Raw genomic sequence first — 222,994 nt, forward strand, 5'->3', positions numbered from 1 at the left:
TCGGCGCGGAGCACGCGGATGTTCTTCTTCTTGGCCAGGACCTCGACGGCGCCGTCCTCGTAGCCGGGGGCCACGATGACCTCGGTGAAGATCTCGGCGACCTGCTCGGCCATCTCGACCGACACCGGGCGGTTGACGGCGATGACGCCGCCGAACGCGGACAGCGGGTCGCAGGCGTGCGCCTTGCGGTGGGCCTCGGCGACGTCGGCGCCGATCGCGATGCCGCACGGGTTGGCGTGCTTGATGATCGCGACGCAGGGCTCGGAGTGGTCGTACGCGGCCCGGCGCGCGGCGTCGGTGTCCGTGAAGTTGTTGTAGGACATCTCCTTGCCGTGCAGCTGCTCGGCCTTGGCGAGGCCGCCCGTGCCGTCGACGTAGAGCGCGGCGCCCTGGTGCGGGTTCTCGCCGTAGCGCAGGACGTTGGAGCGCTCGTACGTGTGGCCGAGGAAGTCGGGGAAGCCCGAGTCGTCGGCGGCGGCGTAGTCCGCGGCGAACCAGGAGGCGACGGCCACGTCGTACGCGGCGGTGTGCTGGAAGGCCTGAGCGGCGAACCGCTTGCGCAGGCCCAGATTGGACCCGCCCTCCTTGACCGCCAGGAGGACCGCGTCGTACGCGCCCGGGTCGGTGACGACCAGGACCGACGGGTGGTTCTTGGCGGCGGCGCGGACCATCGACGGGCCGCCGATGTCGATCTGCTCGACGCACTCGTCCGGGGTGGCGCCGGAGGCGACGGTCTCCTTGAACGGGTACAGGTTCACGACGACCAGGTCGAAGGGCTCGACGCCCAGCTCGGCGAGCTGGTTGCGGTGGTCCTCCAGGCGCAGGTCGGCGAGGATGCCGGCGTGCACGCGCGGGTGCAGCGTCTTGACGCGGCCGTCCAGGCACTCGGGGAAGCCGGTCAGCTCCTCGACCTTGGTGACCGGGATGCCGGCGGCGGCGATCTTCGCGGCGGTGGAGCCGGTGGAGACGAGGGCGACACCCGCCTCGTGCAGGCCGCGGGCCAGCTTCTCCAGGCCGGTCTTGTCGTAGACGCTGACGAGTGCGCGGCGGATGGGGCGCGTCGTACCTTCGGCGGTCACGGGATTGTTACCTTTCGTCCCTCAATGCGGTAGCCGTGCCGGGCCAGACGCCCCACGACCTCGACGAGCAGCGAGCGCTCGACTTCCTTGATGCGCTCATGGAGCGCGCTTTCATCGTCCTCGTCCCGGACCTCGACCACGCCCTGGGCGATGATCGGGCCGGTGTCGACACCGTCGTCGACGAAGTGGACGGTGCACCCGGTGACCTTCGCGCCGTACGCGAGGGCGTCACGCACCCCGTGGGCACCGGGAAAACTGGGCAGCAGCGCCGGGTGGGTGTTGACGACCCGGCCGCCGAAGCGGGCGAGGAACTCCTTGCCGACGATCTTCATGAACCCGGCCGAGACCACGAGGTCCGGCTCGTGGGCGGCGGTCGCCTCGGTCAGGGCGCGGTCCCACTCCTCGCGGGTCGCGTGGTCCTTGACGCGGCAGACGTAGGTGGGCAGCCCGGCGCGCTCGGCGCGCTCCAGACCGACGATCCCGTCACGGTCCGCACCGACGGCGACGACCTCGGCCCCGTACCCCTCGGGGTCGGCGGCGATGGCGTCGAGGAGGGCCTGGAGGTTGGTACCGGAACCGGAGACCAGGACGACGAGGCGGGCGGCAGCCACTGGGTCACTCTTTCCGTGGTGTTTGTGCGGTCGTACGAACGAATCGTGTCGCTCGATACGGGGAACCCTACGAATGGCTCGACCGTCAGCAACGATACCGGCACACCGGACGGCCCCCACGGGACGGGGGCGGAGCAGGGCGGTAGCGTCAGGGTCCGACGCCGGACAGACAACGGACGAGACACCGGACGAGACACCGGACAAGACGCCGGACGCCGGAACGAGATGCCGAGCACGGCACGCAGCAAGGCACGACGAAGAGACAGCAGCGAGACCGCGGGTGCGGCCGCGGTCGCGACGACAGAGGGAAGACGTCCAGCACATGCCGGAGCGCCAGTCCACGAACGACAACAACCCGTTCGCGCCGCCGCCCGAGGGCCGGCCGGATCAGCCGTGGCAGCCGCGGCGACCGGAGGGTTCGGGCGACGACGCGTCCGGTTCCTCGGGGTCGCCGGACGCTTCGGGATCGGAGCCGGGCGAGCCTTCCGGCTCGTCCGGTGCGTCCGACGGCCGCTGGAGCCCGCGCCAGCCGGGCCGTTCGACGGACGGCTTCGGCCGGGATCCCGATCGCCGCGGAGGCCCGGAGGGCGGGCCGGGCCAGGGCGGGCCCGGGCGCGAGAAGGGGATGCGGTGGGATCCGACGGACCCCGCGCAGCGGCGGGCTCGCTACGCGATCCTCTCGGGCATGTGGGCGTTCTTCTTCGCCATCTTCGAGATCCCGGAGCTGGCGCTGCTGCTCGGCGCCCTCGGGCTCTACTGGGCCATCAGCTCGCTGCGGATGAAGCCGAAGGAGCCGGCGCCGGCCGCCGAAGGCGCGCTGTCGGCGACGTCGCCGGACGCGCCCACCGCCCCGCCCGTCACACCCGGCTCCGCGCCGGTGCCCGCCACGGCGCCCGTCCGCTCGATGCGGACGGCCGCGATCAGCGGTCTGGTGGCGGCGAGCGTGGCCCTGATGATCGTCGCGGTCGGCTTCACCATGCAGCTCGTCTACGCGGACTTCTACGAGTGCCGTGACGACGCCCTGACCCACGCGGGCCAGCTGGCCTGCAACGACCTCCTGCCGAAGCCGCTGCGCGCGGGCTTCGGCGTGCGGGAGTAGCGCGGGAGCCGGTCTTTCAGGCCTTGGGGTCCGGCGGCGGCGGGGAGGGCTCCCACGCCGCCGGGAGGTAGTCGTACGGCTCGTAGCCCGGATCGTCGTCCAGGTCGAGGTCCAGGGCCGGAGCGGAGGCGGGGGCAGGAACCGGCGTCGAGGCAGGGGGCGTCGGGGCTGCGGCGGCCCGGGGGCCGGGATCGGTCCCCGTGGCCTGCGGCGCCGGGCCGCCCGGAGCGGCGTCCGGTGCCGCGTCCGGCTGCGCCTCCAGGTCGAAGGGCTCCCCGATTCCCGTCCCCGAGGGCGCGCTCGCCGATACGGATGCCGGTACGGGTACGGAGGCGGGTGCCGGCACGGACAGCGGCAGCGGCAGGGGCTTCGGGCGCAGCGCCCGGCGGCCCCAGGCTCGTACCGTCAAGGCCACCGGTACCCCGAGACAGGCACCCCACAGCACCGTCGCCGCGCCCGCCTGCCACCACACCGGGCCGAAGGCGGACAGCCGACCGGAGCCGAGCGGGCCGCCCGCGGCGGCCGCGAGGACGGCCACGGCCGCACCGCACCCCCAGGCGCTCGCCAGCGCCGTCAGGGCCGCGTCCCGGGCCTGCCAGCCCTTGGCCGTGCGGCCCACGCGCCAGCCCTGCACCAGGGTCGCGGCCAGCGGGACCGCGGCGGCCGCCCAGTGGACCCACGTACCGCGCCCCTCGGCGGGCAGCGCCGCCAGGAGCGGGAACGACGGCACGGCCGGGTCGCCGGCGAGACCGAGCGGGGTCGCGAGCACGCCCGTACCGAGGGTGAAGCCGGGACCGAGACCGTACGCCGCTCCCCACACGGCCGCGTTCGGCAGGAGCGCCAGGACGAGGAGCAGGACCGCCGCCCGCCCCGACCACTCCCCCGCGAGGCCCGTGAAGGCGGCCTGCGCCTCACCCGCGTGCCAGGCCAGCGAGACGGCGGCGAGCACCGCGCCGCCGCCGCACAGCGTCACGAGCCCGAGCCCCGTCGCGCGCAGGGCGGCCGCCGCCTGCCGCTGTCCGGGCAGCGGGCGGCCGAGCGCCGTCCAGACGCCCGCTCCCGCCGCACCGAGGACGACGGCGGGCAGCCACAGGCCTGCGGTGATCAGGTCGGCGGGCAGCGGGCCGCTCTCGCTGTAGACCACCACGACCGCCGCGACCAGGAGGTATCCCCCGGCCACCGCGGCCACCGTGCCGCTCGGGGAAGGGCGCGGCCGGTCGCCGTCGTCCCCCGGGTCGAGGGTGTCGCGGGCGGCCCGGTGGACGAGCCAGACGGGCAGGGCGGCGAGGAGCATCGGCGCGATGCCGAGGGGCGCGGGCAGGCCGGACAGCGTGTCCGTACGGACCACGTCCACGCCGTGGGCGAGGAGCCAGAGCCCGGAGGCGACGTGCAGGGCGCCGCCGGGGCCGCCGTCGGGGTACGGGGAGCTGATCCAGGCCGCGGTCACCAGGACGGCGAGGGCGCCGAGACCGAGCCCGGCGGCGACTCCGCCGCGGACGCAGGCGGTGGCCAGGGCGGCGGAACGGCCGCCTTGGACCAGGGAGTGCTCGGTCGGATGGGTCACGGGGCCATGCTGCCAACGACACGCGCTTAAGCCGCGTAACAGGCAAACCTCCGCTGTGTCGCTCAAGATACGTTTATGTACTTTTCCGCCCATAGCAGCTCTGCGGGAGGTCGACGCCGATGAGCCGGAGCACCACGGATTCCGCATCCTCCGTCACCCTGCCGACACCGAAGGAGCGGCGCAGGTTGCGTGAGGCCCTCGCCCTGAGCGAGGAGCAGGTCGCCGAGGCCATGGGCGTCACGAAGGCCACCGTCAAGGCCTGGGAGACCGGGCGCTCGTCCCCACGGGGGCGCAAGCGCGAGGCGTACGCGAAGCTGCTCGGCGCGAGCGAGGCGGCGGAGGCCATCCGCGCGTCCTCGGGTACTCCCACTGGCGTATCCGATGCATCCAGTGCACCCGGTGCATCAGCGTCTGCGAAGCCCGACCCCGAGCCCCAGCCCGCACCGGCGCCCGTCAAGCCCGTCCCCCGCGAGCCCGTGTTCCCCTCCGTCAACGTCCGGCCCAAGGCCGCCGTCAAGCGGGCGGCCAAGCCGCCGGGGCCGCCCTCCGCCGTACGGGCCGTCGCCCCCGGCCCGGCCCGCAAAGGCGCCCCGAAGCCGCAGGAACGCCTGAAACCGGCCGCTGCGGAGCCCGCCCCGGCCCCGGAGCCGGCCGGGCCGCCCGCCGCGCCGGGCCTCACCCCCGAGGAGGCCTTCGACGCTCTGTACGCGCACGCCGCGCCCGGCCTCGTCCACCAGACCTACCTGCTCACGGGGCGCCGCCGGCTCTCCCGCGAGTCCGTCGAGTACGCGTTCCACCACGCCTGGGAGCACTGGCCCGAGGTCGCCGTCGACGCGGACCCGGTGGGCTGGGTGCGGGCGACGGCGTACGAGTACGCCCTCTCCCCCTGGCACCGGCTGCGGCGCGCCCACAAGCACCCCGACTCCCCGCCGACCGAGGCGAACCGGCGGGCGCTGCTCGCCGCGCTGCTCGAACTGCCGCCGCCGTACCGCCGTACCGTCCTCCTCTACGACGGGCTCGGCCTCGACCTGCCGGACACGGCCGCCGAGACGGAGGCGAGCACCCCCGCCGCCGCCAACCGGCTGCTGCACGCCCGTACGGTCCTCGGGCAGCGGATCCCCGAGCTCGCCGAACCGGAGGCCCTGCACCGGCGGCTGCGCGAGCTGGTCTCCGAGGCTCCGACGGCGACCCTCCCGGCGGCGCGCGTGGTCCGGACGGGCAGCGAGCGGCGAACCCGCAGGTGGACGCGGACGGCGCTCGGGGTGACGGCGGTCCTCATCTGCGCGACGGCCTTCACGGCGGCGACCGCGCCGACGCGCTACCTGCCCGTGGAGGTCCCCGGCGAGACCGTCAACGGGGTGCCGGTGCGCGGCGGCCCGCAGAAGCTCGGCCCGGAGGACGTCGAGCTCCGCGACCGGCTCCGGTCCCAGCCGAACCCGGGTCCGGAGCGGCTGATCCCGTCGGCCGAGTAAGCCGGTGACCCACGTACGCGAGTGGGCCCCGCCCCCGCCCGGTTTCCCGGGAGGGGCGGGGCCCACTCGCGTATGACTGCTGGTGTCGCTGTCCTACGGCTGGTGTCAGCCCGCGAGGATGGCGCGCGCCAGCTTGGCCGTCTCGGTCGGCGTCTTGCCGACCTTGACGCCCGCGGCCTCAAGGGCCTCCTTCTTCGCCTGGGCGGTGCCGGAGGAGCCGGAGACGATGGCGCCGGCGTGGCCCATGGTCTTGCCCTCGGGCGCGGTGAAGCCCGCGACGTAGCCGACGACCGGCTTGGTGACGTTGGCCTTGATGAAGTCGGCCGCACGCTCCTCGGCGTCGCCGCCGATCTCGCCGATCATGACGATCAGGTCGGTCTCGGGGTCCGCCTCGAACGCCGCGAGGGCGTCGATGTGCGTGGTGCCGATGACCGGGTCGCCACCGATGCCGACGGCGGACGAGAAGCCGATGTCACGGAGCTCGTACATCATCTGGTACGTCAGCGTGCCGGACTTCGAGACCAGGCCGATGCGGCCCGGCTTCGTGATGTCGCCCGGGATGATGCCGGCGTTGGACTGGCCCGGGGTGATGAGACCGGGGCAGTTCGGGCCGATGATCCGGGTCTTGTTGCCCTTCGACTGCGCGTACGCCCAGAAGGCGGCGGAGTCGTGGACGGCGATGCCCTCGGTGATCACGACGGCCAGCGGGATCTCGGCGTCGATCGCCTCGACCACGGCGGCCTTCGCGAAGGCCGGCGGGACGAAGAGGACGGACACGTCGGCGCCCGTCTCCTTCATCGCCTCGGCGACGGAGCCGAAGACCGGGACCTCGGTGCCGTCGAAGTCGACGGTCGTGCCGGCCTTGCGCGGGTTCACGCCGCCGACGATGTTGGTGCCGTCACCCAGCATGAGCTTGGTGTGCTTCATGCCCGTGGCACCGGTCATGCCCTGGACGATGACCTTGCTGTCCTTGGTCAGGAAGATAGCCATGGTGTTCTGACCTCGTCCCTTACTTCGCAGCCGCGAGCTCGGCGGCCTTGTCGGCCGCGCCGTCCATGGTGTCCACGCGCTGCACGAGCGGGTGGTTCGCGTCCGACAGGATCTTGCGACCCAGCTCCGCGTTGTTGCCGTCGAGACGCACGACCAGCGGCTTGGTGACCTCTTCGCCCTTCGAGGCGAGGAGCTCCAGCGCCTGGACGATGCCGTTGGCGACCTCGTCACAGGCGGTGATGCCACCGAAGACGTTGACGAACACGGACTTGACGTCCGGGTCGCCCAGGATGATCTCCAGGCCGTTCGCCATGACCTCGGCGGAGGCGCCGCCACCGATGTCGAGGAAGTTGGCCGGCTTCACGCCGCCGTGGTTCTCACCGGCGTACGCGACGACGTCCAGGGTCGACATGACCAGGCCGGCGCCGTTGCCGATGATGCCGACCTCGCCGTCGAGCTTGACGTAGTTGAGGTTCTTGGCCTTGGCGGCAGCCTCGAGCGGGTTGGCTGCGGCCTTGTCCTCGAGGGCCTCGTGGTCGGGCTGGCGGAACTCGGCGTTCTCGTCGAGAGACACCTTGCCGTCCAGGGCCAGGATGCGGCCGTCCTTGGTCTTCACCAGCGGGTTGACCTCGACGAGGAGCGCGTCCTCGGCGACGAAGGTGTCCCACAGGGTGACCATGGCCTCGGCGACGCCCTCGGCCACCTCGGCCGGGAACTTCGCCAGGGCGACGATCTCGCGCGCCTTGTCGATGTTCACGCCCTCGACGGCGTTGACCGGGACCTTCGCGAGGGCCTCGGGGGTCTTCTCCGCGACCTCCTCGATGTCCATGCCGCCCTGCACCGACGCCATCGCGAGGAAGGTGCGGTTGGTGCGGTCGAGGAGGTACGAGACGTAGTACTCCGCCTCGATCTCCGGGGACAGCTCGGCGATCATCACCTTGTGGACCGTGTGGCCCTTGATGTCCATCCCGAGGATGTCCGTCGCACGGGCGACGGCCTCGTCCGGGGTGGCGGCCAGCTTGACGCCGCCGGCCTTGCCACGGCCACCGACCTTTACCTGCGCCTTGACGACCGACTTGCCGCCAAGACGCTCGGTGGCCTCGCGCGCCGCCTCAGGCGTGTCGATGACTTCACCGGCCAGCACCGGTACACCGTGCTTGGCGAAGAGGTCCCTCGCCTGGTACTCGAACAGGTCCACGCGCGTCCGTCCCTTTTCTGATGATCGCGGTTCGTTGTCTGCGTGGGCGTGCCGCGAAGGGCAACGTGACTGCGCTGTCACAAGGGAGGCGTACACGGTGACCGTGGACGCGGCATGTCCGTCTCGCAGGTTATCCCCGAGGGACGTAGGTCCCTAAATCGCAGGTCACAACGGAGCGGTGATACGGGTCACAGAATGTAGGGGGCACGGGGCGGTCCGTAGGGGTTGCGGAGTAAGGGCATCCGCCCTTCGCAGCAGGCGGGGACTGGGCTCCCGGCCCCTCACGACGCGCCGGACGGCGAAGTGAGGGCCTCTCGGAGGGCTGTGTGATATGGGCCTCAGTCACCCCCGGAGCACCCGTGCGAGTGGTCCTGAGGCTGCGGATTCCGCACCCGCCGGACGGGCGACGCCACCCGCCGCGGGCAGGCCTGCGCCGCCGCGGTCAGGCGGTCGGTATCGGCAGCGGGCGCTTCTCCAGGGCGGCGGCCATGATCTCGGGGAAGAGATCGGGAGTGCAGGCGAAGGCGGGGACGCCGAGCGCGGCGAGCGCCGCGGCGTGGTCGCGGTCGTAGGCGGGGGCGCCCTCGTCGGAGAGGGCGAGCAGCGCGACGAACTGGACGCCGGAGGCCTTCATCGCCGCGACCCGCTTCAGCATCTCGTCGCGGATGCCCCCCTCGTACAGGTCGCTGATGAGGACGACCACGGTGTCGGCGGGGCGGCCGATCTTCGCCTGGCAGTGGGCGAGGGCGCGGTTGATGTCGGTGCCGCCCCCGAGCTGGGTGCCGAAGAGGACGTCGACCGGGTCGTCGAGCCGGTCGGTCAGGTCGACGACGGCCGTGTCGAAGACGACGAGCCGGGTGGCGATCGACCGCATGGAGGCGAGCACCGCGCCGAAGACCGAGGCGTAGACGACGGAGGCCGCCATGGAGCCGGACTGGTCGATGCAGAGCACGACCTCCTTCCGCACGGCGCGGGAGGAGCGGCCGTGGCCGACGAGCCGCTCGGGGACGACAGTGCGGTGCTCGGGCAGGTAGTTCTTGAGGTTGGCGCGGATGGTGCGGTCCCAGTCGATGTCCCGGTGCCGGGGGCGGCTGATCCGGGCCGAGCGGTCGAGGGCGCCGGTGAGGGTGGCGCGGGTGCGGGTCGCGAGGCGCTTCTCCAGGTCGTCGACGACCTTCCGCACGACGGCCCGCGCGGTCTCCCTGGTGGTCTCCGGCATGGCCTTGTTGAGGGAGAGGAGGGTGCCGACGAGGTGGACGTCGGCCTCGACGGCGTCGAGCATCTCCGGCTCCAGGAGGAGCGTGGCGAGGCCGAGCCGGTCGATGGCGTCGCGCTGCATGACCTGGACGACGGAGCTGGGGAAGTACGTCCGGATGTCGCCGAGCCAGCGGGCGACGGAGGGCGCGGAGCCGCCGAGCCCGCCCGAGCGGTCCCTTCCCTTGGCGTCGGGCCTGCTCTCGCGGCCGTAGAGCGCGGTGAGGGCGCCGTCCATGGCGGCATCGGTGCCGGTGAGCGCGCGGCCGGTGCCGTCGGCTTCCCCGCCGCCCAGGACCAGCCGCCAGCGGCGCAGCCGCTCGTCGTCGGTCGTCGTGCCGCCGTTCATGCCGGCGTTCGTGCCACCGTTCGTGCCTCCGTTCGTGCCTCCGTTCATGCCGTGACCTCCGTGCCGAGGATGAGGTGAAGGAGCGGGAGGACGGCGTCCGCCCGCTCCCGGTCGAGTGCGGCGGCGAAGCCCGGGACGCCACCGGGCGTCGCGCGGCCGGGCCCGTCGGGCTGCGGGCCGCGCGCGACGAGCTCGCCGAGGGTGCGGCGGACACCGGGCTCGTACGCGGAGAAGGTGCGGCGCAGCAGCGGCAGGACGTCGGTGAAGGCCGCGGGCGGTACGGAGGTGAGCCAGGTGTCGATCAGGCCGAGGAGCCGCTCGTCGTGGACGAGGAGCAGTCCGCCACCGGAGGCTCCGCCGGCGAAGCCCTCGATCCAGGCGGCGGCGTCCTGGGGCGGGGCGCCGGGCGAGAGGGCGCGGCTCATGAGCGGCGCGGCCTCGTCCTCGGTGATCCGTCCGTCGTCGAGGAGCAGGCGGGCGGCCCGGCCGCGCAGGACGCCGGGGACGCGGTCGCGCCGGGCGAGCCGGTGCAGGACGCCCGCCCAGCGGTCGGCGGGCCGTGCGGTGTCCGGCAGCAGGACGAGCGCCTGGTGGACCTCGTCGATCCGGTCGCGCATGGCGGTGGCGGCGTCGGCGTCGAGCCCCGCGCAGGCGGGTGGCAGGCCGACGCAGATCCGCTCGGCGAGCCCGGCGGCGACCTCGGCGAGGGCGGCGGTGTCGGTGCCGCGGACGTCGCCGTAGCGCAGGGAGCGGGCCAGGGCCGGGAGGGCCTGGGCGAGGTGGGTGACGTCGGTGTCGAGGGCGGCGCGGTCGGCGAGGGCCCGCATCACGACGGGCAGGGCGTCGGCGAGTCCGGCGAGGAGGCACTGCTCGGCGAGGGCGGTGATGTCGGCGAGGGCGGTCGCGGCGAGGGCGCGGGACTCGGCCTTGGCGGTGGCGGCGGCCTCGACGGTGGTGCCCCAGACTCCGGCCTCGGCGACCTGGACGTGCAGCTCGGGCTCCCAGCGCAGCCGCCAGGTCTCCCGGAAGGTGCCGGTGCCGGCCCGGCCGGCGGCCGGGACGCCCCAGTCGACGCCGAGGAGTCGCAGCCGGTGCAGCAGTCGGCTGCGGGCGCCGTCGGTCTCCTTGCGGAGGTCGAGGTCGAGCTCGCGCTCCTGCGCCTCGGGCTTGAGGCGCAGGGAGCGCTGGAGGCGGCTCAGGTCGCGCTGGAGGGGTACGGCGGGGGCGCCGGCCGGGACCTCGCCGAGGACGTCGCCGACGACGAGGCGGTCGCGGACGAGGTCGAGCGGCACGTCGGAGCCCTCGCAGAGGACGGCGCGGACGGCGTCCGTGGTCTCGTCGAGTCCGGGGTGCGGGCGGCCGCGCAGGGCGGCGAGGGTCTCGGCGAGCCGGACGGCCTCGATGACGTGGGCGGTGGAGACGAGGTGGTCCTCCGCCCTGAGGAGTCCGGCGACCTTGGTCATCCAGCGCTCGACGGGCCGGTCGGGGGCGGTGAAGAGGTGGCCGTACCAGCCGGGTGCCTGGATGCCCGCGCCGTAGCCGGAGCGCCGGGCGAGCCTGCGGTGGGTCCAGGGGACCCAGGTGAGCTCGGTCTTCACCTTGGGCAGGCCCTTGAGGAGGGCGCGGTCGGCGGCGACGGTGGTCTTCCGGGTGAGGGCGGGGACGTGCCAGGCGCCGCAGACGACGGCGACCTCGTCGCCGAACTCCTTGTGGGCGGCGCGCAGCTGGAGCCGCATGTACGCCTCGCGGACGAGGTCGCGGGGGTGGCCGCCGTGTCCGTACGCCTCGCGCAGGGCGCCCATGGCCTCGGCGAGGGCCTCGAACGGCGCGGTGGGGTCGCCGTCGCGCAGTTCGACGACGTCCTCCCACCACTGCTCGGCGTCCTGGTGCCCGGCGGTCCTGGCGAGTTCGGCGAGGGGGTCGATCCGGAGCCCGGCGGCTTCGGCCCCGCCGCCGTCGGCGCCCTCGCCGTCGGACCAGGTGGGGTCGGCGGCGGCGAGGGTGTGGGTGGCGGGCAGGTCGACGAACCGGACGGCGGCGCCCCGGTCGAGGGCCCAGCGGATCGCGACCCACTCGGGCGAGAACTCGGCCATGGGCCAGAAGGCGGCCCGCCCGGGGTCGTCCACGGCGTGGGCGAGCAGGGCGACGGGCGGCCGCATGGACGGGTCCCCTGCGAGGGCGACGAGGGCGTCGGCCTCGGCGGGTCCTTCGACGAGCACGACGGCCGGCTTCTCCGCCTCCAGGGCGGCCCGCACGGCGCGGGCCGAGCCGGGCCCGTGGTGCCGCACCCCGAGCAGCAGGGGCCGCCCGCGCCGCCCGCCGTCCCCGGCCCTGATCGCGCCCCGGCCGGGGGCGGGACCCGGGGCCGTGGTGGTGGGTGTCATGCGCTCACCTCGCGGCAGGCGCGGTAGAAGTCCTTCCAGCCGTCTCTCTCCCTGACCACGGTCTCCAGGTACTCCTGCCAGACGACCCGGTCGGCCGCCGGGTCGCGGACGACGGCGCCGAGGATGCCGGCGGCGATGTCCCCGGGGCGCAGGACGCCGTCGCCGAAGTGGGCGGCGAGCGCGAGGCCGCCCGTGACGACGGAGATGGCCTCGGCCGTGGAGAGCGTCCCCGAGGGGGACTTGACCTTGGTCCGCCCGTCGGCGGTGACGCCGTCCCGCAGCTCGCGGAAGACGGTGACGACGCGGCGGATCTCGTCCGCTCCGGCCGGCACGGCCGGCAGGTCGAGGGAGCGCCCGATCTGCTCGACGCGCCGGGAGACGATGTCGACCTCGGCCTCGGGGGTCGCGGGCAACGGCAGCACGACGGTGTTGAAGCGGCGGCGCAGCGCGCTGGAGAGTTCGTTGACGCCCCGGTCGCGGTCGTTGGCCGTGGCGATGAGGTTGAAGCCGGGGACGGCCTGCACCTCCTGGCCCAGTTCCGGGATCGGCAGGGTCTTCTCGGACAGGATCGTGATGAGCGTGTCCTGCACGTCGGCGGGGATGCGGGTGAGCTCCTCGACGCGGGCGGTCATGCCCCGCGCCATCGCCCGCATCACGGGGCTCGGCACGAGGGCGTCGCGGCTGGGGCCGTGGGCGAGGAGCCGCGCGTAGTTCCAGCCGTACCGGACGGCTTCCTCGGGCGTGCCCGCGGTGCCCTGGACGAGGAGGGTGGAGTCACCGCTGACGGCGGCGGCGAGGTGCTCGGAGACCCAGGTCTTCGCGGTGCCGGGGACGCCGAGCAGGAGGAGCGCCCGGTCGGTGGCGAGTGTGGTGACGGCGACTTCGACGATGCGGCGCGGTCCCACGTACTTGGGCGTGATCACCGTCCCGTCGGGGAGCGTGCCGCCGAGGAGATAGGTGGCGACGGCCCAGGGCGAGAGGTGCCAGCGGGCGGGCCGCGGGCGGTCGTCGGCGGCGGCGAGTGCGGTGAGTTCGTCGGCGAAGGCGTGCTCGGCGTGCGGCCTCAGGGCCTCGGCGGCGGCCTCGGGCAGGCCCGGTCCGGTGTCCGTCTCGACACCGGAACCGGGCTGCGCGACAGTTTCGGGCACGGTCATGGATCCCCCTCAGATCGTTCGACCTGTTGTGCGATCCACGGTGCACCATCCCACTGACAATCGGCCTTCACCGCTGGTCAGGGGCCTTGCGGGGCAGGCGGGGTGAGGGTGCGTCAGCCGACGACCGGGGAGACGGCCACGCAGCCGCCCGCCATCGCCTGCTCGCCCTTCGACTCCTTGATGACCTTGCCCTGGTAGACGATCTTGCAGGTGAGGCTCGCAGGGTCGAGCGAGATGGGCATGACGGCCGGCGGCATGATGCCGTGCAGCTTCACCGTCTTCTTCCACGGCACGGCCGGCTTCTTCTCCGACTCGACCTGCGGCGCCACGGCGGTGCCGTCGCCGGCGTGGAAGTCGATGGACTCGACGCTCTTGCCGCTGACCTCGTACGTGACCTCATAGGCCTCGGTGACGGACTTGTCGACCTGGTCGACGGCCTTCTCCGCGGCCTCCGAACAGGCCCCGAGGCCGAGGGCGAGCCCGGCGACGGCGAGGGCCGCGACGGCGGTACGGGTGGTGCGCTTCATGAGGTGGATCCCCCTGGTGGTGCTGATCTTGGGTCACGCGCAGAAAATCTTAAAGAAAGGGTAAAGTCAAATCCCTTTCCTCAGGCCAGGGGCGTTGTCAGTGGCGGCGTCTACGGTCGGTGACATGAATGCCATGGGGGTGCGCTGGACGGCTGATCAGGTGCTGGCACTGGCTCCTGACGAGGCCTCACGCAGAGCGGGGAGCAGGCTCGGCACGGCCGGGGTGTGGTCGGGCACGGGGTGCGGCGACGGGGCCGTCTGGGGCGTCTGTGCGGGCAGTGGCGGCCGGTCGTACGAGACGGTCGTCGACCTCACAGGACCCGCGTACACCTGCGCGTGCCCCAGCCGGAAGTTCCCCTGCAAGCACGCGCTGGGACTGCTGCTGCTCCACGCCTCCGACGGGACGGCGGTCGCGGAGGGCACCCCGCCGGAGTGGGCGGGACCGTGGCTCGCGAAGCGCCGGGAGCGCGCGGAAGCCCCTTCTCGGCCGGCCGGGACGGGCGCCTCCGGGGCCACCGCGGATCCCGAGGCCGCGCGCCGCAGGGCCGAGCGCAGGGCCGCCCGGATCACCGCGGGCGCGCAGGAGCTGGAGCAGCGGCTCGCCGACCTGATGCGCGGCGGCCTCGCCACGGCCGAGCAGGCCGGGTACGGCCTGTGGGAGGAGACCGCGGCCCGCATGGTCGACGCCCAGGCGCCGGGACTCGCGGGCCGGGTCAGGGAGCTCGGCGCGATACCGGGCTCGGGCCCCGGCTGGCCCGTGCGGCTCCTGGAGGAGTGCGCCCTGACGCACCTCCTCGACCGGGCCTGGCTCGCCGCCGACCGGCTGCCCGCCGACTTCGCCGCGACCGTACGGACCCGGGTCGGCCTCACCGCCCCGGCCGACGGCGCCCCGGTGCGCGACCACTGGCTCGTCCTCGCGCAGTACGACACGGCCGACGCCCGGCTGACCACCCGGCGGGTCTGGATGTACGGCACCTCGACCGGACGGACGGCGCTCCTCCTCTCCTTCGGCGCGGCCGGCCGGGCCCCCGGTCTGGCGCTTCCCGTGGGCGCGCTCCTCGACGGCGAGCTGACCCCGCACTCCGGCGCGGGGCGGCTGCGCGCGGAGCCGGGCGAGCACTTCGTCCCGGTCGACGCCCCCGTCTCCCCGCCGCCGGGCGGACCGGTGGGCGAGGCCCTCGGCGCGTACGGGCGCGCGCTGAGCGACGACCCGTGGCTGGACTCCTGGCCCGTGACGCTCCGCCAGGTCGTCCCCACGCGGGCGGAGTACGGCTGGCAGCTCGCCGACGCGGACGGCCGCGAGGCCCTGCCGCTGACGCCCGCCGCGCAGAACCGGCCCGGACTCTGGCGCCTCGTCGCCCTCTCCGGCGGCGCCCCCCTGACCGTCTTCGGCGAGTGCGGCCACCGGGGGTTCACCCCACTCGCCGCCTGGTCGCCGGAGGCCCCGGCCGAGACGGTCCCCCTCATATGACGGCCCGCCGCCTCCCCCGACCGCACGGAGGACCCCGATGAACACGCGCGCGACCACGCCCGCCCCGTCCGCCACGGGCTCCGAAGGCGACCGCGACGACAGCGCCCGCGTCTGGGAGGAGCTCGTCACCTCCGCCCTGCTCGGCACGGACCGCCGCCCGCCCTCGGTCCTCGCGGCGGCGACGGTCACGGGTGTGACGGGTAAGGGCATGACGGGCCCGGGCGTGACCGACCCGAACGTGACGGGCCCGGGTGTCACGGGCCCGAGCGGGACCGGCGCGGGTGTCACGGGGCGGGGCATGACCGGCCCGAGCACGACCGGCCCAAGCCTCACCAGCCCGAGCGTGACCGGCCCGGGCGTCACGGGCCCGAGCGTGACCGGCCCGGGCGTCACGGGCCCGAGCGTGACCGGCCCGGGCGTCACGGGCCCCGGCGTCACGGGCCCCGGCGTCACCGGCTTGGGCGGGACCGGCGCAGGCGTGACCGGCACTGGTCTGACCGGCGTGGACCTGCCGGGGGTGCTGCTCGACGCCGCCGCGGTGCACACCGTACGGCGCAGGGCGGGGCTTCGCCCCGGGCCCGCCGCGCCACCGCTCGACCTCGCACCGGACGATCCGCGCCGGCCGCTGCCCGCGGGGGCGCGGAGGCGGCTCGACCAGCTCCTCGCCGGGCGGGCCGCGCCGTCGCCCGCCGCCGGGAGGCGCGGGGCCGCGCCCGACCTCGCCGAACTGCTGCCCCAGTGGCTGACCCTCGCCAACGAGCGCGGGTACAAGGCGCCGCCCGCCGCCCTGCCCGCCCTCCTCGACGCGGCCAGGGCCCGCACCGACCTGCGGCCCCAGGCCCTCCGGCTCGCCGGGCCGCGCGGCCTGTGGCTGGCCGGTCTCAACCCCGAGTGGCGGTTCGCGCTGCGGGGCACGGGCGCGGCCGGCCGGCTCCCGTCCCCCGGGGACGCCGAGGGCGTCAGGCTGCTGTGGGACGAGGGCCTGTTCGCGGAGCGGGTCGCGCTGCTCGCCGCCGTACGGACCGAAGACGCGGGGGCCGGTCTCGCGCTGCTCGCTTCCACCTGGCCCGCCGAGCGCGCTGAGGACCGGCTGATGTTCCTGGACTCGCTGCGGGCCGGACTCTCCGACGCGGACGAGGAGTTCCTGGAGGCGGCCCTCGCCGACCGCAGCCGCAACGTCCGCGCCACCGCGGCCGAGCTGCTCTCCGCCCTGCCCGCCTCGGCGTTCGCGGGCCGGATGGCCGGCCGGGCCGCCACCTGCGTCGGCCTGGACCGCACGGCGGAGACGCCCACGATCTCCGTCGAGGCCCCGCACGAGTGCGACGCGGCGATGCAGGGCGACGGTCTCGTGCCGACGCCGCCGGCCGGGCGGGGCGAGCGTTCCTGGTGGCTGGGCCAGCTCGTCGAGGCCGCGCCCCTCTCCTGCTGGCCCGCCCGGTTCGGCGGCCGGACCCCGGAGGAGATCGTGGCGCTGCCCGTCGCCGACGACTGGCAGGGCGAACTGCACGCCGCCTGGTGCCGGGCGGCCGTACGGCAGCGGGACGCGTCCTGGTCCCGCGCACTGCTCGGCGCCCCCGCGATCCCGCCCGCGACGGGCCCCGGGACCTCGTCCCTGGCCGAGCGGGCGCAGCTCCTGGCGACGCTCCCCGCGGACGAACGGGCGCGCTGGGTCGCCGCCTTCGTCGCCGCCCACGGCCTGTCGGAGGCGTTCCAGCTGCTCGGCGTCTGCGCCGTGCCGTGGGCCGAGCCGCTGGGCGCCGCGGTGATCGACGCCCTCGACATCGCGCGGGACGCGGGCAGTTACCCGTGGAGCTTCAGCGGGGTGATGGGCCTCGCGGAGCGCTGTCTCGCCCCGGAGGCGGCGCGGCAGCTGGAGTCCCTGACGGCCCTGCCCGACGAGGAGGAGGACACCGCCCCCGGCGCGGGCGGCTACTGGTCCGAGGCCTTCCAGCGCCTGGTCTCCACGCTCCGGCTGCGCGCGGCGATGCACGCCGAGCTCACCGAAACCGGAACCGGCACCGGCACCGGCACCGGCAGCTGACGGGCCGACGCGGCGGCATACGGCGAAGGGCCCTCCCCGAAGGGAGGGCCCTGGCAAACGCGGTCGCGGGAGGCGGTCAGGCCGCCACGCGGACGTTCGCGTTCACCCAGTCGACGATGGACGCGGTCGTCGCGCCCGGCGTGAAGATCTCCGCCACGCCCTTCTCCTTCAGCGGCGCGATGTCCGCGTCCGGGATGATGCCGCCGCCGAAGACCTTGATGTCCTCCGCGTCACGGTCCTTCAGGAGCTCCAGGACCTTCACGAAGAGCGTGTTGTGCGCGCCCGAGAGGATGGAGAGACCGATCGCGTCGGCGTCCTCCTGGATCGCGGTGTCGACGATCTGCTCGGGCGTCTGGTGGAGACCGGTGTAGATGACCTCCATACCGGCGTCGCGCAGTGCCCTCGCGATCACCTTGGCCCCGCGATCGTGGCCGTCGAGACCCGGCTTGGCGACCACCACGCGGATCGGACCGGTCACACCCATCACTGCCTCCACATGCGACCCCCGCGCTTGATTGCCGGGGAGGTGAACGAACGTTATCGCCAGCATCCCGCAACCGGCCGTTTCACGGTGGCGAGCGAGGGGGAAATCACACGTGGGACATGTTCGCCATGCGCCGTTCCCCGCTTCGGGCCCTCCTCCTGGGCCCACCAGCCGCAAGCGGGGCCCGGTCGCAAGGGAGCCGCGACGAGGTCGCCGTGCCTCCGCGCCGCCGTCCGTGCGGCGCGGGTGTGCGGCGCACCTCCGTATCGTCCGGCCCCCGCGTGCCGCTCGGGAGGTCGGCGATGGAGCTCTCCAAGGTCACCGCCCTGATGAAGGCCACCGCCTTGGAGTTCGCGATCCTCACCGGGCATCTCGTCCTCTATCCCTCCGGGATCGTGGCCGAGCGCCTCTCCCCCAAGGCGCCCGCCGCCGACCCGTCCACCGGCCCCGACGCGACGATCGCCCCCGGCGGCCTGCGCCCGGTCGTCCTCCTGCACGGCTTCGTCGACAACCGCTCCGTCTTCGTCCTGCTGCGCCGCGTCCTCACCCGGCACGGCCGTGACTGCGTCGAGTCGCTGAACTACTCACCGCTCACGTGCGACCTGCGGAGCGCCGCCGAGCTGCTCGGGCGGCGGGTGGAGGAGATCCGCGCCCGCACGGGACACGCCGAGGTCGACATCGTCGGGCACAGCCTGGGCGGGCTGATCGCCCGTTATTACGTACAGCGCCTGGGCGGTGACACACGGGTGCGCACCCTGGTCATGCTCGGCACCCCGCACTCCGGCACGACCGTCGCCCCGCTCGCCGACGCGCACCCGCTGGTGCGGCAGATGCGGCCCGGTTCGGCGGTGCTGCGGGAGCTGGCGGGCCCGGCGCCCGGCTGCCGTACCCGGTTCGTCAGCTTCTGGAGCGATCTGGACCAGGTGATGGTGCCGGTCGAGACCGCGCGCCTCGACCATCCCGATCTCCACGTGCACAACATCCGCGTCAGCGGCATCGGCCATCTCGCGCTGCCCGTCCACCCGACGGTGGCCGCCGGGGTCCTCGGCGCGCTGGACGCCGCTGGACCCGTGGCGCCGGGCGCTCACGAAGGGGAGCCGGGCGCCGCCTCCGTCGCCTGACGTCTTCTCGCCACGCCGCGTTCTTCGAACGTTCCTCGAACACAAGGCCAAAGCTCTCTCCCCGAGCTGGCGAAACACGGCCGATTGCCCGTTTCCTGTGGGCCCAAACCCCTTCGAAGATTGTCGGTTGCGCATACCGCCGGGTACAGTCGCGCCACTGCTTCCCCCGGGACACCCCTCATGGGGCCCGCCCCGGAATGGTCCTGCTGCCGAGGCGAGAGAGACGTTGGTGAACGACCAGCAACCCCACGCCGGGTACGTCGGAGACGACGCCCACCTCACAGGCAGCTTCGCCGTCGACCCACTGTTCGGCGCCTACCCCACGGGTCAGGCCGACCACAGTGGTCAGTGGGACTTCGGCCAGTACGGGATGACCGGTCAGTACGACACCGCAGGTCAGCAGCAGTACGACACGACGGGCCAGTGGGACACCACGGGCCAGTGGCAGGCCACCGACCCCTACGGCAGCGCCGCCCCGCACGCGCAGTACGACACCGGCGCGCAGCAGTACGACACCACCGGCCAGTGGGATGCGTCCGCCTGGACCGACGCCCAGCAGACCGGCCAGTACGAGACCGTCCACGCCGGCGCGTACGCGGCCCAGGGCGCGTACGGGTACGAGGCCTACGACGCCACCGGCCAGTGGGCGGCCCCCGCCTTCGCGACCGAGACCGGCGCGTACGACGCGACCGCCTGGAACCAGGTGGTGGCCCCCGAGGCCGAGCCGCACGTACCGCAGCAGTACACCCCGCAGCCGGACCACACCGCCGAGTTCGTCTACGCCGACGAGCTCGTGGACGTCGTCGACAACAACACCGTCGTCGACGACGGCTTCCACGGCGACACCGTCCACGACGACGTCGCCCACGCCGAGTACACCGACGAGCCCGTCGCGTACGCCGACGAGCCCGTCGCCTACACCGACGAGTCCGTCGCGTACACCGACGAGCCGGCCGAGTACACCGACGAGTACGCCGTCGACCACACCGACGAGCCCGCCCCGTACACCGACGAGCTCCGCACGGAGCCCCCGCTCGCGGGCCGCCCCGTGCGCCGCGGCTCCGGCAGCAGCCGCGGTCGCCGCCGTACGCCCGCGAAACGGTCCGCCCTGCTGACCGTCGCCGTCCCCTCCGCCTGCGTCATGGGCGTCGCCGGCATCGCCGCCGCCTCCGTCGGCGGGCTCACCAACCCCACCACCGACGGCGGCAAGAAGGACACCACCGCGCTCGCCGCGGCCGACCCCGGCTCCGTCAAGCAGGTCGCCGCCAACAGCGCGCTGGACACCCAGCTCGCCGCGCTCAGCGAGGACGCCCGCGACTTCGGCGACCGCGCGAGCCGCACCCAGGAGCGCATCGATCTGAAGGCCCGCCAGGCGGCCGACAAGAAGAAGCGCGAGGAGGAAGCGGCCCGCAAGGAGGCGCTCCGCCCCAAGTACATGCTGCCGGTGGAGCTCCACCGGCTCAGCGCGCGCTTCGGCCAGTCCGGCGTCAACTGGATGTCCGTGCACACCGGCATCGACTTCCCCGTGCAGACCGGCACGCCCGTCATGGCCGCGACGGACGGCACCGTCCGCACCCAGATCAACAGCGCCTACGGCAACATGGTGATCGTGACCGCCCCCGACGGCACCGAGACCTGGTACTGCCACCTCAGCAGCGCCAAGATCCGGTACGGCCAGGTCAAGGCCGGCGACGTCATCGCGTACTCCGGCGACACCGGCAACTCCACCGGCCCGCACCTCCACTTCGAGGTCCGGCCGGGCGGCGGCTACGCCATCGACCCGCTGGCCTGGCTGCGCAGCCACGGGCTCGACCCGACGAGCTGACCTTCATCCGCGTACGAAGAAGGGCCCCGGCGGAAGCCGGGGCCCTTCTCGTGCGACGTACGAGTCCGCGCTACAGCTTCTCGACCGGCGCGTACCGCAGGAGCAGCCGCTTCGGCTTCTCGTCGCCGAAGTCGATCGTCGCCTGGGCGTCCGCGCCGACTCCCGTCACCGCCGTCACCGTGCCCAGACCGAACTGGTCGTGCGTGACGCGGTCGCCGATCTGGAGCGAGATCACCGGCTTCTCGCCGGCGCGCCGGGTCGCGAAGCCCGAGGGGCCGGAGCGCGCGCGGGACGAGGAGAGCGAGGAGGTGATGCCCGAGGTCGGCCCGGCGGGCTTCGCCATCGGACCGGTCCGCTTCCACTCCAGGTACGCGGGCGGGATCTCCTCCAGGAAGCGCGAGGCCGGGTTGTACGAGGGCTGGCCCCAGGCGCTGCGCATCGACGAGCGCGTGAGGTAGAGCCGCTCGCGGGCGCGCGTGATGCCGACGTACGCGAGGCGCCGCTCCTCCTCCAGCTCCTTCGCCTGGCCGAGGGCGCGCATGTGCGGGAAGACGCCGTCCTCCATGCCGGTGAGGAACACGACCGGGAATTCGAGGCCCTTGGCGGTGTGCAGCGTCATGAGGGTGATGACGCCCCGGCCCTCCTCGTCCTCGTCCGGGATCTGGTCGGAGTCGGCGACGAGCGCGACCTTCTCCAGGAACTCGGCGAGGGTCGCGGGCTCCTCGCCGCGCTCCTGCTCGAATTCGAGGGCGACGGCGGCGAGTTCCTGGAGGTTCTCGATGCGGGTCTCGTCCTGCGGGTCGGTCGAGGCCTGGAGTTCGGCCAGGTAGCCCGTGCGCTCCAGGACGGCCTCCAGGACGACGGCGGGGCCCGCGCCGGACTCGACGACGGTGCGCAGCTCGTCCATGAGGGCGTTGAAGCGCTTCACGGCGTTCGCGGAGCGCGCGGCCATGCCGTACGCCTCGTCGACCCGCTTGAGGGCCTGCGGGAAGGTGATCTTCTCGCGCAGGGAGAGGGCGTCGATCATCGCCTCGGCGCGCTCGCCGATCCCCCGCTTGGGGACGTTGAGGATGCGGCGCATCGGGACGTTGTCCTCGGGGTTGGCGAGGACGCGGAGGTACGCGAGGACGTCCCGGACCTCCTTGCGCTCGTAGAAGCGCACGCCGCCGACGACCTTGTAGGGCAGTCCGACGCGGATGAAGATCTCTTCGAAGACGCGGGACTGGGCGTTGGTCCGGTAGAAGACGGCGACGTCGCCGGCCTTGGCCTCGCCGGTGTCCGTGAGCCGGTCGATCTCGTCGGCGACGAACTGCGCCTCGTCGTGCTCGGTGTCGGCGACGTAGCCGGTGATCTGCGCGCCCGCGCCCGCGTTCGTCCAGAGGTTCTTGGGGCGGCGGGACTCGTTGCGCTCGATGACCGCGTTGGCCGCGGAGAGGATCGTCTGCGTGGAGCGGTAGTTCTGCTCCAGGAGGATCGTCGTCGCGTCCGGGTAGTCCTCCTCGAACTGGAGGATGTTGCGGATGGTCGCGCCGCGGAAGGCGTAGATCGACTGGTCGGCGTCGCCCACGACGCACAGCTCGGCCGGGCCGAGGTCCTCGTAGCCGGTGCCGACGAGCTCCCGTACGAGCGTGTACTGGGCGTGGTTGGTGTCCTGGTACTCGTCGACGAGGACGTGGCGGAAGCGGCGGCGGTAGTGCTCGGCGACGTCGGGGAACGCCTGGAGCAGGTGGACCGTCGTCATGATGATGTCGTCGAAGTCCAGGGCGTTGGCCTCGCGCAGCCGCGCCTGGTACATCCGGTACGCCTCGGCGAGCGTCTTCTCGAAGCCGTCGGCGGCCTGGTCGGCGAAGGTCTCCTCGTCGATCAGCTCGTTCTTCAGGTTCGAGATCTTGGCGCTGAAGGACTTCGGCGGGAACTTCTTCGGGTCGAGGTCCAGGTCGCGGCAGACCAGGGACATCAGGCGCTTGGAGTCGGCGGCGTCGTAGATCGAGAAGGACGAGGTGAAGCCGAGGCGCTTCGACTCTCGGCGCAGGATGCGGACGCACGCGCTGTGGAAGGTCATGACCCACATGGCGTTGGCGCGCGGGCCGACGAGCTGCTCGACGCGCTCCTTCATCTCGCCGGCGGCCTTGTTGGTGAAGGTGATCGCCAGTATCTGGCCGGGGTGGACGTGCCGCGTGCCCAGGAGGTGGGCGATGCGGTGGGTGAGCACCCGGGTCTTGCCGGAGCCGGCTCCGGCGACGATGAGCAGCGGGGTGTCCGTGTGGACGACGGCGGCGCGCTGCTGTTCGTTCAGCCCGTCCAGGAGCGCGGCGGGGTCGACGACAGGACGCGCCGCGCCGTCGCGGTAATACGCGTCCCGGGGCGGGGGCGCGTCGAAGTGCTCCCCGAAGAGGTCGTGCGGGACCTCGTCCGGGGTGTGGGCGCCGTGCTCGTCGTCCTCGGGCGGGGGCGGGGCCTCCCCCGAGGAGTGGTTCTGGAGGCCGGCCAGGAAGCTGTCGTCAAAGAGGCTGCTCATCGCCTCACGAGTCTAGGACGCCCCACCGACATCCGGGTCCGCCTTGGGGACGGCCTTCGTCACGCTCCCCCGGGAACGCGTCCGGGAAGGCGTCCGGGAAGGCGTCACGCTCCCCCGGAGCGGGTCACGTCCAGAGGGTCGCGATGAAGATGTTCGCCGTGGTCAGGGCGCCGACCGCGGCGAAGACGCCCTTGTCGACCTTCTCCTCGTCCCGCTTGACGTAGACCAGGCCGAGGACGACGACGAGCACGGCCAGCTTGATGCCGATCTTGAGGTTGTTCACGGTCTGGTCGTCGGCCTGGTTGAGGCCGACGAGCGCGACGCCCGTGATCAGCATGACCAGCGCACCGTGCAGCATCGCCGGGGTGAAGCGGGCCGTACCGGCGCCCATCGCCTTCATCTGGGTCAGGAATCCGCCCAGGAGGGAGGCGATACCGATGATGTGCAGGGCGACGAAGACATTGATGAGTACGTCCATGGGGCGGAGCCTAACCGGGGCCTTAGCACCGCTCTCCGGCCGGGTCCACTCCCTCCGCCGCTTCGGTCGGTCGTCTGCCGCAATGTCCCCCGGCCCGTCATCCCGGACGGAAAAGATCGGTCCATGTCCGTCACCTGACGCCAATAGCGGTCAAGTCGCTGCCCGGGCGTGACCCCCCGGTTTAGCGTCCTCCAGCAGGTGGCCGGCTCCCACCACCGCCGGTCACCCGGCGGCTGCCGGCCATCCCCGCCAGGAAAACCCGGCGGCGGTCCGTCTCCCCTGTGCGGCCCGCCGTCGGCCCGGCGGGCACCGTTCCCCCGCAGGGAAGAGGATGTGACCCGCCCTCGTGGCAGCGCACCGAAAACCCAGGCAGTCCCCGCTCGGCGGCCCGGCGGTCCGCACCGCCGCCACCCTCGCCCTCGCCTCCGCGGCGACCGCGACGCTCTTCGAGGGGTCCGGGCACGCGGACCCCCGCCTCACGACCGCCCAGGTCAAGGCGAAGGTCGACCGGCTGTACCAGGAGGCCGAGGTCGCGACGGAGAAGTACAACGGGGCGAAGGAGCAGGCCGACGCGTCCCGCGCGGCGTTCGACCGGCTGCGCGACGAGGCCGCCCGCAGGACCGAGCGGCTCAACACCGCGCGGGACGGGCTCGGGGCCATGGCCACCGCGCAGTACCGCTCCGGCGGCCTCGACCCCGCCGTACAGCTCGCCCTGACCTCCGACCCCGACGAGTACCTGGAGCGGGCGGCCCTCGCGGAGAAGGCCGGGGACCGGCAGGCGGCGGCCGTCACCGCCGTACGGCGCGAGCTCGGCGCGCTCCGGCAGCTGCGCGGCGAGGCCGCGGGCAAGCTGACCACGCTGCGCGGGCACGAGGAGGAACTGCGGCGGCAGAAGGCGGCCGTCCTCGGCAAGCTGGAGGCGGCCAGGACCCTGCTCGCCCGGCTGACCGCGGAGGAGCGCGCCCGGTACGACGCCGCCGTCGCGGCCCGGGACAGCGGCCGCGCCCCGGACGGCACGCGCGCGACCGGTGGGACGAGCGGCGGTACGGGCACGGCGGCCGCGACCTTCGCGACCGGCGGCTCGGCCGCGGCCCGCGCCGACCGCTCATCGGGCGGCGAGCGCGGCCCCGTGACCGCCCCGAACACCCGGGCCGCCGAGGCCATCTCCTTCGCCCGCGCCCAGCTCGGCAAGCCGTACGTGTGGGGAGCGACGGGTCCGTCCGCGTACGACTGCTCCGGCCTCACCCAGGCGGCCTGGCGCGCGGCCGGCGTCTCCCTGCCGCGCACCACGTACACCCAGATCAACGCCGGGCAGCGCGTCTCCCGCTCCCAGCTCGCCCCCGGTGACCTGATCTTCTTCTACTCGGGGATCAGCCACGTCGGGCTCTACATCGGCGGCGGCCAGATGATCCACGCCCCCCGCCCGGGCGCCCCGGTGCGGATCGCCCCGATCGACGAGATGCCCTTCGCCGGAGCGACCCGGGTGGGGTGAGCCCGGTGGGAAGCCGCCGGCGGGCTTCGGCTCAGACCAGGCGGCGGGCGGTGGCCCAGCGGGTCAGCTCGTGGCGGTTGGAGAGCTGGAGCTTCCGCAGCACCGCCGAGACGTGCGACTCGACCGTCTTCACCGAGATGTAGAGCTGCTTGGCGATCTCCTTGTACGCGTAGCCGCGGGCGATCAGCCGCAGCACCTCGCGCTCCCGCTGCGTGAGCCGGTCCATGTCCTCGTCCACCGGCGGCGCGTCCGTCGAGGCGAAGGCGTCGAGGACGAAGCCGGCCAGGCGGGGGGAGAAGACGGCGTCGCCCTCCTGGACACGGAAGATCGAGGCCACCAGGTCGGTGCCGGTGATCGTCTTCGTGACGTAGCCGCGGGCGCCGCCCCGGATCACCCCGATCACGTCCTCCGCCGCGTCCGAGACGGACAGCGCCAGGAAGCGGACCGGGTCCTCGGCGGCCCCCATCAGGTTCGCGCAGCGGCGCAGCACCTCGACGCCGCCGCCACCCGGAAGGTGGACGTCGAGGAGGACGACCTCGGGCCGGGTCGCGGTGATGACCGTGACCGCCTGGTCGACGTCGGCGGCCTCGCCGACCACCTCGACCCCGGTGACCTCGGTCCTGCCGATCTCCGCCTGCACTCCCGTACGGAACATCCGGTGGTCGTCGACGAGCACGACCCGCACCCGGCGCTCCGTCCCCGGCGTCTCCGCCCCCGCCTCGGTCCCGGTCGTCGCCCCGGTCTCGTCGCTCATCCGTCCGCCCTCTCCATCTCAAGCTCCACTTCGGTTCCCCCGTCCGGCACGGACCGCAGCCTGGCCGAACCGCCGTTGCGCTGCATACGGCCGATGATCGATTCCCGTACGCCCATCCGGTCCTCGGGCACCGCGTCCAGGTCGAAACCCGGACCCCGGTCCCGCACCGAGACGAAGACCGTGCGGCCCTCGACCTCGGCGAACACCTGCACCGCCCCGCCCTCGCCACCGTACTTGGCGGCGTTCACCATCGCCTCGCGCGCGGCCTGCATCTGTGCCGTCAGTTTCTCGTCCAGCGGGCAGTCGCCGACGACGACCACCTCCAGCGGGACCCCGTGCTTGTCCTCGACCTCGGCCGCGGCCTTCTTGACCGCCTCCGCGAGCGTCGAGGGCTCCTCCTCGTCCCTGCCGGTGCCCTCGGGCTTGTACAGCCAGTTCCGCAGCTCCCGCTCCTGCGCGCGGGCGAGCCTGCGCACCTCCCCCGCGTCGTCGGCGTTGCGCTGGATCAGCGTGAGGGTGTGGAGCACCGAGTCGTGGACGTGGGCCGCGACCTCGGCGCGCTCCTGCGCGCGGATGCGCATGGTCCGCTCCTCCGTGAGGTCCTGCGACATCCGGACCAGCCAGGGTCCGGCGAGCAGGGCTATCCCGGTGAGGACCGCGACGGAGGCGGTGAGGGCCGTCCCGAGCTGGGCGACGGAGCCGCGGACCACCAGGAAGACCGCGAGGCCCGTGCCGACGAGCGCGACACCGACGAGTCCGCGGACCAGTTGGAGAGTGCGTCTGCGCCGTCCGACATCGGTCCAGCTGGCCCGGCGGGCGTTGTCCGCCTGGCGCCAGACGAGGATGACGCCGCCGCAGATGAGGAGGACGGGCCAGACGTACCGTCCGAACTCGTTGTCGACGTTGATGTTCCCGACGAGGATCGCGCCGCCGACCGTCAGCGCGATCAGCGCGAAGACCTGTCCGCGGTCGGGCTTGCGCAGCCGGCGGCGGCCGTCCGGCGTGGTCTCGAAGACGGGGCGGGGAGCGGCCCGGCCGCCCACGCCGAGCGGGACGACGATCCAGAAGACCGCGTAGAGCAGGGCGCCGAGCCCGTCCGTGAGGACGAGCACCGCGAACAGCGCGCGCACCCAGACGACCGGAAGCCCGAGGTGGCCCGCGAGGCCGCGTGCGACACCGCCGAGCCACCGCCCGTCGGCGCTCCGGTAGAGCCTGCGCACGGGTGGTTCGTCGGTCTCGGTGACACGAGCGGCTGCGGACATGCACCGATCGTCACACGTTCGGCCCGCCCCGGACATCAGGGTCCGCCCTGAGATCGTCCCTGGTAACGCCTCGGGGGCGAGACCCCTTCGAATATCAGGGTCGGGCCAGGGTCGATCCCGGTGCCGCGGCGGGTCACGGGCCGTCACCATGGACGCATGACGAGTTCGAAGCCTTCGACCCACGAGGCCCCGCCGCCGGCGGAGGCCGATGCCTCGCTGCCTCTGCAGCGCTCGCGGAGCGGCAAGGTCGTGGGCGGGGTCTGCGCCGGTCTCGGCCGGCACTTCGACCTGGACCCGGTGATCTTCCGGATCACGGTCGGCGTGCTGTCCGTGACGGGCGGCGTCGGCCTGATCTTCTACGGCTTCGCGTGGCTGCTCCTCCCGCTCGCGGGCGAGGACGAGAACGAGGGCCGCAGACTGCTGACCGGCCGGGTCTCCGGAGCCTCGCTCACGGCCGTGTTGATGGCGCTGATCGGCTGCGGGATCCTCCTGTCGATGCTGCGCAGCGGGTCGATGCTGGGCTTCACGATGCTGCTGTCGCTCGCGGTGTGCGGTGCGGCGGTCTGGTCGCGGCGCCGGGCGGCCGTCGGGGAGGCGGAGAGCCGGATCGAGGCGGCGGCCTCCCACATGGTCGCCGAGGCTCCTCCCGAGACCAAGGCCCCGCCGCGCTTCGCGCACCAGTCCTGGTGGAAGGACCCGATCGTCAAGGACGGGTCGACGGGCCCGGTGGCCCTCGGCTACCTCTGGGGGCCGCACGGCCTCATCGACGAGGACGGCAAGGTCGACGGCAAGGTGCCGAAGCCGGGAAGCCAGTGGTCGCCGGGTCCCTCCCGCACCGACCGGCCGAAGCCGTCCGTCCGCCGGAGTCCGCTCTCCATCGCGGGGATCGTCCATCTGCTCGCGCTGCTCGCGGCCGTCGCCGGCACGGCGCTCACCTGGGAGTCCGAGCCGCTGGGCCGGAGTCTGCAGACGGGTCTGGTGGCCGCCCTCGCGGTCTTCGGCCTGGGCCTGGTCGTCAGCAGCTTCCTCGGCCGCACCGGCTTCGGGACGGTCGTCCACACCGTGATCACGGCCTGCCTGCTCGCCGGGGCGGTCGCCCTGCCCGACCGGATCACCACGGACTGGGTCCGCGAGACGTGGAAGCCGGCCACGGTCGCCGCGGTGCAGCCCCGCTACGAGCTGGGCACCGGCGCCGGTCTGCTCGACCTGTCGGCGCTCCCGGTCCCCGCGGGCACGACCGTCACCACCCAGGCCGAGGTGGGCGCCGGGCAGCTCAAGGTGATCGTCCCGAAGGACGTGGTCGTGAAGCTCCACGCCGAGGTGGGCCTCGGCGACGTGCAGCTTCCCGGACAGCCCGCGGACGACATCGACATCGCCCCGGACCGCGTCGAGACCCGCACGATCGCCCCGCCGGCCGGGACCGTCCCGGCAGGCACGCTGGACCTCTCGCTCGAGGTCGGAATCGGACAGGTGGAGGTCACCCGTGCTGCTTCATGAGTTCCGCCCCGGCCGGCTGCTCGTCGGCCTCACCGCCCTCGCCCTCGCCGCCCTCTACGCGGGCGACGCCGCCGGGGCCTGGACGACCCCCTGGTACACGGTGATCCCGGTGCTCTGCGGCGGCCTGGGCGCGGCCGCCCTCACGACCTGGGTCGCCTATCGCGTGCGGCGCCGTCGATCGGCGAGGAGCCTGTCCACCGACAGCACGGACGCCCCGGCCAGCAGCAGCGGGAGCCAGGCCATCAGATAGGCGAGGTCGTTGCCCAGGTAGTACGGGTTCACCTGCCAGCTCACGGTCAGCCACAGGCTCAGGGAGATCAGCGCGCCGCCGAGCGCCGCCACGCGGGCGTAGAGGCCGAGCAGGGTCCCGATCCCGACGGCGAGCTCTCCGAAGGCGATGGCGTACCCGAAGCCGCTGGGGTTCTTGAGGGCGAGGTCGACGAGGCCGGGGATCGCCGAGCTGTCCCGCACGGCGCGCATCGTCTCGCCGATGGAGCCGCTGCCGTCGGCGGCGAAGAAGGCGGAGTCGGTGAGCTTGTCGAACGCGGCGTAGACGAACGTGACGCCGAGGAAGAGCCGCAGCGGAACGAGGGCGTAGCGGGAGGCGACGGCCTTCCACTGGGCGAAGGTGGCCTCCCACCGGGCGAGGCGAGCCTTCCGCTCCGCACGGCGGTCGGGTCCGTCGGACCCGCCGGCGCCGCCGGAGGCGCCCGGGTCGCCGCTCGTGCCGTTCGTCCGGTCCGCTTGTCCCGCCATCGTCGGTCACCTCTCCATGCCCCGTACGACTGTTCGCGGAACGATTCTCCTCGGACCTCGGCCCCAGGGACACGTGGAGGGGGCCGGACGCTCAGTCGACGACGTCGATCGTGACCCGATTGGTCTCGACGCCCGCCGCCGTCACGACCGAGACCTCCACCCGGCCCGGCTCCACGTCCGCCGGGAGGGGGACGGTGAGGGCCGCGTCCGTCGGGTTCGCGAAGCCGCCGGGGACCGGGACCAGGGGGACGTGGGCGTGGACGGTGCCGATCCGCACGACCAGCCGGGTCAGCGGATCGGGGGCGGCGGCGCCCGGCGGGACGAACCCGCAGCCGCGGATCTCGATGTCGTCGCCGGTACGGATCGGGGCGTCGAGGTCGCCCGCCTCCCGGGAGCGGACCACGGAGTGGATCGTGGGACGGACGCCCTCGGTGCACTTCGCGGCGAGGTGCCAGGCCGCCGAGACGGCGAGGAGCAGGACGAGCGACCACGGCACCTCGGGGAGCCGGCCGGGGTCGCCGGCGAGGCCGACGGCCGTCAGGGCCAGGACGGCGCAGGAGACGAGGACGTACTGGACGTCGGCGAGGCTGGCCCGGCCGCCGTCGTCGCAGAGCAGGTCGGCGGCGCGCGGGCGGTCGGCGCGGACCTTCTGGAGGCGGCAGGCCGCGATCCGGACGGAGACGACGAGGCGGGCGGCGACGGTGACCGCCGAGACGAGGGCGAAGACGGTGAGCAGGCCGGCGCCCCGGGAGAGCCCGAAGGCCGCCGGGCCGGGCGACCGGAAGGCCAGGAAGAGGAGGGTGAAGCCGAGGAGGAGGAGCCAGGCGCCGGCGACGGCCCGGGTGGTGGAGAGCCGGTTGTCCTCGCCGATCAGCGGGGCGAGGAGACCGCCGCGCGCCCGGTGCGCGTGCGCGGCGGCGCTGAGCAGGACGGCGAGGACGAGGGCGGTGCACAGCCCGGCCGTGCGGGCACCGGTCCAGCCGGTGCCGATCGCGGTGAGGGCCTGGCCGAGCAGGAGGGCGAGGACGGCGCCCCAGACGGCGCCGATGCCCCCGCTGCGTACCCGGTCGAGCCAGGCCACGCCGGCCTCACGGCCCCGCATGGCCACGGCGCGGGCGGACTGCGCCAGTTCGTCGGAGACCCACTGGCGGGCGGCGACGGGCGAGTGGGCGACGGCCGCGGGGACGCCGTGCCCGGCGGCCAGCTCGTCCCGCCGGGCGAGGAAGGCGGCGACCGCGCGCCGGTGGCCGGCCTTCCCGCAGTGGGCGCAGCCGGCGCAGGCCGTCGCGTGTTCGCCGTACTGTCTCGCCTCTTGAACCGCCACGGTGCTCACTTCCCGAGCTCACTTCACGACCCGTTCCGATGCTTTCCGGTGCGCTCCGATGCGTGCCGAACGGTCAACCAGCCGTTGATTCACCGGAATTGTGTCGCACCGGCGGCTCCCGGAGCTGCCGTGTGCGCCCCGCCGGAGAGTGATTGCCGCGCCATCGCATTGACGTACAGAAGGGTGAAGCGATGGTGTTACGACAGGAGTTCGGGCTCCGCTCGGCTGATCCTGCGCCACAGCGGCTGGTAGTTGATCCAGCCGACGAGGTCGCTGCCCAGTTGCTCGCGGGTGGTGACCGCGTCCCGGTGGTCGATCGGCACCGGCTTCCCGGCTGCCCGCGCGGCCAGTTGGACCTGGGCGCAGCGTTCCATGGCGATGAACCACCAGGCCGCCGCGTCGACGGAGGTGCCGACGGTGAGCAGCCCGTGGTTGCGCAGCACGATCGCCTTGAACGTGCCGAGGGCGAGGGCGATCCGGCGGCCCTCCTCGGCGTCGACGGTGACGCCGGTGTACGCGTCGTAGAGGGCGTGGTCCTGGTAGAAGGCGCACGCCTCCTGGGTGAGCGGGTCGAGGAGTTCGCCGAGGGCGGCGAGCGCCCGCCCGTGGAGGGAGTGGGTGTGGGCGACGGCGACGACGTCGGGCCGGGCCCGGTGGACCTGGGCGTGGACGGTGAAGGCCGCCTGGTTCACGTGCTGGCCGCCCCGGACGACCTGCCCGTCGCCGTTGACGAGGACGAGGTCGCTCGCGGTGAGGTCCTCGAAGGGCGCCCCGAAGGGGTTCACCCAGTAGCAGTCGGGGAACTCCGGGTCGCGGGCGCTGATGTGGCCCGAGACGCCCTCTTCGTATCCGAGCCGTCCGAAGAGCCGGAGCGCGCCCGCGAGCCGCTGTCTGCGGTGGGTGCGTTCCTCTTCGGCCGTCGCGTGGACGGGCGGCATGGCAAAGTGGAGCCGGTCGACGGGGACGGGCACGGGTATCACGCTCATGCGCCGGAAGGTAACGCCCGGCCGGGCAAGTCACCAGAGTCCGGACGTGAACACGCCGAAGCCGCCGCCCCGGAGCACCGGGACGACGGCTTCAGGCACCTGCGGGAGCGACTACTCCCACTCGATGGTGCCCGGGGGCTTGCTCGTGATGTCGAGGACGACGCGGTTCACGTCGGCGACCTCGTTGGTGATGCGGGTCGAGATCTTCGCCAGCACGTCGTACGGCAGGCGCGACCAGTCGGCCGTCATCGCGTCCTCGGAGGAGACGGGGCGCAGCACGATCGGGTGACCGTAGGTGCGGCCGTCGCCCTGGACGCCCACCGAGCGGACGTCGGCGAGCAGGACGACCGGGCACTGCCAGATCTCGCGGTCGAGACCGGCCGCGGTGAGCTCCTCGCGGGCGATGGCGTCGGCCTCGCGCAGCAGGTCCAGGCGCTCCTTGGTGACCTCGCCGACGATGCGGATGCCGAGGCCGGGGCCGGGGAAGGGCTGGCGCTGGACGATCTCGTCGGGCAGGCCGAGCTCCTGGCCGACCATCCGGACCTCGTCCTTGAAGAGCTGGCGCAGCGGCTCGACGAGCTGGAACTCGATGTCGTCGGGGAGTCCGCCGACGTTGTGGTGGGACTTGATGTTGGCGGTGCCGGTGCCGCCGCCGGACTCGACGATGTCCGGGTAGAGCGTGCCCTGGACGAGGAACGCGACCTCGGGGCCCTCCTCCTGGAGGATCTCCAGCTGCGCCTGCTCGAAGACCCGGATGAACTCGCGGCCGATGATCTTCCGCTTGGTCTCCGGGTCGGAGACGCCGGCGAGCGCGTCGAGGAAGCGCTCCTGCGCGTCGACGACCTTCAGGTTGGCGCCGGTGGCGGCGACGAAGTCCTTCTCGACCTGCTCGGTCTCGCCCTTGCGCATCAGACCGTGGTCGACGTAGACGCAGGTGAGCTGCGAGCCGATGGCCTTCTGCACGAGCGCGGCGGCCACGGCGGAGTCGACGCCGCCGGAGAGACCGCAGATGGCGCGCTTGTCGCCGACCTGGGCGCGGATGGCCGCGACCTGCTCCTCGATCACGTTGCCCGTGGTCCAGCTGGGCTCGATGCCGGCGCCGCGGTAGAGGAAGTGCTCCAGGATCTGCTGGCCGTGCGTGGAGTGCAGCACCTCGGGGTGGTACTGGACGCCGTAGAGCTTCTTCTCGTCGTTCTCGAAGGCGGCGACCGGCACGACGTCGGTGGACGCGGTGACGGAGAAGCCCTCGGGGGCGGCGGAGCAGGCGTCGCCGTGCGACATCCACACGGACTGCTCGACCGGGGTGCCCTCGAAGAGGGTCGAACCGGCCTTGGAGACGTGCAGCTCCGTACGGCCGTACTCACGGGCTCCGGTGTTGTCGACGGTGCCACCGAGGGTCGTCGCCATCAGCTGGAAGCCGTAGCACATGCCGAAGACGGGGACGCCCGCCTCGAAGATCGCACGGTCGAGGCGGGGGGCGCCTTCCGCGTACACGGAGGACGGGCCGCCGGAGAGGATGATCGCCTTCGGGTTCTTGGCCAGCATCTCGGCCACCGGCATGGTGGACGGGACGATCTCGCTGTAGACCCGGGCCTCACGGACGCGGCGGGCGATGAGCTGGGCGTACTGGGCGCCGAAGTCGACAACGAGGACTACGTCCGGGTTGGAGACGTCGGGCGCGGCAGCGGGGGTCGCTGATGACACTACGGCGGCCTTCCGGCGGTAGGAGGGGGTCCCCCGAAGGGGGGTGCTATTTGTCGATTCTACCGGCGCGCCGGTAGCACTTTTCGTCTCACCATCCGAACCCGGGTTGGCCCGGGGTCCGCGGCGGGGTCCATACTGTCGCCATGCGCAAGCTCTCGACCTTCGTCTTTACCTATGGCACCGGCCCGTCCGGCTGCCATGGTCGTGCTGCTTGAGCAACTGACAAGCGACTTCCCAGGCGCCCCGGGCCGACAAGGCCCGGGGCGTTCTGTCGTTTCCGGGCCGTGTCGCCCCGGGGCTCCGCACCCGACACCCCATGGAGCCCCGCATGACCGCCCTGACCCAGACCGAGAAGACCGGCGCCCGTACCGACGAGGCGGCGACGCTGATCGGGGACGCCCGTGAGCGCATCGACTCCCTCGACGACCGGATCATCGGTCTCATCCAGGAACGGATGGCCGTCTCGGCCGTCATCCAGGAGGCCCGGATCTCCTCCGGCGGCCGCCGGGTGAACCTGGCGCGCGAGATGGAGGTCCTCGGCCACTTCCGTGACGCGCTGGGCAAGCCCGGCACGGCCCTCGCGATGACCATGCTGGAGCTGTGCCGGGGTCGCATCTGAACGACGGCGTCCGGGTAGGGCCCGCATCTGAGTTCGGTACCGCTCTCACCCGTACGGCGCGTGACCGCCCCGGACCCGGCTTCGTTGGTCCGGTTGTCCGTGCCAGCCAGGGGCGGGCCCGTAGAAACCACGCGTGGCTTCGCTGGGGCGTGTGGCGTACCTCCGGTGCGCCGTGGGACCTCGCACCAGCGCGTGTGGCCGGGCAGCAGGGGACAGCAGCCCGGTCACCCAGAAAGGGCGGTCGGCCCCGGGGACGCCCGGGGCCGGCCGCAACCGGCTCAGAACGAAACCCCGAACCCCGTCCCCCTCTCCTCCCGCTCCCCCTCCTCCTTCGTTTCTCTCCGCTCGGCGCAACCCCCCGGCGCCGACGCCAAAGGGCCCCGTACCGCGACCGGAATCGCGGCACGGGGCCCTTTCCCGTGCGCCCGCACCTCCCGAAGCTCCAGCGTGACGCGCGTCACACGAAGATCCTGTGCAACCGCTACAACCAATCCCGTCGGTCGCGGGTCATCTATGCAGCATCACCAAAAGCAGGAAAGGCGCTGCACTCGGAGGGGGGTGCAGCGCCTTTTCTCATGCCTGGCTCACGCTTGGCTCATGCCCGGCTCACGCCCGGCTCTCCGGGTCCTTCTTCGGCGGGACCGCCGGGATCCCCAGGAACGGCAGCCGCAGGGCGCCGAAGGCCCCGGCCGGGACCGCCGGCGACTTCGGCTCGACCGCCGCGAGCCGTACGTACGCCTCTCCCTGCCGCGGCCGCGGGTCCTCCTCGCCCTTGTTCGGCCAGAAGGACATCGCCCGCTCCGCCTGCGCCGTGATCGTCAGGGACGGGTTCACGCCGAGGTTGGCGGAGACGGCCGCCCCGTCGACGACAGAGATCCCCGGGTGGCCGAAGAGCCGGTGGTACGGGTCGATGACGCCGGACGCGGCATCGGCGCCGATCGGGCAGCCGCCCAGGAAGTGGGCGGTGAGCGGGGTGCCCATCAGCTCGCCGACGTTGGAGCCGGCGAAGCCGTTGATCTCCTCGGCGAGGAGGGTCGCGGCCCGGGTGGCCTCCGGGATCTGGACCGGGTTCGGCGCGCCGTGCCCCTGGCGGGCCGTGAGCAGGCCCTTTCCGAGTCCGCCGGGCTTGCGGTAGGTCGTCAGGGAGTTGTCCAGGGACTGCATGACCAGCCCGATGATGGTCCGCTCCGACCAGTGCCAGTTGGAGAGCGAGCGGGCGGCGAGCGTCGGGTGCCGGAGCAGGTTGAGGAACCAGTTGCGCACCCGGTGGGCCCCGTAGGGCACCTGGAGGACGGTCAGTCCGCCCATGGAGTTGGAGCCCTTGCCGTACCGCACCGGCTCGATGTGGGTGTTCGCGTCGGGGTGGATCGAGGAGGTGATGGCGACGCCCTTGGTGAAGTCGGCCTTCGCCTTGCCGTGCCGCTTGCGGTAGCGCCGGTCGGTGGTCTGCGCGCCGACCAGGCCCTCGGAGTTGGTACGGGTGAGCTCGCCGAGCCGCTGCGAGATCCGGGGCAGCAGCCCGCCGTCCTTCATCCGGTGCAGCAGGGTCTGCGTGCCGTACGTACCGGCCGCGATCACCACGCGGCGGGCGCGGAAGGTCCGGCCCTTCCCCTTCTTCCGGTTGTCGGTGGGGAGGGTCTGCACCGCGTAGCCGCCCCGCGAGTCCTCGGTGACGGTGACGACCGTGGTCATGGGGTGGACGGTGGCCCCCGCCTTCTCGGCGAGGTGCAGGTAGTTCTCGTTCAGGGTGTTCTTGGCGCCGTGGCGGCAGCCCGTCATGCACTCGCCGCACTCGGTGCAGGCGCGCCGGGCCGGGCCGGCGCCGCCGAAGTACGGGTCGGCGACCTCCCCGCCCGGCTTCGCCTTCGCCGTGCCGCCCCCCTCCCCGCCGACGGCGTCCTTGCCGTCACCGAAGAAGACCCCGACCGGCGCCATGTGGAAGGTGTCGCCGATGCCCATGGCCTGCGCGGCCGCCTTGAGGTGCACGTCCGAGGGGGTCGTCGTCGGGTTGAGCCGCACGCCGAGCATCCGCTGCGCCTGGTCGTAGTACGGCCGCAGCTCGTCCTGCCAGTCGGTGATGCCCTTCCACTGCGGGTCGTCGAAGAACGGCTTGGGCGGTACGTAGAGGGTGTTGGCGTAGTTGAGGGAGCCGCCGCCGACGCCCGCGCCCGCGAGCACCATCACGTTGCCCAGCAGGTGGATGCGCTGGATGCCGTAGAGACCGAGGGCCGGGGCCCACAGGAAGTTCTTCACGTCCCAGGAGTTCTTCGGCAGGGTCGCGCGGGTGAAGCGGCGCCCGGCCTCCAGGACGCCGACCCGGTAGCCCTTCTCGGTGAGCCGGAGGGCGGTGACCGAACCGCCGAAGCCGGAGCCGACCACGAGGACGTCGTAGTCGTACGCGTCGTCCTCCGCCTGCTCCTGATTTTGGGTAGGGGGTACCGCGGTCATGGCTCTCCTCGTACGGAAAGGGCGGAAAGGGGCGGTAGCGGTCGGGAGCCCGGCCCGGGGTCCGGCCCGGGGCGGCGTCCGGGCGTCAGCGCAGGCGCAGGGCCTTCATCGCCTTCAGGGACAGGCTCATCACGGCGGCGTACTTCTCGTCGTCCATGCCGAAGGACGGCGCGAGCGGCATCAGCCGCTGCTGGGCGACGGTCTGGGCCTCGGTGTACTTGAGGATGCCCTCCGATCCGTGGCGGCGGCCGAGCCCGGAGTCCTTCATGCCGCCCATCGGGGACTGCACGCTGCCGTAGGCCGGCGCGTACCCCTCGTTGATGTTGACGGTGCCGGTGCGCAGCCGGGCCGCGACGGCGTGGCCGCGGCGCGAGTCCTTCGTCCAGACGGAGGAGTTCAGGCCGTACGGGGTGGCGTTGGCGAGGTCGACGACCTCGTCCTCGTCCGTGAAGCGGTAGATCGAGACGACCGGGCCGAAGGTCTCCTCGGAGCAGACGGCCATCGGGGCCTCGACGCCGTCGAGGATGGTCGGCTCGTAGAAGAGGGGGCCGATGTCGGGGCGGGCGACGCCGCCGGCGACGAGCCTGGCGCCCTTGGCGACGGCCTCCTCGACGTGCTTCGTGACCGTCTCCAGCTGCCGGTCGCCGACGAGGGAGCCCATGTCCGCCCCGTACGCGAGGGAGCTGCCGAGCCGCATGGCCTTGGTGCGGGCGGCGAAGCGGTCGAGGAAGGCGTCGGCGATCGACTCGTGGACGTACAGCCGCTCGATGGAGATGCAGAGCTGTCCCGCGGAGGAGAAGCAGGCGCGGACGGCTCCGGCGGCGGCCTTCTCGATGTCGGCGTCCTTCAGGACGAGCATCGCGTTCTTGCCGCCGAGTTCGAGGGAGACACCGACGAGCCGGGCCGCCGCGCCCTGGGCGACCTCGCGGCCGGTGCGGGTGGAGCCGGTGAAGGAGACGTAGTCGGCGTGCTTGACGACCTCGGGGCCGACGACCGGGCCCTCGCCCAGGACGACCTGGAAGACCTCGGCGGGCAGCCCGGCCTCGACGAGCAGGTCACGGGCCCACAGTGCGGTGAGCGCGGTCTCGGTGTCGGGCTTCATGACGACCGCGTTGCCCGAGACGAAGGCGGGGAGCGCGTCGCCGACGGAGAGCTCCAGCGGGTAGTTCCAGGGCGCGATCTGGCCGACGACCCCGCGCGGCTGGCGCAGCTCGGTGACCTTGGTGAGGGTCGGTACGACTCCCGTGTGGCGCTTGGCGCGCAGGTAAGAGGCGGCCTTGCGGCCGTAGTGGCGGGCCGCGACGGAGACCGCCTGGACCTCCTCGTGGGCGTGGAGGCGCGCCTTGCCCGTCTCCAGCTGGATGAGGTCGAGGACCTCGGACTGTCGCTGGAGGACGAGGTCGTGGAAGCGGAGGAGGACGGCGGCGCGGGCCTTGACCGGGGTGGCGGCCCAGGCCGGCTGGGCGGCGCGGGCGCGCGCGAAGGCCTCGGCGACGTCCTCGGGGGTGGACTCGGGCAGCTCCGCCAGCTTCTCCCCGGTGAAGGGGGTGTGGTTGGCGGTACGGCCGGAGCCGACGACCCCGCGGACGAGCCGGGCGGCCACCTCGGGCGTCACGACGTCGGCGGCGGTCCGCACGCCGGCGGGCGCGGGCGCGACCGGGTTGGTCGCGCCGGCGGGCGCGGCCGCTCCGTCCTGCGCGGCGGGGGCGTCGGGAACCGAGGGGGCGGCGGGGGCCTGCGAGTCCGTCATGAGGGCGAGCGTAGGCGGCGTTCCGCCCTTTGGGTACCCGTCGGTAACGCGTTTTCACCGGCTGCACACATCGCGCCAGCGATCACTGGCACATAAGCCCTGATCAGCGGCTTATGGCTGCGGGCAGGCCCCGCAGACCCCCTCAGGAGATTTTTCCGGAGGATTCAGTCGCCCGGCGCCCGCCAGTGCTGGACGACGATGTCGAACTGCTCGCGGGTGGTCTCCCAGCTCGACTCCGGCGAGGACATGTACAGGGCGTACTCCGTGCCGTCGTCCTCGTAGTACATGAGGTCGATCGCGTGCCGCGGCCCGGGGAACTCCTTCTTCTCCGTCCAGCTGAACTCCCACTGGACGGACCGGACCTGGTCGCGGTAGGTGACCTGGCCGAGCTTGTGCCGGGTGTAGTCCATCCGCTTCTGCAGGACGCGCTCCAGGTCGAGGGCGTGCATGTACGGGTTCTCGAAGTCGGGGCTCTTGTCGACGCTGATCCGGATGCGGTGGTTGCCGTTGTCCGGGGTGTAGTCGACCTGGTCGCCCGCCGTCTGCCGCTTCCAGCCCTTCGGTACGAGGAGGCTGAAGCCCTTCGGGTCGACGACGCGGTGCCAGCCGTCCGGGATGCCGGTCCCGGTGCCCTTGGTGGAGGGGGCCGGGCCGGTGGCCGTGGTCCGTCCGCCGCCGCCGCCGTCACGGTCGCCGCCCGCGTACTGCATGGCCGCGAAGACGGCGCCGCCCGCGACGGCACCGGCGAGCAGGGCCGCGAGGACGACGGTGCGCCAGCGGCCCCGGCCGCCCGAAGACGCGGGGGTGGAGGGGAGCAGGGTGGGAGGTGACTGCGCCGGCTGGTGGCCGTGGGCCGACCGGGGCTCGTTGGCCGGGTGCGGCCACGGTGCCGTGGACGTCCGGGGCCGGCCGGGCTTCCCGCCCGTGCTCCCCGTGTCCGCCGAGTCCGCGGACGCGCCGGACGAGCCCGCCGAGCCCGCGGACGAGCCCGTGGAGTCCGCCGTACCCGCCTCGTCGCCCGCGGTCGTCCGGTCTCCCCCGACCGGGCCCGTCGTCAGGCCCTCCCTCGCCACGCGCTGCGTCGGCACGTACGCCTGCGCCGCCTGCGGCGTCCGTCCCTCCATCGCGTCGAGCAGCATCCGCTCGGCCTCGTCCGCGCGCGGACGGTGGCCCGGATCCTTGCGCAGCAGCGCCACGATGACGGGCGCGAGCGGCCCCGCCTGCTCCGGGTACGGCGGCTCCTCCGTCACCACGGCCTGCATCGTGCTGATCGGAGAGGTCCGGCGGAACGGCGAGGTCCCCTCCACCGCCGTGTACAACGTGGCCCCGAGGGACCAGAGGTCGGAGGCGGGACCGGGATCGCCGCCCCGTACCCGCTCGGGCGCCAGATAGTCGATGGAACCGACGATCTCCCCCGTACGCGTGATCGTCGAGTCCCCCTCGATCGCCGCGATCCCGAAGTCGGTGATCAGTACGCGCCCGTCCCGCGCCAGCAGGACGTTGCCCGGCTTGACGTCGCGGTGCAGCACCCCGGCCGCGTGCGCGGCGCGCAGCGCGCCGAGGACGTGCAGCCCGACCCTGGCCGCCTCACGGGGTTCGAGCGCGCCCGTCTCCTTGGCGGCGTCGGCGAGCGAGGGCCCGTCGACGTACTGCATGACGATCCACGGACGGCTGTCGTGCTCCAGGACGTCGTGGACGGTGACCACGCCCGGGTGGGTGATCCGCGCGGCGGCCCTGGCTTCCTTCTGCGTCCGCGCGTGCAGCACGAGCCGGTCGGCCTCCGCCACGAACCGACCCGCCGTCAGCTCCTTCACCGCGACCACGCGGTGCAGCACCTCGTCGTGCGCGCGCCAGACCTTGCCCATACCGCCGCGTCCGATGCACTCGCCGAGCCGGTAACGACCCGCGAGCAACAACCCCGCTCCTGTGCTCTGAGAATGTTCCACTTGCCCCCGCCCGTTCCTTCGGGTGACAGGTTACGGAGGGGGGCGGGCGGTGCGGAACCTCGGGGCTGCCATAGGAACAGCACTGTGACCAGGGGCCGGTGACGGCCCGGTATCGCGGCCGGTCCGCGCACCGCCCCGGACGGGTCAGCGCCCCGGACGGGTCAGCGTCCCGGGCGGAAGCCCTTCGTGGCCTCGTCGTAGATCTCGGAGACCTTGTCCCGCTCGCTGTTCGGGCCGATGACCACCACGACGTGGTAGCGGCCGCCGGAGATGACGGCGAGGTTCCTGACGGAGACCTGACGCCCGGTGCTGTCCAGCCACCAGTAACTGCCCGTGGCCGTCGCCGTCGTGCCGATGTCGACCCGGCGGGACGACTCCGTACCGGACCAACTGGACGCGCGCAACGGCTCCAGCTCGCGCTCCCTGGTGTTCTGGTACTCCAGCGGGTCGGATCCGTGGTCGGCGACCGAGTCCCTGCCCGGGACCACGATCATCGTGAAATCGCCGCCCGTGTAGCGCACTTGCCCGGCGTCGTTGACCGGGCTGCGCCGCCAGCCGTTCGGGACCCCGATCCGGAAGCCCTCCGGGTCCTGGCGCAGGGTGTACCCGGCGGCCAGGGCGGGGCCCGACGGATCCGCCGGGGGTGGGGTGGTGTAGGGCTTGGTGGGCTTGGAGGACGGCTCGGTCGACGGCTCGGTCGACGGTTCGGCGGGCGCGTCCGTGGTCGCGGACGGGGCGCCCGTGGGCGCGTTGGTACGCGGGGACTGACCGGCCGTCGGAGTGCCCGCGCCCGGCTCCCCCTCGCCCGGCAGGAAGAAGACCGCGTACGCCACGGCCCCGCCGAGCAGGAGCAGGACGAGGAGCAGCAGCGTACGGCCGAGGGCGCGCGGCGAGCCGTCGCCCCGGGCGGGGTTGCGGGGCGCGCGCGGGGTCCTGGGAGCGCGGGGCGCGCGCTGGGGGATCTCCTCCTGGTACTCCGCCCGCGTGTCGGCGTACCCGCTGTCGTACCCGCTGTCGTACCCGCTGTCGTGCGCGACCTCGGGACCGGCCTCGTGCAAGGCCGCCGCGGGCGGCGCGGGGCGGGGGTCCTTGCCCCGCTTGTGCCGGTGCCGACCGGCTGCGGTGCCCGCTCCCTTGCGGCGCCGGCGCACCAACTCGCCGCGGCGGCGCACGATCGGCAGCCGCGTCTCGTCGAAGGACGGCAGCGGTACGACTCCGAGGCCCGCCTCGGGCTCCGGGGCCGAGCGCACGAGGGAGCGCAGCCAGCCGCGCAGCTCCTCGAAGTCGGGGCGCTCGGTGGGGTCCTGGCGCAGCAGGGACTCCACGATCGGGCGCAGCGGCCCGCACTCCTCGGCGAAGGCGGGCGGCTCGGCGCAGACCAGCTGGACGAGCTCGGCTGCGCTGTCCTCCGGGTAGGGGGCGTGGCCCTGGACGGCCCGGTAGAGGAGCGCGCCCAGCGCCCACAGGTCGGTGGCGGGGCCGATCGGCGGGGCGAGCCGCCAGTTCTCGTGCACGGGACCGGCCTGCTCGGGCGCCCAGCGCTCGGTGACCGCACCGACGACGGCGATCCGGGTCTGGCGCGCCCTCTCGGCGTCGAGGCGCGTGGTGGGGCCGCGGTGGGCTTGGGCCGGTACGGCGACGCGCTCGGGCGGCCCGGGGGCGCCGGCGGGCACCGGGAGGCTCGCGGGGTCCGGGGTCGCGGCCGTGTAGCCGGCGGGCAGCGCCGGGCGGCCCGAGCCGGGCAGCACGGGGCCGGAGCCGCCCGCGGGGATCGGTCCGGAGCCGTCGCGCGCGGCGTGCGGCCCGTCGCTCCAGTTCCCGGCCAGGTGGACGCGCGGCGGAGGACCGGCCTGCGGGCCGCGGTACGCCGTACCGCCGCCCTCGTCGTCCTCGTCGTCGTCCTCGTCGTCGTCCGCCGTCTGCGACCACCACTGCGGCTCGGGCGCGCCGGACGCGGGCACCGGGGCGGGCGGCGGGGGTGTGGGTGCGGCGGGGGGATCCGTCGGCGCGGAGCGCTGGACGGGGAGCGCCCCCGATTCGCCGAGCCGCGCCGCGGCACGGGCCCCCGCGCGGTACGCGGCGATGGCCCCGGCCCGCGCGGCCCGCACGTCGGCGGTGGGCGGCGTGGCGGCGGCCGGGGGCTCCGCCCCGGCCCGGGGCTCGGCCGAGGCCCTCGCCCCCGCACCGTACGGGTCGACGCCGTAGGGCTCACGCCCGTACGCGCCGGATCCGGAAGCGTCGTCTCCGGACACGTCGGATCCGGGCGCGTCGGAACCGTCCGGGTCGGAACCGGCGGGGTCGAACTCGCCGCCGTAGCTCCCGCCGCCATACACGTCAGTCCCGTACGAATCGGACCCGTACGCGTCAGTCCCGTACGAGTCGGACCCGTACGGCTCGGGCCCGAAGTCGTCGCCCGTCTCGCCGAGAAGCTCCTCGTCCGAGTCCGCCCCGTACAGGGCCTCCTCGTAGACCTCGGCTTCCTCGGCTTCCTCGGCCTCCTCCGCGTCCTCCTCCTCGGTCTCCTCGTAGACCTCGGCCTCGTACAGGTCGGAGCTGTACACCTCGGCGAACTCGGGCTCGGGCGCGAGCGGGAAGTCGGGCTCGAACTCGCGGGACGCGAAACCGGAGCCCGTCCCGGGCGCCGCCCCGGCGCCGTACCTCGCCCCGAACTCCCGCCCCTCGTCCCCCGGCTCCGGCACGGGCGCGTAGCCGCACAGGGCCTCCTCCGCGGCGCCCACGGCGAGGCCCGTGAGGACCACCCGGCCGTCGTCGCAGACGAGCACGGTCCGGGAGGTGATATTCCGGTGGACCCAGCCGTGGGCGTGGAGCGCGCGCAGGGCGGTGAGGACGTCAGCGCCGATCTCGGCCGCGCGGTACGGGCTCAGGGGCTGCTCGGCGAGGAGCGCGGCGAGCGGCCTGGCGGCCACGACCTCGCTCACTATCCACAGCGACCCGGCTTCCGCGAAGACGTCGAAGACCTGGTCGAGGAGCGGATGGTCGGGGATCTGCGCGGCGGCCTGGGCGGCCTCGATGGCCCGGCGCACGACGGGCTCGGCCGGTCGGCGGGTCGCCCGCCCCGCGCTCCCGTAGGCCTGGGCGGGACCGTCCGCGCCGTCGAGCACCTCGGCGTCGACGAACTCCGGCAGCGGCACCTGGCGGACCAGGACCTCCTGCCCGCTGTACGTGTCGAAGGCACGCGTCTCGGCGAAGTCGTACGCGTCCGGGCCCGCGCCCGCCTCCGCGCCGGTCGGCGGCAGCGGCAGGCGGTAGCGGTCCGCCAGCACCCTTCCCGCGTAGTCGTCCACGACGCCTCCCCACGCGCGCACGCTGTCCCCCGTGGACCCGCGGATCCGTCGGATCACACGAGTCCGTCAATTCCGGTCCGGCACCGTGCAGTTAGCGGCAATTGTCGACTGCGTACGGTCCACGAGCTCTCACGATACGTGGCGCCGGTCAGTCCTTGGGGCTGAACGTCGCGAACGCCGTCTCCCGCAGCGTCCGGCACTCCGCGCCGTCCCACTCGTCGGCCTTGCAGGTGATCATGATGGAGTAGCCGTGCGTGTCGTCCACCTTGAAGCCGCGGTTGAGCACGCGGACGGTCATGCCCTTCTGCGTCCGCTTGAACTCCCAGTCCGCGACCGTCGGGTAGCCCTTGTACGAGACGGGCTTGATGCCGATGTGCTCGTAGTCCTGGCTGGTGACGGCCACGCCCGCCTTGGCCAGCGCCCAGGCGCTCTCCGCGTTGTCCTTCGGGCTGTCGTTGAAGTCGACCTGGACGCGCGGGAAGCCGCCGCTCTCGCTGAAGATGACCCCGAGGTCGTATCCCGGTATCGGGCGGGGCTTGAAGCCGGCGGGCATCGCCATCGAGAAGTGCAGCTTGGAGTTGGTGACGAGGGCGTAGCCGGCGGGCAGCTGCGCGCCGGTGCCGCCGCTGGGCTTGCCGGACGGCGTGGTGCCGCCCTGCCCGGTGGTCGTCCCGACCGTCGTGCCCGTCGTCGTTCCGGTGGTCGTCCCCGTCGTGCCCGTGTCGCCCGTCGAGCCGTTGGAGCCGGTGCCGCCGGGCTGTGCGCCGCCCTGCTGGCCGGGGCCGCCCGGCGTCTGGCCCTTGCCGCCGGAGCCCTCGGATCCACCGGACCCGTCGGCGCCGCCGCCGGACGCGCCGGCCGAGGCCGTCGTGCCGCCGGTGCCCTTGCCCTCGTTGCCCTCGTCGCCGCCGCCGTTGAGGGAGACCGCCAGGATCGTCCCGAGCAGGGCGAGGACGGCGACCGCGGCGATGATGATCAGCGTGCGGCGCGGCACCACGTCGGTCAGCGACGCACGGGCCGGGGCCTGCCGGCCGCCGCCCTGCACCGGCACGGCGGGCTTCGGCTTCGGCTCGGCCTTCGCGGAGGCCGCCGCGTTGCGCACGGACTTCAGCGCGCCTCGTACGCGGTCGACACCGGCGGTCGCCTCGGGCGTCGCGTCCCGGTCGGCGGCCGGGGCCACCGGGGTCCGCTCGGGTCGCGGCGGGAACGGAATGGCCATGGTGGCCTCGGGAGAGACCTTCGGCGCGGCGGCGGGGGCGTCGAGCACGGCCCGCAGCAGGACCCGCGCGCGGGCGTCGTCGAGGCGCTGGGCCGGGTCCTTGGCGAGCAGGCCGTAGATGACCTGCTCCAGCTCGGGTCCCGCGTTCTTCGGCGGGTCGACCGGCTCGGTCATGACCGCCGTGAGGGTGGCGATGGCGGAGCCCTTGTCGTACGGCGGGCTGCCCTCGACCGCCGCGTACAGGAGGCCGCCGAGCGACCACAGGTCGGCGGCCGGTCCGGGCTTGTGGCCGCGGGCGCGCTCCGGCGAGATGTAGGAGGGCGCGCCGACGAGCATGCCGGTGGAGGTGATCGAGGGGTCGCCCTCGACCTGGGCGATGCCGAAGTCCGTCAGGACGACGCGGCCGTCCTCGGCGATCAGCACGTTCGACGGCTTCACGTCGCGGTGGAGGATGCCCTCGCGGTGCGCGGAGCGCAGGACGTCGAGGATGGCGAGGCCGACCTCGGCCGCGCGGTGGGGCGTGAGCGTGCCGTCCTCACGGACGGCGTCGGCGAGGGACTTGCCCTCGATGAGCTCCATGACGATCCAGGGACGGTCGTCCTCGTCGACGACGTCGTACACGGTCACGGCGCCGTTGTTGCGGATCCGGGCGATGGCCTTGGCCTCGCGCAGGGTCCGGGTGATGAGGCGTCGCTTCTCGTCGTCGTCGATGCTGGTGGGGAAGCGGAGCTCCTTGACGGCGACGGTGCGGCCCAGGGTCTCGTCGACCGCGCGCCACACGGTGCCCATGCCGCCGCGCCCGAGGACCACGCCCAGCCGGTAGCGGCCGGCGAGCAGCCTGCCCTCGGTCACCGGGTCCTTGCGCATCCGGTCGCCGCCGAAGGCACTGCCGCGCTCGGCGCGTCCGGTGCCGCCGTCGCCGTCCCCGGCGCCGAAGCCGGCCCTGCCGGTCGACGGCTCGGTGCCCCGCAGCCGGCCCGGCGCGCCGGCCGGTTCGCCGGACACCCCGCCCGGGACGGCGTCCCGGGGCTCGTCGGGGACGGCGTCGCGAGGCTCGCCCGCCGCGTCACCCTTCGAGCCGCCCGTGCTCCCGGCGCCGCCGTCTCCGGCACCGCCCGAGCCCTCGACTGCCTTGGCTCCCGCGTCATCCACGGCGTCCTCCGCGTCCGTCACCACGTCCGTGACCTGCGCGTCCTTCGCGTCCCGCGGGTCCCGCTCCGCCTCGCGCGCGGCCGGGACCGCCCCTCGGTCGCCGTCGGTCGCGGCCCCCGCGGCGGCGTCCCGCCGAGGGTCCTTCGCCGTGTCCCGCGACTGCTCCGCCTCCGACATGCGTCCCCTCTGCGATCCCTGTTCTCCGCCGCGTCTGCCGCTTCCCGCGCGATGCGGTAACCCGCCCTGGAAGAGAGGCCATTGTCCCTCACCTCGGGACCGGTGCCGCCCCCGGGTCCGTACTCCGGGATGACGACGCCCCCGGACACCCCTCAGGTTCCCGCAGGATTCCGGACGACACGGACCTCCCGCCGGAAACGGGCCGTCAGATCGGCACGATGTCCGGCGCTCCGAGCCGTGCGGCGTCCGCCGTCAGGTCGTCGGGCTGCCGCTGCGACTCGCGTTCGGCCTGCACTCTCTTCTCGTAGTGCTCGACCTCCTTGTCGATCTGGTGGGCGTCCCAGCCCAGGACGGGTGCCATCAGCTCCGCGCACTCGCGCGCGCTGCGCGTGCCGCGGTCGAAGGTCTCGATGGAGATCCTGGTCCGCCGGGTGAGGACGTCGTCGAGGTGGCGCGCGCCCTCGTGCGAGGCGGCGTAGACGATTTCGGCGCGCAGGTAGTCGTCGGCCGCCGCGAGCGGTTGCCCGAGGCCGGGGTCCCGGGCGATCAGGTCGAGGATCTGCTCCGTCAGCGACCCGTACCGGTTGAGGAGATGCTCGACCCGGACGACGTGCAGCCCGGTCCTGGCGGCCGTTCTCGCCCGGGCGTTCCACAGGGCCCGGTAGCCCTCGGCGCCGAGGAGCGGGATGTCCTCGGTGACACAGGCGGCCACGCGCTGGTCGAGGCCGTGGACCGCCTCGTCGACCGCGTCCTTGGCCATGACGCGGTACGTCGTGTACTTGCCGCCGGCCACCACGACGAGGCCGGGGACCGGGTGGGCGACGGTGTGCTCGCGCGAGAGCTTGCTCGTGGCGTCCGACTCGCCCGCGAGCAGGGGCCGCAGGCCCGCGTAGACGCCCTGGACGTCGTCCCGGGTGAGCGGGGTCTGGAGCACGGTGTTCACATGCTCCAGGAGGTAGTCGATGTCGGCGCTGGACGCGGCCGGGTGGGCCTTGTCGAGGTCCCAGTCGGTGTCGGTGGTGCCGACGATCCAGTGCCGCCCCCAGGGGATGACGAACAGCACGGACTTCTCGGTGCGCAGGATGAGTCCGGTGGTCGAGTGGATGCGGTCCTTGGGCACGACCAGATGGATGCCCTTCGAGGCACGGACGTGGAACTGGCCGCGCTCGCCGATCAGGGCCTGGGTGTCGTCCGTCCACACCCCGGTGGCGTTGACGATCTGCTTGGCCCGGATCTCGTACGCGCCGCCGGACTCGACGTCCTGGACGCGCGCGCCGACGACCCGCTCGCCCTCGCGGAGGAAGCCGACGACCCGGGCCCGGCTGGCGGCCTTCGCGCCGTAGGCGGCGGCCGTGCGGACGAGCGTCGTGACGAAGCGGGCGTCGTCCATCTGGGCGTCGTAGTACTGGAGGGCGCCGACCAGGGCGTCCTTCTTGAGGCAGGGCGCGACCCGCAGGGCGTTCCGCCGGGAGAGGTGGCGGTGGACGGGCAGGCCGCGGCCGTGTCCGGAGGAGAGGGACATCGCGTCGTACAGCGCGACGCCCGAGCCCGCGTAGAACCGCTCCCAGCCCTTGTGCTGGAGCGGGTAGAGGAAGGGGACGGGCTTCACCAGGTGGGGTGCGAGCCGCTCCAGGAGCAGTCCGCGCTCCTTGAGAGCCTCCCGCACCAGCGCGAAGTCCAGCATCTCCAGGTACCGCAGGCCGCCGTGGATGAGCTTGCTGGACCTGCTCGACGTGCCGGAGGCCCAGTCGCGGGCCTCGACGATGCCGGTGGAGAGGCCTCTCGTGACGGCGTCGAGGGCGATCCCCGCGCCGACCACACCCGCGCCGACGACCAGCACGTCCAACTCGCGCTCCGCCATGGCCGTGAGCGCCTCGGCGCGCTCGGCCGGTCCCAGTGTCGCTGTCCTCACGGTTGCCGCCTCCCGTCGTCCCCCGTGCCGTTCCCGGTTTCGATTCTGGCCCGCATCGGTGACTTCAGCCACCGCCTCGCCGTCACCCTGTGGATAACACTCGGCGACCTTCACGGATAACACTCGGCGACCTTCGGCCGCACAATGCCGCATATCGGTCATATTTACGCCTAGTCTGACATTGCGTTCACCCCGTTCTGTCCACCGGGGTTGCGCCTCGCGTCCCCTCCGGCTACTGGGAAGGACGGCCCACCCCCCATGCCCGCTGATCTCGCCGTCATCGGCCTCGGCCACCACGGACTCCCCCTCGCCCAGGCCGCCACCGCCGCAGGCATCGACACCATCGGCTACGACACCGACCCCCGCCCCGTCGCCGAACTCGCCGCCGGCCGGTCCCCGGTCGACGGCTCGCTCACCGCCCCGGAGATCCGCCGGATGCTCGCGGGAGGCTTCCGGCCCACCACGAACACCGCCGAACTCGGCCGCGTCCGCACCGCCGTCCTCTGCGCGCCGACCCCCCTAGGCCCCGACCGCACCCTCGACCTCACCGCCGTCACCGACGCGGCCCGCGCCCTCGCCGCCCGACTGCGCCCCCACACCACCGTCCTCCTCGAATCCCCCGTCCCGCCGGGCACCACCGAGGGCCCCCTCCGCGAGGTCCTCGAAGCGGGCTCGGGACTCCGCGCCGGCCGCGACTTCCACCTCGCGTACTCCCCCGGCCGCCTCGACCCCGGCAGCCGCACCCACGGCTACGCCGGCACCCCCAAGGTCATCGGCGGCCTCACCCCGGCGTGCACGGAGTCCGCCGCGGCCTTCTACGGGCGTCTCACCGACAAGGTGGTCCGCGCGCGCGGGCCGCGCGAGGCCGAGACGGTCAAGCTCCTGGAGACCAACTTCCGGCACGTCAACATCGCCCTCGTCAACGAGATGGCGGTCCTCTGCCACGAACTCGGCGTCGACCTCTGGGACGTCATCCGCTGCGCCGAGACCAAGCCCTTCGGCTTCCAGGCCTTCCGCCCGGGCCCCGGCGTCGGCGGCCACGGCGTCTCCGTCGACACCATCGGCGCCCACCGCCCGCTCCGTCTCGTCGAACTCGCCGGCCAGGTCAACGAACGCATGCCGCAGTACGTCGTCCAGCGCGCCGCCACCCTCCTCAACGAGCACGGCAAGTCGGCCCGCGGAGCGCGGATCCTGCTGCTCGGGATCACGTACAAACCCGATCTCCCGGACCGTCAGGGCTCCCCCGCCGACGAGATCGCCCGCCGCCTCATGGACCTGGGCGCGGCCGTCAGCTACCACGACCCGCACGTCCCCGACTGGCGCGTCCGCGAACTCCCCGTCCCCCGGGCCGACTCCCTCTACGAGGCCGCCGCCCACGCCGACCTGACGGTGCTGCTCCAGCACCACCGCACGTACGACCTCCAGGGCCTCTCGGTGAAGGCCCAACTCCTCCTCGACACCCGGGGCGCCACCCCCGGCGGTGCGGCCCACCGCCTCTGAGCCGCACCGGCGCACGCGAAACCCCCTGTGGCACCGTCACAGGGGGCTGCTAACCTCCGGGCCTCCTGTTCGCACAGCCGTGCGTCCACGTCCCTGGGGGGATCCACACCATGAGCCAGCCCGTTCCGCCGCCGTCCGGCAACCCGTTCGCCGACGGCGGCGTACCCGGCCCGTACCCGGCCGCCCCGCCGCCCGCCCCGGCCCGAAACAACCTGGGCCTCGGCCTGCTCGCCGGCGTCGCCGCCGCCGTCGTCGGCGCACTCGTCCTGGGCGGCATCATGCGCGCCATGGCCGACGAGGACGGCAGCTACACCCAGCTCGGCATCCTCGCGCTCGCCGTCGGCGCGCTGGTCGGCTTCGCCCTCGGCAAGGTGGGCGGCTCCCACCCGGTCCTGCCGTTCGCGGGCGTGCCGCTCGCCCTGCTGGGCGTCTTCGCGGGCCAGCTCTTCGGCTACGCCCTGATGATCAGCTGGTGGGCCGAGCTGGAGACGCCGTACCAGGCCCCGACCGTGACCGAGGTCCTCACCACGCACTTCTCCGACCTCTTCCAGGCGTGGAAGGAGGAGCTCGGGGCCATGGACCTGCTCTTCTTCGGCATCGCCGGCTACGAGGGCTTCATCATCACCAAGAAGGTCTCCGCCTGACCCCCGCGTCCGCACGTCCGTGTACGTACGCGGAAGGGCCCCGCACCACCCGGTGCGGGGCCCTTCGGCGTACCGGACGAACGTCAGCGCTTGTGCTGCGCGTCCGCGACGGTGACCTCGACGCGCTGGAACTCCTTGAGCTCCGTGTAGCCCGTCGTCGCCATCGCCCGGCGCAGGGCGCCGAAGAAGTTCATCGAACCGTCCGGGATGTGCGACGGGCCCGCGAGGATCTCCTCGGTGGTGCCGACGATGCCCAGGTCGACCAGCTTGCCGCGCGGCACGTCCTCGTGGACGGCCTCCATGCCCCAGTGGTGGCCCTTGCCGGGCGCGTCCGTGGCGCGGGCCAGCGGGGAGCCGATCATGACGGAGTCGGCGCCACAGGCGATCGCCTTCGGCAGGTCGCCCGACCAGCCGACACCGCCGTCGGCGATGACGTGGACGTACCGGCCGCCGGACTCGTCCATGTAGTCGCGGCGGGCCGCGGCCACGTCGGCGACCGCGGTCGCCATCGGGACCTGGATGCCCAGCACGTTGCGCGTGGTGTGCGCCGCGCCGCCGCCGAAGCCGACGAGGACGCCCGCCGCGCCGGTGCGCATCAGGTGCAGGGCCGCGGTGTACGTGGCGCAGCCGCCGACGATGACCGGGACGTCCAGCTCGTAGATGAACTGCTTCAGGTTCAGCGGCTCGGCCGCGCCCGAGACGTGCTCGGCGGAGACCGTCGTGCCGCGGATGACGAAGATGTCCACGCCGGCGTCGACGACGGCCTTGGAGAACTGCGCGGTGCGCTGCGGGGAGAGCGCGGCGGCGGTGACGACACCGGAGTCGCGCACCTCCTTGATGCGCTGCCCGATCAGCTCCTCCTTGATGGGGGCGGAGTAGATCTCCTGCAGACGACGGGTCGCGGTGGCCTCGTCCAGCTCCGCGATCTCGTCGAGCAGCGGCTGCGGGTCCTCGTACCGGGTCCAGAGCCCTTCGAGGTTCAGGACGCCGAGGCCGCCCAGCTCGCCGATGCGGATGGCGGTCTGCGGCGACACGACCGAGTCCATGGGAGCGGCCAGGAACGGCAGCTCGAAACGGTAGGCGTCGATCTGCCAGGCGATCGAGACCTCCTTCGGGTCCCGGGTGCGCCGGCTCGGGACGACGGCGATGTCGTCGAACGCGTACGCCCTGCGGCCGCGCTTGCCGCGCCCGATCTCGATCTCAGTCACGATGTGTGGCCTTTCCCTCTACGTCTGCGCCTACCAGTATCCCCGACACAAGCGTGGGGGGCGGCTCCGGCCACATGCCGGAACCGCCCCCACGCGTCGCGCTGTGTTACTTCCTGCTGTAGTTCGGCGCCTCGACCGTCATCTGGATGTCGTGCGGGTGGCTCTCCTTGAGGCCCGCGGACGTGATCCGGACGAACCGGCCCTTGGACTCCATCTCCTCGATGGTGGCCGCACCCACATAGCCCATCGTCTGGCGGAGACCGCCGACGAGCTGGTGCAGGACGTTGGCCAGGGGGCCGCGGTAGGGCACCTGGCCCTCGATGCCCTCGGGGACGAGCTTGTCGTCCGAGGCCACCTCGGCCTGGAAGTAGCGGTCCTTCGAGTACGACCGGCCCTGGCCGCGGGACTGCATCGCGCCGAGCGAGCCCATGCCGCGGTACGACTTGAACTGCTTGCCGTTGATGAACTGCAGCTCGCCCGGGGACTCCTCGCACCCGGCGAGCAGGCTGCCCAGCATGACCGTGTCGGCACCGGCGGCGAGCGCCTTGCCGATGTCGCCGGAGTACTGCAGGCCGCCGTCGCCGATGACCGGGACGCCGGCCGCGCGGGCGGCGAGCGCCGCCTCGTAGATGGCGGTGACCTGCGGGACGCCGATGCCGGCGACGACGCGGGTGGTGCAGATGGAGCCGGGACCGACCCCGACCTTGACGCCGTCGACACCGGCGTCGATCAGGGCCTGCGCGCCGTCACGCGTCGCGACGTTGCCGCCGATGACGTCGACGCCGACGCTGGACTTGATCTTCGCCATCCAGTTCAGGGCGTTGCTGTTGTGGCCGTGGGACGTGTCGACGATCAGGAAGTCGACGCCCGCCGCGGCCAGGCCCTGCGCGCGCTCCAGCGCCTCGGGGCTGGCGCCGACGGCCGCGCCGACGAGCAGCCGGCCCTCGGCGTCCTTGGCCGCGTGCGGGTACTTCTCGGCCTTGACGAAGTCCTTGACCGTGATGAGGCCCTTGAGGATGCCGGACTCGTCGACGAGCGGCAGCTTCTCGATCTTGTGGCGGCGCAGCAGCTCCATGGCGTCGACGCCGGAGATGCCGACCTTGCCGGTGACGAGCGGCATCGGGGTCATGACCTCGCGCACCTGGCGGCTGCGGTCCGACTCGAAGGCCATGTCGCGGTTGGTGACGATGCCGAGGAGCTTGCCCGCCGGGTCGGTCACCGGGACGCCGCTGATGCGGAACTTGGCGCACAGCGCGTCGGCCTCGGCCAGCGTCGCGTCCGGGTGGACGGTGATCGGGTCGGTCACCATGCCGGACTCGGAGCGCTTCACGAGGTCGACCTGGTTGACCTGGTCCTCGATCGACAGGTTGCGGTGCAGGACACCGACGCCGCCCTGCCGCGCCATGGCGATGGCCATGCGGGACTCGGTGACCTTGTCCATCGCCGCGGACAGCAGCGGAATGTTCACGCGCACGTTGCGCGAGATGCGGGACGAGGTGTCGACCGCGTTCGGGAGGACCTCGGACGCGCCCGGCAGCAGCAGCACGTCGTCGTAGGTCAGCCCGAGTGTCGCGAATTTCTCGGGCACTCCGTCGACGTATGCAGTCATGACACCTTCCCCAAATGGCCTTGATCGGTGCGGATGTCCATGCTAACGGGCCGAAGCCGTGTCTCATTCCACGATCAAGATCAGCCGGAAGCTTTGGACGTTTGTACGTGTACGAAAGGGCTGATCGGCCTCGGCAACGCTTACTGCCCGGCGTAACAGCCCCGCTCGGCAGCTACTGCTCGGCCAGCGCGCGGAGCCGGCTCAGCGCGCGGTGCTGCGCGACCCGGACGGCCCCCGGGGACATGCCGAGCATCTGCCCGGTCTCCTCGGCGGTCAGCCCGACGGCGACCCGAAGGACGAGCAGCTCGCGCTGGTTCTCCGGAAGGTTGGCCAGCAGCTTCTTGGCCCACTCGGCGTCATCGCTGAGCAGTGCGCGCTCCTCGGGACCGAGGGAGTCGTCGGGCCGCTCCGGCATCTCGTCGGAGGGCACGGCCGTGGACCCCGGGTGCCGCATGGCGGCCCGCTGGAGGTCGGCGACCTTGTGTCCGGCGATGGCGAAGACGAAGGCCTCGAAGGGCCTGCCCGTGTCCTTGTAGCGCGGCAGGGCCATGAGGACGGCGACGCAGACCTCCTGGGCGAGGTCCTCCACGAAGTGGCGGGCGTCGCCGGGCAGCCGGTTCAGGCGGGTGCGGCAGTACCGCAGGGCGAGCGGGTGCACACGCGCCAACAGGTCGTGCGTGGCCTGCGCGTCGCCCTCGACCGCGCGGCGTACGAGCGCGCCGATCTCCCCCTGCCCGGCAGGCATGGGGGAACCCACGGTCTCGTCGTCGCGCATCGCTCCATGGTGCCCCGACGCTTCAGCGTTCGTGGCACCGCGTCCGTAGTTGTGCACCGAAGCGTTATGAGCAGGTGCGCCGGTACTCATCTCGCGCGCCCTCCCCTCCCGCTCGATCGACTCGTCCCCGAGGAACTCCACATCTCAAGGATGCGGCATCGCGCGGGGAAGTGACACAAGCCCACCCCGTCCACCCCGCGACGGGCGCGGATGCGGACGGGGATGTGGCCGGTGACCTGCGATTCAGCGCACCAGGCCCCAGCGGAAACCCAGCGCGACGGCGTGCGCCCGGTCCGAGGCGCCGAGCTTCTTGAAGAGGCGCCGGGCGTGCGTCTTCACGGTGTCCTCCGAGAGGAAGAGCTCGCGCCCGATCTCCGCGTTGGACCGGCCGTGGCTCATTCCTTCGAGGACCTGGATCTCGCGCGCGGTGAGCGTGGGCGCGGCGCCCATCTCGGCCGAACGGAGCCGGCGCGGGGCGAGCCGCCAGGTCGGGTCGGCGAGCGCCTGGGTGACGGTGGCCCGCAGTTCGGCGCGCGAGGCGTCCTTGTGCAGATAGCCACGGGCACCCGCGGCGACCGCGAGAGCGACGCCGTCGAGGTCCTCGGCGACCGTGAGCATGATGATCCGGGCGCCGGGGTCCGCGGAGAGCAGCCTGCGGACGGTCTCCACGCCACCCAGACCGGGCATGCGTACGTCCATCAGAATCAGGTCCGAGCGGTCCGCGCCCCAGCGGCGGAGGACTTCCTCGCCGTTGGCCGCGGTGGTCACGCGCTCGACGCCGGGCACGGTCGCGACCGCGCGCCGGAGCGCCTCTCGGGCAAGCGGGGAGTCATCGCAGACGAGGACGGATGTCATGACTGACCTCCGTGGCTCTCGCAGCTGTTGCGCGTCACCTTGAGCCTCCAGGGCTGGTACGTATCGTCACCTGTGCGATTGACGCTCTCGGACACCTGCCCGATCGCTTGTTCCTTCAACCGCCTCCGCACACTCAACGACGGTCACTCGAAAGAGTTACGGGTCGGACGGCAGCCTTCGGCACTCTACGTGAGGAGCCGTAAGCGGAGGAGAGCGACGCGGCCCTTCTGCCCTTCATCGAAAGCTATGCCCCATTTAGCGGGTTTTCTTCCCTTTTTGCAGTGTCTGTGGCTAGATTCGCAATGAGTCATATTTACATCTACTTCGACAGTAGTTGTACTTCCCCGACACCTCGGGGCCCGAGGAGCCCCGGTCGATCAGCCATCCACCCGCCCACCTATCCCGTTCGACACGGTTTCAAGGGGACTAGCGCAATGGCAGATTTCTCCCGCCTTCCCGGACCCAACGCCGATCTGTGGGACTGGCAACTCCTCGCGGCCTGCCGCGGGGTGGACAGCTCCCTGTTCTTCCACCCTGAGGGAGAGCGCGGCGCGGCACGGAGTGCGCGCGAGAACTCGGCGAAAGAGGTCTGCATGCGGTGCCCGGTACGCGCGGAGTGCGCGGCACACGCACTCGCCGTGCGGGAGCCCTACGGCGTATGGGGCGGCCTCACCGAGGACGAACGCGAAGAGCTCATGGGACGCGCCCGGAACCGCCTGATCACGGCGGCACCGACGGCCGCACCCGTCACCACCGTGACGTCCATGACGACATCAGCGGCGGCTGCGGGCCGCCCGATCGTGGAGCGCATGTGAAGGAACGTTTCCTCAACAACGACCGAGCCTGAACCGAACACGAGCGAGTCGCGCCCACGCGCGCGTGGCGGTGTCGCCTACGCGCGCGTGGCGGCGCGGGTGAGTTCGTCGAGCGTGGCGGCGACGGCCGGGACCTGGGCCAGGTCCGGCAGGGTCAGCGCCACGATCTCCCGCTCCACCGCGGGCTCGACGGTCACGGTCCGGGCCCCCTTGGGCCGTACGGACTCGATGGCGAGCTCGGGCAGGACGGCGACGCCCAGACCGGCGCCGACCAGGCCCACCACGGCCGGGTAGTCGTCGGTGGCGAAGTCGATGCGGGGAGTGAAGCCCGCCTCCTCGCAGACGTCCACGAGCTGGCGGCGGCAGCGCGGGCAGCCCGCGATCCAGGACTCCTCCGCGAGCTCGGCGATGCCGACCGAGCCGGCCCCGGCGAGCCGGTGCCCCTCGGGCACCAGGCCCACCAGACGGTCCGCGAGCAGCGGGCGGACGACGAGGTCGTCCCACTCGGCCTGCCCCGCCCCGTACCGGAAGGCGAGGGCCACGTCGCAGTCGCCCTCCCGGAGCATCTCGATCGAGCGCGGCGGTTCGGCCTCGACGAGGGAGACCCGGGTGCCGGGGTGCTTGGCGCGCAGGGCCGCGAGGGCGGTGGGGACGAGGGTGGAGCTGCCGCTGGGGAAGGAGACCAGGCGGACGCGGCCCGCCCGGAGCCCGGCGATGGCGGCGACCTCCTCCTCGGCGGCGGTGAGCCCCGCGAGGATGCCGGAGGCGTGGCGGACCAGGACCTCGCCGGCCTGGGTGAGGCGCATCTCGCGGCCCGTACGGATCAGCAGCGGGGTGCCGGCGGACGTTTCGAGCGCCTTCATCTGCTGGCTGACGGCGGGCTGGGTGCAGCCCAGTTCGCGCGCGGCGGCCGAGAAGGAGCCGGTGGCGGCGACGGCGCGCAGGACGCGGAGGTGGCGGGCCTCGATCATGCGCTCAAGCATAAGCGAATCTTGGGTGAAGCGGCGAATGTCCAGGCGATCCTTTGAGGAGTGGGCCCTGTGGATATCTTCCGAGGGGTGTCCCCGTATCCCCGTAAAGTGCCCGCATGACCTTGTTGAGCGTGAATGTGGGCCGGGCCAGGGCAGTGGACTACACGGACTCCGCGTCGGGGACGACGGCCATCGACAAGCGCCCCGTCGACGGTCCCGTGCGCATCGAGGCGCCGGGTCCGCCCGGGGTCGGACGGAGCGGGGTCGCCGGGGACACCGTCTGCGACCTGCGGTTCCACGGCGGCGACGACCGGGCCGCGTACGCCTTCGCCCGCGAGGACATGGACCTGTGGGAGCGGGAGCTCGGCCGCGAACTGGCCCCGGGCTCCTTCGGCGAGAACCTCACGACCCTCGGGCTCGACGTCAACGGCGCCCTGATCGGGGAGCGGTGGCGGATCGGCGAGGACGTCGTCCTCGAAGTGACCGGCGGCCGCATCCCGTGCCGGACGTTCGCGGGCTTCGTGGAGGAGAAGGGCTGGGTCAAGCGGTTCACGCAGTCGACGGCCGGACCCGGCGCGCTGCTGCGGGTGATCGTGCCGGGCGAGGTGCGGGCGGGCGACCCGATCACGGTCGTGCACCGGCCGGACCACGACGTCACCGTCGCGCTGCTGCACCGCGCGGCCACCGCCGAACGCACGCTGCTGCCCGCCACCTTGGCCGCGGCGGAGTGGATGGAGTCGGGGCTGCTGGCGCTCGCGCGTCAGTACGCGGAGAAGTACGGGCGCGCGAGCGGCGAGGCGTAGGGCGCGAGCGGGGCACTAACGTGCCGGTATGACGACTGCACTGATTACGGGCGCCACCGCGGGCATCGGGGCCGCCTTCGCACGGAGACTGGCGGCGGACGGTCACGACGTCGTGCTGGTGGCCCGGGACGTGAAGCGGCTCCGGGAGCAGGCCACCGAACTGCACGACCGGCACGGCGTCGAGGCCGAGGTCCTCTCGGCGGACCTGGCCGAGGAGAAGGGCATCGCCGCCGTCGAGGCGCGGCTCTCCGACCCGAAGCAGCCGGTCGACGTGCTCGTGAACAACGCCGGTTTCGGCAACAAGGGCCGCTTTCTCGAAGTCTCCATGGCCGACGAGCTCAAGATGCTGACGGTGCACTGCGAGGCGGTGCTGCGGCTGACCTCGGCCGCGGCCTCCTCCATGAAGGAGCGCGGCCGCGGCGCGGTCGTGAACGTCGCCTCGGTGGCGGCCTTCGTGCCCCGCGGGACGTACGGGGCGTCGAAGGCCTGGGTCGTGCAGTTCACCCAGGGCGCGGCGCGGGACCTCGCGGGCAGCGGGGTGCGGCTGATGGCGCTCTGCCCCGGCTTCGTACGGACCGAGTTCCACGAGCGGGCCGGGATGGGGACGGACAACATCCCGGGCTGGATGTGGCTCGACGCGGACAAGCTGGTGACGGCGGCGCTCGGGGACCTGGAGCGGGGGAAGACGCTGTCGATCCCCGACCCCCGCTACAAGGCCCTGATGGGTGTGGTGAAGCTGGCGCCGCGCGGCCTGCTCGGCGGGGTCTCCTCCAAGGCGGGCCGCAAGTACGGTCCGAAGTAGCGCCGTACGGGCTCTAGTTCACGCCCGGTCCCTCGTACGCCCCGATGTTCGGAACCGACGTCGCCGACACGGCGTTTCCGAACCAGTCCCTGCCGCCGTTGTCCGCGATGAGCGTGCCGGCGGTCAGGGCGGGGGAACCGGCGCCGAGCCGCAGGTCGGGGCGGAGCAGGGGGTCGGCGGTGAGGCCGCCGGGGTTGGGGCGGGTCATGGCGATGCCGTGGAAGAGGTTGTGAGAGAAGGAGAGCCCGGGCGTCGGGTTCTTGAAGGCGTAGCCGTCGCTCGCGCCCTCGTTGACGAAGACGTTGTTGCGGATCGACAGCTCGTGCTGGGTGGTGGCGGGGCTGCCGGCGTCGTCCTGGACGAGGTAGGCGGGGACGGTGGTCCTGTTGACGAAGGTGTTGTTGTAGATCTGGGTGTTGAGGATGGGGCCCCAGCAGTTCTGGATGAGCCGGGCGCCGTCGTCGACGCTGACGTTGTAACGGACCACGGTGTCGAGGGTCTTGGCTCCGCTGTAGGGGCAGATCAGCAGGAAGCCGCCCTGGTTGTCGTGGCTGTTGTTGTACTGGAAGACGGTGCCCTTCGAGGCTCCGTCGGCGTCGAAGGACATGCCGTCCTTGGTGCCGCCGCCGCCCGAGACCTCGTTGTGCTCGATGAGGGTGTCGTCGGTGTTGAAGGTCCAGACGCCCGCGTTGGCGGCCTTGGAGCGGAGCTGGAAGCCGTCGATCCTGTTGTGGTCGACCCGGGCGCCGCTGGTGGTGTCGAGCTTGATGCCGTCGCCGGCGAGCGAGGTCAGCGTGTTGTGGTGGATCCGGACGCGGAGGCTCGGGGTCCAAGCGCCGGGGTAGGCGTTCGGGTCCTGCTGGTTGCCGACGAGGTCGCGCTTGGAGAAGCGGGACTTGAAATAGATGCCCTCGCGGTCGACGTCGCGGATGTCGTTGTGGTGGATGTCGAGGCCGTCGTACCAGCTGGGGATGGTCGTTCCCTCGACGGCGACGTGGATCGCGCTGGATCCTGTGAGGGTCTTGAAGTCGCCGCCGCGGACGTCGTGGATCGACAGGTGGTCGAGCGTGATGCCCTTCGCGGCGCCGTAGTCGGCCAGGCGGAGGCGGACGCCGTTGCGCTCGGTGCCGGGGGCGGCCGCGTTGGTGATCTCCAGGCGGGTCAGGCGCAGGTACCGGGTGTCGGCGAGGAGTACGGCGTCGTGGGCGCCGTTTCCGTCGATGACCGCGCGGCCGGCCGCGGCCCCGTAGTCGGCGATGGTGAAGGGGTACGCGGCGGAGCCGGCGCCCTGGGGCTGGAGCGTGCCGGTACAGGTGGTGCCGCGCTTGAACAGAAGCTTGTCGCCGGGCCCGTAGGGGTGGGCGTTGGCCTCGGCGAGGCTGGTCCAGGGGCGCTGGACGCTGCCGTCGCCCGTGCTCTGGGCCGAGCAGTCGACGTGGTGGCGGTGGCCGGGCGGGGCGGCGGCCTGGGCGGGGACGGTCGCGAGCAGGGGGAGTACGAGGGCGGCGGCGAGGGCGTGGGCACGGCGCTGGGTCACAGATCCTCCGGAACGAGGGCGTCGAGGTCCAGTCGGGTGGTGGTGCCGTTCTGCCAGGTCACGTGCAGGGTGTGGCCGGTGACCCGGACGTCTGCGAGGTCGGCCACGGGGACCGGGGCGGCTTCGGCGGTGAGGGAGGCGAGGGCGACGAAGAGGCTCTCGGGGCCGCCTGTGGCGCCGTGCAGGGCGAGGGCGCGGCTACCGGAGCCCTGAAGGGTTTCCCCGGCGGGGAGTTCGGTCGCGTCCGGGCCGTATCCGTGGACCGGGTGGAGTGCGGCCCGCGGGCCGTCGGGGGTGGTGGCCCAGCCCGTCTGCCGTACGGGCGTCCCTGCCGGGGCGCCGAGGACGAGGTGGGCGCGGACCTCCGCGCGGCCGTGGGCGAGGGTCGCGGAGACGACCCGGGCGCCGGGCAGCGGGTGGTGGACGGAGGCGGCCCAGCCGGGGCCGGTGCCGGCCGGGACGGCGGCGCCGCGCCGGGTGGCCTCTCCCCCGACGAGCAGGGCGAAGTGGTTGTCGGCGGGTGCGGGCCCGGTGCTGGGGCCGGTGCGGGTGGAGTAGGCGTGGCGGGCGTAGCCGGGGTCGTCCTCGGCCGCTCCGGCGCTGTGGACGTGGTTGCTGCCGTGGTTGTGGAGGCGTACGAGCCCGTCGGCGGCGGTCGTCTGGACGAGCAGTCCGGCCGGTGCGAAGGGGCGGACGGTGTCGGCGACTTCGGCGGGCAGGGCTTCCTCGGGGGCGGTCCAGGCGGGGTGCCCGGCGGGCAGGAGCAGGCCGAGGAAGCCCTTGGACGCCCAGTAGGGGGAGCCGGGGCCCGAGTACTCCTGGACGAGGGGCGGGTACGGGCCGTGCCAGCCGAGGGTGAGGAGCCCGCGCTCGTCGGTGGCGCCGCGGTCGAGGAAGTACCGCAGGGAGCCGGAGGCGAGGCGGCGGGTCGCGCCGGGCGTGAGCGGGGTGTGGCCGGTGAGGGTGCCGAGCCAGGGGGCGGCGGCTGCGGCGAACCGGTAGATCAGGGACCGCCCGTACGGGAGGGGGGCGCCGTTCGCGTCGAAGAGGTGGGTGTAGTCGTCGAGGTGGCGGCGCAGGCGGGGGCCGTACCGGTCGAGGAGGGTCCGGTCGCCGGCGAGGTGGGCGTGGAGGACGGGGTAGAAGTGCAGGGCCCAGGCGTTGTAGTGGTCGAAGGCGCGGTTGTCGCCGTCGCTGTACCAGCCGTCGCCGAGGTACCAGTCCTCGACGCGGGCGAGGGAGCGGTCGATGGTGGCGGCGGCCCGGTCGGTCTCGATGCCGGCGTCCTGGAGGAAGCCGGCGACGGTGAGGCCGAAGAGCCACCAGTTGTTGTCGACGGGTGACGGTCCGAGGGCGGGGCGGAGCCAGTCGGCGACCCGTTGGCGGGTGAGGTCGTCGAGGCGGTCCCAGAGCCAGGGGCGGGTGAGGCGGAGGCCGAGGGCGACCGAGGCGGATTCGACGACCGCCTGGCGGGTGCCGGTGGTGAGGGGCCAGGAGTCGGGGTCGTCGCTGCCGGGCTTCTCGGTGCCGGCGGCGAGGCCTTCGGCGTACCGGTCGAGGTGGCCGTGGGGGTCCTCTCCCTGGGCGCCGGCGACGCGGAGGGCCGCGAGGAGGAAGGTGCGGGCCCAGCCCTCCAGGCCGTCGGAGCGGGCGCCGGACCAGCTGGGGCGGGGTCCGGGGAGGTCGATGAGGCCGCCGCGGGGCGAGGCGTGGGGGCGTACGGACAGGAGGAGGCGGTCGGCCGTGGTCTCCCAGTGGGCACGGGTCCAGCCGGTGTACGGACTGAGCTCACGGTTCTCGGGCGGCGTGGGCATGATGCTCCCTGAGGGCTCCCTGGGTGACGGCTGCGTCGCCGGGAATCCTGAACAGGCTTCGATCGAACGTCAAGGGAATCGGAGCGAATGATCGAAACTCCCGTCGTTCGATCATTTGTGGACTAGAGTCGAGAGACCTGATCCAGGGACCACCACCACCGCGAGGGGGAACCGCACCGTGCGCGAGAGTGCCGCCGAACGACACGACCGACTGCTGGCCCTGGTCCGCGAGCGCGGCACAGCGCGCGTCGCCGAACTGGCCGAGCGGCTCGGGGTCTCCCCCGTCACCGCCCGCCGGGACGTCGAGGCGCTGGCCGGGCAGGGCCTGCTCGACCGGGTGCACGGCCAGGTGTCCTGGCCCCAGGGGCAGGGCGCCCCGGGCGCGGGCCGGCCGGGCGAGGGCCTGGTCCTCGGCCTGCTCGCCCCCTCCGCCACGTACTACTTCGCCGAGGTCATCCGGGGTGCGCACGAGGCGGCGGCGCGCGCCGGCGCCCGGCTGGTGCTGCGCGTCTCGGACTACCGGCCGGAGGAGGACCGTGCCCGCACCGAGGGGCTGCTCGCGGCGGGCGCCGAGGGCGTCCTCGTCGCGCCCGGCTGGCGCGGGCCCGAGGACCGGCTCGCCTACGGGGACTGGCTGGCCGAACTCCCCGTACCGGCCGTGCTCCTGGAGCGCAGGGCCGAGCCGGGCAGCCCGCTCGACGGCCTGGACCGGGTCGTCTCCGACCACGGCCACGGCGTCCTCCTCGCCCTGCGCCACCTCATCGGACTCGGCCACTCGACGCCGCTGCTCGTGGCCCGCGGGGACTCCCCGACGGCGCTCGCGGTGCGCGCCGGGTACACCGAGGCGCTGGGGACACTCGGCCTCGAAGAGCCCCGGCCGGTCATCGAATCCGTACCCGCCGAGGCGGACCCGGAGGGCTTCGAGCGGGCCGTGCGGGCGCTGTACGAGGCGGTCCGCTCGGGTCTCGCGGGCGCGGCGCTCGTCCACAACGACGTGGACGCGATCGAGATCGTGCAGCGCCTGGCCGAGCTGGGCGTGCGGGTGCCGCAGGACCTGGCCCTGATCGCGTACGACGACGAGGTCGCGGCCCTGGCCGACACCCCGCTGACGGCGGTCGCCCCGCCCAAGCGGCAGGTGGGGCGGTACGCCGCGGAGCTGCTCGTGGAGCGGCTCACCGAAGGCGGTGAGGGGTCCGGCGAGGAGGCGCCGCGACGCCATCTGAGCCTGCTGCCGCGGCTGCGGGTGCGGGACTCGTGCGGGGCGGCTTCGGGGCACGCGGGTCCGGGGCTCTCCGCACGATCGATCTGATCTTTTTTCGATCAATCAATCTTTCGCTCTTGACTTCGGTCATGAACGGTCACAGGATCACGGCCACAACCTCCCAGCCGCCCCGCCCCCAGGAGCCGTGCCGTGACCCGTACTTGGAGCAGAACGTCCCGCGTCATAGCCGGCACCGCCACCGCCCTGGCCGTCCTCACGGCCTGCGGCGGCGGCGGTGACGACACCGCAAGCAAGCCGAACGGCCCCGTGACCATCACCTTCTGGGGCTGGGCCAAGGGCTCCAAGGACGTCGTGGACGCCTTCAACGCCTCCCACACCGACATCCAGGTGAAGTTCGAGGAGATCCCCTCCGGCACCGCCGGCGGCTACGCCAAGATCTCCAACGCCGTGAAGGCGGGCAACGCCCCCGACCTGGTCTCCATCGAGTACTCCTCGCTCCCCGAGTTCGTGAGCTCCGGCGCACTCCAGGACATCGGCGGCGAGTTCACCGAGGCCGAGCGCGCGAAGCTCCTCCCGCAGACCGTCGAACTCACCACCCTCGGCGGCAAGTCCTGGGCCGTCCCCTTCGACGCCGCACCGCAGGCCTTCTTCTACCGCAAGGACCTCTTCGCGAAGTACAAGGTCCAGGCCCCCACCACCTGGGACGAGTTCAAGAAGGCCGCCGAGCAGGTCAAGAAGGCCGACGCCAAGGCCCGTATCGCCACGTTCTTCCCCGACGACCCGACGACCTTCGAGGCGATGGCCTGGCAGGCCGGCGCCCAGTGGTTCAAGGCCGAGAACGACACCTGGAAGATCGACACCGCCGACCCGGCCACCACCAAGGTCGCCGCCTACTGGCAGGGCCTCCTCGACGCCGGCCTCGTCCACAAGAACGCCTCGTTCAGCCCCGAGTGGACCGGCTCCCTCAAGAACGGCACCACCATCGGCTACCTCGGCGCCTCCTGGGGCGCGGGCGTCCTCAAGGGCACGCTGCCCGAGCAGAGCGGCAAGTGGGCCGTGGCGCCCATGCCCAGCTGGGACGGCAAGCCCGCCAGCGGCATGCTCGGCGGCACCTCCTTCGCCGTGACCAAGGACAGCAAGCAGAAGGCGGCGGCCGTCACCTTCGCCGAGTGGATGTCCACCACCGAGGAGGGCGTGAAGGCCCGCATCGCCTCCGGCACCTCCTCCGCCTTCCCCGCCGCCGCGAGCCTGCGCCCGGTCGCCAAGAAGGCCTTCGACGCGAGCTACTACGGCGGCCAGGACATCTACGCCCTCTTCGAGGCCTCCGGCGCGTCCATCAACCCCAGCTGGTCCTGGGGCCCGACCACCGGCACCACCAACACCACGATCAAGGACCACTTCGGCAAGATCGTCCAGGGCGGCCCGACGATCGCGGACGCCGTCAAGGCCGGCCACGACGCCACCGTCGCCGAGCTCACCAAGCGCGGCCTGAAGGTCGAGGGCTGACCGCGTGAAGGCCCGCACCCGCGCCGCCGCGATCCTGCTGACCCCGTTCTTCCTGCTGTTCACCGCGGTGATGGTGGTGCCGATCGGCTACGCGGTCTGGCTCAGCCTCTTCACCGAGAAACAGTCCGGACTGGGCTTCGGCGGCGCCGAGACCGTCTTCAGCGGCCTCGACAACTACACGGCGGCGCTGGGTGACCGGGCCTTCCGCGAGGGCTTCGGCGTCCTGCTCGGATACTGCCTGCTCTACATTCCGCTCCTGCTCGTCGGAGCCCTCGCCCTCGCCCTCCTCCTCGACTCGGCCCTCGCCCGCGCCCGCCGCTTCTTCCAGCTCGCGCTCTTCCTGCCGCACGCCGTCCCCGGCATCATCGCCGCCCTGATCTGGGTCTACCTCTACACACCCCAGCTCAGCCCGGTCGTGCAGGCGATGGAGGCGGGAGGCATCGGCTTCGACTTCTTCTCCCCCGCAGGCGCACTGCCCTCCATCGTCAACATCGCCCTGTGGGAGTGGCTCGGCTACAACATGGTCATCTTCTACGCGGCCCTCCAGGCCATCGACCGGTCCGTCCTCGAAGCGGCCACCGTCGACGGGGCCGGCGCCTGGCGCATCGCCTTCTCCATCAAGGTCCCGCTGGTCAAGGCCTCGCTCGCGATGGTCGGCCTCTTCACGATCATCGGCTCCCTCCAGCTCTTCACCGAGCCGCTGATCCTCAACAAGGGCACCGGCTCCGCCGTCACCTCCACCTGGACGCCGAACATGTACGCCTACACCGCGGCCTTCGACCGCAACGACTACGGGCTCGCGGCGGCGGCCTCCGTGCTCCTCGCCCTGACGGCCGCGCTGCTCTCCTTCGTCGTGACGCGCCTGACGGGCCGCCGCAAGGCGGGGAAGGAGCGCACGGCATGAGCAAGCCCCGCACCGGCAACGCCTGGCTCTCCAAGGCCGCCGTCAACGGCGCCCTCGTCCTCGCCGTCGTCTACATGCTCTTCCCGCTCGTGTGGCTGCTGACCGCCGCCACCAAGGACGCCGGAGGCCTCCTCGCCGGAAACGCCTTCTCCTTCGAGGGCTTCGACCTCGGCGGCAACCTCTCCCGGCTCGCCGAGTACAACGACGGCATCTACTTCCACTGGTACCTGAACAGCCTCCTCTACGCCGGATTCGGCGCCCTCGCCTGCTCGCTCGTCAGCGTCGCCGCCGGATACGCCTTCCACGTCTACGACTTCCGGGGCAAGGAGAAGCTCTTCGGCCTCGTCCTCCTGGGCGTGCTGGTCCCCACCACCGCGCTCGCCCTGCCGATGTACCTCCTCGCCAGCGAGGTCGGCGTCGTCAACACCTACTGGGCCGTCCTGATCCCCGTCCTCGTCAACCCCTTCGGCGTCTACCTCTCCCGGGTCTTCTGCGCGGGCTACATCCCCGACGAGGCCCTGGAGGCCGCCCGGATCGACGGGGCCGGCGAGCTGCGCGTCTTCTGGTCCATCGGCCTGCGCATGGTCATGCCCGGCTTCGTGACCGTCTTCCTCTTCCAGTTCACCGCCATCTGGAACAACTTCTTCCTCCCCCTGGTGATGCTCTCGGACCAGAAGCTCTACCCCCTGAGCCTCGGCCTGTACGCGTGGAACAGCAACGCCCACGCCGAACCCGACTTCTACCCCCTCGTCGTCACCGGATCCCTGCTCGCCGTCGTCCCCCTCGTCGTCGCCTTCGTCTCCCTCCAGCGCCACTGGAAGGCGGGTCTGACCGCCGGCAGCGTCAAGTGAGGAGCACACGTCCCACGATGCACCCCGCCACTGACAACCGCCCCGCCCTCCTCCTCGCGATGGGCCCCGACACCGCGGAACGGCTGCTCACCGACGCCCACCGGCAGCGCCTCGCGGCCCTCACCCGAACCGACCCGCACCTCGTCGCCCACGACCTGACCGCCCCCGACGCGCGGACCGCCGCCGCCCTCGCCGAGGCCGAACTCCTCCTCACCGGCTGGGGCGCCACGCCCCTCACCGCCGAGATCCTCGACCGCGCGCCCCGCCTGCGGGCCGTCGTCCACGCCGCCGGCTCCGTCAAACACCACATCACCGACGCCTGCTGGGACCGCGGCCTCCGCGTCACCACGGCCGCCGCCGCCAACGCGCTGCCCGTCGCCGAGTACACCCTCGCCGCGATCCTCTTCGCCGGAAAGCAGGTCCTCCGCTCCGCCCAGCGGTACGCCGAACTCCGCACCGGCCACGCCTGGATCACCGAATCCGCCGCCTGGGGCAACCACCGCCGCACCATCGGCATCGTCGGCGCCTCCCGCATCGGCCGCCGGGTCATCGACCTCCTCCGCCTCTTCGACTTCGAGATCCTCCTCTACGACCCGTACGTGACGGACCCGCCGCCCGGCGTGGAACTCACCGGCCTCGACGACCTCTGCGCCCGCAGCACCGTCGTCTCGGTCCACGCGCCGCAACTCCCGTCCACGTACCGCATGATCGGCCCTGCCCAGCTCGCCGCGATGCCGTCCGGCACGACCCTGATCAACACGTCCCGCGGCTCCCTGATCGACGAGACGGCCCTCCTCCCCCACCTCCTCGCGGGCCGCCTCCACGCGATCCTCGACGTGACCGACCCGGAACTCCCGCCCCCGGACTCCCCGCTCTACACCCTCCCGAACGTCCTCCTCACCCCACACGTGGCCGGCTCCCTCGGCAACGAGCTGCACCGCATGGCGGACCAGGCGCTGGAGGAGGTCGCGCGGTACACCCACGGCGAGCCGTTCGCGGAGGAGGTACGGGCGTCAGACCTCCAGCGCTCGGCGTAGGCGGTCGGCCTCGGCGAGGACGAACGGAATCGCCTCGGGCGCAATGGCGAGCACGGCCGGCAGCACGTCCCGCCACTCCCCGAGCCGCAGCGCGAGAACGGCCCAGCGCCGGGCCAGGGCGGGATCGGGTTCGGCGCGGGCGAGGAGGGCGTAGCCGTCGCCGCACGGAGGGCCGAGGTAGTGCAGGCCGTCGAGGAGGGTGGCGGCATGGCCGTACTGAGCGGCTCGCAGGAGCTCGGTGACCAGCTTGACGGGCGACCACCGCCGTAGCGTGGGCTGTGGCTCCCGCAGGAGGCCGACCGCCTCGTCGTAGGAGCCGATGACGACGAGCACGAGAGCCGAGCCCCGCTGCCACTCGATCCGCGCCGAGACGTCGGCTCTGAAGGGGGGCGCGAGGTTCGGTTCCAGGGCGAACTCGGCCCGCAGGACGTCCAGTACCTTGGGCGCGTCGGGCTCCTTCTCACGGGCGACCGCCAGGAAACGCTCGGCGTCCTCGCGGCGCCCCTGCCGCACGCAGGCCATCGCCATCCGCGCGGACACCGCCGCGACGTGGGCCGGCTCGGAGAGGCGCGACGCCAGCTCTCGCGCCCGCTCCCAGGCGCCCGCGTCCGCCATGGTCACGGCCGCCTTCTTGACGAGGCTCGGCAGCGCGTCCGGGTGCTCGACCAGCCGCAGGGCACGATCCCATTGCCCCGCGCTCGTGTACGCGGCGACGAGCAAGGGGAACAGCACCCGCTGCTGGTACACCCGCGTCGCCCCGGCGAACGTCTCCGCCCACTCCGGCCGCCCCGCCGCGAGCGCCGCGAAGGCGGCGCTTTCCGGGTCCAGGCCCGGCTCGGCCTCCACGGCCCGCAGCAGACGCACCGCGTCGTCGCACCGCCCTGCCTCCCCCAGCGCCCGGGCGAACGCCACCAGCTCCCCGACAAGGGTCTCGCGCGCCGGCACCCGGACCCTCGCCTGCTCGCCCGCGAGCATGCCCCGGGCCTCCGTGGCGTGGCCCGCGCCGTACAGCACCTCCGCGAACACCGCGAGAACGTCCGTGTTCTCCCCGATCCCCCTGACCACCGCACGGGCCCGGTCCACCGCGCCCTCCCCGACCAGTCGGCGCAGGAAGGCGTCGAGGACCCGGAGGCGTTCGGGGCGCTCTCCGGTCCATTCCGCCGTCCGGTCGGGCGTCTCCGCGAGTCTTCCGCACAGCGAGGCGACGGCGTCCAGGTCTCCGCGCGCCAGCAAGGCCGAGGCGATGACCGGCCAGGGGTCGTCCGAGAACCAGGGTCCGCCCGTTTCCGGGGCCATGTCCATGGCCCGCTCGACGTCACCGGCTCGGGCGAGCTCGCGGGCGGCGCGTCCACGCACAAGATCCTTGGTGTGGCCTTCCTTGTCCCCGACGAGTTCCAGGGCCTCCTCCCACCGGCCGTTCCTCGCCAGTACGGGGGCGAGCGCGCGGACTCCGTCACCAGCGCCGGCCACGCGCGCCGCCTCCACCTGCCCGGCGGCGACCAGCGCGTCGAGCAGCCCCCAACGGAACTTGACGGCCCCGCTGCTCCCCATGCTCATCCGGTCCAGCGCAGCCCCGCACTGCGCGCCCAGCGCGTCGTCCCCGTAACCGGCCTCGCTCAGGGCGACCGAGAGCCGCAGCAGCACCACCGCCCGTACGGCCAGTTCCTTGTCCGGTGCCCACGCCTCCCGGATCGCCTCGTCGACGCGGCCGGCCCGGACCAGGGCCTCGACGATGCGGCTCCGCACGACGATCCGCTCGTTCGGAAAGGACTCTTCCCTCCCCAGAACGACGGCCCGTTCGTACCGCCCCGCCGCGAGCAGGGCGTCCACCAGCGCCCTGCGGGGGCGGACGCCGTCGTACGTCGTGATCGTCCTCAGCCGCTGTTCCGCCCTCTCGTACGCGCCGAGCCGGACGAGCACCAGGATGACGGCGGCCGCCGCCGGATCGCGCGTATCGCCGGTCGGAAGGCCCTCCCCCAACCGCGCCGCCTCGTCGGCGAGCGCCTCGGCCCGCTGCCGCTCCCCTTGGTCCAGCAGCTTCCACGCCACCGCGCAGAGGCCCTCGACGGCACGGACTCCCGCCATGCTCCGGGCAAGCGCCACTGCCCGGTCCGGCTGTCCGACGGCGACCCAGCCCACGAGCAGCGGGAGCGGCACGTTTCCGCTGTCCCGCAGCAGCAGTGCCCGGGCCAGCGCCAGCCGCAGCGCCGCCGCCACCGAGCCCTCGCGGTCGGCCCGGGCCAGGACCGCGTCCTCCGCCGCCCCGATCTCCGCCAGCGCCGCCGCGTCGCCCCCGGTCACGGCCAGCAGCCGTTCGTGGCGCCGCCCGTCCCCCGCGCAGGCCACCAGCCGTTCGACGTCCCCCGCCGCCCGCAGCATCGGCACGTACCCGTGGAGGAGATGGTCGGGGGTCTCCTCCGGCCAGCCGCGCTCGCGCCAGGTGTCCGCCCACGCGTGCAGCACCGCCCGCCACCGGTCGAGCTCCCGCTTCCCCAGCATCTCCCGTGCTCCCGCGAACAGTTCCTCGTGCGCGAGGAGGTACGCCTCGCCTCGTACGGCGAACGTCCGCCCCGGGCCCGTCCGCAGCACGTCCCGCACCCGGTACGGGACTTCGCCCGTCAGTTCCGCGAGATCGTCCGCCGTCAGGCCGCCGCCGGCGGCGGTCAGCAGGGCCAGGAGCTCGTACGGGAGTCCGCCCGCCTCCAGGAGCCGCTTCAGCTCGCGCTCCGCCTCCGCCCGGATCGCCCGCGCCTTCGGGGACGGGGAGAGGATCCGTACGGCCCCGGGGTCCCGGAGCGGGTGGTCGTCCGGCACGTCGACCGGCAGGGGCGGGTTCAGGCGGCCCGAGACGATCACCCGGAGGTCGTACGGCAGCAGGCTCGCGATCGAGTGGGCGTCCGGGCCCGTGGTCACGCCCCGGTCCTCGTCCAGGCCGTCGACGAGGAGGACCAGCCGCTCGCCGCGCGCGGCGCAGGACGCGGCGGCCGAGGCGTACAGGCGTAACAGGTGGGCCTCGCGGGTGGCGGCGGTGAGGAGGGCGGGGAGGCCCTCGCCCGCCAGTTCCGCCAACTGTTCCAGGACGACGTCGACGTACGCGACGACGTCGTTCTGCGCGCCGAGACGGGCCGTGACGAAGAAGGGGACGATCCGCACGCCCGGCGGCGGGTTGAGGGCGAACCAGGACAGGAGGGCGGTCTTGCCGGCCCAGGCCTCCGCGCGCCACCAGACGTACGCGGGGCCGGAGTCGGCGCGGCAGAAGGCCGCGAGCTCGGCCAGTTCGCGTTCGCGGTCGACGAGTTCCGTGGGGGCGATCCGGCGGACCTGCTCCCGGTATCCGGAGCGGACCGCCATCGGTTCCGGTGCTCCGATCCGGTTGTTGTCGCCGATGACGACGACGCCCGCCCCGTTCTCGACCGTGACCGGCGCCCGCCGCTCTCCCCCTGCCCGCTCCATGCGTCCAACCTAGACTGGAAGGGTCCTGTCCCGGGGTCGGGAGGCGTCATGACCTTCGTACAGATAATCGACTGCAAGACGAGTCGGGTGGACGATCTGAACCGGCTCATGGACGCGTGGGTCGAGCAGACCGAGGGCAAACGGACCGCGACTCACAACATCGTCGGCAAGGACCGCTCGGACGCCTCCCACATCGTGGAGATCGTCGAGTTCCCCTCCTACGACGTGGCCATGCGCAACTCGCAGCTCCCCGAGACCGACCGGATCTTCCGGGAGATGGTCGCGCTCTGTGACGAGATGCCGACCTTCACCGACCTGGACGTGGTCCGGGACGAGGCGCTGTACAAGACCAACGCCCGGCGGCTCCTGGAGATGCTCGCCGCCGAGCCGGAGCTCGCGCTGCTCGACGAGGTGCTGGCCGAGGGGTACCACGACCACGATCCGACCAACGAGCAGGACGTCATCGGCATGGACGCCGTCCGGCGCGAGGTGGAGATGTGGCGGGGCGGCTTCGACTTCACCTTCGCCGTCGACGACCAGCTCGCCGAGGGCGACCGGGTCTGCACCCGCTGGACGTGGAAGGGCAGCCACACCGGGGACTTCATGGGGCTCCAGCCGACCGGCATGGACGTGACCATGAGCGGCACGACCATCCACCGGTTCCGGGACGACGGGAAGATCGTCGAGGGGTGGTGGCAGTACGACCTGCTCGGGCTCATGGGGCAGCTCGGCGCCGTGGAGGGATGAGAGAGGGATGACGTAAGAGAGAAAAGCACGAGGCCCGGTGCCCCCGCGACGGGGGCACCGGGCCTCGGTGATCAGCTACGAGCTAGGACACGCCTCAGTGGGAGTGGCCGTGACCGTGGCCGTGGCCCGCGTCCGCCGGCTCCTCTTCCTTCTTCTCCACCACGAGGGTCTCGGTGGTGAGGAGGAGGGAGGCGATCGAGGCGGCGTTCTCCAGGGCGGAGCGCGTCACCTTCACCGGGTCGATGACGCCGGCCTTGACCAGGTCGCCGTACTCGCCGGTCGCGGCGTTGAAGCCCTGGCCCTTGTCGAGCTCCGCCACCTTCGAGGTGATGACGTAGCCCTCGAGGCCGGCGTTCTCGGCGATCCAGCGCAGCGGCTCGACGGCGGCGCGGCGGACGACCGCGACACCCGTGGCCTCGTCGCCGGTCTTGCCGAGGTTGCCCTCGAGGACCTTGACGGCGTGGACCAGAGCGGAGCCACCACCGGAGACGATGCCCTCCTCGACCGCGGCGCGGGTCGCGGAGATGGCGTCCTCCAGACGGTGCTTCTTCTCCTTCAGCTCCACCTCGGTGGCGGCGCCGACCTTGATCACGCACACGCCGCCGGCCAGCTTCGCGAGGCGCTCCTGGAGCTTCTCGCGGTCCCAGTCGGAGTCCGTGGACTCGATCTCGGCCTTGATCTGGCTGACGCGACCCGCGAGCTCGTCGGCGTTGCCGCCGCCCTCGACGATGGTGGTGTCGTCCTTGGTGATCGTCACGCGACGGGCGGTGCCCAGCACGTCCAGGCCGGCCTGGTCGAGCTTGAGGCCGACCTCCTCGGCGATGACGGTGGCACCGGTGAGGGTGGCCATGTCGCCGAGCATCGCCTTGCGGCGGTCGCCGAAGCCGGGGGCCTTGACGGCCACGGCGTTGAAGGTGCCACGGATCTTGTTCACGACCAGGGTCGACAGGGCCTCGCCCTCGACGTCCTCGGCGATGATCAGGAGCGGCTTGCTGGCGCCGGCCTGGATGACCTTCTCCAGGATCGGGAGCAGGTCCTGGATCGAGGAGATCTTGCCCTGGTTGATCAGGATGTACGGGTCGTCGAGGACGGCCTCCATACGCTCCTGGTCGGTGACCATGTACGGGGACAGGTAGCCCTTGTCGAAGGCCATGCCCTCGGTGAAGTCGAGCTCCAGGCCGAAGGTGTTCGACTCCTCGACGGTGATGACACCGTCCTTGCCGACCTTGTCCATGGCCTCGGCGATGAGCTCGCCGACCTGCTGGTCCTGCGCGGAGAGCGCGGCGACGGCGGCGATGTCGGACTTGTCCTCGATCGGGCGCGCGGTGGCGAGGAGCTCCTCGGAGACGGCCTTGACGGCGGCGTCGATGCCCTTCTTCAGGGCGGCCGGGGAAGCGCCGGCGGCGACGTTGCGCAGACCCTCGCGGACCAGGGCCTGGGCGAGCACGGTGGCGGTGGTGGTGCCGTCACCCGCGATGTCGTTGGTCTTGGTCGCCACCTCCTTCACCAGCTGGGCGCCGAGGTTCTCGAAGGCGTCCTCGATCTCGACCTCGCGGGCGATCGTGACACCGTCGTTGGTGATGGTGGGGGCGCCGAACTTCTTGTCGATGACGACGTTGCGGCCCTTGGGGCCGATCGTCACCTTCACCGTGTCGGCAAGCTTGTTGACGCCGCGCTCAAGGGCGCGACGGGCGTCCTCGTCGAACTTCAGGATCTTCGCCATGGGAGCGGTTCAGCCCTCTCGGAATCGGGTGGAACGAACTGCGCCCCCGGACGCCCTGTGCGGGGTCAAGGGGCGCAGCTCGAAGCATCTGCTTCAGATACTTCAGGTACTTCGGTGAATTACTTCTCGATGATCGCGAGCACGTCGCGAGCCGAGAGGACGAGGAACTCCTCGCCGTTGTACTTCACCTCGGTGCCGCCGTACTTGCTGTAGAGCACGACGTCGCCGACCTGAACGTCGAGCGGAAGACGCTCGCCGTTCTCGAAGCGGCCCGGGCCCACGGCGAGGACAGCACCCTCCTGGGGCTTCTCCTTCGCGGTGTCCGGGATGACCAGGCCAGAGGCGGTGGTCTGCTCGGCGTCGAGCGGCTGGACCACAATGCGGTCCTCGAGCGGCTTGATGGCAACCTTGGAGCTGGTGGTCGTCACGATCCGACCTCCCCCTTCGGAGATTACGGGGTCAACTGTCTGAGGTGGCGACCAGGTGGATCCGTCGTCGCGGGTGCCGGACCTGCCCGTCGCTGTGTTGGCACTCTCCAGTGGGGAGTGCCAGACCCGAGACTATGACCGCGATTAGCACTCGGTCAAGCGGAGTGCCAATTCCGCGCCGCCGCGCGTCGTTCCGGTCTCGGTATGGGCAACGCCGCGGCGGACCCCCGGGTTCCGTACGAGGGTGCGGCCATGACGACCTCCCCGCCCCCGGTACGGCCTTGGGCCGACTTCCTGTCCGGGCTCGTGCTCCTCGTCCTGGAGGCCGTGCTCGCCGCGGTCGCCGCCTTCACCCTGGGGATGCGGAGATGGGCCGAGGGCTACGATCCGCAGCCCTCGGCACCGCCCCCGACGGACTGGGTGCCGGTGCTGGTCTTCGGCGCGATCACGGGGGGCGTGCTGCTGCTCGCGTGGGTGTCGGTACGCAGCCACTGGCCCTGGACGGCCGGGGGCCAGTTCCTGGCCGCCGCGCTGCTCGGCATCGCCACGCTGACCTTCGGGATCCAGGAGTGGTCGCGGGCGCATCCCGCGCAGCCGCGCCCCGAGGTCTCCCCGACGTCGTCCGCGTCCCGGTGCGTCTGCACCAGCGGGGGCGGACCCTGCGAGTGCCCGGGAGGGTGACGCCCCCGGGTCGGTCGGCGCGCAGGGGTCAGTCGGCGTGGCCGTCGCGCCGGCCGAGGTCGTCCGCACGTGCCGGGCGTACGGGTTCACCACCGGCCCGGGACGTTCCCTCCGCCACGGTCGCCGCCTCCGCCTCCGCTTCCCCCTCCGCCACGGTCGCCGCCTCCGCCTCCGCCACCGTCGCCCCGTCCCGCGTGCCCATCCGTTCCGCCGCCTTCCGCCCCAGCCGCTCGATCGGGTCGACCGACGAGGCGCAGCCGGTGAGGGCGAGGAGGGTGCCGGCCAGTGCCGCGCCCGTGAGGGCGCGGCGCAGGCGGTGTGAGGTCGGGCCGGTCACACGTAGTCCTCGAGCTTCGCGACCGCGTATCCCTTGGCCGTGATCACGTTCATCACCCGCCGGATCATGTCGGGCATGCTGCCCTTCCAGTCCTCCTTGCCCCGGAAGTGGGTGAGCACGATGTCGCCGGGGTGCAGGTCCCGGTCCCACTCGCGCCACTCCATGTGGTCCGGGAAGGCCTCGGCGGCCCACAGCGGGACGGCCTTGACCCCGCAGGACTTCGCCGCGCGCAGGGTGTCCTCGTTGTAGTTGCCGTACGGCGGGCGGAAGAGCGGGGGCCGCTTGCCGAAGCGCTTCTCGATGACGTCCTGCATCCCGCAGATCTCGCGCTTCTGCTGCTTGTACGACAGCCCGGGCAGGTAGCGGTGGTTGAGGGTGTGGTTGTGCAGGGCGACCCCGGACTCCTGCGACTTCTGCATCCGCGCGAAGTAGGCGTAGTCGTCCTTGACGACGTAGTCGCTGAGGAAGGCGCTGTAGGGGATCCGGAGTTCCTTCATCATCCGCAGCAGCGCGGGGTCCTTCTCCGCGCCGTCGTCGATGGTCAGGAAGACGACCTTCTGCTTGGTCGGGACGGTGGTGAAGACGGGCGGCAGGCCCTCGCCGTCCGTCTCGAAGCCCTTGCGGGTGGTGATCCTCGGCTTGACCTTCGGCGGGGCCGGGGCGTCGAGCGGGGGCCGGGCGAGGCCCCACTTCTTGGCGGCGAGCGCGCGGGCGGCCTTCTGCTTGCGGACCTTCTCGACGTACGCGTTGAGCGCGCCGGCCGAGCCCGGGGCCTGTGCCGGGCCCGGCCGGCCCTGCGCGGGGGCGGGGGCGCCGCGCTGCGGTTCGGCGGGGTCCGAACCGGAGCAGGCCGTGGCGGCGGAGGCGAGGGCTGCGACGACGAGGGCGGCCGCGAGGGTCCGCCGGACAGGGTGCGCGCTGATCACCATAAATTCTTCCTCTTGTCGTACAAGCGGTATGGCGCCGCATCCTGTCAGTGCGGCCGCCCGCTCCCGAGCACGACACCGCCGTACGGCTCCACCGTCCCCCGGCCGGCCCACAGCACCGCAGGGCCCACAATGGGACGGGTGACCGACCTCGCCCACTTCACCGCCCTGCTCACCCCCGAGGGACAGGCCCTCCTCGCCGCCCTGCGCGACTACGAACCCGCCCAGGAGCTGGCGGTCGTCTCCCGGCTGCGCCGCGACCACCCCGCCGAGCTCGTCACGTCGGCGGTCGGCCAGGCCCGGCTGCGCCAGCGCGCGGTGGCGAAGTTCGGCGCCGAGGACGCGTACCGGATGTACTTCACGCCCAACGGCGTCGAGCAGTCGACCCGCGCCTCGGTCGGCACGTACCGGGCGGCCCGGTTCAAGGCGCTCGGCATCGGCAGCGTCGCGGACCTCTGCTCCGGGATCGGCGGCGACGCGATCGCCCTCGCCCGCGCCGGGATCTCCGTCCTCGCCGTCGACCGCGACCCGCTCACCGCGGTGGTGGCCCGCGCCAACGCCGAGGCGCTCGGGCTCGGCGAGCTCATCGAGGTCCGCGAGGCCGATGTGACCGCGATCGACACGAGCCCGTACGACGCGGTCTTCGTCGACCCGGCGCGGCGCGGCGGCCGGGGCAGGATCTTCGACCCCGAGGCGTACTCCCCGCCGCTCTCCTGGGCTGTCGAGGCCGCCCGCAAGGCCCCGCACGCCGCCCTGAAGGTCGCCCCCGGCATCCCGCACGAGGCCGTCCCGGCGGAGGCCGAGGCCGAGTGGATCTCGGACGGCGGGGACGTGAAGGAGGCCGTGCTCTGGTTCGGTACGGAGCCGGGCGCCCGCCGCGCCACGCTGCTGCCCTCGGGCGCCGGGATCGTCGGCCGGGGACTGCCCGACCCGGCGGTCCGGCCGGTCGGCCGCTACCTGTACGAGCCGGACGGCGCCGTCATCCGCGCGCACCTCGTCGCCGAGGTCGCCGAGGACGTGTCGGGCGGGCTGATCGACGAGACGATCGCCTACGTCACGGCCGACGAGCTCGTCCCCACCCCGTACGCCGCTGCGTACGAGATCACCGACGAACTCCCCTTCAACCTCAAGAAGTTGAAGGCCCTGCTGCGGGAGCGCGAGGTCGGCACCCTCACCGTGAAGAAGCGGGGCTCGGCGGTCGAACCCGAGGAGATCCGGCGGAAGGTGAAGCCGAAGGGCCCCAACTCCGCGACGGTCCTGCTCACTCGGGTCGCGGGAGCCCCGACGATGCTGATCGGCCGCCCGGCGGGCGGAGGCCGCTGACTAAAGTGCCGTGAACAGGGGGGAAGAGATCATGGCGCTGCATCCGGAAGGCATGTTCACCACGGGGCCGCTCGCGCACCTCGTCGGACTGGCCGCCGGCGGACCCGAGCCGCTGGAGTGGGAGGTCCTGCGCTTCGGCCGCGCGACGCGGACGGAGTACTGGGACCCCGCCTGGCGGCACACCCCGCAGACCCTCGCCTCCCAACTCGACTACATGGCGACGGCCTTCAGCGAGGAGTTCTTCGCGACCTGCCCGGAGGGGACCCGCCACGCCTGGCGGACGGCCGCCGGCGCCAAGAGCGTGCCCGTGTTCATGACCGAGCTCGCGATGCTGCTGCGGCTCGCGGACCGCGAGGGCGACGCCCCGTACGAGGACGTACCGCTCGCCGCGTGGGAGGCGAGGGCGCGGTTCCCGCTGCTGATGTCCCTTGACGGCTGGGCGTACGACGGCGAGTACGCCTCGTACGAGGAGAGCATGCGGGCCTACATCGAGGGCGAGCACCCGTACTGCTCCTACGAGGTGGTCCCGCGCCTCACCCAGGCCCTGGAGGCGCGCACGCTCTGCGACGAGTCGGCGGCCTTCGCCGCGTCCTTCCGGAAGCTCGCGCCGGAGGCGACCCCGGAGGCGCTGGCCGTCATCACCCGCACCACGTTCACCCACATGACGGAGCACCACATATGAGCGCCACCTTCCACGACGAGCCCTTCCCCGAACTCCTCGGGAACGCCTCCCAGGTGATCGTCAGCGCCGACGGGCAGTGGATCGCGGCCAATTCGGTGTGGAGCGGCCTGAGCAAGGTGGCCGTGTACCGCGCCGCCGACCTCTCCTGCGCGCACCTCCTGACGTTCATGCTGGACGCCGAGGCGATCGACTTCCACCCCACGCTCCCGCTGCTGTCCATCGGCCTCAACAACGGCGACGCGTACCAGCGCGAGGGCTGCCTCACCCTGTTCGAACCCGGCACGGGCCACCGTGTCGACTTCGCCGACCCCGGCCACGGCATCGAACCGGCCCGCTGGCTGGACGCCCGCACGCTCGAACTCACCTTCTTCACCTGGGAGTCGGACTGCGCACCGCTCCAGTCCCGCGCCACCGTCGTCCGCGACGACTGGCTCGGCCTCCCCTCCGATGCCCTCGACCTGCGCACGCTGCCCCGAACCACGCTCCCCCCGGACACCTTGGTCGAGTACCTCGACTCGGAACCCACGCGCCCCCTGCTCGAAGCCCTCGCCGAGCGCGCGGGCCGGAGCTACGACGCCCTCGGCTGGGTACGGGCCGTGGCCGGGCTGAGCGACGGCCGGGTGCTCGCCACCCGCAGCCACGCCGTGGTGGAGTGCCGGTCCCCCGACGGCTCGCTCCTGTGGAGCGTTCCCGCGCCGTCGGGGATCGGCGGCAGCCGCATCGAGGTCTCCGCGGACGAGCGGACGGTACGCGTCGCCGTCGCCGGTCCCGACTCCCGTACCCGGACCGACTTCCCGCTCGTCGACCTCTCCGACGGCACGGTCCTCGACCGCCCCTCGGTGCCCTTCGCGGCCGCGCTGTCGGCCCGTACGGACGGGGTCTGGGCGATCCGGGACACGTACGACCGCGGCTCCGAGGCCGAGCCCCCCGCCCCACCCAACACCCGGACCTTCGCCGCCGACGGCACCCCGCTCGGCACGGTCCACGAGCCGGAGCGGTACGACCTCGTCCCGATCGACGTCCGCCGCTGCCCCGAGCTGCTGTACGGGCGCCGCCGCCGCGAGGTGATCGCGCTCGACCCCGTCACCACCGCCGAGACGGTGCTCTTCGCGCTGGAGCCCTTCATGGTCGACCGGCCGCTCGGCAGGGCGGTGTACGTCTCCGACAGCGCGGGCCCCTCGCTCCTGCACGGCCGGACGGAGCTGGTCCGCCGGACCTTCCCCGCCGGGGACGTCGTCTGGACCGTGCCCACGGACTCCACGATCGTCGACCTCGACGCGCACGCCGGCGTCCTGCACGCCCTGTGCGCCGACGGCACCCTGCTCTCGGTCGACACGGCCGACGGCACCGTCCTCGACCGGCGCACCCTGCCCCCGTACGGCCCGCTCTCGGTCCACGCGGCCCCCGACGGCTCGGTCCTCGTCGGCACGGCGGCCGGCCAGATCCTGCGCTACTGACCGCGGCCGCCAAATCCTGCGCTACTGACCCCGGAGCGCCCGCGCGCGGCCGAGCAGCAGATCCCGCTCCCGCGCGTTCCGGGTGAGCGAGGCCGCCCGCTCGAACTCCGCCCCGGCCTCCGCCGACCGCCCGAGCCGGGCCAGCAGGTCGCCCCGCACGCTCGGCAGCAGGTGGTAGCCCGCCAGGGCGGGTTCGGCCGCCAAGGCGTCGACGAGCGGGAGGGCCGCGGCAGGGCCCTCGGTCATCGACACGGCGACCGCGCGGTTCAGCTCGACCACCGGGGACGGGACGAGGGTCCCGAGCCGCCCGTACAGCGCGGCGATCGTCGCCCAGTCCGTCTCCTCGTACGAGGCGGCCCGCGCGTGGCAGGCGGCGATCGCGGCCTGGAGGGCGTACGGCCCGTAGGTGCGCCCGTCCCCGGCCCGCGCCAGGGCGGCGAAGCCACGCCGGACGAGGAGCCGGTTCCAGCGGCTCCTGTTCTGGTCGGCGAGGAGCACCGGCTGCCCGTCGCGGCCGGTGCGGGCCGCCGTCCGGGAGGCCTGGAGCTCCAGGAGGGCGGCGAGCCCGTGGACCTCGCCCTCCCCGGGCAGGAGCGCGGCGAGGCCGCGGGCGAGGCGCAGCGCGTCCTCGCACAGGCCGGGCCGCAGCAGGTCGTCGCCGGCGGTCGCCGCGTACCCCTCGTTGAAGATCAGGTAGACGACCTCCAGGACGGAGCCGAGACGGGCGACCCGCTCCTCCCCGTACGGCACCTCGAACTCCACGCCCGCCGTCGCGAGCGTCCGCTTGGCGCGGGTGATCCGCGCCGCGACCGTCGCCTCCCGTACGAGGAAGGCGCGGGCGATCTCGTCCGTCCGGAGCCCGCCGACGAGCCGCAGGGTGAGCGCCGTGCGGCCGTCGGCGGAGAGCACCGGGTGGCAGGTGGTGAAGACGAGCCGGAGCACATCGTCGTCGATGTCGCCCGGGCCGGACGGCTCGGGGTCGTACGACTCCTCCGTGAGCGTCCGGCCCACCTCGGCGAGCTTGCGGGCGTACGTCTCGCGCCGCCGCACGAGGTCGACGGCGCGGTGCTTCGCTGCGGCCGTCAGCCAGGCTCCCGGGCGCTCCGGGACGCCCGACCGCGGCCACTGCTCCAGGGCGGAGACGAGCGCGTCCTGGGCGATCTCCTCGGCGATGCCGACGTCCCGGACGATCCGCGCCACGGTGGCGATGATGCGCGCCGACTCCATCCGGAAGACCGTCTCCAGCGTGCTCTGCACCGTCGCGTCCCGTGTCACATCCCGTATGACAGCACAGCGCGGGTCAGCCTTCCGGCATCTCCTCGACCTCGCGGACCTCCAGGCCGACCTTCCACTGCGGCGGGTGGACGGCCAGGAAGCGCCGACCCCACTCGACGGCCTCGGCCATGTCCTTGCACTGGAGCATCGCGTAGCCGCCGACGACCTCCTTGGTCTCGGTGAACGGTCCGTCGGTGTACGACAGCTTCCCGTCCGACCAGGTGATCCGGGTGGCCTCCGCGGTCGGCCTGAGCCCGGCCGTGTCCACCATGGCGCCGGCCTTGGTGATCTCCTCGAAGAGCGCGCCCATCCGCTCCTCGAAGCCGGGGTCGGCGCTCTCCATGTCGATGGTGTTCTCCTCGATGCGGACGAGGGACAGGAAGCGGGGCATGACGACTCCTCGGTGGTGCGGTGGCGGGGCCGTTTCCCCGCCTTCCACACATACGTCGAACGGGCCGGTCCCGCATCGACACCGCGCCCGGGAATCTTTTAGACGTAGTCCTCCAGGCGGGCGACGGTGAAGCCCTGCTCCTGGATGCGGCGCAGCATCGTGGCCGTCATCTCGGTCATCGTCCGGCCCTTGAGCTCGGACGGGCCCCGGAAGTGGGCCAGGATGATGTCGCCGGGGTGCAGCTTCCTGTCCCCGCGCTGGTACTGCATGTTCTTTATCTGCATGGACTCGCGCCACAGCACGATCGCGTCCACCCCGCAGGTGCCCGCGGCGGCCCGGGTGTCCTCGTTCCAGTTGCCGTACGGCGGGCGGAAGAGCCGCGGGGTCGTCCCGTACTCCTTCGCCAGCTTCGCCTGCTGGCCGCATATCTCGCGGCGCTGGGCGTCCCCGGAGAGCGTGCGGAGGTTGGGGTGGGTGAGCGTGTGGTTGGCGACGCCGTGGCCCTGGGCGGCGAGCGGGGCGAAGTAGCGGTAGTCGGCGCGTATCGCCGAGTCGGTGAGGAACATCGTCACCGGGACCTTGAGGTCCTTCATCATCCGCACGAACTCGGGGTCCTTCTCGGCCCCGTCGTCGATCGTGATGAAGACGATCTTCTCGGTGGTGGGTATCTCGCTGATGACGGGGACGGGGCCGCCGGGCTTGCGGACGACCGGCTTGACCGCCGGCGGGGCGGGCGGGGCGGCGAAGGGCTTGAGCCCCCACCTGCGGTACGCGGCGGCCGCCGCGGCCTCGGGGGCCTTGTCACCGGCGGCCCCGGCGGACGGGGAGGCCGCGGGGGCGGTGGTGACCGTCCCCCGGACGGGGGCGGCGGCGGATTCCTCCACCCCGCAGCCGGTCACCAACAGAGCGACGGCGGTCAGCGCCGCCCACACCACGATCTTCTTGTCCACGCCCTAGGGGATGCGCGAACGGCCCCCGGGGTTGCTCAGGAGGTCTCGACCGCCTCGAAGCGCCAGCGGTGGACCGGACGGGTGATGAGCTCCGCCTCCGGCTCGGGCAGCTCGGGCAGCTCGGCGTCGAAGGCCTCCGCCTCCCACCACGTCAGGACCAGGACCCGGTCCTGCGGGGCGCGGAAGATCTCCCGGCGCAGCGGCTCGTGCGCCAGGACCTGGGCCCTGGCCCACTCCAGGAGCTCGGCGCCGCGGCCCTGCGCGGCCCGCGCCTCCCACATGAGGGTGAGCCTCACGAGTACAGGTTCTCCTTGCTGACCTCGTGCACGTGATCGTGATCGTGGTCGTGCGCGTGCGCGCCCGGCACGTGCGGGTCCGTCACCGGCAGGGAGGAGTCCGCCGACAGCTCCAGGTCCGATGCCGGCCGGTTGCGGGCGACCATCTCGGAGCCGAGCGCCGCGACCATCGCGCCGTTGTCCGTGCACAGGCCGGGGCGCGGCACGCGCAGCCGGATGCCGGCCCGCTCGCAGCGCTCCTGGGCGAGGGCCCGCAGCCGCGAGTTGGCGGCGACGCCGCCACCGATCATGAGGTGGTCGACGCCCTCGTCCTTGCAGGCCCGGACGGCCTTGCGGGTGAGGACGTCCACGACCGCCTCCTGGAAGGACGCGGCCACGTCCCGTACGGGCACGTCCTCGCCGGCCGCCCGCTTGGCCTCGATCCAGCGGGCCACGGCGGTCTTGAGGCCGGAGAAGGAGAAGTCGTACGCGGGGTCCCGGGAGCCGCTCAGTCCGCGCGGGAAGGCGATCGCCTTCGGGTCGCCCTCCCTGGCGAGCCGGTCGATGACCGGTCCGCCGGGGAAGCCGAGGTCGAGGACGCGGGCGATCTTGTCGAAGGCCTCGCCCGCGGCGTCGTCGATGGTGGCGCCCATCGGCCGCACGTCTGAGGTGATGTCGGAGGAGAGCAGCAGCGAGGAGTGCCCGCCGGAGACGAGCAGCGCCATCGTCGGCTCGGGCAGCTTGCCGTGCTCCAGCTGGTCGACGCAGATGTGCGAGGCGAGGTGGTTGACGCCGTACAGCGGCTTGCCGAGGGCGTACGCGTACGCCTTGGCGGCCGAGACGCCGACGAGCAGCGCGCCCGCGAGGCCGGGCCCGGCCGTGACGGCGATGCCGTCGAGGTCCTTCGCGGAGATCCCGGCCGTCTTCAGGGCGCGCTCGATGGTCGGGACCATCGCCTCCAGGTGGGCGCGGGAGGCGATCTCGGGCACGACGCCGCCGAAGCGGGCGTGGGTGTCGACGCTGGAGGCGACGGCGTCGGCGAGGAGCGTGGTGCCGTGGACGATGCCGACGCCGGTCTCGTCGCAGGAGGTCTCGATGCCGAGTACGAGGGGTTCGTCAGCAGCCATCAGAATCAGTCTCAGTTCCTTGAACGGTCAGTCGCATCACGAGCGCGTCCACGTTTCCGGGCTGGTAGTAGCCGCGCCGGAAACCGATGGGCTCGAAGCCGAAGCGCTCGTAGAGCTTCTGGGCCCGGGTGTTGTCCACGCGCACTTCGAGGAGGACCTCGTCGCACTCGAAGGCGGTGGCGTGGTGGAGCAGGTCGGTGAGGAGCCGGGCGCCGAGGCCCGTGCCCCACTGGTCGCGGGCGACGGCGATCGTCTGCACGTCGCCGAGTCCGCCGGCCGCCGCGAGTCCCGCGTACCCGACGAGCCGCCCCGCCGCGTCCTCCGCGACGAGGTAGCGGCGGGTGGCCCGCGGCCCGCGCGCGTGCGCGAGCTCCGACCAGAACATCCCCGCCGACCAGGCGTCCTCGGGGAACAGCTCGTCCTCGAGGGCGAGCACCGGTGCGATGTCCCACCAGCGCATCTCGCGCAGTTCCACGCCGCCGGTCACTTGGGCGTGACCACCTTGTAGTTCTTGGGCACCTGCGCGTCGGGCCGGCGCAGGTACAGGGGCAGCGGCTCCAGGAAGCCGTCGCCGCCGGCCGCGAGCTTCTCCGCCGCGAGCGCGGCGAGCGCCGCCGCCGACTGGTGCTCGGGGTCGCGGGCGTCGGGGAAGGCCTCGGGGTAGAGCCGGGCGCCCGCGCCGACGACGGGCAGGCCCGCGAGCCCCTCGGCGATCTCGGCGGGCCGGTCGACGGCCGCGTCGGTCACCCGGGTGCGGGAGTCCTCGTACCGCGCCCAGTAGACCTCCTTGCGGCGCGCGTCCGTCGCGACGGCGAAGGGCTCGTCGAGCCCGGAGGCGTACGCGAGGCCGTCGAGGGTGCACAGGCCGTGCACCGGGACGCCGAGCGCGGAGGAGAAGGCCGCGGCGGTGACGAGACCGACGCGGAGTCCGGTGTACGGCCCGGGGCCGACGCCGACGACGATCCCGGTGACCGCGTCGATCTTCAGCCCGGCCTCCTTGAGGACCCGGTCGACGGCGGGCATCAACAGCTCCCCGTGGCGGCGGGCGTCGACCTGACTCGACGAGGCGATGACGGCCTCGCCGTCGTGGAGGGCGACGGTGACGGCGGGGGTGGCGGTATCCATGGCGAGCAACAGCACGCGAACAGCCTACGGCTCCCGGGGCGGGCGGCGCCCCGGGAGCCGCCCCCGGGCACGGCGCCCCGCCCCCGGGGGCACCGGCTGCTACCGTCACCCTTCGATACGTTCGTACGAGAGGTGGGCACGGTGGCAAGGAGCAGCTCGGGATTCGTGGCCGGGCTCACCGCGGCGGCCGTCGTCGCGGTCGGCTTCCTCGCGTACCAGGCCTCGGCGAACGCCCCCGCCGATCTGTCGGCGAAGCCGAAGGCGTCGGGCACCGCCGCCCCTTCCGTGTCGCCGAGCGGCGGCCCGAAGCAGCCGGTGAAGAACCCGCTGACGGTCCCCGCGGGCTCGGGCACCGGCGAGCGGGTCGTGTACGCGCTCGCCGACCGCCGGGTGTGGCTGGTGAACGACAAGGACAAGGCCACCCGGACGTTCGCGGTGATGCCGAGCACGGTCGACCCGCTGCCGGGCAGCTACACGGTCACCTCGCGCTCGGGCTCGGTGCGCGGCTCGGACGGCGTGCAGATCGAGCACGTGGTGCGGTTCGCGACGGCCCAGGACGTGGCGATCGGCTTCAGCGCGGCCGTGGACGGCTCGACGCCGAAGCCGGACCCGTCGAAGAAGACGGGCGGCATCCGCATGAAGCGGGCGGACGGGGACGCGCTGTGGACGTTCGCGTCGATCGGCGCGAAGGTCGTCGTCGTCGCCTGACGCGCCTGAGCGCCCCCGCGCCCTGTACGACCCTGATCCGCCGGACAGGCGCTAAGCGGCTTCGTCCCGCCGAACAGCTCCGTCCCCCTCACCCGGGCCCTCACTCTGCTCGGGCCCGGGGCGGCGGGGCGGGGTGGACAGGGCACGCGCCGCGGCACAGGACGCCAGCAGCTCGCCCATCGAGACGTGGTCCCGGCCGTGACCGGCTTCCGCGCGCTGTGGCGTGGCCATGCATGCCTCCCGTAGGTTAGGTACACCTAACCAGCTCGTGCATCCATGTCACCACGGCACGTACGACCCACGCAATATCTTCCCGACACGTTGTCGGAAGCTCCTACGTCCTCAGCCCAGATCGAGGTCCTCGTCGGCCCAGCGCGAGCCGATCCCGCGCAGCACGACCGTGCGCCGGTCGTCGTCGGTGTCGCCGGTCACGCGGTGGATGAGGACGTGCAGGCGGTCGTCGGTCAACTCCTCGACCTTGCCGTCACCCCACTCCACGACCACCACGGACTCGGGCAGCGAGACGTCCAGATCGAGGTCCTCCATCTCGTCGAGGCCGCCCCCGAGGCGGTACGCGTCGACGTGCACCAGGGCCGGGCCGCCGACCAGGGACGGGTGGACGCGGGCGATGACGAAGGTCGGGGAGGTGACGGCACCCCGCACGCCGAGGCCCTCGCCGAGGCCGCGGGTCAGGGTGGTCTTCCCGGCGCCGAGCTCACCGGTGAGCATGACGAGGTCGCCGGGGCGGAGGAGTTTCGCGAGCCGGCGGCCGAGGTCCCCCATCTGCTCGGGGGAGTCGATGGCGAGGGTGGCGCCGGAGACGGGCGGGTGCGCTGCTTCCATACCCGCCAACCTAACTCGTGCCGGCGTCCGTCCTCACCGTCGCGGGACCGGGGACGGCACCGGCCCGCACGAGCAGGTCGGCCAGCCGGTCGGTGACGGCCTCGGGGTGCTCCAGCATCACCAGATGGCCCGCGTCGGGGACGATGACCAGCTCCGCGTCGGGCAGCAGATCGGCGAGGGCCTCGGTGTGGGAGCTGGGGGTGACGAGGTCGTTGTCCCCGGCGAGCGCGAGCACCGGCAGGTCGGCGAAGGCGGTAAGGGCGGCGGCCTTGTCGTGCTCGGCGAAGGCCGGGTAGAACTCCGCGACGACGTCGATCGGGGTCGACTCGATCATCCGCTCCGCGAAGCGGGCGACCGCCGGGTCCACGTCCTTCGACGCGAACGAGTACTTCTTGATCAGCCCGGCGAAGAGGTCCGCCGTCGCCCGGCGCCCGCGCTCGACCAGCTCCGCCTGGGAGCCGAGCGCCCGCAGCACTCCGGGCAGGACCCGCCGGACGGCGTTGACGCCGGCGAGCGGCAGCCCGTACGACACCTCTCCCAGGTTCCCGGCGGAGGTGCCGACGAAGGCGACCCCGACGACCCGGTCGCGGACGAACTCCGGGAACCGCTCGGCGAGCGCCATCACCGTCATGCCGCCCATCGAGTGCCCGACCAGGACGAGCGGGCCCTCGGGCGCGGCGACGTCGAGGACGGCCTTGAGGTCACGGCCCAGCTGGTCGATGGAGACGGGCACGCCGTCGGCCCCGGACTGGGCGACGCCGTGGCCGGAGCGGCCGTGGCTGCGCTGGTCCCAGTGGACGGTGCGGACGAGACCGCGGAGCGCGGCCCGCTGGAAGTGCCAGGAGTCCTGGTTGAGGCAGTAGCCGTGACTGAAGACGACGGTGACGGGGGCGGGGTCCCTGCGTCCGAAGAGCCGGCGGCGGCGGGCGGGCCGGGCGTCCGCCTCGACCCGGTCCACGCCGTCGACCTCGTCGACCTCGTCGACCTCGTAGTAGAGGACGGTCGAGTCGTCCGCGAGCGCCCGGCCGGAGGTGCCGCGGAGGCTGCCGTACGGGCCGGTGGAGTCCAGGGCGAGCCGGGCCTTCTGACGCACGGAGCGGCCGACCGTGAGCCGCTCGACGGCGACTCCGGCGGCGGCGCCCGCGGCGAGGACGCCTATCGCGGCACCCGCGAACCCGGCCCTCCGCCAACTGCTCGTGCCGCTGGACTCGCCCACGGACAGCTCCTATTCGTCCAGGTAGACGCGCGGGACGCGCGCACCGATCCGGGTGACGATCTCGTACGCGATGGTGTCGGCGGCCACCGCCCAGTCCTCGGCCGTCGGCTCGCCCCGGTCGCCGGGGCCGAAGAGCACGGCCTCGGTGCCGGGCTCGGGGACGTCCCCGCCGAGGTCGACCACGAACTGGTCCATGGCGACGCGCCCGGCGACGGTGCGGACCGTGCCGCCGACGAGGACGGGCCCGCGCCCGGAGGCGTGCCGGGGGATGCCGTCGGCGTACCCCAGCGGGACGAGACCGAGGGTGGTCTCGTCGCCGGTGACGTAGTGGTGCCCGTAACTCACCCCGTGCCCGGCCGGGACGTGCTTCACCAGGGCGACGCTCGCCTTGAGCGACATGACCGGCCGGAGCCCCAGCTCGGCGGAGGTGCCGAGCTCGGGGCTCGGCGAGACGCCGTACATCGCGATGCCGGTCCGCACCAGGTCGAAGTGGGCCTCGGGGAGGGTGAGGGTGGCCGGCGAGTTGGCGATGTGCCGGACCTCGGGCTCGACGCCCGCCTCCTCCGCGTAGGCGAGCATCGAGCGGAAGACGTCGAGCTGCGCGGCGATGGAGGGGTGGTGGGGCTCGTCGGCGCAGGCGAGGTGCGACCAGAGCCCGGTGACCTTCACGAGCCCCTCGGCCTCGGCCTTCAGCGCCGCGCCGACCAGCTCGGGCCAGTCGGCGGGCTGGCAGCCGTTCCGCCCGAGGCCGGTGTCGCCCTTGAGCTGCACGCGGGCGGGCCGGCCGACGCGGCGGGCCGCCTCGACGACCTCCTCAAGCGCCCACATCCCGCTCACGGACATGTCGAGACCGGCCTCGATGCCCTGGTCCCAGGGGTCGCCGGGGGTCCAGAGCCAGCACATGACGGGGACGTCGGTGATCCCGGCGGCGCGCAGCGCGAGCGCCTCGTGCGGGGTGGCCGTGCCGAGCCAGTCCGCGCCCGCCTCCAGGGCGGCGCGGGCACAGCGCACGGCGCCGTGTCCGTACGCGTCGGCCTTGACCACGGCCATGATCCGGACATGGGGGGCGACGCGGGCGCGCAGCGTGCGGACGTTCGCACGCAGCGCACCGAGGTCGATCTCGGCGCGGGCTCTGCGGGGCGGCGGTGTCTCAGTCATCGCGCCCAGTCTCTCAGGTGTCAGCTACCGGGCCGCTTTCCCCAGATGTAGACCCGGTCACCCTTGCGGAGGACGTCCCAGAGTTTCCGGGCGTTGGCGTAGCCAAGATTGACGCAGCCGCGGCTGCCGGTGGGCGTGGCGATCTGCCCGTAGACGGCGTGGAAGGCCTGACCGCCGCTGAAGAACTGCGAGTACGGCATGGGGGTGTTGTAGATGGACGACCAGTGGTCCTTGTGGCGCCAGTAGACGCTGTGCCACCCGGTCCGTGTCGCATACCCGACCCGCCCGCTCCTCATGTTCACCACCCCGAAGGTCACCTTCTTGCCCTTCCGCACCCACATCAACTGCCGATCGAGATCGACGCAGACGACGGCGTACTTCTTCACGGGGCAGCGCCGCCCCGGATCCAGGTTCTTCCGCGCGGCCAGCAACTCGGCCCGCGCCCAGGTGACGGGCCCGGCGTACCCGTTGGCAGGCTTGATCTTCTCCCGCGTCTGGAACGCCTTGACGGCCGCGCAGTCGGCCCCCGACTGCTTCCCGTCCACCTTCAGCCCCAGCAGCCGCTCGACCTGCCGCTGATAGGCCCCGGCGGTGGCGGTGCAGGCGGCCCCCACGACACTCCGCGGCAGGTACTCGACCAACTCGTCCACCCCCTCCTCGGGCTCGGGCACGGGCACGCCCCCCTCGCCCTCCTGCAACGGCGGCAGCACTTGATCAGGCGTATCCATCGGATACTCGGCCCGCCCACCGCCGGGGACTCCGGGCACGAGGGGCTCGACGGGCGCGGGGGTGACGGGGGCCGGGTCGGAGGAGGTGGGTGGGGAAGGCTCGGCGGACGCGGGCGAGCCGGCGGCGACGGCGGGTGCGTCGGCGACGGCGGGCGAGTCGGCGGTGGCGACGGCGGGTGTGTCGGCGACGGACACTGCGGGCCCGCCAGAGCCGACGCCGGACGCGGGCGAGCCGACGCCGGGCGGAGGCGTGTCGGCAAGGGCTGCCGTGGGCCCGAGGGCGAGGACGGCGGCGAGGGTGAACAACAGCGGCGCGGTACGACTTCTCCAACTGATCACCCCACCCACCCAATCCCCGGCACGGGCAAGCAGCGCGCCGGATCCCACGGGTGGGGCAACGGGTTCGCCCGACTGGACGCCGATCAACCCACGACACCCCGAGCGCCAAGCCGCGAGGCACACGGACACGCCCCGGCGCCGCGAAGCGGGCGCCCGTGCAGAGCGGCGGCGCCGCGCAGCCGGCGCGCTGGGGGTCCGGGGGCGGAGCCCCCGGGAGAGAAGGTTTCCCACCCTCACCCCCACCAGCCCCCGGCAGGGTTTCGGGAAGGGGCGGGGTGGGGCCCTGCCCGAGCCGGAGGGCGCCGCGAAGCGGGCGCCCGTGCAGAGCGGGGGGGGCCGCACAGCGCACACCGCCGCTCCCAGGCGGGGCGCCACGCAGCCGGCGCGCTCCCCGGAACAAGCACCCCGACGCGAAGCGGGCGCGCGCCCAGCACAACCCCCCAGCACAAGCACCGCGCCGCGAAGCGGGCGCCGCCGGGCCGTGGGCGCCGCGAAGCCGGCGCACGGGAGGTCCGGGGGCGGAGCCCCCGGGAGAGAAGGTTTCCCACCCTCACCCCCACCAGCCCCCGGCAGGGTTTCGGGAAGGGGCGGGGTGGGGGAAGAGCCGCCCCGACCTGGGGGAACCGCCCCGGCCTACGACACCACGTCCCCCCACGCCCCCCGCAGCGCCTCCGCCACCTCGCCCGCCGTCACCGGCCCCGCCGAAGCCCCCGCTCCCGCTCCCGCACCCGCCCCCACCGCCGCCCTCCGCGCCGCCAGCCCGTGCAGGTACGCCGCCGCCGCCCCCGCGTCCCCCGCCCGCAGCCCCGCCGCGAGGAGGGAGCCCGCCAGGCCGGAGAGGACGTCGCCGCTGCCGGCCGTCGCGAGCCACGCCGTGCCCGTCGGGTTCACCCGAACCGGCCCGCCCTCCGGCCCGCACACCAGCGTCGTCGACCCCTTGAGCAGCACCGTCGCCCCGAAGCGCCCCGCCAGCTCCCGTACCGCCGCGAGCCGTCCCGCCTCCACTTCCTCCCGGGAGACGCCGAGGAGCGCCGCCGCCTCCCCCGCGTGCGGGGTGAGGAGGGTCGGGGCGGGGCGCCGGGCCCGTACGACCGCGGGGTCGAGCCCCCGCAGGCCGTCCGCGTCGACGAGGACCGGCACGTCGGAGGCGAGGACCTCGGCGACCGCGACGGCCGTCCCGGGCCCCTCGCCGAGCCCGGGCCCGACGACCCAGGCCTGTACGCGCCCGGCCTTCTCCGGCCGCCCGGAGTGCACCAGGGTCTCCGGGTGCCGCGCGAGCACCGCGTCCCCGGCGGGCCCGACGTACCGCACGGCGCCGGCCCCGCCGCGCAGCGCCCCCGCCACCGCGAGGACCGCCGCGCCGGGGTAGCGGGCGGAGCCGGCGACGACGCCGAGGACCCCGCGCCGGTACTTGTCGCTCACGGCGCCGGGCACGGGCAGCAGCCTTGCGACGTCCTCGTGCTGGAGGGCCTCCATCTCGGGCACTCCGGGGAGGTAGGGCGCGAGGCCGATGTCGACGAGCCGCAGCGCCCCCGCGTACTCCCGCGCCGGGTCGACGAGCAGCCCCGGCTTGTACGTCCCGAAGGTCACCGTCGCGTCGGCCCGCAGCGCCTCCCCCGTGACCTCGCCGGTGTCGGCGTCGACGCCGCTCGGCAGGTCGACGGCGACGACGATCGCGTCGGAGCCGCGCGCGGCCCGGGCGACGGGGACGGCGTCGGGCCGGAGTCCGCCCTGCCCTCCGATGCCGGTGATGCCGTCGAGGACGAGGTCGGCGACGGCCAGCGCCTCGAAGGGGTCGTCGGCGATCCGCCCGCCGGCCGCCCGGAGCGCGGCGAGTCCGCCCTCGTGGGCCCGGGCTCCGAGCAGTACGGCGGTGACGCCGGCCCCGCGCCGGGCGAGCCGCGCCCCGGCGTACAGCGCGTCGCCGCCGTTGTCGCCGCTGCCGACGAGCAGGACGACCCTCGCTCCGTACACCCGCGGCAGCAACCCGCTGCAGGCGGCGGCGAGTCCGGCGGCTGCCCGCTGCATGAGCGCGCCTTCCGGAAGGCGGGCCTTGAGTTCGGCCTCTGCGGCCCGGACGGTCTCGGCGCGGTGAGCGGTACGCATGTCCAGCAGTCTGCCGCAGTCCCCGGCCGCTCGCCCGGAGCGCTCAAGCACGCGCCCGGAGCGCTCAAGCACCCGCCCGAAGCCGGGGGTTGACGCCCCCTCACAGATCAACTTAGGTTTGCCTTACCTAACTAGCCACCGCCTGGAAAGGCAGCTTCGCCATGCGCACCCGCCCCCTCGCCCGTGCCGCCCTCACCCTCGCCTCCGCCGCCGCCCTCACCGTCGGCCTCGCCTCCGCCGCCTCAGCGGCCACCGCCGGCCGCACGGTCACCGACGGCACCCGCACGTACAACCTCTCCCTGACCGCCCCGAACACCGCCTCCGCCGCCGGCACGAACGTCACCGTCACCGGCTCCGGCTACAACCCCGACCAGGGCGTCTACGTGGGGCTCTGCGCGATACCCGCGGGGGTGAACACCGCCGACCCCACCACCTGGAACAACAAGCCCACCCCCTGCCTCGGCGGCCAGGACGAGACCGGCACCACCGGCGCGTCCCACTGGGTGAACAGCGACTGGTACTGGATGTCCCCCTCCAACTCCTCCCCCTTCACCGAGTCCGGCGGCCTCGGCTCCTTCGCCGTCCAGATCCACGTCAAGGCCAAGCTCTCCGACACCGTCACCTGCGGCCAGGGAGGCGTGACCTGCGCGATCGTCACCCGCGCGGACCACTTCGACAGCTCCGACCGGAAGTACGACGTCTACGTGCCGGTGACCTTCCAGTGAGAACCGCCCTCCTGACGGCCGCCGCCGTGCTCGTCCTCACGAGCACGGCGGCCACGCCGCCACCGCCCCTCCCGCTCCACCAGAACCTCCGCACCCTCACCCCGCCCTCCGGCAGCGCCCTCGACGCCGAGGTCGACCCGGCCGCCGACCGCCTCTACGTCAGCAGCAGCGACGGCACGGCCCACCACCTCACGGTCTACGACACCTCCACCGGCGCGCCCGTCGGCGACCCGGTCGCGCTCCCGGCCCCGGCCACGGTGCTGGCCCTCGGCGCCTCCGGCACGCTCTACCTCGGCCTGTCGACCCGTATCGCCGTCTACGACACCGCGAGCCGCACCCTCACCGACCACCGCGTCACGATCGACGGCAGCGTCACGCACCTCGCCGCCGACCCGGTGCAGGGACGGCTGTACGTCGGCAACCAGGCCGCCAAATCGGTGACGGTGTACGACACGGCCACCGCCGCACCCGTCGGCGACCCCGTCGTCCTCCCCTTCCACCCGGCCGGTCTCGCCGTCGACACCACCCACCACACGGGGTACGCGACCTACGTCGGCGGCGCCGTCGAGAACGGCTCCGTCGTCTACCGCAACGTCCTCAACGCCGTCGACGGCACCACCGGCCGCCTCACGGGCACCGTCAGCCTCGGTACGACCGCCCTCGGCAGCATGGGCGTCGCGGTCGACCCGGTGGGCCGCACGGGATACGTGGCCAACCTGGCCGCCGGTACGGTCTCGGTCGTCGACCTGAGCGAACGTAAGGTCACCGGCACGGTCACCGTCGACGGCAACCCGAAGGCCCTCGCGTACGACCCGGGGACCACGACCTTGTACGCGGCGCGGACCGGCGCCTCGTCCGTGGCGGTCGTCGACGCGGCGAAGGGCGAGGTGACGGAGACGATCACGACGGGCGAACGGCCCGCGGCACTCGCCCTGGACCCGGAGGAGCACACGCTCTACACGGTGGCGGGCGGAGCGGTCACCCAGACGGTACGGAAGGCGGCCCCGGAACCGACCCCGGAACCGACGACCCCCGAACCGACCCCGACCGACCCGACGCCGACGGACCCGACCCCGGAACCCACACCGACGGACCCGACCCCGACGGAACCAACCCCGACGGACCCGACGACCACCGAACCGACGCCCACGGAACCGACACCCACACCGACCGCGACCACGTCCACCACCGCCCCGACGCCCTCGGACTCCACGACACCGCCCCCGACGGCGACGACGACGGCAGCACCTCCCGAAGCAACAGAAGCACCCACAACCGCGCCCCCGCCCCCACCCTCGGCCCCGGACACCCCCGAAGCCACCACCCACACCGGCGGCCTCGCCGCCACCGGCAGCCGCATCCTCCCCGCCACCCTCGCGGCCGTGAGCCTCGCCGCGCTCGGCGCCGCGGCCCTCGTCCTCTCCCGCCGCCGCAAAGCGGCGGACAAGCAGGACACCCCCTAGAACGCGCGCGGCACACGCATCCCGCCGCCGGCCCTGGCAGCCGCGCGCGGACGACCGGGGCCCGACCTCGAAAGGCCGGGCCCCGGTCGTCGTACACGCAGCGGCCTCACCCCTCGGCGATCACCACCGCCGAAGCCACCCCCGCGTCATGGCTCAGCGAGACGTGCCAGTTCTTCACGCCGAGCTCCGCGGCCCGCGCCGCCACCGTCCCGCACACCCGCAGCCGCGGCTGCCCGGTCTCCTCGACGTACACCTCGGCGTCCGTCCAGAGCAGGCCGCCCGGCGCGCCGAGGGCCTTCGCGAGCGCCTCCTTCGCGGCGAAGCGCGCCGCGAGCGAGGCGTCCCCCCGCCGCTCGCCGCTCGGGAGCAGCAGCTCGTCGTCGACGAAGAGGCGCCGGAGCATCCCCGGTGTGCGCTCGATCGACGCGGCGAACCGGTCGATCTCCGCGACGTCGATCCCCACCCCAATGATCATTTCCCACTCACTCCACGGTCACGGACTTGGCCAGGTTGCGCGGCTGGTCGACCTCGTTGCCCCGCGCGGTGGCGAGCTCGCAGGCGAAGACCTGGAGCGGCACCGTGGAGACCAGCGGCTGGAGCAGCGTAGGCGTCGCCGGGATCCGGATGAGGTGGTCGGCGTACGGGACGACGGCCTCGTCGCCCTCCTCGGCGATCACGATGGTCCGCGCACCGCGCGCCCTGATCTCCTGGATGTTGGAGACGATCTTGTCGTGGAGGACGGAGCGGCCCTTGGGCGAGGGCACCACGACGACGACCGGCAGGTCCTCCTCGATGAGCGCGATCGGCCCGTGCTTGAGCTCTCCGGCGGCGAAGCCCTCGGCGTGCATGTACGCGAGCTCCTTGAGCTTCAGCGCGCCCTCCAGAGCCACCGGGTAGCCGACGTGCCGGCCGAGGAAGAGGACGGTGTTCTTGTGGGCGAGGGAGCGGGCGAGGGCCCGGACGGGCTCCATCGTCTCCAGGACCCGCTCGACCTCGTCGCCGATGCGGGCGAGCTCGCGGACGACGGCGTGGATCTCGTCGCCCCACTTGGTGCCGCGCACCTGGCCCAGGTACAGCGCGAGCAGGTAGCAGGCGACGAGCTGTGTCAGGAAGGCCTTCGTGGAGGCGACGGCGACCTCGGGCCCGGCGTGCGTGTAGAGGACGGCGTCGGACTCCCGCGGGATCGTCGAGCCGTTGGTGTTGCAGATGGCGAGGACCTTGGCGCCCTGCTCGCGGGCGTGCCGGAGCGCCATCAGGGTGTCCATGGTCTCGCCGGACTGGGAGATCGCGATGACCAGGGTCTTCTGGCCGAGGATCGGGTCCCGGTAGCGGAACTCGCTGGCGAGCTCGACCTCGCAGGGGATGCGGGTCCAGTGCTCGATGGCGTACTTGGCGATGAGGCCGGCGTGGAAGGCGGTGCCGCAGGCGATGATGACGACCTTGTCGGCCTCGCGGAGCACGGCGGCGGGGATGCGTACCTCGTCGAGGGTGAGCCGGCCGGAGCCGTCGATCCGCCCGAGGAGGGTGTCGGCGACGGCCTTGGGCTGCTCGGCGATCTCCTTGAGCATGAAGTAGTCGTAGCCGCCCTTCTCGGCGGCGGAGGCGTCCCAGTCGACGTGGTACGCCCGTACGTCGGCGGGTGCCCCGTCGAAGTCGGTGACGGTGACGCCGTCGCGGGTGAGCTCGACGACCTGGTCCTGGCCGAGTTCGATCGCCGAGCGGGTGTGGGCGATGAAGGCGGACACGTCGGAGGCGAGGAAGTTCTCGCCCTCGCCGACGCCGACGACGAGCGGGGAGTTCCGGCGGGCGCCGACGACCACGTCGGGCTGGTCGGCGTGGACGGCGACCAGGGTGAAGGCTCCGTCGAGCCGGCGGCAGACGAGCCGCATGGCCTCCGCGAGGTCTCCGGCGGAGGAGAACTCCTCGGCGAGGAGGTGGGCGACGACCTCGGTGTCGGTCTCGGAGACCAGGTCGTGGCCGCGTTCGGCGAGCTCGGTGCGCAGGGCGGCGAAGTTCTCGATGATGCCGTTGTGGACGACGGCGACGCGCCCGGCGTTGTCCAGGTGGGGGTGCGCGTTGAGGTCGGTCGGCCCGCCGTGGGTGGCCCACCGGGTGTGGCCGATGCCCACGGAGCCGCCGGCCAGCGGCCGGTCCACGAGCTCCTTCTCCAGGTTGACGAGCTTGCCCGCCTTCTTGGCCGCGGCGAGTCCCCCGTCGGAGAGCACCGCGACACCGGCCGAGTCGTAGCCCCGGTATTCGAGCCGCTTCAGGCCCGCGACCACCACATCAAGTGCCGACTGCCCGCCGGCGTATCCCACGATTCCGCACATGTCGGAAGCGTAGGACGGAAGGGGGCCGGAAGGCCGGAGTTCGGCGGCAGCGCGTCGGCGGCCGACCGAACCCCGCCCCTGGAGGGTGACGTCAGCCGAGCTTGGCGGCCTGCGCGGTGAGGACGGCCTTCGGCAGCGCCTTGACCGTGCCGCCGAAGCTGAGCGTGGAGAACGAGGCGAGGGTGTTGCCCTGGCGGAAGACGACCACCTTGGTGATCCAGGGCCGGCCCTCGACGTCGGTGGTGACCGTCCAGGCCAGCGCCTCCTCCCCCGCGGTCACCGGCTCCGGCGCGATCCGGGAGATCTTCGTCCGCTCGCCGCCGCCGATCAGCGTGAAGCCGCCCGCGCAGTCGGTGCCGGCCGTCTTCATGGAGGCGAAGGCCTCCTGGGCGCCCTGCCCGTCGTACGAGGCGAGGGCCACGCCCGTGACGGGCGCCGCGAGGGCCCCCAGGGCGTCCTCGGGAGAGGCCGTCTTGCCTTCGGTCTTCGGCACCTCGATGGCCTTGCGGTGCGCGGACGCGGCCGGCTTCCCGGGGGCGAGGTACGACATGGCGTGGGCGAACGGCGTGCAGGACGGCTTGTCGGCGGAGACCGCGGCGGCCACGGGGATCTCCCCGGCCTTGGCCTTCTGCACCTGGTGGCCCGGCAGGTCGGCCTGCTCGACGATCAGCTTCTCCAGCTCGGCGGCGGACAGCGCCTTGGCGGGCGCGCTGCTCGTGGCGGGCGCGGCGCTCGTGGCGGAGGCGCTCGGCGCGGCCCCGGTGCCCTTGCCGGCGTCCTTGCCCTGGTCGCCGCTCTTCTCCCCGCCACCGCAGGCGGTGACGAGCAGCGCGAGGGAGACGGCGGTGACGGCGACGGCGGTGCTTCTCATGGACGTACGCATCTGTGGTGGCCCTCTGCTTCTCTTGGCGATCGCCTCGCGATCGCTTCGCGATCTTCACGCCGCCCGACGGCGGCTCCCCCGCGTGAGATCCGTCAGGACACGCGGCACCCGTGCATGATCGCCCCGGGGCCGATGCCGGACAAAGGCATTTGTCGCGTGACCGACCCCACGGCCCACGGACGCCGCCGACCCACGACAATGGCGGGGTGATCACTTCGCCGCCACGAAGCTCCGACGGAGACGGCCCCCGCGCCGCCGCCGGGACCGGCAGTCCCCGGAACGGCGCCGGCCACCGCCGGCCGTCCGAGGCGACCCCGTACGTCGACCTCACCCGCGCCGAGTGGAGCGACCTCCGCGACAAGACGCCGCTCCCCCTCACCGCCGACGAGGTCGAGCGGCTCAGGGGCCTCGGGGACGTCATCGACCTCGACGAGGTCCGGGACGTCTACCTCCCGCTCTCCCGGCTGCTCAACCTCTACGTGCAGGCCACCAGCGGCCTGCGCGGCGCCCTCAACACCTTCCTGGGCGAGAGCGCGGAGCAGCGGGGCACCCCCTTCGTCATAGGGGTCGCCGGTTCGGTCGCCGTCGGCAAGTCGACGGTCTCCCGTCTGCTCCAGGCCCTCCTCGCCCGCTGGCCGGAGCACCCGCGCGTGGAGCTGGTGACGACGGACGCCTTCCTCTATCCGATGGAGGAGCTGAAGGCGCGCGGCCTCATGGCCCGCAAGGGCTTCCCCGAGTCGTACGACCGCCGGGCGCTGACCCGGTTCGTCGCGGACATCAAGGCGGGCAAGGAGGAGGTCACGGCCCCGGTCTACTCGCACCTGATCTACGACCGCGTGCCCGGCGAGCGGCTCGTCGTCCGCCGCCCCGACATCCTCATCGTGGAAGGGCTGAACGTCCTCCAGCCGGCGCTGCCGGGCAAGGACGGCCGCACCCGCGTCGGTCTCGCCGACTACTTCGACTTCTCGGTGTACGTGGACGCGCGGCCGGAGGACATCGAGCGCTGGTACCTCAACCGCTTCCGCAAGCTGCGGGACACCGCGTTCCAGAACCCGTCCTCGTACTTCCAGCGGTACACGCAGGTCTCCGAGGACGAGGCCCTCGACTACGCCCGCACGATGTGGCGGACCATCAACAAGGTCAACCTCCTGGAGAACGTGGCGCCCACCCGCGGCCGCGCGACCCTCGTCGTCCGCAAGGGCCCCGACCACAAGGTGCAGCGCCTGAGCCTCCGCAAGCTCTAGGGGGTGTCTTGCCGATCAAGCCGGGCTCGCGACAAGACACCCCCCATCCGACCTCCGTAAGCTCTCCGGCATGCTGCACCTCCGGATGATCGTCCCGCCCGACCGCACCCCGGCCGTCGTCGAACTGATCGAGTCGACGGTCGGCACGACGCACCTCGTCGTGCTGCCGGGCACCGCCCGGAACCCGGCCGGTGACGTCGTGATGTGCGACGTGGCCCGTGAGGCCGGCCACGAACTGCTCAACGGGCTGCGCGGGCTGAGGATCGATCAGGACGGCTCGATCGCCGTCGACGACATCGACTTCTCGCTCTCCCGGCGCGCGGACGCCGCCGAGAAGGAGGCCCCGGGCGAGCCGGCGGACGCGGTGATCTGGGAGCAGCTGGCGGGGGCGACGCACGAGGAGTCGACGCTCTCGATCACGTACAGCGCGTTCATGATCCTGGCGACGATGATCGCGGCCTGCGGTGTCGTCCTGGACAACGCGATCCTGATCGTGGGCGCGATGGCGGTCGGCCCGGAGTTCGGCCCGCTCGCCGGGGTCTGTACGGCGGTGGTGCAGCGCGCGCCGAGGCTGGCGGCCCGCTCGCTGATCGCGCTGCTCGTCGGCTTCGCGGTGGCGATCGTGGCCACGACGGTGTTCAGCCTGGGGATGGACGCGCTGGACCTGTTCAGCAAGGAGCAGCTGGACGCGGACCGCCCCAACACCAGTTTCGTCTGGCAGCCGGACCCGTTCTCCTTCGTCGTGGCGCTGCTCGCGGGCGTGGCCGGCATGCTCTCCCTCACGTCCTCCAAGTCGGGCGCCCTGGTGGGCGTCGCGATCTCGGTGACGACGATCCCGGCGGGCGCGAACGCGGCCGTGGCGCTCAGCTACGGCGACCTGGGCCAGATGTGGGGCTCGGTCGAGCAGCTGCTGCTGAACCTCGGCGGCATCATGCTGGCCGGGGTGCTGACCCTGTACGGGCAGAAGCTGCTGTGGCGCACCCAGCGCGGCCGCTGGCGGCGCTCGCCCACGTCCTGATCGACCGGAGGAAGAAAGAGGGCCCTGCCGCACCCCCACGGGTGCGGCAGGGCCCTCTCCTGCATGACGGTGCTTCAGAAAGGCTAGCCCAGCGCGGACTTCACGACGTCCGCCAGGCGCTGCGCGACCGCGCGGGCCTGCTCGATGTCCGCGGCCTCGACCATGACGCGGACCAGCGGCTCGGTGCCGGAGGGGCGCAGCAGGACGCGGCCGGTGGAGCCGAGCTCCGTCTCGGCGGCGGTGACCGCGGCGGCGAGGTCACCGGAGGTCTTCACGCGGGACTTGTCGACGTCCGGGACGTTGATGAGGATCTGCGGCAGCCGCTCCATCACACCGGCGAGCTCCGCGAGGGACTTGCCGGTGGCGGCGATCCGCGCGGCGAGCATCAGGCCGGTGAGGGTGCCGTCGCCGGTGGTGGCGTGGTCGAGCACGATGACGTGCCCGGACTGCTCGCCGCCGAGCGCGTAGCCGTTCTCCTTCATGGACTCCAGGACGTAGCGGTCGCCGACCGCGGTCTGGACGAGGTTCAGGCCCGCGCCCTCCATGGCGAGCTTGAAGCCCAGGTTGGACATGACGGTCGCGACGACGGTGTCGCCGCGCAGCGTCCCGGCCTCGCGCATGGCGAGGGCGAGGACGGCGAGGATCTGGTCGCCGTCGACCTCGTTGCCGGCCGCGTCCACGGCGAGGCAGCGGTCGGCGTCGCCGTCGTGCGCGATGCCGAGGTCGGCGCCGTGCTCGACGACGGCGGCGCGGAGCAGCCCGAGGTGCGTGGAGCCGCAGCCGTCGTTGATGTTGAGGCCGTCCGGCTCGGCGCCGATGGTGACGACCTGGGCGCCGGCCCGGGTGAAGGCCTCGGGCGAGACGCGGGAGGCTGCGCCGTGGGCCTCGTCGAGGACGACCTTGAGGCCGTCGAGACGGTTGGGGAGGACCGTGAGGAGGTGGGAGACGTACGTCTCGAAGCCCTCGTCGTAGTCGCGGACCCGGCCGACGCCGGCACCGGTCGGACGCGCCCAGGGAGCGCCGGTGCGGTGCTCCTCGTACACGGACTCGATGCGGTCCTCGAGGTCGTCGGCGAGCTTGTGGCCGCCGCGGGCGAAGAACTTGATGCCGTTGTCGGGCATCGCGTTGTGGCTCGCGGAGAGCATCACGCCGAGGTCGGCGCCGAGGACGCCGGTGAGGTGGGCCACGGCGGGGGTCGGGAGGACACCGACGCGCAGCACGTCGACGCCGGCGCTGGCGAGGCCCGCCACGACGGCCGCTTCCAGGAACTCTCCCGACGCGCGCGGGTCCCGCCCGACCACGGCGGTCGGCCGGTGGCCCTCGAAGGTGCCCGCTTCGGCCAGCACGTGCGCCGCCGCGACCGAGAGGCCGAGCGCGAGCTCCGCCGTCAGATCCGCGTTGGCGACGCCGCGTACGCCGTCCGTGCCGAAGAGTCGTCCCACAGCTGTCCTCCGAAAATACGTGCCCAAGCCGATGAAAGAGTGGTGAAAAAGGTTATGAAAAAACGTACGCCCCGACGGCACGGGCAGTGCCGCCGGGGCGTACGAAAACAGTCCGAGCAGGCGTGATTAACGCTTGCTGTACTGCGGGGCCTTACGGGCCTTCTTGAGACCGGCCTTCTTGCGCTCGACCGCACGGTCGTCGCGGGAGAGGAAGCCGGCCTTCTTCAGCGCCGGGCGGTTGTTCTCGACGTCCGCCTCGTTCAGCGCACGGGCCACACCGAGGCGCAGGGCGCCGGCCTGGCCGGAGACACCGCCACCCGCGATGCGGGCGATGACGTCGTAGCGGTTGTCGAGCTCGAGCACCTTGAAGGGCTCGTTGACTTCCTGCTGGTGCACCTTGTTGGGGAAGTAGTCCTCAAGGGTGCGACCGTTGATCTTCCACTTGCCGGTGCCCGGAACGATCCGGACGCGGGCAATGGCGTTCTTGCGACGGCCCAGGCCGGCGGCCGGCTGCGGGTCGCCGAAGCGGGACGCGAGGGACTCGGAGGTGTACTCACCCTCGACGAGCTCGGTCTCGGTGGTGTACTCCTCAACGCCCTCGAACTCGTCGACGGGGGTCTCGGGGGTGGTCTCGGCCACGATGCTCCTCAGATTTCTTTCGTTCTTAGGGGGTGTGGCCGGAACTACTGCGCGACCTGGGTGATCTCGAACGCAACCGGCTGCTGCGCAGCGTGCGGGTGGTTCGGGCCCGCGTAGACCTTCAGCTTCGAGAGCATCTGACGGCCCAGGGTGTTCTTGGGGATCATGCCCTTGATGGCCTTCTCGACGGCCTTCTCGGGGTTCTTCTCCAGCAGCTCGTCGTAACGGACGGAGCGCAGACCACCCGGGAAGCCGGAGTGGCGGTACGCCAGCTTCTGGGTCTTCTTGTTGCCGGACAGGTGGACCTTGTCAGCGTTGATGATGATGACGAAGTCGCCCATGTCCATGTGCGGGGCGTAGACCGGCTTGTGCTTGCCTCGCAGGAGGTTCGCAGCCGTGGTCGCCAGACGGCCCAGGACGATGTCCTGCGCGTCGATGATGTGCCACTGGCGAGTGACATCGCCGGGCTTGGGGCTGTACGTACGCACTTCGTAGCCTTCGCTTCTTCAGTGGATGGGATCCAGACACACCTGAAGCGATCATGCAGCTGGGGCCTGCACTGCCGGGACACCGCCCGTATGCGAGCCACTGGTAACTGCTCCAGGGAACCTGCGTAAGGGCCCTTCGCGTGAGAACGACGAAGCCAATACGCATAACAAACCGCAACAGTACCCGCGCCACCCCGGACGGGTCAAAACGCCGCAGGCCCCCTCCCCCACGCCGCCCTCGCGCGGCTCGGCCCCGAGGGGCCTCCCCGGCTTCGACCGGCTGCGCCGGACTCCGTCCGCCGACCCGGTCGGCTCAGAAGCGGCGCCACCGCCCGCTCCCGCTCACCGCGCCCGCTCCACCCGCCGCTCGTCCCACACGGGCTCCGTCGTCTCGCGTACGACCCCGTCCGAACCGAAGACCAGGAAGCGGTCGAAGCTCTTCGCGAACCACCGGTCGTGCGTGACCGCGAGGACCGTCCCGTCGTACGACTCCAGGCCGTCCTGGAGCGCCTCGGCGGACTCCAGGTCCAGGTTGTCCGTCGGCTCGTCGAGGAGCAGCGCCGTCGTCCCCGCCAGCTCCATGAGCAGGATCTGGAACCGGGCCTGCTGGCCGCCGGAGAGCTTGTCGAAGGGCTGGTCGCCCTGGCGCTCCAGCTCGTACCGCCGCAGCATCGACATCGCCGCGCCCCGGTCCTTGGCGTGCTCCGACCACAGGATGTCGACGAGCGGCCGCCCGGCCAGCTCCGGGTGCGCGTGGGTCTGCGCGAAGTGCCCGGGGACAACCCGCGCGCCCAGCTTCCAGTCACCCGTGTGGGCGACCGTGGGGTCCCCCGCGAGCAGCCGCAGGAAGTGCGACTTCCCGGAGCCGTTCGACCCGAGGACGCCGACCCGCTCCCCGTAGAAGATCTCCAGCGAGAACGGCTTCATGAGCCCGGTCAGCTCGAGGTTCTCGACGGTCACGGCCCGCACCCCGGTCCGGCCGCCGCGCAGCCGCATCCGGATGTCCTGCTCGCGCGGCGGCTCCGGCGGCGGACCCGCCTCTTCGAACTTCCGCAGCCGGGTCTGCGCCGCCGCGTACCGCGAGGCCATGTCGTGGCTGACGGACGCAGCCTGCCGCAGGTTGACGACGAGCTTCTTCAGCTGGGCGTGCTTCTCCTCCCAGCGCCGCTTCAGCTCCTCGAAGCGCGCGAACCGCTCGCGCCGCGCCTCGTGGAAGGTGTCGAAGCCGCCGCCGTGCACCCACACGTCCGAGCCGGCCGGGCCGGGCTCGACCGCGACGATCTTCTGGGCACCCCGGGAGAGCAGCTCCCGGTCGTGGGAGATGAAGAGCACGGTCTTACGGGTCTCCCGCAGCCGCTCCTCCAGCCACCGCTTGCCGGGCACGTCGAGGTAGTTGTCCGGCTCGTCGAGGAGCAGCACCTCGTCGGGGCCGCGCAGCAGCGACTCCAGGACCAGCCGCTTCTGCTCGCCGCCGGAGAGCGTCCGCACCTCCCGGAACTGCGCCTTCTCGTACGGGACGCCGAGCGCCGCCATGGTGCAGATGTCCCAGGCCGTCTCGGCCTCGTACCCCTGCACCTCCGCCCAGTCGCTGAGGGCCTGCGCGTACTTCATCTGCGCGGCCTCGTCGTCGACCGTCATGATCAGGTGCTCGGCCTCGTCGACCGCCTTCGCGGCCTCCCGGATCCGCGGCTGCGCCACCGAGACCAGCAGGTCACGGACGGTGGACGCGTCCCGTACGGAGCCGATGAACTGCGGCATGACGCCCAGGCCGCCACTGACGGTGACCGAGCCGCCGTGCGGCTGGAGCTCCCCGGAGATCAGCCGGAGCAGCGTCGTCTTGCCGGCCCCGTTCGCGCCGACGAGGGCGACGACCGCGCCCTCCCCGACCCGGAAGGAGACGTCCCCGAGCAGGACCCGCCCGTCCGGAAGGTAGTACTCAAGATGTGCGGCCTCGACATGTCCCATGAGGTGCATTGTCACCGCACGCATCCCCTTCGCCCAACCGGATTAGGATGCGCGGCATGAGCTTTGGGGGACCGCAGTGGCCGCAGGAGCCGCAGCAGCAGGGGCAGGGACAGCAGGGCTACGGACAGCAGCCCGGCTACGGACAGCAGCCACAGCCCGGGTACGGGCAGCAGGGCCAGGGACAGCAGCCGAACCCCTTCCCGGGGGCACAGGGCGGCGGACCGACCCCTGACTGGGGCGCCCTCGCCGACGCCTCGGCCAGCCGCAACCGCCGCAAGCGCTGGCTGCTGATCGGCGGCGGGGCGCTCGCGACCCTCGCCGTGGGCGCGATCGTCGCCACGGCCGTCGTGTCCACGAACAAGACGAACGACGAGTCGAAGAACGGCGGGATCCCCACCGCCTCCGTCACCCCCACCGGCTCCCCCACCCCGGACCCGACCTTCTCCTCGGTGGCGCCGCCGCCCCCGCCGAACCCGAAGGACTACATCTCGGACCCGAAGAAGGACAAGGCGCCGCTCACCGCGGAGGGCCTCTTCCCGGGCAAGAAGATGAGCATGAACGGCCGCCCCTACAAGAAGGGCGCGACCTCCGCCACGACGAACTGCGCGTCCGTCACCCAGGGCGGCCTCGGCGCCGTCCTCAAGAAGAACGGCTGCCAGAAGGTCCTGCGCGCCACCTACGTGAAGGACGGCGTGGCGATCACCGTCGGCGTGGCCGTCTTCCCCTCCGAGGCCGCGGCCCTCAAGGCGAAGGCCCAGGCGAGCGGCGGCATCGCACCGCTCGCGGGCGCCGGCGTCCGTGAGTTCTGTCACGGCACGGTCTGCCTGCGCCGCGCGAACTCCGCCGGCCGCTACGCCTACTTCACGCAGGCGGGCTTCGCCAACGGCAAGAAGGTCACCAAGGCCGACAAGCCGGTCTTCCAGGCCAGCGACGACCTCGGCACCTTCGCCTTCAACCAGATCTACGCCCGCGGCCGCGCACAGGCCTCAGCAGCAGCCAACACTCCCGGGGAGTGACCGCTTGTTCCGGGCCTCCTTGCTGCGCGCGGCAAGGAGGGCGTCCTCCGGGTAGCCGACCTCTTCGAGGGTGAGGCCGTGCGGCCGTACGACATGGACGGCCGAGTCCCGCACACCGGCGGCGAGCACCTTGCCGGGCCAGTCGACCGGCCGGTGCCCGTCACCGACGAAGAGCATCGCGCCGACGAGCGAGCGGACCATGTTGTGGCAGAAGGCGTCCGCCTTCACGGTCGCCTCCAGGATGCCGTCGGCCCGCCGCTCCCACCGCAGCACCTGGAGGGTGCGGATGGTCGTGGCCCCCTCGCGCTTCTTGCAGAAAGCGGCGAAGTCGTGCTCGCCGACGAGCGCGGTCGCGGCCTCGTTCATGGCGTCCATGTCGAGGGCCCAGTCGTGCCACAGGACGTGCCCGCGCAGGAGCGGGTCGACGCCCCCGGGGTTGTCGGTGACGCGGTAGGCGTAACGGCGCCAGATCGCCGAGAAACGGGCGTTGAAGCCACTGGGGGCCTCTTCCACCTTCCACACCCGTACGTCGTGGGAGAGCCGCCCCGCGAGCCGCCTGAGGAGCTTGTCCCGGTGCTCCTCCCACAGCTCGACGGGCAGGTCGACGTGCGCGACCTGGCCGCGCGCGTGCACACCGGCGTCGGTCCGGCCGGCGACGGTCAGCTCGTACGTCTCCGTGGACCGCGTCACGGTCCGCAGCGCGGCCTCGATCTCGCCCTGCACGGTGCGCCGACCCTGGGGCTGCTTGGCCCACCCGGAGAAGTCCCTGCCCTCGTACGAAAGGTCAAGGCGTACCCGTACGAACCCGTCCTGCACGTCATCGCTCACGCGGAATCATCCTCTCGAAACCATCGAACACGGGTGCGGGCCCGCACCCCCAGAGGGGTACGGGCCCGCACACGAGAACAGTCGGTCGGAACGCTTACGCGTCCTTCGACTCCTCGGCCGGAGCCTCGGCGGCCGCGTCGGCCTCCTTGACGGCGCGCACGGTGGCGGCCTCGGCCTCGGCGACGGTCGCCTTCTTGGCGATCTCGCCCTCGACCAGCTCGATCACGGCCATCGGGGCGTTGTCGCCACGACGGTTGCCGATCTTGGTGATACGGGTGTAACCACCCGGACGCTCCGAGTAACGCGGGGCGATCTCGGTGAAGAGGGTGTGGACGATGCCCTTGTCGGTGATCGTCTGCAGCACCAGGCGACGGTTGTGGATGTCGCCCTTCTTCGCCTTGGAGATCAGACGCTCGGCGACGGGACGCAGGCGACGGGCCTTGGCCTCGGTCGTCGTGATGCGGCCGTGCTCGAAGAGGGACTTCGCCAGGTTGGCGAGCAGCAGACGCTCGTGAGCGGCGGAACCGCCGAGGCGGGCACCCTTCGCGGGACGCGGCATGGTGTTTCTCCTTGGTGTCTGCCCCGGCCGTATCAGGTACCGAGGTCAGTATCCGAGCGGGCGGTCACCCGTCGGAGATCCAGGCCCCCGAAGGGGCCTGGAAGGGGCGCGGGGAACTGCGCGATCAAGCACAGCGCTCCCGCACCCAGGCACGGACCGTGAGGCCCGAATTCTTAGTACTGCTCGGTCTCGACGAAACCGGCATCCGCATCGTCGTCGGCGCCGAAGGCGTCCGCGGCGGCGGTCGGGTCGAACCCGGGCGGCGAGTCCTTCAGCGCGAGGCCCATACCGGCCAGCTTCGCCTTGACCTCGTCGATCGACTTCGCACCGAAGTTGCGGATGTCGAGCAGGTCCGCCTCGGAGCGCGCCACGAGCTCACCCACGGAGTGGATGCCCTCACGCTTGAGGCAGTTGTACGAACGAACGGTGAGCTCGAGCTCCTCGATCGGCAGCGCCAGGTCGGCGGCAAGGGCGGCGTCCGTCGGGGACGGGCCCATGTCGATGCCCTCGGCGTCGATGTTGAGCTCGCGGGCGAGCCCGAAGAGCTCGACGAGGGTCTTACCGGCCGAAGCCATGGCGTCACGCGGACGCATGGCCTGCTTCGTCTCGACGTCGACGATCAGCTTGTCGAAGTCGGTGCGCTGCTCGACACGGGTCGCCTCGACCTTGTACGTGACCTTGAGCACCGGCGAGTAGATGGAGTCGACCGGGATACGGCCGATCTCCTGGCCCGCCTGCTTGTTCTGCACGGCGGAGACGTAGCCGCGACCGCGCTCGACGGTCAGCTCCATCTCCAGCTTGCCCTTGCCGTTGAGCGTGGCGAGGACGAGGTCGGGGTTGTGCACCTCGACACCGGCCGGGGGCGCGATGTCGGCGGCGGTGACCAGACCCGGGCCCTGCTTGCGCAGGTACATCACGACCGGCTCGTCGTGCTCCGAGGAGACGACCAGCTGCTTGATGTTCAGGATGAGGTCGGTGACGTCCTCCTTGACGCCCGGCACGGTGGTGAACTCGTGCAGGACACCGTCGATGCGGATGCTGGTGACAGCGGCACCCGGGATCGAGGAGAGGAGGGTACGGCGGAGCGAGTTGCCGAGGGTGTAGCCGAAGCCCGGCTCCAGCGGCTCGATCACGAACCGGGAGCGGAACTCGTCGACGACCTCTTCGGTCAGCGACGGACGCTGAGCGATCAGCATGTCGTTATGTCCTTCTGTCGTGGACGCCCACTATTTGACGCCCGACGGGATGTAGCACCTACAAGGGTACGGGCGGCACGGTCCGAAGAGCCGTACCGCCCGAAGTCCTGGTCAAGCAGCCGTGCGTCAGACGCGGCGGCGCTTGGGGGGACGGCAGCCGTTGTGCGGCGTGGGGGTGACGTCCTGGATCGAACCGACCTCGAGGCCCGTGGCCTGGAGGGAGCGGATCGCGGTCTCGCGGCCGGAGCCCGGACCCTTGACGAAGACGTCAACCTTGCGCATGCCGTGCTCCTGCGCGCGGCGAGCGGCCGACTCGGCGGCCATCTGCGCGGCGAACGGGGTGGACTTGCGCGAGCCCTTGAAGCCGACGTGGCCGGCGGAGGCCCAGGAGATCACGTTGCCCGAGGGGTCCGTGATCGAGACGATCGTGTTGTTGAACGTGCTCTTGATGTGCGCGTGGCCGTGAGCGACGTTCTTCTTTTCCTTGCGGCGCACCTTCTTGGCAGCGCCCTGACGACCCTTGGGGGGCATCTATTACTCCTACGGGAGGTGGTCGGTCCTACAGCGAAGACCGCTTGGTCAAGCGTCCGCTGAGGACTACTTCTTGCCCGGCTTCTTCTTGCCGGCGATGGCGCGACGCGGGCCCTTGCGGGTACGAGCGTTCGTGCTGGTGCGCTGACCGCGAACGGGCAGGCCACGACGGTGGCGAAGACCCTGGTAGCAGCCGATCTCGACCTTGCGGCGGATGTCGGCGGCGATCTCGCGGCGGAGGTCACCCTCGGTCTGGAGGTTGGCGTCCACGTACTCACGGATCTTGACGAGGTCTTCCTCGGCAAGGTCACGGACACGGGTGGACTCGTTCACGCCGGTCGCGGCGAGAATCTCCTCGGACCGGGTACGCCCGATGCCGAAGACGTAGGTGAGTGCGACCACCACACGCTTTTCGCGCGGGATGTCAACACCGGAAACGCGTGCCATTCAATGGCTCCTGTGTTCTCGGGGGTCTGCTGCAGAACCGCTCCCGACCGCCGACCCTCTGAGGTGTTCAGAAGAGTGGTACGTCCGGGTCCCCGGCCCCCGCCGGAGGTGCCGTCAACCGTGGAACACGGCCCGACGGGCTCTGCTGATGTACGTACTGCTATGCGTCGCGCGAAGAACTGCGAAATGCAGGTCGGTCGGCGTGCGTCAGCCCTGGCGCTGCTTGTGGCGCAGGTTGTCGCAGATGACCATGACCCGGCCGTGACGGCGGATCACCTTGCACTTGTCGCAGATCTTCTTGACGCTCGGCTTGACCTTCATGGGATGTGAGGTTCTCCGGGTCAGTGCCACCACCCGCGCACGGAGGCGGGGTGCGGGCAAGATCTACTTGTACCGGTAGACGATCCGGCCACGCGTCAGGTCGTACGGAGAGAGCTCCACGACGACCCGGTCGTCCGGGAGGATTCGGATGTAGTGCATCCGCATCTTGCCGGAGATGTGCGCGAGGACCTTGTGACCGTTCTGGAGTTCCACCTTGAACATGGCGTTCGGGAGGGACTCGATCACGGTGCCCTCGATTTCGATGGCACCTTGCTTCTTGGCCACGCTTCGCCTTTCGAATCGGCTACCTTGATCGACTCTCGCCGCCGTATGCGGACACACGGGTACACGAGAGCCGACGCATCAGTCTACGTCAGGCCCCTGGAAAAGACGAATCCGGGAAGTTTGCCCACGGTAGAAGATCATTACTCAACGAACTACGCCAGCGGGTCCGGCGCCGCCGTCACGCCCAACTCCGCCAGCTTCGCCTTGCCGCCATCGACCGCGGTCAGGACCAGGGGGCCCTCCTCGGTGAGGGCGATCGAGTGCTCCCAGTGGGAGGACCAGGTGCCGTCGGTCGTGACGACCGTCCAGTCGTCCTTGAGGACCTCGGTGTGCGGGGTGCCCAGGGAGACCATCGGCTCGATCGCGAGGCAGAGGCCGGGGACCAGCTTCGGGCCCTTGCCGCGCTTGCGGGAGACGTAGTTCAGCAGGTGCGGGTCCATGTGCATCTCGGTGCCGATGCCGTGGCCGCCGTAGTCCTCGACGATCCCGTACCGACCGAGGCTGTGCTCGCCGACCGAGGGACGGGGCTGCCGCTTGATGTACGTCTCGATGGCCTTCGAGATGTCGACGAGGCGGTTGCCGAGCTTCATCGCCGCGATGCCCGCCCACATCGACTCCTCCGTCACCCGGGAGAGCTCGACGAGCTCGGGCGCGTGCCCGGTGCCCACGAAGGCCGTGAAGGCCGCGTCACCGTGCCAGCCGTCCACGATCGCGCCGGCGTCGAGGGAGATGATGTCGCCGTCCTTGAGGACGGTCTTCTCGTCGGGGATGCCGTGGACGACGACCTCGTTCACCGAGGTGCAGATCGTCGCGGGGAAGCCGCCGTACCCGAGGAAGTTCGACTTCGCGCCGTGGTCGGCGATGACCTTCCGCGAGACCTCGTCCAGGTCCCGCGTCGTGGCGCCCGGCACGGCCGCCTCACGGGTCGCCGCGTGGATGGCGGCGACGACCAGCCCCGCCTCGCGCATCTTCGCGATCTGCTCGGGGGTCTTGATCTGCACCATCGTCGGGGGCCCTTCCTTGCGTGTACACGGGACAGAACAACGATACGGCCGCGGCGCCCCTCAAGGGCACCGCGGCCGTATCGAACGAACCGGGGTTACTTCTTCAGCGCGGCCATGGCCTTCGCCGTGACCTCGTTCACCTTGCCGAGCGCGGAGATCGTCACGACCAGGTTCTGCGCCCGGTAGTAGTCGATGATCGGCTCGGTCTGTGTGTGGTAGACCTCCAGGCGCCGGCGGACCGTGCCCTCGGAGTCATCGTCACGCTGGTAGAGCTCGCCGCCGCAGACGTCGCAGACGCCCTCGGTCTTCGGCGGGGTGTACGTCACGTGGAAGACGTGCGCACTGTCGTTGCGGCAGATGCGGCGACCCGCGATCCGCTTCACGACCTCGTCCTCGGGGACCTCCAGGTCCAGGACCGCGTCGAGCTGCATGTCCTCGGCCTTCAGGACCACGTCCAGGGCCTCGGCCTGCGCCACGTTCCGGGGGAAGCCGTCCAGCAGGAAGCCGTTGACGGCGTCGTCCTGGGCCATCCGGTCCTTGGCCATCCCGATGGTCACCTCGTCGGGGACCAGGTCGCCGGCGTCCATGAAGGCCTTGGCCTTGAGACCCAGCTCCGTGCCCTGAGAGATGTTGGCGCGGAACAGGTCACCCGTGGAGATGTGCGGGATCTTCAGTTCCTTGGCAAGGAACGCAGCCTGCGTACCCTTGCCCGCACCGGGCGGTCCGACGAGGACGATTCGCATCAGCGGAGGAACCCTTCGTAATTGCGCTGCTGGAGCTGGCTCTCGATCTGCTTCACGGTCTCCAGCCCCACACCCACGATGATGAGGATGCTCGTCCCACCGAAGGGGAAGTTGGCATTGGCGCCACCGAAGCCTGCCAACGCCATCGTCGGCACAAGAGCGATCAGACCCAAGTACAGCGAGCCCGGCCAAGTGATCCGGTTGAGCACGTAGCTCAGATACTCGGCAGTAGGTCGACCAGCCCGGATACCCGGGATGAAGCCACCATACTTCTTCATGTTGTCGGCGACTTCCTCGGGGTTGAACGAGATCGCCACGTAGAAGAAGGCGAAGAACACGATCAGGAGGAAGTACGTGGCGATGTAGTAGGGGTGGTCACCCTTGACGAAGTGGGCTTCGATCCAGGTCTTCCACCCCGCGGTGGAGTTCGAGAACTGCGCGATCAGCGCCGGGATGTAGAGCAGCGACGACGCGAAGATGACAGGAATCACACCTGCCTGGTTCACCTTGAGCGGGATGTAAGTGGACGTACCGCCGTAGGAGCGCCGGCCGATCATGCGCTTCGCGTACTGCACGGGGATGCGTCGCTGGGCCTGCTCGACGAAGACCACGAGGGCCACCATCGCGAAGCCGACGAGGATCACGGTGCCGAACTCGATCCAGCCGTCGGCGAGGTCGCCCTCGACCTTGATCTTCCACAGGGCGCCCGGGAAGCCGGCGGCGATCGAGATGAACATCAGGATCGACATGCCGTTGCCGATGCCACGGTCGGTGATGAGCTCACCGAGCCACATGACGACGGCGGTGCCCGCGGTCATCGTGAGGACCATCGTGGCGATCGTGAAGATCGACTGGTTGGGCACGACCTGGTCGGCGACGACACAGCCGCTGAACAGCGCACCGCTCTTGGCCGTGGCCACGAGACCCGTGCCCTGGAGGATGGCGAGGGCGATCGTCAGGTAGCGCGTGTACTGCGTGATCTTGGCGGTACCGGACTGACCCTCCTTCTTGAGGGCCTCCAGACGCGGGATCACGACGGTCAGCAGCTGCAGGATGATGCTCGCCGTGATGTACGGCATGATGCCGAGCGCGAAGATGGTGATCTGCAGCAGCGCCCCGCCACTGAACATGTTGACCAGGCCGAACAGGCTGTTGTTGCCCTCGCTGGCCTGCTTGACACACTGCTGAACAGCCTCGTAGCTGACGCCGGGCACCGGGATGTGCGCGCCGAGGCGGTACAGCACGATGATGGCGAGCGTGAAGAGCAGTTTCTTGCGCAGGTCGGGCGTCTTGAACGCCCGGGCGAACGCGGTGAGCACGGTGCCTCCTGCGACCCCCGCGTTACGCGCGTGAGGGTGACGGTTTGTATGCGAGCAAGAACAGAACACGGCAGCCGCACGCCAGAAGCGCAGACTGCCGGGGAAGCTAACAGGCGCTACCATACCCGCCCCCACTGCCTGCGGGAAACGTCTCCGAGGCACGTCAACTCGGTATCGACCGCAGGCGGGCGTCCCGGTCCCCGCCATCCGACTTTCGTCGGGTGCGCCTCCCGACCAAGAGACGTGATGACACGGCGTCCCACCCTCAGAAGACTGCTGCGAGCGGCTCCGGATCCGACCGGCCGGAACCCGCCCACCGCAACGACCACCGTTCTGGGGGAATCACCTGTGAAGAAGTCACTCACCGTCGCGGCCGCCGCGTGCGCCGCACTGCTGCTCGGATCGACCGCCGCCTCGGCCGAAGCCCCTGCCGCGCCGCCGGCCTCCGCACCGAAGGCGGCAGCCGCACCGGTGGCCGCGGCCGCGGGCTGCTACCTGAAGGTGTACACGCCGTGGAAGGAGAACGTCTCTCCCACGGGCGTCAGCGACCACGCCCGCGGCAAGTACCACACGGTGAACAACTGCAGCGCCTGGTACAACACCGCGCTGCTGCAGTACCACCGCTGGGACGGCTGGAACCGCATCGCCGGTACGGAGTGGGTCGGCAACCGCGGGACCAGCTACCTCCAGTGGAAGTGCCAGGGCAAGGGCACCTTCACGTACCGCACGAAGGGCTCCGTACGGGGCGGCAGCCCGGCCCGGGTCGGCTGGGCCACCAGCGCGGAACGCCGATTCACCTGCTGATCGTGAAGCGCCACGCGAAAGCCCTCGCGGGCTGCGTCGCGGTGACGGCCGCGGTCGTGGCCGTCGTCCTCGGCCTCCCCGACGCGGAGCGGAAGGCCGGCGCCGCTGCAGTTGACGACGTCGCCGACACCCGGGCCGGAGCCTCCGTCGCCCGCATCCAGTTCACGGAGGCGGCACCGCTCGACTCCGACCAGTCCGTCATGTCGCACCGAAAGGTGGAGATGTTCGCCGAGCACCGGGGCGACGAGGTGAGCACGCTCCGCTTCGTCGTCACGATCGACGGACGGGTGGCGGAGGAGCGGCTCTGGAGCGCCGACCGCCCCGGGTCCATCACCGCGCGGAACTGGGATTCCTGCACGACCGCGGACGAGCCCACTCCCGCTCCGGAGCCGGACAGCCTGGACGTGATCCTGCGCGGATACTTCGGGCCGCGCGAGGTTCCGCGCGACGCGGAGAAGGACGCCGGCGGCGCGAGCCGCTGGGAGACCCCGACGGGGATGATGCTCATGGCGTACACCGACCTCGGCGGTCCGTACCCGGACCGGGTCGTCGAGATCAAGGGCCCGGACGGCTCGATCGGGTCCACGATCAGCGGCACGCGGATCAGTGACCACCCGTCGCTGCCGGAGTGGCGAGCGGGCTGGCAGGAATGCCGGCCGGTGCCCGGGGCGGTCTGAGCCGACCGGCTCACGACGAGAAGGAAAAGTGCGGCCCATCCCGGTTTCCGGGAAAAGGCCGCACTTTTTTCGTCCTTACGGAGACGGAACATCAGGTACCGCTCAAGTCCCGCGCCGTTGTCACAGGGCCTCGATAGAGTCGTGATCACCCATAGGAAGCGATCGCGAAGTGGGGGAAATGAGCACGCGACACGATGCCCATGTCCTTGTTGCCGACGACAGCCCGGCCCGCACTCTCGGAATCATCCAGATCGTCAGAGAATTCTCGTACGTGAGAACGATCAGCACCAGCAGCTTCAGTGAACTGGCCGACGCGGTCGACCGCACCGCCCCGGACCTCGTCCTGCTCGGTACGGCCGAGTCGCCCGACTCCCCCGACGACGACCTGACCGCCCTCGTCCGGCACCGGACCGGGAACCGTGTCGTCCGCTACATCACGTTCGGCGATCCGGCCCAGACCCGAGTGACGCCTTCCAGTGTCTCGGCGGGCCTCCACGGATTCCTGCCCGACAGCGCGACGCCCGAGGATTTCGACCGCGCCCTTTCCTCGGCCCTCGCGGGATTCACGTATTTCCCTCGCGAAATGACAGAGGAATTGACCGAGCGCCGCATGCGCTTCCCGGAACTGACCCGCCGGGAACAGCAAGTGCTCGATCTGCTTTCCGGCGGGCTCAGCAACCACCGGATCGCGAGATCCCTGGGAATCAAGGAGGCGACGGTGAAGATGTACGTGACCCAGGTGCTGGCCAAGCTCAACGTCGAAAGCCGGCTCCAGGCCTGTCTCAAGGCCCGCGGACTCACCTCGGCCGCGGCCTGAGACCGCCCGGGCCACCGCACCGCACCGCACCGCACACGACAAAAAGCCTGGCCGGCTCCCCCGAGGGGGAACCGGCCAGGCTCAGTGTGTCAGGCCGAACTCAGACGAGCTCGGTGACGGTGCCACCAGCGGCAGCGATCTTCTCCTTGGCGGAGCCGGAGACGGCGTCAACCGAAACCTGCAGCGCCACGGTGATCTCGCCGGTGCCGAGCACCTTGACGAGGCTGTTCTTGCGAACCGCGCCCTTGGCGACCAGGTCGGCCACCGTGACCTCTCCACCCTCGGGGTAGAGAGCGCCGAGCTTGTCCAGGTTCACGACCTGGAACTCGGTGCGGAACGGGTTCTTGAAGCCCTTGAGCTTCGGCAGACGCATGTGGAGGGGCATCTGCCCACCCTCGAAGCGCTGCGGAACCTGGTAACGGGCCTTCGTACCCTTGGTACCACGACCGGCCGTCTTACCCTTGGACGCCTCACCACGACCGACACGGGTCTTGGCGGTCTTGGCACCGGGGGCGGGACGGAGGTTGTGGGCCTTCAGCGGGCTGTTCTCCGCCATGTTATTCAACCTCCTCGACCGTCACGAGGTGGCGGACGGTGTGCACCATGCCGCGGAACTCGGGGCGGTCCTCCTTGACAACCACGTCGTTGACCTTCTTGAGGCCAAGCGAGCGCAGGGTGTCGCGGTGGTTCTGCTTGCTGCCGATGTACGACTTCGTCTGCGTGACCTTGAGGCGAGCCATTACGCACCCGCCCCAGCACGCGCACGGAGCAGAGCCGCGGGAGCGACGTCCTCGAGGGGCAGACCACGGCGAGCCGCGATCTCCTCGGGACGCTGCAGGCCCTTGAGGGCCTCCACGGTCGCGTGCACGATGTTGATCGCGTTGTCGGAGCCGAGCGACTTCGACAGGATGTCGTGAACGCCGGCGCACTCGAGCACCGCGCGCACCGGGCCACCGGCGATAACACCGGTACCGGGGGAAGCAGGCTTCAGCAGGACAACGCCGGCCGCCTTCTCGCCCTGGATCGGGTGCGGGATGGTGCCCTGGATGCGGGGAACCTTGAAGAAGTTCTTCTTGGCTTCCTCGACACCCTTGGCGATGGCCGCGGGAACTTCCTTGGCCTTGCCGTAACCGACACCTACCGTGCCGTCGCCGTCACCGACGACAACCAGGGCGGTGAAGCTGAAGCGACGACCACCCTTGACAACCTTGGCGACGCGGTTGATCGCGACAACGCGCTCAACGTACGCGGTCTTCTCGGCGGCAGCGCCACCGTCGCGGCCCTTCCGGTCCCGCCGCTCGCCGCCACCGGCACCGCTTCCGCGGCGCTGGGGTCCAGCCATTGGATTACCTCTCTCTGTTACGTCCGTTAGTCCCGGAACCGGGGCTTAGAACTTCAGCCCGGCTTCGCGGGCGGCGTCAGCCAGAGCGGCAATGCGCCCGGCGTACCTGTTGCCACCACGGTCGAACACGACAGCCTCGACACCGGCGGCCTTGGCGCGCTCGGCGACCAGGGAACCGACCTGCTTGGCCTGCGCGGACTTGTCACCCTCGCCGCCGCGGATCGACGCGTCCAGGGTCGACGCAGACGCAAGGGTGTGACCCTTGAGGTCGTCGATGACCTGAGCGGTGATACCGCGGTTGGAACGCGTCACGACGAGGCGCGGACGCTCCGCCGTACCCGACACGTTCTTGCGGATGCGGATGTGGCGGCGCTTCTTGGCGGCGCCCTTGTAGGCGTCGCCCTTGGCGATCTTCACACCGTATGCCATGGCTTACTTACCAGCCTTTCCGACCTTGCGGCGGATGACCTCACCCGCATACTTCACGCCCTTGGCCTTGTAAGGGTCAGGCTTGCGAAGCTTGCGGATGTTGGCGGCGACCTCGCCGACCTTCTGCTTGTCGATGCCCTCGACCGAGAACTTGGTCGGCGACTCGACCTTGAACGAGATGCCCTCGGGCGCCTCGACGAGGATCGGGTGGCTGTAGCCGAGCTGGAACTCCAGGTTGGAGCCCTTCGCGGCAACGCGGTAACCGACACCGCTGATCTCGAGCGCCTTCACGTAACCCTGGGTCACACCGGTGATCATGTTGGCCACCAGCGTGCGGGACAGGCCGTGGAGGGCCTTGTTCTGACGCTCGTCGTTCGGACGGTTGACGTTGAGCACGCCATCCTCGCCCTTAACGATCTCGATCGGAGCGGCGACGGTGTGGCTCAGGGTGCCCTTGGAACCCTTCACCGTGACCGTGCGGCCATCGATGGTGACGTCCACGCCGGCGGGAACCTGGATAGGCAGCTTGCCAATACGCGACATGAGCTTTCCTTCCTTTCCCGACTACCAGACGTAGGCGAGGACTTCCCCACCTACGCCCTTCTTGCCTGCCTGCTGGCCGGTCAGGAGGCCGTGGGACGTGGAGATGATCGCCACGCCCAGGCCGCCGAGAACCTTCGGCAGGTTGGTGGACTTCGCGTAAACCCGGAGACCGGGCTTCGAGATCCGCTTGATGCCCGCGATGGAGCGCTCACGGTTCGGACCGAACTTGAGCTCGAGGACGAGGTTCTTGCCGACCTCGGCGTCCTCGACCTTCCAGCCCGTGATGAAGCCCTCCTGCTGGAGGATTTCCGCGATGTGAGACTTGATCTTGCTGTGCGGCATCGTCACGGAGTCGTGGTATGCCGAGTTCGCGTTACGCAGACGAGTCAGCATGTCCGCGATCGGATCAGTCATGGTCATGAATTGGCCTTCGGCCTCTCTCGCCGGGGTTTCCTGTATGCGCCATCCCTCTCCCCACACAGGGGCGGGACGGGTGCGGCGCGGGGACCTACGGCGTAGTAAGTCGTACGGGCGGCGGACGCCCAACCCTCCTAGCCTAAGCCATGGAGGGATGGGCGGCCGCCAACCCAGTGCTTACCGAGAGACTCCGGTCATCCCAAGTAAGGGATTACCAGGAGCTCTTGGTCACGCCCGGCAGCTCGCCACGGTGAGCCATCTCACGGAGGCACACGCGGCACAGGCCGAACTTGCGGTACACGGAGTGGGGACGACCACAGCGCTGGCAGCGCGTGTAGCCGCGCACGCCGAACTTGGGCTTGCGGGCAGCCTTCGCGATGAGAGCCTTCTTCGCCATCTCGCTTACGCCTCCTTGAACGGGAAGCCGAGGTGACGGAGAAGGGCACGGCCCTCAGCGTCGTTGGTCGCCGTGGTCACCACGGTGATGTCCATACCCCGGACACGGTCGATCTTGTCCTGGTCGATCTCGTGGAACATGACCTGCTCCGTGAGACCGAAGGTGTAGTTGCCACGCCCGTCGAACTGCTTGGGGGACAGACCACGGAAGTCGCGGATGCGCGGAAGCGCGAGCGACAGGGTGCGGTCCAGGAACTCCCACATGCGGTCGCCACGGAGGGTGACGTGCGCACCGATCGGCTGGCCCTCACGCAGCTTGAACTGCGCGATGGACTTGCGAGCCTTGGTGACGGCCGGCTTCTGACCGGTGATCGTGGTCAGGTCGCGGATCGCACCATCGATCAGCTTCGAGTCACGGGCGGCGTCGCCGACACCCATGTTGACCACGATCTTCACGAGGCCGGGAACCTGCATGACGTTCTCGTACGAGAACTCCTCACGCAGCTTGCCCGCGATCTCCTCGCGGTACTTCGTCTTGAGACGCGGAGTGGTGGTAGCCATCAGATGTCCTCACCCGTCCGCTTGGCAACGCGGATCTTGTTGCCCTCGTCGTCGAAGCGGTAACCGACACGCGTGACGACCTTCTTGCCGTCCTTCTCAACGACCAGCTGGACGTTGGAGACGTGGACCGGCGCCTCGGTCGTGACGATGCCACCGGCCTGCGACGGGCCGGCCTTGGTGTGCTTCTTGACCCGGTTGACACCCTCGACGAGGACGCGGTTCTCGCGGGGGAAGGCCGTGATGACCTTGCCCTGCTTGCCCTTGTCCTTACCGGTGATGACCTGGACCAGGTCGCCCTTCTTGATCTTCATGCTTACAGCACCTCCGGCGCGAGCGAGATGATCTTCATGAACTTCTTCTCGCGCAGCTCACGGCCGACCGGGCCGAAGATACGGGTGCCACGAGGGTCGCCGTCGTTCTTGAGAATGACAGCGGCGTTCTCGTCGAAGCGGATGTACGAGCCGTCCTGGCGGCGGCGCTCCTTGACGGTGCGAACGATGACCGCCTTGACGACGTCACCCTTCTTCACGTTGCCACCGGGGATCGCGTCCTTGACGGTGGCGACGATGACGTCACCGATGCCCGCGTAGCGGCGACCCGAGCCACCGAGAACACGGATGCAAAGGATCTCCTTGGCACCAGTGTTGTCGGCGACACGCAGTCGCGACTCCTGCTGGATCACGTCTATCTCCTGATTGTCTGCCGGTTCCCGGCCGGGGCTTCAGAAGAAGCCCCGGCCGAGCCTGGCGGAACGAACTTGAAGGGTTACCCCTTCAAGAATTACTTGGCCTTCTCGAGGATCTCGACGACGCGCCAGTGCTTCGTCGACGACAGCTTCCGGGTCTCCATCAGGAGGACGCGGTCGCCGATGCCGGCAGCGTTCTGCTCGTCGTGAGCCTTGAGCTTGTTCGTACGGCGGATGACCTTGCCGTACAGCGCGTGCTTGACGCGGTCCTCGACAGCGACGACGACGGTCTTGTCCATCTTGTCGCTGACGACCAGGCCCTCGCGGACCTTGCGAGCGTTGCGCTCGGTCTTCTCAGTCACGTTGCTCTCGCTCATCAGGCGTTCTCCACCGTCTCGATGCCCAGCTCGCGCTCACGCATCAGGGTGTAGATCCGGGCGATGTCCTTACGGACGGACTTGAGCCGGCCGTGGTTCTCGAGCTGGCCCGTCGCCGCCTGGAAGCGGAGGTTGAACAGCTCTTCCTTGGCCTCGCGGAGCTTGTTGAGAAGCTCCTCGTTGCCCAGCTCGCGCAGCTCGGACGCCTTGGTACCGGCCGACATCACAGCTCACCTGCTTCGCGCTTAACGATCTTGCACTTCATCGGCAGCTTGTGGGCCGCACGGGTCAGGGCCTCGCGCGCGATCTTCTCGTTCGGGTAGGACAGTTCGAACATCACCCGACCCGGCTTGACGTTCGCGATCCACCACTCCGGAGAACCCTTACCGGAACCCATGCGGGTCTCGGCAGGCTTCTTCGTCAGGGGGCGGTCCGGGTAGATGTTGATCCAGACCTTGCCGCCACGCTTGATGTGGCGGGTCATCGCGATACGAGCAGCCTCGATCTGGCGGTTCGTCACGTACGCCGGCGTGAGGGCCTGAATGCCGTACTCGCCGAACGCAACCTGCGTACCACCCTTGCTCATACCCGAGCGCTTGGGGTGGTGCTGCTTGCGGTGCTTGACCCTACGGGGGATCAGCATTTCGGTCAGGCCTCCGTTCCGGTGCTCTCAGCCGGAGCGGCAGCGGCGGCGGGAGCGTCGGCCTTGGGGGCCTCGGCAGCCGGCGCGGACTGCTGCTGCGGCTTGCGGCCGCGGCCGCCACGCTCGCCACCACGGCCACCACGGCCGGCCGGGCGGTCGCCAGCGCCGGCACCACGGGCCGGGCGGTTACCCGCACGGGCCGCAGCGTTCTCGGCGCGGACCTCGGCGATGTTCTTGACGTCGCCCTTGTAGATCCAGACCTTGACGCCAATGCGACCGAAGGTCGTCTTGGCCTCGAAGAAGCCGTAGTCCACGTTCGCGCGGAGCGTGTGCAGCGGCACACGACCCTCGCGGTAGAACTCGGAGCGGGACATCTCGGCGCCGCCGAGACGACCGCCACACTGGATCTTGATGCCCTTGGCGCCGGCCTTCATCGTGCCCTGCATGCTCTTACGCATGGCGCGACGGAAGGAGACGCGGGAGGAGAGCTGCTCGGCAACGGCCTGAGCAACCAGCTGAGCGTCCATCTCGGGGTTCTTGACCTCGAGGATGTTCAGCTGGACCTGCTTGCCCGTGAGCTTCTCGAGGTCACCGCGGATGCGGTCGGCCTCGGCGCCACGGCGGCCGATGACGATGCCGGGACGCGCGGTGTGGATGTCCACACGCACACGGTCACGGGTGCGCTCGATCTCAACCTTCGAGATGCCGGCGCGCTCCATGCCGGACGTCATCATCCGACGGATGGCGACGTCTTCCTTGACGTAGTCCTTGTACAGCTTGTCGGCGTACCAACGGGACTTGAAGTCCGTGGTGATGCCGAGCCGGAACCCATGCGGGTTAACCTTCTGGCCCATTACCGGGTTCCTTCCTTGCTGCTGACGACCACGGTGATGTGGCTGGTCCGCTTACGGATCCGGAATGCACGGCCCTGAGCACGCGGACGGAACCGCTTCAGGGTCGGGCCCTCATCGACGTACGCCTCGCTGATGACCAGCGAAGAGGCGTCAGTGTGGTCGTAGTTGTGTGCAGCGTTGGCAATGGCGCTGTCCAGCACCTTGCCAACCGGCACGCTCGCGGCCTGCGGGGCGAAACGCAGGACCGCCTGAGCCTCCGTGGCGTCCATGCCACGGATAAGGTCCACCACTCGGCGGGCCTTCATGGGCGTGACGCGGATGTACCGCGCCTGGGCCCTGGCTTCCATGGTTGTCCTTCCAGTGTCTGTCATGGTCGATTCCACCCCGCTACTAGCGGCGCTTCGACTTCCGGTCGTCCTTCACGTGACCCCGGAAGGTGCGCGTCGGCGAGAACTCGCCGAGCTTGTGGCCGACCATCGACTCGGTGACAAACACCGGAATGTGGGTCTTGCCGTTGTGCACCGCGATCGTGTGGCCGAGCATGGCCGGGATGATCATCGAGCGACGGGACCAGGTCTTGATGACGTTCTTGGTACCGGCTTCGTTCTGGGCGTCCACCTTCTTGACGAGGTGGCCGTCGACGAAGGGTCCCTTCTTGAGACTGCGCGGCATCTAAACCCGCTCCTAGCGCTTCTTGTTCGTCTTGCGGCGGCGGACGATGTACTTGCTCGAAGCCTTCTTCGGCGAGCGAGTACGACCCTCCTTCTGACCCCACGGGGAGACCGGGTGGCGACCACCGGAGGTCTTGCCCTCACCACCACCGTGCGGGTGGTCCACCGGGTTCATCGCCACACCGCGAACGGTCGGGCGAACGCCCAGCCAGCGCTTACGGCCGGCCTTGCCCCAGTTGATGTTCGACTGCTCGGCGTTGCCGACCTCGCCGATCGTCGCGCGGCAGCGGGCGTCGACGAGACGGATCTCGCCGGACGGCATACGAAGGTGGGCCATCGTGCCCTCCTTCGCCAGCAGCTGCACGGAGGCACCAGCGGAGCGCGCGAACTTGGCGCCGCCACCGGGACGGATCTCGATCGCGTGGATCGTGGTACCGACCGGGATGTTGCGGAGAGCCAGGTTGTTGCCGGGCTTGATGTCCGCGCCGGGGCCGTTCTCGACGCGGTCACCCTGCGTCAGACCCTTGGGGGCGATGATGTAGCGCTTCTCGCCGTCCACGTAGTGGAGCAGCGCGATGCGCGCGGTGCGGTTGGGGTCGTACTCGATGTGAGCGACCTTCGCCGGCACGCCGTCCTTGTCGTGACGACGGAAGTCGATCACCCGGTAGGCGCGCTTGTGGCCGCCACCCTGGTGTCGAACCGTGATCCGACCGGTGTTGTTACGGCCGCCCTTGCTGTGCAGGGGGCGGACCAGCGACTTCTCCGGCGTGGACCGCGTGATCTCGACGAAGTCGGCTACGGAGGAGCCACGACGGCCCGGCGTAGTCGGCTTGTACTTGCGGATTCCCATTTCTCAGTCCTCGTCCGATTCCGGACGATCCAGACCGCCCTTAGGCGGTCGGACCGCCGAAGATGTCGATACGGTTGCCCTCGGCAAGGGTCACGATGGCGCGCTTGGTGTCCTTGCGCTTACCGAAACCGGCCTTGGTGCGCTTGCGCTTGCCCTGGCGGTTGATCGTGTTGACCCCGGTGACCTTGACCGAGAAGACCGCCTCGACGGCCTGCTTGATCTGGGTCTTGTTGGAGCCAGGCGCGACGATGAACGTGTACTTGTTCTCGTCCAGCAGGGCGTAGCTCTTCTCCGAGACAACCGGCTTGACGAGGATGTCACGCGGGTCCGAGAAGGTCTTGCTGGTGACGACGGCCTCAGTCATCAGGCGTCGCTCCCTTCGGTCTCAGCGGTCTGGGGGCCAGACACGAAGGACTCGAGGGCGGCCTGGGTGAAGACCACGTCGTCAGAGACGATCACGTCGTACGTGTTGAGCTGGCCCGGCTCCAGGATGTGCACCTGGGGCAGGTTACGAGCGGACAGCCACGCAGCCTCGTCCGAGCGCTCGACGACCAGGAGCAGGTTCTTGCGCTCCGAGATCTTGCCGAACAGCGTCTTGGCGGCCTTGGTGGAGATGTCACCCTCGACCACGCCGGTGACGACGTGGATGCGGGAGTGGTTCGCCCGGTCCGACAGGGCACCGCGGAGGGCGGCGACCTTCATCTTCTTCGGGGTCCGCTGGGAGTAGTCACGCGGCTGCGGGCCGTGGACGACGCCACCACCGGCGAACTGCGGGGCGCGGGTCGAACCCTGACGGGCGCGGCCGGTGCCCTTCTGGCGGTACGGCTTCTTGCCGCCACCGCGGACTTCGCCACGGGTCTTGGTCTTGTGCGTGCCCTGACGGGCAGCGGCCAGCTGCGCGACGACGACCTGGTGGATCAGCGGAACGCTGACCTTGGCGCCGAAGATCTCCGCGGGGAGCTCGACGGTCCCGGCCTTGTCGCCTGCCGGCGAAAGGATGTCAATGGTGCTCATCGGTTCCTCAAACCCCCTTGGCCGCGGTGCGGACCAGGACGAGGCCACCGTTGGGGCCGGGGACGGCGCCCTTGATGAGCAGCAGACCCTTCTCGGCGTCAACGGCGTGGACGGTCAGGTTCTGGGTGGTCACACGCTCGTTGCCCATGCGACCGGCCATCTTCATGCCCTTGAAGACACGGCCCGGGGTGGCGCAGCCACCGATCGAACCGGGCTTGCGGTGCACGCGGTGGGCACCGTGCGAAGCCTTGCCACCACGGAAGTTGTGGCGCTTCATGACACCGGCGAAGCCCTTGCCCTTGCTCTTACCGGTGACGTCGACCTTCACGCCGGCCTCGAAGAGCTCGGCGGTGATCTCCTGGCCGAGCGTGTACTCGGAGGCGTCAGCGGTGCGGAGCTCCACCAGGTGGCGGCGCGGGGTGACGTCAGCCTTGGCGAAGTGACCCTTGAGGGGCTTGTTCACCTTGCGAGGGTCGATCTCGCCGAAGGCGATCTGGACCGACTCGTAGCCGTCGACGTCGTTCGTACGGACCTGGGTCACGACATTCGGGCCGGCCTTGACGACGGTCACCGGGACGACCCGGTTGTTCTCGTCCCAGACCTGCGTCATGCCGAGCTTCTCGCCCAGGATGCCCTTGATGTTCTTAGCCATCTCGCGCGCCCTCAGAGCTTGATCTCGATGTCAACGCCCGCCGGGAGGTCGAGACGCATGAGCGAGTCAACCGTCTTCGGCGTGGGGTCGAGGATGTCGATGAGGCGCTTGTGCGTGCGCATCTCGAAGTGCTCGCGCGAGTCCTTGTACTTGTGCGGCGACTTGATGACGCAGTACACGTTCTTCTCAGTGGGCAGCGGCACCGGGCCCGCGACCGACGCACCAGTGCGCGTCACCGTCTCGACGATCTTCTTCGCCGAGGAATCGATGACCTCGTGGTCGTAGGCCTTGAGCCGGATGCGGATCTTCTGTCCCGCCATGGCTACTAGTAGTCCTGTCTCTCGTAACGCTCTGGACTCGGGGGTTCTCTTGACTCTGTCTCCGACCCACGCGGTCGGGCGTGTCGCACTCCCTCTACGCAGAAATCCCGAAGGATTTCCCAACCAAGGGGGTGCGGTCCCAAGAACCGCGAGCCGGGGGCAGAACACCACCCGAGTGCCTGGTCTGCACCCCGCTGACGCTTCCCGGAAGATTCCCGTACGTCCGCTCCTGAGAAGGAGCGACGAGTACTGTGGGACTCGCTTCCGGTCCTCCCGACGGGAGGCGCGCAGCATCGGCACTCAACCGAGCAACCCCGACAGTCTGCCATACGGGACCTTCCGGCCGCCAATCGGGGGCGAAGACTGTACCCCACGTCACGTACGGGCAACCGTCGGGGCGCACCCACGGCCCCACGAGTCCCGTTCCGCCCCTCTCATCCCAACCGGCGTGCCCGTTCCGTCAGATGGCGGCGCTCCGGAGCGCTCGTCGCGTGACGGGCCGCCTCGCGGTAGGCGGCGGACGCGTTCTCCTCGTCGCCGAGGAGTTCGAGGAGGTGCGCGCGGGTGGCGAGGAGCCGGTGGTGGTGGGCGAGGCGCTTGTCCTGCGCCAGGCCGGCGAGGAGCTCGAGACCCGCTTCCGGGCCGTGGACCATCGCGACCGCGACCGCGCGGTTGAGCGTGATCACCGGGTTGTCCCCGGTCTGCTCCAGGAGCTCGTACAGGGCGAGGATCTGCGGCCAGTCCGTCTCCCCCGCGGACTCGGCCTCGTCGTGCACGGCCGCGATCGCCGCCTGGAGCTGGTACGGGCCGACCCGCCCCTTCGGCAGCGTCCGGCTGATCAGCTCGACGCCCTCGGAGATCAGCCGGCCGTCCCAGCGGCCCCTGTCCTGCTCCGCGAGCGGCACCAGCTCGCCGTGCGGGCCCGTGCGGGCGGGGCGGCGGGCGTCGGTGAGCAGCATGAGCGCGAGGAGGCCCGCGGTCTCGGTGTCCTCGGGGACGAGCCGGTGCAGGAGCCGGGCGAGCCGGATCGCCTCCGTGGCCAGTTCGGGGACGGTGAGGTCGTCGCCGCCGCTGGCCGTGTAGCCCTCGTTGAAGACGAGGTAGAGCACGTGCCGGACCTCGGCGAGGCGGGCGGCCCTGTCCTCCCCCGCGGGCACGGCGAACGAGCCGCCGGCCGCCTTGATCGTCTGCTTGGCCCGGCTGATCCGCTGCGCCATGGTCGACTCGGGGACGAGGAACGCGGCGGCGATCTGCCCGGTGGTGAGGCCGCCGACGGCGCGCAGGGTGAGCGCGATCCGACTGGGGGGCGACAGCTCCGGGTGGCAGCAGAGGAACAGCAGGGACAGGGAGTCGTCCTCGGCACCCTCGGGGGCGTCCGCCGCCCGGGCGACGAGCTCGGAGTCGGGGGTGGCGAGCGCGAGGGCGTCCTCGCGGCGCCGGCGCGCGGCCTCGCTCCGTACCAGGTCGATGTACCTGCGCTGGGCGACCGTGAGCAGCCAGGAGCGCGCGTTGTCGGGGGTCCCCTCCTCGGGCCACTGCCGCGCGGCGGCGATCAGCGCCTCCTGGACGGCGTCCTCGCAGAGGTCGAAGGTGCCGTACCGCCGGACGAGCGCGCCGAGGACCTGCGGCGCACACGTGCGCAGCAGGCCCTCGATCTCGTGGGTCCCGGTCACACGTCCGCCGCGGACTCGTGCAGGATCGGCCAGAGCTCGACGGGGTCGGTGTCCGCGAAGGGCATGTCGGCGGCGATCTGCTGGGCGCGCTCCAGGCTCTCGCAGTCGAGCAGGTAGAAGCTGGCCAGGTATTCCTTGGTCTCCAGGTACGGCCCGTCGGTGACGACGGGGGCACCGGCCTCGCGGCGGACGAGCTGGGCGGCGGCCGCGTCGGCGAGTCCGTACGCGCCGATCAGCTCGCCGCTCTCCCGGTACTTCCGGTTGAAGGCCTCCTGCTTGGCGATCGCCTCGGGCCAGGCCTCGGCGGGGAAGGAGTCCCACTTGGCCTGGTTGCCGTAGATCATCGCGACGTACTTCATCTCGGGTGTCCTCCCCGTCCCGCGTGCCCCTGTGGCGCGCTGTCACCCATGGGTCGGAGCCGCCGGCGCGGTCTCGACATCGGACGACAGTATTTCCCGGAATCTTTCGAAGATCATGGAAACGGGAACGCGAGAAGGCCCCGCACCGTGAGGTGCGGGGCCTTCTCTATGGAGCTCGTGGAGCTACCGGGTCAGAACACCGATCAGGCGGTGATCTTGACGACCTGGCCGGCGCCGACGGTCCGGCCACCCTCACGGATGGCGAACTTGAGGCCCTCCTCCATGGCGATGGGCTGGATCAGCTCAACGCTCATGGCGGTGTTGTCGCCCGGCATGACCATCTCGGTGCCCTCGGGGAGGGTAACGACGCCGGTCACGTCCGTGGTACGGAAGTAGAACTGCGGGCGGTAGTTGTTGAAGAACGGGGTGTGACGGCCACCCTCGTCCTTCGACAGGATGTAGGCCTGGGCCTCGAAGTTGGTGTGCGGCGTGACCGAGCCCGGCTTGATGATGACCTGGCCGCGCTCGACGTCCTCACGCTTGATGCCACGGAGGAGCAGACCGACGTTCTCACCGGCCTGGCCCTCGTCGAGCAGCTTGCGGAACATCTCGATACCGGTGACCGTGGTGGTGGTCTTCTCGGTCTTGATACCGATGATGTCGACGGTCTCGTTGACCTTGAGGATACCGCGCTCGATACGACCGGTGACGACGGTGCCACGACCGGTGATCGTGAAGACGTCCTCGATCGGCATCAGGAACGGCTTGTCGACGTCACGCTCGGGCTGCGGGATCGACTCGTCGACGGCCTTCATGAGACCGAGGAGAGCCTCGCCCCACTCCTTGTCGCCCTCGAGCGCCTTGAGCGCCGAGACGCGGACGACCGGAAGGTCGTCGCCCGGGAACTCGTACTCGGAGAGGAGCTCACGCACCTCGAGCTCGACGAGCTCCAGGATCTCCTCGTCGTCCACCATGTCGGCCTTGTTCAGGGCGACGACGATGTACGGAACGCCGACCTGGCGGGCCAGGAGCACGTGCTCCTTGGTCTGCGGCATCGGGCCGTCGGTGGCCGCGACCACGAGGATGGCGCCGTCCATCTGCGCCGCACCCGTGATCATGTTCTTGATGTAGTCCGCGTGACCGGGGCAGTCAACGTGGGCGTAGTGACGCGACTCGGTCTGGTACTCGACGTGCGCGATCGAGATGGTGATACCGCGCTGGCGCTCCTCGGGAGCCTTGTCGATCTGGTCGAAGGCCGAGGCCTCGTTCAGGTCCGGGTACGCGTCGTGCAGCACCTTGGTAATGGCGGCCGTGAGGGTCGTCTTACCGTGGTCAATGTGACCGATGGTGCCGATGTTGACGTGCGGCTTAGTCCGCTCGAACTTTGCCTTCGCCACTGAATCCTCCTGCGGAGTGGTTCTGTACGCCTTGCTCATCGGCGCCAGGTGATCTTTGCTGGGATGCCAGTCGCCGGGGCCCGATCCTCGGGGTTCCGGGGTGAAACCCCGGCGACTGGTGTCAAGCCTAAAGCGTGAACTCGGGAGAGTTACTCGCCCTTGGCCTTCGCGATGATCTCCTCGGCGACGTTCCGCGGAACCTCGGCGTAGGAGTCGAACTGCATCGAGTAGCTTGCGCGACCCGAGGTCTTGCTGCGGAGGTCTCCGACGTAGCCGAACATCTCCGAAAGGGGCACGAGGCCCTTCACGACGCGGGCGCCGCTGCGCTCCTCCATGGCCTGAATCTGACCACGGCGGGAGTTGATGTCGCCGATGACCTCACCCATGTAGTCCTCGGGCGTGGTGACCTCGACGGACATCATGGGCTCGAGGATGACCGGCGAAGCCTTGCGCGCGGCCTCCTTGAAGGCCTGCGAACCGGCGATCTTGAACGCGAGCTCGGAGGAGTCGACCTCGTGGTAGCCACCGTCGAGAAGGATGACGCGGACGCCAGTCATCTCGTAGCCGGCCAGGATGCCGAACTGCATGGCCTCCTGCGCACCCGCGTCGACCGAAGGGATGTACTCCTTCGGGATGCGGCCACCGGTGACCTTGTTCACGAACTCGTACGAGGCGTCGCCGCCCTCGATGGGCTCGATCGCGATCTGCACCTTGGCGAACTGACCGGTACCACCGGTCTGCTTCTTGTGGGTGTAGTCCACGCGCTCGACGGCCTTGCGGATCGTCTCGCGGTACGCGACCTGCGGCTTGCCGACGTTCGCCTCGACCTTGAACTCGCGACGCATGCGGTCGACGAGGATGTCGAGGTGAAGCTCGCCCATACCACCGATGATGGTCTGGCCGGTCTCCTCGTCCGAGTGCACCTGGAAGGAGGGGTCCTCCTCCGCGAGACGCTGGATGGCAACACCCAGCTTCTCCTGGTCACCCTTGGACTTGGGCTCGATCGCGACCTGAATGACCGGCGCCGGGAAGTCCATGGACTCCAGGATGACCGGGTTCTTGTCGTCGCACAGCGTCTCACCGGTGGTGGTCTGCTTCAGGCCCATGACGGCGACGATGTCGCCGGCGCCCACCGAGTCGATCTCCTCACGCTTGTTCGCGTGCATGCGGTAGATCTTGCCGATGCGCTCCTTCTTGCCCTTGACGGAGTTCAGCACCGCGGTGCCGGCCTCCAGGCGACCGGAGTAGATCCGGACGAAGGTGAGCTTGCCGAGGTGCGGGTCGCTCGCGATCTTGAACGCGAGGGCCGACAGCGGCTCGTCGTCGGACGGCTTGCGCTTGACGACCAGCTCCGCGTCCTTGACGTCGTGGCCCTCGATGGCCTCGACGTCCAGGGGGGAGGGAAGGTAGCGCACGACCGCGTCGAGCAGGGGCTGGACGCCCTTGTTCTTGAACGCGGTGCCACAGAAGACGGGGGTGACCGTCTTCTCGCCGCCACCCTTGCCGGAGGCAATGGTGATGCGACGGACGGCGGCGTAGAGCTGCTCCTCGGTGGGCTCGACGCCCTCGAGGAAGAGCTCCATGAGCTCCTCGTCGTTCTCGGAGACGGCCTCGACCAGCTTGCCGCGGTACTCCTCGGCCAGCTCGGTGAGGTTCGCCGGGATGTCGACGACGTCGTACATCTCGCCCTTGGACGCTTCGGCGGACCAGACGAGGGCCTTCATGCGGACCAGGTCCACAACACCCTCGAAGTCGGCCTCGGCGCCGATGGGCAGCTGCATGACGATCGGGACCGCGCCAAGGCGGTTCACGATCATGTCGACGCAGCGGAGGAAGTCGGCGCCCGTACGGTCGAGCTTGTTGACGAAGCAGATACGCGGAACGCCGTAGCGGTCCGCCTGACGCCAAACAGTCTCGGACTGGGGCTCGACGCCGGCCACACCGTCGAACACGGTGACAGCACCGTCGAGCACGCGCAGCGAACGCTCCACCTCGACGGTGAAGTCGACGTGGCCCGGCGTGTCGATGATGTTGATCGTGTGATCGACATTCTCGAGCGGCCAGTGGCAGGTCGTCGCGGCCGACGTGATCGTGATGCCGCGCTCCTGCTCCTGCTCCATCCAGTCCATCGTGGCAGCGCCGTCGTGGACTTCACCGATCTTGTAAGAGACGCCGGTGTAGAACAGGATCCGCTCGGTGGTGGTCGTCTTGCCCGCGTCGATGTGCGCCATGATGCCGATGTTGCGCACCTTGGCAAGGTCAAGCGAAGTGGTAGCCATATCGGCTCAGTCTTCTCTCGGTCTCGATGTGGGTTGCGACTACCAGCGGTAGTGCGCGAAGGCCTTGTTGGACTCGGCCATCTTGTGCGTGTCCTCACGCTTCTTGACCGAAGCGCCGAGGCCGTTCGAGGCGTCGAGCAGTTCGTTCAGGAGGCGCTCGGTCATGGTCTTCTCGCGGCGGGCGCGGGAGTAACCGACGAGCCAGCGCAGCGCGAGGGTGGAGGCGCGACCGGGCTTGACCTCGATCGGCACCTGGTAGGTGGCGCCACCGACACGGCGGGACTTGACCTCGAGGGACGGCTTGACGTTCTCGAGAGCGCGCTTCAGCGTGATGACCGGGTCCTGGCCGGTCTTCTCGCGAAGACCCTCCATGGCGCCGTACACGATGCGCTCGGCGGTGGAACGCTTGCCGTCCAGCAGGATCTTGTTGATCAGCGAGGTGACAAGAGGAGAGCTGTAGACCGGGTCGATGATGACCGGGCGCTTCGGGGCGGGGCCCTTACGAGGCATTCTTACTTCTCCTTCTTGGCGCCGTAGCGGCTGCGAGCCTGCTTACGGTTCTTGACGCCCTGCGTGTCGAGGGAACCGCGGATGATCTTGTAGCGAACACCCGGCAGGTCCTTCACACGGCCACCACGCACGAGCACGATGGAGTGCTCCTGCAGGTTGTGACCCTCACCCGGGATGTAGGCCGTGACCTCGATGCCCGAGGTCAGACGCACACGCGCGACCTTACGGAGGGCCGAGTTCGGCTTCTTCGGGGTGGTCGTGAACACACGCGTGCAGACGCCACGACGCTGAGGGGAACCCTCAAGTGCGGGCGTCTTGTTCTTCTCGACCTTGTCCTGCCGGCCCTTACGGACCAGCTGCTGGATCGTAGGCACTACTTCTCCGGTTTCTGTGTGCCGTCGGTGAAACTAACCTGGAACACTCGCCGACCCACGCGGTCGGGTGTGTCGAATCTCGCGGACCTCCGCCGAAGGCGGAAAAGGCGCGGATCACGGTGGCCGTTTCGCGGACTCGCCGTGCGGCGGAAGACACGCACGCGAGCCCAGGCACACCCCAGGCACAAGGCATGAGCGTACCTATCGCATGGACTCCGGTCAAAACAAATGGCCACGCGCGCGGAGCTCCGGGCACGCCGGGACGTGCCGGATCGGCCCCGGGAGTCGCCCCGGGGCCGTACGGAGAGGGGTCACCGGGAGGGACCCGGCGACCCGGAGCGTCGGACCGGCCGCGGGTCAGTCGCGCGCGGTGCGCCTCGCCTCGACGGCGGCGGCGTCGTCGGCGCCCTCCTCGTCGGGCTCCAGGAACTGGTTCACGACCTTGACGAAGACGCCCAGGCGCTCGTCGGGCACGCCGAGCCAGCGAGCGAAGTCCTCCATGGTCGGCTGCCAGTCGTTGGGCGGCAGCAGGTCCGCCGCGAGCGGCAGCTCCTCGGGGGTGACCCGGCCGGACCGGATCAGCATGTCCCGGACGGAGACCCCGAGGAGCGGGGCGATCCGGCGCATGGTCTCCAGGTCGGGCATGCTCTGGCGCTGCAGCAGGCGCGTCACGGCGGCGCGGTGCACGCCGGCCTCGTCCGCGATCCGGGACTTCCCGCCGCCGCGGGGGCTGTCGATGTCGTAACCGCGCGCTCTCATCAGGCCTTCGACCCAGCCCGCGAATTCGTCGAGCCCTTGACTGGTCATGTGTGTACCGCTCCCTTATCTCCCCACCCTCCGGATTCCATACTTTAGCGTGCTTGCGCGCACAGAATTACGTGCTTTCGGGCACGCAATCGTGTCGAATCGATGAAGACCCAGCCAGGACATCCCCACAAGTTTGTTGCGCGCTCGCACGCAACGTGTAAGGCTGCTCATCGCCGCACTCGCCGGCCCCCTGAGCCCCAGAAGCCCCACCGGCCCCATGGACGCCCCGGTGGCCCCGGACCGTGGAGAAACCTCTTGTTCCCGACCGACCCGTCCCCCTGGCAGGCCTCCGCCGCGTGCGCCGGCCTCTCCCCGTCCGTCGTCTTCGCCCGCCGGCCCAAGGACGCGGCCCCGGCGCTGCGCGCCTGCGCCGCCTGCCCCGTCCGCCGCGAGTGCGAGGCGGCCGTGGCCCCGGCCGAGAGCTACTTCGACGGCGTCTGCGCGGGCCGCCTGTGGCGCAACGGCCGCGCGGCGGACGCGCAGCGCGTCGCCAAGGCGGTCGCGATGGCGGGGAGCCGCCGCCGTGGCTGACCTCACCGACCACACCGCCCCCGCTGCCCCCACCGCCCACGCCGTCGAGCTCGTGGTGCGGGACATCGCCCTCTGGACCGCCTCCCTCGTACGGCAGTTCCCCGAGCTCTCCGAGGAGCTGGCGCCCGGCCGCCGCTCCCCCGCCGGGACCGCCCCCACCGCCCCGCACCCCGGCCGCGACGAGCTGATCCGCGAGGAGCGGCGCGAGGCGCTGCTCCTCGAACAGCGTCACGGCCTCGCCGTCCCCGGGCACGGCGCCGCCCCGATCCGGCTCCACATCTCCGACGCCATCCGGGACATCACCGACGGCGTCGTGGAGCTGGAGGACGCGGTCTGCGCCCGGCTCGGCCTGCCGCGGCCCCGCCGCGCCGGGGTGATCGAGCGGCTGCGGCGGATCGTCGGACTGCTCGACGCCGTCGCCGCCCACCCGGTCCTCGCCCGGCACGTCCGGGACGAGATCCGGCGGATGGCCCGCCGGTGCGCCAGGACGCTGGGCGACTCGGAGACGATCGTCCGGGTCTCGGGGCGCTGCCCGTGGTGCGACTCGGTGTCGCTGCGGGCGTTCCCGGACCGGCGGGCGGTGCTGTGCGTGAACCCGGCATGTGTGTGCACGGACACGGCGTGCGGCTGTCAGGACGACCCGGCGTACCGGCACCTGTGGCCGGAGAGCGCGTGGGGGGAGCTGACGGAGGCGTCGGGAACCCGTACCGAGGAGATCGAAGCGGCGATGGACGACACGAAGGAGACCTCATGCTGAGCTCGCCCGCGATGCCCTCGATGACCGGGCTGCCGGCACTGGGCGCACTGCCCGCGCTGATCCCCGGGCCGCTCGCCGCCGAGGAGGCCGGGGTCGCCCCCGCGACGATCCGCAAGTGGGTCCAGCTGGGTCACCTGCGGGCCGCGGGCAAGGCGGGCCGCGCCCAGCTCTTCCGCCTGGAGGACGTCTTCGCGGCGGAGCGGCTGGCCCGCCGCCGTACCCGTACGAGTACCGCCTGATCGTTCGTCATCGAAGCGCCCCGATTCCGGATCCCGGAGTCGGGGCGCTTCCGCGTGCCGTCACTCCCTCAGGAAGGCGCGGAGGGAGTCGACCAGGGTGTCGGCGAAGCGCTCGCGGACCGGCTCGGGGAGGAGGTCGAGGGAGAGGTACGGGTTGAGGTCCTCCAGCTCGACGAGGAGCAGCCCGCCCTCCGGGGTGCGGCAGGCGTCGACGCGCTGGATGCCGTGGTCGAGGGTGTTCCAGTCGATGAAGCGGCGGGCGAAGGCGAGGTCCTCGGCGGTCGGTTCGTACGGCTCCAGGACCCAGCGGCGCTCGGGGTCGGGGGCGTGGAGCGCGTACTGGAAGAGGTCGTCGACGAAGTAGAAGGAGACCTCGTAGCGGAAGGGGATCCGCGGCTGGACGAGGAGCTCGCCGTACGCGAGGCCGGGGAGGTCCGCGGGCGCCACGAAGCGCAGGCCTATGGAGTCGGCGCCGGCCTTGGGCTTGACCGCGTACTCCGCGGCGTCGGGCAGCCGGTGGAGGTCCTCGGGGCGGTCGGCGGTGGGGATGACGGGGTATCCGGCGGCGGTGAGGTCGAGCAGGTACTGCTTTCCGGCCATGTCGCCGCGGCCGTGGAGGGGGTTGTAGACGCGGGTGCCGAGGGCCAGGGCGCGCTCGCGGAAGGCCTCGTACTCCTTCTGGTAGGCGAGGACCGGGCCGCTGTTGCGGACGACGACGGCGTCGAAGCCCTCCATGAGGGCGGCGGCGTCGAGCGGGTGGCAGAGGGCGAGGTCGAAGTCGGCGCGCAGCCGGGCGGTGAGGTGGATGTCCTCGTCGCCGTAGCGCCGCCCCTTGGCCGGGTAGGTCAGGTCGGTCACGTAGAGCAGGCGGGGGCGGTCGGCGGGCACGGGCGGCTCCCTCGGTTCGGTGGCGGCCAACCTATCGAGCGGGTCGTTCCCGGACTCCGGGAGATCCCCTCACCGTTCTAGTTGCGTGCGCGCACGATCGCTGTCACAGTTGGTGCAGCGGCGGAGCTGCGCCCGCAGGACGGGACGCGGCTCCGCCGTCCGCCGTCCGGGCGCGCTGCCGCGCCCCGCCCCCCTCCCGCCGGAGCGCCCCGGACGGCAACCCGTCCCGCCCACTCGGTCGGGACACCGTCCGCCCGAGTGGCTGGCACCCGGTCCGCCCGCCCCGGGCGGCACACCCGTCCCGCTGTCCCTCCCCTCTCCCGAGGAGAACCGTCATGACCACTCCCCCGAGTGCTTTCCCGGACGTCGAGAAGCTGGTCGTCGACGTCCTCAAGGCCGACCCCGCCCTGGCCGGCGCCACGATCGCGGTCAACGCGCCCGCCGGCTTCGACGGCACGACGAGCGCCGTCCTGGTGAACCGCCGCGGCGGCGCCTGGATCGGCGACCAGCACGTCGACATGCCGCTGATCGAGTTCGAGGTGTACGGGCCGAGCAAGACCGCCGCCCACGTCCTCGCCAACGCGGCCCGGCGGTGCCTGCTCGCCACCATCGGCAAGCGCATCGGCGCCAACAACGTCGTCCACGACGTGGAGGAGCAGGACGGGCCGCGCTGGCTGCCCGACTACCTCTACCGGGGCGCCAACCGCTACCTCTGCGTGATCCGCCTCTCCCTGAGCGTCTTCTAGCCGCTCCCCGAGCGTCCTCCCGGCACTCCCCGAGCGTCGTCCCGGCGCTCCCCCGGGCGTCCCCCCGAGCCGCTCCGGCTCCCCGACGGGCGACGGACGCCCGCCCCACAGACCAGGCCTCGCCGACCGGCGGGGCCTTTGCCGTACCCGGACCGGATGTCCGGGGACGGTCGCCCTCTCAACCCGAGCAACCCAAGGAGAAACACCACCATGGCTGGAAACAACTCTGCCGAGATCCGCGTCGCAGGTACCGGCAAGCTCTACGTGGCCGACGCCGGCACCCCCGCCCCGGCCACCTTCGGCACCGACACCGCCGTCGACTGGTCGGGCGCGGGCTGGAAGGACCTGGGCTTCACCTCCGGCGACGGCGTCACCTTCTCCAAGAAGGACAAGCTGGAGGCCATCGACTCGTGGCAGTCGGTCTCCCCGGTGCACTACATCTACTCGGCCCGTGACCTCTCGCTGAAGTTCTCGATGCTCCAGTTCAACGAGGACACGCTGCCGTTCTTCATGGGCGGCGGCGCCGTAAAGGCGGAGCCGACCCCCGCGGTCGACACGTACCGCTACGAGATCGCCGAGCGCCCGTTCGCCGATGTGCGCGCCCTCGGCCTGGAGTTCACCGACGTGAAGGCCGGTGGCACGACCGCGGTCACGTACCGCTTCATCATCCCGCGCGGCCAGGTCACCGCCTCCGACGACATCAAGCTGGCCCGCAAGGCGGCCTCCCAGCTCGGTGTCACCTTCTCCGCCATGTCGAAGGGCGACGGCAAGCCGCTGGCGACCTTCCTCATGAAGGACAGCCAGTACTCCGCGACCGTCTGATCCTTCTCCACCCGGGGCGGGACGGCCGACCGCCGTCCCGCCCCACCCCTCTCCTCTTCACTCACTCGAACAAGGAGTACGCATCACCATGGCCCGTTTCGACGTCAACGCCGCCCGCGCCCAGCGCCAGGAGGCCCACGGCCGCACCTGGTCCTTCGAGCTGGACAACGAGAGCTACACCCTGCCCACCGAGCTGAGCCGCGCCACCGCCAAGGCGCTGCGGATGCTCGACGACAACGACGTGGACGGCCTGCTCGCGCTCCTGATGGGTGAGGAACAGTTCGCACGCTTCGAGCACCACGACGTCACCGTGCAGGACATCGCCGCCATCCTGGAGGCCTACGGCAAGGAGACCGGGCTCGGCCTGGGGGAAGACTGAGCCTCGTCGAGTTCGTCGAAGAACACGCCGAGGCCCTTGAAGCGGACTTCCTCCGCTACTACGCCACCGATCTGCTCGACTGGCACCGCGGCGAGCTCTCCAGCCGCCGGGTCCTGGCGCTGATCAAGCACCTGCCGCGGGACAGCGCCGTCCAGCGTGAGCTCCACGGCGAGGCCGCCGAATGGTCGATCACCGATCACCTGCTGGCGGCCACGGTGGACCATCTCGCCGTCGCCAACTGGATGTTCGTCTGTGTCAACACGGGCGAGGACGGCGACACGCCCGAGGCACCGAAGCCCGTCCCCCGTCCGGGAAACGAGGACGAGGACGAGGACGAGGGCCGGGAGGGCGCGGACCGGAACGGACCGAACACGCCCGCGGGAGAGGGCGAAGGCGTTTCTCCCCATGCCATCGCCCGCTTCTTCGGGTGATCCCGCGGCCCCCGGAGCCCCTTCCCGTCAGGGAGTGGGCTCCGGGGGCGCTTCCTGTGCTCGCTCGGCGGTCATGTCCTCCGTGAGTGCCCTGGCCCGGTCGGACAGCCGGCGTCCCTTGCTCGCGCGCGACTCAGGTACGGCCGGTTCGGGCTCGGGCTCGGGTTCCGGTTCGCGGCGCTCGGCGGGCGATGCCGGCTGGATCGGCACGCCGGCGAGCGGCGGGACGATCGGACGTCCGCCCTTGCCGCGGACGACCTTCCGTACCGGCTGGGCGTTGCGGCGGGTACGGCTCTCCTGAGCAGTCAGCAGGACCTCGGGTTCCGCGTCCGGTTCGGGTCCGGTCCGGTGCTCCGGTTCGGGCTCGGCGCGCTGGTCGAACAGCTCGCGCTCCTTGCGGACCCGCTCCTCGGCCTCGACGACGGCCGCGGGCGGTTCGAGGAGGCGGGCGAAGGGCAGCGCGATGACCCGGGCGCCCTCCTGGCCGACGTCCGTACGGCGCTGGGGGCGGCGGATTCCACGCGCGTCACCCTGGCCCTGCGCGTAGGCGTCGGCGACGCGCTTCTCGTACTCCCTGCGGATCCGGGGGAGTTCGTCCGACACCGCCTCGGCCCAGCCGGCGGTGAACGCGGCGGTCTCCCGGCGGTCGATCTCGGCCCGCGGGATCACGACGAGTTCGTCGGGCGCGTACCCGGCGAGGTGGACGAGCTCCGAAAGGTAGGCGAACAGGTGGGGCAGATCAGGGTGGGCGTCGAGCCAGTCGACTACCCGTTCCCCCCGATTGGCGCCCGGCTCCGTTTCCATGCGTCAGTACTGCCTTCCGCCCCCTGGGGTCCCCGCGCGCCCCTCGCGCCCCTCGCGCCCCGAAGTGGTCGGCCCCAGGAATGCGTCCTCCAGGTTACCCGGTCGAACGCATGACCCGATCAAGGGCCAACCCGCCCGGGGAGCGCCGAATGAGACACGCCGTCAGCAGTTTCCCGCTCGACAAACATCGAACAGATGTTCCACACTCTGTTCGCACAGTAGTTCGAACACACGTGGTGCCCCCGCTCCTCAGTCCGCGGCGCCGCCACACACGCACGGGCAAGCAACCGGAAGGCAGGCGTCCATGACCCAGCAGGCCGAGGCATCGCGACCGCAGATCCCTCTCCAGGACCGCCTCCGCCAGCTCCTCGACGGACCCGCCGCCCTCGACAAGAGAGCGCTGCTCGGCACCTTGTACGCCGAGGTGTCCCGCCGCGAGACCGTCGCGTACGCGGCCGGCTGGAACGACGCCCTCGCGACGGCGCGCCGCGGCTCCCGCAGGGCCGAGGACGCCTAGCCGCGCCGGCTGCCCCCAGACGAACGAGCCCCCGCCGGGACCGGCGGGGGCTTTTCGGCGCTTGGCCGTCACCGGCCGGAAGCGGAGTAACCCATGGCAGACGTAACAACGGAGGATCTCTCGATCCAGATCGCGGGCCTCCGGCACTATCTCTCGAAGATCGACCATGCCCCGCTGCCCACGACCGAGTGGATGAAGCAGCAGCTGGCGCCCGTCAACAAGCTGATCGAGGAGCTCAAGGCACAGCAGGACAAGGTCGCCGAGGAGGTCGTCAAGCCCACCTGGGAACAGGTCATGGAGAAGCTGGGCCTCGGACCGGTCGCCGAGATCATCAAGAAGGGCATCGAGGGGGGCATCGGAGCCGCCCTCATCGCTGGCATCGTCGCCCTCGGCGGCGTCATCGTCCCCCTCCTCATGATCGCGCTCGGCGCCTTCGTGGTGTTCCAGCTGCAGAAGTGGCACGCCGGCAGGAACGCCAACAACGAGACGGTCGGCATGCGTCCCGACGGCAGCTTCGGCCGACGGAACTTCAACGACATCCGGAACGAGCGCAACGGCGTCGCCGGCGGCGGCATCGCCGACCTCCCGGCGAACGCCAACTTCGACGCCCTGCGCAACCAGCTCACGCTGCTGAACCCGCACCTGGAGACGTTCAACAAGCACGCCCCCGACTTCGTCACGAACTTCAAGAAGCTGCCGTCCGAGGGCAAGGCCACCAAGGCGGCGAAGGGCGTCAAGGCCGTCGCCGAAGCCGTCGAAGGCGTCAACCACCAGGCGATGCCCCTGGTCGCCAGCGGCATGGGCAAGATCAACGGCGCCGTGAAGAACTCGGACCCCAAGAAGACGGCCAGGTTCGCCGACGGCATCGGCAAGCTCAAGCTCGCCATGACCGGCCTCGACGTGGACAAGGTGCCCAAGGCCGGGACCTTGGGGCAGGCCGCCGACGCCGCCCACCGGCTCGCCGAGAAGACCGGGACCCTCGCGCAGAAGATGCGCGACTTCGCCCGGGAGGTCAACACCATCAACCAGGAGCTCGGCGGCGCCACCACCTGATCCCCCGTCACCACGAAAGGAGGAACACCCATGTCTCTCGTCAGAAACCTCAAGAACGCTTCCACGTCGCTCGGCAACCTCAAGACCCAGGCGTCCGGCGCCGGCACCTCGGTCAAGAAGGTCGGCGACGCCGGCAAGGCGGCCTCCGGCCACCTGAAGAACCTGCGCACCAACGCCCAGGGCTCCACCGGCCAGCTCAAGAACCTGAAGACCGCCTCGGACCAGGCCGAGCGCGCCATGAAGAAGGCCGGCGACACCGCTCAGTCGGCCGGCGGAAAGCTCGGCAAGTACGAGTCGGGCGCAGGCAAGGCCGCCAAGGGCCAGGACAAGCTCAACAAGTCCATGAAGGGCAACATCCTCGCCCGGCTCCTAGAACTCTTCATGCCGCTCATCGAGAAGATCGTCGAGATGGCGATGCGCTCGAAGACGATGCAGACGGTCATGAAGAAGGCGTTCGACGCCATCAAGACCGTCATCAGCGCCGTCATGAAGGCCATCGGGCCGATCATGAAGAAGGCCGGCGACCTGATCAAGACGGTCTGGAACGGCATCAAGAGCGCCATCTCCACCGTCGTCAAGGCGGTCGCGACGGTCATCAAGACCTACGTGAACATCTGGAAGTCGGTCATCACCACGGTGATGAACGCGATCAAGACGGTCATCAGCGGGGTCTGGAAGGGCATCAAGGCCGTCATCACGCCGGTCGTCGACTGGATCAAGGACGCGATCCCGAGGGCGTTCACCGCCGTCAAGGACAAGATGTCGTCCATCTGGAACGGCCTCAAGGACATCGCGTCCCGGGCGTTCGACGGCATCAAGAGCGGCGTGAAGGGCCCGATCAACTCCGTGATCGGCCTCATCAACTCGATGATCGGCAGCCTCAACCGCGTCAAGGTCAGCGTCCCCGGATGGGTCCCGGTCGTCGGCGGCAAGACCTTCGGCGTCAACCTGCCGACGATCCCCATGCTCGCCACCGGCGGTGTCGTCATGCCCCGCCACGGCGGTGTCCCGGCGATCCTCGCCGAGGCCGGCGAGGCCGAGGCCGTCCTCCCGCTCTCCAAGCTCGACCGGCTGCTCGCCCTCACCGCCCAGCGCGCCCGCACGGCCGCCGGCCCCCAGCTCGGCCGGGAGGGCGCCGGACTGCACATCGAGCACTACCACGCCGCCCGCGGCAGTGACCCGCAGTCCACGGCGGACGCCCTGATGTACCTGGCGAAGGCACGCGGATGAGTGCCGTCGCCGCCATGCCGAACTTCCGCGGGACCGTCGGACCGATCGACAACCTGCTGCGGGGACTCGGCTCGGTGGGCGGCTCGCTCAAGCAGCTCAAGCAGGGCGTCCAGCAGGCCTCGAGGGGGGTCGGCGGCCTCCACACCGCGGCCCGTAACGCCGGGACCACCCTGCGGCCCCTCGGCCAGGGCGCGGCCGCCGCCGGCGGCTCCATCGACAGGATCCGCCGCTCCACCGCGCCCGCCGGCGTCAAGCGGATCGGCACCGCGGCCGGCAAGGCCCGTACCGCCGCGGGCAAGATCGGCACCGGTGTCGGCGCGATCCTCGCCCTCCTCCTTCCGATGCTCCCCGTCACCGACGTCATCGCCGGACTGATGGGCACCTTCGGCACCGTCATGACCGTCGCCTCCGTCGCGATGACCGCCGTCAACGTCGCCATGCGGGCCAACCCGCTCGGCTTCGTCGTCGGCATCATCGTGCCCATCGCGGCGGCCATCATCGAGTTCGCGCTGAACTCCGAGACCGGCCAGCAGATCATGCAGCAGGTCTTCGAGTACGCCCTCGCGGTCATCGAGGAGATCTGGGCGTTCCTCGCCCCGTTCGTCGAGATGATCGGGACGGCGGTCGGGACCTACTTCGAGGGGTACCTGGCCGTGATCACCGGAGTGATCACCGGCATCGGCGTCGTCATCGGCGGGGTGTCGAAGCTCGGCTCCGCCGTCTCCTCAGCGTGGAACGCGCTGAGCGGGATCGCCTCGGGCGCGATGGAGGGCGTCAGGAACGCCGTACGGCCGGTGGTCTCCTGGATCACCGAATCCGTCCCCGGCTTCTTCCGGACCGCGAAGGACGCGGTCTCCGGGGCCCTGCGCGGGATCGGCGACCTGATCGAGGGCGCCCTGAGCACCGTGATCGGCGTCGTCAAGGGACCGATCAACGGCCTGATCGCCTTCGTGAACTGGATCATCGACGGGCTCAACAAGCTCAGCTTCGAGATCCCCCTCACCGGCAAGAAGTTCGGCGTCGACCTCGACAAGATCCCGATGCTCGCCGACGGCGGCATCGTCTTCCCGGGCGGCGACGCGGACGAGTACCGCATCGACCCGCTCTCCCAGCTGGAGAACCGCCGCGTCCCGGCCCTCACCGAGCCGCCCCGGCAGCCGCACCGCATCCGGGAGTTCCACGAGGCGCCGGGCGCCGGGCCCCGGTCGACCGCCGAGGACCTGCTCTTCCTCGCGGCCGCCAACCACTGATCGGCGCCCCGCGCGCAGAACGGCGGCCCGCGCGACCAGCCGCGCGCCGGCCGCGCGCAGAACGGCCGCGTGCCCGCTGCCCGGCGACCGCCCGCCACCGATCGGCCGGCCCTTCGCCGACCCACCCCGCCGACCTCCCATCAGAAGTGAGGTGACGGCCCCCATGGCCGTGAACACCACCGCATACGCCGGAAACACCTACACCGCCGACCTCGCGCCCGGCTCCCTGATCACCCAGGACGGGCAGATCCAGTGGGCCGGGCTTCTCATCGGGCCCGGCACGCCGTTCAACGTCGACAAGTCCGGTCTGTCGGGCTGGGAAGACCTGCCCGAGTACGACTCCTCCGACGCCGACCGGCCGACCTCCCACGGAGCCTGGCCGGGCTCCCGGTTCGCCAAGCCCCGCAAGGTCGGCGGCACGATCGTGCTGATCCCGGAGTACAACCAGGCCCCCGAGGCCATCCGCGCCCTGCGCCAGGCGCTCGCCCTCCTCGACGAGGAGCGCTGGCTCACGGTCCGGCTGCACGGCGAACTGCTCGCCGTACGCGCCCGGATCGCCCAGCGCGTCGTCCCCGCCGACCAGGGCTTCGCCACCCAGGGCAGCTCCCGCATGTCCGTCCAGTGGCTGGCGTCCGACCCCCGCCGGTACGGCGTCACGGAGCAGATGGTCAGCACGACGGCCCCGCAGCCCGAGCGCGGTCTCGAATGGCCGCTGACCTGGCCGCTCACCTGGGGCGAGGCGAAGAGCACCGGTGACGCCGTCGCCGTGAACACCGGCTCCGCGCCCTGCCACCCGGTGATCGTCTTCCGCGGCCCGTGCTCCGTCCCCACCGTCACCGAGCGGACCACCCGCCGCCGGCTGCGGTACGCGATCGACCTGGCCGCCGGCGACGAACTCGTCATCGACACCGGCGCGGGCACGGTCATGCTCAACAACTCGGCGTCGCGGCGGCACACCGCGATGGCCGACTCCAACCCGGAGGAGCTGTTCGCGCTCGAACCGGGCGGTACCGAGCTGTCCTTCCGGCCGGACTCGGCCACCCCCGAGGCCACGATGACGGTCCGCTGGCGCAGCGCCGAGTGGTGACCGGCCGCCTCTGATCCCTGGCCGGGCCTGACCTCGGGCCGGGCCTGACCTCAGGCCGGGCCTGCACCGATCCCGCGGCCGGCCCTGCACCCGCCGGCACTGATCCCCGGCCGGGCCGCTGTTCCCTGCCCAGAACCTGGCGGGCCCGGCCCCTGCCCAGAACCCGGCCCGGGTCTGTCCTGATGCCCGGGTCTGTCCTGTTGCCGGGCCTGCCCTGATGCCCTGGCCTGCCTCAGTGCCCGGCCGGGCCCGTTGCCCGGCCGGCCCTCCCCCGATCCCCACCCCTGACCGCACCACCCCGACCGTCACGGAGAGGTGACCCATGACCGTACGCGCCGCTTGGCTCCAGACCACCGGCCAGACCCGCGAGGACACCCGGCTCACCCTCGCCGCCCTGCTCACCCCCAGTGGCCAGAGCGCCGAGGAGACCCCGCTGCGCTCGCGCCCGGGCATCGTGCCGGGCGGTCTCGTCCTCACCGGCAGCTCGCCCATGCAGTGCACCATCGGCACCGGCCGGGCGATCGTCCAGGGCAAGGACACCGCCCAGGGCGCCTACCTCGTCGCCGTCACCTCCCCGGAGTCGCTCACCATCGCCGACGGCGACCCGATGTACGACCGGATCGACCTGATCGAGCTGGCCGTCGTCGATGACGCCTACGACCGCACCGGTGCCACGGAGGCGGTGGTGCGCCTGGTCAAGGGCGTCCCCGCCGTCTCCCCCACGGCCCCGGCGAGCGGACCGGGCAGCACGATCCCGCTCTACTCGGTCCTGGTGCCGAAGGGCACCTCGGCCGGCACCGGCGGCATCCCGTGGACCACCTCGGCGGTCACCACCCTGCACTGGCCGGTCGTGGCCCTCGGCGGCATCCTGCCCGCCAGCGGCTTCAAGGGCGCGTACGTCGGCCAGTACCGCGACACCGCCGGACTCCTCCAGCGCTGGGACGGGACGACCTGGGTCTCGTACCCCAAGCCCGTCGGCGGCATCGCCCCGAGCACCACGACGAACGGCGCCTACACCGGCCAGTACCGGGACAACGGCGGCGGACTGCAGCGCTGGAACGGTTCTTCCTGGCAGTACGTCGAAGGCGCCTCGACCGTGCTGTTCAGCGCCACGCAGTGGCTGACCACCCAGGCGCAGAGCGTCCCGCCCAACACCTGGACCGTGCTCAACCTGCCCACCGTCGAGGTCGACGACGCCACCGGCTGGACCACGAGCAACACCTACACAGTGCCGCGCACCGGCTGGTGGCGGATCTCCGCACACGCCACCTGGGCCAACGAGTCCCAGACCGGCATGCGCGGCGCCCGCGTCTCGGTCGCCGGCGTCGGACAGGGCCGGCTGACCTGGCTCACCCCCGCCGGCAACGGCGCCATATCCGTGGGCGGCAGCGGCCTGATCAGGCTCGTCGCCGGCGAGACGCTCCAGCTCTCCGGCTACCAGAGCCACACCGCGGCGATCAAGACCCTCGGCGGCTCGGGCTACGCCTGCAACCTCTCCGCCGAATGGATCAGGTCCTGACACCCGCGGACGCCGCACCGTCCCCCGACTCCTCGAACACCTCAACCTCCTCGAACACCTCGAACACCTCGAACGGAGCAACCCCATGAACCTGCGCAGCAGCTGGGTCGCCGAGACCGGCCAGACCCGCGAGGACACCCGCCTCACCCAGACCGGCGTGACGACGCTGACCAACCCCGTCCAGGTGCGCTCCGGCGTCCTGCCGGGCTCGTACACCGGCGAGCACCGGCTCTCCGGCTTCTGGACCTTCGGCGCCTCCGCCATGACGGCGACCGTCTCCGAGGGCCGGGCCGTGATCCAGGGCGAGATCTCCCAGGGCGTCTACCCGGTGACCCTGCCGAGTTCCGTGGACGTCACCTTCGAACCGGGCGACGCCCAGTACGGCCGCATCGACCTGATCGTCATCCGGATCTACGACAACCTCTACGACTCCTCGAACCGCAACGAGGCGAAGGTCGAGATCATCAAGGGCGTCCCCGCCCAGGCTCCGCAGGCGCCCGCCGTCCCGGCGCGCAGCCTCGTGCTGTACGAGGTGACCGTCCCGGCCACCGTCAGCGCGGGCAACGGCGGCATCCCGTGGGCGACCGCCCTGAAGGACCTGCGCACCCCGGTCGTCGCCCTCGGCGGCATCCTCCCGGTCGAGGGGCCGGTCCACGGGGGCGCCTACCCGGGCCAGTACCAGGACTCCGGCGGCGCGCTCCAGCGCTGGGACGGCAGCGCCTGGGTGCCGTACCCGTCCGCGCTGGGCGGCATCGCCCCCGCGGGCACGGTCTCCACCGCCAGCTACACGGGTCAGTACCGCGACGCCGGCGGCAGCCTCCAGCGGTGGGACGGCGGCGCCTGGGTGCCGATCGGCGGCATCGCCCCGGCCGGCACGATCACCAACGGCACCTACGCGGGCCAGTACCGGGATGCCGGCGGCACCCTCCAGCGCTGGAACGGCACGGTGTGGGGGCCGGCGGTGCCCGGGACGTCGTTCGTCGACAACAGCGACTACGGCGACACCACGTCGATCACGTGGACCTCGACGCTCGCGGGGCGCGCGACGAACCCGCTCACGCTCAACTTCGTCGCCCCGGCCTCGAAGGCCGTCGTGGTCAGCTTCGGCTGCCGCCTGAAGTCCCACAGCGCCGACCACTACGCGTTCATGGCGCTCAAGCTCACCCAGGGAGCCACGGTCGTCGGCGACCTCGACGACGAGTACGCGACGCTCGCCGCCAGCCCGCACCTGATCTCGGTGTCCACCACGCGCCGGCTGTCGAACCTGACCGCGGGCGCGACGTACAACCTCACGGCCTTCTACCGGATCATCACCAACTCCACGGGCCTCAAGGCCGGTTACGACAACACGTTCATCAAGGTCGACCCGCTTCCGTAACCGCCGCCCGCCACCACCTCCCGGGAGAACCCATGACCTTGCACACCGGTTGGCTCGCCACCTCAGGACAGACCCGCCAGGGCACCCGCCACATCTCCGTCGGCGCCACCACCCCGGCCGCTCCGCTCACCGCCCGCTCCGGCATCCTGCCCGGCACCGGCGACGGCAAGTTCCGCGTCGGCGGCCTGTGGATGAGCGGCAACGGCCCGATGACCGCCACCGTCTACGCCGGCCGGGCGGTCGTCCAGGGGCCGGCCGTCCAGGGCACCTACCCCGTCGTGCTCGACCAGGACACCGTCGTCACCTTCGCCGACGGCGACCCGCTGAACGCCCGGATCGACCTCGTCGTCCTCCGCGTGTACGACGACCAGTACGACAGCTCGAAGCGGAGCGAGGCCGCCATCGAGATCATCAAGGGCACCCCGTCCGCCGCCCCCGTGGCCCCGGCGGCGCCCCCGGTCTCCCTCCCCCTGTTCAGCGTCAAGGTGGTGGCCGGCGCCTCCGCCGGCTCCAACGGCATCCTCTGGTCGGGGACCGGTATCGTCACCGACCTGCGCGTCACGACGGCGGGCGTCGGCGGCATCCTGCCCGTCTACAACAACGCGGCCGTGCCCGGCTCCTACCCGGGCCAGTACCAGGACAACGACAACGCGCACTTCCTCCAGCGCTGGGACGGCACCGCCTGGGTCGCGTACCCCAAGGAGGTCGGCGGCATCGCCGCCAACGGCACGCTGAACGCCGGCAGTTACACGGGGCAGTTCCGCGAGGCGAACGGGGTCCTCCAGCGCTGGAACGGCACCGTCTGGGCCACCTACCACCCTCCGGTGGAGGTCGAGACCGCATCGGGCTCGCTGAACGCCTACGGCGGCTGGACCGCCACCTACGCCGCGCGCCGCACCCGCGGCATCGCCACGGTCAGGATCAGCGTCACTCGCACCGGCGCCGACATCACCGCGGGCGCCAACGGCTACATCAGCGACCAGCCGATGTGCGCCCTGCCCCCCGGCTGGTTCCCGGGCGTCGCCTTCGAGGCGCTGGCCAGCGACACCATGGCCACCGGCTGCGCCAGCATCAACGCCATCGGGATGGTCACGCTGCGCTCCTGGACCCCGACCGCGATCATCCGCAACGGCGGCGTCACGTCCGTCTCCGCCACCTACGTCCTGTAAGGGAGGAACGCGATGGCACTCGACACCCCCTACCGGGCGATCTTCTGCGATCTGCTCTCGGACCAGACCATCGACATCCTGCCCCTGCGGGACGTCCAGTTCGACGACTACATCGGCAAGGCCGGCTCCCTCTCCGGCACCATCCCCATCCCCGACCGGGAGATCGCCACGCGCGTCCGCCAGGTCCAGGAGGGCCGCACCGCGGTCTACCTGGAGCGCGGCGGCGACCTGTGGTGGGGCGGCATCATCTGGACCAGCACGCTGCAGAGCAGCGAGCGCGGGGTGCTGACCCTGTCCATCCAGGCCGCGACCTTCGACTCGTACGCCGCGCGCCGCCGCATCCGTACGAAGATCGACGTCACGACGCCCACCGACCAGCTGGCGATCGCCCGGAAGCTCTGGGAGGAGCTCCAGAAGCCCCTCGGCGGCAACATCTCCGTCGAGCCCGGCGAGGAGGTCTCCACGACCAAGCGGACCGCGAGCTGGCGCAAGGGCGACGAGACCCTCTACTCGGAGGCGCTCGAACAGCTCGCCTCCCTCGACGACGGCTTCGAGTACCAGATCATGGTCTACCGGGACCCGGTCGACGGGCGGCGGATCCGGCAGCTCCGGCTCGGCGCCCCCAAGATCCGTACCGGCGCCACCGATCTGGTCTTCGACCGGCCCGGCACGATCCTGTCGTACTCCTTCCCGCGCGACGCGACCCGCGGCGGCACCACCTCCATGGCGCGCGGCGCGTCGATCAACTCCAACGCCGCCGCCGAATCCCGGCCGCTGTTCTCGGGCGAGAAGGAATCCCCGCTGATCAAGGGCGGCTGGCCGCGGATCGACCTGTCCTCGGACCACAACGAGATCACCTCCCAGGCCACCCTGGAGAAGGTCGCCGACACCGAGCTCACCCAGGCCGCCGGCGCCGTCGTGATCCCCGAGATCACCATCCGGCTCGGCGGGGTCGTCCCGCCGGCGCTGCTCGGCCGCTCCGCCCGGATCCGGATCACCGACGAGTGGCACACCCCCGGCCTCGACGCCCGCTACCGCATCATCGGCGTCAAGGTCAGGCCGCCGGAGCGCGGCCGCCCGGACACCGCCGAGCTCTACCTTGAGGAGGCCTGATGCCCCAGCTGCCCGAGGACATCATCGACCGGCTCACCCAGATGGAGCGCCGGATCCAGGCGCTGTCCACCGCGGTCAACACCCGGCCCGCCCAGAACGAGGTCACCGACGGCGCGTTCAACGTCAGGCTGCCGAACGGCACGTCGGTCCTCCAGGTCGGCAAGTGGGACGAGGACCCGGAGAAGAGCGAGTACGGGGTGGCGATGCGCCGCCAGACCGGCGAGCTGGCCATCGCGCTCTACAACGGCAGCGGCAGCGACACCACCCGGCAGGTGCTGCGGCTGTACGACTCGTACGGTCACGAGGTCTTCTCCGACGACATCGTCAAGGGCGGCCTCGCCCGGCCCTGGCTCGCGATGCTGCCGCCGCAGGACCTCGCCTCCGCGAACTGGCCGGCGACCACCTCGCTCAACACCTGGGCGACGATCGCCCGCTCCTACAACCCGGTCTGGCAGCCGCGGATGCGCCTGCTCATGGAGACCCGGGCCAGCGCGGGCGCGACCGGCGAGGTGAAGGTGATCATCGACGGCGCCACGCAGTTCGGCGGGGTCGTCGCCGCCGGCAGCCAGTTCGACGTCACCGACGCCATCGTCGCCGACATCACGACGCGCTTCGGCACCACCGCCAAGATCGAGATCCAGGCCCGGGTCACCAGCGCCTCCGGCACCGTCTACGCCAAGCCGGTGCTGATGTACGGCACCCAGAGCTGAGCAGTCCCGCCCCCATGGAGAGGAACCCCCGCATGATCATCGACCCGGCCCAGCCCTGGGGCGTGGCCATCGACTACGCAGGCCGCGCCACCGTCACCGACAGCGGCCACACGCTCGACGTCCGCATCTACGACACCACCCTCGGCGGCGCGCTGGAGGTGGACCCGATGACCGGCGAGTACCCGCAGGTGTACGTGACCGCCCAGCTCGGCGAGACCGGCGCGGCCGGCTCCGCGCTGCGCGGCAGCGGACTCGTCATCCTCAACGCCCAGGGCGGCCTGCCCGTCGGGCCGAACCCGGAGGCCGTCCGCGACGCCGTCGCCGCCGCGCTCGCGGACTTCGAGTCCCGGCGGGCGGCCTACGCCGCGCTCTGCGCCACCTGGGCGCCGCCGGCCCCGGACCCGACGCCGACGCCGACCCCGGACCCGACCCCCACGCCGGACCCGGCGCCGACCCCCACGCCGGACCCGGCGCCGACCCCGGAGCCCACCCCCGAGACGACCCCGGAGCAGCCCGGCTCCGAGACGCCCAAGACCCCGGATTCCACCCCGGCCGAGTAGCCGCTACCCGCGCCCCACCCGTACGTCCGCCCGCCCGAGTGCGGGCCTTCTTCATGTCCGGAGGACACCAGATGGCCACTCCCCTGCCCGCGGACCGGCTCCTCGCCGCACTCCGCGCCGAAGGCGTCACCGTCGTCGAACACCCCGGCTGGCGCACCCACAACCGCAATCACACCGGCGCCTGGGGCCCCGTCACCGGCGTGATGATCCACCACACCGTCTCCACCGGCACCGCCTCCTCCGTCGAGCTCTGCTTCAACGGCTACGAAGGCCTCCCCGGACCGCTCTGCCACGGCGTCATCGCCAAGGACGGCACCGTCCACCTCGTCGCCAACGGCCGCGCCAACCACGCCGGCGGCGGCGACCCCTCCGTCCTCCAAGCCGTGATCAGCGAGACGTACGGGGACCGCCCGCCGGCCCCCCGCGCCCACCAGGGCAGCCCGAACGCCGTCGACGGGAACTCCCGCTTCTACGGCTTCGAGTGCATCAACCTCGGCAACGGCACCGACCCCTGGCCGGCCGCCCAGCTCGACGCCATCGAACGCGTCTCCACCGCCCTCTGCCGCGCCCACGGCTGGGGCGCCAGGTCCGTCATCGGCCACCTGGAGTGGTCCGACTGGAAGAGCGACCCCAAGGGCTTCGGCATGCCGACGATGCGCGACCGCGTCCAGGCCCGCCTCAACAAGGCCCCCGCCAAGAACACCCCCGCCGCCGGAAAGCCGGCCGCCCCCCGGCTCCACCCCTTCCCGGGCACCTCGTTCTTCCGCAAGGAGACGAGCTCCCCGGTCATCACGGCGATGGGCCGCCGCCTCGTCGCCGAAGGCTGCTCCGCGTACACCGTCGGCCCCGGCCCCCGCTGGGGCGAGGCCGACCGGCTCAGCTACGCCAAGTGGCAGCACAAGCTCGGCTTCCGCGGCACCGACGCCGACGGCATCCCGGGCGCCGCCTCCTGGAACGCCCTGAAGGTCCCGTACACGAAGTAACCCCGCACGAGAGGAGACCCCGATGTCCGATGCCGCCAAGCGCACGGCCCGCACCGTCCTCCAGTCCGCCGTCGGCATCGCCGTCGTGCTCCCCGCGATCGTCGACGCCTCCGGCGTCCCCGCGACCCTCCCCTGGGTCGCCGGGGCGCTGGCCGTCGCCGGCGGACTGACCCGGGTGATGGCCCTCGACGCGGTGCAGAACCTGCTGCCGTCCTGGCTGCGCAGCACCCCGGGCGGTGCCGATGACCGAGTCTGACCCGAACGACCCCGTCGCCGTCGCCCTCGAACTGGAACGCCTCCGCGGCACCCTGGAGGCCGGCTTCGCCCGCGTCGACGGCTCGCTCGCGCTGCTCGTCCAGCGCAGCGACCAGACCGACAAACAGCTCGCCGACCACGAGGCCCGGCTCGACGCCCTGGAGCGCGCCCGCTGGCCGCTGGCCAGCATCGCCGCGCTCACCGCGAGCGCGGGCGTGCTCGTCGCGGTCTGGGAACTGGCCGCCCGGTAGGAGCGGCCGGGTACGCCGAAGGGCGGTCACCCCGTAACCGGGGTGACCGCCCTTCGCACCACTACTTACTGGTTGTACGGACCGTAGTCGTAGTCCTCCAGCGGAACGGCCTGGCCGGAGCCCGAGCCGAACGGCGAGTAGTCGATGTCGTCGTAGCCGACGGCCGAGTACATCGCGGCCTTGGCCTCTTCGGTCGGCTCGACCCGGATGTTGCGGTAGCGGGCGAGGCCCGTACCGGCCGGGATGAGCTTACCGATGATGACGTTCTCCTTGAGGCCGACCAGGGAGTCCGACTTGGCGTTGATCGCCGCGTCGGTCAGAACCCGGGTCGTCTCCTGGAAGGACGCCGCCGACAGCCACGACTCGGTGGCGAGCGAGGCCTTGGTGATACCCATCAGCTGCGGACGGCCGGAGGCGGGGTGACCGCCCTCGGTGACCACACGACGGTTCTCGGTCTCGAACTTCGAGCGCTCGACGAGCTCGCCCGGCAGCAGCTCCGCGTCGCCGGACTCGATGATCGTCACGCGGCGCAGCATCTGCCGGATGATGATCTCGATGTGCTTGTCGTGGATCGACACGCCCTGCGAGTTGTAGACCTTCTGGACCTCGGCGACCAGGTGGACCTGGACCGCACGCTGACCGAGGATCCGCAGCACGTCGTGCGGGTTGGTGGCACCCACGGTGAGCTTCTGGCCCACCTCGACGTGGTCGCCCTCGCCCACGAGCAGACGGGCACGCTTCGAGATCGGGAACGCCGTCTCGTCGGTGCCGTCGTCCGGGGTGACGACGATCTTCTTGGTCTTCTCTGTCTCCTCGATGCGGATGCGGCCGGCCGCCTCCGAGATCGGGGCGACACCCTTGGGCTGACGAGCCTCGAAGAGCTCGACGACACGGGGCAGACCCTGGGTGATGTCGTCACCGGCCACACCACCGGTGTGGAAGGTACGCATCGTCAGCTGGGTACCGGGCTCACCGATGGACTGGGCGGCGATGATGCCGACCGCCTCACCGATGTCGACCAGCTTGCCGGTGGCGAGCGAACGGCCGTAGCAGAACGCACACGTACCGACGGCGGACTCACAGGTCAGGACCGAACGGGTCTTGACCTCCTCGACGCCCGCGTTGACGAGGGCGTCGATGAGCACGTCACCCAGGTCGACGTTGGCAGGCGCGATGACCTTGCCGTCGACGACGACGTCCTCGGCGAGCATCCGCGCGTACACGGAGGTCTCGACGTCGTCCGTCTTCCGCAGGACACCGGCCTCGTCCTTGGCCGCGATCCGCAGCTTCAGACCGCGCTCGGTGCCACAGTCCTCCTCGCGGATGATGACGTCCTGCGAGACGTCCACCAGACGACGGGTCAGGTAACCCGAGTCGGCGGTACGCAGGGCGGTGTCGGCGAGACCCTTACGGGCACCGTGCGTGGAGATGAAGTACTCGAGGACGGTGAGGCCCTCGCGGAACGACGCCTTGATGGGACGCGGGATCGTCTCGTTCTTGGCGTTCGACACCAGACCACGCATACCGGCGATCTGACGCATCTGCATCATGTTTCCTCGGGCACCCGAGTCAACCATCATGAAGATGGGGTTCGTCTTGGGGAAGTTCGCGTTCATCGCCTCGGCAACCTCGTTGGTCGCCTTGGTCCAGATCGCGATGAGCTCCTGCGTGCGCTCTTCCTTGGTGATCAGGCCGCGCTCGTACTGCTTCTGGACCTTCTCGTCCTGCGCCTCGTAGCCCTTGACGATCTCCTTCTTCGCCTCGGGAACGACGACGTCGGAGATGGCCACGGTGACGCCGGAACGGGTCGCCCAGTAGAAGCCCGCCGCCTTCAGGTTGTCGAGCGTCGCCGCCACGATGACCTTGGGGTAGCGCTCGGCGAGGTCGTTGACGATCTCGGAGAGCTGCTTCTTGCCGACGGAGTAGTCGACGAACGGGTAGTCCTCGGGCAGCAGCTCGTTGAAGAGCGCGCGGCCCAGGGTCGTCCGCAGACGGAACGAGTCGCCCTGCTGCCACTCACCGGCGGCGACGGAGTCGTCACCCTCCTCCGTGACCGGGGGAACCCAGCCGCGGGGAGCGACCGTGCCGACGGGGAAGCGGATGTCGATCTCGGACTGCAGCGCCAGCTCGCCGGCGTCGAACGCCATGATCGCCTCGGCCGTGGAGCCGAACGCGCGGCCCTCGCCCTTGGTGTCACGGAGCTCACCGTCGGTGGTCAGGAAGAACAGACCGAGGACCATGTCCTGGGTCGGCATCGTGACCGGACGGCCGTCGGCCGGCTTCAGGATGTTGTTCGAGGACAGCATCAGGATGCGGGCCTCGGCCTGCGCCTCCGCGGAGAGCGGCAGGTGCACGGCCATCTGGTCACCGTCGAAGTCCGCGTTGAACGCGGTGCAGACGAGCGGGTGGATCTGGATGGCCTTGCCCTCGACCAGCTGGGGCTCGAAGGCCTGGATGCCGAGGCGGTGCAGCGTGGGCGCACGGTTCAGCAGAACCGGGTGCTCGGCGATGACCTCTTCGAGGACGTCGTACACGACCGTGCGGCCGCGCTCGACCATCCGCTTGGCGCTCTTGATGTTCTGCGCGTGGTTCAGGTCGACCAGGCGCTTCATCACGAACGGCTTGAAGAGCTCCAGCGCCATGGCCTTCGGCAGACCACACTGGTGCAGCTTCAGCTGCGGACCGACGACGATGACGGAACGCGCGGAGTAGTCCACACGCTTGCCGAGCAGGTTCTGACGGAATCGACCCTGCTTGCCCTTCAGCATGTCGCTGAGGGACTTCAGCGGACGGTTGCCGGGGCCCGTGACCGGGCGACCACGACGGCCGTTGTCGAAGAGGGCGTCGACCGCCTCCTGGAGCATCCGCTTCTCGTTGTTCACGATGATCTCGGGGGCACCGAGGTCGAGCAGACGCTTCAGACGGTTGTTGCGGTTGATCACGCGGCGGTACAGGTCGTTCAGGTCGGAGGTCGCGAAGCGGCCACCGTCCAGCTGCACCATCGGACGCAGGTCCGGCGGGATGACCGGCACGCAGTCGAGAACCATGCCCTTGGGGCTGTTCGCGGTCTGCAGGAACGCGGAGACGACCTTGAGGCGCTTGAGCGCACGGGTCTTCTTCTGGCCCTTGCCGGTGCGGATGATCTCGCGGAGGCGCTCGGCCTCCTCCTCGAGGTCGAAGGACTCCAGGCGCTTCTGCAGGGCAGCCGCACCCATCGAGCCGTCGAAGTACGTGCCGAAGCGGTCACGCAGCTCGCGGTAGAGGAGCTCGTCGCCCTCCAGGTCCTGGACCTTGAGGTTCTTGAAGCGCGACCAGACCTCGTCCAGACGGTCGATCTCGCGCTGCGCACGGTCGCGCAGCTGCTTCATCTCGCGCTCGGCACCCTCGCGCACCTTGCGGCGCACGTCCGCCTTCGCACCCTCGGCCTCAAGCTCGGCCAGGTCGTTCTCGAGCTTCTTGGCGCGGGCCTCCAGGTCGGAGTCGCGACGGTTCTCGATCTGCTGACGCTCGACGGAGACGTGCGCCTCGAGGGAGGGCAGGTCACGCGTACGACGCTCGTCGTCGACGAACGTGATCATGTACGCCGCGAAGTAGATGACCTTCTCGAGGTCCTTCGGGGCGAGGTCGAGCAGGTATCCGAGGCGCGACGGGACGCCCTTGAAGTACCAGATGTGGGTGACGGGAGCGGCGAGCTCGATGTGGCCCATCCGCTCACGACGCACCTTGGCGCGGGTGACCTCGACGCCACACCGCTCACAGATGATGCCCTTGAAGCGGACACGCTTGTACTTGCCGCAGTAGCACTCCCAGTCCCGGGTCGGACCGAAGATCTTCTCGCAGAAGAGTCCGTCCTTCTCGGGCTTGAGCGTGCGGTAGTTGATGGTCTCCGGCTTCTTGACCTCGCCGTGGCTCCACTGACGGATGTCGTCAGCGGTAGCCAGACCGATCCGGAGCTCGTCGAAGAAGTTGACGTCGAGCACTATGCGTCAATCCCTCTCAGGGTTGTAAGTCTTGGGGTCTGGAACGGGGGTCCTGGGGCCGGCCGGGGATTCAGCGATGCTTCACCGAATCCCCGGTCCGGACTCCCGTCAGACCTCTTCGACGCTGCTCGGCTCGCGCCGGGACAGGTCGATACCGAGCTCCTCCGCTGCGCGGAAGACGTCCTCGTCGGTGTCGCGCATCTCGATGGACATGCCGTCCGAAGAGAGCACCTCCACGTTGAGGCACAGGGACTGCATCTCCTTGATGAGCACCTTGAAGGACTCGGGGATGCCGGGCTCAGGGATGTTCTCGCCCTTGACGATGGCCTCGTAGACCTTCACGCGGCCGGTCACGTCGTCGGACTTGATCGTCAGCAGCTCCTGGAGGGCGTACGCGGCGCCATAAGCCTCCAGCGCCCACACCTCCATCTCACCGAAGCGCTGGCCACCGAACTGGGCCTTACCACCCAGCGGCTGCTGGGTGATCATCGAGTAGGGACCGGTCGACCGAGCGTGCAGCTTGTCGTCGACCAGGTGGTGGAGCTTGAGGATGTACATGTACCCGACCGAGATCGGGTCCGGGAACGGCTCGCCGGAGCGGCCGTCGAACAGCCTCGCCTTACCGGTCGGGAGCACCATGCGCTCGCCGTCGCGGTTCGGGATGGTGTGGTTCAGCAGGCCCGCGAGCTCGTCCTCACGCGCACCGTCGAAGACCGGGGTCGCGACGTTGGTGCCGGGGGCGACCTGGTCGGCGCCGATCGCCTGGAGGCGCTGCGCCCACTCGTCCGCGAGACCGGAGACGTCCCAGCCGCGGCTGGCGAGCCAGCCGAGGTGGATCTCCAGGACCTGTCCCGGGTTCATTCGGGACGGGACACCCAGCGGGTTGAGGATGATGTCGACCGGCGTGCCGTCCTCAAGGAAGGGCATGTCCTCGATCGGAAGGATCTTGGAGATGACACCCTTGTTGCCGTGACGGCCGGCGAGCTTGTCACCGTCGGTGATCTTGCGCTTCTGGGCGACGTAGACGCGGACCAGCTGGTTCACGCCCGGGGGAAGCTCGTCGCCCTCCTCGCGGTCGAAGACGCGGACGCCGATGATCTTGCCGATCTCGCCGTGGGGCACCTTCAGCGAGGTGTCACGGACCTCACGGGCCTTCTCACCGAAGATCGCGCGGAGCAGACGCTCCTCCGGGGTCAGCTCGGTCTCACCCTTGGGCGTGACCTTGCCGACGAGGATGTCGCCGGCGACGACCTCGGCACCGATACGGATGATGCCGCGCTCGTCGAGGTCGGCGAGGACCTCCTCGGAGACGTTCGGGATGTCCCGGGTGATCTCCTCCGGACCCAGCTTGGTGTCACGGGCGTCGACCTCGTGCTCCTCGATGTGGATCGAGGAGAGGACGTCGTCCTGCACGAGGCGCTGCGACAGGATGATCGCGTCCTCGTAGTTGTGACCCTCCCACGGCATGAACGCCACGAGCAGGTTCTTGCCGAGCGCCATCTCGCCGTCTTCGGTGGCGGGACCGTCGGCGAGGACCTGGCCCTCGATCACGCGGTCGCCCTCGTCGACGACGACCTTCTGGTTGACCGAGGTGCCCTGGTTCGAGCGCGAGAACTTGTGCAGGCGGTACGTGATGTACGTGCCGTCGTCGTTGGCGACCGTGACGTAGTCGGCCGACAGCTCCTGGACGACACCGTCCTTCTCGGCCTTGAGCACGTCGCCGGCGTCGGTGGCACAGCGGTACTCCATGCCGGTACCGACGAGCGGGGCCTCCGACTTAATCAGCGGCACCGCCTGACGCATCATGTTCGCGCCCATGAGGGCACGGTTGGCGTCGTCGTGCTCGAGGAACGGGATCATGGCGGTCGCGACCGACACCATCTGGCGCGGCGAGACGTCCATGTAGTCGACCTCGGACGGCAGGACGTAGTCGACCTCGCCGCCACGCTTACGCACCAGGACGCGGTTCTCGGTGAGCCGCATGTCGTCGTTGAGCGCGGCGTTGGCCTGCGCGATGACGAAGCGGTCCTCCTCGTCGGCGGTGACGTAGTCGACCTCGTCGGTGACCTGGCCGTCGACGACCTTGCGGTACGGCGTCTCGATGAAGCCGAACGCGTTGACGCGGCCGTACGAGGCGAGCGAACCGATCAGACCGATGTTCGGGCCTTCCGGGGTCTCGATCGGGCACATGCGTCCGTAGTGGGACGGGTGCACGTCTCGGACCTCGAAGCCGGCCCGCTCACGGGACAGACCACCAGGGCCCAGCGCCGAGAGACGACGCTTGTGCGTCAGACCCGACAGCGGGTTGTTCTGGTCCATGAACTGGGACAGCTGGCTGGTGCCGAAGAACTCCTTGATGGAGGCGACGACCGGCCGGATGTTGATCAGGGTCTGCGGCGTGATCGCCTCGACGTCCTGGGTGGTCATCCGCTCGCGGACGACGCGCTCCATACGAGCCAGACCCGTGCGGACCTGGTTCTGGATGAGCTCGCCGACGTTGCGCAGACGACGGTTGCCGAAGTGGTCGATGTCGTCGGTCTCGACGACGATCTCGTTGCCGTTCTCGCCGACCGTCTCGGTCTCGCCCGCGTGGAGCTTGACCAGGTACTTGATCGTGGCGATGACGTCATCGGTGGTGAGCACGCCGGCGTCCAGCGGCTCGTCGGCGCCGAGCTTCTTGTTCACCTTGTAGCGGCCGACCTTCGCGAGGTCGTAGCGCTTCGGGTTGAAGTAGAGGTTCTCGAGCAGCGTCTGAGCGGCCTCACGGGTCGGCGGCTCGCCCGGACGCAGCTTGCGGTAGATGTCGAGCAGCGCGTCGTCCTGGCCCTGGGTGTGGTCCTTCTCCAGGGTGGCGCGCATGGACTCGTACTCGCCGAACTCCTGCAGGATCTGCTCGGTGGTCCAGCCGAGAGCCTTCAGCAGAACGGTGACCGACTGCTTGCGCTTGCGGTCGATGCGGACACCGACCAGGTCGCGCTTGTCGATCTCCATCTCCAGCCAGGCACCCCGGGACGGGATGATCTTGGCGGAGAAGATGTCCTTGTCGGACGTCTTGTCGATCGAGGAGTCGAAGTAGACGCCGGGCGAACGGACCAGCTGCGACACCACGACACGCTCGGTGCCGTTGATGACGAAGGTGCCCTTGTTGGTCATGAGCGGGAAGTCGCCCATGAAGACCGTCTGAGACTTGATCTCGCCGGTCTCGTTGTTGGTGAACTCGGCGGTGACGAAGAGCGGGGCGCCGTACGTGAAGTCACGGTCCTTGCACTCGTCGATCGAGTTCTTCGGCGGCTCGAAGCGGTGGTCGCGGAAGGTCAGCGACATCGACCCGGAGAAGTCCTCGATCGGCGAGATCTCCTCGAAGATCTCTTCCAGGCCGGACTTCGTGGGGACGTCCTGTCCCGACTCAAGGGCAGCCTCGACGCGAGCCTTCCAGGCGGCGTTGCCGAGCAGCCAGTCAAAGCTCTCGGTCTGCAGCGCGAGGAGGTTCGGAACCTCGAGGGGCTCCTTGATCTTTGCAAAGGAGATGCGCAGCGGGGCGGTGCTTGCGCCGTTGTTCGTATTGGTCGAGGCGTTGCGCGAGGCGGCCAAGAGGGGGTCCTTCCGAGGGCTCGGACTCACTACGCGCGTACCGGTCCCCAGCAATGCTTTGCGGCAGACGTTTCCTGAGATGGCCAAAAGGCCAGGTCAGACGGGGTCGGTCCACGAAGCGGATGCGAAGGTATGCCCCTGGTGACGGGCAGGGGGCAGCTAACAGGCAGCGCAAAGGGTCAGTGTAGCCACTCGGCTCACTGATGTCCAGGGCGAATAATTCGCGACCCTCGTTGCTCTCAACTCCGCGGTACCTCGCGCCGTGCGGCGCACCTCGATACTGCCCGTTCAGTCGTCGATCCATGCCTCGGATACGGATCGTTGTGACGACGCGTCCTGAGAATTGCGCGCTGCGTGCGGTTCGTCAAGGCCCCCCGGTCTGCGGGGCGCACGGCGAAGATCACCATACTCCGCCTCCGGCTGCCCTCGGGGACCCCGCCACGCCCTTCCCGGGGAACGCCGAAAGGCGACCACCCAGAAGGGTGATCGCCTTTCGATGCCCTCGCGTTACACGGGGGCAGGAGTCAGCTTCAGCGACTCGAAACGGTCTTACTTGACCGTGACGGTGGCGCCGGCGGCCTTGAGGGACTCGGCAGCCTTCTCGGCGGCCTCCTTCGCGACCTTCTCGAGGACGGCCTTCGGGGTGCCGTCGACGAGGTCCTTGGCCTCCTTGAGGCCCAGGGAGGTGAGCTCGCGCACGACCTTGATGACCTGGATCTTCTTGTCGCCGGCACCCTCGAGGATGACGTCGAACTCGTCCTGCTCCTCGACGGCCTCGGCACCGGCGACCGGGGCGCCCGGGCCGGCAACGGCGACGGCCGCGGCGGCGGTGACGTCGAACTTGTCCTCGAAGGCCTTAACGAACTCGGAGAGCTCGATGAGGGTCATCTCCTCGAACTGGGCGAGGAGGTCGTCCTGAGAGAGCTTCGCCATGATGGGCGATCCTTCCACTAATTCGGCAGGTGCCGATGTGTCTTTAGAGGCGGGCGTAACGGCCCGCTACGACCCACGCACTAGGCGGCGTGGATCAATGCGCGAGCCGAATTACTCGGCACCGCCCTGCTCGGCGAGCTTGACGCGAAGCGCTTCCGCGGTGCGGACGAACTTCGACGGCAGCGCCTGGAAGAGCGAGGCAGCCTGAGACTGCTTGCCCTTGAAGGCACCGGCCAGCTTGCTGAGCAGAACCTCGCGGGACTCGAGGTCCGCAAGCTTCTTGATGTCGTCGGCGGAGAGAGCCTTACCGTCAAGGACACCGGCCTTGATGATGAGGTTCGGGTTCTCCTTGGCGAAGTCACGCAGGGCCTTCGCCGACTCCACCGGGTCACCGGTGACGAAGGCGACCGCGGTCGGACCAGCGAAGTGCTCGTCCAGTGCGGTGATCCCGGCCTCGTTGGCCGCAATCTTGGTCAGCGTGTTCTTCACCACGGCGTACTGGGCGTTCTCACCGAGCGAACGACGCAGCGTCTTGAGCTGCGCAACGGTGAGACCCCGGTACTCGGTCAGCACGGCGGCGTTGGAGCTCTGGAACGCGTCCTTGAGCTCGGCCACCGATGCAGCCTTGTTGGGCGTCGGCATAGTGCTTCGGCCTCCTTCCGGGTGATGAGGACCGCTCAGAAGGAGGCTGAACAAAACAAAACGCCCCGGCGCAGGCGCACGGGGCTGAGCTCGACCGAACGATTAAGTCCGGGAACCATCCACAGTCACCTGCGCGGGTCGTCCGTTGTCAGCGGATCCTTCGGCCACCGCACCCGGTAGGGCACAGCAACGACCAGCGGTCTTTGGCTTCTGTGGAAGCGTACGTGACGGCTTGCGGTTCGGGCAAATCAGCTCTGCTTGAGGCCCTCGCCGAGCTCCTTGAGCATCTCGAAGAGGTCCAGGGTGTCCTCGGCCGGCGGGGCCTGGACCGCGGCCTTGGTGCCGTAGTCGCTGTAGTCGGCCCGCATCTGCATCGAGCCCTCGGCCATCTTCATGCCGATGTCCATGCGCGCCGGGTAGCCGTCCTCGTTCACCCAGACCTCGGTGTCATAGCCCTTGAGGCCGGCCTTCTGCACGTTGGCGAGGAGCTTGTCGTAGTCCTCCTTGGGGAGCAGCTTCGAGGAGTCGCCGGCCTTGAGCATCTGCTCGACCGTGAGCGTCCCCTTGTAGTGCTGCGTCTCCATGCCGTTGACCTTCTCGGCGCCGACGTGCTTGAGGTTCGGCGAGTCGAGGAGCAGGGCGAGCTGCTGGGCCGGGTCCTGGTTCATGCTCTCCAGGCCGCCGGTCATCTGCTTCTGGAGGGCCTTGTCGCCGGCGGCGTCCGCCGCGGCCATCAGGTCCAGCTTCATCCAGCGCTTGCCGTCCATCTCGGCGGCCTGCTTCGCGCCCATGTCCATGTACATGACGTTGTCGAGCATGATCATGCGGACCTGCTCGGGGGCCTCGCCGCCGGCGCCGGCGCCGGCCGCGCTCAGCATGGAGCCCTTCATGGTGATGTCCATCACCGAGGGGCCCCAGCCCTGGACGCCGGTCAGCTCGGCGGTGCCCGAGTCCGCGCCGGCACCCTCCATGCTCATCGTCATCTTGACCTTGGCGGCCTTGGCCTCCGAGGTCTTCTGGTACGCGGCCTGGATGACCTTCGTGACGTCGCCCAGGCTCTGCGTCTTCGGCGCGTCGGCGGCCTTCCCCTCGCCGTCCTGACACCCCGCGACGCCCACGACGACGGCCGTGGCCGTCAGAGCGACGCCCGCGCGCTTCCATGCGGACATGTTCATGAGTGTTCCCCACCCCTTGCTGCGTCTTTACGGTCCTTTGAACCGTAACAAAGAACAGGCCCCCGCCTCTCCGGAGAGAGGCGAGGGCCTGTTGACCACTCAGTGAACCGGTGAGGTTCAGACCGCGGCCGGGTCCTCCTCGACGAGGAGGTTACGGGTGCGGTTGGAGTCCAGCGGGATGCCGGGGCCCATCGTCGTCGTCAGGGTCGCCTTCTTGATGTAGCGGCCCTTGGCGGCGGACGGCTTCAGACGAAGGATCTCGTCCAGGGCCGCGGCGTAGTTCTCGACCAGCTTCGTCTCGTCGAAGGAGACCTTGCCGATGATGAAGTGCAGGTTCGAGTGCTTGTCGACGCGGAACTCGATCTTGCCGCCCTTGATGTCGTTGACAGCCTTCGCGACATCGGGGGTGACGGTGCCGACCTTGGGGTTCGGCATGAGACCACGCGGGCCGAGGACGCGGCCGAGGCGGCCGACCTTGCCCATGAGGTCCGGGGTGGCCACAACGGCGTCGAACTCGTTCAGGCGGTTGCCCTTGGAGATCTCGTCGATGAGCTCGTCGGAGCCGACGATGTCGGCGCCAGCGGCGATCGCGGCCTCGGCACGGTCACCGGTCGCGAAGACCAGGACCCGGGCGGTCTTGCCGGTGCCGTGCGGGAGGTTCACGGTGCCGCGGACCATCTGGTCGGCCTTGCGCGGGTCGACGCCCAGGCGGAAGGCGACCTCGACGGTTCCGTCGAACTTGGTGGCGGCGGTGTCCTTGGCGAGACGGACGGCCTCGAGGGGGGCGTAGTTGCGCTCCCGGTCGATCTTGGCGTCCGCGGCGCGGAGAGCCTTGCTGCGCTTCACTTCTTCTCCTGTTGGTTCAGGTGTGGAGTCGTGGTGCGGGCCGGCGCGGGCCCTACCACTAGGTCACGAGGGGGGTGATCAGCCCTCGACCGTGATGCCCATGGAGCGGGCGGTGCCAGCGATGATCTTGGACGCGGCGTCCAGGTCGTTGGCGTTCAGGTCGGGGAGCTTGACCGTGGCGATCTCGCGGACCTGGGCGGCCGTGAGCTTGGCGACCTTGGTCTTGTGCGGCTCGCCGGAGCCCTTGTCCACACCAGCGGCCTTGAGGATCAGCTTGGCGGCCGGCGGAGTCTTGGTGATGAAGGTGAAGGTGCGGTCCTCGTAGACCGTGATCTCCACCGGCACGACCATGCCACGCTGCGACTCGGTCGCGGCGTTGTAGGCCTTGCAGAACTCCATGATGTTGACGCCGTGCTGACCGAGCGCGGGGCCGACCGGCGGGGCCGGGTTCGCCGCACCGGCGTTGATCTGGAGCTTGATAAGCCCCGTGACCTTCTTCTTCTTGGGAGGCATTGCTCTCTCCGGGTCCTAGTGAGAGTGTTCAGCCCGCCTTCCGGTCATCCGGATGCAGGCATACCGCACAACGATAACGGGTATAGACGCGCGGCCAAAAACCGAGCAGGTCAGAGCGGCTGTGAGAGCCACTCTGACCTGGTCGGAAACTTGTGAGATCAGTTCTTCTGGATCTGGTCGAAGCTGAGCTCGACCGGGGTCTCGCGACCGAAGATCTCGACGAGGCCCTTGACCTTCTTCGAGTCCGGGTTGATCTCGTTGATCGTGGCCTGGAGGGTCGCGAAGGGACCGTCCGTGACCGTGACCGAGTCGCCGACCTCGAAGTCCAGGACCTGGACCTCCAGCTTGCGGGCGGGAGCGGGCTTGCCCTCGGCCTCCGCGGCCTCGCGGGCGGCCTTCTCCTCGGCCTCCGGGGCGAGCATCTTGACGATCTCGTCCAGGGTCAGCGGGTACGGGTCGTAGGCGTTGCCCACGAAGCCGGTGACGCCGGGGGTGTTGCGGACGACGCCCCAGGACTCGTTCGTCAGGTCCATGCGGACGAGAACGTAGCCGGGAAGCTTGTTCTGCTTGACGTTCTTCCGCTCGCCGCCCTTGATCTGGACGATCTCTTCCTCGGGGACCTCGGCCTGATAGATGAAGTCCTCGACGTTGAGCGAGACGGCACGCTGCTCGAGGTTGGCCTTCACGCGCTTCTCGTAGCCCGCGTAGGTGTGGATGACGTACCACTCACCGGGCAGGGTGCGGAGCTCCTCGCGAAGCGCGGCGACCGGGTCGACCGGGGCGGCCGGCTCGGCCTCTTCCTCGGTCTCGTCCTCGGCCTCTTCGTCGTCGGACTCCTCGGACTCGTCCGACTCGTCTTCCTCGACCTCGACCTCGTCCTCGGCGTCCTCTTCGGACTCCTCGGCTTCCGCCTCGTCCTCGTCCTCGTCCTCGACGTGGAGAGCGGCTTCCTCGGCGGCCTCGCCAGCAGCGTCGTCAGCAGCGTCGGCCTGGTCCTCGTCGGCGGCCTCGACGATGTCCAGCTCGTCCTCGACGGACTCGGACTCGAAGGCGTCGTTCAGGTTCGCGTCAGACACGGTGGCTGCTTCTTCCTGCGATACAGATGGGGTGGAACAAAAAGTCAGCCGAAGACGTACTTGACTGCTTCCTGGAAGCCATAGTCAATCACGGTGACAAGGCCGATCATGATGACGACGAAGATAATCACCACAGTGGTGTACGACGTCAGCTGGCTACGGGTGGGCCAGACGACCTTGCGGAGTTCCGCGACGATCTGGCGGTAGAAGAGCGCGAGACGGCCCAGAGGGCCCTTCTTGCCGCGCTTGCCACCCTTGCGGGCCTTCTTCTTGGACTCAGAGGCCTCGTCGTCGGCATCAGGCATGTCGATGGAGCCTACGGCGTCCGTCACGATCTCTCACCTGATTCCGGGTCGGCCGTGCCGCGCCCGGGATGGAGCCGCACGGCGGTGCAATGAAGTACGTACATGCGCACAACACCTGGCGGTGTGTGTAGCAGGGCCGGAGGGACTTGAACCCCCAACCGCCGGTTTTGGAGACCGGTGCTCTACCAATTGAGCTACGACCCTTTGTTGGTGTCCCTCAACCTACCGCATCGTGAGATGTGGTCGGTGCGGGCCAACGAGCAGTGAGCATACGTGGTCATGGGGGTCCGCGTCGAACAGAAACCACGCCGACCTGCTCTCGGATGGACGTACGACCGGGATTGACCGTTCCTGTCCGGTCCGTGAAACCTGTGTGCCGGGCCCTGATCCGGTCTGGGACGATGGGCCGCATGAGCGCTGCTACCCCTCCCACCGAGCGTCGGGTCTCCGCCCGCATCGGTGCGATCTCCGAGTCCGCCACCCTCGCCGTCGACGCCAAGGCCAAGGCCCTCAAGGCCGCCGGGCGCCCGGTGATCGGCTTCGGTGCCGGTGAGCCCGACTTCCCGACCCCCGACTACATCGTCGAGGCGGCCGTCGAGGCTTGCAGGAACCCGAAGTACCACCGCTACACGCCGGCCGGCGGTCTGCCCGAGCTGAAGGCCGCGATCGCCGCCAAGACGCTGCGCGACTCGGGCTACGAGGTCGACGCCTCCCAGGTCCTGGTGACCAACGGCGGCAAGCAGGCGATCTACGAGGCCTTCGCCGCGATCCTCGACCCGGGCGACGAGGTCATCGTCCCGGCGCCGTACTGGACGACGTACCCCGAGTCGATCCGTCTCGCCGGCGGTGTCCCGGTGGAGGTCGTGGCCGACGAGACCACCGGCTACCGGGTCTCGGTGGAGCAGCTGGAGGCCGCGCGCACGGAGAAGACCAAGGTCGTCCTCTTCGTCTCGCCGTCCAACCCGACCGGCGCGGTGTACTCCGAGGCCGAGACCGAGGCGATCGGCCGCTGGGCCGTCGAGCACGGTCTGTGGGTCCTGACGGACGAGATCTACGAGCACCTGGTCTACGGCGGCGCCTCGGCGGTCTCCCTGCCGGCGGTCATGCCGGAGCTGCGCGACAAGTGCATCGTCGTCAACGGTGTCGCCAAGACGTACGCGATGACGGGCTGGCGCGTGGGCTGGATCATCGGCCCGAAGGACGTCGTGAAGGCCGCGACGAACCTCCAGTCGCACGCCACGTCGAACGTGAGCAACGTGGCGCAGGTGGCCGCACTGGCCGCCGTGTCCGGCAACCTGGACGCCGTCGCGGAGATGGGGCGCGCCTTCGACCGCCGCCGCCAGACGATCGTGCGGATGCTCAACGAGATCGAGGGCGTCTACTGCCCGACGCCGGAGGGCGCGTTCTACGTGTACCCCTCGGTGAAGGGTCTGCTCGGCAAGGAGATCCGCGGCAAGCGCCCCGAGACCTCCGTCGAGCTCGCGGCCCTGATCCTCGACGAGGCCGAGGTCGCGGTCGTCCCCGGCGAGGCCTTCGGCACGCCCGGCTACCTGCGCCTGTCGTACGCGCTCGGCGACGAGGACCTGGTCGAGGGCGTCTCCCGGATCCAGAAGCTGCTGGCCGAGGCGACCGCCTGATCGCTCGACCCCGCGGGCCCCGGTTCTTCGGAACCGGGGCCCGTTTTTGCGTTCTAGCAAGGTCCCGATCGGGGAAAGGGGGTGCCTTCGTCCATTCGGGTGCGGCAGGATCAGTCGATGGAGCACGTTTCACGCGACATCACCCTGCTGCCCAAGGCCCATCTGCATCTGCACTTCACCGGTTCGATGCGGCCCACGACGCTCATCGAGCTGGCCGACAAGTACGGCGTCCATCTTCCCGAGGCGCTGAGCAGCGGTACGCCCCCCAAACTACGGGCGACCGACGAGCGCGGCTGGTTCCGCTTCCAACGCCTGTACGACATCGCGCGCTCCTGCCTGCGCGAGCCGGAGGACATTCGGCGACTCGTCCGCGAGGCGGCCGAGGAGGACGTCCGGGACGGTTCGGGCTGGCTGGAGATCCAGGTCGACCCCACCTCGTACGCCCCCCTGCTCGGCGGGCTCATCGCGGCGATGGAGATCATCCTCGACGCGGTCGACTCGGCCTCCCGGGAGACCGGGCTCGGGATGCGGGTCCTCGTCGCCGCGAACCGGATGAAGCACCCCCTGGAGGCGCGGACGCTCGCCCGGCTCGCGGTGCGGTACGCGGACCGGGGCGTGGTCGGCTTCGGGCTCTCCAACGACGAGCGGCGGGGCCTGGCGCGCGACTTCGACCGGGCGTTCTCGATCGCCCGCGACGGCGGTCTCCTCGCGGCCCCGCACGGCGGGGAGCTCACCGGCCCCGCCTCCGTACGGGACTGCCTGGACGACCTGCGGGCCTCGCGCGTCGGCCACGGGGTGCGGGCGGCGGAGGACCCCCGGCTGCTGCGGAAGCTGGCCGAGCGCGGGGTGACCTGCGAGGTCTGCCCCGCGTCGAACGTGGCCCTCGGCGTGTACGAGCGGCACGAGGACGTACCGCTGCGGACGCTCTTCGAGGCGGGCGTCCCGATGGCGCTGGGCGCGGACGACCCGCTGCTCTTCGGCTCGCGGCTCGCGGCGCAGTACGAGATCGCCCGCCGGCACCACGGGTTCACGGACGCGGAGCTGGCGGAGCTGGCCCGTCAGTCGGTGCGGGGCTCGGCGGCCCCGGAGGGCGTACGGGAGAAGCTGCTCGCGGGGATCGACGACTGGATCGCCGACTGACCCGCACGCCCTAGCCGATCCCGCGCATCAGCGTGCGCGCGATCGCGCGGGCGAAGTCGTCGAGCGGCCCGGGGCCGTCCTCCGTCATCTCGTACGCGAAGGCCCGCTGGACGCAGGCGCCGAGGAGGAGCGCGGCGGCCGCCCGCGGGTCGGCCTCGGCGCCGATGCGGCCGAGGCGCTGCTCGGTGCGGAGGTAGGCGGTGAGCCCCTCGACGGGCCTGTGCGGTCCGGCGCCGAGCCGGCGCATGCCCTCCTCGTGGCGGGCCTTGAGCTGCGGCTCGGCGTAGAGCGAGGCGGCCATCGGGAAGCTCTCCTCGTAGAAGAGGGCGGCCTGCCGGGCGATCTCGGTGAGGTTCTCCTCGACGGTCCGGCTGCCGGGGTCGGCGGCGAGGGCGCCGAGCAGCCCACCGAGCCGGGGCAGCCGCTCGTCGAGGACGGTCAGGAAGAGCTCTTCCTTGCTCGTGAAGTACTTGTAGAGGGCCGCCTCCGAGCAGCCGGCCGCCTTGGCGATCTCCTTGGTCGTGGTGCGGGCGAGCCCCGCCGTCCGCATGAGGTCGCGCGCGGCGTCGACGATCCGTACGCGGGTCGGTTTCTGTTCCATGCATCCTCCAGCCACCCTTGACGCGTGAGTGAGTATCCACCCACCCTGAGGGTGAGTGAATACTTACCCACCCTGGGAGGGTGCGACATGAAGCTCACCGTCTTCGGCGCGACCGGCGGCATCGGCCTGGAGCTCGTCCGCCAGGCACTGGCCTCGGGCCACGAGGTGACGGCCGTGGTGCGGGACCCCGCGCGGCTGACCGTCACCGGGGAGCGGCTCGTGGTCCACCGGGCCGACCTCGCCGACCCCGAGACCCTGCGCGCGGCCGTCACCGGCCGGGACGCGGTGCTCTCGGGTCTCGGCGCCCGCGGTCGCGCGGACGCGGCCACGGGCGTGGCGGCCCGGCTGACCCGCTCGGTGCTCGCGGCAATGGAGGCCGAGCGGGTCCGGCGGCTCCTGGTGGTCAGCGCTGCCCCGGTAGGCCCCGCCGCGGAGGGCGACGGGGTGCTCGACAAGGCCGTCCTCGCGGTGATCAACAGCGTCCTGAAGGACGTCTACACCGATCTGCGGACGATGGAGTCCGCGCTGGCGGCGAGCGCCACCGACTGGACCGCGGTCCGCCCGCCGAAGCTGACGGACAAGCCGCTCACCGGCCGGTACCGCACGGTCGTCGGCGGCAATCCGCCCCGCGGCCGCACGCTGGCCCGCGCGGACGTGGCCCACGCGATGCTGGCGATGATCGACGCCCCGGGGACGGTCAAGCAGGGCGTGGGCGTCGCGTACTAGCGGACCCCGACGCCCTAGAGCTCCACGCCCACCGTGACGGGCTCGTTGACGAGGGTGATCCCGAAGGCGTCCCGCACTCCGGCGACGACCTCGCGGGCGAGGGCGAGGAGGTCCTCGGTGGTCGCCTCGCCGCGGTTGGTGAGGGCGAGCGTGTGCTTGGTGGAGATCCGGGCGGGCCCGGAGCCGTACCCCTTGGTGAATCCGGCCCGGTCGATCAGCCAGGCCGCGGAGGTCTTCACGGCGCCGTCCTCGCCCGTGGGGAAGGCCGGCGGGGTGACGTCGGGGCCGAGCCGCCCGGCGACGCGCGCGAGGAAGGTCTCGTACTCCCCCGCCGTGAGGATCGGGTTGGTGAAGAAGGAGCCCGCGGACCAGGTGTCGTGGTCCTCCGGGTCCAGGACCATGCCCTTGCCGGCGCGCAGCCGCAGCACGGTCTCGCGGGCCTGCGCGAGCGGCACCCGGTCCCCCGCCTCGACGCCGAGGGCGCGGGCGGTCTCCGGGTACTTGATCGGCGCGGACATCCCGTCGGCGTCCTCCAGCGCGAAGCGGACCCGCAGCACCACGTACCGCTCGGGCTCGTCCTTGAAGAGGCTGTGCCGGTACGAGAAGGCGCACTCGGCGTTCGTGAGAGTGACGGTCTCTTCGGCGCGGCGGTCGTAGGCGACGACCTCGGTGACGGTCGCGGAGACGTCCTGCCCGTAGGCGCCGACGTTCTGGATCGGGGTCGCGCCGGCCGAGCCGGGGATGCCGGCCAGGCACTCGATCCCGGCGAGCCCGGCCTCGACGGTCCGCGCCACGGCGTCCGTCCAGACCTCGCCCGCGGCCAGCTCCAGGCGCGTGCCCTCCAGGGCGAAGCCGGTGGTGGCGATGCGCAGCGCCGTGCCGTCGAAGCCCTTGTCCCCGATGACCAGGTTGGAGCCGCCGCCGATGATCAGCAGCGGGGTGCCCGCGGCGTCGGCCTCGCGGACGGCCGCGACCACCTCGTCGTCGGTGGTGGCGGTGACGAGCCGGGTGGCGGGTCCGCCGAGCCGGAAGGTCGTCAGGGGCGCGAGGGGGGCGTCGTGGAGTGGCTGCACGGGCTCAAGAGTACGTTCCACCCGTGGAGGGAAGCTTTCCTCCACGGGTGGAACGACGGCGTCAGGCGAGCGCGACCACGGCCCGGCTCATGCCGAGGACCTTCTGGCCGGCGCTCATCGCGGTGATGTCGACCCGGACGCGCTTGTCGTCGAGCTTCGCGGCGACCTTGGCGCTGACCTCGACGAGGGCGCCCCGGTCGTCGTTGGGGACGATGACCGGCTTGGTGAAGCGGACGCCGTACTCGACGACGGCGGCGGGGTCGCCGGCCCAGTCGGTGACGACGCGGATCGCCTCGGCCATGGTGAACATGCCGTGGGCGATGACGTCCGGGAGGCCGACCTCGACCGCGAACTTCTCGTTCCAGTGGATGGGGTTGAAGTCCCCGGAGGCCCCGGCGTACTGCACGAGTGTGGCGCGCGTCACGGGGAAGTTCTGCGCGGGCAGCTCGGTGCCGACCTCGACCTCGTCGTAGGCGATCTTGGCGGTCATGGTCAGGCCCCCTCGGGTGCGCGGGAGACGAGCTTCGTCCAGGCGGTCACGACGTGCTCGCCGGAGGCGTCGTGGACCTCGCCGCGGATGTCCAGGATGTCGTTGCCCGCGAGGGACTTGATCGCCTCGATGGTGGAGGTGACCGAGAGCCGGTCCCCGGCGCGTACGGGCCGGGTGTAGGCGAACTTCTGGTCGCCGTGGACCACGCGGCTGTAGTCGAGGCCGAGCTGCGGGTCCTCGATGACGGCGCCGGCGGCCTTGAATGTGATGGCGAACACAAAGGTGGGCGGGGCGATCACGTCGGAATGGCCGAGCGCCTTGGCCGCCTCGGTGTCGGTGTACGCGGGATTGGCGTCACCGATCGCCTCGGCGAACTCGCGGATCTTCTCGCGGCCGACCTCGTAGGGCGGGGTGGGCGGATAGGTCCGGCCCACGAAGGACTGGTCGAGCGCCATGGACTCGATACCTCCTGGATTTGTTGCCGACAAACGACACGAGGCCGCCCCCTGGTGGGGACGGCCTCGTGTACGAGCCTGTTTAGCGCGTCTCGCGGTGCGCAGTGTGCGAGTTGCAGCGAGGGCAGTGCTTCTTCATCTCAAGACGGTCCGGGTTGTTACGCCGGTTCTTCTTGGTGATGTAGTTCCGCTCCTTGCACTCCACGCAGGCCAGCGTGATCTTCGGGCGGACGTCGGTGGCAGCCACGTGAGTGCTCCTTGGACGGATGGGACGGATGAACGCATAAAAGAGTAGCCGATCGAAGGACCGACCCCACAATCGGCTACCGTGTGTAGCGGTGACCGGACTTGAACCGGTGACACAGCGATTATGAGCCGCTTGCTCTACCGACTGAGCTACACCGCTTTGATGATCTGGATCCCGCCCGAGGGCGGGGTCCTTCTCACCAGAGCCCCAATACGGAATCGAACCGTAGACCTTCTCCTTACCATGGAGACGCTCTACCGACTGAGCTATTGGGGCGAGCGAGGAAGACATTACACGGTCTCCCGCCCATCGCCCAAATCCGTTTCCGCGCGCCCCCGCGACGGCCCTCACCAGGCGTCACGTACGCCACTCGTGGACTCATCGGTACGACTATTGCGCTCCTCCTCGAAGGTCGCTCCGAGCCCCCCTAGGCTCTGCCCCACCTTGCGCGATCTTGATCTTGAGGAGCCTTGAGGAGCCCGATGTCAGCCGACAGCAAGCAGCCCCAGCCGCCCGAGGACGGGGCCGCCACCACCGCCGACTCGACCTCGCTCCTGCTCTCCCACGCCCGCCTCACCGACGGCCGGACCGTGGACGTGCGGCTCGTCGGCGGGCGGATCGAGGCCGTCGGCACCGCCGGCAGCCTCAGCGCCGTCGGCGGCTCCCGCGTCGACCTCGCCGGCTACCTGCTGCTGCCCGCCGCCGCCGAACCCCACGCCCACGCCGACACCGCGCTCTCCGCCGACACCCCGGGCCCCGTCTCGTACGCCCCTGACGAGGTGCAGCGCCGGGCCACCGAGGCCGCCCTGCTCCAGCTCGGCCACGGCGCCACCGCGCTGCGCGCGCACGTGCGGATCGGGGACGTGCAGGGCCTCGGGCCGCTGGAGGCCGTGCTCCAGGCGCGGCGCTCGCTGCGCGGCCTCGCCGACCTCACGGCCGTCGCCGTCCCCCGGCTCCTCACCGGGGTCGCGGGCGCGGACGGGCTCGCGATGCTGCGGGACGCGGTGAAGATGGGCGCCGGGGTGGTCGGCGGCTGTCCGGACCTCGACCCGGACCCGGCGGGATACGTGGAGGCGGTCCTGGAGCTCGCGGCCGAGCACGGCTGCCCGGTCGACCTGCACACCGACGGGGACGACCCGGCCCGGCTCGCCCGGCTCGCGGCGATGGCCGGCGGGCTGCGGCCCGGGGTGACGATCGGGCCGTGCGCCGGGCTCGGCCGGCTCCCCTCGGAGGCGGCGCGGCGGGCGGCGGACCAGCTGGCGGCGGCCGGGGTGACGGTGGTGTGCCTGCCGCAGGGCGGCTGCGGGGGGACGGAGCTGCGGGGCGCGGCCCCGGTCAGGCTGCTGCGGGCGGCCGGGGTGCGGGTCGCGGCGGGCAGCGGGGCGCTGCGGGACGTGTCCAACCCGGTGGGGCGCGGGGACCCGCTGGAGGCGGCGTACCTCCTCGCCTCGCTCGGCGGGCTGCCGCCCCAGGAGGCGTACGCGGCGGTGAGCGGGGGCGCGCGGGCGGCGATGGGGCTGCCCGAGGTGCGGGTGGAGGCGGGCTTCCCGGCGGAGCTGCTCGCGGTGCGCGGCGAGCGGCTCGCGGGCGTGCTCTCCCTCGCGTACAGCCGGATCGTGGTGCACCGGGGGCGGGTGGTGGCCCGGACGAGCGCGGTGCGGGAGTACTGCGACTCGGCGGCCGCCCTCGACCTGCCCCGACAGGTGCGTCCGGAGCGCCCGCCCGAGCCGGGGAGCCCTCCGGCCGGTCCCGTCGTACGGTCGTGAGTATGCGCATCGTCATCGCTGGAGGACACGGACAGATCGCCCTGCGCCTGGAGAGGCTGCTGTCGGCGGGCGGACACGAGGTCGCGGGGATCATCCGCAGGCCCGAGCAGGGCGACGACCTACGGAACGCGGGCGCCGAGCCGGTGATCCTGGACCTGGAGACGGCGTCGGTGGAGATGGTCGCGGCCGTGCTCCAGGGCGCCGACGCGGCGGTCTTCGCCGCGGGCGCGGGCCCGGGGAGCTCGGTGGACCGCAAGGACACGGTGGACCGCGCGGCGGCCGTGCTCTTCGCGGACGCGGCGGAGCGGGCGGGCGTGCGGCGCTACGTGGTGGTGTCCTCGATGGGCGCGGACGCGCACCACAAGGGCGACGACGTCTTCGACGCCTACCTCCGCGCCAAGGGTGCCGCCGACGACGCGGTCCGCGCCCGTACGACCCTGGACTGGACGATCCTGCGCCCCGGCTCCCTGACGAACGACGCGGGCACGGGCCTGGTCCGCCTGGAGGCCCACACGGGCCGGGGCATGATCCCCCGCGACGACGTGGCGGCGGTCCTCGCGGAACTCCTCGACACCCCGGCGACGGCCGGCCTGACCCTGGAACTGATCAGCGGCTCGACACCGCTCTCGGTCGCGGTGAAGGACGTGGCCGGAAACTGACCCGGGGCCCGGAAGTCTCGGGAGTCCCTGAAGTCCCGGAAGCCTCCGGAAACGAGTGAAGGTCCCCGGTGAGAACACCGGGGACCTTCTTCACGTGGCGACGCCAGGATTCGAACCTGGGTAGGCTAAGCCGACGGATTTACAGTCCGCTCCCATTGGCCACTCGGGCACATCGCCATGAGATCGCTGCCGTGGAGCCGCTTTCGCGGTGTTCCGTGGCAACGACGTAAACAATACCTGATCCCGGGGGGTGGTCCGCCACCGGATTGATCAGCGGTTCGAGTCGCGGCGAACCCCCTAGGCTTTGGGCTGTACCCCACAGCAACCGAGCAAGGAGCCACGAGTCATGGCCGACTCCAGTTTCGACATCGTGTCCAAGGTCGAGCGGCAGGAGGTCGACAACGCCCTCAACCAGGCCGTGAAGGAGATCTCCCAGCGCTACGACTTCAAGGGCACCAACGCCTCGATCGCCTGGTCGGGCGAGAAGATCCTCATGCAGGCGAACGGCGAGGAGCGCGTGATGGCGATCCTCGACATCTTCCAGACCAAGCTGATCAAGCGGGGCATCTCGCTGAAGTCGCTGGACGTCGAGGGTGAGCCGCAGCTGTCCGGCAAGGAGTACAAGCTCTTCGCGTCGGTCACCGAGGGCATTTCGCAGGAGAACGCCAAGAAGGTCGCGAAGGCCATCCGGGACGAGGGCCCGAAGGGCGTCAAGGCGCAGGTCCAAGGCGATGAGCTGCGCGTCAGCTCGAAGAGCCGGGACGACCTGCAGGCCGTCCAGGCGCTGCTCAAGGGCAAGGACTTCGACTTCGCCCTCCAGTTCGTGAACTACCGCTGACCCGTCGAGGCTCGTGTCCGAATTCCGCCAGCCCGAGGGTCGGCGGGCCCCGCACACTGGATCGTGGAAGACCCGTGCGGGGAGAGGAACCAGTCATGACCGTGTACGCGTACGTCGACGGCCCCCTGGGCGAGATGCTGCTGGTCGGGCGGCTCGCCGAAGGGGGCCGTGCCGTGCTGTGCTCGCTGTCCCTGCCGGGGCAGAAGGGCGGCGTCGAGGTCGAGGACGGCTGGACGTGCGCGCCCGGGGCGTTCGAGGACGCCGCCCGGCAGCTGGGCGAGTACTTCGCCGGCCGCCGGGACCGGTTCGACCTCGCGTACGACCCGGGCGTCGGTACGGAGTTCCAGCGGCGCGTCTGGCGGGCGCTGGAGGAGATCCCGTACGGCACGACCGTCTCCTACGGGGACGTCGCCCGGCTCGTCGGCTCGTCCGGGGCCGGGGTGCGGGCCGTGGGCACCGCGATCGGGCGCAATCCGCTGCTCGTGGTGCGGCCCTGCCACCGGGTGATCGGGGCCGACGGGAGCCTGCGCGGGTACGCCGCCGGTCTTGAGCGGAAGGAGCGGCTCCTCGGGCTTGAGGGCGCCCTGGAGCGGTCCGCGTGAGCGAGGGGCTCTTCCCTCGCGAGCGGGCGGTCGTCGCGCCCGGGGCCGTGCACGTGCCCGGATGGCTGTCGCCCGCGCGGCAGCGGGAGTTGGTGGACGCCTGCCGGGAGTGGGGGCGGGGGCCGGTGTCGTACCGGCAGACCGTGCTGCCGGGCGGGGGCGTCATGTCGGTGCGGTCGCTGTGCCTGGGCCGGCAGTGGGAGCCGTACCGCTACCTCGACTCGGTCGGGATCGAACTGCCCGGCTGGCTCGCCGCGTTGGGGCGGGAGGCGGTCGCCGAGGCGTACGGGAAGAGTGGGGACTTCTCGCCCGATACGGCGCTCGTGAACTTCTACGGGCCCGGCGCCCGGATGGGCATGCACCAGGACAAGGAAGAGCGGTCCGGGGCTCCGGTGGTGTCGTTGAGCCTCGGGGACCGGTGCGTTTTCCGGTTCGGGAACGCGGAGAACCGCGGCCGGCCGTACCGGGACGTCGACTTGGCCTCCGGTGACCTGTTCGTCTTCGGCGGGGCCTCGCGCTGGGTCCACCACGGGGTGCCCACCGTCCACCCGGGGACGGCCGATCCGGCGCTCGGTCTGGTCGGGCGGCTCAACATCACGCTGCGCGAGACCGGTTGCTGACCGCCCCCTAGGCTGAGGTCGTGGCAGAGGAACTGCGCCGGTCACTCGGCGTCTTCGACGCGGTCGTGATCGGGCTCGGCTCGATGGTCGGGGCCGGGATCTTCGTGGCGCTCGGACCGGCGGCCGGTGCGGCCGGGTCCGGGGCCGGGCTCCTGTGGGCGCTCGGGATCGCCGCCGTCGTCGCGTACGCCAACGCCATGGCCTCGGCCCGCCTCGCCGCCCTCTACCCGGCCTCCGGCGGCACCTACGTGTACGGTCGCGAACGTCTCGGATCATTCTGGGGGTATCTGGCCGGCTGGGCCTTCGTGGTCGGCAAGACCGCCTCGTGCGCGGCGATGGCACTGACCGTCGGAGCGTACCTCTGGCCGGCCCACGCGCACGCGGTGGCAGTCGCCGCCGTGGTGGCCCTGACGGCCGTCGACTACGGGGGAGTTCAGAAGTCCGCGCTCTTCACGCGGGTCGTCGTGGCGGTGGTCCTCGCGGTGCTCGCGGGGGTCGTCACGGTCTCCCTCGGAGCCGGCCGGATGTCCCCCGCCACGCTCGGCGGGGAGGTCGTGGGGGGCTCCGTGCTCCAGGCCGCTGGTTTGCTCTTCTTCGCATTCGCGGGGTACGCGCGGATCGCCACGCTCGGCGAGGAGGTCCGCGATCCGGCCCGCACGATCCCCCGGGCGGTGCCGGTGGCCCTCGGGATCGCGCTCGCCGTCTACGCGGCGGTCGCGGTGAGCGTGCTCGCCGTCCTGGGGCCCGCCGCCCTGGCCGCCTCCCCCGCGCCGCTCGCCGACGCGGCCCGCGCGGCCGACGCGGGATGGCTGGTGCCGCTCGTCACGGCGGGCGCGGTGGTCGCCGCGCTCGGCTCGCTGCTCTCGCTGATCCTCGGGGTCTCCCGGACGACCCTCGCGATGGCGCGGGACGGCTACCTGCCGGGCGGGCTCGCCGTCGTGCACCCCCGCTTCCGGGTGCCGCACCGGGCCACGCTCGCCGTGGGCGCGGTGGTGGCCCTGGTGGCGGCGACGGCGGACGTGCGGGGCGCGATCGGCTTCTCGTCGTTCGGCGTGCTCGTCTACTACGGGATCGCGAACGCCTCCGCCTGGACCCTGGGGGGCCGGAACCGGCCGCTCGCCGCGCTCGGGTTCACCGGCTGCGCGGTGCTCGCCTTCGCGCTGCCGCTCGGCTCGGTCCTCGCGGGGTCCGGGGTCCTGGCGGCGGGGGTCGTGGCGTGGGCGGTCAGTCGAGGACGAGCCGTACCCCCGCGTCCGTGAGCGCGTCCACGAGCTCCTGGAAGGTCGCGGGGCGGCGCCCCCTGTAGGGCAGGACGCCCAGGCAGGCGCGGGCCACCTCGGCGCGGTGCCAGACGACGGTCGCGCCGGACAGCTCCTCGCCGATCGCCCCGGGGGCTCCCGCGCGGAAGCAGCGGCCGGGGCCGAGCACGGTCTCCCCCAGCGCGCAGTGGAAGGAGTCCTCGTCGACGATGTCGGCGCCGTCGAGGTGGTACGTGGCGCCGGGGAGGAGCTCCGGGGCGCCGTACGAGCCGTGGGCCGCGGCCCGGTCCAGCCACTCGCCGCGCGCCGCGCCGGAGAACCGCTTCCAGGTGCCGGGCTCGGTGGGCCTCGACTGCCAGAACAGGTCCCATATCTCGCCGGTCGCGGGCGGCACCAGGCGCGTACGGGGGAAGGACAGGGTGAGGTCGAGGAGGCCGCGGTGGCGGGCGGAGGTGTCCCAGCCGGTGATCCGGCCCGCCTCGCCCTCGTGGTGGTGGTTCCCGATCCGGGTGAGCCCCTGGTAGCGCACCTCCCGGAACTCCTCCGCGCCCGCGGCGAGGGCGTCGCGGAGCTCGCCGCGCGGGGAGCAGCCGACGAAGGTGACGTCGGTGTGGGTCTCCTCCTCGGGTGCGGCGCGCGTGACGCGTATCAGGTTCCCGCAGGGGACCGGGTCGGCGGAGTGGTGGGTGCGGCGCGGTTCGCCGGCCGCCTCGACCGTGACGACGTCGCCGCGCATGCCGAGGATCCGGGTGTCCGCGAGGGTCCACCGGGTGCCGTGGAGGTCCACGACGAGCGTGCCGAAGGGGGCCGTGCCCTCGACGACCGCCTGGGTGACGGCCCGGGACAGCTCGCCGCGCGGTTCGCAGCCGCGGAGCTCGTAGCGGACGCGGGCGGGCCGGGCCGGTTCCGCGAAGAGGCCCGCCACGTCCTTGCACAGGGCCAGGGCGTGGCGGGCGGTGTCGCCGGGGGCGGGCACCAGCACGTAGCGGGGGAACTGCATCAGCGGACCGCGTACGCCTGGTCCGTGGGGACGATCTCCTTGCCGAGGGGGAGCAGGGATACGGGGATCAGCTTGAAGTTCGCGATGCCGAGCGGGATGCCGATGATCGTGATGCAGAGGGCGATGCCGGTGACGATGTGGCCGAGGGCGAGCCACCAGCCGGCGAGGATCAGCCACAGAACGTTGCCGATGCAGGAGGGCGCGCCGGCGTCGCGGCGGTCGACGACCGTGTACCCGAAGGGCCACAGGGCGTAGAGGCCGATGCGGAACGCGGCGAGGCCGAAGGGGATGCCGATGATCGTGATGCAGAGCAGGACGCCCGCGAGCATGTAGCCCAGGAACATCCAGAATCCGCAGAGGATGAGCCAGATGATGTTGAGGATGGTCTTCACGGGCGGTGACCTGCCATCTGTTCGAGTCGGGCGATGCGCTCGGCCATCGGCGGATGGGTGGAGAACATCTTGGACATGCCCTTGCCGGGGCGGAACGGGTTGGCGATCATCATGTGGCTCGCCGTCTCGATCCGGGGCTCGGGCGGCAGCGGCAGCTGCTTGGTGCCCGCGTCGAGCTTCCGCAGGGCGCTGGCCAGGGCGAGTGGGTCGCCGGTGAGCTGGGCTCCGGAGGCGTCCGCCTCGTACTCCCGGGATCGGGAGATGGCGAGCTGGATCACCGAGGCGGCGATCGGGCCGAGGATCATGACCAGGAGCATCCCGAGGAGTCCCGGGCCGTCGTCGTCGTTGGACCTGCCGACGGGGATCAGCCAGGCGAAGTTGACCAGGAACATGATCACGGAGGCGAGCGCTCCGGCGACCGAGGAGATGAGGATGTCCCGGTTGTAGACGTGGCTCAGCTCGTGGCCGATGACGCCGCGCAGCTCGCGCTCGTCGAGGATCGCGAGGATGCCCTCGGTGCAGCAGACGGCGGCGTTGCGCGGGTTGCGGCCGGTCGCGAAGGCGTTGGGCGCCTGGGTCGGCGAGATGTAGAGCCGCGGCATCGGCTGGCGGGCCTGCGTGGAGAGCTCCCGCACCATCCTGTACAGCGCGGGGGCCTCGAACTCGCTGACCGGGCGGGCCCGCATGGCCCGCAGCGCCAGCTTGTCGCTGTTCCAGTACGCGTACGCGTTGGTGCCGAGCGCCACGAAGAGCGCGACGATCAGCCCCGTCCGGCCGAAGAAGCTGCCGATGACGATGATGAGGGCGGAGAGCCCTCCGAGGAGGACGGCGGTCCTCAGCCCGTTGTGCCGGCGGTGCACGGTACGCCCTCCAAGTGGTGCGGCAGGGGAACCCTTTGCTGCGTGGTGGTCCACTCGTCCAGTGGACCCTCCCGTACTGGTCAACGCCAGGCGGGAGGCTCGGGTTCCCCCGGCCGTACCGGGGCGGCCGTGGGCCTGTCCGGCGGATCGGGGCGCCGGACGGGCCCTGGGGCCGTTCGGGTGAGGCGATGCCTAGGGGGTGTCTTGTCGATCACGCCGCGAGCCCGGCATGATCGGCAAGACGCCCCCTAGCGGGCCGCCGGGACCGTCAACTTCTCGAGCTCGGCCGCGATGGGCTCGACCTCGCTGGTGCAGTGGGCGCAGCGGGAGGCGATGGCCGGGATCTCGGTGAAGCAGCGGGGGCAGTCGCGCTTCTCGGACTTGGGGTCGGCCGCCTCCTCCTTCGCGAACCTCTCCTGGACCTTCGCCAGCGGGGCGACGATCAGGAAGTAGAGGACCGCGGCGGTGATGACGAACGCTATGGCGGCGGAGATGGCGAGGCCGTAGGGGAAGACGGTCTTGCCGACGCTGAACTTGGCCTCGCTGAAGTCACCGACGGAGCCGGTCGCGAGACCGATGAGCGGGGTGATGAAGGCCTTGCTGAAGCCGGTGACGACGGCGGTGAACGCGGTTCCGACGGCCAGACCGATGGCCATCGAGATGACGTTCCCGCGAAGTATGAAGTCCTTGAATCCGTTCAGCACGGGGTGTTGCTCCTCGGTGTTTCTTTGTGGGGGGCGCTATGGGGGTCAGAACAGCGTCGTCGACGCGAAGCGGAGGGCGAACTGCGGGTAGCCCGACAGCACGGCTCCGGCGGCGGCGGTCAGCACGATCGCCACGGTGACCGGCACGGAGGCCTTGTGGGGTACGGGGGCCCCCGCCGGCGCGCGGAAGAGCAGCGCCGTCCAGCGCAGGTAGTAGTACAGCGCGATCACGACGTTGACGCCCATCACCACGGCCAGCCAGCCGAGGCCCGCGTCGACGGCCGCCGAAAAGACGGTCACCTTGGCGAAGAGGCCGATGATACCCGGGGGCAAACCGGCCAGATTCAGGAGGAAGAACCCGAGCGCGAGGGCGGCGGCCGGGCTGGCCGCGTACAGGCCCCGGTAGTCGGAGATGCGGTTCCCGGGGCGGGTCCGGGCGACGAGGGCGACGACCGCGAAGGCGCCGAGGTTCACGACGGCGTACATGAGGGCGTACGCGACGGTGGCGCCGACCTGGTCGTCGCTGGAGTACGCGGCGGCGGCGATCGGCACCAGGAGGTAGCCGGCCTGGGCGACGGAGGACCAGGCGAGCAGCCGGACCGCGCTCCACGCGCGCGTGGACACCTGGCGGAGGGCCGCGACGTTGCCGGCGGTCATGGTGAGCGCGGCGAGGGCGGCGAGCGCCGGGCCCCAGACGTCCGCGTACGAGGGGAAGGCGACGACCGTCACGAGGATGAGCCCGGTGAAGCCGACGGCCTTGCCGACCACGGAGAGGTAGGCGGCGACGGGCAGCGGGGCGCCCACGTACGTGTCGGGGACCCAGAAGTGGAAGGGGACTGCGGCCGTCTTGAAGGCGAAGCCGACGAGGGTGAGGGCCACGCCCGCCTCGGCGAGCGTCTCCAGCTGTCCGGGGACCTCGTCGAGGCGCTGGGCGATCTCCGTGAGGTGGAGGGTGCCGGTCGCCGCGTACACGAAGCTGACGCCGAGCAGGGTGACGGCGGTCGCGGTGACGGAGGAGAGGAAGAACTTGAGGGCGGCCTCGCCGGACATGCGGTCGCCGCGCTTGAGGCCGACGAGCGCGAAAGCGGGCAGCGAGGCCACTTCGAGGGCGACGACGAGGGTCGCGAGGTCACGGGAGGCGGGCAGCAGGGCCGCGCCGGCGGCCGAGGAGAGCAGCAGGAACCAGAACTCGCCGGCGGGCAGCTTCTCGCGGGTCGCGTCCAGGGAGAGGATCGCGGTGAGCAGCGCGCCGCCGAGGACGAGCAGCTGGATGACGAGGGTGAAGTGGTCGGCGGTGTAGCTGCACGCGGCCGCGTGCCCCTGGGCCTGGGCCTCGGCGGTGAGGCAGAAGGTGGAGCGGTCGCCGGCCCGCAGCGGGACGAGGAGCGCGAGGGCGGCGACGAGGCCGCCGATCGCGGTCCAGCCGAGGAGCCGCTTGCGCTCCGGGGGGACGAAGAGGTCGGCGACGAGGACGACGAGGGCGACCACGGCCGTGAGGGTCGGGGGCGCGATCGTGAGCCAGTCGACGGACTGGACGAGCGACGACGTCACTGGGTGCCTCCGGCGAGGAGCTTCTGGACGGCCGGGTCGGTGAGGCCGAGGAGGACGGCGGGCCAGAGTCCGGCGAGGACGGTGAGGGCGACGAGCGGGGTCCAGGCGGCGAACTCGTACCCCTGGACGTCGGCGATCGCCGTCTCCCCCGCGGGCCGGGGGCCGCCCATGCAGACGCGGCGGACGACGAGGAGGAGATAGGCGGCGGTGAGGAGGGTGCCGAACGCGCCGATCGCCATGAAGGTGAGGAACGCGGGGCGGCTGAGGCCCTCGGCCGGCTCGAAGGCACCGAAGAGGGCCAGCATCTCGCCCCAGAAGCCGGCCAGGCCGGGGAGGCCGAGGGAGGCGACGGCGGCGAAGGCGAGGAGCGCGCCGAGGCGCGGGGCGCGGCCGTAGAGGGCGGCCCCGGTGGCGCCGGCGAGGGTGTCGAGGTCGGCGGTGCCGTACCGGTCCTTGAGGGCGCCGACCAGGAAGAAGAGCAGGCCGGTGACGAGGCCGTGGGCGATGTTGGCGAAGAGCGCGCCGTTGACCCCGGTGGGGGTCATGGTGGCGATGCCGAGGAGGACGAAGCCCATGTGGCCGACGGAGGAGTACGCGATGAGGCGCTTCAGGTCGCCCTTGGCACCGGGGCGCACGAGGGCGAGGCAGGCGAGCGATCCGTAGATGATCCCGGCGACGGCGAAGGCGGCGAGGTAGGGCGCGAAGGTCCGCATGCCGTCGGGGGCGATCGGCAGGAGGATCCGGACGAAGCCGTACGTGCCCATCTTCAGCAGGACGCCGGCGAGGAGGACGGAGCCGACGGTCGGGGCGGCGGTGTGGGCGTCCGGGAGCCAGCTGTGCAGCGGCCACATCGGGGTCTTCACCGCGAGCCCGAGACCGATCGCGAGAACGGCGGTGACCTGCACGGACGTGGTCAGTTCCCGGCCGTTGTCAGTGGCCAGTGCCACCATGTCGAACGTGCCCGCCTGTACGCCGATGAGGAGCAGGCCGAGCAGCATGACGACGGAGCCGAGCAGCGTGTAGAGGATGAACTTCCAGGCGGCGGCCTGCCTGCCCTCGCCGCCCCAGCGGGCGATGAGGAAGTACATCGGGATGAGGACCATCTCGAAGGCCAGGAAGAACAGGACGAGGTCGAGGACGGCGAAGGTCGCCAGGGTGCCGGACTCGAGGACGAGCAGCAGGGCGACGAAGGCCTTCGGGGACGGGCCCGACGGCATCTTGAAGTAGCTGTACAGCGCGCAGAGGAAGGTCAGCAGCGCGGTCAGGACCAGAAGGGGGAGGGAAATGCCGTCGATGCCGAGGTGGATCCGCACGTCGAGCGCGGGGATCCACGTGATGTCCGTCGTGGCCTGCATCCTCGACGGCTGGTCGTGGTCGAAGCCGAGCGCGAGGACGATCGCGGCCAGCAGGATCACGCCGGTGACGGTGACGCCGTGGCGGAGCACGGCCTGGTCCGGCGACTTCCCCTTCAGCCCCGGCGGGGCGGGGAGGAAAGCGGCGGCCGCGCCGATGAGCGGGCCGACGACGGTCAACACGAGAAGGAACTGCATCACGGATTCGCTGATATCGATCACGGCTCACGCTCCGGCGACGGCGTTGGCGAGGGCGACTGCGGCGATCACCAGGACGACGGAGCCGGCGAGCAGGGCGCTCAGATAGGTCTGGATGTTGCCGGTCTGGGCGCGGCGGACGAGCCAGCCGAGGCCCTGGGCGGAGTTGCCCGCGGCGCGGACGTACGTGTCGACGACCTCGCGGTCCAGGAAGCGGACCAGGGAGGCGGCGGCGAGGACGGGGCGGACGAAGGCGGCCCGGTAGACGGCGTCCAGGTGGAAGCCGTCGGCGGCGGGGGCGTGCAGCGGGCCCAGGAGGGCGCGGCCGGGGTCGGCCGGGTCCTCGGCGGGGTGCGGCAGGTGCAGCGCCTCGGCCTCGACCAGACCGGCGTCGGCGTCGGGGTGGGCCACGTGCGGGACGGGGGGCTGTACGGTCCCGGTCCTCGCGGCGAGGGTGCGCCAGACCGCGTAGGTGATCACGGCTCCGGCGGCGGCGAGGCCCGTGCCCAGGACGGCCGTGGTGACGGTCGGGGTGAGGGCGTGCCCGTCGAACCAGTCGTCGACGTACGTGACGGTCAGGCCGAAGCCCAGGGAGGGGATCGCGAGCACCCACAGGACGGTCGTCATGGCGATCGGCTGGCGGCCGTGGTCGGGGGCCTCGGCGCCCCGGCCGCGGAAGGTCCGCAGCCACAGGCGGAGCGCGTAGGCCGCGGTGAGGAGGGCGGTGAGCAGCCCGGCGACGAGGACGGTCCAGCCGGCCCCGGCGGGGGCGCCGGGGCCCTCCCCGAGCGCGGTGTGCTCGGCGGCCACGAGGACGGCTTCCTTGGAGAAGAAGCCGGCGAAGGGCGGGATCGCGGCGAGCGCGAGCAGGGCGACGGTCATCGTCCAGTACGCGTCGGGGACGCGCTTCGCGAGGCCGCTCATCCGGGACATGGCGGTGAGCGAGTTCGTGCCGGCGGCGTGGATGACCGTGCCGGCGGCGAGGAAGAGCAGCGCCTTGAAGGCGGCGTGCGACAGGAGGTGGAAGACGGCGGCCCCGCGGTCGCCGACGGCGAGGGCGCCGGCCATGTAGCCGAGCTGACCGATCGTCGAGTAGGCGAGGACCCGCTTGATGTCGTCCTGGGCGAGCGCGGCGAGCGCCGAGCCGACCATCGTGATCGCGGCCATCACGGCGAGCACGGTCATCGCGGCGGCGGATTCGGCGAAGACGGGCAGCAGCCGGGCCGTGAAGTAGATGCCGGCGGCGACCATCGTCGCCGCGTGGATGAGCGCGGAGACGGGGGTGGGGCCGGCCATCGCGTCCGGGAGCCAGGTGTGCAGCGGGAACTGCGCGGACTTGCCCGCCACGCCCGCGAGCAGCAGCAGCGCGATCAGGGTGGGGTGGTCGATGCCGCCCTTCTCGACGGTGTCGAGGACGCCGGTGATCCGGAAGGTGCCGGCGTCGGTGGCGAGCGCGAAGAGACCGATGAGGAAGGGGACGTCACCGAGCTTGGTGACGAGGAAGGCCTTGAGGGAGGCGGCCCGCGCCTCGGGTGTCTCCCAGTAGTGGCCGACGAGGAAGTACGAGCAGATGCCCATGATCTCCCAGCCGACCAGGAGCACCATCAGGTCGCCGGAGTAGACGACGAGCAGCATCGCGGAGGTGAAGAGGGAGACGAGCGCGGCGTACGACGGGTAGCGGGGGTCGTCGCGGAGGTAGCCCGTCGAGTAGATCTGCACGCAGGTGGCGATGACGCCGACGAGGACGGCGACCAGGGCGGCGAAGCCGTCGATGTACAGGCTCAGATCGATGGGGATGGAGCCCGTCGGCGTGAGCTGGGTGGAGGCGTCGATCACCTCGTCGCCGCCCTGGCGGATGGCGACGAGGACGGCGAGGACGGCCGCGGCGAGCGTCGGGAGCACGGCGAGCGGCCGGACGAAGCCGGGCGCGGTGCGGCCCAGGAGGAGTCCGGCGACGGAGCCGAGGAAGGGGAGGAGGGGGACGAGGACGGCGAGGGTCGTGGTGGTCACGCGGTGGCCTCGGCCTTCTCGCCGTGGGGCGTGTCGTCTGCGGGTGCGTCGCCGTCGGGTGCGTCGCCGTCGGGTGTGTCGCCGTCGGGTGTGTCGCCCGGGGACTCCGGCCGCTCCGCCGTGTCGCGGAGGCGGTCGACGTCCGCGGTGCCGCGGTTGCGGTGGACCATCAGGACGATCGCGAGACCGATGCCGATCTCCGCGGCGGCGACGGCGATGGTGAAGAGGGTGAGGGCCTGCCCGGCGTGCAGGGTGTCGCGGAGCCAGACGTCGAAGGCGACCAGGTTGAGGTTGACGGCGTTGAGCATCAGCTCGACGGACATCAGGACCAGGATCGCGTTGCGGCGGGCGAGGACGCCGTACACGCCGACGCAGAAGAGGAGGGCGGCGAGGACCGCGGGATAGGCGAGGTGCATCAGCGCTCCTGCTCCTTCTTGCGGGAGAGGACGATCGCGCCGACCAGCGCGGCCAGGAGGAGCACCGAGAGGGCCTCGAAGGGCAGCACCCAGTGCTTGAAGAGGGTGGCGCCGGTGACCTCGGTCGAGCCCTGGACGGCCCCGTCGAGGTCGATCCAGGTCGTGCGGAACGCGTCGACGACGACCCAGACGAGCGCGACGGCGGCGGCGAGCGCGACGCCGAGGGCGACCGGGCGGTTGCCGGAGTCGGCGTCCGGGGAGCGGCCGATGGGGGCCTTGGTGAGCATGAGGCCGAAGAGGAGGAGGACGACGACCGAGCCGACGTAGATCAGCACCTGCACCCAGGCGATGAACTCGGCGGTCAGGAGCAGGTACTCGACGGCGAGCCCGCCGAGCGCCACGACCAGCCAGAGCGCGGCGTGGACGAGCTGGCGCGTGGTGACGGTGACGACGGCCGCGCCGAGGGTGACGAGGCCGACGAGGAGGAAGGCGATCTCGACGCCGGAGGGCGAGAGGAAGCCGTGGGCCTCCGCGGCCGCTTGTGCTGCCGGGATCACTGCTGCTCCTCCTGGGCCTGGGCCTCCGCGGCGGCCGCCGCGGCCTCCGCCGCCGCCTTCTCGGCCGCCTTCTCCGCCGCCTTGCGGGCCGCGGCGATCTCCTTCGGTTCCTCCGCCTTCGCGTCGAGCGCGGGCGGCTCCGGGACCGTCCACATCCACTCGCGGAGCTTGTCGCGCTCGTGGGTCAGCTCGTGGATGTCGGTCTCCGCGTACTCGAACTCCGGCGACCAGAAGAGGGCGTCGAAAGGACACACCTCGATGCAGATGCCGCAGTACATGCAGAGGGAGAAGTCGATGGCGAAGCGGTCGAGGACGTTCCGGCTGCGCTCGCGGCCGCCGGGGGCGGCGGCCGGCACCGTCTCCTTGTGGGAGTCGATGTAGATGCACCAGTCGGGGCACTCGCGGGCGCACAGCATGCAGACCGTGCAGTTCTCCTCGAACAGTCCGATGACCCCGCGGCTGCGGGGCGGCAGCTCGGGCTGGACGTCCGGGTACTGCGCGGTGACGGTCTTCTTCGTCATCGTGCGGAGCGTGACGGCGAGGCCCTTGGCGAGGCCGGATCCGGGGATGGGCATTACTGGATCGCCACCTTCACGATGCCGGTGAGCGCGATCTGCGCGAGGGCGAGCGGGACGAGCGTCGTCCAGGCGAGCTTCTGGAGCTGGTCCTCGCGCAGGCGCGGGTAGGTGACCCGCAGCCAGATCACGACGAACGCGAGGACGGCGGCCTTGAGGAGGGTCCAGACCCAGCCGAGGCCGTCACCGCCGAAGGGGCCGTGCCAGCCGCCGAGGAAGAGGACGGTGGTGAGACCGCAGAGGACGACGATGCCCGCGTACTCGGCGAGCAGGAAGAGCGCGAAGCGGAGGCCGGTGTACTCGGTGTACGCGCCGAAGATGATCTCCGAGTCGGCGACCGGCATGTCGAACGGGGGCCGCTGGAGCTCGGCGAGACCGGCCACGAAGAAGACGATCGCGCCGACGATCTGCCAGGGCAGCCACCACCACTCGAAGGCGTTCAGGATGCCGGGGAGGGAGACGGTGCCGGCGGCCATCGCGACGGAGGCGGCGGCGAGCAGCATCGGGAGCTCGTAGGCGAGCAGCTGGGCGGCGGTACGGAGGCCGCCGAGCAGGGAGAACTTGTTGGCGGACGCCCAGCCGGCCATGAGGCTGCCGAGCACGCCGACGCCCATCACGGCCAGCACGAAGAAGATGCCCGCGTCGACGACCTGGCCGACGGCCCCCTCGCTCGGCCCGATCGGGATCGCGACGAGCACGAGGAGGTACGGGAGGAGGGCGACGGCCGGCGCGAGCTGGAAGATCCGGCGGTCGGCGTCCTTCGGGACGACGTCCTCCTTCTGCGCGAACTTCACGCCGTCGGCGACGAGCTGGGCCCAGCCGTGGAAGCCACCGGCGTACATGGGGCCGAGGCGGCCCTGCATGTGGGCCATCACCTTGTGCTCGGTCTGCCCGACGACGAGGGGCAGCACGAGGAACACGGCGAAGACGATGAGAAGCCGGACGGCGACGTCGAGTGCGTCGTTCACGCGGGGTCGCCTCCGGCGGGGTTGGTGGGGTCGGTGGGGTCGGGCTCGGCGGGTGGTTCCTGGCCGGAGGACGGGGGGCCTTCGGGGGCGGGGGCCTCGGGCTCGGCGGGGGTGGTCGGGGCGGCCGGGGCGTCGGGCTCGGCCGGGGCGTCGGGCTCGGCCGGAGGGCCAGCCTCGGCCGGCTCCGCCGCCGGGGTGGCCGGTGTGGCCGCCTCGGTCGGGGGCTCGGGCGGAGTCGTCGGCTCCGGTGTCGTCGGGGTTTCCGGCTTCTGGGGGGTCTCGTCGAAGGCCGGGCGGGCGTGGTGCCACGGGGCGTCCGAGCTGCGGGTGCGCGGGGTGGCCGCCGCCGGGCCGTCCGTCGCCGCGCCCGGCTCCGGGGCCGTCTGGCTCGCCGAGCCGTCGGCCGTCGTGCGCGAGCGGCGCGGCGGGCGGGCCGTGGGGGCGGCCGGGGTTCCGGGCTCCGCGCCCGGCTCCGGGGTCGCCTGGCTCGCCGAGCCGTCGGCCGACGAGCGGGAGCGGCGCGCCGTGGGGGCTGCCGGGGTCTGGTCCTCCGCCGGAGAGGCCGCGTCCGGGGTCGCCTGGCTCGCGGAGCCTTCCGTCACCGAGCGGGAGCGACGTACCGGAGCACCTGCCTCCGGGGTCGCCTGGCTCGCCGAACCCTCCGTCACCGAGCGGGAGCGGCGTACGGGTGCGCCTGCCTCCGGGGTCGGCTGGGTCGTGGAGCCCTCCGTCACCGAGCGGGTGCGGCGGGCCGGGCGGTCGCCTGCGGTCGCGCGGGCCGGGCGGGCCGGGGCCGGGGGGAGCTGGCCCTTCATGGGGCCCCATTCGTTGGGGTCCGGCACACCCGGCGGGAGCATCTGGCGGCGCTTCGGGCCTCCGCCGTCGTGGGACTCGCCCGGCTCCTTCGCTCCCGGCCACGCCTTCGCGACCCGGGCCGCGAGCACGAAGTCCTTGCGGAGGGGGTGGCCCTCGAAGTTCTCGGGGAGGAGGAGAGGGACGAGGTGGGGATGCCCCGTGAAGTCCACGCCGAACATCTCGTGGGTCTCGCGCTCGTGCCAGCCCGCGCCCGCGTACACCCCGATCGCCGTCGGAAGGGCCGGGGCCTCGTGCGGGACCGTCGTACGGACGAGGAGGCGGCGCGGGGCGTGGCCGGCCGAGAGGGCCGCCACGTGCGCGCAGACCCGGAAGCCCGTGCCCGGCTCGTCGACCGCGCTCAGCCAGTCGAAGTAGGTGCAGCCCAGCTCGTCGCGGGCGGTGGTGAGGGCCTCGATCCAGGAGGCCGGCGGGACGTCGACCGTCAGCAGGTCGTAGGCCTGCTCCGCCGTCGCCTCCTCGCCGAAGACCTCCGTGACGGCGTCCGGGAGGGAGTCGTAGAGGGCGGGGGCGTTCCCGGCGCTCATGCCGTGCCTCCCGGCGGGGGCGTCAGCGGGCTCGTCAGCTCGGAGACGGACGGGGTCGTCGCGTACCGCTCCGCGAGGCTCTCGCGCGCGATCTTCTCCTGGAGCTTGAGGATGCCCTGGAGGAGCGCCTCGGGACGCGGCGGGCAGCCCGGCACGTACACGTCGACGGGGATGATCTGGTCGACGCCCTTGGTGACCGAGTACGAGTCCCAGTACGGGCCGCCGCAGTTGGAGCAGGCGCCGAAGGAGATCACGTACTTCGGTTCGGGCATCTGCTCGTACAGGCGCTTCACGGCCGGCGCCATCTTGTCCGTCACCGTGCCCGAGACGATCATCAGGTCCGCCTGGCGCGGCCCCGGCGCGAAGGGGATCACGCCGAGCCGGATGAAGTCGTGCCGGGCCATCGACGCGGCGATGAACTCGATCGCGCAGCAGGCGAGGCCGAAGTTGAAGACCCACAGGCTGTAGCGGCGGCCCCAGTTCAGGACCACCTTCATCGGCTCGGGAGCGAGGCGGGCGAGCGGCCCCAGCTTCGGAGCGGGCAGGGGTGTTACGTCCATGACAGGACGCCCTTCTTGTACGCGTAGAGCAGCCCCACGGCCAGGAAGCCGAGGAAGACGAACATCTCGACCAGGGTCGTGGCGCCGTAGCCGGGCGCGGCGAAGACCGTCGCCCAGGGGAAGAGGAAGATCGAGTCGACGGCGAAGATGACGTAGAGGAAGGCGTACACGTAGTAGCGGACCTGGGTGTGCGCCCAGCCCTCCCCCACGGGGTCGACACCGCACTCGTAGGTGAGGAGTTTCTCGGGTGTCGGCACGACGGGCCTGAGCAGTCGCCCGGCGCCGAACGCCACGGCGACGAAGAGCACGCCGACGACGGCGATCAGCCCGACGACGGAGTACGTCTGGAAGTAGTCCGCCGCGTCGGCCGCGACAACGGTCGGTTCCGGCACGTCCGCCCCTCGGTCTCGGTGTCTCATGGGTCACTTCTGTTCTGTACGGACGCGAGTCTAGGCCCTGCTAAAGGGACCGTAAGCAGTCCCCGGGTAGTCCTCCGACAGTCCCCAGGTCGTCCCCGGTGGGGATATCCCTACTGCCTCTCACCCACCTCCCCCATGGCGTCGCGCGCTTCGCGACCGGCAGGCTGGGGACCATGAGCGCCGATCTTGAATCCCCCGCTTCCGCCGATGCCCCGCGTCCGCCCGTGCGGTCCGCCTACGGGAAGGAGACCTGGAAGGAGATCTCCTTCCTCCTCTCCAATCTCTTCACGGCCCTCGCCGGGTTCGTCTACGCGGTCGTGACCGTCGTCCTCGGCGTGGGCCTCTCCGTCACGGTGATCGGGCTGCCGCTGCTCGCCCTCGGGCTCGGCGGCGCGCGCTGGATCGGCCGCTCGGAGCGGGCGCGGGCCCGCGCGCTGCTCGGGGTACGGGTCGCGGAGCCCTCCCGGATGCCGCCGAGCCGCGGCTTCTTCGCCTGGCTGTGGTCCTCGCTGAAGGACCCGGTCGCCTGGCGGACCCAGCTGTACGGGCTGATCCGGCTGCCCTGGGGCATCGTGACGTTCACCGTCACCCTCGTCTCGCTGCTGGTCCTCTGGCCCGTCCTGCCCTTCCTCTCGCGCGGCCTCTCCAACGCCGACCGGGGCATGGTCCGCGGGCTGCTCTCGCCCTCCGACGAGCTGGAGCGGCGGATCGCCGAACTGGAGTCGGACCGGGGCGTGGTCGTGGACACCGCCGCCGCGGACCTGCGGCGCATCGAGCGCGATCTGCACGACGGCGCGCAGGCCCGGCTCGTCGCCCTCGCGATGGGGCTCGGGCTCGCGAAGGAGAAGCTCCTGGAGGACCCGGAGGGGGCCGCGGCGATGGTCGACGAGGCCCACGGCGAGGTGAAGCTCGCGCTCCAGGAGCTGCGGGACCTGGCCCGGGGCATCCATCCGGCCGTCCTCACGGACCGCGGGCTCAGCGCCGCGCTCTCCTCGGTGTCCGCGCGCTGCACGGTGCCGGTGAAGGTGTCGGTGGATCTGGCGGAGCGGCCGGCCGAGGCGATCGAGGGCATCGCGTACTTCACGGTCTCGGAGCTCCTGCAGAACGTCTCCAAGCACGCGCGGGCGCGGTCCGCGTCCGTGGAGGTGTGGCGGTCCGAGGACCGGCTGATGCTCCAGGTCCGCGACGACGGCGCCGGCGGGGCGCGGCTCGACGGCGGGACGGGGCTCGCGGGTCTCACGGAGCGGCTCGGTGCGGTGGACGGTCTCCTCGTCGTCGACTCCCCGGTGGGCGGTCCGACGACGGTCACGGCGGAGCTGCCGTGGCGCTCCCGCCCCGTCGCATGAGCACCGCCGCATGAGCACCGCCGCGTGATCGCCGGGTAGGGAAAACCCCCGGCCGGAGACGCCCACTCCCCTCATGGTCCGGGGCGCGGCGAAACGGAACCCTGGAACACGTAACGCCCCACCCCTTGAGCAGAGAAGGACGACCGCGATGGCCTCCCCCCGACTCCCCGCCGCGATCCGCGCGCCGTTCGAGGCCCGCACCTGGCGTGCCCTCGGATACGTGCTGATCGGGCTGCCGCTCAGCGTCTTCTGGTTCGCGCTCTCCGTCGCCCTCGTCTCGGCCGGCGCGGGGCTGCTCGTCACCTTCCTCGGAGTGCCGATCCTGGCCGGGGCGCTCGCGATGTGCCGGGGCTTCGGCGCTGTCGAGCGGGCCCGGGCGCGGGCGCTGCTCGACCTCGACGTGCGGGCGCCGGAGCCGGTGCGGGGCAAGACCGGCGGGGCGTTCTCCTGGATGGGCGCGATGCTGAAGAGCGGGGCGTCGTGGCGCCACCTGCTCTACGCGCTCCTGCACATGCCGTGGGCCATCGTCGGCTTCACGGTGTCGGTGGCGCTGTGGGCCTGGGGCTGGATGCTCTTCACGTACCCGCTGTGGCAGTGGGTCTTCCCCGCGTACGTGGGGCAGGACGGCCTCCAGCTGTACGGGGACGGAACCCACAACTTCTACCTCGACTCGCCCTTCGAGACCGGCGTGACCAGCGCCATCGGGCTGCTGTTCGTGCTGGCCGGGCCGTGGGTGCTGCGCGGGATCGTCGCCGTCGACCGCTTCCTCGTCGCGGGGCTGCTCGGCCCGTCGCGGCTGGCCTCGCGGGTGACGGAGCTGGAGTCGGACCGGGGCGTGGTCGTGGACACCGCCGCGGCGGACCTGCGGCGCATCGAGCGGGACCTGCACGACGGCCCGCAGGCCCGGCTCGCCTCGCTCGCCATGGACCTGGGGCTCGCGAAGGAGAAGCTGGCGGAGGACCCGAAGGCCGCGGCGGCGATGGTCGACGAGGCGCACGGCGAGGTGAAGGTCGCCCTCCAGGAGCTGCGGGACCTGGCCCGGGGCATCCACCCGGCCGTCCTGACCGACCGGGGCCTGGACGCGGCGCTCTCGTCGGTGGCCTCCCGGTGCGCGGTCCCGGTGTCGGTGGACGTGGACCTGCCGGGCCGGCCGGTCGCGGCGATCGAGGGCATCGCGTACTTCGCGGTCTCGGAGCTCCTGCAGAACGTCTCCCGGCACGCTCGGGCGCGGCGCGCCTGGGTGGACGTGTGGCGGTCCGGCGGCCGGCTGATGATCCAGGTGCGGGACGACGGCGTCGGCGGCGCGGAGGCGGCGGCGGGCCGGAGCCTGGCGGGGCTCACGGAGCGGGTCGGGGCGGTGGACGGGGTCGTGGCGGTGGACTCGCCGACGGGGGGTCCGACGACGGTGACGGTCGAGCTGCCCTGGCGTGCGTAGCGGTACCCGTACCTCCTTTCTCTCCCTCTCGGTCCGCTCCGGGGTCCTCCCCCGGAGCGGACCGCTTGCTGCGATGCTGGGGGCCACATTGACCTTCGGGACAGGGGGCTGCGGGACGTGGGTGTACAAGAGGTGACGGACCGGGTGCGGGTGGTCATCGCGGAGGATTCGGTGCTGCTCCGTGAGGGGCTGACCCGGCTGCTGACCGACCGGGGGCACGAGGTCGTCGCCGGAGTGGGTGACGGGGAGGCGCTGGTCAAGCTGGTGGCCGGGCTCGCGGACGAGGGCGCTCTGCCGGACGTGGTGGTCGCGGACGTACGGATGCCGCCGACGCACACGGACGAGGGCGTCCGGGCGGCGGTGCGGCTGCGCAAGGAGTACCCGGGGCTCGGCGTCCTGGTGCTGTCGCAGTACGTGGAGGAGCAGTACGCCACCGAACTCCTGGCCGGTTCGAGCCGGGGTGTGGGCTATCTGCTGAAGGACCGGGTCGCGGAGGTCCGCGAGTTCGTGGACGCGGTCGTCCGGGTCGCCGGGGGCGGTACGGCCCTGGATCCCGAGGTCGTGCAGCAGTTGCTCGGCCGGAGCCGGCAGCAGGACGTGCTCGCGAACCTGACCCCGCGCGAGCGGGAGGTCCTCGGTCTGATGGCCGAGGGACGGACGAACTCGGCGATCGCCCGCCAGCTGGTGGTGAGCGACGGCGCGGTGGAGAAGCACATCAGCAATATCTTCCTGAAGCTGGGCCTCTCGCCGAGTGACGGTGATCATCGGCGGGTACTGGCGGTGTTGACGTATCTGAAGTCCTGAAAATCTGACACTCTGTCAGAATCCAGCGCGGCCGCGCGTGACCGAGTGCGGCCGAGTGCGGCTGGAGCGAGGCCGGAGCGACATCGGGGAGGCTGCCGACCGTCCGACAACCGGAGGGTCCTAGATCCAATGGATGAGGCGTAACGCGACCTTCCGGAACAATCCGGGTGGCGACAGAACGTGACAATTCAGGGCAAGAGGGCGTCTCAAAAAGAGGTCCGGTATGCGAGAAGTCCCGGGAGGGCCCCCCTTACCGTCGTAGGGTGGGCCACGGGACGACCGGTGATCGGCCGGCGTCTCCCGAGCCTTCTCCCGCCTCCGGCGGAGAGTCCCCTTGCCACGAGGGAGGTCCAGTTCAGTGACCAGCCAGGTCAGTAGCGAGGCCGGTGAGGCCCTGCTCGGGGAGCAGCGCAGCGCCCCGGCGACGGCCCACCACGGCACCGAGAAGGAAGTGCGCCGGCTCGACCGGGTGATCATCCGCTTCGCGGGCGACTCCGGTGACGGCATGCAGCTCACGGGTGACCGCTTCACCTCGGAGACGGCGTCCTTCGGGAACGACCTCTCCACGCTGCCGAACTTCCCGGCCGAGATCCGCGCACCCGCCGGAACGCTGCCGGGCGTCTCGTCCTTCCAGCTGCACTTCGCCGACCACGACATCCTGACCCCGGGCGACGCCCCGAACGTGCTGGTCGCGATGAACCCGGCCGCGCTCAAGGCCAACATCGGCGACGTGCCGCGCGGCGGCGAGATCATCGTGAACACCGACGAGTTCGCCAAGCGCGCCATGGCCAAGGTCGGCTACGCGACCTCGCCCCTGGAGGACGGGTCGCTGGACGGCTACCGCGTCCACCCGGTGCCGCTGACCACGCTGACCCTTGAGGCCCTCAAGGAGTTCGGCCTGCCCCGGAAGGAGGCCGAGCGCAGCAAGAACATGTTCGCGCTCGGGCTGCTCTCCTGGATGTACCACCGGCCGACCGAGGGCACCGAGACCTTCCTGCGCCAGAAGTTCGCGAAGAAGCCGCAGATCGCCGAGGCCAACGTGGCCGCCTTCCGGGCCGGCTGGAACTTCGGCGAGACCACCGAGGACTTCGCCGTCTCCTACGAGGTCGCCCCCGCGACCCGGGCCTTCCCCACCGGCACGTACCGGAACATCTCGGGGAACCTGGCCCTCTCGTACGGCCTGGTCGCCGCCTCCCGCCAGGCGGACCTGCCGCTGTACCTGGGCTCGTACCCGATCACCCCGGCCTCGGACATCCTGCACGAGCTCAGCAAGCACAAGAACTTCGGCGTGCGGACCTTCCAGGCCGAGGACGAGATCGCCGGCATCGGCGCCGCGCTCGGCGCGGCCTTCGGCGGCGCGCTCGGCGTGACGACGACGTCCGGCCCCGGTGTGGCGCTCAAGAGCGAGACGATCGGACTGGCCGTCTCCCTGGAGCTGCCGCTCCTCATCGTCGACATCCAGCGCGGCGGCCCGTCCACCGGTCTGCCCACCAAGACCGAGCAGGCCGACCTCCTCCAGGCCATGTACGGACGCAACGGCGAGGCCCCGGTGCCGATCGTCGCCCCGAAGACGCCCGCCGACTGCTTCGACGCGGCGATCGAGGCGGCCCGGATCGCCCTCACCTACCGCACGCCCGTCTTCCTGCTCTCCGACGGCTACCTGGCCAACGGCTCCGAGCCCTGGCGCATCCCGGACGTCGACGAACTCCCGGACCTGCGGACGCAGTTCGCCACCGGCCCGAACCACGAGCTGGCCGACGGCACCGAGGTCTTCTGGCCGTACAAGCGCGACCCCGAGACGCTGGCCCGCCCCTGGGCCGTGCCCGGCACCCCCGGCCTCGAACACCGCATCGGCGGCATCGAGAAGCAGGACGGCACCGGCAACATCTCGTACGACCCCGCCAACCACGAGTTCATGGTCCGCACCCGCCAGGCCAAGATCGACGGCATCGACGTCCCCGACATCGAGGTCGACGACCCGGACGGCGCGAGCACCCTCGTCCTCGGCTGGGGCTCCACCTACGGGCCGATCACGGCGGCCGTCCGCCGCATCCGCCGGGAGAACGGCCACATCGCCCAGGCCCACCTGCGCCACCTCAACCCCTTCCCGAAGAACCTCGGGGAGGTCCTGAAGCGGTACGAGAAGGTCGTGATCCCCGAGATGAACCTCGGGCAGCTCGCCACCCTCGTCCGCGCGAAGTACCTCGTCGACGCCCGCAGCCACACCCAGGTCAACGGCATGCCGTTCAAGGCCGAGCAGCTGGCCGCCGCCCTCAAGGAGACCATCGATGCCTGAGCCCACGGAGCTCCTGCTCAACCTGGTCCCCAAGGCCGAGGCGCAGCAGTCGATGAAGGACTTCAAGTCCGACCAGGAGGTCCGCTGGTGCCCCGGCTGCGGTGACTACGCCGTCCTCGCCGCCGTCCAGGGCTTCATGCCCGAGCTGGGCCTGGCGAAGGAGAACATCGTCTTCGTCTCCGGCATCGGCTGCTCCTCCCGCTTCCCGTACTACATGAACACCTACGGGATGCACTCCATCCACGGCCGCGCCCCGGCGATCGCCACCGGCCTCGCCACCTCCCGCCGCGACCTGTCCGTCTGGGTCGTCACGGGCGACGGCGACGCGCTGTCCATCGGCGGCAACCACCTCATCCACGCGCTCCGGCGCAACGTCAACCTGAAGATCCTGCTCTTCAACAACCGGATCTACGGGCTGACCAAGGGCCAGTACTCGCCCACCTCCGAGGTCGGCAAGATCACCAAGTCGACCCCGATGGGCTCGCTCGACTCGCCCTTCAACCCGGTGTCGCTCGCGCTCGGCGCGGAGGCGAGCTTCGTGGCCCGCACGGTCGACTCCGACCGCAAGCACCTCACCGAGGTGCTGCGGCAGGCCGCCGACCACAACGGCACGGCGCTCGTCGAGATCTACCAGAACTGCAACATCTTCAACGACGGCGCCTTCGAGGTCCTCAAGGACAAGGACCAGGCCAAGGAGGCGGTCATCCGCCTGGAGCACGGGCAGCCGATCCGCTTCGGCGCCGAGCTCGACAAGGGCGTCGTCCGCGACCAGGCCACCGGCGACCTCCGGGTCGTCACGGTCACCCCGGAGAACGAGTCGCACATCCTGGTCCACGACGCGCACTCCGCCTCCCCGACGACGGCCTTCGCGCTCTCGCGGCTCGCCGACCCCGACACCCTCCACCAGACGCCCATCGGAGTCTTCCGGTCGGTGGAGCGGCCGGTCTACGACACGCTGATGGCCGAACAGCTGGAGACGGCCGTGGAGCAGCACGGCAAGGGCGACCTGAGCCGGCTCCTCACCGGCAACGACACCTGGACGGTGGCGGGATAGGTCGGCGGGCAGCACCCGGCCACGACCCTGGGGCCCGGTCCGTACATCCGTACGGGCCGGGCCCCCGTCATGTCCCGCTCTGCGCCGCCTGCTGCGCCGCCTTCTGCGCCGCCTCGTCGAACTTCCCGAGGAAGACGGGCTTTCCGCCCTTCACCTGCCACAGGAAGAGCCCCACGAGGGCCGTTTCCTTGCTGTCCCTGCCCTTGCCGGCGTACAGCTTGGCCAGTCCTTCGTAGACCTCCCGCACCAGGGTGTTGGCGATGCTGGAGGCCTTCGAATCGGCGCCGTCCCGGACCGCCGAACGCAGCGCCTCCGTGACCCAGTTGACGGCGTCGTACGCCTCCGTGGCATACCGGTCGACGGGTGTCGTCCCGGACAGTCCCCACCGCTTCCGGTACGCGGCGGCGAAGGCCTTCGCCGCCGGGATGCCGTCGGGGTCGACATAGCTCGTGCCGAAGTACCAGCCCTCGGCCGCCGGGCCCGCGAGGGTGAGGAACTCCGGCTGGAGGACGTACTCGACGGTGCCGCAGGGCCCGTCGTACCCCTGCTCGCGCAGGGCCTTGGCGCACAGTGCTGCCCGGCGCGGCGAGTCGCCCGCGTACATCACGCCCTGCGGGTCGGTCGCGAGGGCGGCCCGTACGGCGGACGCGAAGTCCTCGCTGTCCGCCTCGACGGGGTGCGAGGTCACCACCCCGCCCCGCTCCGTCGACGGCGGGGTGGCCTTCATGCTCTTCACGGCGAACCAGCTGTACCGGCCGGCGGCGCGGTCCTCCACGACGGCCGTCCGGAGGGCCTTGGCCTCGGTGAGGTAGCGCCCGAAGGGCACGATCATCACGTCGGGGGAAGGCCGCGCCTCGAAGTAGGTGCGCCGGACGGTCTGTCCCTCCATCAGCTCGCCGGTCGGGAGCGCGGCGAGGACGCTGACCAACGAGACGTTCCGGTCGACCAGTTCGCCTCCCGCGGCGAGGGCGGTCGGGGCGGTCGCCGGGCCGACGACACCGACCAGGTTCTCGTCCTTGAGGAGGGTCAGGACGCCGGCCTTGGCGCGCCGGGGGTCCCCGCCGTCGTCCGCGACCCGCAGGAGCAGGTCGAAGGGGCGGTCCCCGCGGGCGTTGAAGGTCTCCACGGCCACCCGGGCCCCGCGCTCCTGGGCCCTGCCGTCCTTCCCCGAGGGGCCGCTGAGATCGGTGAGCAGACCGAGCGTGTACGTGGAGCGGAGAGCCCCCGTGCCGCCCGTCCCGCCGATCGTGCCGCCGCCCGTGCCCGTCCCCGCCGGTGCGCGGGTCAGGAGCCAGGCGGTCAGGCCGCCCGCGGCCGCGACGGCCGCCGCCGAGCCGCCGACCAGCAGCCCGCGCCGCGAAACCCCCTTCGGGGGCTCGGAGTTCACCAGCAGCGTCGGTTCGGCGACCGGCAGGTCGAGGACCCGCGAGGACCGCTGGGCGATGAGCGCGGGCAGGCCGGGCGGCAGCCAGTCGCCCGCCGGGCCCTCGGCCTCCCCCAGCGCGGCCCGCACCTCGGCCGCCGTCGGCCGGTCCGCCGGATCCTTCGCCAGACAGGCTCCGACCAGCGGCAGGATCGTGTCCGGTACGTCGTCGAGGGCGGGCTCCTCGTGGACGGTGCGGTAGACGACGGCCGCCACCCCACCCGTACCGAAGGGGCGCTCCCCCGTCAGCGCGTACGCGAGGACGCAGCCGAGCGAGAAGACGTCGCTGGCCGGGCCGACCTCGCCGGCCCCGGAGACGCGGGCCTGCTCGGGGGCGAGGAAGCCGGGGGTGCCGATCATCGCGTCCGTGGCGGTCAGCGCGGTCGCCCCGGCGGAGCGGGCGATGCCGAAGTCGATGAGCCGCGGCCCGTCGAGGGCCAGGAGGACGTTGCCCGGCTTGACGTCCCGGTGGACGAGCCCGGCGGCGTGCATGTCGGCGAGCGCGGCGGCGAGCCGGGCGCCGAGGGCCCGTACGGTCGGCTCGGGCAGGGCGCCGTGCAGGCCCACGGCCTCGGCGAGCGACGGCCCCGGCACGTACTCGGTCGCCAGCCAGGGCCCCCGCGCCTCCGGGTCCGCGCCGAGGACACGGACGACCCAGCGGCCCGTGATGCGTTCGGCGGCGCGGGCCTCGCGGCGGAACCGCTCCCGGAAGCCGGGGTCGGCGGCGTGCTCGGACCGGATGAGCTTGAGCGCGGCGAGCGCCCCGCCGCCGGAGCGGGCGAGGTAGACGACGCCCATGCCACCGGCGCCGAGGCGGCCGAGGAGCCGGTAGCCCGCGATCGAGGACGGATCGGCCTTGCGGAGAGGCTGCACGTCGGTCAGGCCCTCTGCTTCCCTGTGGTCGCCTTCTTCGCGGGGACGACGGGTGCGGTGCCGATCAGCTTGAAGGCGCCGTTCTGCACGGCGTGCACGAAGGTGCCGCCGTTGGTGAGGTCGCCGTTCTTGTCGAAGGTGTAACCGCCCATGACGCCCGTGTACTTCTGCTTCCGCAGCGCCTCCCACAGCCCCTTGCGGGCCGGGGCGCGGCCCGCCTTGGCGCGCCGCGCGAGCTCGGCCAGGGTCATGGTGACGACGTCGTACGACTCCCCCGTGTAGTACGCGGGGGCCGCGCCGAACCGCTTGCGGTGGGCCGCGGCGAAACCGGCGGCCTCCTTGCGAGTGACGGAGTCGAGCACGGGGGCGCCGAAGAACCAGCCCTCCGCACTCGCGCCGGCCTCCTTCAGGAACGCCGGCCCGAAGGCCAGCTGCCCGGCGAACTTCGGCCCGGTGAAGCGGAGTTCTTCGAGGGCGCGGGCGGCGAGGACGGCGGTGCTCCGGACTCCGCAGTGGACGTACGCGTCCATGCCGGCGTCGATCATCCCGCCGAGGATCGTCCGGTAGTCCCGCGCGCGGGCCGGGACCACGCGGAAGCGGGGCGCGAGGCCGGCCTGCCCGAGGCCGAACTGGACGCCCCGGACGAGCTGCCAGCTGTACTGGTCGTCGGTGCGCTCCTGGAGGACTCCGGGGCTGCGGATGGCGGACAGGAGCGTGACGGCGTAGGCGAGGTGCATCCCGGCGTAGACGTGGTGGGGGATCGCCCGCAGCACCGTGGTGTTCGGCGAGCTCGCCGCGTCCCGGAGGGTGAGCAGGTTGTAGCCGGCGGAGACGGTGAGCAGCGGGAGACCGGCCTCCTCGAAGGCGGGCAGCGCGTTCTGGGCGGTGTCGTCGGAGGTGGCGCCGAGCACGGCGAGCACGCCCGGGTCGGTGGTGAGCCTGCGGGCCGCCTCCCGGGCGGTCGCCGGATCGCCCCGGTCGTCGGAGACCTTGAGTTCGAGCCTGTACGGCTTGTCCTTGCGGGCGTTGAACTGCTCGACGGCGAGGCGCGCGCCGCGCTCCTGGGCCAGGCCGATCTCCTTGGCGGGCCCCGACAGGTCGGCGAGGACGCCGATCTTCCAGGTGGTGCGGGGCGGCGCGGGCTTCTTGCCGTCCGTCCTCCCGTCGTCGCCGTCGTCGTCGCCCGTCAGGGCCGACCAGGCGGCGACGGAGCCGCCGCCCACGGCGAGGACGGCGGCGCCGGAGGCGAGGAGCAGGAAGCCCCGCCTGCTGCGCTTCGGCTCCTCCGCCGGTGCCGTGCCGGACGCGGTGGCGTCGATCTCGGGGAGGGCGAGCATCCGGGCGGAGCGTTCGGCGATGGTCCGGACGACGGGGGCGGGCAGCCAGTCGGCGGCTCCCCCGGGGGTGTCCTCGACGAGCCGGACGCCGATCTCGGCGGCGGCGGGCCGGGCGGCCGGGTCCTTGGCTAGGCAGGCCCGGACGAGGTCGAGCAGCCCTTCGGGTACGCCGGTGAGGTCGGGCTCGTCGTGGACGGTCCGGTACATCAGGGCGTCGACGGCGCCGGTGCCGAAGGGCGGGCGGCCGGTCGCCGCGTACGCGAGGAGGCAGCCGAGGGCGAAGACGTCGGCGGGCGGGCCGATGGCCCCGGTCCGGGCCTCGGCCTGCTCGGGGGCGAGGAAGCCGGGGGTGCCGACGACCATGTCGGTGGCGGTGAGCGCGGTCTCGCCGGTGGCGCGGGCGATGCCGAAGTCGATGAGGCGGGGGCCGTCGACGGCGAGGAGGACGTTTCCCGGCTTGACGTCCCGGTGGACGAGCCCGGCCGCGTGCACGGCGGCGAGGGCGCGGGCGACGGCCCAGCCGAGGAGGCGGACGCTCCGCTCGGGCAGCGCGCCGTGCGCGGTGACGGCCTCGCCGAGGGAGGGGCCGGCGACGAAGGCGGTGGCCATCCATGGTTCGGGGGCGTCCGGGTCGGCGCCGGTGACGGGGACGGCCCAGGGGCTGGAGACCCGGCGGGCGGCCTCGACCTCGCGGCGGAAGCGGGCCCGGAAGTCGGGCTGGTCGGCCTGGTCGGCGTGGGTGACCTTGACGGCGGCGAGCTCGCCGTTCGCCGTACGGCCCAGGTAGACGACGCCCATGCCGCCCGCGCCGAGCCGGCCCAGGAGGCGGTAGGCGGCGATCGAGGACGGGTCGGAGGGGAGGAGCGGCTGGAGGGCGCCGGGCTCGGGCTCGGGCCGACGCTGCGGCCGGGGCTGGGGCTCGGGCTGGGGCTGGGGCTTGGGCTGCGGCTCGGGCTGGGGCGGCGTGGGGTTGCTCATGACTGGACCTCCAGCTCGTCCTGGACGCGTTCGAGCATCGTGACGAGGGCCTGGACCTGGGCGGGGACGGTGCCGACCTTCGTACCGGAGTCCTGCTCGGCGTAGCCGGGCGCGCCCTTGACGACGGTGGCGACGGTGACCTGGCCGATCCGCGACTGGTACCAGCCGTAGAACTGCTCGCCCTTCACGGCGTCGTTGACGTACACCCCGCGCTCCCCGAGGGAGTCGTCGGCGGTGTAGTTGCCGCCGACGCCGAAGGGGTTGCCGAGGGAGATGAGGCCCGAGATGCGTTCGCCGTCGCGCAGCTTCTGGTCGGGGCAGCGGAGCGCCTCCTCCAGGGTCCCGGCCATCTCCCAGTCGGCGTCGGCCTCGGTGCGGTGGACGGTGACCGTGGCGGCGACCCGGAGGTTCCCGAGGGCGCCGTCGGCGGGGACCTCGCTGTAGGCGGTGACGCTGGCGAGGGCGGTGGAGGGCCGGGTGCCCGTCTCCCAGGAGCAGTTGGCGCCGAGGACGGGCCAGTAGTCCGGCTCGCTGAGGTGCGGGGTGCGCTTCACGTAGTCCGGGCCCCAGACGTCGGGCCCGGCGACGACGGCGAGCGCGATCCGCCGGGCGTCGGCCTCGGTCTTCGGCGCGCGCTTCGGGTCGGGGACGAAGCCGAGGTCCGTGGGCGCCGGGGCGACGGTGGTCGGAGCGGCGCTGGTCGGGGCCGCCGACGTACTCGTACTCCCCTTGCCGTCGGGTCTCTTGCCGCCGTCACCGCCGCCGTCACCGTCGCCGGAGCAGCCGGTCAGGAGCAGTCCGCCCACCAGTAAGCCGCAGCACGCGCGCAGCAGATTTCTGTCCCCGTACGCCACAAGTCCCCCACGGTCCCTCACGGTTTCCCCACGAACGTGAGCAGATCGTACGACTTGAAAGGTCAACTCGCCCCGGCTACCGCATCATTGAGACGAGACGGTGGCACTCTCGCGACGTGCCGCGTCGTACCGGGCGCGGGCCTCCTCGACCGCCGCGACCCGGCTGTCGGTCCAGCGGGCGAGCTCCCAGACCCGGCGGGCGGCCTCCTCACCCATGGCGGTGAGGCTGTAGTCGACGCGGGGCGGGATGACGGGCTTGGCGTCGCGGTGGACGAAGCCGTCGCGCTCCAGGGTCTGGAGCGTCTGCGTGAGCATCTTCTCGCTGACGCCGCCGACCCGGCGGCGCAGCTCGCTGAAGCGGTACGCGCGCTCGCGCAGCGCGATGAGGATCAGGACCCCCCAGCGGCTGGTGACGTGCTCCAGGACGAGCCGGGCGGGACACATGCCACCGCCGACGACGTCCGCCGTCAGACTCTTCGGCTTCGCACTTACTTCCATACCAGTACCTTACTTCAAAGTGGGTACTTTCGGAAAGATAGCGCCCGCCGTACGGTAAGTGCATCGCCCAGCGCACCCCACGGGAAAAGGAACAGGACCCACCATGAGCATCGTCGTCACCGGAGCCACCGGACAGCTCGGCCGTCTCGTCATCGACGCCCTCCTCGCCACCGTCCCCGCCGGGTCCGTCGCGGCCGTCGTCCGCGACAAGGAGAAGGCCGCCGACCTCGCGGAGCGCGGCGTCGAGCTGCGGATCGCGGACTACGGCAAGCCCGAGACCCTCGCCGGGGCCTTCGAGGCCGGCGACCGGGTGCTCCTCATCTCGGGCAGCGAGGTCGGGCAGCGCGTCCCGCAGCACGCCGCCGTGATCGACGCCGCCAAGGCGGCGGGCGTCGCCCAGCTCGCGTACACCGGCGTCCTCGGCGGCCCGGAGGCCGACTTCGACCTGGCCGCCGAGCACAAGGAGACCGAGCGGCTGATCCTCGCCTCCGGCCTGCCGCACACCTTCCTCCGCAACGGCTGGTACAGCGAGAACTACACCGCGAACCTCGCCCCCGTCCTGGCCCACGGCGCCGTCGTCGCCAGCGCCGGCGAGGGCCGGATCGCCTCCGCCGCCCGCGCCGACTACGCCGCCGCCGCGGCCGCCGTCCTGACCGGCCCGGCCGAGGAGCACCTGGACAAGGCGTACGAGCTGAGCGGCGACACCGCCTGGTCGCTCGCCGAGTACGCGGCCGAGGTCGCCGCCCAGTCCGGCCGGGAGATCGCGTACAACAACGTCCCCGCCGAGACGCACCTCGCGGTCCTCACCGGCGCCGGGGTCCCGGAGCCCTTCGCCGCGATCCTGGTCGACGTCGACCGGGCCGTCGGGCACGGCGCGCTCGCCCTGCGGACGGGCGACCTGGCCCGGCTGATCGGCCGCCCCACCACCCCGATCGCCGTGACGATCAAGGAAGCCCTCGCCGCCTCCTGAATTGTCATGACCGTATGGCGATACGGGCATGACAACCCGCCCCGTGCGGCGCTACCTTCGACAGGACAGCGCGGCGCGGGGCAGGGCAGGGCGGGAGGTCCGGTGGAGACGAAGACGAAGGTGAAGACGGAGAGCGAAGGACGAGCAGGACTGCTCTACGGGATCGGCGCCTACGGCATGTGGGGACTGGTCCCTCTCTTCTGGCCGCTCCTCAAGCCCGCCGGCGCCGTCGAGATCCTCGCCCACCGGATGGTGTGGTCGCTCGTCTTCGTCGGCCTCGCGCTGCTCGCGCTCCGCCGCTGGAGCTGGATACCGGAGCTCGTGCGCAGCCCGCGCAAGCTCGCCCTGATCACCGTCGCCGCCGCCGTCATCAGCGTGAACTGGGGCCTCTACATCTGGTCGGTCAACGCCGGCAAGGTCGTCGAGGCCTCCCTCGGCTACTTCATCAACCCGCTCGTCACCATCGCGCTCGGCGTCCTCGTCCTCAAGGAGCGGCTGCGCCCGGCGCAGTGGGCGGCGGTCGGCGTCGGCTTCGCGGCCGTCCTCGTCCTGGCGATCGGGTACGGGCAGCCGCCGTGGATCTCGCTCACCCTCGCGTTCTCCTTCGCGATCTACGGCCTCGTGAAGAAGAAGCTCAACCTCGGCGGCCTGGAGTCGCTCGCCGCCGAGACCGCCGTCCTGTTCCTGCCGGCCCTCGGCTATCTGATCTGGCTCGGCGCCCAGGGCGATCTGGCCTTCGGCTCCGAGGGCGCGGGCCACGCGGCCCTGCTCGCCTCCACCGGCATCGTCACGGCGGTGCCGCTGGTCTGCTTCGGCGCGGCGGCCATCCGCGTACCGCTGTCGACGCTCGGCCTGCTCCAGTACCTGGCGCCGACCTTCCAGTTCCTGCTCGGGGTCCTGTACTTCCACGAGGCGATGCCGCCGGAGCGCTGGGCGGGCTTCTCCCTCGTCTGGCTCGCCCTGACGCTCCTCACCTGGGACGCACTGCGCACGGCGCGGCGGAGCCGGGCGGCGATGGCGGAAGCGGTGGCGGATGCGGTGGCCTCGGTCGAGGCGGCAGCGGCCACAGAGGCCGGGTCGGCGGCGGAAACCCTGGCGGCCGAGGCCCCGGCGGCGCACCCCGGGCGCTGACCCTCACACGCTCAGAAGGTCGTGCTCCCGGATCAGCCAGCAGACCGCCGTCAGCCGCAGGGTCACGAAGTCGTGGCCCGCGGGCTCGGTCCACTCGACCTCGGAGAGCCCGTCGGTGAAGCCGAGGACGTAGTCGGCGAGCTCCTCCCGCCGTACGGTCCGGCCCTCCGGGCCCCGCTGGCCCGGGACGAGCGCGTCGCACACGGCGGCGGCGTGCTGGTCGACGGCGGCCGCGAGGCCCGGCTCGGAGGTGACCTCCGCGAGCCGGGGCATGTACGCGACGGCGACATCGGTCAACGGGCAGCCGGGAAAATCACTCATCGCTCCACATTAGGTTTGAATCCGTGCCAATCAGGGCGTTCGGGCCGTGACCTTGCTCGCACTACGGTTCCCTCTTGTAACCGACCCGGTCCTGCGCCAGGATCGGCGTCATGGATGAGAGCGCCCTGAAGGCGGCACCGAGCCACTGCGCGGGAAGCTACGGAAGCGACGGGGACCCCGATCCCTTCCAGTGGGACACCCGCGAGGACTGCGAGGTCCGCCAGATCCTCGACCGCGTCGCCGACAAGTGGTCCCTCCTCGTCATCGCCCTCCTCGACCGCCGCGTCCTGCGCTTCACCGAGCTCAAGCGCGAGATCGACGGCGTCAGCCAGCGCATGCTGACCGTGACGCTGCGCCAGCTGGAGCGCGACGGCCTGGTGAAGCGCACCGTCCACCCGGTGGTCCCGCCCCGCGTCGATTACGAGCTCACGCCCCTCGGCGGCACCCTGCACACGACGATCCGTTCCCTCGTGACCTGGACCGAGCAGCACCAGAACGAGATCGCGGCGGCGCGCGAGGCGTACGACGCGAAGGAGGCGGCACTCGCCTGAGGGCCGGGACCCCGGACGGACCACCGGACCCCGGACGGACCGCCGGACCCTCGACGGGCCGCCGGACCCCGGACGGACCACCGGATATCCGGTGGTCCCTCGACGGGCCGCCGGATATCCGGTGGCCCCGCCCCCGGGGCTTCGCGCACCCTGACGGGCATGGAAGAACCGAAGTACCGGATCCGGGCGCTCCACACCCCGGACACCGTCACCGTCTACCAGGCGTACCGCCCGGAGATCGGCCTGCCCGCCGCCCGCGACGGTCGATTCCCGGCCGCGTGGAAGCGGGACCGGATGACGTGGATCAAGCCGTCGTTCCTGTGGATGATGTACCGCTGCGGCTGGGGCCTCAAGGAGGGCCAGGAGACGGTCCTCGCCGTGGAGATCACCCGCGAGGGCTTCGAGTGGGCCCTGCGGAACTCCTGCCTCTCGCACTACGTACGCGGCCACCACCCCGACCAGGCCTCCTGGAAGCGGCAGTTGGGGCAGTCACCGGCCCGCGTCCAGTGGGACCCGGAGCGCGACCTGCACCTGCGACCGCTCCCGTACCGCTCGCTCCAGCTCGGCCTGTCGGGCGAGGCCTCCCGGCGGTACGCGGACGAGTGGACGGTCTCCGTCACGGACGTGACCCCGCTCGCCCACGACGTCCACGCGCTGGTCCGCGCGGGCGACCTGGCCGGCGCCGGCCGGCTCCTGCCCCGGGAGGAGCCGTACCCGACACCCGAGGGGCTCCTGGCCCACCTCCTGGTTCAGGAACCGGCCACCGAGACCGAGAAGTTGAAGTCGCCGGTGCCGAGCGTCCCGTAGAGGCGCAGCCACAGCTGCACGAGCTGCTCGGCGGCCCTGGCGCTCGTCAGGTCGCCGAGGTCCCGGATCCGGTCGGCGGGCCAGCCGAAGGAGCGGAGCAGCTCCGCGACCACGGCCTTCGCGGCCTCGTCGTCGCCGCTGAGGAAGACGTCGTGGAGGCCCGGCACCCGGCCGGGGTCGACCATCACCGTGTTGTTCATGGTGTTGAGCGTCTTGACGACGCGGGTCTCCGGGAACGCCTTCTGGAGGTGCTCGGCGACGCTGCGACCGTCGGGCATGCCGACCTTGGGCGGGAAGCCCTCCGAGAAGTCGAGCGCGTTGGACACGTCGACGAGGACCTTGCCGCGGAGGTTCTCCGCGCCCGCGGCCTCCAGGACGGCGAGGGAGACGAGCCCGCCCGTCGCGTTCACCACCAGCTCGGCGGGGCCCGCCGCGTCGGCGAAGGTGCCGTGCCCGCCGCCGTACTCCGCGGCCCACTTCACGGCCTCGGCGTTGTCCGCGGTGCGGGAACCCAGGGTGACCTCGTGCCCCAGCGAGACGAGCTTTCCGGCGAGCCGACGACCGACCTCGCCCGTTCCCAGTACGGCGATCCTCATGACGTGCGCTCTCCTCGGTGTCCGAAAACCAACGACCCGGCGGCCCGACCCTACGACGCCGAGGGCGCCTTCGGTGGCCCGAACCGTCCCGCGTCGTCCCGTACTCGCGCGTGCAGGTGCATGTCGTGCCGGCCGTCGTCATGGACGGCTGCGCTCCGCTTGGTTCCCTCCCATGCGTAACCGGAAGCCAGGGCGACCCGGCAGGAGGCCTCGTTACGGGTCGAGTGGTCCAGCTCAAGGCGGTGGAACCCGATGTCGTCCAGGGCCCACGCGCTGAGCGCCCTCAGGGCGCGGGAGGCGACCCGCGCGCCCCGCGCGGCGGGGAGCACCCAGTACGCGCAGACGGCCAGGCCGTCGTCGAAGTCCATGCCGCGCAGCGCGATCCGGCCAAGGACCTCGCCGTCGGCGGCGGCGATCGCCCAGTGCCCGCCGCGCTCCCCCTCCCAGTCCCGGCGGTACCCCTCGAACCAGGCGCGGACCGCGTCCTCGGACGCGGGCCTGCGCGTGTGCCAGCGCCGGATCGCGGGGTCCTGGTAGGCGGCGAGGAAGACCGGGGCGTCGGCGTCGTCCCAGGGACGGAGCACCAGGCCGCCATCGGCGGCGAGTTCGGGCTGCGGGGAGCCGGCGATGGCACCGGCGGGGAGGGCGGGCTCCGTGGAGAATTCACGAGTCATGGCCCCATCCTTTCCTCCCCATCCTTTCCTCCCCGCCCGACCCTCCCCGCCCGTCCTCCTCGCCCGTCCTCCTCGCCCTTCCTCCCCGTCCTTTCCTCCCGGCCCTCGCCTTGCCGCCCTCCCCTCGGCGTCACCCGAGGCTCCGCACGATCTCCCCCATCACCCCTTTCCAGTGGGCGCGTTGCCGCTCGCGCTCCTCGGCGCTCGCCATGTGCTCCTGATGGAAGCGGAGGACGGTCCGGTCGTCGCCCGCCGGGGTGACCGCGACCTGGAGGACGGTCTCGCCGTACGACAGGCGGACCCGGTCACGGGGCCGGAGGCTGCGGAGGGCGGGGTCGCCGTCGGCGGGGAGCGCGGCGCCGGGTCCGAGCCAGAGGGCCAGGCCCTCGGGGCTCACGAGGAAGTCCCAGACGGCCGCGACGGGCAGGGGCAGGGTCCTGGAGACGCCGATCTCCCAGCCGGCGTCCCGCGTCAGTCCCACGGGCATCACGGTTCCCCTTCCGAAGGGGTACGGGCACGGTGCGCCCGCACCTTGTGGCGGTTGCCGCACCGTTCCATCGAGCACCAGCGGCGGCGCCCCGGGCGCGAGGTGTCGGCGAAGAGCAGGGCGCAGTCGTCCGCGCCGCAGACGCGGATCCGGTCGGCGTACGGGCCGGTCAGGAGCTCGACCGCGTCCTGGGCGACCGTGGCCAGGAGCCGGGTCCCGGTGGCTCCGGGGGCCCAGGCGCGGGTGCCGTCCGGGCGGATCACGGCCGCGAGCGGCGCTCCCGCGGCGGCCTCGTTGACCGCCGCCAGGTCCCCGGGGCCGTAGGCCTCTCCCCCGGCGCGCGCGAGGGCCAGCCGCCAGAGGGCGTCCCGTACCGTCCGCACGGCCGCCAGTTCGGCGGGCGTGACGGTCACGTCCGGGCCGGGGGCGAGGCGGCAGTCCCTGATCCAGTCGTGGAGCCCCCGGACGTCGTCGAGGACTTCGTACCGGGCGGCGACGGGGCCGGGGCCTCCGGTGAGGAGCAGCTCCAGGCACAGCGCCCCGGCGTCGAAGTGGAACCTCTGTCCGTCGCGGTGCTGGAGCGTCATTCCCGGGCGTGTTCCGGTGGCGGCCTGAGTCACGTAACCAGTATAAGTAGTTACATGACTGCGCTCCAGTGGAAGCTCGTGATCGACTGCTCCGACCCGCACGCCCAGGCAGCGTTCTGGGCAGCCGCGCTCCGGTACCTGGAAGAGGACCACAGCGCCCTCGTCGAGCAGCTGCTCGGCGCGGGGGCCGTCCCCGCGGACCAGACCGCCACCGTCCACCCCGGTACGCCCGAGGAACGCCTCGGCTGGCGCACCCTCGCCGCCGTCCGCCACCCGGACGACCCCAAGGACCCGGTCAACGGCGCGGGCCTCGGCCGCCGGATCCTCTTCCAGCAGGTCCCCGAGCCGAAGACCGTCAAGAACCGCGTCCACGTCGACGTCCACGCCGAGCCCGGCACCCGCGACACCGAGGTGACCCGCCTGGAGGGACTGGGCGCCACGGTCCTGCGCCGGGTGGCGGAGCAGGGCGGGTCGTGGGTGGTGATGGCGGACCCGGAGGGGAACGAATTCTGCGTGCAGTGAGGAAGTGACTGCCGGGTGGGGTGGGGTCCCCACCCCACCCGCAGTCACACGCTCACAAGGTGAGCAGCGCCTCGTGCGCGGCACCCGGGACGCCCGGGTCCCGCAACGGCCGCAGAGCGAGCCGCATCAGGGCCAGGGCGTTGTCGTCCCCGGCGATCCGGTTGACGCTCAACTCACCGCAGGACAGGCACTCGTGGACGATCATCCACTCGCCGTCCGGGCGCACGGAGACGCTCAGCGCCACCATCCGCCCATGGCAGTCCGCGTCCCGGTCACCCGGCACCCGGCGGTCCACGTGCAGGCTGACCAGGCAGTTCGGGCAGTGGTTGCGGTGGGCGGTGCCGGGCGCGGACAGGGACACGTCGAGCCGGCACCCGGCGCACCGGAAGTCGTGCGACCGGTGATGCCGCCCCTGCCCGTGGAGCACGTCCTTGCGCCGCTGGGCGACGCGGCGGACCCGGGCGTTCTTGCGCCGCGCCATGTCACAGCTCCCCGAACGCTTCGAGCGGGAAGGGTGGTTGCGCGAGCGGCCGGACAGCCATCCGCATCAGGATGAGCCGGTTGTCGTCCTCGGCGACGGGGCTGGAGGTCAGCTCGTCGCAGCGGACGCACCGGTGGATCACCCGCCAGTCGCCGTTGCGGAGCACGGCGATGGAGATGGGCGTCATCCGGGCGGCGCACTCGCTGGGCCCGCCGTCGACGTGGTCGACGACGTGCCGAGAGTGCAGGCAGGACGGGCAGTGGTTGCGCCGCGGCCCGTCGGCGGGGTGGGCGTGGACGGTCAGACCGCACCACACGCAGAGGAAGGTGTCGATGGAGGTGATGGGCACCCGGGGGCTCCTTGCTGAGGAATCGTCGATAACAGCAGGAGTCGGCCGAGCGGCCTCGGAGTACGGCTACGCGGTGGTGCGTCGAGGCGCGCTCGGCGCGGGCCGGGGCATACAACACCCTCTCTAAGGGGCAGGGCCGGGCGGGTCGGGCCGAGGGAGGCGGGACCGGACCGGGAACGCACGGACGGAAGACCCTCCGAAACTACGACCCCAGCGCCCCGACCCGCCACCGCTTTTCCGTGCGTACGGTGTCACGGCCGCCGCACCTCGTAGAGGAAGCAGCCGTACTCGACGGCCCGTACGTGCACGAGGGCGACGGCCGGATCGGCGAAGGCCTCGGCGAACGCCCGCTCCACCTCCTCACCGGCGGCCTCGGACAGCTCCAGCAGCCGCCCTCCGACGATCCGCCCCGCCGCGTCGTACCGCCGGACGGCCCGCAGGACGCCGGCGCGCACGAAGGGGTACGCCTCCGAGGGCGCGGGTCCGCCGCACTCCTCGGCGTGTACGAAGACGGGCCCCTGCTCGTCGTACGCCCCGGGGTCGACCCCGGCGTCGGCGGCCCAGCGCCGCAGCGGGGCGTACGACACGAGGGCGATCCGCTCCCCGGCGCGGGCGGCCCGCAGACAGCAGCGCAGGGGACCGCCGTCCTCGGGGGCGACGAAGGGCCGGCACTCCCGCCCGGCGTCGTCGACGCGGCGCAACTCGGCGAGGACGGAAGAGGGGACGGGAAGAGGCAGGTACGTGGCAAGGAGGCTCATGCCCCCAGGTTCACGCGCGACCAAGGCGCCCTGCTGGCGGAATTCGGACGAGGAGCTGGGGGGGGGAGGTTTCCGAGGCACCGGGGGCGGGCGGTTCTCGCGGGCTTCTGGTGGGACCGCCCTCTTTCCGAGAGTCGCAGCTTCCACCACCGCGTCAAGGGCAAGTCGGCTCCGCCGATGGCCTGCGGCCACCCTTGACCCGGCGCCGGAAGCTGCGCAACAACTCTCGGAGGGCGGTCCGGGGGCCGGGGTCACGCGGGGCTTCGGGCAGTCCACTGCGCCGTAGGCGAGTGGCGGGTGTGGGGGTGGGGGCTGGGTTCGCGGTCGGGGTCGGTGGGCCTCACCCGTGGCGCGTGGGTGCGCGGTCGTTGAATGGGGCAGCGGGGCGAGGCTTAGCGGGCGACGGCCGTCAGTTGGTGGGGATTCAGGCCCCGCTGATCACTCCCGGTGGGGGGAGAAGGCGACCACCGGCGGACCGGACTTCGCACCAGAGCCGCCCAGTCGGGGAGGCAAGGAGTCGACCTCGCCCAACGGCAAAGCGAGTTGAGGCATGTCCCGCTCCCACAGAGGAGACGCGAGGCGTGAGGCGAGTCATTCGTACAGATCGATCATCGAGGGAAGGCGAAAGGACTGCCCTTGCGGCATTCCCGGCCCCGGTTACCCGGAGTATCTGCACGTTAAGCATGCCCGGCACGCCTCCACCCACCGGGAATGACCAGCGGGGCCTGAGTCCCGGCCAGGCGACGACCGTTCGACGCTAAGCCTCGCCCGGCTGCCCCATTCAACTGCCGCGCACCCACGCGCCACGGGTGAGGCCCACTCGCCCCCGCCGCGAACCCACCCCCCACCCCCACACCCGCCACCCGCCAACGGCGCAGTGGACTGCCCGAAGCCCCGCGTGGCCACGCCCCCCGGCCGCCCTCCGAGTGTGAAAAGGCGGCCTCCGCCGCCGGGTCAAGGGTGGCCGTCGGAAAGAGGGCGGCCGCACCAGAAGCCCGCGAAGCAGGCCCACCCCCAGAGGCCCTACAACCTCCGCAGCACCTGCGCCTCCGCCCGTTCCACCGACGCCCTCCCGTGCACGTGCACCAGTGCCAGGTGGAAGAGGGACGGGGCCAGGGGGGCCCAGCGGTGGAGCCGTTCCGGGGAGAGGAGGTAGCGGGTGACGTCCGCCGTGCGGAACGGGACGTACTCGATCGTGCCGTGCTCCCAGCGGTCCGCGACGCCCCTGCCCATGCGGGCCTGGAGCTGCTCCCCCGTGAGGTCGGTGAGCCGGGCGTAGAAGTGCGCGCTCCAGTGGCGCTTGCTGACGTCCAGGACGAAGGCGAGGAGCGTGAGCGTGTACTCGTGCGGCTCGATCGCCAGCTCCTCGCGCATGCCCCGGCGGGCGACCGAGTGCAGGTCGGGGGCGTTGCGGCCGGCGGAGTCGATGTGGCGGGAGAGACCTTCGTTGACGGAGGAGTTCCACAGTCCCGGGGCCATCCGGACGCGGTCGCTGCGGCGGCTGACGACGAGCAGGTGGTCGGCGGTGACGACGGCGATGTTGGTGGCGAAGCTGCACTGGAGGAACGCGGGCGAGGTGAGCGGCGCGTCCGGGTCGAGGTAGCGCCCGCGCGGGGTCGTGCCGTCCGGGAGGCGGCGGTCGAGCTGCTGGGCGGCGAGGAAGGTGTAGTAGTCGGTGGGCCGCAGCCGCAGGTGGACCTCGGACTGCTCGTCGAGGGCCGAACGGGAGATCTCGACAGACTCGACGGCGTACCGGGGCCCGTTCCAGACGGGTCTGCGTTCCCCGGCCTCGGCGGCCCGGCTCTCCTCGGTCTCGATCTCGTCCCGCCACTCCACCATCTCGTCCGGCAACTCGGCGTCGCCTTCGAGGACTTGGACGTGGACGGATTCCGGAGCGATGGCCCGGTCGCCGTCGCCCTCGACGATCAGGGCGGGGGTGTGCAGCGGGCCGAGGGAGAACGCGGCCCAGGCACGGCCCGGCTCCTGCCGGTAGGTGAGGCTGCGGACGACGCCGGCGGAGCGGCGCCTGACCTTGAACCACAGGTCCTGGGTCCACTGCTGGAAGAGGGTCGCGAAGACGACGCCCAGGATGGCGCCGACGATTCCGTTGCCGAGGTCTATTCCGCTCACGGGGAGCAGGTTAGGTCATGATCATGACCTAACCTGCCGCCCGTGAAGGTCGCGCAACCATGCGACAACCGGCCCGAATTACCGGCCGTACGCCCCGACGAAGCCCGCCCAGGCGGCCGGGCCGAAGGCGAGTCGGGGGCCGTCGGTGCGCTTGGAGTCACGGACGTGGACGGTGCCGGGGGAAGTCGCGACCTCGATGCAGTCGTTGCCGTTACCACTGTCGCTGTAGCTGCTCTTGAACCAGTTCAGCTCGGGGGTGCCGATCATGTCTCTCCCAGCAGTTGCTCGATGAAGTCCCGTGACTCCGCCGGAGTGAGGGCCTTGGACCGGATGATGCCATAGCGCAGCTCCAGCATCCGGAGTCGCTTGAGGTCAGAGACAGGACGACCGCCGAAGTCTCCGTCCATGCGACCCACCGCCGTTCCGTCTCCGAACTTGAGAAGCGCGATCCGACCGCCCGTCGCCGGGTGATCGGCCCGCTCGGTAGGCATCACCTGAATGTCAACGCTGGGCAATTCACTCACTTCCAGCAGGTGTTCAAGCTGGCGACGCAACACCATTCTCCCTCCGATGGGCCGCCTCAGCGACACCTCTTCCTGAATGAAGGAGAACTCGGGCGCAGGGCTCTTCTCCAGAACCGAGCGCCGCGCCACTCGCGCCGACAGATAGCGCTCCAGCTCCTCCTGTCCGTAGGCCGGGCGCCATGTCCGCAGAATCGCTCGCGAGAACTCCTCGGTCTGGAGAAGTCCGTGGACGTCGAAGTTGGAGTACATGCAGAACTCGACCGCCCGGTTCTCCAGCTTCGCGAGGTCCCTCACCTGCTTCGGGTAGCGGACCTCCGCGACATCGCCCTTCATCGCCGCGATCAGCCCATTCGCCCCCAGCACCCTGTCCGAGTCGTCCAGGAACTCCGCGCGCGGGATGCGGTCCCCCCGCTCGATCTTGCGGATCATGTCCTCGCTGTAGCCGGTCAGGTCACCGAAGTCGGCAACCCGCACACCCTTCGATTCCCTCCACATCCTGATCTGGCGGCCGACCGTGGCCAGGACCGCCTTGCCCGACTCGTCGCCCGGGTCGATCTCCCACCCCGAGTCGTCGACAACCGCGCCCTCAACCTCGTCCACGCTCATGCGTGCCCACCTCCTTGTGGCGGCCCTCTACCCGGGGTGGTGTCCGAGACAGTCGAGACAGCGCAGGACAGCCGCAAGACAGTAACCGTACGTAAGGGCATGTTCGATGGGCAGCGTAGGCAGCCGCCGCCAGGCTGGGTGCCATGAACCGTGAAACCAGTCAACTGGTGGCGTGTGAACGCCATTTCTGCCTTCAGTTGTCCTCCACCCGCCGAGGTGCCCGGCTCGCCCGGCTCCTCGCGGTCGAGCAGGTGAGGGCCTGGGGGCTGCCCACCATCACGGAGCCGGCGGCGCAGATCGTGGCCGAGTTGGCGGCCAATGCCGTGACGCACGGGCGGGTCCCGGGACGCGACTTCCGGGTCGAGCTCTTCGCGGCGGCGGACACGCTCCGTATCGAGGTCACCGATACGCGGGGTGACCGACTCCCGGTCGCCGGGGAGCCGGGGGGCGCCGAGTCGGGGCGCGGGCTCCTGATCGTCGGCGCCTTGGCGCGGAGTTGGGGGGTGCGGCGGGGGCCCGAGCCGCGCAAGACGGTCTGGGCCGAGCTGCCCCTTCGGTGAGGTGCGGCCTCTCTCCCCCGCGCGCGGCTGCACCCACTCCCCCCGCCCCGGTCGGGTCCGGGGGGATCGCCGCCATCTCCGCCCCTCTGTCCGTTGAGCGAACGCACCTGACCGGTTTCCGCTCTTGACGCGGAGTCAAACTCTCACTGAACATTCAGCACGCACAGCAGAACAACTGAACACCGCACATGCACTCGCACAGCTCCAGCGCCTCGTGGCACCCAAGCCCGAGGCGTCTCGCACGTTCCGTCCCATCCCCGTTCGGAATCCGGAGCCCCCACATGAACATCTCCGTGCCCAGACGCGTCACCGCGGTCGCCGCTCTCGCGGCCCTCGCGCTCGCCGGTCTCACCGGTACCGCCGGTGCAGAGGCGCAGGCGGCCGCCGCCGCGCCCGACATCCCGCTGGCCAACGTCAAGCAGCACTTGACGGACCTCCAGTCGATCGCCACCGCCAACGGCGGCAACCGCGCCCACGGCCGTACCGGCTACAAGGCGTCGATCGACTTCGTGAAGGCCAAGCTCGACGCCGCCGGATACACCACCACCATCCAGCAGTTCACCTCCAGCGGCGCCACCGGCTACAACCTGATAGCCGACTGGCCGGGCGGTGACCCGAACCAGGTCCTGATGGCCGGCTCGCACCTCGACTCGGTCACCTCCGGCGCCGGTATCAACGACAACGGCTCCGGTTCCGCCGCGGTCCTGGAGACGGCCCTCGCCGTCGCCCGGTCCGGCTACCAGCCCTCCAAGCACCTGCGCTTCGGCTGGTGGGGTGCGGAGGAGCTCGGCCTCGTCGGTTCGAAGTACTACGTCAGCCAGCTGCCGACGGCGGAGCGCGCGAAGCTCTCCGGCTACCTGAACTTCGACATGATCGGCTCGCCGAACCCGGGCTACTTCGTCTACGACGACGACCCGACGATCGAGCAGACCTTCAAGAACTACTTCACGGGCATCGGCGTCCCGACCGAGATCGAGACCGAGGGCGACGGCCGCTCCGACCACGCCTCGTTCAAGAACGTCGGCATACCCGTCGGCGGTCTCTTCACGGGCGCGAGCCGGGTCAAGACCAGTGCCCAGGTGTCGAAGTGGGGCGGTACGGCCACGGCCTTCGACCGCTGCTACCACTCGTCGTGCGACACCACGTCGAACATCAACGACACCGCGCTGGACCGCAACAGCGACGCGGTCGCGCACGCGGTGTGGACGCTGTCCGGCAGCACGACCACGCCGCCGACCGGCACGGTCTTCGAGAACGCGGCCGACGTGTCCGTCCCGGACAACGGCGCCGCGGTGACCTCCACGGTCAACGTCACCGGCATCACGGGCAACGCCCCGGCCAACCTCGCCGTCGGCGTGGACATCGTCCACACCTACCGCGGTGACCTCATCGTCGACCTCGTCGCCCCCGACGGCTCGGTCTACAGCCTGAGCAACCGCGCCGGCGGCAGTGCCGACAACATCGTCCAGACCTTCACCGTGAACGCCTCCTCCGAGGTCGCCAACGGTGCCTGGAAGCTCCGCGTCCAGGACAAGGCCTCCGTCGACACGGGCTACATCAACAACTTCAAGCTGACGTTCCCGTCGGCCTGAAAGCAGAACTCCCGGGTGGGTCGGTGACCATCGCCCCCGACCCGCCCGGGGTCCCAATCCAACTGCTACTTACCGGCGTTGGCCGCGTTCACCAGCGCGTCCTGCGTCACCGCGCCGACGTAGACCTTGCCGTCGTCCGTGAGCAGCGCGTTCACGAGCTTCGTCTTGAAGACGGTGCCCGAGCCGAACTTCCCGGTGACCTTGTCGCCGAAGGAGTCCAGGAGACCCTGGATCTCCTTCGGCGCTTCGTCGGTCTTGGGGGCCGGGGCGCCCGAGTCGAGCTTCGCGATCGCCGTCCAGCCCTCGCCGATGACGTTCAGGCCGCCGCCCTCCCCGAGGTCGCCGAAGCCGCCGAGGCCGCCGAGCTCCTTCGCGAGGTCCTCGGGGAGCTTCTGCTCCGCCGCGGCGTCCTTCTCCGCGGCGCCCTCCGTGACCTTGGCGCCCTCCGGGACCTTGAAGTCGAAGTCCGAGGCCGCGGGCTTGCCGAAGTCGACCTTGGTGAAGCCCGCGTCGACGACCGGCTTGCCGCCCTCGACCGAGGCGAGGGTGAACTTCAGCGGGGTGCCGGTCGCCGCGTCCACGGCGATCCTGATCGACTCGACGGTCGAGCCGGACTGCTTCGGCTTGATCATCAGCTGGTACGCGTCCCGGCCGGCGACCTTCGCCGTGCCGCCGACGGTGACCGACGTGGTGTCGCCGGCCGCCTTGAGGATCTCGTCCGCCATCTCCTTCGGAGTGGCCGGAATCTGCTTGTCGCCGTCGACGCCCTCCGGGGCGCCGGACGCGCCCTTCTCGTGGAAGACCTCCTTGGACTTGCTGTCGTAGGCCCAGACGTCGTCGCCGTTGTGGATCAGGCTGTACTCGTCGGAGCCGTCGAGCAGCGTCAGCTTCTGGCGGTCGGGGCCGTCGGCGGCCACGCGCAGCGTGTGCGTGCCGGAGACGAGCTCGGTGAGCTTCTCCGTGGGGTCCGCCGAGGAGGAGCCGTCGCCGCCGCCGGCCAGGGCGCCGAGGTCGGCCAGGCCGCCGAGGGGCAGACCGAGGTCGGTGGAGATCTTGAACGTGCCGGACAGGGTCTGGGTGTCCGAGGCGGCGATCTTCTCGATGAGCTGCTGGGCCGTGATCTCGGGCAGGTCCGGGTCACCGGACGCGGCCAGTGCCGGGACGAGCCCGATGGTCGCCGCGGCCACTCCTGCCACCGCGACCGGGACGATGAACCGGCTCGCCTTACGGGTGTCTGCCATGGTCTCCGCTTCCTCCGTGCTGCGCCCTAGTGGTCGATGACTCCATCTGACCAAATCGGGGGCACGGAAGCGTCAGCCCCCGGGATCAACCTCACGTACTGCTTCGGGATGACCCCACCCTGAGATTCCCTCACCCCCGTGGTGGACCCCCGGGGGTGCGGCGGAGCCTCAGCCCGCGCGGTGGACCACCGCGTCGCACAGCTCCTGGAGCGCCGCCTTCGCGTACCCGTCGGGCAGCGGCGCGAGCATCGCGCGCGCCTCTTCGGCGTACCGCACGGTGTCCCTGCGGGCCTGCTCCAGGGCCGGGTGGACGCGGAGGCGCCGCAGGACCTCGGCGTGCCGGTCGTCGTCCGTCAGGTCGCCGTCGACGAGGGCGACGAGCTCGACGTCCTCCGGGCGGCCGTGGGCGGCCGCAGCGGCCCGCAGGCGCAGGACGGGCAGGGTCGGGATGCCCTCGCGGAGGTCGATGCCGGGGGTCTTGCCGGACTCGTGGGAGTCGGAGGCGATGTCGAGGACGTCGTCGGCGAGCTGGAAGGCGACGCCGAGCCGCTCCCCGTACTGGGTGAGGATGTCGACGACGCTCTCGTCGGCGCCGGCCATCATCGCGCCGAAGCGGCAGGAGACGGCGACGAGCGAGCCGGTCTTGCCGCCGAGGACGTCGAGGTAGTGGTCGACGGGGTCGCGGCCGTCGGTCGGTCCCGCGGTCTCCAGGATCTGGCCGGTCACGAGCCGTTCGAACGCCTCGGACTGGATCCGTACGGCCTCGGGGCCGAGGTCCGCGAGCGTGTGCGAGGCGCGGGCGAAGAGGAAGTCACCCGTCAGGACGGCGATCGAGTTGCCCCAGCGCGTGTTGGCGCTGTCGACGCCGCGCCGGACGTCGGCCTCGTCCATGACGTCGTCGTGGTAGAGCGTGGCCAGGTGGGTGAGCTCGACGACCACGGCGGAGGGCACGACGCCCGGCGCGTAGGGGTCGCCGAACTGGGCGGCGAGCATCACGAGCAGGGGGCGGAACCGCTTGCCACCGGCCAGAACGAGGTGCTGCGCGGCCTCCGTGATGAAGGGGACATCGCTCTTGGTGGCGTCCAGGAGGCCCGCCTCCACAGCCGCCAACCCGGTCTGGACATCGGCCTCAAGAGCCTGGTCCCGCACGCTAAGACCGAACGGCCCGACGACGGTCACGAGGGGGTCTCCTGTCTGCTGACGCCTGCTGACGATCACACGGATTGTTCACATGGACTGCTCACGATCACACGGATTGTCGATGTGTCGCTCGATTCACTCAAGCCAGCGTATCCGGTCACCTTTCGATCACCGTGGGCGCCTTCCCGTCACCCCCGGTATGTTCGTGATCAGCTCATACGACCAGGAGTAGGCGTTTTGTCCCGAACAGCAATCGATACGGATCCGAACAGTGAGCAGCCGCCCCCGGAGGACGATCACGCGTTCTTCGGCCATCCGCGGGGCCTGCTCACTCTGTCGGGCCTGGAGGTCTGGGAGCGGTTCTCGTTCCTCGGCATGCAGGCGATCCTCGTCCTCTACTTCGCCGCGAGCGTCTCCGACGGCGGCCTCGGCATGGCCTCCGGCACCGCCGCCTCGGTCTCCGCCGCCTACGGCACGCTCGTCTACCTCGTCTCGGTGGCCGGCGGCTGGCTCGCGGACCGCATCCTGGGCTCGTACCGCGCGGTCCTCTGGGGCGGCATCCTGATCGCCTGCGGCCACTACGCCATGGCCGTGCCGACGGCCGCCATGACCTGGGTGGGCCTCGGCCTGATCAGCGCCGGCACGGGCCTGCTCAAGCCGAACGTGGCGACGATGGTCGGCAAGCTCTACCGCACGGACGACGACCGCCGCGACGCCGGTTTCGCGCTCTACTACATGGCGATCAACATCGGCGCCTTCGCCGGCCCGCTGATCACCGGCTGGCTCGCCGACCACAAGGGCTACCACTGGGGCTTCTCGGCCGCCGCGATCGGCATGACCTTCGGCCTGATCCAGTACGTGGCGGGCCGCCGTCACCTGGCCGGGCGCAAGCACGCCGCCGAGTTCGCGCTCGCCCCGGACGCCATGCGCCGGGCCGTCCGGACGATCGCCGTCGGGGCGGTCGTGACGGCCGTCGTCGCCGTGGCGCTCGCCCTCGCGGGCTGGCTGACCATGGACCGGTTCGTCGACCTGCTGACCCTGATCTCGGTCATCGCGCCCGTCGTCTACTTCTGGGTGATGTTCAGGAGCCCCCGGGTCACCGCCGAGGAGCGCGGCCGGCTCAAGCCGTACATCGTGCTGTTCCTGGCCTCGGTGGTGTTCAACTTCATCCTCTTCCAGGCGTACTCGACGATGATCCTGCTGGCCTCCACCAACGCCCGCACGACCATCCTCGGCTTCGACTTCCCGGCCAGCTGGTACGCCTCCGCCCTCGGCGCCTTCGAGGTCCTCCTCGCGCCCGTCGTGGCCGCCGTCTGGGCCCGGATGGGGCACCGGCAGCCGCACGCCTCCAACAAGATCGCCTTCGGTGTGATCCTCGGCGGTCTGTCCTTCCTCCTGATGGTCCTGCCGACCTCCGGGCACGCCGACGACACGTACCAGATGGCCGCCTGGTGGATCGTCGGCTCGTACTTGCTGCTCGGCCTCGGCGACGTGCTCCTGGAGACCTCCGGGATGTCCGCCACGAGCAAGCTCGCCCCGAAGGCCTTCTCCAGCCAGACGATGTCGCTGTGGTTCCTCTCGCTCGCGCTCGCCAACGGCATCCAGGCCCAGACCGTGAAGCTCTACGACGACGTCTCCAAGCCCGTGTACTTCGGCGTGAACGGCGCCGTGGCCGTCCTCGTCGGCCTCGCCGTGATCGCCCTGGCGCCCTGGCTGCGCCGCACCATGCACCCCGTCCACTGAGGCCACCCCGAGGGGACCTGATGCCGAAGCCGAAGATCCGTACCGACTTCCCGTACGAGACCCGCCACGAGGACGTCCGCATCCCGCTGCCGGACGGCACCCGGCTGTACGCCAGGATCTGGCGCCCGGTCACCGAGGAGCCCGTACCGGCCCTCCTGGAGTACCTGCCGTACCGCCTGAGCGACTGGACCGCGCCCCGCGACTGGCAGCGGCACCCCTGGTACGCGGGCCACGGCTACGCCTCCGTACGGGTCGACGTCCGCGGCCACGGCAACAGCGAGGGCCTCCCCGGCGACGAGTACGACCCCGTCGAGCTCGCCGACGGCGTGGCCGTCGTGAACTGGCTCGCCGAGCAGCCCTGGTGCACGGGCAAGGTCGGCATGTTCGGCATCTCCTGGGGCGGCTTCAACTCGCTCCAGATCGCCGCCCTCGCCCCCGAACCGCTCAAGGCGATCGTCACCGTCTGCTCCACCGACGACCGGTACGACAACGACGTCCACTACATGGGCGGCTCGGTCCTCGGCGTCGACATGCACGCCTGGGCGGCCACGATGCTCGCCTTCGTCTGCCGGCCGCCCGACCCGCGGTACGCGGGCGAGGAGTGGCGCGAGCGGTGGCTGAAGCGCCTGGAGGCCGTGGACCCGCTCATCCACACCTGGCTCGCCCACCAGACCCGCGACGCGTACTGGCGGCACGGCAGCGTCTGCGAGGACTACTCCGCGATCCGGGCCGCCGTCCTCGCCGTGGGCGGCTGGCACGACCCGTACCGGGACACCGTCCTGCGGCTCGCCGAGCACCTCCCCCAGGACCGGGTGCGCGGCATCATCGGCCCCTGGTCCCACCAGTACCCCGACCGCGGCCTGCCGCCCGGACCCGCCATCGGCTTCCTCCAGGAGACCCTGCGCTGGTGGGACCACCACCTCAAGGGCGTCGAGAACGACGTGATGGCCGAGCCGCTGCTGCGCGCCTGGATCAGCGAGACGCACCCGCCAGCCACCGTGTACGAGGAGCTGCCGGGCCGCTGGGTCACCGACCCCGCCTGGCCGTCGCCGAACGTCACCCCCGTCACGTACGCCTTCCAGGGCGCCCCGGTCGTCGTCGACTCCCCGCAGCAGACCGGCATCGACGCCGGCCGGTTCTTCCCCTTCGGCAACGACGCCGACCTGCCGCCGGACCAGCGCGAGGAGGACGCCCACTCGGCCTGCTTCGACTTCCCCGTCCCCGAGGACGGCGGCCCCATCGAGATCCTCGGCCGCCCGTCCGTGAGCCTCCACCTGCAGACGCCCGCGCCGACCGGTCAGGTCGTCGCCCGGCTCTGCGACATCGCCCCCGACGGCTCGTCCACTCTCGTCACGCGCGGCGCGCTGAACTTCTCCGCCCGCTACGGCCGCGACCGGGCCGTGGAGGCGCAGATCGGCGAGTGGGAGAGCTTCGTCTTCGAGCTGAACGGCATCGGGCACACCTTCCCGCCCGGCCACCGGGTGCGGCTCGCGGTCTCCTCCACGTACTGGCCGTGGATCTGGCCGCAGCCGGACGCGAAGGGCTTCACGCTCGACCCCGCGGGCTCCTCCCTCACCCTGCCGGTCCGCCGCCACACGGAGGACGCCGTCCAGTGGGAGGAGCCGGAGCAGTCCGAGCCGCTGGGCGTCGCCTACCCGCGCACCCTGGAGGAGCCGCGGCCTGAGCGGGTCGTGGTGCGGGACGTGGCGAAGGGCGAGTGGAAGCTGGAGGTCGACCCGAAGTACGGCGGGACGCGGGTGTACCCGGACGGCCTGGAGTTCACCGAGGACGCCGTGGAGACGTACACGATCGACGAGGGCGACCCGCTGTCCGCGCGGACCCGCTCGGAGTGGTCGATCCGGCTGCACCGGCCGGAGATGGCCTGGGACGTCACGGTCGACACGCGCTCGGAGATCTCCTGCGACGCGGACGCCTTCCACACCGCGAACGAGGTGGTGTGCAAGGAGGGCGGCGAGGTCGTCTTCCACCGCACCTGGGAGAAGAGCATCCCGCGCACGGCGGGCTGAGGACGGCTTCCGGACACGCGCGAAGGCGCCCGCACCGGGGTCGGTGCGGGCGCCTTCGCCGTGACTTACGCGTTCGCGCCGGCCTTGCGGCGGCGGGCGAAGACGAGCGCGCCGGCGCCGAGGACGACGGCCCCGGCGGCGGCGAGGCCGAGCGGCAGGGTGTCGTTCGCACCGGTGGCGGCGAGGGCGCCGTTGTTCACCGCGGTGTTCGACGAGCCGCCCTGCTGGGTGGTGTTGCCGTTGCCCGTGGAGGTGACGGTCGGCGCCGGGGTCGGCGTCGTGGTCGACGGGGACGGCTCCGGGGACTCCGTCGCCGAGGTGGGCTTCGGGGTCGGCTTGTCGTCCTTGGCCGCGAGGATGTCGAAGTGGGCGGTCGCGACGTCCTCGGCCATGCCGCAGGCGTCGTCGGCGTTGGTCTCGTACGCGCCGCCCGCGAAGGCCACGCCCTTGCCGACAGGAGCGTCCTCATCGACCGTGAGGCGCAGCTTCACGTCGGCGGAGCCGCCCTTGACCAGCTTGCCGACCTCGATGGCGTCGGACTTCTCGGTGAACTCCGTCCACTCCAGGTTGTCGGCGGAGGACCACTCGACCTGGATGAGCTGGTTCTCCCAGTCCGTCTCGTCGTCGATGACGTCACCGGACTCCGGGAGCTGGAGGGCGCCGGCGTAGGCCTGGACCGACTCCAGGGTCCGGTCGGAGATGTTGGTGACCCGCAGCGAGAAGACGGCGCTGCTGCCGGCGGTGATCGTCTTCGGCCCGTTCAGCGCGACCGTGAGGGAGGGGTCCTTCTCCATCTCCTCCTCCTCGCAGATCGCGCCGCCCTCGAACTCCTCCAGGGCGGCCTCAGCGTCGGCGAGGTCCTGCTCGGCCACCACGATGTCGGCGGCGAGCAGACTGGCCTTCTGGGAGAGGGCGACCCGCGCGTTCTGGACGGCGAGGTCCGCGTTCTTCAGGCGGAGGTCGGCGGCGGTCGTGCCGGCGACGGCGGCCTCGACGGCGGTCTTCGCGTCGGTGACGGCCTGCTCGGCCGCGGCGATCTGCTCCGGCGTGGCGGTGCTGCCGGTCTCCTTCAGCTTCGCCAGCGCCGCCTCGGCGGTGACGAGTGCCGCGTCGGCGGTGGTCTTCGCGGTCTTGGCGGCCTCGACGGCGGCCTTGGCCGCGGCGAGCTCGGTCTTCAGGGCCTCGCCGACGTTGCCGTCCCGGAGGTCCTGCACGACCGCCTTGCGCTGGGTCTCCAGCTCCTCGAGCTTCTCCTCCGCCGCGGTGACGGCGGCGAGCAGCTTCTCGTACTCGGCGAAGTCGTCGCCGTCCGATTCCTCGTCCGGGGCGGGCTTCTCCGTCGAGGCGGGCGTCGGCTTGGTGTCGGCGAACGCGGGCGCGGCGGAGAGGAACAGGACCGGGGTGGTCACGGCGGCCGCCACGGCGGTCGCGAGAATGCGGCGAATCTTCACAGTGCGGGACCTTTTTCCTGGTCAGGGAGGGTGAGAGAAGTGCGGGGCACGCGCCTGCGGTAGCTTCACGCGGCGCGGTACCACTGTGATCCTATGACCGGGAACAGCCCTACGGGAGACCTGTTTTCGCAGCTCGGCGCCGGGTCCGAGACCCACCGTGGACGCAAATCGCGCGAAGCCGGACAGTTGCTCACGGAGGCCGCACTTTCTGTGTGATCCATGTCATCAGCGCCCGGCGGCAGGCCCCGTAACGTGTCCCCCACACACGTGGAAAGCGAGGCACGCACAGATGTCCGAGCACAGCCCGCTCGACCTGGCCGAGGGCGATCCCTTCGGCCCGCACAACCTCCCGTACGGCGTCTTCACCACCGCCGACGCGCCCGAGCGGCGCCGGCTCGGCGTCCGGATCGGCGGGTACGTGCTGGACGCGGGCGCCGCGGCGCACGCGCTCGGCTCGCCCTACGCGGCCCTGCTCGCCCAGCCGAGCCTGAACCCGCTGCTCGCGGCCGGGCGGACCGCCTGGCGCGATGTGCGTCGGGCGCTCACCGCCTGGGTGACGGTGCCCGCGCACCGGGCGGACATCGAGCCGCTCCTGTACCCGCTGGACGCGGTGACGCTGCACCTGCCGTACGAGGTCGCGGACTACGTCGACTTCTACGCGAGCGAGCACCACGCGACGAACGTGGGCCGGATCTTCCGCCCGGACGGCGACGCGCTGACCCCCAACTGGAAGCACCTGCCGATCGGTTACCACGGTCGCGCGGGCACGGTCGTGGTCTCCGGCACCGATGTCGTACGCCCCTCCGGGCAGCGCAAGGCGCCGGCGGACGCGGCCCCGGTCTTCGGGCCCTCGATCAAGCTGGACATCGAGGCGGAGGTCGGCTTCCTCGTCGGCGCCCCGTCGGAGCTGGGGAAGCCGGTCGCGCTCGGCGACTTCCGGGAGCACGTCTTCGGCCTGTCGCTGCTCAACGACTGGTCGGCGCGGGACGTCCAGGCCTGGGAGTACGTGCCGCTCGGCCCGTTCCTCGGCAAGTCGTTCCAGACGTCGGTGGCGGCCTGGGTGACGCCCCTGGAGGCGCTGGACGCCGCCCGGACCGCCCCGCCCGCGCGGGACTTCCCGCTCCTTCCGTACCTGGACGACGCGGCCGAGGAGGAGCCGGGCGGCTTCGACGTGCGGATCACGGTGGAGATCAACGGCGAGGCCGTGGCCGAGCCGCCGTTCGCCACCATGTACTGGACGGCGGCCCAGCAGCTCGCCCACATGACGGTGAACGGCGCCTCGCTGCGCACGGGTGACCTGTACGGCTCCGGGACGGTCTCCGGGCCCGAGGTGGGCCAGCGCGGCTCGCTGCTCGAACTCACCTGGAACG

The 222,994-nt window shown here is 71.5% G+C and carries 221 protein-coding genes and 4 tRNA genes (2 of these 225 only partly in view); 79 read left to right on the forward strand and 146 right to left on the reverse strand.

All coding sequences use genetic code 11. The features are described from left to right. Together purH and purN are read right to left on the reverse strand one after the other, a co-directional pair. On the reverse strand, positions 1-1,079 hold the 5' portion of the coding sequence (gene purH, locus ASC82_RS22365) for a bifunctional phosphoribosylaminoimidazolecarboxamide formyltransferase/IMP cyclohydrolase (RefSeq protein ID WP_056651018.1). The gene continues 484 nt to the left of window position 1, outside the view; the window shows 1,079 of its 1,563 coding nt (coding positions 1-1,079); its start codon is at positions 1,077-1,079; its stop codon lies off the left edge, out of view. After that, on the reverse strand, positions 1,076-1,690 hold the full coding sequence (purN, locus tag ASC82_RS22370; protein WP_024759545.1) for a phosphoribosylglycinamide formyltransferase: 615 nt from the start codon (positions 1,688-1,690) through the stop codon (positions 1,076-1,078). The genes purH and purN overlap by 4 nt, the downstream gene beginning before the upstream one ends. A 322-nt stretch (positions 1,691-2,012) precedes the next feature. On the opposite strand from purN, the gene ASC82_RS22375 reads away from it, so the two are divergent. Then, positions 2,013-2,789, forward strand: coding sequence for a hypothetical protein (locus tag ASC82_RS22375; RefSeq protein WP_056651021.1), 777 nt, complete (start codon positions 2,013-2,015; stop codon positions 2,787-2,789). Between the two features lie 16 nt (positions 2,790-2,805). Here ASC82_RS22375 and ASC82_RS22380 read toward each other — a convergent pair whose 3' ends face one another. Then, the gene (locus ASC82_RS22380) at positions 2,806-4,353 is read right to left on the reverse strand and encodes a DUF6350 family protein (RefSeq protein ID WP_056651025.1); all 1,548 of its coding nucleotides are present in this window, start codon (positions 4,351-4,353) and stop codon (positions 2,806-2,808) included. Between the two features lie 119 nt (positions 4,354-4,472). Between ASC82_RS22380 and ASC82_RS22385 the strand changes: the two genes are divergently transcribed. Next, positions 4,473-5,825, forward strand: a complete 1,353-nt coding sequence (locus ASC82_RS22385; protein ID WP_056651028.1) for a helix-turn-helix domain-containing protein — start codon at positions 4,473-4,475, stop codon at positions 5,823-5,825. A 105-nt stretch (positions 5,826-5,930) separates the two neighbouring features. Here the strand turns inward: ASC82_RS22385 and sucD are convergent, their stop codons facing one another. The 6 genes from sucD to ASC82_RS22415 form a co-directional block, all read right to left on the reverse strand. After that, positions 5,931-6,815, reverse strand: coding sequence for a succinate--CoA ligase subunit alpha (gene sucD / locus ASC82_RS22390; protein WP_056651031.1), 885 nt, complete (start codon positions 6,813-6,815; stop codon positions 5,931-5,933). Between the two features lie 19 nt (positions 6,816-6,834). After that, complete coding sequence (gene sucC, locus ASC82_RS22395; protein ID WP_056651035.1) at positions 6,835-8,013, reverse strand: ADP-forming succinate--CoA ligase subunit beta; 1,179 nt, start codon at positions 8,011-8,013, stop codon at positions 6,835-6,837. Between the two features lie 442 nt (positions 8,014-8,455). After that, positions 8,456-9,616, reverse strand: coding sequence for a VWA domain-containing protein (locus tag ASC82_RS22400; RefSeq protein WP_056652406.1), 1,161 nt, complete (start codon positions 9,614-9,616; stop codon positions 8,456-8,458). A 44-nt stretch (positions 9,617-9,660) separates the two neighbouring features. Then, positions 9,661-12,000, reverse strand: coding sequence for a DUF5682 family protein (locus ASC82_RS22405; protein ID WP_242427745.1), 2,340 nt, complete (start codon positions 11,998-12,000; stop codon positions 9,661-9,663). Continuing rightward, positions 11,997-13,154, reverse strand: a complete 1,158-nt coding sequence (locus ASC82_RS22410) for an AAA family ATPase (RefSeq protein ID WP_056651037.1) — start codon at positions 13,152-13,154, stop codon at positions 11,997-11,999. Before ASC82_RS22410 ends, ASC82_RS22405 begins: the two co-directional genes overlap by 4 nt. 113 nt (positions 13,155-13,267) lie before the next feature. Next, entirely contained in the window at positions 13,268-13,681 is a 414-nt protein-coding gene (locus ASC82_RS22415) for an MmpS family transport accessory protein (protein ID WP_056651040.1), read from the reverse strand. A 124-nt stretch (positions 13,682-13,805) separates the two neighbouring features. Between ASC82_RS22415 and ASC82_RS22420 the strand changes: the two genes are divergently transcribed. Together ASC82_RS22420 and ASC82_RS22425 are read left to right on the forward strand one after the other, a co-directional pair. Next, positions 13,806-15,152, forward strand: a complete 1,347-nt coding sequence (locus ASC82_RS22420) for an SWIM zinc finger family protein (RefSeq protein WP_199862592.1) — start codon at positions 13,806-13,808, stop codon at positions 15,150-15,152. Positions 15,153-15,189: 37 nt separating this feature from the next. Continuing rightward, on the forward strand, positions 15,190-17,193 hold the full coding sequence (locus tag ASC82_RS22425) for a DUF5691 domain-containing protein (RefSeq protein ID WP_347336086.1): 2,004 nt from the start codon (positions 15,190-15,192) through the stop codon (positions 17,191-17,193). A 76-nt stretch (positions 17,194-17,269) separates the two neighbouring features. Here ASC82_RS22425 and ASC82_RS22430 read toward each other — a convergent pair whose 3' ends face one another. Continuing rightward, entirely contained in the window at positions 17,270-17,677 is a 408-nt protein-coding gene (locus tag ASC82_RS22430; RefSeq protein ID WP_024758053.1) for a cobalamin B12-binding domain-containing protein, read from the reverse strand. A 302-nt stretch (positions 17,678-17,979) separates the two neighbouring features. Between ASC82_RS22430 and ASC82_RS22435 the strand changes: the two genes are divergently transcribed. Together ASC82_RS22435 and ASC82_RS22440 are read left to right on the forward strand one after the other, a co-directional pair. Beyond that, positions 17,980-18,798, forward strand: coding sequence for an alpha/beta fold hydrolase (locus ASC82_RS22435; protein WP_056651043.1), 819 nt, complete (start codon positions 17,980-17,982; stop codon positions 18,796-18,798). A gap of 229 nt (positions 18,799-19,027) precedes the next feature. Beyond that, the gene (locus ASC82_RS22440; protein WP_056651046.1) at positions 19,028-20,623 is read left to right on the forward strand and encodes a M23 family metallopeptidase; all 1,596 of its coding nucleotides are present in this window, start codon (positions 19,028-19,030) and stop codon (positions 20,621-20,623) included. Between the two features lie 70 nt (positions 20,624-20,693). On the opposite strand, the gene pcrA is transcribed toward ASC82_RS22440, so the two are convergent. Beyond that, positions 20,694-23,141 (reverse strand): DNA helicase PcrA, encoded by a 2,448-nt coding sequence (pcrA, locus tag ASC82_RS22445; RefSeq protein WP_056651049.1) that lies wholly within the window; start codon positions 23,139-23,141, stop codon positions 20,694-20,696. 124 nt (positions 23,142-23,265) lie between these two features. Beyond that, positions 23,266-23,619: a hypothetical protein gene (locus ASC82_RS22450; RefSeq protein ID WP_056651052.1), complete on the reverse strand. Its 354-nt coding sequence runs from the start codon at positions 23,617-23,619 to the stop codon at positions 23,266-23,268. Between the two features lie 346 nt (positions 23,620-23,965). Here ASC82_RS22450 and ASC82_RS22455 point away from each other — a divergent pair, with 346 nt between their 5' ends. Further along, complete coding sequence (locus ASC82_RS22455) at positions 23,966-25,111, forward strand: C40 family peptidase (RefSeq protein ID WP_056651054.1); 1,146 nt, start codon at positions 23,966-23,968, stop codon at positions 25,109-25,111. Between the two features lie 31 nt (positions 25,112-25,142). Here the strand turns inward: ASC82_RS22455 and ASC82_RS22460 are convergent, their stop codons facing one another. Both ASC82_RS22460 and ASC82_RS22465 read right to left on the reverse strand, forming a co-directional pair. After that, positions 25,143-25,865, reverse strand: coding sequence for a response regulator transcription factor (locus ASC82_RS22460; RefSeq protein WP_056651059.1), 723 nt, complete (start codon positions 25,863-25,865; stop codon positions 25,143-25,145). Next, a complete protein-coding gene (locus ASC82_RS22465) occupies positions 25,862-27,127 on the reverse strand; it encodes an ATP-binding protein (RefSeq protein WP_056651061.1) in 1,266 nt (421 codons plus the stop codon). The genes ASC82_RS22460 and ASC82_RS22465 overlap by 4 nt, the downstream gene beginning before the upstream one ends. A 156-nt stretch (positions 27,128-27,283) precedes the next feature. Here ASC82_RS22465 and ASC82_RS22470 point away from each other — a divergent pair, with 156 nt between their 5' ends. After that, a complete protein-coding gene (locus tag ASC82_RS22470) occupies positions 27,284-28,624 on the forward strand; it encodes a PspC domain-containing protein (RefSeq protein WP_056651064.1) in 1,341 nt (446 codons plus the stop codon). Continuing rightward, positions 28,611-28,874, forward strand: a complete 264-nt coding sequence (locus tag ASC82_RS29635; RefSeq protein WP_079039424.1) for a hypothetical protein — start codon at positions 28,611-28,613, stop codon at positions 28,872-28,874. Before ASC82_RS22470 ends, ASC82_RS29635 begins: the two co-directional genes overlap by 14 nt. Here the strand turns inward: ASC82_RS29635 and ASC82_RS22475 are convergent. The 4 genes from ASC82_RS22475 to guaA all read right to left on the reverse strand — a co-directional run bounded on the left by ASC82_RS22475 (position 28,781) and on the right by guaA (position 33,394). Then, on the reverse strand, positions 28,781-29,380 hold the full coding sequence (locus ASC82_RS22475; protein WP_079039425.1) for a DoxX family protein: 600 nt from the start codon (positions 29,378-29,380) through the stop codon (positions 28,781-28,783). The genes ASC82_RS29635 and ASC82_RS22475 overlap by 94 nt on opposite strands. A 91-nt stretch (positions 29,381-29,471) precedes the next feature. Continuing rightward, positions 29,472-30,713, reverse strand: coding sequence for a hypothetical protein (locus ASC82_RS22480; protein ID WP_079039426.1), 1,242 nt, complete (start codon positions 30,711-30,713; stop codon positions 29,472-29,474). Positions 30,714-30,901: 188 nt separating this feature from the next. Beyond that, positions 30,902-31,690 (reverse strand): class II aldolase/adducin family protein, encoded by a 789-nt coding sequence (locus tag ASC82_RS22485; RefSeq protein WP_056651067.1) that lies wholly within the window; start codon positions 31,688-31,690, stop codon positions 30,902-30,904. 111 nt (positions 31,691-31,801) lie between these two features. Next, positions 31,802-33,394 (reverse strand): glutamine-hydrolyzing GMP synthase, encoded by a 1,593-nt coding sequence (gene guaA / locus ASC82_RS22490; RefSeq protein WP_056651069.1) that lies wholly within the window; start codon positions 33,392-33,394, stop codon positions 31,802-31,804. Between the two features lie 316 nt (positions 33,395-33,710). Here guaA and ASC82_RS22495 point away from each other — a divergent pair, with 316 nt between their 5' ends. Then, positions 33,711-34,013 carry a chorismate mutase gene (locus tag ASC82_RS22495; RefSeq protein WP_277815661.1) on the forward strand — a complete coding sequence of 101 codons (303 nt, stop codon included), beginning with the start codon at positions 33,711-33,713 and terminating at the stop codon, positions 34,011-34,013. A gap of 606 nt (positions 34,014-34,619) precedes the next feature. Here the strand turns inward: ASC82_RS22495 and ASC82_RS22505 are convergent. From ASC82_RS22505 to ASC82_RS22530, 6 genes are all read right to left on the reverse strand, one after another. Beyond that, on the reverse strand, positions 34,620-36,461 hold the full coding sequence (locus ASC82_RS22505; protein ID WP_056651076.1) for a GMC family oxidoreductase: 1,842 nt from the start codon (positions 36,459-36,461) through the stop codon (positions 34,620-34,622). An 85-nt stretch (positions 36,462-36,546) separates the two neighbouring features. After that, positions 36,547-38,211: a succinic semialdehyde dehydrogenase gene (locus tag ASC82_RS22510; protein ID WP_056651079.1), complete on the reverse strand. Its 1,665-nt coding sequence runs from the start codon at positions 38,209-38,211 to the stop codon at positions 36,547-36,549. 164 nt (positions 38,212-38,375) lie between these two features. Further along, positions 38,376-40,157, reverse strand: coding sequence for a serine/threonine-protein kinase (locus tag ASC82_RS22515; protein ID WP_056651082.1), 1,782 nt, complete (start codon positions 40,155-40,157; stop codon positions 38,376-38,378). Positions 40,158-40,318: 161 nt separating this feature from the next. Further along, a complete protein-coding gene (locus ASC82_RS22520) occupies positions 40,319-43,462 on the reverse strand; it encodes a protein kinase (protein WP_056651084.1) in 3,144 nt (1,047 codons plus the stop codon). Between the two features lie 148 nt (positions 43,463-43,610). After that, positions 43,611-46,010 (reverse strand): serine/threonine-protein kinase, encoded by a 2,400-nt coding sequence (locus tag ASC82_RS22525; protein WP_199862593.1) that lies wholly within the window; start codon positions 46,008-46,010, stop codon positions 43,611-43,613. 205 nt (positions 46,011-46,215) lie between these two features. Beyond that, on the reverse strand, positions 46,216-47,922 hold the full coding sequence (locus tag ASC82_RS22530; protein ID WP_056651086.1) for a glycerol-3-phosphate dehydrogenase/oxidase: 1,707 nt from the start codon (positions 47,920-47,922) through the stop codon (positions 46,216-46,218). Positions 47,923-48,180: 258 nt separating this feature from the next. Here ASC82_RS22530 and ASC82_RS22535 point away from each other — a divergent pair, with 258 nt between their 5' ends. Further along, positions 48,181-49,422 (forward strand): nucleotide sugar dehydrogenase, encoded by a 1,242-nt coding sequence (locus ASC82_RS22535; protein WP_056651089.1) that lies wholly within the window; start codon positions 48,181-48,183, stop codon positions 49,420-49,422. A gap of 110 nt (positions 49,423-49,532) precedes the next feature. Beyond that, complete coding sequence (locus ASC82_RS22540; RefSeq protein WP_056651092.1) at positions 49,533-50,066, forward strand: hypothetical protein; 534 nt, start codon at positions 49,533-49,535, stop codon at positions 50,064-50,066. Positions 50,067-50,149: 83 nt separating this feature from the next. Here the strand turns inward: ASC82_RS22540 and ASC82_RS22545 are convergent, their stop codons facing one another. The 4 genes from ASC82_RS22545 to ASC82_RS22560 all read right to left on the reverse strand — a co-directional run bounded on the left by ASC82_RS22545 (position 50,150) and on the right by ASC82_RS22560 (position 54,513). After that, positions 50,150-51,274, reverse strand: a complete 1,125-nt coding sequence (locus ASC82_RS22545; protein ID WP_024756695.1) for a GuaB3 family IMP dehydrogenase-related protein — start codon at positions 51,272-51,274, stop codon at positions 50,150-50,152. Positions 51,275-51,380: 106 nt separating this feature from the next. Then, positions 51,381-52,883 carry an IMP dehydrogenase gene (guaB, locus tag ASC82_RS22550; RefSeq protein ID WP_056651095.1) on the reverse strand — a complete coding sequence of 501 codons (1,503 nt, stop codon included), beginning with the start codon at positions 52,881-52,883 and terminating at the stop codon, positions 51,381-51,383. 172 nt (positions 52,884-53,055) lie between these two features. Further along, entirely contained in the window at positions 53,056-53,658 is a 603-nt protein-coding gene (locus ASC82_RS22555) for a sigma-70 family RNA polymerase sigma factor (RefSeq protein ID WP_056552247.1), read from the reverse strand. Positions 53,659-53,901: 243 nt separating this feature from the next. Next, positions 53,902-54,513, reverse strand: a complete 612-nt coding sequence (locus ASC82_RS22560; protein ID WP_003948568.1) for a response regulator transcription factor — start codon at positions 54,511-54,513, stop codon at positions 53,902-53,904. A 434-nt stretch (positions 54,514-54,947) separates the two neighbouring features. On the opposite strand from ASC82_RS22560, the gene ASC82_RS22565 reads away from it, so the two are divergent. Further along, positions 54,948-55,328, forward strand: a complete 381-nt coding sequence (locus tag ASC82_RS22565) for a WhiB family transcriptional regulator (RefSeq protein WP_056651099.1) — start codon at positions 54,948-54,950, stop codon at positions 55,326-55,328. Between the two features lie 77 nt (positions 55,329-55,405). Here the strand turns inward: ASC82_RS22565 and ASC82_RS22570 are convergent, their stop codons facing one another. Next, positions 55,406-56,299, reverse strand: coding sequence for a LysR family transcriptional regulator (locus ASC82_RS22570; protein WP_056651103.1), 894 nt, complete (start codon positions 56,297-56,299; stop codon positions 55,406-55,408). A 116-nt stretch (positions 56,300-56,415) separates the two neighbouring features. On the opposite strand from ASC82_RS22570, the gene ASC82_RS22575 reads away from it, so the two are divergent. Continuing rightward, entirely contained in the window at positions 56,416-57,102 is a 687-nt protein-coding gene (locus tag ASC82_RS22575; protein ID WP_056651106.1) for an MOSC domain-containing protein, read from the forward strand. Between the two features lie 28 nt (positions 57,103-57,130). Beyond that, positions 57,131-57,904: an SDR family NAD(P)-dependent oxidoreductase gene (locus tag ASC82_RS22580; protein WP_056651109.1), complete on the forward strand. Its 774-nt coding sequence runs from the start codon at positions 57,131-57,133 to the stop codon at positions 57,902-57,904. 13 nt (positions 57,905-57,917) lie between these two features. Here the strand turns inward: ASC82_RS22580 and ASC82_RS22585 are convergent, their stop codons facing one another. Both ASC82_RS22585 and ASC82_RS22590 read right to left on the reverse strand, forming a co-directional pair. Further along, complete coding sequence (locus tag ASC82_RS22585) at positions 57,918-59,441, reverse strand: right-handed parallel beta-helix repeat-containing protein (protein ID WP_107105945.1); 1,524 nt, start codon at positions 59,439-59,441, stop codon at positions 57,918-57,920. Next, the gene (locus tag ASC82_RS22590; protein ID WP_056651112.1) at positions 59,438-61,255 is read right to left on the reverse strand and encodes a DUF2264 domain-containing protein; all 1,818 of its coding nucleotides are present in this window, start codon (positions 61,253-61,255) and stop codon (positions 59,438-59,440) included. The genes ASC82_RS22585 and ASC82_RS22590 overlap by 4 nt, the downstream gene beginning before the upstream one ends. A gap of 178 nt (positions 61,256-61,433) precedes the next feature. On the opposite strand from ASC82_RS22590, the gene ASC82_RS22595 reads away from it, so the two are divergent. From ASC82_RS22595 to ASC82_RS22615, 5 genes are all read left to right on the forward strand, one after another. Further along, positions 61,434-62,564, forward strand: coding sequence for a substrate-binding domain-containing protein (locus tag ASC82_RS22595; RefSeq protein WP_056651114.1), 1,131 nt, complete (start codon positions 61,434-61,436; stop codon positions 62,562-62,564). Between the two features lie 102 nt (positions 62,565-62,666). After that, on the forward strand, positions 62,667-63,983 hold the full coding sequence (locus tag ASC82_RS22600; protein ID WP_056651117.1) for a sugar ABC transporter substrate-binding protein: 1,317 nt from the start codon (positions 62,667-62,669) through the stop codon (positions 63,981-63,983). A 4-nt stretch (positions 63,984-63,987) separates the two neighbouring features. Beyond that, a complete protein-coding gene (locus ASC82_RS22605; RefSeq protein ID WP_056651120.1) occupies positions 63,988-64,887 on the forward strand; it encodes a sugar ABC transporter permease in 900 nt (299 codons plus the stop codon). Then, positions 64,884-65,738 (forward strand): carbohydrate ABC transporter permease, encoded by an 855-nt coding sequence (locus ASC82_RS22610; RefSeq protein ID WP_056651122.1) that lies wholly within the window; start codon positions 64,884-64,886, stop codon positions 65,736-65,738. The genes ASC82_RS22605 and ASC82_RS22610 overlap by 4 nt, the downstream gene beginning before the upstream one ends. A gap of 17 nt (positions 65,739-65,755) precedes the next feature. Beyond that, positions 65,756-66,775 carry a hydroxyacid dehydrogenase gene (locus ASC82_RS22615; protein WP_056651124.1) on the forward strand — a complete coding sequence of 340 codons (1,020 nt, stop codon included), beginning with the start codon at positions 65,756-65,758 and terminating at the stop codon, positions 66,773-66,775. Here the strand turns inward: ASC82_RS22615 and ASC82_RS22620 are convergent. Then, entirely contained in the window at positions 66,752-70,228 is a 3,477-nt protein-coding gene (locus ASC82_RS22620; protein ID WP_056651126.1) for a hypothetical protein, read from the reverse strand. The genes ASC82_RS22615 and ASC82_RS22620 overlap by 24 nt on opposite strands. A gap of 48 nt (positions 70,229-70,276) precedes the next feature. On the opposite strand from ASC82_RS22620, the gene ASC82_RS22625 reads away from it, so the two are divergent. Continuing rightward, positions 70,277-70,975, forward strand: coding sequence for an ester cyclase (locus ASC82_RS22625; RefSeq protein WP_056651129.1), 699 nt, complete (start codon positions 70,277-70,279; stop codon positions 70,973-70,975). Positions 70,976-71,069: 94 nt separating this feature from the next. On the opposite strand, the gene groL is transcribed toward ASC82_RS22625, so the two are convergent. Continuing rightward, positions 71,070-72,698: a chaperonin GroEL gene (gene groL, locus ASC82_RS22630; protein WP_056651133.1), complete on the reverse strand. Its 1,629-nt coding sequence runs from the start codon at positions 72,696-72,698 to the stop codon at positions 71,070-71,072. A gap of 119 nt (positions 72,699-72,817) precedes the next feature. Then, complete coding sequence (gene groES, locus ASC82_RS22635; RefSeq protein WP_024756677.1) at positions 72,818-73,126, reverse strand: co-chaperone GroES; 309 nt, start codon at positions 73,124-73,126, stop codon at positions 72,818-72,820. Positions 73,127-73,378: 252 nt separating this feature from the next. Here groES and ASC82_RS22640 point away from each other — a divergent pair, with 252 nt between their 5' ends. Next, positions 73,379-73,807 (forward strand): DUF6234 family protein, encoded by a 429-nt coding sequence (locus ASC82_RS22640; RefSeq protein ID WP_157863492.1) that lies wholly within the window; start codon positions 73,379-73,381, stop codon positions 73,805-73,807. A gap of 28 nt (positions 73,808-73,835) precedes the next feature. Here the strand turns inward: ASC82_RS22640 and ASC82_RS30695 are convergent, their stop codons facing one another. Together ASC82_RS30695 and ASC82_RS22650 are read right to left on the reverse strand one after the other, a co-directional pair. After that, positions 73,836-74,144, reverse strand: a complete 309-nt coding sequence (locus ASC82_RS30695; RefSeq protein WP_056651139.1) for a hypothetical protein — start codon at positions 74,142-74,144, stop codon at positions 73,836-73,838. Further along, positions 74,141-75,073 carry a polysaccharide deacetylase family protein gene (locus ASC82_RS22650; protein WP_056651142.1) on the reverse strand — a complete coding sequence of 311 codons (933 nt, stop codon included), beginning with the start codon at positions 75,071-75,073 and terminating at the stop codon, positions 74,141-74,143. The genes ASC82_RS30695 and ASC82_RS22650 overlap by 4 nt, the downstream gene beginning before the upstream one ends. 129 nt (positions 75,074-75,202) lie before the next feature. On the opposite strand from ASC82_RS22650, the gene ASC82_RS22655 reads away from it, so the two are divergent. From ASC82_RS22655 to ASC82_RS22665, 3 genes are read left to right on the forward strand one after another with little or no spacing between them, the layout of a single operon-like run. Next, positions 75,203-76,393 (forward strand): class I SAM-dependent methyltransferase, encoded by a 1,191-nt coding sequence (locus ASC82_RS22655; RefSeq protein WP_079039428.1) that lies wholly within the window; start codon positions 75,203-75,205, stop codon positions 76,391-76,393. A 31-nt stretch (positions 76,394-76,424) separates the two neighbouring features. Next, entirely contained in the window at positions 76,425-77,075 is a 651-nt protein-coding gene (locus ASC82_RS22660) for a hypothetical protein (RefSeq protein ID WP_056651149.1), read from the forward strand. Further along, on the forward strand, positions 77,072-78,532 hold the full coding sequence (locus tag ASC82_RS22665; RefSeq protein WP_056651152.1) for a hypothetical protein: 1,461 nt from the start codon (positions 77,072-77,074) through the stop codon (positions 78,530-78,532). The genes ASC82_RS22660 and ASC82_RS22665 overlap by 4 nt, the downstream gene beginning before the upstream one ends. Positions 78,533-78,553: 21 nt before the next feature. On the opposite strand, the gene ASC82_RS22670 is transcribed toward ASC82_RS22665, so the two are convergent. From ASC82_RS22670 to tsaB, 7 genes are all read right to left on the reverse strand, one after another. Further along, complete coding sequence (locus ASC82_RS22670) at positions 78,554-79,759, reverse strand: RNA polymerase sigma factor (protein WP_056652426.1); 1,206 nt, start codon at positions 79,757-79,759, stop codon at positions 78,554-78,556. A gap of 73 nt (positions 79,760-79,832) precedes the next feature. Then, complete coding sequence (locus ASC82_RS22675) at positions 79,833-80,198, reverse strand: YciI family protein (protein WP_056651155.1); 366 nt, start codon at positions 80,196-80,198, stop codon at positions 79,833-79,835. 98 nt (positions 80,199-80,296) lie between these two features. Then, entirely contained in the window at positions 80,297-81,148 is an 852-nt protein-coding gene (locus tag ASC82_RS22680; RefSeq protein WP_056651158.1) for a polysaccharide deacetylase family protein, read from the reverse strand. A gap of 35 nt (positions 81,149-81,183) precedes the next feature. Next, the gene (locus tag ASC82_RS22685; RefSeq protein WP_056651161.1) at positions 81,184-81,444 is read right to left on the reverse strand and encodes a hypothetical protein; all 261 of its coding nucleotides are present in this window, start codon (positions 81,442-81,444) and stop codon (positions 81,184-81,186) included. Further along, positions 81,441-82,550: a tRNA (adenosine(37)-N6)-threonylcarbamoyltransferase complex transferase subunit TsaD gene (gene tsaD / locus ASC82_RS22690; protein ID WP_056651164.1), complete on the reverse strand. Its 1,110-nt coding sequence runs from the start codon at positions 82,548-82,550 to the stop codon at positions 81,441-81,443. Before tsaD ends, ASC82_RS22685 begins: the two co-directional genes overlap by 4 nt. Next, positions 82,540-83,010, reverse strand: coding sequence for a ribosomal protein S18-alanine N-acetyltransferase (rimI, locus tag ASC82_RS22695; protein WP_056652429.1), 471 nt, complete (start codon positions 83,008-83,010; stop codon positions 82,540-82,542). The genes tsaD and rimI overlap by 11 nt, the downstream gene beginning before the upstream one ends. 23 nt (positions 83,011-83,033) lie before the next feature. Further along, positions 83,034-83,690, reverse strand: a complete 657-nt coding sequence (gene tsaB / locus ASC82_RS22700; RefSeq protein ID WP_056651167.1) for a tRNA (adenosine(37)-N6)-threonylcarbamoyltransferase complex dimerization subunit type 1 TsaB — start codon at positions 83,688-83,690, stop codon at positions 83,034-83,036. Positions 83,691-83,840: 150 nt separating this feature from the next. Between tsaB and ASC82_RS22705 the strand changes: the two genes are divergently transcribed. Further along, positions 83,841-84,383, forward strand: coding sequence for a L,D-transpeptidase (locus ASC82_RS22705; RefSeq protein WP_056651170.1), 543 nt, complete (start codon positions 83,841-83,843; stop codon positions 84,381-84,383). A gap of 51 nt (positions 84,384-84,434) precedes the next feature. Here the strand turns inward: ASC82_RS22705 and ASC82_RS31220 are convergent, their stop codons facing one another. The 6 genes from ASC82_RS31220 to ASC82_RS22730 all read right to left on the reverse strand — a co-directional run bounded on the left by ASC82_RS31220 (position 84,435) and on the right by ASC82_RS22730 (position 90,773). Then, positions 84,435-84,614: a hypothetical protein gene (locus tag ASC82_RS31220; protein WP_079039429.1), complete on the reverse strand. Its 180-nt coding sequence runs from the start codon at positions 84,612-84,614 to the stop codon at positions 84,435-84,437. Positions 84,615-84,725: 111 nt separating this feature from the next. Next, on the reverse strand, positions 84,726-85,226 hold the full coding sequence (gene tsaE / locus ASC82_RS22710) for a tRNA (adenosine(37)-N6)-threonylcarbamoyltransferase complex ATPase subunit type 1 TsaE (RefSeq protein ID WP_024756661.1): 501 nt from the start codon (positions 85,224-85,226) through the stop codon (positions 84,726-84,728). Between the two features lie 10 nt (positions 85,227-85,236). Next, a complete protein-coding gene (locus tag ASC82_RS22715; protein ID WP_079039430.1) occupies positions 85,237-86,442 on the reverse strand; it encodes an alpha/beta hydrolase in 1,206 nt (401 codons plus the stop codon). Between the two features lie 9 nt (positions 86,443-86,451). Continuing rightward, a complete protein-coding gene (alr, locus tag ASC82_RS22720) occupies positions 86,452-87,600 on the reverse strand; it encodes an alanine racemase (RefSeq protein ID WP_056651174.1) in 1,149 nt (382 codons plus the stop codon). Positions 87,601-87,620: 20 nt separating this feature from the next. Beyond that, positions 87,621-88,634 carry a L,D-transpeptidase gene (locus ASC82_RS22725; RefSeq protein WP_242427746.1) on the reverse strand — a complete coding sequence of 338 codons (1,014 nt, stop codon included), beginning with the start codon at positions 88,632-88,634 and terminating at the stop codon, positions 87,621-87,623. Positions 88,635-89,300: 666 nt separating this feature from the next. Continuing rightward, positions 89,301-90,773, reverse strand: a complete 1,473-nt coding sequence (locus ASC82_RS22730; protein ID WP_107105946.1) for an NAD(P)H-hydrate dehydratase — start codon at positions 90,771-90,773, stop codon at positions 89,301-89,303. A gap of 161 nt (positions 90,774-90,934) precedes the next feature. Here ASC82_RS22730 and ASC82_RS22735 point away from each other — a divergent pair, with 161 nt between their 5' ends. After that, positions 90,935-91,498: a hypothetical protein gene (locus tag ASC82_RS22735; RefSeq protein ID WP_056651180.1), complete on the forward strand. Its 564-nt coding sequence runs from the start codon at positions 90,935-90,937 to the stop codon at positions 91,496-91,498. Next, positions 91,495-92,961: a YncE family protein gene (locus tag ASC82_RS30700; protein ID WP_056651183.1), complete on the forward strand. Its 1,467-nt coding sequence runs from the start codon at positions 91,495-91,497 to the stop codon at positions 92,959-92,961. Before ASC82_RS22735 ends, ASC82_RS30700 begins: the two co-directional genes overlap by 4 nt. Before the next feature lie 106 nt (positions 92,962-93,067). Here ASC82_RS30700 and ASC82_RS22745 read toward each other — a convergent pair whose 3' ends face one another. The 3 genes from ASC82_RS22745 to ASC82_RS22755 form a co-directional block, all read right to left on the reverse strand. Then, positions 93,068-93,436 (reverse strand): holo-ACP synthase, encoded by a 369-nt coding sequence (locus tag ASC82_RS22745; RefSeq protein ID WP_056651185.1) that lies wholly within the window; start codon positions 93,434-93,436, stop codon positions 93,068-93,070. A 7-nt stretch (positions 93,437-93,443) separates the two neighbouring features. Then, the gene (gene glmS, locus ASC82_RS22750; protein WP_056651187.1) at positions 93,444-95,291 is read right to left on the reverse strand and encodes a glutamine--fructose-6-phosphate transaminase (isomerizing); all 1,848 of its coding nucleotides are present in this window, start codon (positions 95,289-95,291) and stop codon (positions 93,444-93,446) included. A gap of 91 nt (positions 95,292-95,382) precedes the next feature. Next, positions 95,383-96,162: a hypothetical protein gene (locus ASC82_RS22755; RefSeq protein ID WP_079039431.1), complete on the reverse strand. Its 780-nt coding sequence runs from the start codon at positions 96,160-96,162 to the stop codon at positions 95,383-95,385. Between the two features lie 218 nt (positions 96,163-96,380). Between ASC82_RS22755 and coaA the strand changes: the two genes are divergently transcribed. After that, positions 96,381-97,418, forward strand: coding sequence for a type I pantothenate kinase (gene coaA / locus ASC82_RS22760; RefSeq protein WP_056651194.1), 1,038 nt, complete (start codon positions 96,381-96,383; stop codon positions 97,416-97,418). A 70-nt stretch (positions 97,419-97,488) separates the two neighbouring features. Next, the gene (locus ASC82_RS22765; protein WP_056651196.1) at positions 97,489-98,436 is read left to right on the forward strand and encodes a DUF389 domain-containing protein; all 948 of its coding nucleotides are present in this window, start codon (positions 97,489-97,491) and stop codon (positions 98,434-98,436) included. An 83-nt stretch (positions 98,437-98,519) separates the two neighbouring features. Here ASC82_RS22765 and glmM read toward each other — a convergent pair whose 3' ends face one another. From glmM to ASC82_RS22785, 4 genes are all read right to left on the reverse strand, one after another. Then, on the reverse strand, positions 98,520-99,878 hold the full coding sequence (glmM, locus tag ASC82_RS22770) for a phosphoglucosamine mutase (RefSeq protein WP_056651199.1): 1,359 nt from the start codon (positions 99,876-99,878) through the stop codon (positions 98,520-98,522). 126 nt (positions 99,879-100,004) lie between these two features. After that, a complete protein-coding gene (gene rpsI / locus ASC82_RS22775; protein ID WP_015035601.1) occupies positions 100,005-100,517 on the reverse strand; it encodes a 30S ribosomal protein S9 in 513 nt (170 codons plus the stop codon). A 44-nt stretch (positions 100,518-100,561) separates the two neighbouring features. Continuing rightward, positions 100,562-101,005, reverse strand: a complete 444-nt coding sequence (gene rplM / locus ASC82_RS22780) for a 50S ribosomal protein L13 (protein WP_024755428.1) — start codon at positions 101,003-101,005, stop codon at positions 100,562-100,564. 342 nt (positions 101,006-101,347) lie between these two features. After that, positions 101,348-102,970 (reverse strand): ATP-binding cassette domain-containing protein, encoded by a 1,623-nt coding sequence (locus ASC82_RS22785; protein ID WP_199862594.1) that lies wholly within the window; start codon positions 102,968-102,970, stop codon positions 101,348-101,350. A gap of 56 nt (positions 102,971-103,026) precedes the next feature. Here ASC82_RS22785 and ASC82_RS22790 point away from each other — a divergent pair, with 56 nt between their 5' ends. Then, the gene (locus tag ASC82_RS22790; RefSeq protein WP_056651206.1) at positions 103,027-103,986 is read left to right on the forward strand and encodes a hypothetical protein; all 960 of its coding nucleotides are present in this window, start codon (positions 103,027-103,029) and stop codon (positions 103,984-103,986) included. On the opposite strand, the gene truA is transcribed toward ASC82_RS22790, so the two are convergent. The 10 genes from truA to secY form a co-directional block, all read right to left on the reverse strand. Then, positions 103,957-104,814 carry a tRNA pseudouridine(38-40) synthase TruA gene (truA, locus tag ASC82_RS22795; RefSeq protein ID WP_024755425.1) on the reverse strand — a complete coding sequence of 286 codons (858 nt, stop codon included), beginning with the start codon at positions 104,812-104,814 and terminating at the stop codon, positions 103,957-103,959. The two genes, ASC82_RS22790 and truA, sit on opposite strands and share 30 nt — an antisense overlap. Positions 104,815-104,908: 94 nt before the next feature. Beyond that, entirely contained in the window at positions 104,909-105,373 is a 465-nt protein-coding gene (rplQ, locus tag ASC82_RS22800) for a 50S ribosomal protein L17 (RefSeq protein ID WP_024755424.1), read from the reverse strand. Positions 105,374-105,546: 173 nt separating this feature from the next. Further along, positions 105,547-106,569 carry a DNA-directed RNA polymerase subunit alpha gene (locus ASC82_RS22805; protein WP_024755423.1) on the reverse strand — a complete coding sequence of 341 codons (1,023 nt, stop codon included), beginning with the start codon at positions 106,567-106,569 and terminating at the stop codon, positions 105,547-105,549. A 126-nt stretch (positions 106,570-106,695) separates the two neighbouring features. Beyond that, the gene (gene rpsK, locus ASC82_RS22810) at positions 106,696-107,100 is read right to left on the reverse strand and encodes a 30S ribosomal protein S11 (RefSeq protein WP_003956432.1); all 405 of its coding nucleotides are present in this window, start codon (positions 107,098-107,100) and stop codon (positions 106,696-106,698) included. Positions 107,101-107,166: 66 nt separating this feature from the next. Further along, positions 107,167-107,547 carry a 30S ribosomal protein S13 gene (gene rpsM, locus ASC82_RS22815; protein WP_024755422.1) on the reverse strand — a complete coding sequence of 127 codons (381 nt, stop codon included), beginning with the start codon at positions 107,545-107,547 and terminating at the stop codon, positions 107,167-107,169. Between the two features lie 207 nt (positions 107,548-107,754). After that, positions 107,755-107,868, reverse strand: a complete 114-nt coding sequence (gene rpmJ / locus ASC82_RS22820; protein WP_003956441.1) for a 50S ribosomal protein L36 — start codon at positions 107,866-107,868, stop codon at positions 107,755-107,757. A gap of 63 nt (positions 107,869-107,931) precedes the next feature. Further along, complete coding sequence (infA, locus tag ASC82_RS22825) at positions 107,932-108,153, reverse strand: translation initiation factor IF-1 (protein ID WP_003956442.1); 222 nt, start codon at positions 108,151-108,153, stop codon at positions 107,932-107,934. A 152-nt stretch (positions 108,154-108,305) separates the two neighbouring features. Further along, on the reverse strand, positions 108,306-109,157 hold the full coding sequence (gene map, locus ASC82_RS22830) for a type I methionyl aminopeptidase (protein WP_056651209.1): 852 nt from the start codon (positions 109,155-109,157) through the stop codon (positions 108,306-108,308). Between the two features lie 95 nt (positions 109,158-109,252). Further along, positions 109,253-109,900 (reverse strand): adenylate kinase, encoded by a 648-nt coding sequence (locus ASC82_RS22835; RefSeq protein WP_056651212.1) that lies wholly within the window; start codon positions 109,898-109,900, stop codon positions 109,253-109,255. Then, on the reverse strand, positions 109,900-111,219 hold the full coding sequence (secY, locus tag ASC82_RS22840) for a preprotein translocase subunit SecY (protein ID WP_056651215.1): 1,320 nt from the start codon (positions 111,217-111,219) through the stop codon (positions 109,900-109,902). Before secY ends, ASC82_RS22835 begins: the two co-directional genes overlap by 1 nt. Positions 111,220-111,567: 348 nt before the next feature. Between secY and ASC82_RS22845 the strand changes: the two genes are divergently transcribed. The 3 genes from ASC82_RS22845 (at position 111,568) to ASC82_RS22855 (ending at position 113,517) form a co-directional block, all read left to right on the forward strand. Next, positions 111,568-112,023 carry a hypothetical protein gene (locus ASC82_RS22845; RefSeq protein WP_056651219.1) on the forward strand — a complete coding sequence of 152 codons (456 nt, stop codon included), beginning with the start codon at positions 111,568-111,570 and terminating at the stop codon, positions 112,021-112,023. Positions 112,024-112,025: 2 nt separating this feature from the next. Then, entirely contained in the window at positions 112,026-112,700 is a 675-nt protein-coding gene (locus ASC82_RS22850) for a hypothetical protein (RefSeq protein WP_056651222.1), read from the forward strand. 178 nt (positions 112,701-112,878) lie between these two features. Next, complete coding sequence (locus ASC82_RS22855) at positions 112,879-113,517, forward strand: response regulator transcription factor (protein ID WP_157863493.1); 639 nt, start codon at positions 112,879-112,881, stop codon at positions 113,515-113,517. A 100-nt stretch (positions 113,518-113,617) separates the two neighbouring features. Here ASC82_RS22855 and rplO read toward each other — a convergent pair whose 3' ends face one another. From rplO to ASC82_RS22995, 28 genes are all read right to left on the reverse strand, one after another. After that, positions 113,618-114,073, reverse strand: a complete 456-nt coding sequence (rplO, locus tag ASC82_RS22860; protein WP_024755416.1) for a 50S ribosomal protein L15 — start codon at positions 114,071-114,073, stop codon at positions 113,618-113,620. A gap of 1 nt (position 114,074) precedes the next feature. Next, positions 114,075-114,257: a 50S ribosomal protein L30 gene (gene rpmD / locus ASC82_RS22865; protein WP_024755415.1), complete on the reverse strand. Its 183-nt coding sequence runs from the start codon at positions 114,255-114,257 to the stop codon at positions 114,075-114,077. After that, the gene (gene rpsE, locus ASC82_RS22870; RefSeq protein ID WP_015035588.1) at positions 114,257-114,859 is read right to left on the reverse strand and encodes a 30S ribosomal protein S5; all 603 of its coding nucleotides are present in this window, start codon (positions 114,857-114,859) and stop codon (positions 114,257-114,259) included. The genes rpmD and rpsE overlap by 1 nt, the downstream gene beginning before the upstream one ends. 45 nt (positions 114,860-114,904) lie before the next feature. Beyond that, a complete protein-coding gene (gene rplR, locus ASC82_RS22875; RefSeq protein WP_056651228.1) occupies positions 114,905-115,288 on the reverse strand; it encodes a 50S ribosomal protein L18 in 384 nt (127 codons plus the stop codon). A 3-nt stretch (positions 115,289-115,291) separates the two neighbouring features. Continuing rightward, positions 115,292-115,831 (reverse strand): 50S ribosomal protein L6, encoded by a 540-nt coding sequence (gene rplF / locus ASC82_RS22880; RefSeq protein ID WP_024755414.1) that lies wholly within the window; start codon positions 115,829-115,831, stop codon positions 115,292-115,294. Positions 115,832-115,852: 21 nt separating this feature from the next. Continuing rightward, the gene (gene rpsH / locus ASC82_RS22885; protein ID WP_015035585.1) at positions 115,853-116,251 is read right to left on the reverse strand and encodes a 30S ribosomal protein S8; all 399 of its coding nucleotides are present in this window, start codon (positions 116,249-116,251) and stop codon (positions 115,853-115,855) included. A gap of 208 nt (positions 116,252-116,459) precedes the next feature. Continuing rightward, the gene (locus tag ASC82_RS22890) at positions 116,460-116,645 is read right to left on the reverse strand and encodes a type Z 30S ribosomal protein S14 (protein ID WP_003948630.1); all 186 of its coding nucleotides are present in this window, start codon (positions 116,643-116,645) and stop codon (positions 116,460-116,462) included. A gap of 5 nt (positions 116,646-116,650) precedes the next feature. Then, on the reverse strand, positions 116,651-117,208 hold the full coding sequence (rplE, locus tag ASC82_RS22895; protein ID WP_099054322.1) for a 50S ribosomal protein L5: 558 nt from the start codon (positions 117,206-117,208) through the stop codon (positions 116,651-116,653). After that, complete coding sequence (rplX, locus tag ASC82_RS22900; protein WP_015035583.1) at positions 117,205-117,516, reverse strand: 50S ribosomal protein L24; 312 nt, start codon at positions 117,514-117,516, stop codon at positions 117,205-117,207. The genes rplE and rplX overlap by 4 nt, the downstream gene beginning before the upstream one ends. Positions 117,517-117,518: 2 nt before the next feature. After that, positions 117,519-117,887, reverse strand: coding sequence for a 50S ribosomal protein L14 (gene rplN, locus ASC82_RS22905; RefSeq protein WP_003956455.1), 369 nt, complete (start codon positions 117,885-117,887; stop codon positions 117,519-117,521). 98 nt (positions 117,888-117,985) lie between these two features. Continuing rightward, on the reverse strand, positions 117,986-118,267 hold the full coding sequence (rpsQ, locus tag ASC82_RS22910; RefSeq protein ID WP_024755411.1) for a 30S ribosomal protein S17: 282 nt from the start codon (positions 118,265-118,267) through the stop codon (positions 117,986-117,988). Continuing rightward, entirely contained in the window at positions 118,267-118,491 is a 225-nt protein-coding gene (gene rpmC, locus ASC82_RS22915) for a 50S ribosomal protein L29 (protein WP_017239580.1), read from the reverse strand. The genes rpsQ and rpmC overlap by 1 nt, the downstream gene beginning before the upstream one ends. Next, entirely contained in the window at positions 118,491-118,910 is a 420-nt protein-coding gene (gene rplP / locus ASC82_RS22920; RefSeq protein WP_015035580.1) for a 50S ribosomal protein L16, read from the reverse strand. The genes rpmC and rplP overlap by 1 nt, the downstream gene beginning before the upstream one ends. 5 nt (positions 118,911-118,915) lie before the next feature. After that, positions 118,916-119,764, reverse strand: coding sequence for a 30S ribosomal protein S3 (gene rpsC / locus ASC82_RS22925; protein WP_017239578.1), 849 nt, complete (start codon positions 119,762-119,764; stop codon positions 118,916-118,918). Continuing rightward, positions 119,764-120,111, reverse strand: a complete 348-nt coding sequence (gene rplV / locus ASC82_RS22930) for a 50S ribosomal protein L22 (protein ID WP_024755410.1) — start codon at positions 120,109-120,111, stop codon at positions 119,764-119,766. Before rplV ends, rpsC begins: the two co-directional genes overlap by 1 nt. 43 nt (positions 120,112-120,154) lie before the next feature. Then, a complete protein-coding gene (gene rpsS / locus ASC82_RS22935; protein WP_015035577.1) occupies positions 120,155-120,436 on the reverse strand; it encodes a 30S ribosomal protein S19 in 282 nt (93 codons plus the stop codon). Positions 120,437-120,448: 12 nt separating this feature from the next. Next, the gene (gene rplB / locus ASC82_RS22940) at positions 120,449-121,285 is read right to left on the reverse strand and encodes a 50S ribosomal protein L2 (protein WP_030214008.1); all 837 of its coding nucleotides are present in this window, start codon (positions 121,283-121,285) and stop codon (positions 120,449-120,451) included. 40 nt (positions 121,286-121,325) lie between these two features. Beyond that, positions 121,326-121,649 (reverse strand): 50S ribosomal protein L23, encoded by a 324-nt coding sequence (rplW, locus tag ASC82_RS22945; protein WP_024755407.1) that lies wholly within the window; start codon positions 121,647-121,649, stop codon positions 121,326-121,328. Next, on the reverse strand, positions 121,649-122,299 hold the full coding sequence (gene rplD, locus ASC82_RS22950; RefSeq protein ID WP_056651231.1) for a 50S ribosomal protein L4: 651 nt from the start codon (positions 122,297-122,299) through the stop codon (positions 121,649-121,651). The genes rplW and rplD overlap by 1 nt, the downstream gene beginning before the upstream one ends. A 7-nt stretch (positions 122,300-122,306) precedes the next feature. Further along, positions 122,307-122,951, reverse strand: coding sequence for a 50S ribosomal protein L3 (rplC, locus tag ASC82_RS22955; protein ID WP_024755405.1), 645 nt, complete (start codon positions 122,949-122,951; stop codon positions 122,307-122,309). A gap of 11 nt (positions 122,952-122,962) precedes the next feature. Next, the gene (gene rpsJ / locus ASC82_RS22960; RefSeq protein WP_003948644.1) at positions 122,963-123,271 is read right to left on the reverse strand and encodes a 30S ribosomal protein S10; all 309 of its coding nucleotides are present in this window, start codon (positions 123,269-123,271) and stop codon (positions 122,963-122,965) included. Positions 123,272-123,705: 434 nt separating this feature from the next. After that, positions 123,706-124,944 (reverse strand): sigma-70 family RNA polymerase sigma factor, encoded by a 1,239-nt coding sequence (locus ASC82_RS22965; protein ID WP_056651233.1) that lies wholly within the window; start codon positions 124,942-124,944, stop codon positions 123,706-123,708. Continuing rightward, positions 124,941-125,303 carry a YciI family protein gene (locus tag ASC82_RS22970; RefSeq protein WP_056651236.1) on the reverse strand — a complete coding sequence of 121 codons (363 nt, stop codon included), beginning with the start codon at positions 125,301-125,303 and terminating at the stop codon, positions 124,941-124,943. Before ASC82_RS22970 ends, ASC82_RS22965 begins: the two co-directional genes overlap by 4 nt. 203 nt (positions 125,304-125,506) lie before the next feature. Beyond that, positions 125,507-126,700: an elongation factor Tu gene (tuf, locus tag ASC82_RS22975; RefSeq protein ID WP_024755402.1), complete on the reverse strand. Its 1,194-nt coding sequence runs from the start codon at positions 126,698-126,700 to the stop codon at positions 125,507-125,509. 149 nt (positions 126,701-126,849) lie between these two features. Beyond that, complete coding sequence (gene fusA, locus ASC82_RS22980; protein ID WP_056651240.1) at positions 126,850-128,979, reverse strand: elongation factor G; 2,130 nt, start codon at positions 128,977-128,979, stop codon at positions 126,850-126,852. A gap of 39 nt (positions 128,980-129,018) precedes the next feature. After that, complete coding sequence (gene rpsG / locus ASC82_RS22985; RefSeq protein WP_055641845.1) at positions 129,019-129,489, reverse strand: 30S ribosomal protein S7; 471 nt, start codon at positions 129,487-129,489, stop codon at positions 129,019-129,021. A 2-nt stretch (positions 129,490-129,491) separates the two neighbouring features. Beyond that, entirely contained in the window at positions 129,492-129,863 is a 372-nt protein-coding gene (gene rpsL / locus ASC82_RS22990; protein ID WP_003948652.1) for a 30S ribosomal protein S12, read from the reverse strand. A gap of 357 nt (positions 129,864-130,220) precedes the next feature. Next, on the reverse strand, positions 130,221-130,670 hold the full coding sequence (locus ASC82_RS22995) for a helix-turn-helix transcriptional regulator (RefSeq protein WP_024755399.1): 450 nt from the start codon (positions 130,668-130,670) through the stop codon (positions 130,221-130,223). Between the two features lie 255 nt (positions 130,671-130,925). On the opposite strand from ASC82_RS22995, the gene ASC82_RS23000 reads away from it, so the two are divergent. From ASC82_RS23000 to ASC82_RS23010, 3 genes are read left to right on the forward strand one after another with little or no spacing between them, the layout of a single operon-like run. Then, the gene (locus ASC82_RS23000; RefSeq protein WP_056651242.1) at positions 130,926-131,201 is read left to right on the forward strand and encodes a WhiB family transcriptional regulator; all 276 of its coding nucleotides are present in this window, start codon (positions 130,926-130,928) and stop codon (positions 131,199-131,201) included. Then, positions 131,194-131,958 (forward strand): hypothetical protein, encoded by a 765-nt coding sequence (locus ASC82_RS23005; protein ID WP_079039432.1) that lies wholly within the window; start codon positions 131,194-131,196, stop codon positions 131,956-131,958. Before ASC82_RS23000 ends, ASC82_RS23005 begins: the two co-directional genes overlap by 8 nt. After that, entirely contained in the window at positions 131,952-132,197 is a 246-nt protein-coding gene (locus ASC82_RS23010) for a hypothetical protein (RefSeq protein WP_242427747.1), read from the forward strand. Before ASC82_RS23005 ends, ASC82_RS23010 begins: the two co-directional genes overlap by 7 nt. A gap of 60 nt (positions 132,198-132,257) precedes the next feature. Here the strand turns inward: ASC82_RS23010 and ASC82_RS23015 are convergent, their stop codons facing one another. Next, positions 132,258-133,085, reverse strand: coding sequence for a hypothetical protein (locus ASC82_RS23015; protein WP_056651245.1), 828 nt, complete (start codon positions 133,083-133,085; stop codon positions 132,258-132,260). Between the two features lie 335 nt (positions 133,086-133,420). Here ASC82_RS23015 and ASC82_RS23020 point away from each other — a divergent pair, with 335 nt between their 5' ends. The 4 genes from ASC82_RS23020 to ASC82_RS31225 all read left to right on the forward strand — a co-directional run bounded on the left by ASC82_RS23020 (position 133,421) and on the right by ASC82_RS31225 (position 135,463). Continuing rightward, positions 133,421-133,831 (forward strand): hypothetical protein, encoded by a 411-nt coding sequence (locus tag ASC82_RS23020; RefSeq protein ID WP_056651248.1) that lies wholly within the window; start codon positions 133,421-133,423, stop codon positions 133,829-133,831. A 210-nt stretch (positions 133,832-134,041) separates the two neighbouring features. After that, positions 134,042-134,653: a hypothetical protein gene (locus ASC82_RS23025; protein ID WP_024755393.1), complete on the forward strand. Its 612-nt coding sequence runs from the start codon at positions 134,042-134,044 to the stop codon at positions 134,651-134,653. Between the two features lie 88 nt (positions 134,654-134,741). Next, positions 134,742-135,032 (forward strand): hypothetical protein, encoded by a 291-nt coding sequence (locus ASC82_RS23030; RefSeq protein WP_056651250.1) that lies wholly within the window; start codon positions 134,742-134,744, stop codon positions 135,030-135,032. Between the two features lie 113 nt (positions 135,033-135,145). Beyond that, entirely contained in the window at positions 135,146-135,463 is a 318-nt protein-coding gene (locus tag ASC82_RS31225) for a hypothetical protein (RefSeq protein ID WP_107105948.1), read from the forward strand. 27 nt (positions 135,464-135,490) lie between these two features. On the opposite strand, the gene ASC82_RS23040 is transcribed toward ASC82_RS31225, so the two are convergent. After that, the gene (locus ASC82_RS23040) at positions 135,491-136,267 is read right to left on the reverse strand and encodes a hypothetical protein (RefSeq protein ID WP_056651255.1); all 777 of its coding nucleotides are present in this window, start codon (positions 136,265-136,267) and stop codon (positions 135,491-135,493) included. A gap of 304 nt (positions 136,268-136,571) precedes the next feature. Between ASC82_RS23040 and ASC82_RS23045 the strand changes: the two genes are divergently transcribed. From ASC82_RS23045 to ASC82_RS23110, 14 genes are all read left to right on the forward strand, one after another. Beyond that, positions 136,572-136,784, forward strand: coding sequence for a hypothetical protein (locus ASC82_RS23045; protein WP_024755389.1), 213 nt, complete (start codon positions 136,572-136,574; stop codon positions 136,782-136,784). 93 nt (positions 136,785-136,877) lie between these two features. Then, a complete protein-coding gene (locus ASC82_RS23050) occupies positions 136,878-137,837 on the forward strand; it encodes a hypothetical protein (RefSeq protein WP_056651258.1) in 960 nt (319 codons plus the stop codon). A 30-nt stretch (positions 137,838-137,867) separates the two neighbouring features. Next, a complete protein-coding gene (locus ASC82_RS23055; RefSeq protein WP_056651263.1) occupies positions 137,868-139,067 on the forward strand; it encodes a hypothetical protein in 1,200 nt (399 codons plus the stop codon). Further along, complete coding sequence (locus ASC82_RS23060; protein WP_056651266.1) at positions 139,064-140,317, forward strand: hypothetical protein; 1,254 nt, start codon at positions 139,064-139,066, stop codon at positions 140,315-140,317. The genes ASC82_RS23055 and ASC82_RS23060 overlap by 4 nt, the downstream gene beginning before the upstream one ends. A 163-nt stretch (positions 140,318-140,480) precedes the next feature. Next, positions 140,481-141,404: a phage tail domain-containing protein gene (locus ASC82_RS23065; RefSeq protein WP_056651269.1), complete on the forward strand. Its 924-nt coding sequence runs from the start codon at positions 140,481-140,483 to the stop codon at positions 141,402-141,404. Positions 141,405-141,726: 322 nt separating this feature from the next. After that, on the forward strand, positions 141,727-142,923 hold the full coding sequence (locus tag ASC82_RS23070; protein ID WP_056651271.1) for a hypothetical protein: 1,197 nt from the start codon (positions 141,727-141,729) through the stop codon (positions 142,921-142,923). Positions 142,924-143,008: 85 nt separating this feature from the next. Then, positions 143,009-144,301 carry a hypothetical protein gene (locus ASC82_RS30705; protein ID WP_056651274.1) on the forward strand — a complete coding sequence of 431 codons (1,293 nt, stop codon included), beginning with the start codon at positions 143,009-143,011 and terminating at the stop codon, positions 144,299-144,301. A 32-nt stretch (positions 144,302-144,333) separates the two neighbouring features. Beyond that, positions 144,334-145,470, forward strand: coding sequence for a hypothetical protein (locus tag ASC82_RS23080; RefSeq protein ID WP_056651278.1), 1,137 nt, complete (start codon positions 144,334-144,336; stop codon positions 145,468-145,470). Positions 145,471-145,482: 12 nt separating this feature from the next. Beyond that, positions 145,483-146,583 (forward strand): hypothetical protein, encoded by a 1,101-nt coding sequence (locus ASC82_RS23085; RefSeq protein ID WP_056651282.1) that lies wholly within the window; start codon positions 145,483-145,485, stop codon positions 146,581-146,583. Next, complete coding sequence (locus ASC82_RS23090; RefSeq protein ID WP_056651285.1) at positions 146,583-147,293, forward strand: hypothetical protein; 711 nt, start codon at positions 146,583-146,585, stop codon at positions 147,291-147,293. The genes ASC82_RS23085 and ASC82_RS23090 overlap by 1 nt, the downstream gene beginning before the upstream one ends. 32 nt (positions 147,294-147,325) lie before the next feature. Then, positions 147,326-147,853: an ATP-binding protein gene (locus ASC82_RS23095; protein WP_199862595.1), complete on the forward strand. Its 528-nt coding sequence runs from the start codon at positions 147,326-147,328 to the stop codon at positions 147,851-147,853. A 71-nt stretch (positions 147,854-147,924) separates the two neighbouring features. Further along, on the forward strand, positions 147,925-148,836 hold the full coding sequence (locus ASC82_RS23100) for a peptidoglycan-binding protein (RefSeq protein ID WP_056651289.1): 912 nt from the start codon (positions 147,925-147,927) through the stop codon (positions 148,834-148,836). A 22-nt stretch (positions 148,837-148,858) separates the two neighbouring features. Next, positions 148,859-149,092 carry a hypothetical protein gene (locus ASC82_RS23105; protein WP_056651292.1) on the forward strand — a complete coding sequence of 78 codons (234 nt, stop codon included), beginning with the start codon at positions 148,859-148,861 and terminating at the stop codon, positions 149,090-149,092. Beyond that, on the forward strand, positions 149,079-149,342 hold the full coding sequence (locus ASC82_RS23110) for a hypothetical protein (protein ID WP_056651295.1): 264 nt from the start codon (positions 149,079-149,081) through the stop codon (positions 149,340-149,342). Before ASC82_RS23105 ends, ASC82_RS23110 begins: the two co-directional genes overlap by 14 nt. A 65-nt stretch (positions 149,343-149,407) precedes the next feature. Here ASC82_RS23110 and ASC82_RS23115 read toward each other — a convergent pair whose 3' ends face one another. The 10 genes from ASC82_RS23115 to ASC82_RS23160 form a co-directional block, all read right to left on the reverse strand. After that, positions 149,408-153,322, reverse strand: coding sequence for a DNA-directed RNA polymerase subunit beta' (locus ASC82_RS23115; RefSeq protein WP_024755375.1), 3,915 nt, complete (start codon positions 153,320-153,322; stop codon positions 149,408-149,410). A gap of 108 nt (positions 153,323-153,430) precedes the next feature. Beyond that, positions 153,431-156,913, reverse strand: a complete 3,483-nt coding sequence (rpoB, locus tag ASC82_RS23120; protein ID WP_056651298.1) for a DNA-directed RNA polymerase subunit beta — start codon at positions 156,911-156,913, stop codon at positions 153,431-153,433. Positions 156,914-157,462: 549 nt separating this feature from the next. After that, positions 157,463-157,846: a 50S ribosomal protein L7/L12 gene (rplL, locus tag ASC82_RS23125; RefSeq protein ID WP_056651299.1), complete on the reverse strand. Its 384-nt coding sequence runs from the start codon at positions 157,844-157,846 to the stop codon at positions 157,463-157,465. 111 nt (positions 157,847-157,957) lie between these two features. Then, complete coding sequence (rplJ, locus tag ASC82_RS23130; protein WP_030687887.1) at positions 157,958-158,488, reverse strand: 50S ribosomal protein L10; 531 nt, start codon at positions 158,486-158,488, stop codon at positions 157,958-157,960. 248 nt (positions 158,489-158,736) lie between these two features. Continuing rightward, positions 158,737-159,663: a hypothetical protein gene (locus tag ASC82_RS23135; RefSeq protein ID WP_056651302.1), complete on the reverse strand. Its 927-nt coding sequence runs from the start codon at positions 159,661-159,663 to the stop codon at positions 158,737-158,739. A gap of 117 nt (positions 159,664-159,780) precedes the next feature. Beyond that, complete coding sequence (gene rplA, locus ASC82_RS23140) at positions 159,781-160,509, reverse strand: 50S ribosomal protein L1 (protein ID WP_024755370.1); 729 nt, start codon at positions 160,507-160,509, stop codon at positions 159,781-159,783. Between the two features lie 78 nt (positions 160,510-160,587). Then, a complete protein-coding gene (gene rplK / locus ASC82_RS23145; RefSeq protein WP_015035536.1) occupies positions 160,588-161,022 on the reverse strand; it encodes a 50S ribosomal protein L11 in 435 nt (144 codons plus the stop codon). Between the two features lie 158 nt (positions 161,023-161,180). After that, entirely contained in the window at positions 161,181-162,098 is a 918-nt protein-coding gene (gene nusG / locus ASC82_RS23150) for a transcription termination/antitermination protein NusG (protein ID WP_056651305.1), read from the reverse strand. A gap of 44 nt (positions 162,099-162,142) precedes the next feature. Continuing rightward, entirely contained in the window at positions 162,143-162,430 is a 288-nt protein-coding gene (gene secE, locus ASC82_RS23155) for a preprotein translocase subunit SecE (RefSeq protein ID WP_024755368.1), read from the reverse strand. A 104-nt stretch (positions 162,431-162,534) separates the two neighbouring features. Further along, a tRNA-Trp gene (locus tag ASC82_RS23160) sits at positions 162,535-162,607 on the reverse strand. 206 nt (positions 162,608-162,813) lie between these two features. Here ASC82_RS23160 and ASC82_RS23165 point away from each other — a divergent pair. Both ASC82_RS23165 and ASC82_RS23170 read left to right on the forward strand, forming a co-directional pair. Next, positions 162,814-164,040 carry a pyridoxal phosphate-dependent aminotransferase gene (locus ASC82_RS23165; RefSeq protein WP_056651310.1) on the forward strand — a complete coding sequence of 409 codons (1,227 nt, stop codon included), beginning with the start codon at positions 162,814-162,816 and terminating at the stop codon, positions 164,038-164,040. A 117-nt stretch (positions 164,041-164,157) separates the two neighbouring features. After that, a complete protein-coding gene (locus tag ASC82_RS23170; RefSeq protein ID WP_056651313.1) occupies positions 164,158-165,180 on the forward strand; it encodes an adenosine deaminase in 1,023 nt (340 codons plus the stop codon). Positions 165,181-165,190: 10 nt separating this feature from the next. Here ASC82_RS23170 and ASC82_RS23175 read toward each other — a convergent pair whose 3' ends face one another. Then, a complete protein-coding gene (locus ASC82_RS23175; protein WP_056651316.1) occupies positions 165,191-165,781 on the reverse strand; it encodes a TetR/AcrR family transcriptional regulator in 591 nt (196 codons plus the stop codon). A gap of 87 nt (positions 165,782-165,868) precedes the next feature. Between ASC82_RS23175 and ASC82_RS23180 the strand changes: the two genes are divergently transcribed. Further along, positions 165,869-166,507, forward strand: a complete 639-nt coding sequence (locus ASC82_RS23180) for an NAD(P)H-binding protein (RefSeq protein ID WP_056651318.1) — start codon at positions 165,869-165,871, stop codon at positions 166,505-166,507. Between the two features lie 14 nt (positions 166,508-166,521). On the opposite strand, the gene ASC82_RS23185 is transcribed toward ASC82_RS23180, so the two are convergent. The 6 genes from ASC82_RS23185 to ASC82_RS23210 form a co-directional block, all read right to left on the reverse strand. Continuing rightward, positions 166,522-167,580: a UDP-N-acetylmuramate dehydrogenase gene (locus tag ASC82_RS23185; RefSeq protein ID WP_056651323.1), complete on the reverse strand. Its 1,059-nt coding sequence runs from the start codon at positions 167,578-167,580 to the stop codon at positions 166,522-166,524. Between the two features lie 61 nt (positions 167,581-167,641). Then, positions 167,642-168,070, reverse strand: coding sequence for a MaoC family dehydratase (locus ASC82_RS23190; RefSeq protein ID WP_056651325.1), 429 nt, complete (start codon positions 168,068-168,070; stop codon positions 167,642-167,644). Positions 168,071-168,072: 2 nt separating this feature from the next. Continuing rightward, positions 168,073-168,525, reverse strand: coding sequence for a MaoC family dehydratase N-terminal domain-containing protein (locus ASC82_RS23195; RefSeq protein WP_024755361.1), 453 nt, complete (start codon positions 168,523-168,525; stop codon positions 168,073-168,075). Positions 168,526-168,607: 82 nt separating this feature from the next. Next, positions 168,608-168,772: a 50S ribosomal protein L33 gene (rpmG, locus tag ASC82_RS23200; protein WP_003956487.1), complete on the reverse strand. Its 165-nt coding sequence runs from the start codon at positions 168,770-168,772 to the stop codon at positions 168,608-168,610. 86 nt (positions 168,773-168,858) lie between these two features. Next, positions 168,859-168,931, reverse strand: a tRNA-Met gene (locus ASC82_RS23205). A 44-nt stretch (positions 168,932-168,975) separates the two neighbouring features. Next, positions 168,976-169,048: transfer RNA gene (locus ASC82_RS23210), tRNA-Thr, on the reverse strand. Positions 169,049-169,254: 206 nt separating this feature from the next. On the opposite strand from ASC82_RS23210, the gene ASC82_RS23215 reads away from it, so the two are divergent. Both ASC82_RS23215 and ASC82_RS23220 read left to right on the forward strand, forming a co-directional pair. Further along, a complete protein-coding gene (locus ASC82_RS23215; protein WP_056651328.1) occupies positions 169,255-170,538 on the forward strand; it encodes an amidohydrolase family protein in 1,284 nt (427 codons plus the stop codon). Between the two features lie 2 nt (positions 170,539-170,540). Next, the gene (locus ASC82_RS23220; RefSeq protein ID WP_056651331.1) at positions 170,541-171,197 is read left to right on the forward strand and encodes an NAD(P)H-binding protein; all 657 of its coding nucleotides are present in this window, start codon (positions 170,541-170,543) and stop codon (positions 171,195-171,197) included. Between the two features lie 95 nt (positions 171,198-171,292). On the opposite strand, the gene ASC82_RS23225 is transcribed toward ASC82_RS23220, so the two are convergent. After that, positions 171,293-171,374, reverse strand: a tRNA-Tyr gene (locus tag ASC82_RS23225). A gap of 169 nt (positions 171,375-171,543) precedes the next feature. On the opposite strand from ASC82_RS23225, the gene ASC82_RS23230 reads away from it, so the two are divergent. From ASC82_RS23230 to ASC82_RS23245, 4 genes are all read left to right on the forward strand, one after another. Beyond that, the gene (locus ASC82_RS23230) at positions 171,544-172,035 is read left to right on the forward strand and encodes a YajQ family cyclic di-GMP-binding protein (RefSeq protein ID WP_056651335.1); all 492 of its coding nucleotides are present in this window, start codon (positions 171,544-171,546) and stop codon (positions 172,033-172,035) included. A 95-nt stretch (positions 172,036-172,130) separates the two neighbouring features. After that, positions 172,131-172,637 carry a methylated-DNA--[protein]-cysteine S-methyltransferase gene (locus tag ASC82_RS23235; RefSeq protein ID WP_056651337.1) on the forward strand — a complete coding sequence of 169 codons (507 nt, stop codon included), beginning with the start codon at positions 172,131-172,133 and terminating at the stop codon, positions 172,635-172,637. Continuing rightward, positions 172,634-173,257 carry an alpha-ketoglutarate-dependent dioxygenase AlkB gene (locus tag ASC82_RS23240; RefSeq protein ID WP_056651341.1) on the forward strand — a complete coding sequence of 208 codons (624 nt, stop codon included), beginning with the start codon at positions 172,634-172,636 and terminating at the stop codon, positions 173,255-173,257. Before ASC82_RS23235 ends, ASC82_RS23240 begins: the two co-directional genes overlap by 4 nt. Before the next feature lie 20 nt (positions 173,258-173,277). Beyond that, complete coding sequence (locus ASC82_RS23245) at positions 173,278-174,516, forward strand: amino acid permease (RefSeq protein ID WP_056651344.1); 1,239 nt, start codon at positions 173,278-173,280, stop codon at positions 174,514-174,516. Here ASC82_RS23245 and ASC82_RS23250 read toward each other — a convergent pair. The 14 genes from ASC82_RS23250 to ASC82_RS23315 all read right to left on the reverse strand — a co-directional run bounded on the left by ASC82_RS23250 (position 174,482) and on the right by ASC82_RS23315 (position 187,478). Further along, on the reverse strand, positions 174,482-175,516 hold the full coding sequence (locus tag ASC82_RS23250; RefSeq protein WP_056651347.1) for a hypothetical protein: 1,035 nt from the start codon (positions 175,514-175,516) through the stop codon (positions 174,482-174,484). The two genes, ASC82_RS23245 and ASC82_RS23250, sit on opposite strands and share 35 nt — an antisense overlap. Continuing rightward, the gene (locus ASC82_RS23255; protein WP_056651349.1) at positions 175,516-175,908 is read right to left on the reverse strand and encodes a YccF domain-containing protein; all 393 of its coding nucleotides are present in this window, start codon (positions 175,906-175,908) and stop codon (positions 175,516-175,518) included. The genes ASC82_RS23250 and ASC82_RS23255 overlap by 1 nt, the downstream gene beginning before the upstream one ends. Then, on the reverse strand, positions 175,905-176,768 hold the full coding sequence (gene htpX, locus ASC82_RS23260) for a zinc metalloprotease HtpX (RefSeq protein ID WP_056651351.1): 864 nt from the start codon (positions 176,766-176,768) through the stop codon (positions 175,905-175,907). Before htpX ends, ASC82_RS23255 begins: the two co-directional genes overlap by 4 nt. Before the next feature lie 248 nt (positions 176,769-177,016). Continuing rightward, positions 177,017-177,472: a large conductance mechanosensitive channel protein MscL gene (mscL, locus tag ASC82_RS23265; protein ID WP_056651354.1), complete on the reverse strand. Its 456-nt coding sequence runs from the start codon at positions 177,470-177,472 to the stop codon at positions 177,017-177,019. Between the two features lie 45 nt (positions 177,473-177,517). Next, complete coding sequence (locus ASC82_RS23270; protein WP_056651357.1) at positions 177,518-179,023, reverse strand: NADH-quinone oxidoreductase subunit N; 1,506 nt, start codon at positions 179,021-179,023, stop codon at positions 177,518-177,520. Next, positions 179,020-180,573, reverse strand: a complete 1,554-nt coding sequence (locus ASC82_RS23275; RefSeq protein ID WP_079039463.1) for an NADH-quinone oxidoreductase subunit M — start codon at positions 180,571-180,573, stop codon at positions 179,020-179,022. Before ASC82_RS23275 ends, ASC82_RS23270 begins: the two co-directional genes overlap by 4 nt. Positions 180,574-180,600: 27 nt before the next feature. Further along, on the reverse strand, positions 180,601-182,583 hold the full coding sequence (locus tag ASC82_RS23280) for an NADH-quinone oxidoreductase subunit L (RefSeq protein ID WP_056651363.1): 1,983 nt from the start codon (positions 182,581-182,583) through the stop codon (positions 180,601-180,603). Beyond that, positions 182,580-182,999, reverse strand: coding sequence for an NADH-quinone oxidoreductase subunit NuoK (nuoK, locus tag ASC82_RS23285; RefSeq protein WP_056651366.1), 420 nt, complete (start codon positions 182,997-182,999; stop codon positions 182,580-182,582). Before nuoK ends, ASC82_RS23280 begins: the two co-directional genes overlap by 4 nt. Further along, positions 182,999-183,556 carry an NADH-quinone oxidoreductase subunit J gene (locus ASC82_RS23290; RefSeq protein WP_024758872.1) on the reverse strand — a complete coding sequence of 186 codons (558 nt, stop codon included), beginning with the start codon at positions 183,554-183,556 and terminating at the stop codon, positions 182,999-183,001. The genes nuoK and ASC82_RS23290 overlap by 1 nt, the downstream gene beginning before the upstream one ends. Next, positions 183,553-184,131, reverse strand: a complete 579-nt coding sequence (locus tag ASC82_RS23295) for an NADH-quinone oxidoreductase subunit I (protein WP_056651368.1) — start codon at positions 184,129-184,131, stop codon at positions 183,553-183,555. The genes ASC82_RS23290 and ASC82_RS23295 overlap by 4 nt, the downstream gene beginning before the upstream one ends. Further along, a complete protein-coding gene (locus tag ASC82_RS23300; protein ID WP_056651371.1) occupies positions 184,131-185,099 on the reverse strand; it encodes a complex I subunit 1 family protein in 969 nt (322 codons plus the stop codon). The genes ASC82_RS23295 and ASC82_RS23300 overlap by 1 nt, the downstream gene beginning before the upstream one ends. Continuing rightward, positions 185,096-186,499 carry an NADH-quinone oxidoreductase subunit C gene (locus tag ASC82_RS23305; protein ID WP_056651374.1) on the reverse strand — a complete coding sequence of 468 codons (1,404 nt, stop codon included), beginning with the start codon at positions 186,497-186,499 and terminating at the stop codon, positions 185,096-185,098. The genes ASC82_RS23300 and ASC82_RS23305 overlap by 4 nt, the downstream gene beginning before the upstream one ends. Then, positions 186,496-187,059 (reverse strand): NADH-quinone oxidoreductase subunit B, encoded by a 564-nt coding sequence (locus tag ASC82_RS23310; RefSeq protein WP_056651376.1) that lies wholly within the window; start codon positions 187,057-187,059, stop codon positions 186,496-186,498. The genes ASC82_RS23305 and ASC82_RS23310 overlap by 4 nt, the downstream gene beginning before the upstream one ends. Continuing rightward, positions 187,050-187,478 (reverse strand): NADH-quinone oxidoreductase subunit A, encoded by a 429-nt coding sequence (locus tag ASC82_RS23315; RefSeq protein WP_056651378.1) that lies wholly within the window; start codon positions 187,476-187,478, stop codon positions 187,050-187,052. The genes ASC82_RS23310 and ASC82_RS23315 overlap by 10 nt, the downstream gene beginning before the upstream one ends. Before the next feature lie 173 nt (positions 187,479-187,651). Between ASC82_RS23315 and ASC82_RS23320 the strand changes: the two genes are divergently transcribed. The 5 genes from ASC82_RS23320 (at position 187,652) to ASC82_RS23340 (ending at position 194,413) form a co-directional block, all read left to right on the forward strand. After that, positions 187,652-188,824: a sensor histidine kinase gene (locus tag ASC82_RS23320; protein ID WP_056651381.1), complete on the forward strand. Its 1,173-nt coding sequence runs from the start codon at positions 187,652-187,654 to the stop codon at positions 188,822-188,824. 148 nt (positions 188,825-188,972) lie between these two features. Next, on the forward strand, positions 188,973-190,259 hold the full coding sequence (locus ASC82_RS23325; protein ID WP_056651384.1) for a sensor histidine kinase: 1,287 nt from the start codon (positions 188,973-188,975) through the stop codon (positions 190,257-190,259). A 144-nt stretch (positions 190,260-190,403) separates the two neighbouring features. After that, complete coding sequence (locus ASC82_RS23330) at positions 190,404-191,063, forward strand: response regulator transcription factor (protein ID WP_056652441.1); 660 nt, start codon at positions 190,404-190,406, stop codon at positions 191,061-191,063. Positions 191,064-191,421: 358 nt separating this feature from the next. Beyond that, positions 191,422-193,359, forward strand: coding sequence for a 2-oxoacid:acceptor oxidoreductase subunit alpha (locus ASC82_RS23335; RefSeq protein ID WP_056651387.1), 1,938 nt, complete (start codon positions 191,422-191,424; stop codon positions 193,357-193,359). Beyond that, positions 193,352-194,413 carry a 2-oxoacid:ferredoxin oxidoreductase subunit beta gene (locus ASC82_RS23340; protein ID WP_056651389.1) on the forward strand — a complete coding sequence of 354 codons (1,062 nt, stop codon included), beginning with the start codon at positions 193,352-193,354 and terminating at the stop codon, positions 194,411-194,413. Before ASC82_RS23335 ends, ASC82_RS23340 begins: the two co-directional genes overlap by 8 nt. A 67-nt stretch (positions 194,414-194,480) precedes the next feature. Here the strand turns inward: ASC82_RS23340 and ASC82_RS23345 are convergent, their stop codons facing one another. From ASC82_RS23345 to ASC82_RS23360, 4 genes are all read right to left on the reverse strand, one after another. Further along, complete coding sequence (locus tag ASC82_RS23345; RefSeq protein ID WP_056651392.1) at positions 194,481-196,709, reverse strand: bifunctional serine/threonine-protein kinase/ABC transporter substrate-binding protein; 2,229 nt, start codon at positions 196,707-196,709, stop codon at positions 194,481-194,483. A 5-nt stretch (positions 196,710-196,714) separates the two neighbouring features. Further along, positions 196,715-199,024: a bifunctional serine/threonine-protein kinase/ABC transporter substrate-binding protein gene (locus ASC82_RS23350; RefSeq protein ID WP_079039435.1), complete on the reverse strand. Its 2,310-nt coding sequence runs from the start codon at positions 199,022-199,024 to the stop codon at positions 196,715-196,717. After that, positions 199,021-199,830 (reverse strand): hypothetical protein, encoded by an 810-nt coding sequence (locus ASC82_RS23355; protein WP_242427748.1) that lies wholly within the window; start codon positions 199,828-199,830, stop codon positions 199,021-199,023. The genes ASC82_RS23350 and ASC82_RS23355 overlap by 4 nt, the downstream gene beginning before the upstream one ends. Positions 199,831-199,962: 132 nt before the next feature. Beyond that, positions 199,963-200,376, reverse strand: a complete 414-nt coding sequence (locus ASC82_RS23360) for a helix-turn-helix domain-containing protein (RefSeq protein ID WP_056651393.1) — start codon at positions 200,374-200,376, stop codon at positions 199,963-199,965. 103 nt (positions 200,377-200,479) lie between these two features. On the opposite strand from ASC82_RS23360, the gene ASC82_RS23365 reads away from it, so the two are divergent. Together ASC82_RS23365 and rarD are read left to right on the forward strand one after the other, a co-directional pair. Beyond that, positions 200,480-201,346: an NmrA family NAD(P)-binding protein gene (locus tag ASC82_RS23365; protein WP_056651396.1), complete on the forward strand. Its 867-nt coding sequence runs from the start codon at positions 200,480-200,482 to the stop codon at positions 201,344-201,346. Positions 201,347-201,466: 120 nt separating this feature from the next. Continuing rightward, the gene (gene rarD, locus ASC82_RS23370) at positions 201,467-202,477 is read left to right on the forward strand and encodes an EamA family transporter RarD (protein ID WP_056652450.1); all 1,011 of its coding nucleotides are present in this window, start codon (positions 201,467-201,469) and stop codon (positions 202,475-202,477) included. Between the two features lie 3 nt (positions 202,478-202,480). Here the strand turns inward: rarD and ASC82_RS23375 are convergent, their stop codons facing one another. Then, on the reverse strand, positions 202,481-202,798 hold the full coding sequence (locus tag ASC82_RS23375; protein WP_056651399.1) for a DUF6401 family natural product biosynthesis protein: 318 nt from the start codon (positions 202,796-202,798) through the stop codon (positions 202,481-202,483). A gap of 110 nt (positions 202,799-202,908) precedes the next feature. Between ASC82_RS23375 and ASC82_RS23380 the strand changes: the two genes are divergently transcribed. Then, a complete protein-coding gene (locus ASC82_RS23380) occupies positions 202,909-203,349 on the forward strand; it encodes a helix-turn-helix domain-containing protein (protein ID WP_056651402.1) in 441 nt (146 codons plus the stop codon). Positions 203,350-203,508: 159 nt separating this feature from the next. After that, positions 203,509-204,156 (forward strand): DUF4291 domain-containing protein, encoded by a 648-nt coding sequence (locus ASC82_RS23385; protein ID WP_056651405.1) that lies wholly within the window; start codon positions 203,509-203,511, stop codon positions 204,154-204,156. Here ASC82_RS23385 and ASC82_RS23390 read toward each other — a convergent pair. The 4 genes from ASC82_RS23390 to ASC82_RS23405 form a co-directional block, all read right to left on the reverse strand. After that, positions 204,099-204,752: an NAD(P)-binding domain-containing protein gene (locus ASC82_RS23390; RefSeq protein WP_056651408.1), complete on the reverse strand. Its 654-nt coding sequence runs from the start codon at positions 204,750-204,752 to the stop codon at positions 204,099-204,101. The two genes, ASC82_RS23385 and ASC82_RS23390, sit on opposite strands and share 58 nt — an antisense overlap. A gap of 50 nt (positions 204,753-204,802) precedes the next feature. Beyond that, positions 204,803-205,426, reverse strand: a complete 624-nt coding sequence (locus ASC82_RS23395; protein ID WP_056651411.1) for a GNAT family N-acetyltransferase — start codon at positions 205,424-205,426, stop codon at positions 204,803-204,805. A 130-nt stretch (positions 205,427-205,556) separates the two neighbouring features. Then, a complete protein-coding gene (locus ASC82_RS23400; RefSeq protein WP_056651415.1) occupies positions 205,557-205,913 on the reverse strand; it encodes a hypothetical protein in 357 nt (118 codons plus the stop codon). Then, positions 205,913-206,500, reverse strand: coding sequence for an ABATE domain-containing protein (locus ASC82_RS23405; RefSeq protein WP_056651418.1), 588 nt, complete (start codon positions 206,498-206,500; stop codon positions 205,913-205,915). Before ASC82_RS23405 ends, ASC82_RS23400 begins: the two co-directional genes overlap by 1 nt. 54 nt (positions 206,501-206,554) lie before the next feature. Between ASC82_RS23405 and ASC82_RS23410 the strand changes: the two genes are divergently transcribed. Continuing rightward, a complete protein-coding gene (locus ASC82_RS23410; protein WP_056651421.1) occupies positions 206,555-207,022 on the forward strand; it encodes a VOC family protein in 468 nt (155 codons plus the stop codon). Between the two features lie 52 nt (positions 207,023-207,074). Here ASC82_RS23410 and ASC82_RS23415 read toward each other — a convergent pair whose 3' ends face one another. The 6 genes from ASC82_RS23415 to ASC82_RS23440 form a co-directional block, all read right to left on the reverse strand. Continuing rightward, on the reverse strand, positions 207,075-207,503 hold the full coding sequence (locus ASC82_RS23415; protein ID WP_056651425.1) for an RNHCP domain-containing protein: 429 nt from the start codon (positions 207,501-207,503) through the stop codon (positions 207,075-207,077). Between the two features lies 1 nt (position 207,504). Then, a complete protein-coding gene (locus ASC82_RS23420) occupies positions 207,505-207,852 on the reverse strand; it encodes an RNHCP domain-containing protein (RefSeq protein WP_242427749.1) in 348 nt (115 codons plus the stop codon). A 251-nt stretch (positions 207,853-208,103) separates the two neighbouring features. Beyond that, on the reverse strand, positions 208,104-208,610 hold the full coding sequence (locus ASC82_RS23425; protein WP_056651430.1) for a DUF1203 domain-containing protein: 507 nt from the start codon (positions 208,608-208,610) through the stop codon (positions 208,104-208,106). A gap of 1,023 nt (positions 208,611-209,633) precedes the next feature. Further along, complete coding sequence (locus ASC82_RS23430; RefSeq protein ID WP_056651433.1) at positions 209,634-210,740, reverse strand: hypothetical protein; 1,107 nt, start codon at positions 210,738-210,740, stop codon at positions 209,634-209,636. Between the two features lie 78 nt (positions 210,741-210,818). Then, positions 210,819-211,007, reverse strand: a complete 189-nt coding sequence (locus tag ASC82_RS23435; protein WP_056651436.1) for a DUF397 domain-containing protein — start codon at positions 211,005-211,007, stop codon at positions 210,819-210,821. Next, positions 211,004-211,870 carry a helix-turn-helix transcriptional regulator gene (locus ASC82_RS23440; protein WP_056651438.1) on the reverse strand — a complete coding sequence of 289 codons (867 nt, stop codon included), beginning with the start codon at positions 211,868-211,870 and terminating at the stop codon, positions 211,004-211,006. Before ASC82_RS23440 ends, ASC82_RS23435 begins: the two co-directional genes overlap by 4 nt. Before the next feature lie 143 nt (positions 211,871-212,013). Between ASC82_RS23440 and ASC82_RS23445 the strand changes: the two genes are divergently transcribed. Together ASC82_RS23445 and ASC82_RS23450 are read left to right on the forward strand one after the other, a co-directional pair. Beyond that, on the forward strand, positions 212,014-212,430 hold the full coding sequence (locus ASC82_RS23445; protein ID WP_056651441.1) for an ATP-binding protein: 417 nt from the start codon (positions 212,014-212,016) through the stop codon (positions 212,428-212,430). A 281-nt stretch (positions 212,431-212,711) separates the two neighbouring features. After that, a complete protein-coding gene (locus ASC82_RS23450) occupies positions 212,712-214,022 on the forward strand; it encodes a M28 family metallopeptidase (protein WP_056651444.1) in 1,311 nt (436 codons plus the stop codon). Positions 214,023-214,087: 65 nt separating this feature from the next. Here ASC82_RS23450 and ASC82_RS23455 read toward each other — a convergent pair whose 3' ends face one another. Together ASC82_RS23455 and ASC82_RS23460 are read right to left on the reverse strand one after the other, a co-directional pair. Beyond that, positions 214,088-215,263 (reverse strand): sigma-E factor regulatory protein RseB domain-containing protein, encoded by a 1,176-nt coding sequence (locus ASC82_RS23455; protein ID WP_056651446.1) that lies wholly within the window; start codon positions 215,261-215,263, stop codon positions 214,088-214,090. Positions 215,264-215,431: 168 nt separating this feature from the next. After that, complete coding sequence (locus ASC82_RS23460) at positions 215,432-216,442, reverse strand: polyprenyl synthetase family protein (protein WP_056651449.1); 1,011 nt, start codon at positions 216,440-216,442, stop codon at positions 215,432-215,434. Positions 216,443-216,640: 198 nt separating this feature from the next. Between ASC82_RS23460 and ASC82_RS23465 the strand changes: the two genes are divergently transcribed. Beyond that, positions 216,641-218,146: a peptide MFS transporter gene (locus ASC82_RS23465; protein ID WP_056651453.1), complete on the forward strand. Its 1,506-nt coding sequence runs from the start codon at positions 216,641-216,643 to the stop codon at positions 218,144-218,146. 20 nt (positions 218,147-218,166) lie between these two features. Next, positions 218,167-220,173 carry a CocE/NonD family hydrolase gene (locus ASC82_RS23470; protein WP_056651456.1) on the forward strand — a complete coding sequence of 669 codons (2,007 nt, stop codon included), beginning with the start codon at positions 218,167-218,169 and terminating at the stop codon, positions 220,171-220,173. A 65-nt stretch (positions 220,174-220,238) separates the two neighbouring features. Here the strand turns inward: ASC82_RS23470 and ASC82_RS23475 are convergent, their stop codons facing one another. Further along, on the reverse strand, positions 220,239-221,624 hold the full coding sequence (locus ASC82_RS23475; RefSeq protein ID WP_056651458.1) for an LPXTG cell wall anchor domain-containing protein: 1,386 nt from the start codon (positions 221,622-221,624) through the stop codon (positions 220,239-220,241). 289 nt (positions 221,625-221,913) lie between these two features. On the opposite strand from ASC82_RS23475, the gene fahA reads away from it, so the two are divergent. Further along, on the forward strand, positions 221,914-222,994 hold the 5' portion of the coding sequence (gene fahA, locus ASC82_RS23480; RefSeq protein ID WP_056651461.1) for a fumarylacetoacetase. 146 nt of this gene lie beyond the right edge of the window; only the first 1,081 of its 1,227 coding nucleotides appear in the window; its start codon is at positions 221,914-221,916; its stop codon lies beyond the right edge, outside the window.

Origin of the sequence: Streptomyces sp. Root431, from assembly GCF_001426585.1 — a bacterium.
Taxonomy (GTDB): domain Bacteria; phylum Actinomycetota; class Actinomycetes; order Streptomycetales; family Streptomycetaceae; genus Streptomyces; species Streptomyces stackebrandtii.

What these genes read in the sequence shown, in the direction of transcription:
- ASC82_RS22375 (WP_056651021.1), top strand. Translation starts at nt 2,013, where the DNA reads ATGCCGGAGCGCCAGTCCACGAACGACAACAACCCGTTCGCGCCGCCG.
- ASC82_RS22385 (WP_056651028.1), top strand. Translation starts at nt 4,473, where the DNA reads ATGAGCCGGAGCACCACGGATTCCGCATCCTCCGTCACCCTGCCGACA.
- sucD (WP_056651031.1), bottom strand. Translation starts at nt 6,815, where the DNA reads ATGGCTATCTTCCTGACCAAGGACAGCAAGGTCATCGTCCAGGGCATG.
- ASC82_RS22400 (WP_056652406.1), bottom strand. Translation starts at nt 9,616, where the DNA reads ATGAACGGCGGCACGACGACCGACGACGAGCGGCTGCGCCGCTGGCGG.
- ASC82_RS22405 (WP_242427745.1), bottom strand. Translation starts at nt 12,000, where the DNA reads ATGACACCCACCACCACGGCCCCGGGTCCCGCCCCCGGCCGGGGCGCG.
- ASC82_RS22410 (WP_056651037.1), bottom strand. Translation starts at nt 13,154, where the DNA reads ATGACCGTGCCCGAAACTGTCGCGCAGCCCGGTTCCGGTGTCGAGACG.
- ASC82_RS22415 (WP_056651040.1), bottom strand. Translation starts at nt 13,681, where the DNA reads ATGAAGCGCACCACCCGTACCGCCGTCGCGGCCCTCGCCGTCGCCGGG.
- ASC82_RS22420 (WP_199862592.1), top strand. Translation starts at nt 13,806, where the DNA reads ATGAATGCCATGGGGGTGCGCTGGACGGCTGATCAGGTGCTGGCACTG.
- ASC82_RS22425 (WP_347336086.1), top strand. Translation starts at nt 15,190, where the DNA reads ATGAACACGCGCGCGACCACGCCCGCCCCGTCCGCCACGGGCTCCGAA.
- ASC82_RS22430 (WP_024758053.1), bottom strand. Translation starts at nt 17,677, where the DNA reads ATGGGTGTGACCGGTCCGATCCGCGTGGTGGTCGCCAAGCCGGGTCTC.
- ASC82_RS22435 (WP_056651043.1), top strand. Translation starts at nt 17,980, where the DNA reads ATGGAGCTCTCCAAGGTCACCGCCCTGATGAAGGCCACCGCCTTGGAG.
- pcrA (WP_056651049.1), bottom strand. Translation starts at nt 23,141, where the DNA reads ATGAGCAGCCTCTTTGACGACAGCTTCCTGGCCGGCCTCCAGAACCAC.
- ASC82_RS22450 (WP_056651052.1), bottom strand. Translation starts at nt 23,619, where the DNA reads ATGGACGTACTCATCAATGTCTTCGTCGCCCTGCACATCATCGGTATC.
- ASC82_RS22460 (WP_056651059.1), bottom strand. Translation starts at nt 25,865, where the DNA reads ATGAGCGACGAGACCGGGGCGACGACCGGGACCGAGGCGGGGGCGGAG.
- ASC82_RS22465 (WP_056651061.1), bottom strand. Translation starts at nt 27,127, where the DNA reads ATGTCCGCAGCCGCTCGTGTCACCGAGACCGACGAACCACCCGTGCGC.
- ASC82_RS22470 (WP_056651064.1), top strand. Translation starts at nt 27,284, where the DNA reads ATGACGAGTTCGAAGCCTTCGACCCACGAGGCCCCGCCGCCGGCGGAG.
- ASC82_RS22475 (WP_079039425.1), bottom strand. Translation starts at nt 29,380, where the DNA reads ATGGCGGGACAAGCGGACCGGACGAACGGCACGAGCGGCGACCCGGGC.
- ASC82_RS22485 (WP_056651067.1), bottom strand. Translation starts at nt 31,690, where the DNA reads ATGAGCGTGATACCCGTGCCCGTCCCCGTCGACCGGCTCCACTTTGCC.
- ASC82_RS22495 (WP_277815661.1), top strand. Translation starts at nt 33,711, where the DNA reads ATGGAGCCCCGCATGACCGCCCTGACCCAGACCGAGAAGACCGGCGCC.
- ASC82_RS22505 (WP_056651076.1), bottom strand. Translation starts at nt 36,461, where the DNA reads ATGACCGCGGTACCCCCTACCCAAAATCAGGAGCAGGCGGAGGACGAC.
- ASC82_RS22510 (WP_056651079.1), bottom strand. Translation starts at nt 38,211, where the DNA reads ATGACGGACTCGCAGGCCCCCGCCGCCCCCTCGGTTCCCGACGCCCCC.
- ASC82_RS22525 (WP_199862593.1), bottom strand. Translation starts at nt 46,010, where the DNA reads ATGTCGGAGGCGGAGCAGTCGCGGGACACGGCGAAGGACCCTCGGCGG.
- ASC82_RS22535 (WP_056651089.1), top strand. Translation starts at nt 48,181, where the DNA reads ATGCCCGCTGATCTCGCCGTCATCGGCCTCGGCCACCACGGACTCCCC.
- ASC82_RS22540 (WP_056651092.1), top strand. Translation starts at nt 49,533, where the DNA reads ATGAGCCAGCCCGTTCCGCCGCCGTCCGGCAACCCGTTCGCCGACGGC.
- guaB (WP_056651095.1), bottom strand. Translation starts at nt 52,883, where the DNA reads ATGACTGCATACGTCGACGGAGTGCCCGAGAAATTCGCGACACTCGGG.
- ASC82_RS22555 (WP_056552247.1), bottom strand. Translation starts at nt 53,658, where the DNA reads ATGCGCGACGACGAGACCGTGGGTTCCCCCATGCCTGCCGGGCAGGGG.
- ASC82_RS22560 (WP_003948568.1), bottom strand. Translation starts at nt 54,513, where the DNA reads ATGACATCCGTCCTCGTCTGCGATGACTCCCCGCTTGCCCGAGAGGCG.
- ASC82_RS22565 (WP_056651099.1), top strand. Translation starts at nt 54,948, where the DNA reads ATGGCAGATTTCTCCCGCCTTCCCGGACCCAACGCCGATCTGTGGGAC.
- ASC82_RS22570 (WP_056651103.1), bottom strand. Translation starts at nt 56,299, where the DNA reads ATGATCGAGGCCCGCCACCTCCGCGTCCTGCGCGCCGTCGCCGCCACC.
- ASC82_RS22575 (WP_056651106.1), top strand. Translation starts at nt 56,416, where the DNA reads ATGACCTTGTTGAGCGTGAATGTGGGCCGGGCCAGGGCAGTGGACTAC.
- ASC82_RS22580 (WP_056651109.1), top strand. Translation starts at nt 57,131, where the DNA reads ATGACGACTGCACTGATTACGGGCGCCACCGCGGGCATCGGGGCCGCC.
- ASC82_RS22590 (WP_056651112.1), bottom strand. Translation starts at nt 61,255, where the DNA reads ATGCCCACGCCGCCCGAGAACCGTGAGCTCAGTCCGTACACCGGCTGG.
- ASC82_RS22610 (WP_056651122.1), top strand. Translation starts at nt 64,884, where the DNA reads ATGAGCAAGCCCCGCACCGGCAACGCCTGGCTCTCCAAGGCCGCCGTC.
- ASC82_RS22615 (WP_056651124.1), top strand. Translation starts at nt 65,756, where the DNA reads ATGCACCCCGCCACTGACAACCGCCCCGCCCTCCTCCTCGCGATGGGC.
- ASC82_RS22620 (WP_056651126.1), bottom strand. Translation starts at nt 70,228, where the DNA reads ATGGAGCGGGCAGGGGGAGAGCGGCGGGCGCCGGTCACGGTCGAGAAC.
- ASC82_RS22625 (WP_056651129.1), top strand. Translation starts at nt 70,277, where the DNA reads ATGACCTTCGTACAGATAATCGACTGCAAGACGAGTCGGGTGGACGAT.
- groL (WP_056651133.1), bottom strand. Translation starts at nt 72,698, where the DNA reads ATGGCGAAGATCCTGAAGTTCGACGAGGACGCCCGTCGCGCCCTTGAG.
- ASC82_RS22640 (WP_157863492.1), top strand. Translation starts at nt 73,379, where the DNA reads ATGACGACCTCCCCGCCCCCGGTACGGCCTTGGGCCGACTTCCTGTCC.
- ASC82_RS22650 (WP_056651142.1), bottom strand. Translation starts at nt 75,073, where the DNA reads ATGGTGATCAGCGCGCACCCTGTCCGGCGGACCCTCGCGGCCGCCCTC.
- ASC82_RS22655 (WP_079039428.1), top strand. Translation starts at nt 75,203, where the DNA reads ATGGGACGGGTGACCGACCTCGCCCACTTCACCGCCCTGCTCACCCCC.
- ASC82_RS22660 (WP_056651149.1), top strand. Translation starts at nt 76,425, where the DNA reads ATGGCGCTGCATCCGGAAGGCATGTTCACCACGGGGCCGCTCGCGCAC.
- ASC82_RS22665 (WP_056651152.1), top strand. Translation starts at nt 77,072, where the DNA reads ATGAGCGCCACCTTCCACGACGAGCCCTTCCCCGAACTCCTCGGGAAC.
- ASC82_RS22670 (WP_056652426.1), bottom strand. Translation starts at nt 79,759, where the DNA reads ATGGAGTCGGCGCGCATCATCGCCACCGTGGCGCGGATCGTCCGGGAC.
- ASC82_RS22675 (WP_056651155.1), bottom strand. Translation starts at nt 80,198, where the DNA reads ATGCCCCGCTTCCTGTCCCTCGTCCGCATCGAGGAGAACACCATCGAC.
- tsaD (WP_056651164.1), bottom strand. Translation starts at nt 82,550, where the DNA reads ATGGCTGCTGACGAACCCCTCGTACTCGGCATCGAGACCTCCTGCGAC.
- rimI (WP_056652429.1), bottom strand. Translation starts at nt 83,010, where the DNA reads ATGCGCTGGTGGGACATCGCACCGGTGCTCGCCCTCGAGGACGAGCTG.
- ASC82_RS31220 (WP_079039429.1), bottom strand. Translation starts at nt 84,614, where the DNA reads ATGGCCACGCCACAGCGCGCGGAAGCCGGTCACGGCCGGGACCACGTC.
- tsaE (WP_024756661.1), bottom strand. Translation starts at nt 85,226, where the DNA reads ATGGAAGCAGCGCACCCGCCCGTCTCCGGCGCCACCCTCGCCATCGAC.
- alr (WP_056651174.1), bottom strand. Translation starts at nt 87,600, where the DNA reads ATGACTGAGACACCGCCGCCCCGCAGAGCCCGCGCCGAGATCGACCTC.
- ASC82_RS22730 (WP_107105946.1), bottom strand. Translation starts at nt 90,773, where the DNA reads ATGCGTACCGCTCACCGCGCCGAGACCGTCCGGGCCGCAGAGGCCGAA.
- ASC82_RS22735 (WP_056651180.1), top strand. Translation starts at nt 90,935, where the DNA reads ATGCGCACCCGCCCCCTCGCCCGTGCCGCCCTCACCCTCGCCTCCGCC.
- ASC82_RS22745 (WP_056651185.1), bottom strand. Translation starts at nt 93,436, where the DNA reads ATGATCATTGGGGTGGGGATCGACGTCGCGGAGATCGACCGGTTCGCC.
- glmS (WP_056651187.1), bottom strand. Translation starts at nt 95,291, where the DNA reads ATGTGCGGAATCGTGGGATACGCCGGCGGGCAGTCGGCACTTGATGTG.
- ASC82_RS22755 (WP_079039431.1), bottom strand. Translation starts at nt 96,162, where the DNA reads ATGAGAAGCACCGCCGTCGCCGTCACCGCCGTCTCCCTCGCGCTGCTC.
- ASC82_RS22765 (WP_056651196.1), top strand. Translation starts at nt 97,489, where the DNA reads ATGCTGCACCTCCGGATGATCGTCCCGCCCGACCGCACCCCGGCCGTC.
- ASC82_RS22785 (WP_199862594.1), bottom strand. Translation starts at nt 102,970, where the DNA reads ATGGGACATGTCGAGGCCGCACATCTTGAGTACTACCTTCCGGACGGG.
- ASC82_RS22790 (WP_056651206.1), top strand. Translation starts at nt 103,027, where the DNA reads ATGAGCTTTGGGGGACCGCAGTGGCCGCAGGAGCCGCAGCAGCAGGGG.
- rplQ (WP_024755424.1), bottom strand. Translation starts at nt 105,373, where the DNA reads ATGCCGCGTCCCGCGAAGGGTGCCCGCCTCGGCGGTTCCGCCGCTCAC.
- ASC82_RS22805 (WP_024755423.1), bottom strand. Translation starts at nt 106,569, where the DNA reads ATGCTGATCGCTCAGCGTCCGTCGCTGACCGAAGAGGTCGTCGACGAG.
- rpsK (WP_003956432.1), bottom strand. Translation starts at nt 107,100, where the DNA reads ATGCCCCCCAAGGGTCGTCAGGGCGCTGCCAAGAAGGTGCGCCGCAAG.
- rpsM (WP_024755422.1), bottom strand. Translation starts at nt 107,547, where the DNA reads ATGGCACGCGTTTCCGGTGTTGACATCCCGCGCGAAAAGCGTGTGGTG.
- rpmJ (WP_003956441.1), bottom strand. Translation starts at nt 107,868, where the DNA reads ATGAAGGTCAAGCCGAGCGTCAAGAAGATCTGCGACAAGTGCAAGGTG.
- map (WP_056651209.1), bottom strand. Translation starts at nt 109,157, where the DNA reads ATGGTGCAGATCAAGACCCCCGAGCAGATCGCGAAGATGCGCGAGGCG.
- ASC82_RS22835 (WP_056651212.1), bottom strand. Translation starts at nt 109,900, where the DNA reads ATGCGAATCGTCCTCGTCGGACCGCCCGGTGCGGGCAAGGGTACGCAG.
- ASC82_RS22855 (WP_157863493.1), top strand. Translation starts at nt 112,879, where the DNA reads ATGAGCACGCGACACGATGCCCATGTCCTTGTTGCCGACGACAGCCCG.
- rplO (WP_024755416.1), bottom strand. Translation starts at nt 114,073, where the DNA reads ATGGCGGAGAACAGCCCGCTGAAGGCCCACAACCTCCGTCCCGCCCCC.
- rpmD (WP_024755415.1), bottom strand. Translation starts at nt 114,257, where the DNA reads ATGGCTCGCCTCAAGGTCACGCAGACGAAGTCGTACATCGGCAGCAAG.
- rpsE (WP_015035588.1), bottom strand. Translation starts at nt 114,859, where the DNA reads ATGGCTGGACCCCAGCGCCGCGGAAGCGGTGCCGGTGGCGGCGAGCGG.
- rplR (WP_056651228.1), bottom strand. Translation starts at nt 115,288, where the DNA reads ATGGCATACGGTGTGAAGATCGCCAAGGGCGACGCCTACAAGGGCGCC.
- rplF (WP_024755414.1), bottom strand. Translation starts at nt 115,831, where the DNA reads ATGTCGCGTATTGGCAAGCTGCCTATCCAGGTTCCCGCCGGCGTGGAC.
- rpsH (WP_015035585.1), bottom strand. Translation starts at nt 116,251, where the DNA reads ATGACCATGACTGATCCGATCGCGGACATGCTGACTCGTCTGCGTAAC.
- ASC82_RS22890 (WP_003948630.1), bottom strand. Translation starts at nt 116,645, where the DNA reads ATGGCGAAGAAGGCTCTCATCGCGAAGGCTGCCCGCAAGCCCAAGTTC.
- rplX (WP_015035583.1), bottom strand. Translation starts at nt 117,516, where the DNA reads ATGAAGATCAAGAAGGGCGACCTGGTCCAGGTCATCACCGGTAAGGAC.
- rpsQ (WP_024755411.1), bottom strand. Translation starts at nt 118,267, where the DNA reads ATGAGCGAGAGCAACGTGACTGAGAAGACCGAGCGCAACGCTCGCAAG.
- rpmC (WP_017239580.1), bottom strand. Translation starts at nt 118,491, where the DNA reads ATGTCGGCCGGTACCAAGGCGTCCGAGCTGCGCGAGCTGGGCAACGAG.
- rplP (WP_015035580.1), bottom strand. Translation starts at nt 118,910, where the DNA reads ATGCTGATCCCCCGTAGGGTCAAGCACCGCAAGCAGCACCACCCCAAG.
- rpsC (WP_017239578.1), bottom strand. Translation starts at nt 119,764, where the DNA reads ATGGGCCAGAAGGTTAACCCGCATGGGTTCCGGCTCGGCATCACCACG.
- rplV (WP_024755410.1), bottom strand. Translation starts at nt 120,111, where the DNA reads ATGGAAGCCAGGGCCCAGGCGCGGTACATCCGCGTCACGCCCATGAAG.
- rpsS (WP_015035577.1), bottom strand. Translation starts at nt 120,436, where the DNA reads ATGCCGCGCAGTCTCAAGAAGGGACCCTTCGTCGACGGCCACCTCGTC.
- rplB (WP_030214008.1), bottom strand. Translation starts at nt 121,285, where the DNA reads ATGGGAATCCGCAAGTACAAGCCGACTACGCCGGGCCGTCGTGGCTCC.
- rplW (WP_024755407.1), bottom strand. Translation starts at nt 121,649, where the DNA reads ATGACTGAGGCCGTCGTCACCAGCAAGACCTTCTCGGACCCGCGTGAC.
- rplD (WP_056651231.1), bottom strand. Translation starts at nt 122,299, where the DNA reads ATGAGCACCATTGACATCCTTTCGCCGGCAGGCGACAAGGCCGGGACC.
- rplC (WP_024755405.1), bottom strand. Translation starts at nt 122,951, where the DNA reads ATGGCTAAGAACATCAAGGGCATCCTGGGCGAGAAGCTCGGCATGACG.
- rpsJ (WP_003948644.1), bottom strand. Translation starts at nt 123,271, where the DNA reads ATGGCGGGACAGAAGATCCGCATCCGGCTCAAGGCCTACGACCACGAG.
- ASC82_RS22970 (WP_056651236.1), bottom strand. Translation starts at nt 125,303, where the DNA reads ATGAAGTACGTCGCGATGATCTACGGCAACCAGGCCAAGTGGGACTCC.
- fusA (WP_056651240.1), bottom strand. Translation starts at nt 128,979, where the DNA reads ATGGCTACCACTTCGCTTGACCTTGCCAAGGTGCGCAACATCGGCATC.
- rpsG (WP_055641845.1), bottom strand. Translation starts at nt 129,489, where the DNA reads ATGCCTCGTAAGGGCCCCGCCCCGAAGCGCCCGGTCATCATCGACCCG.
- ASC82_RS22995 (WP_024755399.1), bottom strand. Translation starts at nt 130,670, where the DNA reads ATGACCAGTCAAGGGCTCGACGAATTCGCGGGCTGGGTCGAAGGCCTG.
- ASC82_RS23010 (WP_242427747.1), top strand. Translation starts at nt 131,952, where the DNA reads ATGCTGAGCTCGCCCGCGATGCCCTCGATGACCGGGCTGCCGGCACTG.
- ASC82_RS23020 (WP_056651248.1), top strand. Translation starts at nt 133,421, where the DNA reads ATGACCACTCCCCCGAGTGCTTTCCCGGACGTCGAGAAGCTGGTCGTC.
- ASC82_RS23025 (WP_024755393.1), top strand. Translation starts at nt 134,042, where the DNA reads ATGGCTGGAAACAACTCTGCCGAGATCCGCGTCGCAGGTACCGGCAAG.
- ASC82_RS23030 (WP_056651250.1), top strand. Translation starts at nt 134,742, where the DNA reads ATGGCCCGTTTCGACGTCAACGCCGCCCGCGCCCAGCGCCAGGAGGCC.
- ASC82_RS23040 (WP_056651255.1), bottom strand. Translation starts at nt 136,267, where the DNA reads ATGGAAACGGAGCCGGGCGCCAATCGGGGGGAACGGGTAGTCGACTGG.
- ASC82_RS23045 (WP_024755389.1), top strand. Translation starts at nt 136,572, where the DNA reads ATGACCCAGCAGGCCGAGGCATCGCGACCGCAGATCCCTCTCCAGGAC.
- ASC82_RS23050 (WP_056651258.1), top strand. Translation starts at nt 136,878, where the DNA reads ATGGCAGACGTAACAACGGAGGATCTCTCGATCCAGATCGCGGGCCTC.
- ASC82_RS23055 (WP_056651263.1), top strand. Translation starts at nt 137,868, where the DNA reads ATGTCTCTCGTCAGAAACCTCAAGAACGCTTCCACGTCGCTCGGCAAC.
- ASC82_RS23060 (WP_056651266.1), top strand. Translation starts at nt 139,064, where the DNA reads ATGAGTGCCGTCGCCGCCATGCCGAACTTCCGCGGGACCGTCGGACCG.
- ASC82_RS23065 (WP_056651269.1), top strand. Translation starts at nt 140,481, where the DNA reads ATGGCCGTGAACACCACCGCATACGCCGGAAACACCTACACCGCCGAC.
- ASC82_RS23070 (WP_056651271.1), top strand. Translation starts at nt 141,727, where the DNA reads ATGACCGTACGCGCCGCTTGGCTCCAGACCACCGGCCAGACCCGCGAG.
- ASC82_RS30705 (WP_056651274.1), top strand. Translation starts at nt 143,009, where the DNA reads ATGAACCTGCGCAGCAGCTGGGTCGCCGAGACCGGCCAGACCCGCGAG.
- ASC82_RS23080 (WP_056651278.1), top strand. Translation starts at nt 144,334, where the DNA reads ATGACCTTGCACACCGGTTGGCTCGCCACCTCAGGACAGACCCGCCAG.
- ASC82_RS23085 (WP_056651282.1), top strand. Translation starts at nt 145,483, where the DNA reads ATGGCACTCGACACCCCCTACCGGGCGATCTTCTGCGATCTGCTCTCG.
- ASC82_RS23090 (WP_056651285.1), top strand. Translation starts at nt 146,583, where the DNA reads ATGCCCCAGCTGCCCGAGGACATCATCGACCGGCTCACCCAGATGGAG.
- ASC82_RS23095 (WP_199862595.1), top strand. Translation starts at nt 147,326, where the DNA reads ATGATCATCGACCCGGCCCAGCCCTGGGGCGTGGCCATCGACTACGCA.
- ASC82_RS23100 (WP_056651289.1), top strand. Translation starts at nt 147,925, where the DNA reads ATGGCCACTCCCCTGCCCGCGGACCGGCTCCTCGCCGCACTCCGCGCC.
- ASC82_RS23105 (WP_056651292.1), top strand. Translation starts at nt 148,859, where the DNA reads ATGTCCGATGCCGCCAAGCGCACGGCCCGCACCGTCCTCCAGTCCGCC.
- ASC82_RS23110 (WP_056651295.1), top strand. Translation starts at nt 149,079, where the DNA reads ATGACCGAGTCTGACCCGAACGACCCCGTCGCCGTCGCCCTCGAACTG.
- rplL (WP_056651299.1), bottom strand. Translation starts at nt 157,846, where the DNA reads ATGGCGAAGCTCTCTCAGGACGACCTCCTCGCCCAGTTCGAGGAGATG.
- rplJ (WP_030687887.1), bottom strand. Translation starts at nt 158,488, where the DNA reads ATGCCGACGCCCAACAAGGCTGCATCGGTGGCCGAGCTCAAGGACGCG.
- ASC82_RS23135 (WP_056651302.1), bottom strand. Translation starts at nt 159,663, where the DNA reads ATGAACATGTCCGCATGGAAGCGCGCGGGCGTCGCTCTGACGGCCACG.
- rplK (WP_015035536.1), bottom strand. Translation starts at nt 161,022, where the DNA reads ATGCCTCCCAAGAAGAAGAAGGTCACGGGGCTTATCAAGCTCCAGATC.
- ASC82_RS23165 (WP_056651310.1), top strand. Translation starts at nt 162,814, where the DNA reads ATGAGCGCTGCTACCCCTCCCACCGAGCGTCGGGTCTCCGCCCGCATC.
- ASC82_RS23170 (WP_056651313.1), top strand. Translation starts at nt 164,158, where the DNA reads ATGGAGCACGTTTCACGCGACATCACCCTGCTGCCCAAGGCCCATCTG.
- ASC82_RS23175 (WP_056651316.1), bottom strand. Translation starts at nt 165,781, where the DNA reads ATGGAACAGAAACCGACCCGCGTACGGATCGTCGACGCCGCGCGCGAC.
- ASC82_RS23180 (WP_056651318.1), top strand. Translation starts at nt 165,869, where the DNA reads ATGAAGCTCACCGTCTTCGGCGCGACCGGCGGCATCGGCCTGGAGCTC.
- ASC82_RS23190 (WP_056651325.1), bottom strand. Translation starts at nt 168,070, where the DNA reads ATGACCGCCAAGATCGCCTACGACGAGGTCGAGGTCGGCACCGAGCTG.
- ASC82_RS23195 (WP_024755361.1), bottom strand. Translation starts at nt 168,525, where the DNA reads ATGGCGCTCGACCAGTCCTTCGTGGGCCGGACCTATCCGCCCACCCCG.
- ASC82_RS23215 (WP_056651328.1), top strand. Translation starts at nt 169,255, where the DNA reads ATGTCAGCCGACAGCAAGCAGCCCCAGCCGCCCGAGGACGGGGCCGCC.
- ASC82_RS23220 (WP_056651331.1), top strand. Translation starts at nt 170,541, where the DNA reads ATGCGCATCGTCATCGCTGGAGGACACGGACAGATCGCCCTGCGCCTG.
- ASC82_RS23230 (WP_056651335.1), top strand. Translation starts at nt 171,544, where the DNA reads ATGGCCGACTCCAGTTTCGACATCGTGTCCAAGGTCGAGCGGCAGGAG.
- ASC82_RS23235 (WP_056651337.1), top strand. Translation starts at nt 172,131, where the DNA reads ATGACCGTGTACGCGTACGTCGACGGCCCCCTGGGCGAGATGCTGCTG.
- ASC82_RS23250 (WP_056651347.1), bottom strand. Translation starts at nt 175,516, where the DNA reads ATGCAGTTCCCCCGCTACGTGCTGGTGCCCGCCCCCGGCGACACCGCC.
- ASC82_RS23275 (WP_079039463.1), bottom strand. Translation starts at nt 180,573, where the DNA reads ATGCAGTTCCTTCTCGTGTTGACCGTCGTCGGCCCGCTCATCGGCGCG.
- nuoK (WP_056651366.1), bottom strand. Translation starts at nt 182,999, where the DNA reads ATGCACCTCGCCTATCCCGCGGTCCTCGCCGCCCTCCTCTTCTGCGTC.
- ASC82_RS23295 (WP_056651368.1), bottom strand. Translation starts at nt 184,131, where the DNA reads ATGCCCATCCCCGGATCCGGCCTCGCCAAGGGCCTCGCCGTCACGCTC.
- ASC82_RS23305 (WP_056651374.1), bottom strand. Translation starts at nt 186,499, where the DNA reads ATGAGCGCCGGGAACGCCCCCGCCCTCTACGACTCCCTCCCGGACGCC.
- ASC82_RS23310 (WP_056651376.1), bottom strand. Translation starts at nt 187,059, where the DNA reads ATGGACGTAACACCCCTGCCCGCTCCGAAGCTGGGGCCGCTCGCCCGC.
- ASC82_RS23315 (WP_056651378.1), bottom strand. Translation starts at nt 187,478, where the DNA reads ATGAGACACCGAGACCGAGGGGCGGACGTGCCGGAACCGACCGTTGTC.
- ASC82_RS23320 (WP_056651381.1), top strand. Translation starts at nt 187,652, where the DNA reads ATGAGCGCCGATCTTGAATCCCCCGCTTCCGCCGATGCCCCGCGTCCG.
- ASC82_RS23325 (WP_056651384.1), top strand. Translation starts at nt 188,973, where the DNA reads ATGGCCTCCCCCCGACTCCCCGCCGCGATCCGCGCGCCGTTCGAGGCC.
- ASC82_RS23340 (WP_056651389.1), top strand. Translation starts at nt 193,352, where the DNA reads ATGCCTGAGCCCACGGAGCTCCTGCTCAACCTGGTCCCCAAGGCCGAG.
- ASC82_RS23350 (WP_079039435.1), bottom strand. Translation starts at nt 199,024, where the DNA reads ATGAGCAACCCCACGCCGCCCCAGCCCGAGCCGCAGCCCAAGCCCCAG.
- ASC82_RS23360 (WP_056651393.1), bottom strand. Translation starts at nt 200,376, where the DNA reads ATGGAAGTAAGTGCGAAGCCGAAGAGTCTGACGGCGGACGTCGTCGGC.
- ASC82_RS23365 (WP_056651396.1), top strand. Translation starts at nt 200,480, where the DNA reads ATGAGCATCGTCGTCACCGGAGCCACCGGACAGCTCGGCCGTCTCGTC.
- ASC82_RS23375 (WP_056651399.1), bottom strand. Translation starts at nt 202,798, where the DNA reads ATGAGTGATTTTCCCGGCTGCCCGTTGACCGATGTCGCCGTCGCGTAC.
- ASC82_RS23380 (WP_056651402.1), top strand. Translation starts at nt 202,909, where the DNA reads ATGGATGAGAGCGCCCTGAAGGCGGCACCGAGCCACTGCGCGGGAAGC.
- ASC82_RS23385 (WP_056651405.1), top strand. Translation starts at nt 203,509, where the DNA reads ATGGAAGAACCGAAGTACCGGATCCGGGCGCTCCACACCCCGGACACC.
- ASC82_RS23390 (WP_056651408.1), bottom strand. Translation starts at nt 204,752, where the DNA reads ATGAGGATCGCCGTACTGGGAACGGGCGAGGTCGGTCGTCGGCTCGCC.
- ASC82_RS23395 (WP_056651411.1), bottom strand. Translation starts at nt 205,426, where the DNA reads ATGACTCGTGAATTCTCCACGGAGCCCGCCCTCCCCGCCGGTGCCATC.
- ASC82_RS23400 (WP_056651415.1), bottom strand. Translation starts at nt 205,913, where the DNA reads ATGCCCGTGGGACTGACGCGGGACGCCGGCTGGGAGATCGGCGTCTCC.
- ASC82_RS23405 (WP_056651418.1), bottom strand. Translation starts at nt 206,500, where the DNA reads ATGACGCTCCAGCACCGCGACGGACAGAGGTTCCACTTCGACGCCGGG.
- ASC82_RS23410 (WP_056651421.1), top strand. Translation starts at nt 206,555, where the DNA reads ATGACTGCGCTCCAGTGGAAGCTCGTGATCGACTGCTCCGACCCGCAC.
- ASC82_RS23415 (WP_056651425.1), bottom strand. Translation starts at nt 207,503, where the DNA reads ATGGCGCGGCGCAAGAACGCCCGGGTCCGCCGCGTCGCCCAGCGGCGC.
- ASC82_RS23425 (WP_056651430.1), bottom strand. Translation starts at nt 208,610, where the DNA reads ATGAGCCTCCTTGCCACGTACCTGCCTCTTCCCGTCCCCTCTTCCGTC.
- ASC82_RS23435 (WP_056651436.1), bottom strand. Translation starts at nt 211,007, where the DNA reads ATGATCGGCACCCCCGAGCTGAACTGGTTCAAGAGCAGCTACAGCGAC.
- ASC82_RS23440 (WP_056651438.1), bottom strand. Translation starts at nt 211,870, where the DNA reads ATGAGCGTGGACGAGGTTGAGGGCGCGGTTGTCGACGACTCGGGGTGG.
- ASC82_RS23445 (WP_056651441.1), top strand. Translation starts at nt 212,014, where the DNA reads ATGAACCGTGAAACCAGTCAACTGGTGGCGTGTGAACGCCATTTCTGC.
- ASC82_RS23450 (WP_056651444.1), top strand. Translation starts at nt 212,712, where the DNA reads ATGAACATCTCCGTGCCCAGACGCGTCACCGCGGTCGCCGCTCTCGCG.
- ASC82_RS23455 (WP_056651446.1), bottom strand. Translation starts at nt 215,263, where the DNA reads ATGGCAGACACCCGTAAGGCGAGCCGGTTCATCGTCCCGGTCGCGGTG.
- ASC82_RS23470 (WP_056651456.1), top strand. Translation starts at nt 218,167, where the DNA reads ATGCCGAAGCCGAAGATCCGTACCGACTTCCCGTACGAGACCCGCCAC.